Origin of the sequence: Lactobacillus sp. ESL0680 (assembly GCF_029392855.1) — a bacterium.
Classification (GTDB): Bacteria; Bacillota; Bacilli; order Lactobacillales; family Lactobacillaceae; genus Lactobacillus.
On the sequence record NZ_CP113945.1, the window covers coordinates 1210795 to 1441480 of the forward strand.

Sequence of the window (230686 nt, forward strand, 5' to 3'; positions counted from 1 at the left end):
TAGACAACAGCTATTCGGTTACAAGGCATCTCCACTTACTCAGCGGATCCTCTCAGGACTTGAACCGATAAATATTAAATTGTTTCGTTCTTTTGTATAAAAAAAGACTACCGTAGATTCGGTAGTCTTAGAACGATGGAGGATACAGGGCTCGAACCTGTGACCTCCTGCTTGTAAGGCAGATGCTCTCCCAGCTGAGCTAATCCTCCAAAGTGACCCGTACGGGATTTGAACCCATGTTACCGCCGTGAAAGGGCGATGTCTTAACCACTTGACCAACGGGTCATAGCCTGAATCAAAGCACTCTTACTAGTATACTAGATACATTGCAAAATGCAAGAATTCTTTCTCAATTAGGAAAAATAATATTTAATTAATCCCATAAATAATGGCGGTGCAATTAACACCACCATTATTATGGAGGATACAGGGCTCGAACCTGTGACCTCCTGCTTGTAAGGCAGATGCTCTCCCAGCTGAGCTAATCCTCCGAGGTCGTTGTCATCTCATGACTACTCTTAATACTATAGCAAAAGGTTGAGGACTTGTCTATCTTTTTTTAGCATTTTTTGCAAAATTCGTAATTTTTTACTTCACTATAATTAAAAAATTAGTAAGCTTAAAACAATTTAACAACACTAGTAAAAAGAGCAATATCAAAAGCAATATCGATTATCAACGTTTTTTATAAGGCAAATTTAGTTATAAAGCATAATATTGATATAAAAAATATCATAAAGAATAACATGAAAAGTACTTGAAAAATTAACCAGTAAAAATTGTAGATAATAGAAAATATTTTTCAATAGAGGAACAGATTTTTACTAGTTTTTTGTAGAACATTTAGATGTCAACCATAATATACCCTACTCAAAACTAAATAGTTTAAAGGTTGTTAACTATCCTAATTTAACAATCCAAACTTTAATTTATCATTTTTACGATCAATACCAATTCATTTTGAATAAAAAGCACACGAAACAAGATCAGTATAATTTCTCTATAAAATTGAATCAAAACTAGGTTTTGAAATATTACATCATCTATATTACTTAACTTCGTGTATATTTATATCAAAAACAAATAAAAAGGCAGTTAAATAATTTTAACTGCCTTTTTAAAATTAATGACGGAGCGTGAGAGATTTGAACTCTCGATACAGGATTAAAACCCGTATACATGATTTCCAATCATGCTCCTTAAGCCACTCGGACAACGCTCCAAAATGCTCCGGCTGTCAGACTCGAACTGACGACATCTTGATTAACAGTCAAGCGCTCTACCAACTGAGCTAAGCCGGAATATTAAAAAAGCACGGCAGCGTCCTACCCTCGCAGGCAGTCTCCCACCAACTACTCTCGGCGTGAAGAAGCTTAACTACTGTGTTCGACATGGTTACAGGTGTTTCCTTCTTGCTATTGCCACCGTACTTTTTTGTTTGAGTTCTTACACTCAAAACTAAATATAATCTCTTGAAAAAACTTTCTTACACTCTCCAGATTGCTCAAGCTCTGGTCAAGTCCTCGACTGATTAGTACTAGTCCGCTCCAAGTCTCACGACTCTTCCACTCCTAGCCTATCTACCTCTTAGTCTTAGAGGTGTCTTACTACTTACGTATGGGAAATCTCATCTTGAGGGGGGCTTCGCACTTAGATGCTTTCAGCGCTTATCCCTGCCATACTTAGCTACCCAGCGATGCCTTTGGCAAGACAACTGGTACACCAGCGGTATGTCCATCCCGGTCCTCTCGTACTAAGGACAGCTCCTCTCAAATTTCCAACGCCCACGACGGATAGGGACCGAACTGTCTCACGACGTTCTGAACCCAGCTCGCGTGCCGCTTTAATGGGCGAACAGCCCAACCCTTGGGACCAACTTCAGCCCCAGGATGCGACGAGCCGACATCGAGGTGCCAAACCTCCCCGTCGATGTGAACTCTTGGGGGAGATAAGCCTGTTATCCCCAGGGTAGCTTTTATCCGTTGAGTGATGGCCCTTCCATGCGGTACCACCAGATCACTAAGCCCGACTTTCGTCCCTGCTCGAGTTGTCTCTCTCGCAGTCAAGCTCCCTTATACCTTTACACTCTGTGAATGATTTCCAACCATTCTGAGGGAACCTTTGGGCGCCTCCGTTACTCTTTAGGAGGCGACCGCCCCAGTCAAACTGCCCATCTGACACTGTCCTATATCTCGCTTAGAGATACTAGTTAGAGTAGCCATCAAACAAGGGTAGTATCCCAACATTGCCTCCAATAAGACTAGCGTCCTATCTTCTCTGGCTCCTACCTATCCTGTACATGTTTAACAGCTACCCAATATCAAATTGCAGTAAAGCTCCATGGGGTCTTTCCGTCCTGTCGCGGGTAACCCGCATCTTCACGGGTATTATAATTTCACCGAGTCTCTCGTTGAGACAGTGCCCAAATCATTACACCTTTCGTGCAGGTCGGAACTTACCCGACAAGGAATTTCGCTACCTTAGGACCGTTATAGTTACGGCCGCCGTTTACTGGGGCTTCAGTTCGAACCTTCGTCTTAATGACTAAGCTCTCTCCTTAACCTTCCAGCACCGGGCAGGTGTCAGCACCTATACGTCGTCTTACGACTTTGCAGATACCTGTGTTTTTGATAAACAGTTGTTTGGGCCTATTCACTGCGGCTGGCTGTTACACCAGCACCCCTTCTTCCGAAGTTACGGGGCGATTTTGCCGAGTTCCTTAACGAGAGTTCTCTCGCTCACCTTAGTGTTCTCCACTCGACTACCTGTGTCGGTTTGCGGTACGGGTACGTTATCTCTCACTAGAAGCTTTTCTTGGCAGTGTGACTACAGAACCTTCGCTACTTTATTTCGCTCCTCATCACAACTTGTGCTTATTGAAAGCAAGCATTTAACTCACTCTCACACTTGTTGCTTGAACATGGGCTTCCAGCGCCATGCGTTCCTTGCCTCCTGCGTCCCTCCTTCGCTATTAACGATTTAACGCAGTACAGGAATCTCTACCTGTTGTCCATCGGCTACGCCTCTCGGCCTTACCTTAGGTCCCGACTTACCCTGGGCGGACGAGCCTGCCCCAGGAAACCTTAGTCTTTCGGCGGACAGGATTCTCACCTGTCTTTCGCTACTCATACCGGCATTCTCACTTCTAAACGCTCCAACTATCCTCTCGATTAGCCTTCACCGCATTTAGAACGCTCTCCTACCACGTGTATTACTACACATCCACAGTTTCGGTACTATGCTTAGCCCCGGTAAATTTTCGGCGCAGCGTCACTCGACTAGTGAGCTATTACGCACTCTTTTAATGATGGCTGCTTCTGAGCCAACATCCTAGTTGTCTACGCAACTCCACATCCTTTTCCACTTAGCATAGATTTTGGGACCTTAACTGGTGATCTGGGCTGTTTCCCTTTCGACTACGGATCTTATCACTCGCAGTCTGACTCCAGTGCTTTGATATCTGGAATTCGCAGTTTATCTGAATTCAGTAACCCCTGACGGGCCCTTCGTCCAAACAGAGCTCTACCTCCATTATCATCCTCGCACCAGGCTAGCCCTAAAGCTATTTCGGAGAGAACCAGCTATCTCCAAGTTCGTTTGGAATTTCACCGCTACCCACAGCTCATCCCCGCAATTTTTAACTTACGTGGGTTCGGTCCTCCAGTGCGTTTTACCGCACCTTCAACCTGGCCATGGGTAGGTCACTTGGTTTCGGGTCTACATCAACTAACTCTCTCGCCCTATTCAGACTCGCTTTCGCTGCGGCTCCGTCTTTTCTGACTTAACCTCGCTAGTTAACGTAACTCGCCGGTTCATTCTACAAAAGGCACGCCATCACCCTTTAATGGGCTCTGACTACTTGTAGGCACACGGTTTCAGGTTCTATTTCACTCCCCTTCCGGGGTTCTTTTCACCTTTCCCTCACGGTACTGGTTCACTATCGGTCACAAATTAGTATTTAGCCTTGCGAGATGGTCCTCGCTGCTTCAACCGGAATTCCTCGTGTTCCGGCCTACTCAGGATCCTGCTCAGTGTGCATTCGATTTCGCTTACGGGGCTCTCACCCTCTCTGGCTTACCTTCCCAGATAATTCTGCTATCTCTTGCACTACCTTATTACAGTCCTACAACCCCAAATGATAAATCACTTGGTTTGGGCTCTTTCCGTTTCGCTCGCCGCTACTTGGGAAATCGATTTTTCTTTCTCTTCCTGCAGCTACTTAGATGTTTCAGTTCACTGCGTCTTGCCCTAACTGACTATGTATTCATCAGCTAGTAGTATGATTGCTCATACTGGGTTCCCCCATTCGGATACCTCCGGATCATTGTGTACTTACCACTCCCCGAAGCATTTCGCTGTTAGTCGCGTCCTTCTTCGCCTTCTTGTGCCTAGGCATTCACCGTGCGCCCTTATTTACTTGACCTTACTCAAGATACTCTCTCGGTCGCTCTTGCAATCTGTTTATTATCTCTTTGATTGTGTCTCGGTTTTTTCTTGGATTATATTCAGTTTTCAATGTACTAACCAATGGATCTTTCGACCCAATGGAGGCTAACGGGATCGAACCGATGACCTCCTGCGTGCAAAGCAGGTGCTCTCCCATCTGAGCTAAGCCCCCAAATACTCTTTCGACAGTCAATAACTTCTGATGTCAATGGGCCTAAATGGACTTGAACCATCGACCTCACGCTTATCAGGCGTGCGCTCTAACCAGCTGAGCTATAGGCCCGTCTCTTGCGTATCTGTTTTTATTCTTTTTGAGGTACTACCCTCAAAACTAAACAATGTTCTCGCTCCGTGTGCTTCCGTTGCTCCTAGGCTTCCTCTAGTATTTCTACTCTCCACCTATTCGCTCTTCCTTAGAAAGGAGGTGATCCAGCCGCAGGTTCTCCTACGGCTACCTTGTTACGACTTCACCCTAATCATCTGTCCTACCTTAGACGGCTGACTCCCCGAAGGGTTATCCTACCGGCTTTGGGTATTACAGACTCTCATGGTGTGACGGGCGGTGTGTACAAGGCCCGGGAACGTATTCACCGCGGCGTTCTGATCCGCGATTACTAGCGATTCCAGCTTCATGCACTCGAGTTGCAGAGTGCAATCCGAACTGAGATTAGCTTTAAGAGATTCGCTTGCCTTCACAGGTTCGCTCCTCGTTGTACTAACCATTGTAGCACGTGTGTAGCCCAGGTCATAAGGGGCATGATGACTTGACGTCGTCCCCACCTTCCTCCGGTTTGTCACCGGCAGTCTCATTAGAGTGCCCAACTTAATGCTGGCAACTAATAATAAGGGTTGCGCTCGTTGCGGGACTTAACCCAACATCTCACGACACGAGCTGACGACAGCCATGCACCACCTGTCTTAGTGTCTCCGAAGAGAACTTCATATCTCTATGAATTGCACTAGATGTCAAGACCTGGTAAGGTTCTTCGCGTTGCTTCGAATTAAACCACATGCTCCACCGCTTGTGCGGGCCCCCGTCAATTCCTTTGAGTTTTAACCTTGCGGTCGTACTCCCCAGGCGGAGTGCTTAATGCGTTAGCTGCAGCACTGAGAGGCGGAAACCTCCCAACACTTAGCACTCATCGTTTACGGCATGGACTACCAGGGTATCTAATCCTGTTCGCTACCCATGCTTTCGAACCTCAGCGTCAGTTACAGACCAGAGAGCCGCCTTCGCCACTGGTGTTCTTCCATATATCTACGCATTCCACCGCTACACATGGAGTTCCACTCTCCTCTTCTGCACTCAAGAAAGGCAGTTTCAGATGCAATTCCCCGGTTGAGCCGAGGGCTTTCACATCTGACTTGTCTTCCCGCCTGCGTTCGCTTTACGCCCAATAAATCCGGACAACGCTTGCCACCTACGTATTACCGCGGCTGCTGGCACGTAGTTAGCCGTGACTTTCTGGTTGATTACCGTCAAATAAATAGCAGTTACTCTATCTATCCTTCTTCACCAACAACAGAGCTTTACGATCCGAAAACCTTCTTCACTCACGCGGCGTTGCTCCATCAGACTTTCGTCCATTGTGGAAGATTCCCTACTGCTGCCTCCCGTAGGAGTTTGGGCCGTGTCTCAGTCCCAATGTGGCCGTTCAGTCTCTCAACTCGGCTATGCATCATTGCCTTGGTAAGCCGTTACCTTACCAACTAGCTAATGCACCGCGGGTCCATCCTCTAGTGACAGCTCGAAAGCCGCCTTTCATAGCTAGATCATGTGATCTTACTTCTTATTCGGTATTAGCATCTGTTTCCAAATGGTATCCCAATCTAGAGGGCAGGTTACCCACGTGTTACTCACCCATCCGCCGCTCGCGCTTTTAGCTTCCTACCCGAAGGTATTCTGTTAAAATTGCTCGCTCGACTTGCATGTATTAGGCACGCCGCCAGCGTTCGTCCTGAGCCAGGATCAAACTCTCATTTTTAATGTTTGTTTGAATGTTTGCTCATTCGTTCCAAGATTTGCATCTCGGATTTATTTGCTTGCGAAATTGACTTCGCTTTTTTGTTTTGGGTTCTTACACCCGCACACTTTGCGAAAACATTGTTCAGTTTTCAAGGTACTACCCACTGACGTAAATAACTTACATCAGTGCTTCTTTATTTTAACAGAAGTATTTTCTTTTGTCAAGAAGTTTTTTCTGCCCCCTGTTGAAGAAGTTTTCAACTCCCTCAGCAGCGTTTATTATCTTACTAAACCTTCGAGCTCTTGTCAAGCCCTCTTGCTTAGTTTTTATTTCGCCGCCTTGCTCTCAAGCCTTTCGCTCTCTTGCCCGACGACAGTTATTAATATTACCAACTTGTCTCCCCTTTTGCAAGCTTTTTTTGCAAAAAAACAGGATGTTATTTCTAACATCCCTTAAAAAGCCTAATTCTTCAAGGGTTTTTCAATATGTGATAATAGCAAATTAATGCACTGATAAATGTCTCTTATATCAGTTTTGCACTCATGAATTACCCAATTATAGATAATTGCATAAACACCGTTAGCAACTAAATCGATTTGTCTAACTGAAAAAGCACCGCGCGGCCTCATGTAATTTTCAATTGCGATTGCGAATTCCTTGCGTAAGGTAATATAAAAATTTCTAGGGTCTTTGCTAATTAGCAACAAATTATAGTAGAAAATACGATTTTCTTTAATTTGTGTAAGCATTCGATAAAACATTCGGTTCATCGTCTCACCATTAAAACTACGCAAAGTTCTCTGCACTTGCAAAACAACCACTGACACAAACATATTCGGCATGTTGCTATAGTGATTATAAAACATTCCCCTATCAATCTGCGCTTTGCGACAAAATTCCGTTACAGTATATTTGTCACATATTTTCTTGCTCAAGTCCTTCTTAAGAATCTTTTCAGAGTATGGTATAGCCATGTTCTAATTCTCCTATTAAATTTATTGTAATCAATATATCAATAAAAGCGCTAACATGCAATAACTTTTTATTTAAAGTTGATTCTGCCCAAGCCCATTACAGCAAAATATTGTCCTATACAAATAAAAAAGCGAAGCTGCATTACAACTTTGCTTTTTTAAGTTAATGATTATTTTCCCGACGCTGCTTACGTTGGCGTTTAGCCTTACGAACTTCGTGGCGCTGCTCAACTTTGCGCTTTTGCGCCTTATCCTTTTGGATGGCTTGTTTAATCTTCTTCTTATAGCCTGGCTTGCGCTTTTTCTTGGCTTTTTTAACCAGACCATTCAGCTTATTATCAATTTTATGATTGGCAGCATTACGGTCAGTTCGGCGGTGATAGTGTTTACGTGGCACTAATTCACCATTCTTAATTTCGACAAAATCAAAATGGACGCCCATCTTTTCTAATCCGGCAATTCGGTTCATTTCTTCTTCACGAATTAAAGTAACGGCGTGTCCAGACAGACCATTACGGCCAGTCCGTCCAATTCGGTGAACAACAAAATCCAAGTCGCGCGGAATTTCATAGTTAATAACTAGACTAACACCATCAATATCGAGTCCACGCGCTGCCAAATCGGTGGCAACAACATACTGGAATTGTCCGGCTTCCACTTCCCGTAATGCACGTTTACGCTCACGCTCAGTGATACCACCATGAATTTTAGCCACTTTTAGGCCTTGAGATTGCAAATATTCAGTTAATTCATCAACTTTTTGCTTAGTATTAGCAAAGACAACTGCCAAATACGGCTGACCCATTGTCAATAACTGGTACAAAATCTTTTTGCGATTTTTAGAACCAACGTCTAGCAAATCATTCTTAATTGTTCCAGAAATAACGGTTGGATTATCAATGATAATTTGCTCAGGCTTAGCCATATATTTACGTAAAAAATTGCTCAATTGCACTGGAATCGTCGCTGAAAAAGCCGCAAACAGCAGCTCCTTCGGCATTCTTTGTGCGATAAAATCAACATCATTTAAAAAGCCCATGTCTAAGGTCATATCGGCTTCATCAATGATGAAATCCTTAACGTAATCCAAAAACAGCAGCTTCTTTTGAACAAAATCGTGCAGCCGCCCCGGTGTTGCAATAACTAGCTGCGGTTTATTGCTGGTAATCTTCTTTAATTGGCGTTCACGATCTGTCCCACCAGCTAAATGAGCAATCGAAATATTCAGCCCTGATGCATCCCGCAGTTGTCTTGCAACTTGATAAAGCTGCTCTGATAGTTCACGGCTCGGTGCGGTAATAATTGCATGCGTATATGCAAGTTCTGGATCAATGTCATTCAATACGGGCACCAAAAATGCATGCGTCTTCCCTGACCCAGTAACAGCCTGGACAACCGCATTCTTGTGCTCTAATAACACAGGAATAACTTCTTCCTGAACCTTAGTCGGCTGCGTAAAATTAATCTTGCTTAAACCAGCTTGTAATTCCGGCTTAAGTTTAGCGTCTTTAAAAATATTATTCATGTGTTTTTCGATATTCCTTAGTTACCTGTACCAATTCAGCAAAAATTTGCTTAACTTCAGCTAAATCTTGAGCATTGGCACCACTGGCTAAAGCATGACCACCACCATCATGCTTAGCTGCTAATTCGTTAATGACTGGACCCTTTGAGCGGTAGTGAACACGATAAGTGCCATCAGGCTTTTCAACAAAAACATTCCAGGCAATGATGTCCTTAATTCTGCCTGGTGTTGAAACCGTGCACGAGGCTTGACTAAAATCAGCCCCCAACTTATCGAGAGCTTCCTGCGTCAAAACTGCATAGGCAGCACCGCTAGGATCAACTTTCATATAATCGAGTACTTCTGCCTGCAATTTTGCCTGCACAAACGTGACGTCACTCATATTACGAGCAATTTCAGTAATATTAATCCCCGTAGCCGCTAATTTGGCAACAACGTTAAACGTATGCGCTGTAGTTTCAGGATACATAAACCGACCTGTATCGCCAACTATCCCCGCATATAACGGGTAAGCAACCTCAGCTGGCATCGGCAAATTTTCTGCCGCTAAAAAGTCCGCGATAATCTGCGAAGCAGCTGGTGCCTCATCATCGACATAACTCATATCAGCATACGGCTCAACATCTGGGTGGTGGTCAATCTTAATTAAGAAATCCCCTTGATCGTATAACTTATTGGCAATCCGTGCCGTATTGGCAGTATCCGTTGTAATGACCAGTGCGCCTTGATAGTCTGCCTTAGTTACCGGATCCATCTTGTTAATCCAATCAAGGTCTCCCTCATCATTTTCACCAGCACACAAAATGCGTTTGTCAGGAAAGTGCAACTTTAATGACCGCGCTAACCCAGCCTGTGAACCCAAGGCATCTGGGTCTGGGCTAGTATGACGGTGCAAAATAATTGTCGAATATTGTTCGATTTTTTGATATATTTCCGCAAAAGTGCTCATAATTACTCCTTCATCTATTAATTGTTTATCCTTTAGTTTACCAGAAAAGTCGCTCAATCTGAAAACAAGTCTAAGTTGACATCTTCAAAATCAGCTTCTGAAAAATCGGTGGCCGTCACTCCCAACAGACGAATGCCATTAGTAAGAAAACTATTGGCCAGCGGCTCAAACAATTCGCGGGCTGCTTGATAAATCTCGGTTGTATTACGCGTTGCATGTGGTAATTTTCGCCGTTTAGTCACAGTTACAAAATCATTATTGCGAATTTTTAGAACAATTGTATTGGCAAAAAAGTTACGCTCCTGCAGCTTTTCTTCCAAACTAGCAGCATAATTGCGAATGTTAGTTAGTGCTACCTGCTCATCAAAGACGCATGGCTCATAAGTCCGCTCAATGCCAATCGACTTACGATTATGTTCATCATCAGGAACAACCCGCGACAAGTCAATCCCGTTAGCATGCTCGGCCATCAAATAACCCATGCGGTTAAAATGCTTAATCAGTTCTCGCACATGGATCTGCTGCAGCCCCTTGCCAGTATAGATTCCCATCTGATGAAGACGTTCCTGCGTTCTGGGACCAATGCCATGAAAGTTCTCAATTTTTTGCCTTGCCAAAAAAGCTTTCGCTTCCTCAGGCAAAATAACCGTCCGTCCGAATGGTTTAGCATATTCTGAGCCCATTTTTGCTAAAAACTTATTATAGGTAGCACCAAAAGAACAATTCAGTCCCTCTTCCTTACGAATTCGCGTCTGCAAGTCAATTGCCAGTTGAACAGCCGAAGTTGAACCCAACTTATTCTCAGTTACATCTAAATAAGCCTCATCAAGTGCAATCGACTGCACCGAATCCGTAATTTCGTGCATCATTTCGTGAATTACTGCTGAAACTGCACGATATTTAGTAAAGTCTGGCCGCAAAAAGACCAATTTATCTGCTGGCACCAACCTGATTGCCTTAATTGACGGCATTGCTGAATGCACGCCATACTTACGAGCGACGTAATTTGCTGTTGCCACGACACCATGACCATGATTTTTTCGGGCATCTTGACCAATAATTAGCGCTTTATTTTTCAGCGCCGGATGATCACGCATTTCTACTGAAGCATAAAAGGCATCCATATCAATATGAATAATGCGCCGGTGTGTATCATTAAGCGGCAGCAAGTCATCACTTGGGCTAGTCATAAATCCAGTGTTCAGTTGCAGAGTCAAAGATCCGATCTGCAGCTTTTGGCCCCATGCGGTAAGGTAAATATTCTACTGGCTTTTTGCCAGCTTGATTATCTTGATGCCAAGCATCCTCAATCAGGTCAATAAACTTCCAGTAATTCTTCAATTCACTCCAATGGGTAAAATTAGTTGAGTCATTAACAAAAACATCGTGCAATAAACGCTCATAGCCATCCGGCACTTGAGCTAGTTCAGACTTAGCAAAAGTATAATCTAGGTTTTCACGGCGAATACCACTTGTTGAAATTTTCTTACCATTAATTGTAATGAAAATTTCCATCTGCGGGTCAATCACAATCGTAATATTGTTCGAATGTGCCTGACCATAAGGATTGGACATGTGCTTTAACACAATATCAATGCGGCTTTCCTTTTCCCTAAATTCTTTACCCGTTCTAAAGTAAATCGGCACACCAGCAACCGGACCCTTTTGAAATTTAACTTGTCCAGCTGCATAAGTTTCTGTTGTCGAATCCTCGGCAACATTCGGTTCCTGCTTATAGCCAAAGGTGGTGTCGCTGCCAAGATATTGTCCGCGAACGAAGTGCTGGTCAATTTCCGTCTTAGTCGGCATTACCAAACTATCAAGCAATTCTTGTTTAGCTTGGTGGATACTTTTGGCAGTCAAATCAGCGGGCTGCGGCATTGCCAGCAACGTAATAATTTGAAAAATATGGTTCTGCACCATATCGCGCAAGGCCCCAGAAGTTTCATAATATCCACCGCGAGCTTCAACACCAAGCCGTTCTGCTAAAGTAACCTGAATATTCTTAACATTGGCACTATTCCAAACATTTTTAATTAACGGATTGGTAAACCGTAATGGCAAAATATTCTGCACCATTTCCTTGCCCAAGTAATGATCGATTCGAAAGATGTCATCTTCGGCAAAAGAAGCAGTAATTTGCTCGTTTAGTTTTTCAGCAGAAGCAAGGTCACGTCCGAATGGCTTCTCAACAACTATTCTGTTAAAGCCCGTACTTGTCAGATGCTGGTCATTAATGTGTGTTGCAATCGTGCCAAAGAAGCGTGGCGCCATTGCCATGTAGAAGATCCGATTGCCTTGTGCACTATAGCGATCATCAAGTTCTTGTGCTAATTCTTTAAGTGCTTGATAATGTTCAACATTCGTCACATCATGAGATTGATAATAAAAGTGACTAACAAAAGCTTGGACATCGTTTTCACTGACTTCTTTGTGAGTTTCATGAATTGCATCACTGACTTGTTCACGCAGATATTCGTGCGTCCATGGCCGCCGCGCCGTGCCGATAACTGCAAAATTATCACGAATTAAGCCTTGCTCATATAAATTGAACAAAGCTGGATACAATTTACGATGGGCCAGGTCGCCGCTGCCGCCAAAAATAATCATTACAACTGGAATATTGTTCATAAGGGTACCCTTTCCTAAAATTAAACTTAAGTTAATTCCATTTTATACTATTTTGCATTCAAACATTAGTTTTTAGACAACTAGACTAATAATTTTTTAGCGCAAAATAAAAAGCGTCAATTGACGCTTTTATTTAGATTTTTTATTCTTCAGTAGAATCATCGTCTGACTTTGGCTCTGCTTCAGTAGGCTTATCAGCAGGTTCTACTGGTTTTTCTTCCTTTGCAGGTTCTTCCTCAGCTGGCTTCTCAGTAGTATTAGCTTCAGCAGCTGGCAAAATTTGTTGGACAGCCATCCGACTAAAAGTCAGGTAGATACCATCAGCATCAACAACAACTGTCTTGTCATTAGTATCAACAGAATCAATCTTGGCATGCAAACCGTCAATTAAAATAACGTTGTCGCCCTTCTTCAATTGATTCATCATTTCCATTTTCTTTTGTTGTTGCTTCTTTTGCGGCTTAATCATTGTAAAGTACATGAAAGCAATTAAAACGATAAAGATAATAATCATCACAAAGCTGCTATTGCCGTTACCTGCAGCAGCTAAAAATAAAGTATTCACTTCTACACCTCATAAATTTCAAAAATATATTAACTTCTTAATTATACATAAATTTATCAGCATTTGCACTACTCATTAGGAATCGGCAAGCCCAACTGCAAATATGCTTTCTCGGTTACCATGCGTCCACGCGGCGTCATTAAAATAAAGCCGCGCTGCAGCAGGTATGGTTCATATAGTGATTCGATTGTTTCTACATCTTCACCACTATTAGCTGCTAGCGTCCGCACGCCGACTGGACCGCCGTGATAATTTTCAATCATTACCCGTAAAATCTTGCGGTCGGTCTGATCCAGCCCCTCACCGTCAACCTGTAATTGCTTGAGAGAACTAGCCGTTGTGGCAAAGGAAATTACTTTTTCACCCTTAACTTCCGCAAAATCACGCACCCGTCTAAGCAGTCTGTTGGCTACTCGCGGCGTGCCACGCGACCTACGCGCTAATTCATGAGCGGCTTCTGGTGCAATCTCAATCTGAAACACATTGCTTGAACGCTGAATAATCTGCTCCAATTCATCAACCTGGTAATACTGTAAATGTTCAACAATCCCAAAGCGATCACGCAAAGGTGCCGACAATTGCCCAGCTAAAGTCGTCGCACCAACCAAGGTAAACGGCGGCAGCGGCACGTGAACCGCATGGGTTGTTTGTCCCTCACCAATCACAATATCGATATAATAATCTTCCATTGCTGAATAGAGTACTTCCTCAATCGGTTTTGCCAAACGATGAATTTCATCGATAAATAGAACATCCCCCGGATTGAGGTCGGTCAATAACGCTACCAAATCGCCAGCTTTTTCAATCGCTGGACCACTGGTACTCTTTAAATTAACACCCAATTCATTTGCAATCACAAATGCCAAAGTCGTTTTCCCGAGACCCGGCGGCCCGTAGAGTAGCACATGGTCAAGTGCTTCATCACGCTGTTTAGCAGCTTTAATATAAACTGCCAGCTCTTTTTTAACCCGCTTTTGCCCCAAATAGTCGTCTAAACGCTGTGGTCTTAGCGAAAATTCGGTCTGCTGCTCGCTCAGTCCCTGACTTTCACCAGAAACAATTGAATCATCATTATCTGTCACCAGTTTCACTTCCTTTGAACACGTTACAACTTATTATAACAAGAACTACTTCTTTAAGAGAAGGGCTAGACCCTTTTTAATATACTGGTCCGCACTTGTTGCATCTTCCTTGGCCAATTTAGGTGCCACTCTGTCGACTTCCTTTTGAGTGTAACCAAGAGCAAGAAGGGCTAGCAACGCATCATTAAGTTCCGGTGTGATTTCTTGATCGGCAATCTTATCAACCCGCTGCACAAAGTCACCGAGCTTGCCCTTCAGGTCAAGCACAATCTGTGACGCGGTCTTTTTGCCAACACCAGGGAAACGGGTCAAATACTTAACTTCGCCCTGCTCAATGGCTTCAGCTAGCGAATTACTATCTTCAGCTGCCATGATTGCAAGTGCTGACTTGGGACCAATGCCACTGACACTAAGCAATTTCAAAAAAAGTTCCTTATCTTCTTCACTTTGAAAACCATATAAGGTAATGCCCGTGTCACGAACTACTTGTTCAATATAAACTTCAGCCTGTTCATCCTGCTGATAAGCAAATGGGGTGGGACTATAAATCTTATAACCCACACCATTAACATCGAGCACAATGTAATTAGGCATAATCTTGGTAATAATGCCCTTTAAATATTCATACATTAATTATTTTTCCTTTTTAAACATTTTATTCAATTCACTCTGCCGTAGATGAACTAGAACTAGATTACCGCGGGCATCATGATAAGGGTCAGGCGTTTGCCTTAATTCTGTCAACAATTCACTGGCTTCTGCATCTGCTAGCTTAATCCGCCCCGTAATTTCTTTTTCAGCTTGCCGTGCCGCAATTCGCTTAATCAAGTTGGCAGTATCAGTTTCGTCAACATTCAAAAAGCTATCCAAAATTGAACGAATTGCTTCTTCAGGATTGCTCTTAATCCATGTCGGATAAGACCGCAGAATAAATGTGTCACTGCCAAATTCTTCTAAAAACAAGCCAATCTGATTAATTTCTGCCAAATTATCCTTAATTTGAAGAAAATCCAGATTGCCAAATGAAAGTGTCAGCGGCGTCAACAAGCCTTGCTGGGTAATTTTTTGTTGGGTAATTGTTTGCTCAATTGTAACAAAGCGCAGCAGACGTCTAACAGCAACCTGATCCACCAAGTATAAGTCTTCACCATTTGCGGCAACCAAATAAGTTCTTGTTTGACCAACCAAAGTTAATTCAGGAAGATTGTTAGCTAAAACTTCATCCCCAGTTGAAACAACTGCAGCATTACCTGCACGCTTAACAAATGGCGGTAACTGCGTTTGCCGTGCGACATTGTCATGCCAAGTTTTGGTAATAATATAGCGGTCATCCTCACGTGGCGCTGTCAAATCCACATATTGCGTGTGCTTAGGCGTTGCAATCTTAGCGGCATGACTTTCATGCACCTCATTAGCAGGAATAGTCCGCTTAGTATCCACAACATTTTTATTTAAATTAAATTTAAGCTGGTCAACTAATGTCTCTTGCTTTGCTGCGGTCAAGTTAGCTAGCCCATCACCTTGGTTATTTTCTTCTAAAAGTGTAGTGCTAATCGCATTCGTAATTAAGCGGCTAAGTTCACTTTCCTTCGACAAGCGTACCTCCTGCTTAGTGGGATGCACGTTAACATCAACTAGCAGCGGGTCAACTTCAATCTTCACAATCGCAATTGGGTAATGTTTAGCAGTCAAATGCGTGCCATATCCTGCCATCACGGCAGCTGCGAGCTTGAAATTTTTAATATAACGGCCATTTAGCAAGATTGAGACAAAATTGCGCGTTGAGCGAGTTAATTCTGGTTTCGATATTAAACCAGTAACCGTAAAATCGTTGTCGCTGCTGCTAAATGGCAGCATTTTTTCGGCAATATGGCGGCCATAAACACTAGAAACTGTCTGCTGTAAATTACCATTACCAGCAGTTCGTAATAAAACACGCCCTTCATTAGTTAGCGTCAAAGCCAAGTTGGGATAGCCCAAGGCAATGCGGTTAACAATATCAACAATTTTCATGATTTCGGTACGGGGACTGCGCAGATACTTTAACCGCGCCGGCGTGTTGTAGAACAGGTCCTTAACCGTAATTTGCGTACCCTTTTTAGCAGCGGCATCTTCCTGCAGCGTTTTCGCACCGGCAGTAAATTCGGCTCGTGTCCCCGCTGCTTCATTAGTATTAGTTAAAATTTCTACATGGCTAACCGCTGCAATCGAGGCCAAGGCTTCCCCACGAAAGCCCAAGGTACCAACATTAAACAGGTCACGTTCGTTGGTAATTTTGCTTGTCGCGTGCCGGGTAAAGGCAAGGTCAACTTGATCGCTGGCAATTCCCGAACCATTGTCTTGAACAACGATTTCCTTTAGGCCGGCATCAATAAAATCAATCCGAATCCGGCTGCTGCCAGCATCGATTGCATTTTCGACCAATTCCTTAACCACACTCGCCGGTCGTTCAATTACTTCTCCGGCCGCAATCTGGTTAGCTAACGTTTCCGATAATTCATGAATTTGCGCCATGATTAATGCTCATCCTTCAAGTCTTCCTGCCAATTTGCAACCAGCTGCATTACTTCAAGCGGTGTTTTATCAGCTAGATAAAGATTAGAAATTTCATCAAGGATATCTTTTTCCTTGCCTGTAACTTCATTTGCTGGCTCATCAAGGTCATCGCCCACAGCTGCTTCATCAGTATTAAACAAATCTAATTGTGTCGCTGCCGGACCTAAGTTGCTGCCTTGAGCTTCAAGCCGCTTTAACAATTTGGTTGCTTCACGCAAGACTTTGCGCGGCAATCCCGCTAATTGCGCTACATGAATGCCGTAACTCTGATCCGCTGGTCCTGGTAGAATTTTATGTAAGAAAATCAACTTACCATTTTCTTCGGTTGCCCCAACGTGAATGTTCTTGAGGTGAGGCAGCTTTTGTTCCATTGCCGTTAATTCATGGAAGTGCGTCGCAAACAAAACCTTCGCGCCAACTTCATCATGTAAATATTGGACAATTGCGCCGGCTAGGGCCATCCCGTCATAGGTTGCCGTACCACGGCCAATTTCATCAAATAATACCAAACTGCGCTTAGTAGCTGCTTGCAATGCCGCATTGGCTTCCGTCATTTCAACCATAAAGGTACTTTGACCCGAAATCAGGTCATCTGCAGCCCCAATTCGCGTGAATATCTGGTCAAAAATCGGCAGCTCAGCACTATCTGCTGGCACAAACGAACCGACCTGCGCCATTACTGCAATCAGCGCCATTTGTCGCATGTAAGTACTCTTACCAGACATGTTCGGACCAGTAATTAAGAAAATATTGGTATCTTCGTCAAGCTTGACATCATTAGGAATGTAGGCGCCCGCCTTCATCACCTTTTCAACTACGGGATGACGTCCTGCAATAACCTTCACATCTTGATTGGCAGTATGGAACACGGGCCGACAATAATTATTTTCTTCGGCAACTTGCGCAAATGAACAAAAAACATCAAGACTGGCTAGTTGTGCAGCTAATTTTTGTAAAGCAGCAATGTACTTCTTGACTTCTTCACGCAACTTAACAAACAAATCATATTCCAAATCTGTCGACTTGGACTGTGCTTCCAAAATTAAGTTTTCGTGCTCCTTTAATTCCGGCGTGATATAACGTTCCGCATTGGTTAACGTTTGCTTACGGGTATAACGATCTATCGGCACCTTACTCTTGTTAGAGTTCGTCACTTGAATGTAGTAACCAAAGACCTTGTTATAACCAACCTTGAGGTTATCAATTCCCGTCTTTTGCCGTTCCGAAACTTCCATTTCGGCTAACCACTTTTTACCATTATTCATTGCATCGTGGTAACGATCAAGCTGGCGATCAACGCCAGGACGTATAAGCCCACCATCAGTAGTCACAATCGGCGGCTGGTCAACAATTGTCGTCGTAATTAATTCCGCAACGCCCTTTAACGGATCAATCTTAGTGGCAAAATCTTGCAAAACCTTGCTGTCTGCATCCTGCAATGCCGTCAAAATTGTCGGTACTGCCTGCAAAGAATGAGCTAGCTGCAATAATTCACGGGCGTTAACGTTGCCAAAGGCAATCCGACCCGTCAATCGTTCCAAATCATAAACGCCCTTGAGAGCATCAATGATGTTTTCGCGGGTAAAATAACCATCAAGTAAGGCTTGCACCATTTCTTGGCGTTTAGTCAGTTGGTCAACTGATAATAGCGGCCGCGCTAGCCACTGCTTAAGCAGACGTCCACCCATTGCTGTATGAGTCTTATCAAGAACCCAGAACAAGGAGCCCATCTTTTTGCCAGTTTTCGCAGAAGCTGTTAATTCCAAATTGTTCTGCACCGTGTGCGACATTTGTAAATACTGACTGACTTCATAGCTTTGTGCCACCTGCAAGTGTGCCAAACTGCGCTTCTGCGTCGTCAGTAAGTAGCCAACTAACTGTTGAACCGCTGCTTTTTCAACATGATTAGTCAAATTTTGTTCAACGAAAGACACTTCGGCATGCTTTTCAGTTAATTCAACTGGTGCCGAAACCGTAATATTGGCTTTATCGAAAAATTCACTGTCGGCATCACTTAAATGCCCATTATAAACAACCTCGCGTGTGCGCAACGACAACAATTCATTCGCTACGGCCGCAAATGTTTTTAAGTGCGTCGCAAAAATTTCACCGGTTGACAAATCACTATAGGCTAAGCCGAAGCCGCTCTTAGTTGTCACTACTGACGTTAAATAATTGGCATCTTTGGCTTCACTTGGCTTGTCATTCATCCGCGTACCTGGCGTTACCAGCTGGATAATTCCCCGCTTAACCATTCCTTTGGCATCCTTAGGATTTTCCAATTGCTCACATAAAGCGACTTTATACCCCTTCTCCACCAAAGTATCAACGTAAGAATCAACCGCAACGTGCGGCACACCTGCCATTGGAATTGGATTTTCACTCTTATTCGAGCGGTGCGTCAAGGTCAATTCCAAAATCTGGGCACCCTTAACCGCATCATCCTCAAATAATTCATAAAAGTCACCGACGCGATAAAAAAGGAAGGCATCGGGATATTGCTTTTTAATTTCGTAATATTGCTCCATCATCGGAGTTGTACTTGCTTTGGCCATTTATTCCTCTTCTTCTTTGCTATTACTGCTATATTATACGCTATCTCTTGGGGCAAAAGAAAAAAGACCACTAGTTAATGATCTTTTTCTTAAGTTTGCTTGAAACAACATTGCTTATCAAGTTGTCTACTATAACTATGTAAAAATAACTAGCTAATAAAATTTTTTCAAGCTTATTAATTAGTCAACGATACAATGCAACTACTAGTTTTTAGGCTAAAATTAAAGTGCAAAATTAATTTATATTTTATTATTATATATAAATACAAGTAAATATATTTTTTAATAATCAAAAAGTAACAAATCCACATTTATAAGCTTTTTTGAGCATTTTAATTGTCTTGTATGTATCTATCAAATATAATTAAAAATACGAGTTTAAGCAATACTTATATTGGTATCTAATTTCTTAAACTTAAAAATAAATATATGTATACAAAAAATCGTTTCTCATAGGTAGTACGAGCAACGATTTTTTTGTTTATTTGTTAAAAAGATATAAAATAAAAAGGGGAGGATAAAAGATCAATCTAATTAATTAAGCAAGATTATCACAGTATTAAAGAAAAATTCAAGTACAATTTGGACAGTTAATATTTGAATTTAAATTCAATCACTATGCTAATCAAACGTTATACCATCTTGCTAAATATTTTACTATATAAGACCAACTTATTTGCTTTTTAATAAAACCGCTTTAACTAAAAATTGGACAGACTTTAGAATTAAACACGGTACCAAACCAATAAAGGCAAATACCTGTCAACTATAGGTAAATTATTAATCAAGATTTTTATAATCACTTAAAAGTTTTATACCCAAATTAAGGAGCGTTAATTATGAAAACAATAAAGAACGTTTTATACGCACTATCAGTATTTGTATTACTATTCATTAGTGGTCCGCCTGCTTACGCAGCTACGGCTAAATTTTACGAATATTCCGGCACAGACTTAATCAAACAAGACTATTACGAAATCAAACAAAAGAAGGCATTCAAATATAACTTAAATGGAAAGCAAGCTTATAATTCTGCTGCCTTTGTTCCTGAACGTAATAACTTTGTTGGTTATAGTTGGCCTGATAAAAATAATATTACCTATACTACAGACGGAACACCGCGCCAAGCCGCATTAACAGATGACGCTGCGCAACGGATCAATAGTATGAATATTGTAAAATTAGCACCTTCTGCAAGTAATCCTGATATTACCATACATTATGTCAGTCAAGAAAAGATCAATAGCTTTAACAGTGATCCTAACCACGATCCAAATATTATGGCCTTAGGCCTAACAGTATATGGAAATGTCTGGCTGACGTCTAATAAGTATGCGCCTAAAACGTTTATTCACGTTAATGTTTACGTCAATAAAGAAGAAAACAACTCAGGCTATAGCTTATCTAACAGAGTTAAATGGCGTTTAGATTATCGTAATGAAGCAATTATTATTCATGAATTTGGACATGCTTTAGGCCTAGATCACAGTAATAATTATTCAAATTTAATGTCTCCAAGCAACTCTCAATTTAGTGAAAATGCGATGAAAAATCATACGCAAATTCTCGATCAAGATTTTTATAATCGGCTTAGAACACTTTATACAGAAAATTAACTAAAACACTATTTAACAAAATATCGATAAGACAAGCTTTGCTTATTAACACTAGTCCTTTAATAAGGTACTCTACTTTATCTTGCTCTGTTATACCCTAAGGGCAAAAATAGTTTCAACAATTATAAATTGGTAACTAACATAAAAGTAAACTCTTCTGAGTAAACAGAAATAGACATTACTATTGATGTTATATATGGTACTTTCATAATTATCACAATTAATATATAACAAAAAATATTCGAATGCAAGTAACTTTTTAAAATTATCTAATATTTATTTACTATTTTAACTTTATTATTTACGATAACATATATACGTAAATAAATACTGCTATATCAGCATTTTCTCTACTTCAAAATCTTTTTCCTCGCATTTTAATATACACGAATATTGAAATTGCTTACATTTATTAAATAACAATTCTATATATTTATTGGAATTATATTTTGTATAAAAATAGATATTACTTTTTTAACATCTAAATTAAACTCACAAAAGTCAGCATTACCAATAAAAAAGACCATCAACTTGATGGTCTTTTTTTCTTGAAATTAAATAAATTATTATTGAACAAGCCGCCTTTTAGCAGAGTGTCTGCCGACAAACTTAACTATTAATTCTCACCACACAAAAAAGCCGCTCGTTTGAGCAGCTTTTTTAATTAGTATTTATCTAAAATTACATCATTCCAGGAGCGCCGGCACCAGCACCTGCGTCAGGTGTAGCTGGCTTATCTTCAGGAATTTCTGCAACTACAGCTTCAGTAGTTAAGAGAAGTGCAGCAATTGAAGCAGCATTTTGCAAAGCTGTCCGTGTAACCTTGGTTGGGTCAATAATACCAGATTCAACCATGTTCTCCCAGTTACCATTAGCAGCATTGTAGCCGATTTCGTTGTCTTGCTTTTCAAGTTCGTTCAAGATAACTGAACCATCTTCACCAGCGTTTTCAGCAATTTGGCGAACTGGTGCACTCAAAGCACGTAAGACAATGTTGATACCAGTTTGTTCATCAACAGTATCACCTTTAAGGTCTTTAACAGCTGATTCAACATCAACTAAGGCAGTACCACCACCGGCAACGTAACCTTCATCAACAGCAGCACGAGTTGAGTTCAAGGCATCTTCAATTCGGTAACGACGTTCCTTCAATTCGGTTTCAGTAGCAGCACCAACGTGGATAACTGCAACACCACCAGTTAATTTAGCCAAACGTTCTTGCAACTTCTTCTTGTCAAAGTCAGAAGTAGTTTCATCGATTTGCTTTCTAATTGAATCTTCACGATCCTTGATTGCTTCATCAGAACCAGCACCATCAACAATTGTAGTTGAGTCTTTAGTAACTGTAATCCGGCGAGCTTGACCTAATTGGTCAAGTGAAGTGTCCTTCAATTCAAGACCCAAGTCTTCAGTAATTACAGTACCACCAGTCAATGCAGCGATATCTTGTAATTGCTCCTTGCGGCTATCACCAAAGCCAGGTGCCTTAACACCAACAACGTTGAAAGTACCACGAACCTTGTTCAAAACAAGTGTTGGCAATGCTTCACCATCAATATCGTCAGCAATGATTAACAATGACTTGCCTTGTTGTACAATTTCTTGCAATAATGGCAAAATGTCTTGAATGTTAGAAATCTTCTTGTCGGTAATCAAAATGTATGGATTATCGAGGTCAGCTTCCATCTTATCGTTGTCAGTTACCATATATTGTGACAAGTAACCACGATCGAATTGCATCCCTTCAACAACTGATAATTCAGTTTCAATACCACGAGAATCTTCAATAGTAATTACACCATCGTTGCCAACTTTTTCCATTGCATCGGCAATTAAATTACCAACTTCTTTAGAAGCACTTGAAACAGCAGCAACTTGAGCGATTTGGTCTTTTGAAGAAACTGTATGGCTGATCTTGTGTAATTCATCAGTTACAGCCTTAGTAGCCTTTTCAATTCCGCGGCGAACACCAACTGGGTTAGCACCAGCAGTTACGTTCTTCATTCCTTCACGAATAATTGCTTGGGTCAAAACAACGGCAGTAGTTGTACCGTCACCAGCGATATCGTTGGTCTTTTGAGCAGCTTCAGCAACTAACTTGGCACCCATGTTTTCGTAATGGTCCTTCAATTCAATTGCCTTGGCAATTGTAACACCATCGTTAGTGATTTCTGGGTTGCCGTATGATTGCTCTAAAACAACGTTGCGTCCCTTAGGACCAATAGTTGTCTTAACAGTATCAGCTAGCTTGTCAACACCCTTTAATAGGGAACGTCTTGCGTTTTCTGAAAATTTAATATCTTTTGCCATTTTCATTCGCTCCTTAATTACTTAACAACTGCTAAAATATCTTTTTCGTGAAGAACTAAGTATTCTTCGCCTTCATGTTTAACATTAGTGCCAGAGTACTTATCGTATAAAACGACGTCGCCCTTCTTAACAGTCATTGGAATCTTGTCGCCAGTTTGGGTATAAGTACCTTCACCTACAGCAACAACTTCACCTTCAGTTGGCTTTTCTTTAGCATTTGATGCTAAGACGATGCCGCCAACAGATTTTTCTTCTTCTTCTTTAACTTTTACGATCACGCGATCACCGATTGGTTGTAACACGATTGCCTCCTAAAATTAAATTTGATAATTTTTATTTTCTTTATATCAGTTAGCACTCTTATTAGCTAAGTGCTAACTTACAAATATGATAATAACCTCTTTTGCCAAAAAATGCAAGAAAAATTAGCACTTTTTTACTTAAAGTGCTAATTTTATTTTTTGCAAACTCTTAACCCGCATAACTTCGCATATAATTCAATATTTTTTTGATTAATTCAGCCACAACAAAACCCCTGAGATTAACTTCAGGGGTTCCTATTAACTAATATTTATGAAAGAAATACTACCAAATTAGTACGCGCTTCTTGGGCGATAGCCACATGCCATCAGTCTTCTTAACCTTAAAGACCTTGTAAAAGTCCGGTTGGCACTGCACTTGGACATTAGCCCGCAAAGCATCAGGAGAGTGAACATCGTTGGCAAGCAAGTATTGCGTCCATTCTGGACTTGCTTTTATTCGCCAAATTCGGGCGTAATTTTTAAAGAGTTCACGTAAGCTAACATGATCTTTCTTAGCTGCAGCTATGGCTACGGATAAGCCACCTTGATCGGCAATATTTTCCGATACTGTCAGCTTACCGTTAACCTTTTTACCGCCATACTTAATACCATCGAATAATTTGATTTCTGCATTAACACGCTTATTAAATGCTGCGTGATCTTTTTTAGTCCACCAATTATGCAGACTGCCATACTTATCAAACTTAGCGCCATTATTGTCAAAGGCATGAGAGATTTCATGACCAACAACTGTACCAATGCCACCCAAGTTAGTAGCCTCACTTTGCTTCTTACTATAAAATGGAGCTTGCAAGATAGCGGCAGGAATATTGATATCATTTAAGCTAGAATCATAAAAAGCATTAACTTCATCACCAGTAATGCCCCAGTCATCACGATCAACTGGTTCATCTAACTCTGAGACCATTTCTTTAGTGTCCTTGATATCCATTGCTTTTTGATTAGCATACAAACTGCCGCCTTGGCTTGCTGGGACTACTTTTATATCATCATAAAAGTCGCTAACATCGCCTGGGTACCCGACCTTGACCTTCATTGCCTTTAATTTAGCAATTGCTTTTTGTCTGGTTGACTTAGACAGCCACTTATTTTTTTGCAAACGTTGTTCGTAAATTTTTAAAATTTGCTCAACCATCTTAGTGACATCTTTTTTAGCAGCAGGGCCAAAATAAGTTTCACCATAATATTCACCTATTAGGTCATTATATTCACTATTTGTAATTGCAAAAGCCTGCTTTGCAGTTGAAGGCAATTCTTTTTGACCAGTTTCTGCCTGCGCAAATGGAGCGCTAGCGTCAATAAATTGCTGTGACAAATCCCCGGCAACGCTATTAATGAATTCAACAATCATCCAGCCCTTAATTTCAGCGAAGTTATCCTTATTAAGCAGCCCATTAACATTATTCAAAAAGTCTGGATCCGTGACAATAATCTGATCAGGTTCTTTGCCGATTGCTCCCTTTAAAAATCCAGCCATATCAAAGTTGCCAAATTTTGCTTCAAAATCTTTGACACTCATTGGATGATAATTGCTAGTTACTTCAGCACTATCTTCAGCTGACTTAGTGTTTTGAACGATCTTACTATCAAACTTAATTGCGTTTTCGGCATAAGTAGTGGCTTCATCTTCCGGCACGCCAGCTAATTTTAATAGGTTGATAGATTGTTTTTGATAAATATCAAGTAACTTTTTCGAATTGGGATCCTGATAGCTAGTGGCGTCAGATAAAATCGTTCCCGCAGAGCCAAAGTAGAGGGCATTCTTGCGGGCGTTTTTCAAATCAGGCTCAACCTCCCAGCCAATCGGCAGCGGCATCATTTCATTAAATAATTTTGCAGCGTTGGTATTAAAATCAGCAAAATCCTTAATATTTTCCAGTTCTGCCAAATCCTTCTTGATTGGCTGAGCACCGTCACGGTTGCGTTGATCCATATCTAAAGCTTGCTTATAAAAATCAACGGCTTTGGCAAAATTAGGGATATTCGGCAATGGCTTTTTGCCATTAGCAAAAGCTGCCATATCTTGGCTTAATTCAGTATTTACCTTAGTTGAAAGCTCGTTAAAAGTACCTGTACTAACACCATCAGCTGGAATTTTAGCTTGCTTTAACCATTTAGAATTAATAGCTAAATACAAGTTGTCTTGCGGACGCATACCAACTTTGGGTTTAAGTAAGCTGCCAATGCCCCCACGTTGTCCTTTAACTTGCTTACTGCGATGTTGCGTTTTACCTTTACTAGTGGCAGCTAAAACCGGCTGACTGAGATAATTACTAGTATTAGTTAAAACAAGAGACCCACTCATTATAATAGCAGTCAATATTGCTATTATTTTCGATTTTTTCTTCATTTACTTACCTCATGTACAAATAACTTAATTATTTTAGTTTTATTATAGCAATATTTGACTGCAACAAATATATTTTTTTGTGCAAAGTATTCTTCATTGCAGCTTCAATTTAATCAGTTGCTTGGCACACATAATGTATAAAGAAATAATCATTGCACTAACAGCGATTACAAAAATCAAATGTCCATCCACCTTGACCAAAAAGCCGCTAACTACTGACATCATTGGACCCATCATTCTTGTTAAAGTTGTTGACGCCGAAGTTACCATCCCGCGATATTCTTTTTTGGTTAGTGCTTGCACAATTGTGAAAAAGTTAGCCTGTGACCACACACTGCCGACTGATACTAAGACATAACCAATCGTCACTAGCCAAAATGAATGCAGTCCTAGCATGACACTAAAACCAATTAAAATAACTAAACCACTGATTAGCAGCTGCGAGCCAACTGTAAATCTTTGATTAAAATGTAAATAAATAAAATTTGCAGTAATTCCAGCAACTGAAGCTACTGTATAAAAGATACTAATCTGCGTAACCGATATTTGCATCGTTTGTTTTAAAATGAACGTTAACATTGGCACTACAACTTGAAAACCTAAATTAGCTGCCAAAAAGCCAATAATTAACCATTTTAAGTGAAAGTCATGCCAAATAAATTGCAATCCCGCAATAGTTTTATGAGCAATATTTTTAGTTGTAGCTATCGACTTTTCTTCCGGTAGCTCCTTAATTGTTACTGCTAAATATGCAAAACTAACGCTATCCAATAAAAAGCCAGTAAAATAGCCGACTAGATTAATTATCAGGGATGCAATTCCGGGACCAAACATACGCTGAACTGAAGAAATCAGCCCAACACTTCCCGATACCTGAGCCAACTCTTGTGGAGATAAATCTTGGGCAATCATGGTCTGATAACCAACCCAAGATAGTAAGTCAAAAAAGCCAAAAGCAAAAATTATTACCAAAATGCTCCACAAAGGTAAGTGATTGTTAATCATTATTGGTACAAATAATGCCAAAATCATTTGCATCACTAACGCAGTCAGCATTACGTTCTTTTGGCAATAGACATCAAAGAGTGCGCCAATTACCAAGCCAAATAACGCAGTTGGCAAATATTCCATTGCACTGAGCAATCCCATTGTTACTGATGAATGATTATGAATGATTAATCGTCAGCATTAACAGCGGTACCGCAAACGTGTAAAACTGGTCACCAAATCCTGATACTGCATACCCTAACAATAATTTTCGTTTATTATTAAAATTTTTATTCTTCATTTCCTCGATTATCCATAAAAGCTGTATTATTTTTTAACAAAACAATACAGCTTCTACTTCTGCATCGATTACACTTGCAATTTTGATTGTAACCACCTCTACTTTACTAAAACAAAAAAAGCCATTTACACAAGTGTAAATGACCTTAAGTTAAATATTCTTTTCATTATCCTTGTCGGCATCAAGGAAATAAATTAACGTTTGTAATTCAGTTGCCAAATCAACATTCTGAATCCGAATTCCAGTCGGAGCAGACAAGCGAATTGGCGTGAAATTCATTATTCCCTTAATTCCTGATTCGATCATTTCATCAGCTGTTGCCTGTGCAGTTTCAGCTGGAACCGTCAAAATTGCAATCGAAATCTGTTGATCGCTCAATTGCTTTTTCAATTCGCTCATGCTATAAACTGGCACACCACTTAAAATTTTGCCGGTAATTTCTTCTTTAATATCAAACGCACAAGAAATACGAATGTTGTTGCTTCTCTTAAAGTTGTAATTAAGCAAGGCATGCCCTAAATTACCAACACCAACCAAGGCAACATTAGTCAACGTATCTTGATTCAAAATCTTTTTAAAAAATGATAAGAGGCTCTTAACATCGTAGCCGTAGCCACGCTTGCCCAGTGCGCCAAAGTAAGAAAAATCACGTCTAATTGAAGCACTATCAACCTGGACTGCTTCCGACAATTCGGTTGAAGAAACTTTTTCTTTGCCACTCTCATTTAAAATAATTAGATAGCGATAGTAGAGTGGCAATCTCTTTGCTGTCGCTGTCGGAATTTTTATCTTTTCCATTTTTCAAACGGCCCCCAACTTTTATTTGTGAATAAAGCACTAATCAGTCTTATTTTACTCGCAAAATCACATTTAATGCAAATATTTTTTCACAATCTATTCAATTCTATCATAGAAAAGCCTTGTAACTAATAAATGTAGGCCTCTTTTATCCAAGCAAATAATTTAACAAGACCACTTAATAGATTAATCTTCCCTCTTATCATGTTATTGGCACCACTTGCCTTAATTAAGCAGACAAACCTCCTATCCCCGCTTAAAATTGCTATAAACAAATGAATAGGAGTCAACAATGTTACTTGAAACACAAAAACTAATCCAGCGTAATTCACAACTCAAATAATTTTCTTTTTTCTTACCTATAAAGATACACCAGAATTTCAGCTCTTATGCTAAAATGGTCTCTAGGTGAAAATATATGATAATTGCACAAGGGCACGATTTAGAAAAACAATTCGGTGCCAATACTCTATTTAAAAACGTTAACTTTTCAATTGATGCAAATGCGCGGATCGGACTTGTCGGGGCAAACGGTGTCGGCAAGACGACACTGCTTAAAATTATGACCGGCGAAGAAGACGCAACCCATGGTGAATTTACAATCAACAAAAACATTGCTGTCGGCTACATCGCTCAGGAAAATAGTCTCGATGAAAATAAAACCATCTGGAACGAGATGCTGGATGTTTTTGCCCCATTAATTAAAATGGGTGAAAATATCCAAACAATGCAGGAGCAGATTGCCAACCATCCTGAAGATGAGGCCTTGCTCAAGCAATACGACCAGATGCAGTTCAACTTTGAACAGCAAGGCGGCTACACTTACCAATCTGATATTAAAAGTATCCTGAACGGCTTTAAATTTCCTGAAGATACGTGGACTAAGGTAATTGGCAGTCTTTCTGGCGGTGAAAAAACTCGTCTAGCTTTTGTTAAGCTGCTGCTGCAAAAGCCGCCACTATTGCTGCTTGACGAGCCAACCAACTACCTTGATTTAGATACATTGGACTGGCTAGAAAACTTCCTTAAAGGTTATTCTGGCGCTATTTTGGTAGTCTCTCACGACCAGTACTTTTTGGATCATTTGGCTAACCAAATTTTTGAATTACAATTTGGTAAACTGACCGCCTTCAAGGGCAACTACTCTGATTATGTTGCCCAACGAGAACTGCGTGATCGCCAGCAAGAAGAAGCCTACGAAAAGCAACAGGATAAAATCAAAAAAGATGAGGAATTTATCCAAAAGAACATTGTTCGGGCCACTACTACTAAACGAGCACAAAGCCGGCGTAAGCAACTCGAAAAAATTGAACGGATTAAGCCGCCTAAACATAAAAATAAGGTTCGCATTACCTTCAAGAGTGAGCGCCCATCTGGAAAAGAAGTTTTAATTTTCAATCACTTGTCAATCGGTTACCCAACCAAAACCATGGTGCAAGATATTTCTTTTCAGGTTAATAAAGGCGACCGTGTTGCGGTTATTGGACCTAACGGTATCGGTAAGTCCACGCTTTTAAAAACAATCATGAAGGACTTAACCCCTAAAGAAGGCTCAATCAAGTACGGCGCTTCGCTTGATATTGGCTATTATGACCAAGAATTGCAACAACTTGACCCAGGCAAAACCGTGCTTGATACAATTTGGAATCGCCATAAGACGATGCCTGAACGTGATGTGCGGTCAATCCTAGCCAGTTTTCTATTCACTGCCAAAGATATTGACAAGACTGTTGGCCAATTATCTGGTGGTCAAAAGGCCCGCTTGACCCTAACTGTTTTATCACTTGAACATAACAACTTTTTGTTAATGGATGAGCCGACCAACCACTTGGATATTGAAGCTAAAGAGGTGCTCGAGCAAGCTCTGCAAAAGTTCGATGGTACCCTGCTCTTTGTCTCCCATGACCGGTACTTTATCAACCAGCTGGCTAATAAGATTGTTGCCGTTAAAGATGGTCATGCCAAAACTTACGAAGGTAACTACTCATATTACTTAGACGAACAAGCTAAACAAACTGCTGCTAGTGCAACAATTCCTGCTGGTCAAGATACACCCGTAGAAGCAGCGACTGCAAATTCTACTAAACTGTCTTATCAAGAGCAAAAGCAACGCGACTCACAAAAGCGTAAACTGCAACGCCAAGTAGAAGATATTGAAGCCAAAATTGAAGAATTGGAACAAAAAGAGCAAGAAATTCAAACGCAAATGGCTAATCCCGACATTGCTTCTGACTTTGGTAAGTTAGGACCACTGCAAGAAGACCTAACTGCTACTCAATCTGAATTAGATAAAGCTAATGAAGATTGGGAACAAGCATTAACTGAATTAGAAAATTTTGAATAACAAAAAAAGACGAAGAAGTTACTTACTTCCTCGCCTTTTTTAGTTTAATAATTATTCCAGCAAACTCTTCGCATACGGTAATTCCAATGACGGATCTGCATTGAGCGTCATATCAGCAAACTTACCCTCATTATACAAATTATAAGCCGCTGCACCAATCATCGCCGCATTATCACCACACAACTTAAGGTCGGGCAAAATCACCTTTGGCCGTATCTTTGCCGGCAAGGCTGCAATTTCCTGACTCATGCGGTCACGCAAACCGTGGTTAGCAGCTACACCGCCACCCATAATAAAAGTTTTTGGTTGATACTCTTTAATTGCACGAATTGTCTTAGTAGATAACACATCCACAACCGCTGCCTGAAAACTAGCAGCCAAATCATACTTATTAAGTTCCTGATGTATTTGGTCAGCATGGTGACAAGTATTAATAAAGGCACTCTTTAGACCAGAAAATGAAAAGTCATAATCATCGTCAGTCAACATTGCTCGTGGAAAGTTAAACGTATCTTGACCCTGATGTGCCCAGTCATCAATCGTTTTACCAGCCGGATATTTCACACCCAGAACTCGACCAATCTTGTCGTAAGCTTCTCCTGCAGCATCATCGCGGGTATCACCAACAATTTCAAAGTGCGTGGGATCTTTCATCAAGACAATTTCAGTATGTCCCCCAGAAACTTGCAAGGCAAGAGCAGGATATTCAATTTCATCTGTTAATTGGGCCGCCATAATGTGACCCATAATATGGTCAACACCGATTAACGGAATCCCCGTAGCCATCGAAGCAGCCTTGGCAGCACTAACACCAATTAATAGTGCTCCAACAAGTCCAGGACCGTAAGTTACCGCAATTGCATCAATATCATCCCAAGTGGCATTTGCTTGCGCCAATGCTTCTTTAGTAATTTGACTAATTACCTCAATATGATGACGACTAGCAACCTCTGGAACTACCCCACCAAAACGTTGATGGCTCTTAATTTGCGTTGCCACAACCAAACTTTCAATTTCACGGCCATTTTTAATGACTGCTGTAGAAGTTTCATCGCAAGAACTCTCATAAGCTAAAATCCGAATATCTTTTTGTTTGCTCAAAACTTAATCCCTTTCTTATTTCGTGTTTGTGTTAAATCCAGCACCATATTTAAGCCATCTGTTTGTGTTTCCTGATAATAATTCGGTCGAATAAAAGTTGGACTGAAGCCAAGCTGCCGGTACAATTTTTGCGCTATCAGGTTATCCACGCGAACTTCCAAGCTAACGCATTCGCAGCCCCACTCTTGTGCTAATTCAATCATTATCTGCATTAACTGTGTGCCTAAGCCTTGCCCCTGCCAATTAGGAGCAACCGTGATATTAGTTATGTGCGCTTCAAGCTGATTGATACGCACACCTGCATAAGCAAGCAAGGTTGAAGATTGATAAACAACTAAGTATAGCAGGTTAGACTTGGCTAATTCTGACTGAAAGACCTCCGCATTCCACGGCATTCGCCCATTGTAAGCCTGCGTTTCCAGCAGCAGCATATTAGAAATATCATCAGGCTTCGCCCGCATAATTTGAACGGTTTGACCAGCAATGGTAAACACAAATGGCTGAAATTCTATCTTAAGTGGCTGTTTTTTAAAATGAGAAAAATAATTATGCTGCTTAAACTTCTTCCACATAATTACTATCTGGCTCAAACGGCTTCCCCGTCTTCTTGTGCCAGTCAACCTCTGCCTGCGTCCGCCGCAAATAATTAGGTAATAACTGGTCAGGATCAGTTGGCGTTGCTGCTTCTGCTAGTTTGCCAATTAAGCCAGCATGAATAACATTTTGGTCATCAGTACCGTAACTAAAGGGTACGGCCAATGCCTTAATTAATTCTTCCTGCTTAGTAAAGCCAGACCCAATAAAGATAATCTTGCTTAACGGCTTATTAGCTAAATATTCCTTAACAGCTTCCAGCAATGATGAAATATGATAGTGACCATCAGCCAGGACGTTAACTGGCAGGCCTCCTTCATTAACATAACCACCAGCAAAATAGTTATCGTTACGGGCATCAATTCCCGCTACAATCAGCGTATCCTGATCGCTGCAGCTAGCAGCCAAAGCCTGCAAGGTTGAAATACCGACAACTTCTTTATTCAAAATGCTAGCAAACATTTTAACCGTCGTAATTCCAATCCGCAATCCCGTATAAGATCCCGGTCCAATTGCTACCGCAAAACGGTCAATATCTTTTAACTGCAGGTCATTTGCCCGCAGGATTTCATCAATTAAAGGATCAAGATGTTCACTATGGTTGCGCTCATCCTGCTCACTTTTTTCAACAATAACTGATTGGCCGTCATTCAAGGCTACGCTCAAGTGATTAGTGGCCGTTGATACACTTAAAATTTTCATTTCAGATTACTTTTCCCTTTTTAAAAAATCTACCTTTTCATTTTAACACGAGAAAGGGCCTGCAAAACAAAGTAGATAACAAACATTTGTACCCAAGGAACAATTAATTCTTTAGGTAGTCGCTGAACTAAGGCTGCATTAAAGTTCAAACCATACAAAACGTGCACCCACAACGTATTCAGACCGACGTTAACAATTATGGTAACCAGCAAGGTCGACAAGATAATCCGCCAAATCTTAACTGGCCGTTGATAAAAAAATAGTCCATAAATTAATGGCCCAACCATCGCACTAAGTGTAAAACCGATGAAATAACCACCTTGATTACCAAAGATAGCTGAGGAAACAAGGTCCCCAATCGCGCCGCCGACACCGCCCCATACGGGACCAAAAATGAAGCCTAGCATCACGCTCCCAATAAAATCAAGACTGACGTGAACAACTGCCGTGCCAATACTAAAGCGATGCAAAATTATTTTGATTGCAATTACGACTCCAAGTAGAATTAAGTCACGCAATTCTAGTTTTAGCGTTCTTTTTGAAATCATCGCCAACACTTCCTCTCATTAAAAAAGCATGACGACCAGTCATGCTCAATTAATTATATTATATTTTGCGCCAAGTTAGTTCACAAACGGCTCTAGGATTGCTTTCTTCATCCTCAATCACATGATAGGACTTAATATCTTGCCCATCATCCTGTACACTAACATAGGCAAACGGCTCCTGACCATAGGTTACTTCCTGATTGAACTTAATATCAATGCTTTGAATAATGTGCTCACGCAAAAATTCGCGGTCCAGAGTATCAATAAACCAACTAAAATAATGACCGTTAGTCATATGATGGTTAGTATCTAGGTCATCATAGCGAACGCGATACTGCCGCTTCACTTGGTATTCCTTTTGCGGCCGCAAGCGAGGAAAACGTGGCAATTTCTTTAATAAGGGAATACCTAAGTCGGTCATCATTTTTTCATCTGTTGCGACCATTTTACGCTTTTTTAAGTCAAACAAGACCCATTCACTCTTAACCGTAATGAGCGTCTTACCTTGTTCATCAATAAAGTTAAAGTCCCGATACTCCAAGAAGCGATTATAACCAACAGCATCAGTAGTAACTGTAATGTGATCGTTAGGTTGAGGCAGGGCTTGAACCTCAATATGGTATTGCGTGACAACCCAGCCCAAACCACGCTCGGTCAAGGCATTAGTACTTGCCTCACCACTACTTAGTTGGTGCTCGGACACACTCATCATCAAGTCAACCATTGCCGGCAGCTTCAAATGCTGGTTTTCATCACATTCATAATATTCAATTCGTTTTTGTTCACTATATTTCATTAGTTGCCTCTGTTTTGATGATATTGATCGTAGAGTTCATTTTTCGAAACATTGTTCAGCTGGGCTACTTCTTTAATGGCTGATTTTTTGCTTTCACCTTGAGCAACTCGATCATCCACTAACTTAATTAACTCAGGCCATGTTAATTTCTTGGTTTCAGCTGTACTCGGCGATACCAGCATGACAAATTCGCCGCGCGGTGCGTTTTCAGCGAAATAATCATTCAATTCGGCAACCGTTCCCCGCACAAACTCTTCATGAATCTTAGTTAACTCTCGCGCCGCCACAATCTGTCTATCCGGTTCCAACACCGTTGCCATATTCTTTAACGTCTTAACCAGCCGATGCGGTGCTTCATAAAAAATTGAAGTTGCATGAGCATTCGCCATCTCTTCAAAATAAGGCTTCTGCTCACCTGCTTTGCGGGGCAAAAAGCCGTAATAGGTAAACGGCTGTGCATCAAATCCCGAGGCAATTAAGGCGGTCGTAAATGCCGACGGACCGGGCAGCGGTACTACAGGAACATTATTTTTAATACACTCCTGCACTAAAATATATCCTGGATCAGAAATAACCGGCATCCCCGCGTCACTGATTTCCGCAATTACTGCTCCCTCTTGCATTAGTTGCACTAATTCCGGCGCGCGCTGCTTAGAATTATATTTGTGAAAAGACAGCATGTGGTTATGCACGCCAATCTTCTCTAACAAAATGCCACTGGTCCGCGTATCTTCAGCCGCGATATAGTCTGCATCTGTTAATACCTTTTTAGCCCGAATTGTAATATCTTCTAGGTTCCCAATTGGTGTTGGTACCAAATAAAGCTTGCCTTTATCATCCGCATAACTACTTTGCCGCTGCATTTTATCCGTCCTTTAATGTACTTTCTTCTTTTTCTTTTCGCCGAAATTATCAAGAATATCCAAACAAAACATGCAATCAGAACTTGGATCACGGTGTGAGCCATAGTACATGTTGCAAATATGATAACCCGAGTTATAAATCTGCCGCAAGGACTCAAGTCCACTCTGAGTCTTAATTGTTCCGTTATGCACATTGGCATTCGTCATTTTGTCTAGTTTTTCACGTAAAAGTTGGTTCTCAACCTTTAATTCGGTATTTTCCTTGAGTGTATCTAAAATATCATTTTCTAAACTCTCGATTGTCTTGGTCATTTTCATCATCGAATCGTGGAGTTGTTGCAATTTTGAATAAGAATCCACCATCAAACCACCTACCGTTTCCACTGCAAAGCCAGATAATCCAATAAGTTACGGAAATTAACATTGCTGTAACGCATCTTGTCAATTTCTAATAAATTTTGGAGCATCTTAGCCCCCGCCTGTTGATCTTTATCATTTAATTCTGTTTGTGCCATTTTCTTTAACATTAGCCAAACATAATTTTGGCTAGCTTTACTTTTAGCAACATCCGCTAATTGATGGGCGCTGACAATCGATAGCAGATCGTATTCCAACATTTCTTGATAAAAATATTTAATCTCTTGGTCCAATTTGCGGGTATCGCCAAGCTCAAGAATCTGGTCTTTGGTGAAGCCGTTCTGAATTAAAAATGCAGTTTTACCATCTGCTTGATCGCCAGCCGCAAAATTAATAATTTGTGTTCGCGAACGCACTGTCGGCAAAATTTGATCTACATTATTGGTAATCAAAATTGTGACAACAGGAGCAATTGGTTCTTCCAGCAAATTAAGTAGGGCATTAGCTGCCGGCAGCGTTAATTTTTGTGCCTCATTAATAATAAAAAAGCGGCAGCTGCTCTGAACCGGACTTTTACCTAATTCTTCCTTCAGCGGGCGAATCTGGTCAATCCCTAAACTCTGCTTACCTGCAGTAGTTACCAGCAAGACATCAGGATAGTTCCCTGAAATAATCTGCCGACAATTCTGACAAGTACCATCTGGCCGCTTTTCACCGGTACAATTAAATAAACAGGCAAGCCAATATGCGGTATTGACAGCCTCATCTTCATCACGGTCAACAAATAAATAGCTATGCGCCAGCTGCTTTTGCTGGTAAGCACGTTCTAAAAAAGCTGCCTCCTTGGCACCTTTTTGCGTAAGATCAATAGCCATTAAAATTGCTTAAACGCTTCTACTGGTAAGACAAAGCAAGTCGCGCCGCCAACCGTAATTTTAATTGGCTGACTGCTCATGTCAAAGCCTGTCATTACCATATTAGGGTTCATATATTCTTCGCGCGCCTTGGATTCTTCCTTAATGATGTGTAAAACTTCCTTTACATGTTCATCATCAATCCCAATAAGAAATGTGGTATTGCCTTGACTCAAAAAGCCACCAGTTGTAGCTAACTTAGTCGCACGAATATTTTCTTTAACCAATGTCCGCTGCAGCCGACTGGCATCTTCTTTTTGTACAATTGCGATTATTAACTTCATCAAATCAGTCCTTTAGCAATTCTTTTGGTAAACGGTTTACAACAATTTTAACACAATCTGCTACTACCTTACTAAGAGGTCGATTAGCATTAACAACCTCAATGCGGTCGGAATATTGCTGGTTAACCCACTGGTAACCCTGATAAACTTTTTGGTGAAAAGATAATTTTTCTTGTTCAAGCCGGTCTTCTTGACCGCCATGGTCCTTAGCAATCCGCGCTAGGCCTACCTCAGGCTGTACATCCAAGAAAATAGTTACGTCAGGTTCAATCCCACTAGTGGCAAAATCATTGATCGCCTTAACCGCTTCAATTCCTAAGTCTCGGCCAACACCTTGATAAGCTAATGAACTGTCAACAAACCGATCGGAAAAGACAACCTGGCCCTTTTCTAACGCCGGAATGATTGTTTCTGCCATGTGCTGACTTCTTGAAGCCGCATAAAGTAATGCCTCAGTCTTCGCGCTCATAGCGATATTAGCCGGATCCAAAATAAATTGCCGAATTTGTTCCGCGATTTTTGAACCACCTGGCTCACGAGTCACAAGATATTGTGCCCTAAGCTTAGGGGCAATTTGGGCTACAACTTGTTCCAAAACCGTACTTTTTCCGGAGCCATCTGGCCCTTCAAAACTAATAAAAAAACTTTTCATAAAACTCTCCCATGCCTCTATTTTACAGAAGTTCTTTCTATATTAACACCCCAACATACTTTTAATTTTAGCAAAAATAAAAAAGCCTACCTTGGTAGACTTTTTATTCAGAAATAGCATTTGTGTAACCACTAAATCTTGTATGCCGACGGCGAGCTTCATTATACAAAAAAGAATATTTCGCCTGCAAAATTTTGTTGGCAATAATATTGTCGTCCGACATATCTAACGTTGTCGGATCCAAACTTTTTTGCACAGCAATTTCATCCTGCAGCTTTTCAATCACGGCAACTAGTTTATCGTCGCCCATTTCTTTAACCTTAGTTCGTGCCATTAGATTGATGTTCTCCCTTGAACTGCGCGCTTCAGCGTAATTGAATTGGCATACTCAATGTCGCTGCCGACTGCCAATCCCGCTGCTAGCCGCGTTACTTTGATCCCAGCCGGCTTAATCAACTTGCTAATATACATTGCCGTAGATTCACCTTCTGGAGTAGAGTTTAACGCCAAAATCACTTCTTTAACACTATCCTGCTTTTGCAGGCGGACAATTAACGACTTAATGTTAACTTCCTCGGGACCAATCCCATCCATTGGCGATAATACGCCATGCAGAACATGATACAAACCGGTATATTCGCCCATTTCTTCAAAGGCCATCACATCTTTAGGCTGCTCGACAACCATAATCGTCGTCTGGTCGCGCTCAGGATTAGCACAAATTAAGCATGGATCTTGCTCAGTAATATTGCCGCAGATTGAGCAGCGCCGCAATTTTTCTTTGACATCTTTAAGAGCTGTACCAAAGTCATTAACATCATCGTCTGGCATATCTAGTGTATAAAAAGCCAGCCGAGTGGCTGTTTTTTCACCAATGCCCGGTAATTTCATATATGAATCAATCAAATGCGCAATCGGTGTTGGATATTGCAATTAAATCATACCCTTCGTGTACTTACCTAAACTCGCTTGGGTGGCTTGGTCAATTTCTGATAAGCCTTTGTTAACAGCATCAATGATTAAATCCTGCAGCATATCTGGATCATCAGGATCGATTGCTTCCTTGTTAATCGTAATCTCTTTTAACTTACGGTCACCGCTAAAAGTAGCAACAACTAAGTCGTCAGCAGACTTGCCCACAAATTCTTGAGCTGTAATTGTTTGCTGCTCCTGCATCATTTGTTCCTGCATCTTTTTAGCTTGCTTCATCATTTGCTGCATGTTCATTCCACCCATGCCGCCCATTGCACCAAAATTAGGTCTCTTACTCATTTTGCTCTCCTTTATTTAATCTTTGATATTAACCACATCACCAAATAAGTCTTTGGCTTTTTGAATAACTTCATCACTTGCAGTTTGCGTGTCAGAAGCAGCTGGATCACTTGCCGGTTCTTGACCTGTATGCTCTTTTTTCTTCGCTAGCAGGTCTTTGCCATGCGTTTGCAAAAAGTCTTTGCGCACCTTGAGCCAGTCTTCATCTGGCACCAAGACGATCTCATAGTCATGCTGCGTAAACTTGGCAATCTCACTAGTTAACTTAGTCAAAAAGTTGTCATCTGCACTAGCATTTTCAAACCACAAAGTATACTTACACTTCATTACTACTTGGTCGGAACTAGCTGCTACCGGCTGCAGGACATCAAGCAAAGCTCGCTGTGAAACTGACAGAACTGACTGCAAATCCGGCCAAATATCTTTAAGCGCCAGCAAGTCTTTTTTAGTTGCGTTTTCTAACACATGATAGACTTGCTTACGATTCTGCTCATTAGCATGGTCAGTGTTATGTACACGTTTTTTCTTTGGCTTTTCAGTTACGGTATGGCTTGCCTGCGATTTACTTTTAGCAGCAGAATCAATATGGTAAACCTGATCGCGATTAGTCTTGCTTGGCTGCTTAGATAAGTTCGAAAATTTTTCAGTTAAATCCACTACTTGCTTTTTTAAAGCCGTAATTTCAGCTTGCAAATCAACGCTTTTATCATCAGCCAGTGCAGGTACACTAGCAGCCGGCGCACTAGCCTCAGCCTCTTGCTCACCGTTAGTACTTGCAACCAAAAACACCTCTAGCGGAATTTGCTGCTGATTGGTATAACGCAAATCATTCAATGCCGTATTGGCTGCCGTAATTAACTGAAAATAGCGCTGCGTTGGGACAGACCCAATCTTTTGTATAAAATCGGCACTCAAGAAATTACTCTCATTTTGCCCCTCTGCCTTAACTACCATCAAAGCATTAGTCGCCATATCAATCAATTCATCCAGAATATTTTTTGAAGTAGCACCATTTTTTAACTCTGCTTGAGCTAAAGTCAGGGCTTTGGCTGTATCTTTTTCTAACAGCGCCAGCAAAATTTCTTCAATTTTTTCTTTAGCCGCAAAACCGGTAATCTGCAGGGCATCGTCATAATTAACCGCATCTTTTTCATAACTCAGCAGTTGATCCAAAATGCTCAAGGCATCCCGCATCCCACCGTCAGCAACCTGTGCAATGACGGCTAACGCCTTATCTTCATACTTAATCTGCTCTTGGTCCAGAATATACTTCATCCGCTCTTCAAGATCAGTTTGCGCAATTCGTTTAAAATTATAGCGCTGCGTCCGGGAAATAATGGTAGCCGGGACCTTTTGCAATTCCGTCGTTGCTAAAATAAAGACAACATGCTCCGGCGGTTCTTCCAGTGTCTTGAGCAGAGCGTTGAAGGCCCCAATCGACAACATGTGAACTTCGTCAATAATGTAAACCTTGTACTTACCCTGTGTCGGCGCGTATTTGACCTTATCGCGAATCTCGCGAATCTCATCAACACCATTATTAGAGGCGGCATCAATTTCCATAATATCGGACATTGCACCCTTGTCGGCAGCCAAACAATTAGCGCATTCGTTGCAGGGCTCGCCATCTTGCAGATTAATACAATTCAGGGCCTTAGCAAAAATCTTGGCACACGAAGTTTTTCCAGTCCCCCGAGGACCAGAAAACAGAAAAGCGTGCGAAACCGTACCGCGCTTAATCGCATTTTTTAGAGTATTCGTAATATCTTCTTGACCGACAACACTGTCAAAAGTGCGGGGCCGCCATTTGCGGTATAACGCTTGATAAGCCATGTTCATCTTTCTCTAGTAAAAAACTCTTAACTCTTTTGCAGAGTTAAGAGTTTATTGATATCTAATAAAAGGCACATGCCTGAGCAACCTTAGTGCTGCTACCTTCCGGTCCTGACACGCTTCAGAGGTCAAACATTGCCCAATAAATATGATACCGTATTTAGCGTGACTTTTCCACTACTTTGCTGAATTTTTCGCTAATTTTTGCTGGCGGCGAATTTCTTGAAAAAAGTCCTTCAGTATCTTACTTGCCTCTTCACGATACAAGCCGCGCACAACATTCGGATGATGATTAAACTTCGTGACAGCAAACAGGTCAACAACACTGCCAGCTGCACCAGCCTTGGGGTCAAGTGCGCCATAAAAGACATTCTTAATGCGCGAATTAATAATCGCACCGGCACACATTGAACATGGCTCCAAAGTCACAAACAAACTGCAGTCAATCAGCCGCCAGCTGCCAAGCTCTTGGCAGGCTTGTCTAATCGCCATCATCTCGGCATGCTGCGTACCATCTTGGTCAAGTTCACGCCGATTGTAGCCTGTGCCAATTACTTGCCCATCAGTATCAACTACAACAGCACCAATTGGCACCTCACCTAAGTCTTGGGCTTTTTTAGCTTGGTCAAAGGCTAGCTGCATGTATTTTTTCTTATCTTCACTAGAAAACATCATTAATTGTTCACTGCCTGTAAAATATAGTAACCCTTGTCCCGCATTAAGACGCTGCAATTACCAAAAGTTTCTGTCAGCAACTTGCGGGCACTTGGTTCACCCTGCTTCTTCTGAATAACAACCAGCAAGACGCCACCGATTACCAAGTGATCCTTTGCACCGGCTAAAATACCAGAAACTACCTTTTTACCAGCACGAATTGGTGGGTTAGTTACAATTAGACCAAACTTCTTTTCTGCAGGAACATTCTGGTAAATATCAGATTGGTAAATCGCAACATTAGTAATTTGGTTTAATTGGGCATTTTTACGGGCTAATTCTAAACCCCGTTCGTTGACATCAACCAGATCAACAGATTGCTCGGGCCAGAATTTCGCCGCAAATAAGCCTAGCGGGCCGTAACCAGCACCAACATCCAAAATATTAGCTGCTGGAAAACTCACATCAGCCATTGCCTTAATTAACACGCCGGAACCATAGTCAACCCGCATTTTTGAAAAAACACCGGCATCAGTGTTGAACTTCAAATCCACGCCGTTGACGTGATAATCAACCACATGTTCATCATGCTTGGCGGTTGGATTTGCCGCAAAATACATTTGATTTTTTTCGTTAGCCATTACTCGCTCATTTCTAAAATTAATCTTTCACTAACAATTTTACTCTTAAAATCCCTGCCAGTAGCTAAAAGATTACTCTGGCAAAAAGGTCCCTGGCTTAATATGCTGCAAAATGCGGTAGCCGACTTTCTTCTCTTTAGCTGCACGATCATTAGTTTGGTTCAAAAACATGATAATCCCATTTTGATTATCAGCAGTTAATTGTGCCCACATACCAAAGTGAGTGCCATGCAAATTACCATAAGCAATCTTTAACTTGCCGGACTTTTTTATATGAAGACCACCGGAATAAGCCGTAACTTTACTTTCCAAATTGGTTAAATATTGAAACTGCTTCTGCGTCAAAATTGTCCCATCAGTCAAGCCGCACTGGATTTGATAATATTCCATTGGCGTTGTCAATAGATTGCCAGCACCTAATAATTGTGAGGCAAATGCCTGTGTCAAATTCACGGTATTACAGTAATTAGCACCACCATTTGAGTAATATGAGCTTGCTATCAACTTAGACTTAGGTAAAGCCGCAGCCGTAAATGTACTCTTCAAGCTCAAAGGCTTAACAATTCGCTTATGTAAATTGGCCTGGTAAGATTGCCCCGTTTCTTGGCGGATAATCCCCGCCAGCAAAATATAATTTGCATTATTGTAATTATAATCACCAACTTTGGCGAATGAAAATTTATTAGCATTGGCAACTGTCATCTTAATTGCGGCACTTTCAGAATACTTATGCTTGCGCCAAACCTCAGTATTCGTTGGTTTAATGCCCGATGTATGGGTTAACAAATTGCCAACCGAGATTTTCTTAGCATTCTTTAGGTCAGGGAACCACCGGTCAATTTTCGTATTTTGGTTAAACTCCTGATTAGTTTCCCTTTCCTCGGCCATAATCTGTACAATCATTGCACCCGTAACTATCTTTTGCAGTGAGCCAGTTGGATAAACAACTTTGCGGTTACCATTCCCGATTTTGCGACTGTTCGAGGCGTAACCATAACTAATCTTTTGCGGCACGCCATTTTTAATTACCACAATTGAGCCGCGCACATGATTTTGCGCCATTGTGTGGCGGACAAATTTACGCAGCGACTTCTTTCCTGAAGTCGCTGCTGCTACTTGTTCAGGCTGACAGATATTCGGCATCCCAATAGTGCTGATCCCAAACAGTAACGCCAATTCAACTATTCCAATTTTAAAAATACTTTTCTTCTTCACAGTTAATATTAATATTCCAATCTGATCTTTTTAAAACTTTACTGCCAAAGGCATACTCATATAACAGTAATATTTTTACCCCTGTTATTCAAGTTTAACAAAGCTAATAAACGAGGATTTTACCATTTTGTCTCTTTTCGGTAACAAAATATGAGCTTATAATAAGGTAAAATAAGTACAGGAGATTACAAATGAAATTTAAGCACACTTTACTAATTGCGACTGCCTTAATTACGATTGGGACAATCGCAATAGTTGCCCCACAACCCGCTGCAGCTAGCGTTAAAGTCAAATCTTATCCTAAAAGTATGCGCGGCACGTGGTATTACTATGATACCTACACGGGAAAGCTCGATAAGGAAGTTTTCACCAAAAAGACCGCTAAATTCTACGTTGGCAAGAAAAAGGTCGGCTACAATACATTACACACTTATGTTAAGCACGAGCAATATCTAAGCGACAAGACCTACTTACAAAAGACAGGCCATTGGGCATACGCCAATGGCAGTACTACTGTTAATGGTCTAACTTGGCTTAACATCCGCGGCTGGAATCAGGGGATGGGTAACGGTCTTTACTATAATATGACCACACTTGACGGTAACGAAATTCTAACCAATGCCAGTGGCGCCAAAATTTGGGTCGACCATCATGCATACCGCACACCAGAACTCGCTAAAGCCCTTGAAAACAAGCATTACCAATATTTTAATTATCAAGAATAAATAAAAACACTTCGTAATGAAGTGCTTTTATTTTTGGCTTAATATGTGACCCCAACAGATGAATAAACATACCCATCAGTCGTGGTTGCAGCCCCAACACCAATTGTCTTGTCATTTGGGTTAAGCAAAATATCGCGGTGACCCCAATTAGAAGCCGCATCATCATAGATGTATTCAAAGATGGCATTATCAGCAACATCAGCTGATGTGCCGCCATTTGGTGCAGGCTCCAATTCCTTATTGGCATGATTAGTAATCCAGCCCCACGGATCCATTGCAATACATTCAGCGATACTATGATATGAAATGCCAGCCTTATTAAAATAATCTTCCAAAATAAAGTTACCAGCTGCGTCTACATGGTCAAAATTACTTGGCAATAAGGCAGCTCGTTTTTCAACAACTTCATCATAGTGGGTATCTTCGGTTACTGGCGCCAAATTCCGCTTTGCACGTTCTTCATTAAGGTCTTGCAAAAATTCTTGGCGAAACTCATTAATTGAAAAATCTTTAATCGTTGACTGTTTCGGCTTCTCTACCGGTTTAGTTGGCTCAGGCTTTGCAGTATTGGCATTAGTTGGCTTATCCACAACGGGTTTAGGCGTTGCTATATTAGTTGAATTATTGGGCTTGGAATTAGTCGCAGGTGAATTTTCAGCTTTTAACAACTTTACCTTGCTCGTCAAGACATATCTACCATGGCCAATTGCATAATACTTCTTGCCACGGATTTTTTTCGTGCCGTAAATTGTGATTTTTTTACCCTTTTTCAGGATTATTTTACCAACACGATGGCCCTTTTTATTGAAAATACGGGCCTTTTGTTTGAGAAGAGCTGTTTTGGTTAAAGCCGGAACATGTAATGTTGTTTGCGCCGTGATTGTCTCAGCACTTGCAACATCATTGCTCAGTGCCAAACCGCCCCATGCGCAGCCTAGAGCAACAGTTGTCATCATTATTTTATGATAATTAATTTTCATTTTTTACCATCTTTTCCTAAATCCACTAATCTTTACTTAATAATCACGCGCATCCCCGTTGGTGCATGATGATAAAACCACCGTGCATCGCTAGTGCTCAAATGGACACAGCCATGAGAGGTTGGCTTTTTACCCAATTTTTTAGCAACTGACTTAATCGTTTTGTGCTGTAGAGTGCGCGAGTTTTCATGGAACAAGTATAATCCGCCTTGCAAAAAGCCTACCGCATATCTGGCACCCATTCGTTCACTGTCTGAATAAAACCACGGTGCGCGATAAGTATTTATTCGGTAATGTCCCCGCGGCGTTTGATTGTGCGCACCAGTTGAAACATAAAATTCATAACGCGTCTTTTTCCCCCGCTTTAAATATGCCCGCTGCTTTTTAATCGAAACAATAATGCGGTCTTTTTTAGCACTTAAATGCTTGGGGTATGGCTTAATCTCAGATGACTTGGTATAACTAATTGGTTCGCGCATGTCTGTCTGTGGTACTTCATCACTGGCATTGACTGGTAACGAACTGCTTGATAAGGCAATTCCGCAAACTACAAAACCAATAACTAATAATCGAACTTTTTTAATCATCATTCTTCTTCCCTAATTATTTAAATTCTGATAAGTAAAACGCATCAACTTAGCTGTATCAGAAAACTCGTTATTGTCATGCAGTGTAACTGTAATCAAGCCAGCACCCTTGCGGCTACTGCCAACAAAACAATAACCTGCTCGCGGCGTCCAACCTGTCTTCATACCATCAACCTTAAATGATTTGTGATAGTATTTTTTACCCGGAAGCATCCGATTTTGGTTAACCATTCTCTGCCCCGCAACCTTCATAGACTCAGTCGCAAAATACTTCATCGAACTCGGATAGTCATGAGCCACGTGATAAGCAATAACTGCTAAACTCTTAGCCGATAATAAATTCCCCGAAGTCCGGCCGCCATTAACATAGTAGCCATAGCGCGCCAAATCATCATTTTCCAGTCCCGAAGCTGATGTAAATTGGGCCTTAATATGCCACAGCTTAGCCTGCTTGTTCATCATTTTAATAAATTTGCGGTTTGAGCCAGCAACCCATTGGCCTAAGCGAATTGCCGAATTATCATCAGAATCAATAATCGCCGATTCAAATATCTGCTTAACAGTATAGGTGTAGCCTTTTTTCGCATGAAAACCATCGAAGTTTGGATTGGTCCCCATTTTAATCAACGACTTAGAAAATTTAAGCCTTTTTTGCCAATCATGCGGGTGATTAGCCAACTTACGTCTAGCTAGATAAATCGTCATCAATTTTCCGGTTGATGCGGTCAAATATTTTTTATTAGCATTCTTTTGCAATAAAATCGCACCGGTTTTGCGATTAAGTACAATGTATGCCCTCGCCTTAGTCTTCGGCTTCTTAGCAATTATTTGGCCATCACTCTGACCAACAGTTTTTGCTTGATGATGACTGTACACCTGCTTTTTCTTTTGATGCAGCGGCATCGCACTTTCATCAGTTATTCCTGTACTAGTAGCTTTAACGGGAATAACCGCACTAATTAATAAGCAAAAGATTGCGGTAATCCCCATAAAGCAACGCCTAGTTTTCAAATTTAACAGCCTCCCACGTAACTATTCATTAACATTCATTTCAAAAATAATCATTCACGCACTCTATTATAATATAAAATATTAACTGTGTATTGTATTTTTAAGAAAGGACCCTAATATGTTAACTAAAGTCAAGCATTTTTTGACTGCTCTATTAATTAGTATGGCCTGCATTTATGGCACTAGCATTAAAGTCATGGCTGCCACTCAAGAATCAGCGCCAAATACTCCAAGTCAAGCAGCACAAAATAACAACCAGCAGACTGCCCCAACAGATGCAGCCGCTGCAAAGCCAAATAACACTATTTATCACCAAAAAGGTTCTGGCGTCATTTTCCAAACTCATTATGGCTTCAGTAAAAAGTTGAACCAAAAAGGTAAGGCAGCTAAAGGCTACTATAATAAACGAATTAACTATTCTAAAGTTGCCCAAACTGCTAAAGGTACTTTTGTTAAAACAAAACATGGCTGGTTAAACAAAAATGCGTTCAATCAATATTTAATCACTAAAAGCAAATTAAATTATAAGATGAAGGTTAACGCTAATAGCTCCTTGTATAACAAGCCCGCTTATACTAACGGTGCTCGCAAAATCACCACCACCAATAAGCTTTGCCTTAAAAACAAATGGGTGCACGTCAATATGATTGCACACACTAACATAAACATTACTTATTACCGGTTCAACTTTAATCACCAAAACTATTGGATTCAAGGTGCAAAATTAAAGTTCAACCTAAATACCTTGAAAGGCAATAGTCGCCAGTTAGAACGTGCCATTTCCAAAGGCGAAAAAATGATTGGTCATTCTGTTTATAATGAAACCACGCGCCACTATGATTGTTCCAGCTTTATGAATTACCTCTACTCAAGTATTGGCCACCATTTAGGTTCAACAACATTCAGCCAATGTAAAAATGGCCGCGGCGTTAGCTACCAACATAAAAAGCGTGGCGACTTGATTTTCTTTGACGATAAATCTGATGGTCACTTAGCACACGTTGGGCTTTACTTAGGCAAGGGACTTTTCTTGCACGATAGTCCATATACAACTACTGGCGGCGTTGACGTTTCAAGTCTACATGACACATTTTGGAATTCTCGCTCTGCCAAATCGAAAATAGTCCATTACCCTGATGGTATTGTTAGAAGAATTATTTAGAAACAAAAACGCACTTCTGTTGAAGTGCGTTTTTATGATTAATTTCTTTCGTGAACTGTCTTAGAATTAGTCACTGGGAAAATTCGTTTAGCATAATAATATTGTTGGAAGTTAGCAGCAGTTACTGTTACTCCCCAATTAGGCCATGAGTGCAAGGCCTTGTTATTACCTAAGTAAATACCAACATGATAAACATCTGGTTTTGGCCGACCATAGAAAATAATGTCACCACGTTTTAAATGGTTCAAGCTGACCGTCTGTAAAGTGCTGCTTTGAACAAACGAACGACAGCCCCATTCATGGGTTGAATGCCATCTTGGATTGGCCGGCGATGGATCAATTCCAGTAGCGTACATACATTGCATAATCAGCCCTGAACAGTCAACCGAAGTTCCCGGCGTCTTAGAAGTAAAGTCAATCCAAGCAGTACCCGCATTTTTATATTGATAGCCGCGCTTGATAAAAGCCTTAACGTAGTCGCTTCTAGTTGAAGCATAATTCAAACTCTTGTCAAGTGGACTAGTGTAGTAACCCTTTAAATGCAAACTCTTCATGTGTAACTGCCGATATTGCTTAGGAATTTGGTAACGGCGCACAGTTGAGATCTCAATTTTGGCACTTTCAGCCGAAGTTGCATCATTGGTTTCAGGAGCATACAAACGCCAAGTGGTATGCAGGCTATGATACCAAGCTGCAGGATAAGTTACCGTAAATGTCCCATCCGCACTAGTAGTATATTTCTTTTCATCAACATACTTCTTGCCATTCCATTTTTGTAAGTATACCGGCCGAATTTCCTGACTGTTTAAAGAAACTTGATCCTCAATCTTATCCCCGGCCGTCCACTTATATTTAGTACTTAAACCACTAAATGTAGTTGTTGTTTTTGCAGTATTATTTTCCGGCTTACTAGTATCTGCAGGCGAAGTAGTTGTATTATTAGCAGCCATCTGACTTGAATTACTTGCCGCAGTAGTTGAACTAACACTATCAGCTTCAACAATTGTTCCTGATGTTAAACCACCTAATAGCATTACTGCTGCAGCGCCAGCAAATAATTGTTTCCTATATTTCATCTTTTTTCCTTCCAAAATACAAATTAAACTAACTAGCAATATAATATCATTAGCAATTAGATGTGTAAATTAGATTTGGAATTATTCTAATAGCTCAAAGCCCTTAAACCATCACCTCGCCAGTGATTAATAAATTCATTCTCACTCATTGCAGCTTTTTTGCCAGTCCAAGGGTCGTTGTAAAAAATTTGGCCATCATGATAACCTGTCAAAGCTAACGCATGATTAGAAAAACCATCGACATCCTTAACCCAAGCAACCACTAAATGTGAATGCAGCAATTTATTTTTAACTGCCGCTAGACTACTGCCAGTCATTACTTTAGCTTTACCTAAATAATGCTTAACCACACCTTTAATTCCATTTGGCGTTACCCAATAGCCACCTGGATATTCCTTATAAGGTGAACCAATAAAGCCCTTATCCGGATTACTGCTGCGTGGCGTTTTCTTGGCAACTGTAAATTTAGAAACTTTTACACCAGCAAAGTTTAACATCATTGTCACAGCAGTCATTTCACAGCCCGTCGGCAGTTCAGGCCTCTGACTGATTACTTTGGCATTATTTTTAACCCCAGTAATTTTGCCATTTTCAATCCAATAATATGCTCTTTTGGTCGAAGTTGAAACTTCACGACGTTGCCCATTTGTCCCGTAATAGCTATAGGTTGCATGATGCGGCGTCTTTCTCACGCCTGTAAGCATGGATCCATTTTTATCAAATAGATAATGCGATTTTCCTATTGTTGTTGCACCTTTAATTTTTTGTCCGGATTTATAGTAATAGGTCTTTTTGCCATTTACAACCCAGCCCTGCTTTTGTGGTTTAGGCTTAGCAGTTGTCGTGGTCTCGGAATCACTTGCAGCACTATTTTGCTTCGTATTATCATCCTGCTTGGCAGTATCAGTTTTATTAGCCTCTTGAACAGTGTTTTGCTTGTCAGCTGGCGTAGTGGTTGCGGCTTTAACCGTTGTAGTCGACTTGCAGCCCATTAATGCAAGAACAGTAATCATTGTAGCAATGATTTTTTTATTCATAATTTTTCTGTACCCTTCCAAATAAATTACTATACTATTATAATTTACGCTTTTGTAAATTTGGGTTCAATAAATTTTTTAGAAAAGATTGGGAACTAGTTATATTACTAATTCAAATTATTTTGAATATTGCTTTTATAGATGATATAATTTCATTGTAAATAAAAAGGGGTTGCGCTAGTTACACAACTCCCTGACGTAGATTCCACTAAAAGTGGTTTACTACCTGAAATGTTGTTTTTGACAAAACCGTCATTCCAAGCAGAGGTAGACGGTTTTTTGTTTACCCAAAATTACTTGAGTAAACTTCTTAGCAGTTCAACTACTAATGGCAGTAGATTTATTATCACTGCTGCCAGCAGCTGGTACTGCTTCATTTTAGCCAGCTTAAATGCCAATCCGACTAAACTAATAGCGAAAATTAACATCAGTGCCAAAATGATTTGCACCTACCTGTCCTCCCTTCTTTCAGTAGATTGGAGTATGAATCCACTCATGCTCATAGGCACCAGTCCTTTCACTCACAGGTAGTAAACCGTCTTTTAACTTTTCTACATCGCAATAATTATAACAAAATAAATTACTGCTAGTGTCACATATTTAGAATTTTTGCTTAATCTCTGTTACTAAGATAAATTGTACAGCTCTAACATATTTGAACGGCAAATCAATAAAACAAAAAACGCGCATCCGCAAATTGCAGATACGCGTTTTTTTATTAGCTTTGTCCAGTTGGACTGTAACTATTTAAGGGTTACAGTAGCTCCAACTTCTTCAAGCTTAGACTTAATGTCGTTAGCTTCATCTTCAGAAACGCCTTCCTTAACGTTCTTAGGTGCGCCATCAACCATGTCCTTTGAGTCCTTAAGGCCAAGACCAGTAATGTCACGAACAACCTTAATAACTTTAACCTTTTCTTGACCTGCTTCAGTCAATTCAACATCGTAACTTGACTTAGCAGCAGCTTCGGCACCAGCACCTGCAGCAGCAACTGGAGCAGCAGCAGTAACATCAAATTCATCTTCAATAGCCTTTACAAGGTCATTTAATTCAAGAATTGAAGCACCTTTTAAGTCTTCAATAATCTTTTCAGTATCTAAAGCCATATTTAAGTATCCTCCGAAAAATTAGTATTAGATATATTTACAATCTTTATTATTCTGCAGCTTCGTCTTTTGAATCAGCAACAGCTTTAACAACACATGCGAAGTCGCGAACTGGAGCTTGCAATACAGATACAAGCATTGACAGTAAGCCTTCGCGGCCAGGAATAGCAGCAAGTTCCTTGATTTCTTCTTTAGAAGTCAATTTACCTTCAAGCATACCACCCTTGATGTCCAAAACTTCAAAGTTATCTTCGTATTTAGAAACAATGCGTGCAGGTTCAGTAATGTCATCAGCGTTGTCAGTGTAAACAACAGCAGTAGGGCCAACAAAAGTGTCGTCAAGTCCTTCAATACCAGCCTTAACAGCGGCACGCCTTAAATAAGTGTTCTTGATAACCTTCATCTTAACATCGTTTTCACGAAGTTCCTTACGCATAGCAGTAACTTCTTCAACAGTTAAACCAAGGTAGTCAATAATTAAGATAGCCTTTGCAGCTTTAAGTTCTTCAGCAAAAGCATCAACAAGCTTTTCCTTTGCAGCAATAGCAGCTTTACTCAATCTAATTCACCTCCATAAAATCATTAATAAATCCTAAAAAAGGCCGAAAACCCCATGCCACAAAGACATGGAGTTTTGAAAATCTTCATTATCTTCTGGCCTCGGCGGGAAATTAAGGCGTTATGCCACCCGAGTCTTAGGTAGAATTTACTTTAACAAGTATAGCAGGCCTATTTAATTTACGCAAGCATTTATTCTGCTTTTGGGTCAGCTAATTCAAATAATTCACCAGAAATTTTATAAATAACCCAGCTGGCTAAGTTAACAATGTGGTCACTAATTCGTTTGAGCAGTCTAATAATCACAAAATAACTGGCAGAAGCAACTGCCGCATTAGGTTCTTTTTCAATTCCATCAATAATATCCTTACGCGCATTTTGGTAATTAGCAGTTACGGCTTCACGGCGATCAACCATTGAACGTGCCGTCTTTTCATCTTCTTGAACATAAGCTGTTAAGACTTCGATTAGCATTTTGCGGACTTCGTGAGTCATTTGCGAAATGATTTCTTCAACTTCTGGAATTCGCGGATTGCCCTTCACTCTGACAGTTTCAACTGCCAAACTGATCGCATTTTCGCCAATTCGTTCCAAGTCAGTAGCTGCCTTTAAGATACTGATTACCACCCGAAAGTCAGTCGCAACTGGTTGCTGAAGTGCCATTAAATCTAACGCCTTTTTTTCAATTCTAATGGCTTCTTTTGGTACAACATCAGCTTCTTCAATCATTTTTTGAGCTGTTTTTTTATCATGCGCAACAAACGAACGTGTTCCTTGGTCAATTTGATCGTTAACTAGAACGCCCATTTCCATAAATTGCGTATTCAGCTTCTTTAATTCGTCTAAAAATATCTCGTGCATGCTTTCCTCACTTTTAGCCAAACCGGCCGTTTAGGTAATTACTTGTGATTTCTTTTTTAGGTGCTATGAACATTTCTTCAGTTGAACCTGACTCAATTAAATCACCATTCATCAAAAACGCAACTTGATCCGAAACTCGGCTCGCCTGCTGCAGATTATGCGTTACCATAATGAACGTATACTTGGTCTTAAGACCCATTAGCGTTTCTTCAATTTCAGAACTAGAAATCGGGTCTAGAGCAGAAGTTGGCTCATCCAGCAGCACCACAGCTGGTCTTACTGCTAGTGCCCGAGCAATACAAATTCGCTGCTGCTGTCCACCTGAAAAATCCTGCGCATTGCGATCCAGACTATCCTTGGTTTCCTCCCAAATCGCGGCCTGCTTCAGGCTTTCTTCAACTCGCTGCTGAATTAATTCCTTATCCTTAACACCAGCAACTTTCAAGCCATAAGCTACATTATCAAAAACAGAAAACGGGAACGGTGTCGGTTGTTGAAAAACCATTCCAATATTTTTGCGTAATTCAACTAAGTCAAGGTGCGGCCGATAAATATCCTGCCCGTCCAGCAAAATATCACCCGTAATTTTGATATTATCAATATCATCATTCATCCGGTTAAGACAACGCAATAACGTTGACTTTCCACACCCTGAAGGTCCGATTAAGGCCGTCAATTTTTTCTCTGGAAATGCCAGGCTAATGCCATGCAAAGCTTCAAAATCACCATAATTTAATCTGACATTTTTGACTTCCATGATATTCTTCATCGTTATGCTCCTTTAGCCAAAACTGCCTTGGATATACTTTTCAGTAATTTTTCCTTGCGGATTAGTAAAAATATTGGTTGTTGTATCATATTCAAGCGCATGGCCTAAATGGAAAAATGCGGTATAGTCGCTAATCCGCGAAGCTTGCTGCATATTATGCGTCACCATAATCATTGTGTACTTACTGCGTAATTGTTTGAGCGTATCCTCAAGTTTTGCCGTTGATACAGGATCAAGCGCACTAGCCGGTTCGTCCAGAAGTAACACTTCTGGCTTTAGGGCAATTGCACGGGCAATACATAAACGCTGCTGCTGTCCGCCCGATAATGCTAAGGCACTTTTATCCAGCTTATCCTTGACCTCATCCCACAAGGCAGCGGCCCGCAAACTTTCCTCAACAAGTTGATTTAGTTTTGCCTTGTCTTGTTCACCATTTGCCTTTAACGCATAAGTGATATTTTCCTTAATTGACTTCGGAAAGGGATTAGGCTTCTGAAAGACCATGCCAATTGCCTTGCGCAATTCGTAAACGTTAATTTTCTTCTGATTAATGTCAAGTTCGTGGAACATAATATTGCCGTCAACTCTAGCAACACGGTCATTCAACCTGTTTAACGACCGCAAAAAAGTCGATTTGCCTGAGCCTGAAGCACCAATCAAAGCTGTAATGGTGTTCTTTTTAAAGCCTAGACTAACATCAAACAGTTTTTGCACTGTACCGCCATAAAAGACACTTAAATTATGCGTATAGAGGGCACACTCGTCATTATTAAAAGTTTTAATATATTTTTTTTGCGTTTGCCAATTTTCCATATAAATTCCTTATTTTACTTTAGCAGCAGTTAAACGCTTGTAGAGCCAATTACCCAAAAAGCGGGCGCCAAAATTAAAGATAATTACCACAATTACGAGCAAAGCCGACGTTGCTGCTGAAACGAGATTTACATCAGGAATAATTCCTTCAGTGTTTACCTTCCAAATATGCACTGCCAAGGTTTCTGCTGGCCGCATCACATTCAAAAAGCTAGTCGGACTGAACATATTCCAATTAGAATAATCGACTGTTGAACCACTTTGCCCAGCAGTATAGATTAGTGCGGCAGCTTCTCCAAAAACTCGCCCAGCACTTAAAATAACTCCTGTAATAATTCCCGGTAATGCTGCTGGTAAAACAATCCCGCGAATTGTTTTCCAATTTGACAATCCCAGTGCCCAACCTGCTTCACGCTGCGTTTGCGGAACGCCTTCAATCGCCTGTTCAATATTACTCGTCAAAATCGGTAAATTGAAAAAGGTTAGCGCCAAGGCACCAGCAATAATTGAAAAGCCTAAGCCAAACTGAACTACAAACAAGAGGTAACCAAACAGCCCGACAACAATTGAAGGCAGTGAGCTCAAAATTTCAATCGTTGTTCTAATGAGGCGTGTTACCCATGTATCCTGTGCATATTCTGCTAAGTAAATAGCTGCTCCTAATGCAATTGGCAGTGAAATTAACAATGTCAACACTAGCAAGTAAAGTGAATTAAATAATTGGTCACGAATACCGCCGCCAGCTTCAAATGACGAGGAAGTTGATGTTAAAAAGTGCCACGACAAATGCGGTACACCTGCAATTAAAATATTGCCTAAAATACCAACTAATATCAAAATGACGATTGCAACCAACAAGTAAATTACACCTGTCGCAATTCGATCAACTTTTTTTGAATTCATCAGCTACCTCTTCTTTCCAATTAGACGAACCAAGAAGTTAAACACTAGTGACATAATTAATAATAGCAAAGCCAATGACCATAAGGCATTATTAGGAAGCGTGCCCATAACCGTGTTGCCCATTTGACTGGTTAATTGACTCGTTAATGTTGCCGCTGGACTAACTAAGTTATACGGCATCAGAACCGCGTTGCCAATTACCATTTGAACGGCTAATGCTTCACCAAAGGCTCGTGCCATCCCAAAAATGATTGCAGTCAAAATCCGCGGACGTGCAGCACGCAAGACAACATGGTAGATTGTCTGCCAGCGCGTTGCCCCTAATGCTGCAGAAGACTGCCGCAAGTCCTTAGGGACCGCCTTAAAGGCATCAACCGTTAATGAAGTAATGGTTGGCAAAACCATGACAAATAAAATTAAAGTCGCTGCCAAGATACCAAATCCTGTGCCCCCAAAGATCGTACGAATTACGGGGACAATCACGGTCAAGCCCAAGAAGCCATAAACAACTGACGGAATACCAACTAATAATTCCATGACTGATTGTAAAAAACGAGTTTGCTTGCCAGATTCATATTCTGTCATAAACAAGGCAATTGCAATCGCAAATGGTGTTGCTAATAAGGCAGCCAGCAAAGTTACCGCAAAGGAGGTAACAATCATCGCTGCAGCACCAACATGATCTTTGCCGGCACTAGGATTCCAACTGCTGCTAAACAAAAAATGAAAAATGTTTACTTTATCGTTAACAAAAGTTGCTAACCCGTGTACACCAACGAATCCAATAATTGCCACAATTAAAATCGCAATAATTACAATCGCTAACGCGGTCAATCCTTTACCCCAGCGCTCTTGCCGCGTTTCTTTAGATTGACTAGTTAAGCGGGTAATATCAACACTCTCCGGATCAATCTTTTTAAATTTTACATGCGCTACTTTTTGCTGGGCAATTGCCTGATCGACAACTTCTTGCAAATCTTGTTCGTGCTTATTCATGCGCACCACCTACTTTTGTAATCCGATTCTGACTATCGCGAGTAACTTTCATTTCATTAATGCTCAGATAGCCGATTTTAGGTACCAACTCACGCTGCACTTTTTTACTCAAAATATAAGTGATAAACGCAGCCGTTTCTTTATCTGGCTTGCCCTTAGTGTACATGTGTTCATACGACCACAGCGGCCACTTATTGGTCGGAATATTCTGATTCGTCGGCTGCACATGATCCATACTTAATTTTTGAATATTTGGATCATTTGCATAAGGAAATGAAATATAGGAAATTGTTCCTGGTGTTGTACTGACAATCTTTTTAACGGTACCATTGGAATCCTGCTCTTGCGAATTAACAGCTTCCTTCCCCTTTAAAATCAGGTTTTCAAAAGTTGTACGGGTACCACTACCACGAGAACGGTTAATCACAATAATGTGCAGATTTTTACCGCCAACTTGACGCCAATTTGTGATTTTGCCAGTAAAAATTGCCATTAATTGCTTAGGCGATAAATTGGACACGCCAACACCCTTATTAGCAATTGGCACAATTCCGACAACAGCAACTTGGTAATCGCGCAACTTACTTGCGTCAATCCCTTTTTGCGTATCGGCAAAAACATCGGAAGTTCCTACCTGAACCGCACCAGCTTGCACCTGACTGAGACCGGTACCTGACCCGCCACCTTGAACAATAATGTTACTATTAAGGTGGGCTAAGTGATAATCATTACCTGCTTGTTCAATCAATGGCTGCAAGGCACTTGATCCAACAATCGTTATTTTGGCATGATCTTTACTACAACCAACCAAAAATAATGGCAATGCTAAAAAAAGTATTAGCGATTTGCCCAATTTTAATTTATGCATATGGTTCCTCAATATATAAACTAGATTTTGTTATAGTTTAACAAAGAATTCATAGCAGACCAAATTATAACCACTTTAAAATATACAAAAAAAGCAGCTCACATTTCTGTAAGTTGCTTTTAATGATTAATCTTATTTAAATTAGTCCAAGTTTAATGGATCAAGCTTGATCCCTGGGCCAAAGGTTGCTGCAACAGCAACACTCTTAATATATTGACCCTTGGCAGCTGCTGGACGTGCACGTAAGATAACGTCACGTAAAGCATCAAAGTTTTCTACTAATTGTTCGTCAGTAAATGAAACTTTACCAATAGCTGTATGAATAGCAGCTTGACGGTCAACACGGTATTCAACTTGACCAGCTTTAACGTTCTTAACGGCCTTTTCGATGTCCATTGTAACAGTACCAGTCTTAGGGTTAGGCATTAAACCTTTAGGTCCAAGTACACGACCCAAACGTCCAACCTTAGCCATCATCATTGGTGTAGCAACAACAACGTCGAAGTCCAAGTAACCATTTTGAACTTTTTCTACTAAGTCATCTGAACCGACTTCGTCAGCACCAGCAGCCTTAGCTTGTTCAGCTTGTGGACCTTCAGCAAAAACAACAACCTTTTGGGTCTTACCAGTACCGTTAGGCAATACAAGTGAACCACGAATTTGTTGGTCAGCTTGCTTAGGGTCAACACTCAAGTTGTATGAAACTTCAACTGAAGCATCAAAACCTGCGTATGAAGTTTCTTTAACTAACTTCATTGCTTCAGCAACTGAATATAATTTCTTTGAATCTACTTTTTTAGCAGCTTCTAAATATTTTTTACCATGCTTTGGCATGTGATTTCCTCCTTAATATGTGGTCAAACAAGCCCACGCAGGCTCTCCCACCTAAATTGTTATAAATAACAGGATTAGTCTTCGACTTCGATACCCATGCTTCTAGCAGTACCTTCGATCATCCGCATAGCAGCTTCGACATCAGCAGCGTTAAGGTCTTGCATCTTAGTTTCAGCAATTTCCTTAACTTGGTCCTTGGTTACCTTACCAACTTTCTTGGTATTAGGTTCACCAGAAGCCTTGTCGATCTTAGCAGCTTGCTTCAATAATACTGGAGCTGGTGGAGTCTTAGTAATGAATTCGAATGAACGATCTTCATATACTGTGATGACTACAGGAATAATCATGCCCTTTTGATCAGCAGTTCTAGCATTGAAGTCCTTAGTAAAACCAACAATGTTGATACCTGCTTGACCTAAAGCTGGACCAACTGGAGGTGCGGGTGTTGCAGCACCAGCTGGGATTTGTAATTTGACAACGTTAATAACTTTCTTTGCCACGGTCAAAACCTCCTTGATTCCGTGTGTGGTTAAAATGGAGAGGTTACCTACTTCTCCTCCCACAATAATAAAAGTACTTTAGTATCTTATCATCGTTTACCGATAATTGCAATACTAACTTACTTTAATCAATCTTTTTAACTTGGTCGTAGTCTAATTCAGTGGTAGTTGCTCGACCAAACATGTCAACAGAAACAAATAATTTGTACTTATCTGGTTGAATTTCTGTGATTTTACCTTCAACACCGTTAAAGGCACCATCAATAATCGTAACTGTTTCGCCAACTTCAAAGTCAATTTGTGGTCGTTTAGCAGGTTCTCCTTGCTGACGCAGCAAGCGGTTAACTTCTTCATCAAGCAATGGTGATGGCTTAGAACCACCACCGTGAGAGCCAACAAAGCCCGTAACGTTTGGGGTGTTCCGTACAACAAACCAGCTTTCGTCGGTCATGACCATTTCAACCAAAACGTATCCAGGGAAAATCTTTTCTTCGACTTCCTTCTTCTTATCGTGAACCGTTTCAATCTTTTCTTGTTCAGGCACCATTACCCGAAAAATGTAGTCTTGCATCCCCATGCTTTGCGCACGTGATAATAGGTCAGACTTAACCTTGTCTTCATAACCTGAATAAGTATGCAATACGTACCATTGCTTTCTTGTTGTTTCAACCATTTAACTTATGTTCTCCTTTTAATTTTTGGCAAACAAAAAAACCTCCACCGAGGTTCTTTCAACTGAAATCCATTATAACACGGATCCCAAATTATTTCTATTTACATCACTATCTGTGTCAAACTACTAAATGCTAAGTCAAGCAGACCCAAATATGCCGCAAACAGGATTGAAGTTACGATGACAATTGCTGTATCGTGACGATTTTGTTTAGCAGTTGGCCAAGTAACTAACTTCATTTCTTGAACAACGCTCTTAAAAAACTTAATCATTAACTCCTACCTCGTTTCCTTGTGCACAGTCATTTTACCGCAATGCTTACAAAACTTTTTCAGTTCAAGCCGTTGAGTGCGATTTTTACTTGCCGTGATTGAGTAGTTACGCGAGCCGCAGACGCTGCAGGCCAAAGATGCTTTTTTCACTGCCATAATCTCACTTCCAAACTCTTTTATTTTAACAAAAAAATGCTACCTGGGCAATTAATATTAGTCAAGAAATTTATTCACGATAAGTAAAAGCGCAATTGCATAGACTAATTGCTACCTAAAATTAATTTCCAAGCAAAAAGCAGCTACTCATTTGAGCAGCTGCTTTTCTAGTGGTCAAACTTAATGCGTAACCACCGGGCGTAGAACATTGTAATAGTCGGATTTACTTCTTAAGATTTTCGTTTACGAAGGATTCGATTTTCTCGTCAGTATCTTTCAGGAATGGAAGCATATCTGCTTCTGTCTTCATGGTATCTCTACCATTCTTTTCCATAAAATAATCCCAAAGAGCGTCTCTAACAGGAATTTCAGAATCACTCCAGTCAAAAACTTCCTTCATCTGACGATCTAACAATGCAGTTTTTTCAATTTCTGCCATCTTAATTACCTCCTAAAAAATTTATTCTACAAGGAATATTATAACGCATATTTAGATAGACATATAATATTATCCTTGCTTACAATAATGTCTTGCGCATTTTCTGCATTAAACGTGAGCGTGCCCGCACCAAAGTTATCTGCTCAATCTGCAGCTTCTGCAATACTTCTTCCTGATGCCAAACACCCAAAACTATTAATAAGGTTTTAATCTCTAAGTCTGATAGTTGTGTACATAATTCAGCGAATTTTTCACTAATTGGAATTTCCGCAAGTTGTATTGTCTCCTGATGTAATGGCTCAATGCCTTTTGCGGCAGCCGTTTCAAGTGAGGTTGCCTGCGCAAACGCGCGCCGCCGATAGGCCATATCATAGCGCAACAATGACTTGGCATGATTATGAAGTCTAATCTTAAAATAACTACCGAATTTACCTTTGTTCTGCTCATAACTCATGGCTGCTTGATAGCATACAATCAGTGCATCTTGATCCCAATCTTGGTCGTCATAAAAGCGTACAAAGTATTTTTGCTTAATATTATTAATCAATGGCCGATAAAAGTAGCACAACTTTATTAATGCATCGTCACTACCCGCTTGAACTTGCTCAATTAATTCTTGTTCGTATGCTTCTGTCAATTGCATCGTATTCCTCCTTATAGCAATTTCAAAAAACTAATTAAGGGAAGAATACTGATTTTTTTAGTTGCAAAATATCGAACTCACGTTCAGACTTAGCAGTTAAATTTATTTGCCAAAAGCTGTAAAAACAAAAAATAGCTTCTGTTGAAAGCGCGTTAATTTTAAAAAATTATCACGTCTAACATAAAAATAGCCTGCAATTGCAGGTTATCCTAATCTTTATTTAAGTGGATTACGGCTGTTCAACATCTGATAAAGTAAAACACCGGTTGCTACACTAGCATTAAGTGACTGAACATGTCCCACCATTGGCAGAGTAAGCATCTGATCCATTTGCTCTTTTAATAGACGAGAAATGCCTTTACCCTCATTGCCAATGACCAAAACTGTCTTACCTTTGGCATTCCATTGCCGGTAATCCGTGCCCTTCATATCTGTGCCAAACAACCAGTAGCCGCGCTTTTTCAGCAATTGACTAGTCTGAACAAGATTATTGACGCGAGCAACTGGCACATAATCAATTGCCCCAGTAGAAGTCTTGGCAACAACAGAAGTTAAACCCGTTGCGTGGCGTTTAGGAATAATAATCGCATCAACACCGGTCGCATCAGCTGACCGCAAAATTGAGCCCAAATTGTGCGGGTCTTCAATTGAATCAAGCATTAACAAAAATGGTTCTTTGCCTTGCTCATCAAATTGATCGAGCAATGTCTCAAGGTCTGCATATTCAAAACTGGCAACAGTCAATACTAAACCTTGGTGATTGCCGCCCTGCACTAACCGATCCAGCTTGTTTTTAGGGACGGTTTGAATAACAATGCCCTTTTTTTTCGCTAAAGCATAGACCTCATTAGCGAAACTATCCTGCACGCCTTGCTGCAAAAACACTTTGTTAATCCGATCTGCATCCTGTGTTTTTAAAAAATCAACACCTGCATGCCGACCGAAAACAAAATCTTTATCAATTGAAGTCATAGTTATCAATGCCGCCTTCCTCAACCGTCTGAATACACCACGTTGTTAATTCACGTACGCGGTCCTTTTTATCTAGTAAATCCAAGTAACCCCAAACAGCCTCAAAGCCTGTTGACAGCTGATAAGTTGCTAAGCTCGTGTTTTTGGCCTTGGTATGGGTCTTAGCATTGCGGCCGCGTCGAAAAGTTGCCAATTCATCCTCAGTAAGCATCTGCTCATCCTGCATTTTAGTAATCAATGCAGCTTGTGCCTTCGCTGAAACATAATGTGTTGCTTCTCGCTGCAAGACCTGCGGTTTTACAATGCCGCCCTTTAATAAATGGCGCCTAATAAATAATTCGTACACAGCATCCCCCAAATATGCCAGCGTTTGTCCACTAAGCGTATCTGGGTTAACTTTTTCTTCCGTTAACTTTTTAATTTTAGTCACGTGTCCACCTTGTTCCCTGCGGGGTATCTTGAATTGTAATCCCCAGTTCTTTTAATTGATCGCGCAATTGGTCGCTCTTAGCCCAATCCTTGTTTTTACGAGCTTCGTCGCGAGCTTCAACTAATGCCGTAATTTCCTCATCATCACTTGTTTGTGTCTGCTCAGTTAATTTAGCCGTATCAATCCCAAAAACGCCAAGCCATTGACCTAATAATTCCTTGGCGTGTGCTAATGCATCCTTATCTGCTTGTTCAGCGTTAGTATTAGCATTAACTATTGGCAATAGATCATAAATTGCCGCCAATGCATTCTGCACATTGAGATCATTATCCATTGCAGTCACAAACTTAGTTTCTGTTTCTTCTAACGCCTGCCGCAATTCTGCCGACTCAGCTTTAGAAGTAGCATCTTCTAAGCGATAAGCAATGTTTGTCAGCGTGTTTTTAAACCTTTGCAAAATAATTACTGCTTGCTCCAGGTTTTCCTGCGAATAATTAATTTGCTTGCGGTATTGCACGCTAGCCATGAAGAAGCGCAACACTTGCGGGTCAACAGTTTTAAGTAAGTCATGAACTGTCACAAAATTGTGCAGTGATTTTGACATCTTTTCTTCTGTTTGACCCACGGTCACAAAGCCGTTGTGCATCCAATAGTTGACAAACTTTTGTCCAGTAGCGGCTTCACTCTGCGCAATTTCATTCTCATGGTGTGGAAATTCCAAGTCTTGGCCACCACCATGAATATCAATCGTCTTGCCCAGATACTTGGTTGACATCACCGAACATTCAATATGCCAGCCTGGACGCCCTAAACCCCATGGCGATTGCCACGCAATTTCATCAGACTGCTTTTGCTTCTTCCACAAGGCAAAGTCAATTGGATCTTCCTTACGCTGCTGCTCCTCATCATTGACATGTTCAGAGGCACCTTCTTCAAGTTCGGCAATATTTTGACTACTTAATTCGCCATAATGCTTGAACTTCTTAGCCCGATAATAAACATCACCAGCAGCTTCATAAGCATAACCATTTTTGATTAATTGTTCAATAAATTCGATAATTTCAGGAATTTCGTGAGTTGCTCGTGGGTGCTTAGTTGCCGGTTCTACATTTAATGCTGCCGTATCTTCAAGATAAAACTTAATATAACGCTCGGCTAATTCCGGCACCGTAATGCCTTCAGCTCGCGCCTCGTTAATCATTTTATCGTCAACATCCGTAAAGTTAGAGACATAATTCACCTTGTAGCCGCGATATTCAAAGTAACGCCGAATTGTATCAAAGGCAATCACGCTGCGGGCGTTACCAATGTGGATGTAATTATAAACCGTCGGCCCACAGACATACATCGAGATTTGTCCTTCAACCAGCGGCTTAAATTCTTCTTTTCTTTTTGTCAAAGTATTATAAATTTTCATGGTTCAGCCTCTTTTCTGTAAATAGCTATTCTCATTTTAGCAGAATCACGCTAACTTGCTAACCTCCAAGTACAAACAGTTACAATTACCTGCCATATTTCGGTGGATTCAAAAAGCCACAAATATATTAAATTTTTGCGGCCGGCTTTTAATTATGGATTATAATATTAATATCAAGTATTCATAATACATAATATATGAAGGTGATAGATATGAAAATTACAATTGGAAATTTTTATCATAAGCATCAGATAGTTTCATATTCAATTTTATACGCCATAACCAATATTATTTTTGACATTATTGGCTTGGCTTTAGGACACTCACCTAAGATGTTTTTAGTTGACGCGATATCTGCAATAGTGATGATTGTCGGCGGCTTCTGGGTAGAAAAGCATATTGATCCTAATAAAAATGAGTGGAATGAATTATTTGCGATGGCTGGTTGTGCTTTTCTTTATATAGCCGTTTGTGTTGGTGTTCGGTTCCTCAGTATGTATCTTTTACACGTTTGAGGTTAGATTATGAAAACAACAATCAAGAATTTTTATCATAAATATCAACTGGATATAAGTGTCCTAATAATTGGACTTTATAGTTTAGATACATATTGGCAATATTTCTTTTCTGGTTCAATTAAAGCTGCCATTAGTAGTGCTGTTCTTACGGCGATTACAATGCTAATTGCATATTGCGCGCGCTTTTTTACTTTTGACATCAACAACGCAACTTGGAAACAATTATTTTCTGCCGCGGGAATTTTCTTTCTATGGTTAATCGTCGAATATGGTGGTTGGGCTTTTCTCAAGTTTAACTTCTAACAAACAAAAATGCTGCTTCTAGTTGAAACAGCATTTTTATTTATTAAAACCAAGTTGTCGAAGCTCGCGCAACATCTTCATTAATATTTGGCTTACTCAACTGAGTAAGCAATTGGACCCCTTCTTTGGACAATTGCTTTTTAAGTGCAAGCTCAGTCAAGCTAGACTTCACATCAGCTTTAACTAAATAAGGGTTCTCTCGCTGATGCAGCTTCACAGTCGCTTGCTCAATAATGGATTGTTCATTGACATTAGGCAATTTTTGTTGCTGCAAAAACTTTAATAGATCAAATGCCTTCTTCGATTTTTTAAACATCTTTTGCACCTCTACTCTTATTTAACAATATAACATTATTTTTTGCTCCAGTTGCATTATTTTATTCTATAATATTCTTATCAATACTAAAATTATATAGTATACATATTAGAAACGAGACAGGTACCTAATGTTTGAAATCAAATTAACTAAAAAACAAATAATGTGATTAATCGCATTTTTACAAGTAATAGTTGCTGGAATTTATTATTATATTGAGCGGCCAAATCCTGATCCAATTAGTATTATTATCTACCTAGCAATTGGTTTATTATCCTTTGGCATGTCTTTTTCCAAGCGTCTAACAGCCGGAAAAACTATCAAAAAAGATGATATGACTAAAAATCAGAAATTTGAACAAAAACTTGAACTTTTTGGACTAGGAATAGCACTATTCTCAATAGTCATTAATTTTTCGGATTGGAGTTCCGAGCTACTTTTTATGGATGGTTACCTAATTGCATTACTGATGTCACCAATACCCGATAGAACAACGGCAAAATAACATAAAAACGTATTATCCCCACTAGATAATACGTTTTTTATTGTCTTCTTTTAAGCAGCTAGCTCGGTCTTGTTGCGTCATTAATTACTTTGGCAAAATCTAATGTTTACGATGGCGATATATCCATAACCCCATTAAGAATGCGACTCCTAATCCTGCTAACGCAATGCCGCCTCTAACTTGCCCCATATAAAAGAAACTCACACTAAGTAAAGTTAAAACTATTGCAAATATGATTGCACCTTTGGTACTAATTAAAAATTTCTGCCAGCCATATTCCAGACCTAAGGATTGTGACTCATCAAAATTATTAATATCTATCATGGCAGAACAAAGCATCATGTAACCCACCCAAGATAAAATTTCTATAGTCAAGTTAATACTCTTAACAAGTAGTATTCCTGTACTTATGCCCAACACGATAACAGCAATTATCAATTTCTTTTTAACTTGCTTCAGATTACTAACGACTTCTCGCTTCTGCAGCGTTTCCCGCATTCCCGTATCTTCCTTCAATAATTCATCAAGTGAAAGCTGATAATAATCACTCAACTTAATCAAACTATTGATATCAGGGTAGGACTTTTTATTCTCCCAATTTGAAAGTGTTTGTCTGGTAATCGCAAATTCTTGCGCGACTTGCTCCTGTGTTAATTTTTTGTTCAGCCGTGCCTGTTTTAAATGTTCACCAAATTTCATTGCTTGCTCCTCCATTACATAATTAATTTTGCTTAACTATTAAATGAAATTCAAGCAAAGTTTCTTTGCATGCTGGTCTAGCAAGGTTTTGACAACAAAAATATTATCGAACAGAATTTAAAAAATACTAATTTGATTATGGATTAAGATTACATATTAAAAGTAATACTTACTAGTTACTTTTATTCTCCCCTAAGCATACTACTTTTTATAAACATCATTACGTTTATCAGCATTAATAACTAAAACCACAAACTTATCATCATGAATATCTGCAATAACTCGATATTTACCTACTCGATAACGCCAAAGTGTATGCAAATTACCTTCCAATGCTTTTCCCCATAATCGAGGATTTTCAGAACCTGTAATGTGACTATCAAGCCAAGTAATAATTCTTTTTTGAACTTGTAGATCAAGTTTTCGAAACTTTTTTAATCCTGCCTTATCAAATTCCCACTTAAATTTCGCCATTTGACTTGCCAAAAACCATTTTTCTAACTTCTTCAGCTGATACTGTTCCTGTCGATTCATTTAGCATTTTAATTGCTTCTTGATAATCTTTCTGGTCTTCTACTTTTTCAGTAATGGCATTTCTCATATATGTAGAAACATTCTCACCTTCAAAATCAGCCATTTCTTTAACTTTGCGATACACATTCTCCGGAAATCTAATTGTTGTAACTGTCATAAAAATTCCTCCCTAATCTGTTATCACTATTATACCATTTATGACTACATTCGTATTCTACAAAGTATAAATAAAACACACGACCTCGATAAAATATCGAAATCGTGTGTTACTAACAATCCAAAATATCTATTCCAATTCTTGCCATTCTTTTCGAGAAATTAAATACATCAATAGCGGCAAAATTACAAAACCAAAGGCAACTGCTAAAATTGCATACCAATTAATCCCCACAACTTGACCATTCACAATCGTACCGAATTGGACCCGCCAGTTATATTCAATTAACATAAAAATCACGATGATAACGGACAAGACCGACGCAACAACATCAGTCAAAAAGTTCTTATTGGCTGGCAAAACTTTTTCTTTAGTCCGACCACGATAAAACTGAATAACCGAAATCGGCACTACCGCGAATTCCAAAAATCTAACGATTGATCCCAAAGTAACCAAATTGGTCAAATCATATTGAAAGGCCATTGGAATCAAGGTTGTGATTGCCGCTGAAATAAAAAACGTCCTAATTGGGAAGTTGCGCTTGGTTCTCTTAGTCAACTTCGTTGATAATTGATGCTCGCGTGCCATTGCTTCCAGAAAACGCGGTGCACTAAAGCTATAAGCGAAATTAATGCCCAGCATTGAGATTACTGCCCCTGCCAGAATGATATTATTTAACAGCGGATTAGCAAAAATTGTTGCTAACGCCACAACCTGATCTGTTTTCATTAACGCACTTGGATTAAGCAGCATTGCCACTGCCAAAACGCCAATATAAATAAAAGCAATTAAGATCACGGCTAGTGGAATAGCCCGTGGCAAGTTTTTCTCAGGTTCTTCCATATCTTCAGCACCAGAAGCTACCGCTTCAAAGCCTGAGAAGGCATACAGTGCCGAAACAACTGCCATCATAAACGTGCTGATTGTCACTGTCGGGACAATTGCTTTGCCACCCTCACGAATTCGGTCAACAGCACTTAAATCATAGTGGCTGCCGGCAGTCATTAAAATAATTGCTCCGGCTACAATTAAAACAACTAACGATAAAGTCTTACAAATAGTTGATAAATTCATAACATATTTTGTTATTCGTTGACCAAACAGATTAACAATTAAGTCTAGCAGCATTAATAGCAACAATCCAATAGTAATTGTCGTAAAACGATTGGGATTACCACCCAAAATCGCAATAACTGCCTTAACAATCCCGACTGAACTCGTACACCAGACGGCATCATTAGCAAAATAGCAGGTAACACCAATATAAAAGCCAAATTTATTACCAAATGCGGCTTTAGCGTAAGCATAGGAGGAGCCGGATTTATTAACATATTTTGATGCTGATGCAAATGGCAGTGCCAATACAGCTGCAAAAATTGCAGCTAATAGGTAAACGAGCAGTGACTTGCTGCCCACCTGTCTAACTACTGTGCCGGGTGTCAAAAAGATTCCCGACCCGATAATCAAGTTAATTGTTAAAAATACGATCGCCATAAACCCTAGTTTATCGCTCGCTTGCTTACGCTTGTTCATTTCTTTACCCCATTTCTTCAGTGTATTATTAACATTATATTAAATTATTAAAATTAAAGCTAGCAAAATATAAAATTTTATTATATAAATTTATTTTTGCTCATAAAGATAGTTTTATATATACTTAAACAGCAAAAAAACTGACCTACTTCAACAGTAAGTCAGTTTTTTAATTATTAATAATTACAGACCGTTTTCGCTCATTTGCTTCAAAGTCAAATCAAGGTGCTCAAGCACTCTATCCTTGCCTAACAATTCCATGGCCTCGCCCACTCCAGGACCAACCATTGATCTAGTTGTCGCAATCCGAATTGGCATAAACAAGCGTCTACCTTTAATTCCAGTTTCACGACGTGTTGCCTGCACTGCATTCATAATTTGTGGTGCTGTAAAGCGCGGAATTAAATTAAGTTGCTTCTTAAATTCTTCAATTACCGGACGAGCTTCATCCTTGCGAATTTCATCAATTTCTTCGTCACTTAAATCTTTAGGTGCAGCGAAGAAAATTTTAGCCAAATCAACAATCTGCTTAGTGTAAGACATTTGGACTGAGTAAATGTTAACTAGTTGCCGAACCCATTCCATCTTTTCTGGTGTTGGGTCTTGTTCAACTAGACCTGCTTCTTGCAAGTTGTTCAATGCAAGATCTAGCAAGGTATCACGGTCAGCCTGCTTGATGTACTGGTTGTTAATCCATTCCAACTTCTTTTGGTCAAAAGTAGCTGGGGACTTTGATAACCTCTCTGGATCAAATTGTTTAATCAACTCACGTTGGTTAAAGATTTCATTTTCACCACCGGGTGACCAGCCAAGCAAAGTAATGAAGTTGAACATCGCATCTGGCAAGTAGCCAAGGTCACGATATTGTTCAATAAATTGCAATACTGATTCATCACGCTTAGATAATTTCTTACCCGTATCAGCACTGATAATCAAGGTCATATGACCAAACTTCGGTGGTTCCCAGCCAAGAGCTTGGTAAACAGCCAATTGCTTAGGTGTGTTTGAAATATGGTCATCCCCACGCAGAACGTGTGTAATTTCCATCAAGTGGTCATCAATAACAACCGCGAAGTTGTAAGTTGGCATCCCATCGCGCTTTTGAATAACAAAGTCGCCGCCGATTGTATCAGATTCAAAGCTTAAGTGACCCTTAACAATGTCATCCCAAGCATAAGTAACCATTTCTGGAATGTGAATTCGAACAACTGGAGTTAAGCCTTTAGCTTCGGCATCGGCTTGTGCCTGCTTGATTTCATCAGCAGTCATTCCCTCATATTCGTAAGTATAATGAGGGGCAATACCCATTGCTCGTTGTTCTTCACGTTGTTCTTCCAGCTCTTCCTCAGTCTTGTATGAGTAATAAGCCTTACCTTCATCAATTAACTGCTTGATGTACTTATTGTAAATATCTTTACGTTCTGATTGACGATAAGGACCGTAATCGCCGCCCTTATCAGGACCTTCATCCCAGTCAATGCCCAACCAGTGCAAGTTCTCCATTTGGGAACGCGCACCACCTTCGACATTACGTTTCAAGTCAGTGTCTTCAATTCGTAAAACTAAAGTTCCCTTAGTATGCCGCGCAAACAAATAATTAAACAGCGCGGTCCGTGCATTACCAATGTGTAAGTGTCCCGTTGGACTTGGGGCATATCTTACACGAATTTTTTGTTTTGCCAAAATTCATGCCTCTTTCAAAATAGTAAATTCAAACAATTTTAGTTTACCCGTAATAGCAAAAAAGTTCAATCTTTCCTAGCCTAAAACCAGTTTTAATGCTTGGGCAATACTAGAAACAGGAATTACTTCAATCCCTAAATTCTTTAAACTAGCCTGCATATTGTGCCGTGGAATAAAAATTCGCTTGAAGCCAACCTTAGCAGCTTCTTTAATTCGAACCTCAATTTTATTAACTCGGCGCACTTCACCGGTCAAACCAACTTCACCAACAAAACAATCAGTTGGCAAAATTTCTTGGTTTTTATAACTAGAAGCAATTGCCATCACGACTGCTAGATCAACAGCAGGTTCATTCAAGCGAATCCCGCCAGTTGCGGTCAAGTATACATCCTGATTCTGCAGCATTAAGTTGCCCCGCTTCTCCAGAACTGCCAATAACAGTGACGCACGATTATAATCAATTCCTGACGTTGTTCTCTTAGCATAGCCAAACGCGGTCGGTGTCACTAACGCCTGAATTTCGGCTAATAGCGGTCGTGTACCTTCAAGCGAAACGACAACTGCTGAGCCCGTTGACTTAGGCAAGCGTTCATCCAGAAAGATTGCCGATGGATTAGTAACTTCCTGCAGTCCCTCATTAACCATCTCAAACATGCCAATTTCGTTAGCCGCACCAAAACGATTTTTCACAGAATGCAAAATTCGGTAGGCATGATGCTCATCACCTTCAAAATAGAGCACAGTATCGACCATATGCTCCAAAATTTTGGGTCCGGCAATTGTCCCTTCCTTAGTCACGTGACCAATCACAAAGACCGTAATGGCATCCATCTTGGCAATTTTCATTAATTCACTCGTTACCTCGCGCACCTGCGAAGCTGAACCCGTCATTGAGTCAAGACTGGGTTCATTCATTGTCTGAATAGAATCAATAACAACAAAGTCCGGTTGAACATCCGCTATCTGCTGACGAATATCTTCCATATCGGTTTCTGGAAAGAGCAACATGCTGCTGGCACCTAAGCCCAAGCGATTAGCACGTAGCTTAATTTGGTTAGCCGATTCTTCCCCCGATACATACAGTACCTTGTGATCATTGGCTAAGTCACTCATAATCTGCAACATTAACGTCGACTTGCCAATTCCTGGGTCCCCACCGATTAAAACGAGCGAACCGGGTACAATCCCGCCGCCAAGCACGCGGTTTAATTCCTCAGATTTAGTCTGAATCCGTTCTTCTCTTTCAGCTTTAACACTATCAAGTCGGACCGGTTCATTAACCCCCGTTTTTTTAATTAATCTACTTGGACTAGCCTTAGTCGACCGCGCTGCCACCTGCTCAGTTTCCTTTTCAAACTGGTTCCATGCCCCACAATTGGGACAACGTCCTAAGTAACTAGCCGAGATATAACCACACGAACGGCATTTATACTTAGTCTTAATCTTTGCCATTTAGATTCCTTCCTCATTGGTTGAGCCAAAGCCATTGGTCCGCTGCCGGCTAACAGGCAGATCGTTGTCTGTCTTTAAGTATTGCACAAAAATCCCTTGTCCAATTCGATCGCCCTTGCGAATTTGCAGCGGCCGCACGCCGTAATTAATTACCTGCATAAAAATTTCACCCTCATTGTTAGGGTTATTGTAATAATCTGAGTCAATTACCCCGATACCATTTGGCAGGCTCAAATTACGCTTGAAGGTATTGGACGACCGGTTAGCCAGTACTAAGACCTCATCATCGGGCATGTATGCCTTAATTCCTGTCGGAATCAGCAGCGGCTGCAAAATTTGATCTGCCAGTTGGTAATCAGGTTCATATAAGTGATGGCCGTTTCTAATTAAGCGAAAAATCCGGACAAAATTTAAGCGCCAAATACTTGGAATAACCATATCCTTAGCAGCTTCTATATCATAGCCCGCACTAGCAATCGTTTGCCGCCTTGGCAAATTAATATTTTTATTTTCATAACTCGATACAATCTCAAAGCCCCTTGTTTTATTCATTATTTACTCCCTTTAAACTCTGCAAAACTATTTTACAATAGATTGCGGGCTTTAATTAAAATCTTCTATAATAAATACGTAAAAAGCCAAACTTATTTTGTAAAGGACACACCCATGTATAGCATTAATGATCCCCACCAATTTTTTAAAATTTATGATGATGACGACATACTTATTTGTCACTGGACAATGGATAAAGTTGAGCGCCAAGATGGCACCGTCTGGGTAATGAACCATTTCTTTATTAATCCAGCCGCTGACAGTAAGCAAATTTTAGCAGAGCAAATGTCCATTGCCTTGAAAATTGCTCAAGAATCGCAGCGACCAATTTGGCCGCTTGACCCGCTGATAATTGCTTACTTTAGTAAGCATCCCGAATTTAACGAAATTTGGTACCACAAGCCAGCCGCAAAATAGCGACAATATAATTAAACGAAAAAAACTCGCAAGTATAATTCTTACGAGTTTTTTAATAAGATAATTTTACTTAATTAAGGGAATTCTTGACCAAATTCTTTTGAAACTTAACTAACAGACAACAGCAACTAATGACAATTGCCAAGATGCCGCTAACAGAAAAGACATTAAAGCCAATATTCTTGACCATTGTCGTTAATGGGTTAATAACAAATGGGCTAACAACACCACCAACTGAATAAATGGCAACATAAATTCCCAACGCCATTGAGACAGTGCTGTCGTCAACCGCAATTGAAATTAGGTAGGGGAACTGTCCCATTGCGATACTCATGGCTGCCCCAACCAAGAAGCTGCCGATAAAGACAATAACTAATGAATGGACAAAGCCAATCAGCAGATAGGAGATACCATAAAGTAAAAATGACAGTGCAATTGACGAATATCTAAATTTCTTACCAAGAATACCAACGATTAAACCACAGAGCATCCCACCAATTAATGAAATTGTCGAAGTCAATGCGGCTTGTGATGTGGCCCCTAGTCCCTGCTCAACAACAAAAAGGGAAATGTTGTTGTTCAAAACATTATTTAACAGCATTGTTAAAAATGCCCACAATGCACAGTAAAAAACATATTTGTTTAGCTTGATCTTGCCTGCTTCTTTAGTCTGGTGATTATCATCAGACACATCTTTAGGATGCATTGGCAATAACATAGTGACAACCAGCAAAATTAACAGTGAAAAGAGATAAATCCAATAATTATTAACCCAACTGCTCGCGGCAGCTAATTGCCCGCCACCCATGATAAAGACAACACCACCAATGTTAATGAACGTGGTGGACAAGCCCATCGTTGATTCCCGTTCTTTTTTAGGTAAAATTTGTGAAATCAGGACTTGCGTTAAATTAGTACAAGCTCCTTGACCCAAACCAACTAAACAAGAACAGATTATCAAGAAAATAAAGCTCTCATGGAAAAACAATGGTAATAAGCCACCAATTACAACAAGTAGAATTGAACCGACAGTTAAACTTTTCAAATTAATCTTACCAGCCGTCAATTTACCAATTATTAGTCCAGCAACCATCATAAACAGGTTGGGCAACGAGGTCAGCATTTGAACACTAGTATTATTTAGGGCAAAGTGCTGCGCGATTGCCGCATATGAGGGTGTAATGGCTAAGGCAGCCATGCCAATCATACTAACTGCCAAAACACCAATTCGTGTTTTTAGAACATATTGTTTAGAAACGTTCACTTGTTAGCACTTCCCTTTGCAAATACTTAAAACAGCATTGCGACCAGAAAAGGCGGCATAGCCAGCAGTACTTCCCGGCAAAGTAACGGCGTAAGTATCGCCAACTAACATCCCGGCAGCGTCATTCCCAACAGCATACAGACCGTCAAGAGGGTAACCATAGCTATTTAAGACTGCATTATGGTCATCAACCCTGATGCCGCCAAGGGCACATGCCATGCCAACACCAAGTTCAACAGCATAATATGGGCCTTCTTTAAGCGGTGTTAAATAAGCTGCAGCTTTACCAAAATCACTGTCCTTACCCTGTTCCACTACCTTGTTGTAGCGCTCAATAGTAGACTGCAAATTAGGTAAGTTGAGCTTTTGCGCAAGTTCTGCAATTGAATCAGCCTTAGTTAAATACTTCTCATTGTTTTGAAGATCACGGGTAATTTCATCAGTCAAATTAGCTAATTTTTCTGGTGAAACCGGTGAATTACCTAACTCCTTATATAAACCGACATTAGTTAAGTGGTCTACAGCGGCTTGATCGAGGATTGAAAAAGTCCGTGCTTGCGTTAAAATACTGCTGCCAGCGTGACACATATTGTCATTAACATCTTCATTGACAAAACGATCTCCACGCTCATTAACCCATAAAATTGCTTCTTGTGTAGCTGCAGCAGCCAGTTGTGAAGCCATGTGGACAAACGGTGGTCTTGTTTTATCAAGAATTGCGCCGCCACCATATTGGATCGCGCCCATTTGATAATGTTCGGCACCTGCTTGCCAGGCTAGCTGCATCCCATCACCAGTTGACTTGCCATCACTAACAGACAATAAGCGATCATTAAGCGGCGTCCGCTTTTTAACTAATTCTGGATTATCAATATAGCCACCTGTCGCAAGAATAACATCATTGACTGATAATTCTCTCATTTGACCAGTTGCTTCATTTTTAATGATTAGTCCAGAAACGTGACCATTATGTTGTAAAATCTTTTGCGCACCAATGCTGGTAACAATTTCAATGCCATACTCATTAACTTTGGTCAGCAAAGTCTCAATTGCGGCTTTGCCACCACCGTTAAAGGTATGAATTGTTGGCCAGCTCTTTCCTTGCGGACCAACTTTGACAAATTCAACACCTAATTCATGCAGCCAATCAATAATTGCGCCGCTGTGGTTAATAAATTTCTTTAAATGAGGGGCATTGGCTTCATAGTGCGAATAATTTAATTCATCTTGCAACAATTCAGTCGGGTCGATTGTAATTCCCTCCTGCTTTTGCAAATAACTATCTACACCCATCGCACCTTCAACATAATTACCATCGCCGCCCAACGTGCGGCCTTTTTCAATTATTAAGGTGTCGAGGTGCTGTTCACCAGCACTTACTGCTGCAGCTAAACCTGATAGGCCACCACCGACAATTACTAAGTCATAATGGGCTTTTTTAGGAAACATCGTCTGCCTCCTATTTCAAACCAACTGAAACACCACCATCACTGAGAATGGTCTGACCAGTCATAAAGGTTGCTTCGCTAGCTACAAAGACATAAACTTTGGCAACTTCGGCTGCTGTTTCGTAACGTTTCATTGGGACTGTCGGCAAAATCTTCTCAAGGAAGCCGCCGTCGTTTAATGGGGTCTTAGTTAAACCTGGGGCAACACAATTTACACGGATATTATTTTCAGCGTAATCAACAGCTGCTGCTTGGGTCATCCCCATAATACCGTTCTTGGCTGCGTTATAAGCACCCATTCCGCCTGGATTATAAATACTGCCTAAGGCTCCGGCGTTAACAATTGAACCATAACCTTGCTTCAAGAAAACTTTGATTTCTTCACGCATACATAGGAATGTCCCGCGCAAATCAAGGTTAATTGTCTTATCAAAATCATCATCAGTTAATTCAGCAAATGGCTTGAGCACACCACCACCAGCATTATTAACGGCATAGTCTAACTTGCCATAAGTATCGATAATTTTATTTAAACTATCTACAATGCTGTCGGTTTTCATAACATTCAAAACTAAGCCGGTAATCTTGCCATCATACTTTTTATCCAAATCTTTCGCTGCATCAATAACGCTAGGATTGTAGTCCGTCAATACAACATTAGCACCTTGAATGGCAAATTCTTCACTAATCGCATAACCAATTCCTTGAGCAGCACCTGTAACCATTGCAACTTTATCTTTTAACATTTTTGTATCCTCCTAATTTAAACTTTTAATTGCTTCTTTAGCGGCAATCCAACCTGAGACAAAGGCAAAGCCGTTCGCGATCCCTTCATAGCTTGGATAACCATCTGAGTAAAGTCCATTAACATTATTGCCAACAATATATAAATCTTTAATTGGTGAACCGTCTTCTCTAACCGGCTCACAATTACGATTGACATTGACACCGTCTAAAGTTCCCAAAATTGCACAATGTTCAATAATTGCATAAAACGGGCCATCATGAACTCCAAACAGCAATTCAGCAGCTGGTTTTAAGAAAGTGTCATCTTGTTTATCTTCAACCGCTTGATTGTAAGAAGCTAGGCTTCTCTTCAAAGCTTCAACGGGAACATTTAGCTTTTGTGCTAATTCTTCAAGTGTACCTGCTTTAACAACCTCACCGGTTTTAATAGCATTATCAAAGTCTTGTTGAATATTTGGCAGTGGACCAACCGCAGTCCGTGGTTCTTCACCAACCTCGCAGAATTGTCTTTCAAACGTATCTTCTAACTCAACTTCATGATCCTTAAAGTAATCAAGCGTTGCTTGGTCTAAAACAACATAATATTTGCCATGAACGTTGTGTGCAGCATTGCCCCACATGGCAAAGTCATAAACAACATCTTCATTAACAAAACGATTAGCTGTTTGGTCTAACCATAATAACGGCAAATTGGTTAAAGTTTCGACGCTGCTATCACGCTTCATTGGGTTAATCTGCATACTTGGCGCGCAGCCATGAGCAAATAAAGCTGGACTATGGCGCAAATCAGCACCAAGTTTTTGCGATAAGCGAATTCCAACTCCTGTTGACTTATGTTCTCCTAAATTCAATAAGTCAGCAGTATCTGAATAACGTTCCTGCAGCATTTCATCGCTGCCGCAATAGCCACCATCAGCAAAAATCACTTTGCTGGCTTCAATTCGAATTTGCTTACCAGTCTTGTCTTTAGCAATCACAGCCTTTAGACCATGATCGTAATCAAGAGAAGTAACTTCAGTTTCCATTAACACTTGATTTCCAGCAGCTTCAAACTTTGCTGGTAATTTGTCCCAATTGGCAATTTTTTCCGCAAAATTATTAAACTTATGATAAACAAGCGGATCATTCAAGTGAGCCTTTTGCTCACTCTGTTCAACAGTTACCGGCAAGCCCATTTCGGTTAACCGGTCAATATTTTTTCCAGATTCTTTCAAAAATCTAGCTAAGAGTTCACCATTAACAAAAAAATGATTGTAATCTGTTAAACCTTGAAAGGCATCACGATAATCATACTTAACGCCTAACTTATTTTGCTGGCTAGAATCAATCGCAAAGACACCATGCGCACCAAACTTACCAGCGCCGCCAACTTTATTTCCTTTTTCGATCAGAACAAACGGAACCTTTTGTTGATACAGTTCAAAACTTGCAGAAATCCCGGATGACCCAGAACCTACAACCACTACTTTCGTAGAAATAGTTTCCATTCAAATTCCACCTTTCTTGTGACCTTTATTACAATCTAAATTGTAAAGTACATCACAAGAAACCGCTAACACATAAAAGTTACTGCTGATAACTTAAAGTTATTGCCTTAGTTATTAATTGGGCCAATTCCTTTTGTTTACTGGTACTGATTGCAACAACGATTTCGAATTTATTCTTCAAATATTCAGGCGATATTCTGTAAATATTTTCACAATAATTGATAGACTGAAAAGTACTAGGCAGCATTGTCAATCCACCTCTGTAATTGACATTTAAATACGCAGCAGAAAAATCATTGACGGCCGCTATTTCCTTATAGCTCCAACCTTCTTGAGCATAAGCTTCTAACATTGCAGTTTGAATATTTAAAATTCCGGTCGACTTCCAATCTTGCATATAAATGGTAGAGTTTTTAGCCAAATTCTTTAGGTTTTGGTCATACTTTTTTACACTCTTAGAATTGAATACCAAGTCAAAATCAACTGTCTCTAACGGAAAAGTAATCACTTTACTATTACCAGCAAATTCAAGCTGAAAGCCAATTAAAATATCATAATTATTCTTAAGTAGACGGCTGATACTGGTGTTGAACGCTTCCTCATCAAAACTAACTACATACTTATCAGGCAGACAATTAGCGAGCCGCGCAGCGTGACTTTCTAGTCCCTGTAAAAAATGAATCCGCAATAATTTCTCAGGATGTTCATCTGGATTATGCCAAATTTCACTATATGAATTAATAATTTCAACAGCTCGCTCATAGAAAAGTTCCCCTGTTGGCGTTAAAGAAAATTCCCCTGCTGTTCGGTTAAGCAGCTTATGTCCTAGTTCGTTTTCTAATTTTTTAATCGCTGAACTCACAGCCGTTTCAGAAACATAATTTCTTTTAGCAGCAGAGATAAAACCATGTGTTTGAACAACATCTACAAAATACTTAACCGGCATCAAATTATAATTCATTGCTTTTCCCTTTTATTTAGCCAATATATTACTCTTTTCACATAAGATACCATAAATCAACTATTCCTAGACAGGTTCTTAATAAAAAATATTGCCCAATTAACCAAAATATCTATATAATTTTTTAGCATTCACATATATCAATTACCATCCAGCCAATAGACGTTAGTGCTGTTATAGGCTAAAATATGAGTTAGACAAATTATCAAGGAGGAGCTAATTTTATGACAAAAGAAATCACAAACGATGCTATCAATAACTATACCCAAGACCTTGCTAAGCACTCTGGTATCAATATTGCCAGTCATGCTGCACAAGAAAATGGAATTTTTAAGGCTAGTCAAAATACCCAAACCAAAATTGACCTCGACCCAACTTTTTCAATTGAAATCGATACGGGTAAGCCAGCTGACCAAAAACAATCAGGTCGCTGCTGGATGTTCTCAGCTTTGAACACCATGCGCCACCCACTTCAAAAGGAGTACAAGGTTAAGGACTTTGAATTATCCCAAAACTTTACTAATTTCTGGGACAAGTTCGAAAAGTCTAACTGGTTCTTCGAGAACGTTATTGCCACAGCTGAACAACCACTTGGCGATCGCAAAGTAGCATTTTTATTTGCCACCCCACAACAAGACGGCGGTCAATGGGACATGCTTTGTGGTCTTATCCAAAAATACGGTATCGTACCTAAGACCGTTTATCCAGAAACCGCCAACGCGACAAATTCAAGCGCATTAAATGACACCTTGAATACCTTATTGCGTAAAGACGGATTGGAATTACGCGACTTGGTTAACGCAGGTAAGTCCGAAGAAGCAATTCAAACACGCAAAAACGAAATGTTAAACGATGTTTTCCGGATTTTGTCTGTTTCACTCGGCGTGCCACCTACCAAGTTCGACTTTGAATACAAAGATGATGATGGTAATTATCACCGCGACGCTGCTATTACACCAAAGGAATTCTTTGACAAATATGTCGGCATGAACCTTGAAGACCACGTCTCAACTATTAACGCACCAACAAGCGATAAGCCTTATCACAAGGTCTTTTCTGTTGAGTATCTTGGCAATGTTGTCGGTGGCCGCCAAGTCCGTCACCTCAACTTGAAGATTGCAGAAATGAAGGAATTAATCATCAAGCAATTAAAGGCTGGCGAAGTTGTCTGGTTCGGTTCCAATGTTGGCAAGGATTCTGACCGCCAACTTGGCTTATTAGACACCAATATTTACAAGCGTGACGAATTGTTTGATATTGACTTCTCAATGTCCAAGGCAGACATGCTTGACTCTGGTGAAAGTATGATGGATCACGCCATGGTTATCACTGGTGTTGACCTGGTAAACGACAAACCAACTAAATGGAAGATTGAAAATTCATGGGGTGTTAAACCTGGTTTTAAGGGTTACTTTGTCATGAGTGATTCATGGTTTGATTCCTTTGTTTACCAAGCTGTTATCAACAAGAAGTTCTTACCTGATGACCTTAAAAAGGCCTTTGACGAAGGCAGCAAGGACCCAATCCAATTATTACCTTGGGACCCAATGGGTGCTTTAGCTTTTAAATAAATAATTGTAAGCAAAAAAAGCGTTACTTTTCAGTAACGCTTTTTATTTTTCAGTAATTGTAACTGTATCGTTATTAACTATCACTACCCCATGATTACTAATTGTCTTCAATGGCAGCTTGGTAGAATACTCGGCAAAAATTTGTTGCGACTTGCGCTTAAACGGAAAACTCAGGTAATGCGGTAAAACATAAAAGTCAACTAACTTTAGTGCCTGATAATTCAGTAAATCCGGCGCCTTCCTGGTACTGTCCATTAAACTAAGATAGCCAATATCTGGGGCTGTAATAGCTGCGCCGGCTGATTCACCAATATATAATTTGCCCACGTTAACTTCACTAATCAGCAGCTGATCTGCACCTGTTCTTCTTAATTCTTGCAGCAAGTAAAAGGTATTCCCACCAGAAAGATAAATCACATCCGCAGCTTGTAAACCGGTTTTAATAGCCCTAGTGGAAGCAACTGCCACATCTAAAACATTAACCTGCATCCCTAAACGTTCTGCTAATAATTTGGTTTCGGAACGCAGCATTGTCTGATGCCCTCTTTCAACATTACTGGCTGTTGGAATATATGCGACTCTCTTACCGTGTAGATCGCCAGCAAATTTAGGTAATAAGTCACAGACATTGTTTAACATTGATGCTAAGAAGAGTTGCGCCATGATTAAGTGCCCCCACAAGTTTATTGATAATCACTAAAATCGATTACCTGGTCATATTGTTTTAATTCGTCTTTTTCATAATGATGGATAACCTCAACAAAAGTCAAGTCCGAATCAAGTAAATACTGGTGGATTTTATTGGAAGTTGCCCGATCAAGTGAAGCGTTAATTTCATCTAACAATAAAATTGGTCGCTCAGCTAAAATCGCCCGCGCTAATTCAATTCTTGCGAGCTGCCCGCCCGACAATTGATCGGCGTTGTCACCTAATTGATAGTCAAAACCTTTTTCTTGAACAATTTCGTCTAATTCTAGCATTGAACAAACTTCAATTACCTTTTCTAAAGGAATCTCAGCGCCCAAAGTCAGGTTAAACCATAAATTGTCAGCAAAAATCACTGGAGCTTGGCTGGCATAGGCAAACAAATCTGTCAGCTGCGCAACTTGATATTCATGACCATCAACCGTAATCTTGTCAGCCTGACCGAACTTGCCAGTCAACATAAATTGAAACAGAGTTGACTTGCCGCTGCCTGATGGCCCAATAACTGCTATCTTTTGTCCCTTTTTAATTGCCAAATTAATTCCTTGAGCCAATTTTTGCTCTCTGACTAAATTGATTTTCGAAAAAGCAACTTCTTGATTAAAATCAGTGACTTCAGGTTCATGCTCTTCACTAAGAGCTAAATATTGTTTAATCTTAGCTACAATATTCTTCGTCGTTGAAAAGTGATTGCGTTCCTGCATAATCGTCAAAATCGGATTCACAAATGAGTTTGATAGTTGGACAACGGCAAATAATGCTCCCAAAGTCGTCTGACCCCTAATTATTAAATAAATTCCCACCAAAATTGGTAGTAAGAATGTCCCAATTTCAGCAACGAAATTAACTAACGCCTGTGAATTATCATTTAACAAGTTCATCTGAGCCAGTGATTTTTCCAGTTTATTAACCACTTGCTTATTTTTAGCTACACCATTTTGTTGCTGCCGGTACAAGCGCAAAGAATCAGCACCAGCTAAAAAGTTCTTGGTTTGATTAACGTATTCTTCATTAGCACTTGTCCAGTGGTCCGACGCCTTTTGCAGTGGCTTTTGGAAGAAACTAACTACAACCATCGGAATAACCGAACCAATAAAGAATAAAATAGTCAACAGCCAATTAATATAAAAGGCGTAACCCAAAGACAATATCAACATGCAGGCACTCATTGCAATATTAATTTCAGCACCAAAGCGGTTGGTCTCAAGCAGCTTGAAGTCACTTGTTAAAAAGCCAAGTCCTGCCGAATTTTCTGCTCGTTCTTCATGCAGCATCCCATTAAAGACCTTAGTTCTCAATGTACTGTTAGTTTGTCTAATTGCGTCATTTTTCAAATAGTTATAGCCCAGCTTCGCCAGAAAGACGATTACAAAAAGAATAATAATCGTTACCAAAAAATGCGGCAGCTTTTGCGGCTCACCCTTTGTACCAATATTAACCAATGTTCCTGTCATATACGCCATCACGATATTTTCTGCGCTTGCAACAAGTCCCAAAAGGCACATTAAGATTAGCTTAGGTTTTGAATAGTATTTTGCAATCATGAGTTGCTCCTTCAAATAATTAATTTCAATATATTCTTTAAGTTAATTAAAGTCTTTTACCCAGTTAAAGCAATAGCTACTGCCCAAGTGGTCGCTCATGATGACTAAGTGGTCATTTTTATGCATTAAAAAACGTTGAACTTATTCAACGTTTACTTGCTAATCTTTAGTTTAGGACACTTTTAATAAAGCGCATAAAGGCTGCTTGTCCAACTTGAGTTTGCTTAAAGACACCAGCATCAGCAAGCACCCTAACAAAGACTTTGCCCAGCTCTGACTGTAAAATGGCATCAACATTAGCTGCTGTAATCTCATTTTGCGCCGCAATCTGCTTCGCCCAGGGCAAATGGATTGCAGCGATATTATTCTTATCACCTAGCAAAAATTTACGCACCTCTTGCAGTTCTGACTTAAGCCGCGGCGGCAAAATCGCTAACCCCATCACTTCAATAAGGCCAATATTTTCCTTCTTAATGTGCTGAACATCTTGATGAGGGTGAAAAACACCGTCAGGATATTCACTTGAGGTTTGGTTATCACGTAATACTAAGTTGAGCTCCAACTGGTCACCATGCGTGCAGGCAATTGGCGTAATTGTATGATGTGGTGTTTCTCCTGTAAAGGCCCGCACGCCAACCTGCTCATCACTATACTGTCGCCATGCCTGCAAAATTTTATTGGCTAAGGCAACCAATTGCTTTTTGTTTTGGCTGCGTAAGCGAATTACTGACATTGGCCACTTTACAATCCCAGCCTCTACATCAGCAAAACCCTTAAAGTTAAGCTTGGTTGTTATTTTTGCCTTCATCATCGCAAAATTATGACGTCCGCCTTGGTAATGCTCATGTGTAAGTATCGACCCACCAACAATTGGCAGATCAGCATTACTACCAGCAAAATATCCCGGAAATTGTTCAATAATATTCAGCAGCCGAGTAAATGTTTTTTCCGAAATTTTCATTCCTTCATGCTTAGAAGAAAGAAAGATACAATGCTCATTAAAATACGCATAGGGTGAATACTGAAAGCCCCACTCCTCATCACCGATCTTAAAGCGGATAATTCGGTGGTTGCTGCGGGCTGGATAATTATCACGCCCTAGATAGCCCTCATTCTCCATACACAATTGGCACAAAGGATAACCAGTTGCTTTTACCTTCTTCGCCGCCGCAATTGCCCGCGGATCTTTTTCCGGTTTAGACAAATTAATCGTAATTTCTAAATCACCATAGTCACTAGGCGTAACAAAATAAATATTCTTGGCAATTGCCCGCGTTTTAATATAGTCACTAGTCTTACTTAATTGATAAAAATCAGCAATTGCCTGTTCTGGCTTTTCTTGATACGTCTGCCAAAACTGCCGATTAACAATACTAGGACGCGGCACTAATAAATTCATCAATTGCGCACCCAAAATATCTTGTTCATTGAAAGTAGAACCACAATGACCATTTTTAAGAGCAGCTGCAACCAATTCATCTTTTAAATCAATTAAAACTGTGCTTGTTGTGACCGCAGAACGTGCTTCATCTCCTACTAATGCCAATACTTGATTAGTTAAATAGATCCGATCCAATTCTGCATTATCACTTGCAGCAATTACTTGCGTAACAAATTGCTCAACCAAATTTGTTTGTGTCATTTTTACATCCCACTAAATTATTCCAAAACCTTAGCGCCATCGGATGTTTCCGCAAGATAAAATGATGGTTCATAACCGACTACTCGCTCATACACCGTACCAACATTTTGCTCAAAAGCTGCTACATCTTTCTTGTTAACAAGCGCGATTGCACAGCCGCCAAAACCGGCTCCCGTCATTCTTGCACCTAATACCCCTGGCTGCTGCCACGCGGCGTGAACTAGGGTATCTAGTTCCTTGCCCGTAACTTCATAATCATCCTGCAAAGACACATGTGAGGCATTAATTAACCGGCCAAACTGTGCCAGATCACCTTTTTGCAAGGCCTGTTCAGCACGCAATGTCCGCTCATTTTCCCAGATAGCGTGACGCGCCCTCTTAAGAAGGATTTCTGAAGATAAGAGTGAACTATACTGGTCCAAAGTTTCACTATCTAATTCACCCAAAGAGTTAATCTGCAATTCTTTTTGTAAATCGCCTAGTGCCTGCTCACATTCACTTCGGCGCTCATTATATTTGGAATCGGCTAGTTCACGACGCTTATTAGTATTCATAATGACAATTACATTATCTTGCAGATTAAGCGGCACCATCTTGTATGCCAGAGTATTAGTATCAAGCAAAATTGCCTGATCTTTCTTACTCATTGCAACTGCAAATTGGTCCATAATTCCGGAATTTACGCCAATAAAGTCATTTTCAGTAGCTACCCCCATCTTAACAAGATCAAGCGCACTAACATTAAGGTTAAACTGATCGTTCAGTATCACACCAATTAACATTTCCAGAGCAGCTGATGAAGATAGTCCCGCACCGTCAGGAATATTGCCATCAACATAAATATTTAAGCCATGAGAAATTTGAGCACCTTTAGAGAGTAAAAAGTTCAGCATCCCTTTAGCATAATTAGTCCATGAATCTGATTTAACAAAGTGTAAGTCAGCAAGTCCAACTTCAATTATCCCTAATTCCCCAAAACTACTGGAGTAAAAACGGAACTTTTGGTCATTACGGCTACTGACAGCACCATAAATTCCCAAAGTAATTGCACAGGGAAACACGTGGCCGCCATTATAGTCGGTGTGCTCGCCAATTAAATTAATTCTCCCCGGCGAAAAATAATAGCCGCTAGGGTCTTCATGATATATTTCAGTAAACTTCGCTTTTAATTCTTCTTTGTCCATTTTGTTTCTATCCACCTTCATAAAAAAGCGCTATCAAAAATATTTCTATCTAATTGTACTATTTTTTATGATTCCGGCAAATTCAAATTAACAAAATTTAACAGCAGCTAACTAGCCTTTATTCAATCGTGATATCACCAGTTGAGGAATCAACTTTGAGTATTGCCTTGCTGTGAGCAACTTTCTTATTAAGATGATCGTCTACATCATCGCCAAAGTAGTCAATATTACCAGTATCAACTGACAGATGATACGTTATCTTTTTACTAGCTTCATCCAAAGTAAAATCACCTGTATCTAATGAAAATGAATTATTCCCTAATAACTGCGAGCTAGAAATATGCACGTCGCCAGTATCGACATCGCTAGTAACATTGGCAACCTGACTAGCAGTAATCTCAATATCGCCAGTGTCAGTCGACAAGTTATTACTTACTGACTTGACATTTTTAAGGTCAATATCGCCGGTATCAGAATCAATCGCTAATTTTTGCAATTGTAAATTATCTAACTTAAAATCACTTGTTTCTGTCTCGGCATTAATCTTAGTTAATGAATTCTTGTGTGGAACCGTAATTTCTACCCGACATTTAGTAGTTAGATGTTTGCCATTAATTGAGATACTGCCAATGCCAAAGAAATGGTTGTGCGACCGTTCACGCTGGCTAACCAATAATTCATCATCCTTGACCTTCGCATTAATCCGGTTTTTCTGATTATCAATAATCTTCACTTGATATTTAGCACCTTGACGAACACTAACATCAGCTAGATCAACATCTACTTTAATTTTAGTAAATTTCTGGGGATAAATTATTCTGGTTTTTGTCGGCTGATTATTTGCGGCACTTGAAGTACTTGCTTGATGCCTAACATAAATACCGGCACCTAGCAAGACCACGATTAAGCAGACTACTAACGTAATTATCACTTTTTTATTTTTCTTCATTTTCAACTTTCTCTTTCTAATAGACTACTAGTATTATAATACACTATAATCATTGCATTTTTAATATTTTTTAGTCAACCAGCTAGTTGTTTTTTCATAGAAAAAGACGTCACAACTTAAGTGTAACGTCTAATAGTTTTACCAAATATGCAACAAGCGATCAGCTTGTAATTTATTTAAATTAAATTGGTGGACGTGCTGTGGCCTACTTTGCGGGACTTCTTGAATAAAGTCAGCTAAATTAACCAATCCTGTTGAATACGTCCAGACACCCTTAACTTTTTTGATTGGATCCAATAATTCATTTCTGACTGGATACGCTGAAATCAAAAAGTGCTTGTGATGAAATTTGAACACAAAATACGGCAGCCGAAATTTCTTAATGATTTCATCTTTTGTCTTACCAATTGTAATCACATTGCGATAAGTGCCGTACTTTTCTGTAAAACGGTCATTAAAAGAAAAGTAAAAATTAGAAATATGCACGTGCGGAAAATCTGCCTCCGCTACTTTATCTGGAATTGCAATTACGTGTGCAAAATGGTCTAAATTACTCTCTTTTTGTGACAAGGCTTTGCCCATCTGGTTAGGATTGATTACGTGCGCCCATTCTGGCACCTGCCAATTATCCTTATAGGTCAAATACATTTCCCGGACCACATCAGGTCTGACCCAATCATACTGCCGACGTACTTCATTGCGGTTAAGCAAGTTACGTAAGCTTTTGTGGTACATTAAATCCACGACGAATAATTCATACCGGTAACGCTCAACCCATGGCTTATAATGTTCTATGCTATCAGAAACAATATGGGTACTATCAACAATTACCGTTTCGCCGCGCTTCATCTTTTCTTCTACGAGGTAATCAACTAACCGCTCTGTCTGCTTATTTGCATATCGCGGAATTACTTGATGTAAGCAATCGGTATCTTCTTCATAAAAATAGGTCAAATTCGCCAATAATAATCTAATTTGATCGCGACTAATCGCATATGGTTGTAAGTGATGGCGAGCAATGAATGAAGATTTACCGGAGCCGGGTGCGCCTCGTAATAAAAATATTTTACGCATGCCTTTTACTCCAAACTAAGAATGTAAAAAATTATATAGTATCGTAATAAATTTTAACATACATCTGCCTAATTCCTTAGTCAGAACCAAAAGCAATCTTAAAATTTAAGATAAAATTTTTTTATCGACAATTTGTAAATGAGTATCTAGTGTATAACTAATTGGTTCAGCATTGGCTACTTCCAAATGGACAATATCCTGATCGTTAATCCCTTCCATTTTTTTAATTAATGCCCGCAAACTGGAGCCATGGGCAACAATCAATTGGTCTTCGCCCTTACGTAATCTGCTTGCTACCTCATTATAATAGTATGGCAATAGTCGCTGCTGCGTCTGATACAAACTTTCAGCAAGCGGCAACCGCTGCACATCGCAGTTAGCATAACGTCGGTCCGTAATTTGCTTACCAGCAGGTGGAATGGAATAAAACCCGCGCCGCCAGTTTAAAATCTGCTGTCGGCCATAAATTTGGCGGGAAAGGTCCTTATTAGTGCCACGCAACTTACCATAATGCCGCTCATTTAGCCGCCAAGTTTTAGTAATTGGTAAATACAAAAAATGACAAACATCCGCCACAATATCGGCAGTAACAATTGCCCGCGACAAAATTGAAGTGTGGATATGCGTTGGTGCAAAATCGGGAATTTGCCTAATTAATTCACCAGCATATCGTGCTTGTGCCCTACCTTTAGAAGTTAAGGGCACGTCATTCCAGCCGGTATAGACATTAGCCGAATTAGCTGTACTTTCACCATGTCTTACTAAAACTAGCTTAACCATTTTACTTAACCCAATGCATAATCAACAGCACAATTCCGCCAATTGTAAATATAATTCCTAAAATCATAAAGCCGATTGTCCCCCGCCGGCGATTTTGCTGGCGACGATTATAGGCATATGCCATGTCATAAAGTCCAACAATTAAAACAATAATGGCTGTAAACAAACTAACTTTCATTTATATTTCCCCTAATTCTCGTAATCATGACCTGGAACAATCATATCATCATTTTTGCCGCGTTCGCACTCCACTTGAAAATTAATATGGTTAATCCCCAACTGCCGCAGTTTTTGACTAATCTGCTGCGTTAATTTTTCAAATTCCCCCGCAGTCAATTTCGCATCCACATTTACGTGAGCATCAAGCATAATATAATCGTCGCTATAGCGCCATAAATGCACATGATGAATATTTTTAATCTCTGGAAAAGATAACACAATTTTATTCATTTGTTCAAGGTCAATATCAGGATTAGATTCCATTAAAATATTAGCAGCCTTTTTAGTAATTTGATATGCTTCACGCAGAACAAACAATGATACCAGCAGTGTCATTACGGGGTCAAGCCACGTAATCTGCCAAAAGTAAATGAACACCGCGCCAATCACAACCGCAACACTGGACAAGGCATCACTCAGCATATGAACAAAAGTAGAGCGCACATTTAAATTTCCTTGAGCATCACGATGCATCGCCAGCATAGAAATAAAGTTAGCCACTAGCCCAATTACCGCTACGACCAGCATAATGCCGCCCTTGATTTTGCTGGGCTGCCAAAAACGCTCGATTGCTTCAATAAATAGAGCAAGGCTAATCAGAATTAAAATAATGCCGTTAGTAAAGGCCGCTAAAGTTTCCGCACGTTCGTAACCAAACGTTTTATATTGGTTGCGGCTGCGACTACTAATTAAGTGCGCAACAAATGAAATGATAATCGCACCGACATCACTTAAATTATGTACGGCATCTGATAATAAAGCTAGTGACCCAGACGCGAAGCCGCCAACAAACTCTGCAATCGTAATGACAATATTCAGCAGCGTTACGTAAGCATAACGCTTAGTTGTGTGATCTTTCATTTTTGCATTCCTTTCCTTGCATTTAGTGTAACAAAAAAGTCTTACTGCTCCCAGTAAGACTAGATATTTTCTGCATTAATATTATAATCAATAATTTCAAATTTACCGTTATCTTGGAGAACGCCACGGCTGACACTGCCGTTATCGGGAAAAGTAATATCATGTAAGCCATCACTTTGATTCCAATACTTGATTCCCAAGGTTTTAATAAAATCACCGTGTGACACCAGTAAAACACGCTTCTCATCTTTAGTTAAATCGTTTAGCACGTTAACTGCCCGCACCATTCGGGCGTCAAGTTCTTCCTTATTTTCAGCTAAATGTCGCGGATCAGCCTTTTTAGTTGCCTCACGAAATTCATAAATTCCCACTTGATTGATAATTTTACTGACGTCATCCTCGGGGCCAATGCCAGCGGCTAGAGCTACTTGTTTCCAAGTATTATGAACATCATCGCCTTCAAACGACCCAAAAAAGACTTCACGAAATTCGGGCAGCTTTTTAATTTTACCAATTTCTGACACTTGATTGGCATCCTTCATTAAGTGCACCGTGTCAATTGCCCGCTTCAAATCGGAAGAATACATATTGTCAAAATGAACTTGACTTAAAGCATGTGCCGTCCGCTTTAAATCATTAATCCCCTTAACCGTCAAGGGAGAATCACACCAGCCCTGAACCTTGTCAAGCTGGTTAAACATTGTTTCACCGTGACGTACCAAATAAACTTCTGTAGTCAATTTGCATTCTCCTTTCATAATAGATTTGTATTAAACTATAACATATATGCTTTATAAAAGAAATATGCCGCCTGAATAAAGGCTAGGGCCGCAATAAATAAGCGAATAACTTTTGCTGGAACTTTTCGTAAAATTCCCATTCCTAAATAACCACCAATAAACATCCCAACGGCAAGTGGAATTGCCTGCTGCCAATAAATGTGTGAGGTAAAGATAAATACGATTAGTGCCACTAAATTTGCCAGACCGCAAATAACGTTTTTGATGGCGTTAACGACAATAAACTTTTCATCAGTAATATAGGTTAACAATACTAGCACGATAACACCACCCGCGGCGCCAAAGTAACCAGTATAAACGCCCATCACGAGTAATGCCGCAATATAGAAAATTTCCTGCCAAAGCGGTCTTTTATGTGGTTCTAAATTATGATGCTTACCGGAGGCTAATACCATAATTCCCGACCCCGCAATAAAAAACGGCACCAGCTTTTCAAAAACACTTGACGGAAACGATAATAATAAAAAGCAGCCTGCAAGTGACCCAATAACGGTAAAGAAGCCATAAAAGCCAACTTGCTTCCAGTGTCCCTTAAGCTCTTTAGTTGATGAAATAGTTGAACCAACACTGGTCCAAATCAAGGCAGCATCGTTAGTGACATTCGCATAAACAGGTGGAATGCCAACAGCCAGCAAAACCGGATAAGACGCCAGTGATGCCATTGATGCTACTGACGATAATAGTCCTCCTGCAATTCCGCCCAACAAAAGAAAAATTAATGTAAAAATTGACGGCATAATTTAACTCCTTTTTGGCAATAATATCTATTATAATGCAAGTAGAACACAAATAAAGAAGGTAAACTAACAGTGACAAAGTTTGAAACATTGATAATTATTCCAGAAGGTAGTCTATTAAATCAAAAAGCAGCCGAAAGAAACGCTCTGCGGCAGACTTTACGTGAGCTTGGACGTGACTTTGGCCCAGCTGAGCGTATTAAATATACTAGTTTGCAGGAACAAGTAAAATTCCTGAGCCAAGATGAACGGCTGCAGCTGCTTAACCAAACTTTCTTTAGTGACAACTTACAAGCAGCACAACAGATTTTTGAACAAAAGATGGCTGGACAACATCAATTAACGCAGGATGCCATTTCCTTTTTAGATGAAGCAACAGCTAAAGTTAACTTAGTTATGCTGGCAAAAGAACCGCAAAAGATATTAGAACCGCGGCTTGCAGAAAGTGAACTGCTAAATTACTTTTCAGCTGTCTACTTCCCAGAAAGTTTAACTGCCCAATTGCCCAATAAAAATGTATTTGTGCCAATTTTTCAAGAGCATGACAATTTCAATCCGGCCACTAGTCTTGTAATTGGTACCAATCTGACTGAAGAAATCCAAGGCGCTGTAAATGCCAACCTGCAATCATTGTGGCTGGCACCGAAAAAGAGCAAAATTCCGATTACGCCTCATCCCACACTGCACCTCAATAAGTTAAGTGATTTATTATTTTACCTTGAACTCAGCTAGTTTATAATAAGAGTAACAGATTGCGAGGTATAAAATATGACTAAAGTTGCGGTAGTCTTCGCTGATGGTTGCGAAGAAGTTGAGGGCTTAAGCATCATCGATGTTCTGCGTCGTTTAGGTGTGCAAGCCGATATGGTGGGCTTAACTAGTAAAGATGTCATCGGCGATCATCACATTAAGTTAACTTGTGATAAAATTGTTGACGACAGCTTACTAGATTATGACCTAGTAGCCTTTCCCGGCGGTAAAACTGGTGCCGAAAATTTGCGGGACAATGAACGTCTTCAATCATTAATGGTGCAGCGCCATCAAAATCAGCAGTGGGATGCGGCCATGTGCGCAGCACCGATTGCCTTGGCACGCTATGGCGTTTTGAACGATGCCGACTACACCTGTTATCCCGGGTTTGATACTCAAACAAAGCATGATGCACCAAGCGGTAACTTCCAAGAAAAGATTACGGTAACCGATTCGGATCATAAAGTAATCACTAGTCGCGGACCGGCAACAGCTTGGGCTTTTGCCTATGCGATTGCAGAGGCACTGGGAATTGATACCACAGATTTAAAGCAAGGGATGCTTTACGAGTATCTCGGCAGCAACATTCAAGACAGTTTATAAACAATATAAAAGCCGCTACTAATCAGTAGTGGCTTTTATTGTCTAAGTTAACGCCAATCTAATTAGATTGTAACGCGCTCCTGGCACTAATTTTCTTCCTTAACATTAATTGCCTTAATAAAGGTGAATTTACCATCTTCATAAGTAAACTTTAGGATACAGCAATTATGAAAATTAGTTACTTGCCGTTTAATCTCATCATACGGCAGCCACTTTTGTAAGAACATGAAGCACGCGCCGCCATGGCTAACTGCCAAAACATGGTGGTGATCTGGCTGCTCCATAATCGTCGTTAACGTCTGATTCATCCGCTCCTGAACTTCTAAATCAGACTCACCGCCAAACTGCAGAAAAAAATCACCGTACGAATGCCGACTACTGTCATCATGGGGATTGAGCTGCTCACTTTGCCCTTCAAAAACGCCAAAATTCCATTCTTTCAAACCCTTTAGTCTGGTGTAAGGCTGGTCAGTGATATTTTCAAGTGTGTCACAAGCACGCTCCTGCGTTGACGAATAGGCGTGGTCAAAAGTAATCTGTTGGTCCTTAAAATAACGCCCAACTTCCTGGGCATCCTCAATTCCCTGCTTAGTTAATGGCGAATCGGACCAACCCTGGATTCTGTGTAACTGGTTAAACAATGTCTGGCTGTGCCGCATTAAATATAATTCTTTCATTTTGTGTCCTCGTTTAACAATACTGTACCTTCTGGTGGATTTTCATTAATTGCACCCACGATTTTGTGGGGCAGGTACGGCTCCTCAATGTAAGCAATATCTTCATTAGTTAGTTTAACAGAAAGTGCATTCACTGCATCATCAAAATGAGTGGCCTTTGTTGCGCCAATAATTGGCGAAGCAACTCCCTTGGACCACAGCCATGCTAATGCAATTTGAGACATCTTGACCTGATACTTTTGTGCTAATTCGTTAACCCGCTGGGAAATTTTTTCATCAAACTTTTTGGTATGGTCATACTTGCCTCGGGCCACGCGATCAGTCTGACTGCGCAAAGTAGAAGCTACCCAATTGGGACGAGCTAATCGACCAGCAGCTAGTGGACTATATGGCATCAGGGATACACCCATTTGCTGGCACAGTGGCAATAACTCACGCTCATCTTCACGATAAAGTAAGTTATAATGATTTTCCATTGCTGAAAACTGGGTCCAACCATGATCTCGTGCAGCTAATTGCAGATTGTAAAATTGATAAGCATACATTGCTGAAGCACCAAGAGCCCTAACTTTACCCGCCTTAATTAAATCATTTAAGGCAGACATTGTTTCTTCAACTGGCGTGTGATAATCAAAACGATGAATAATGTATAAATCCAAATAATCGGTTCCCAGCCGTTCTAAAGTACCATCGATTTCACGTTCAATTGCCTTGCGGGACAAGCGCCCAGGATTAAAATAAACTTTCGAAGCAATTACTACTTTATCTCTTGCAGTACATTTTTTTAATGCCTTTCCTAAGTATTCTTCGCCTGTACCTGCAGAATAGCTGTTAGCTGTATCGAAAAAATTGATTCCTAAGTCTAATGCATGGGCAACAATTTTTTCAGTCCCACTTTGATCTAAAGTCCAGTCGTGCATTGTTCCTGCTTGACCAAAACTCATGCCGCCAACACATAATTTAGAAATTTTAATTGTCGTATTACCCAAATTAACGTATTCCATAGCTGCTCTCTCCTTAACTTTTTGTAGTTATTATAATAATCAAGAACAAGTTATGTCTAATACTTATTTTGTATGTCATACTATACTAATTAGGCATGGCTAATGCCTCACCATAAAAACTTGTCAATTGCTTGGTCAACTCGTGGATTTTCATGGAGCTGACTGTGCTGACCGCCAGCTCCCTTGACTTCAATTTCTTGATAATCAACTCTGCCACGAAGTAAATAACGCAGTGAACGTGCTGAAACAACGCTGACATCCCCGTCGGAATTTGTCCCATCTTCCTTGTTACCAAAAATATTTAAGACGGACACGTTTTTAGGATAATTTTGCCGATGTTTTAATAAATAGCGATATGATGAATTTAGATACCTTGGTCGACCACTAGCCAATAAGTAATTATGATTAGCCATGTCATCCATTCCCAAAATACCGTCAAAATGTCCGCCAAGATTGACCTGCTTATTTAACCTAGGTAATTTGTCACTATTGCCGTATTTCATTTGGTAAAACATCGTCGTTAAGTTTCCCATTGAGTGAGAAACCGTATTGTAACGTTTAATTCGGTATTTTTTCTGTAACAAGACAATCAAATGATGGAACCATTCACGAGTTACATAATAATCGCCGTTTTTATTATCTACAAATACTAACTGGATTAAGGGATGCGTGGTTCCCTTAGGCCATGTTCCCTCTAAACTAATTTGCCCATCCCGCCTAACTTTTGCAGTTAGTACCTTGCGGGCATGATTATGCTTTTCGGCATAGGCAATCATACTATCCGTAGATTTGCCACTTGCTCCCCAACCATGAAGATAAATTGTCGGTGTACTGCCTGAGCGATCCATCACTTGATTAGTATTAGCAAGGTTATTTTTACTAAAATGGAACCAGCTAATAATACCGCCAGCAATCAAAATGACTATCACTAGTCCAAGCCAAAACAAATTTTTCTTTTTCATAATTTCATGTCCTAAAAGTCTTATACTTATCTAAAATCATTATAATACCAAAAACCAATTAACCTTAATCAAAGGAGCATCATGGAACTTAGAGTCTTACGCTATTTTTTAGCAGTTGTTAACGAACAAAACATCTCGCGAGCAGCAACCAAGCTGCACATCTCGCAGCCCACAATTTCACGGCAAATCCACGAACTTGAACAAGAATTGGGCGTCAGTCTATTTGAACGCGGTACGAGAACGATCAAATTGACAACTGACGGCGAATATCTTGCCAATCAGGCTAGACAAATTTTGACTTTGGCTAATAAAACGAGTGCCAATATTGGTAAGAAATCTGAAATTAGCGGCAGCGTCTTTATCGGCTGTTCAGAAGCACCTATGCTCAGCACAATTGCGGATGCAATTAATCAATTAAAGCAAGTTGCGCCTAATGTTATTGTCAACTTACATAGTTGTGATGCAAGCGAGGTCCAGCGTAAAATGCAAAATGGTCTGTTTGATTTTGGCTTTGTCTTGGATCCTTTTAATAAAACCAACTATAACTTCCTAACTCTGCCAGGAACTACAAGGTGGGGACTGTTAACTAGAAAGGATTCAAGTCTAGCTAATAAAAGCAAAATTAAAGTTGCTGATTTAATTGGTAAACCGGTAATTCTGCCGCAGCGTCACAATAGTCAAACATTATTGACCAACTGGCTGGGGCAAAGCAGTCTTAAATTTCAAACTGTTGCCAGCTATAACTTGCTTAACAATGCCGCAATTCTCGCACAGCATAATGTTGGTGATGTTCTTTGCCTCGACGGGATCATCAATCTTGCACAAACCAGCCTAACTTTTATTCCCCTTGAGCCAGAACTAACTATCCATGCAAGTTTAATTTGGTCAAAAACCGCCGTCCTCTCGCGTGCCGCCCAAACATTCTTAGACCAATTAAAAAAGGTATTAAACTAATAAAAAAGACCTGCTGATAAATAATCAACAGGTCTTTCAGCTATTTGGCTTTTAGGCATGATAGCCGCCGAATTTGTATTTGTTTTGATACGGTACATGAGCCCACTGCGGGACTTCATTCCACGGTATTCTCGTTGCAATTTCATTTGGTACAAAAACAGAGTCTGGTGTATTTGCCAAATCGTGCGTTGGCGAGTAATCATAAGCCGCAATAATTTCTGCTGCATTTTGACAAGGATGATAACAGTCAAATGTGCACTCTAAACTCCCCTGCCCATGAGTATAATTCCGAACTACTTTAGCATAATTTTGCATTTGTTTAACTGGAGCAGAACCAGTTAAAATCTCTATATCTTGATTAGTTCCCACCTCAGGTTCATTAAAAGTGCCCTTCATCTGCTGAATATCACTAATGGCCCGACCAATTTGCGTCGAAGCAATTTCCAGGCGAAAATGATACCACGGCTCAAGCAATTGACATTTTCCTTTAGCTTTAAGAAGCATTAAACCTTGCCGGACTGCGCGCCAGGCAGCCTTACGAAAATCGCCGCCTTGCGTGTGCTTATAACTATAATGACCACTAACAAAACGAATTTTCATATCCGTAATTGGCGCGCCAATTAAGACACCCAAATGTTCCTTACTTTGCAAATCAAACATTACTTGTTTCTGCCAATTAGGCGCTAAAACCTCATTAGGGCAATCATTTACAATAACTAAGCCACTTCCAGCTGGCAATGGCTCAAGCACCACATGAGTCTCCGCATAATGTCGCAATGGTTCAAAATGTCCGGCACCCTCAACTGAATCCGTAACAGTTTCTTTATACAAAATCTTTCCAGTGCCAAATTCTAGCTGAAGATTAAATCTTTCCTGCAATAATTGCTGTAAGACTTCCAGCTGGACTTCACCCATAATTCGTACACTAATGCTTTGGCTATGCTCATCCCAAACAACATGAAGTTGTGGATCTTCATCCTCTAATTCTTTTAAGGCCAGCAAACAAGAATGGGGATCGTAGTCTTTAGGATCAACAGAATAAGTTAAAACAGGCTGAACTTGTGGATCCTGACTATCATGTTCAACCCCTAAGCCTTGTCCTCGATACGTTCCAGTCAAATTAGGAATCGTACAAATTTGCCCTGCTGTTACTTCCTGCTTAGTGGTGAATTTTTCGCCCTGATAAATTCGTAGCTGGTTAACTTTTTGGTCAGTTAGTACAATTTGCTTGGGCTGCAAACTGCCGCTCATAACGCGCAGCCAAGTTAACCGTTCACCTTTTGCATTATGTGAAATTTTAAATACTCGTGCACCAAAATCAGATATTGCTGGTTGGTACTCCTCACTCCAAAAAGCAATCCCCGAAAGTAGTTCTTTAATTCCCTGCAGTTTTAAAGCGGACCCAAAATAACAAGGAAAAATCTGCCTTTTCTTAATCATTTGGCGGATAGTCGCATTGGCAATTGTGCCTGAAGACAGATAGTCCGTTAAAACATCGTCATCTTGAACAGCAATTTGTTCCTGAGTTGAAGCAGACAGTTGCTGATTTTGTAATTCAAAATTAACGCAGCCAGCCGATAATTCTTTTTGTAGCTGCGCGATTATTGCTCGCAATTTTTCTTGACCCGCATCCATTTTATTAACAAAAATAAAAGTCGGAACCTGATACTGCTGGAGCAGTTGCCACAACTTTCTTGTTTGACTTTGTACACCTGCAGTAGCGGAAATTACTAAGATAGCATAGTCCAGAACACTTAATACACCCTCTGTTTGTGCCAAAAAGTCAACGTGACCTGGCGTATCAAGCAAAGTTAATTTTAAATCTTGATATTCTAAATTTGCCTGATGAGAAAAAATAGTGATCCCACGTCTTTTTTCTAGTTGATCTGAATCCAAAAAGGCATCGCCATTATCAACGCGCCCTAACTGTCTAATCGTTCCTGTTTGATAAAGTAGCGCTTCAGATAAGGTAGTCTTTCCCGCGTCAACATTCGCCAATATGCCTGCAACTATCTGTTTCATAGTCCCGTCTTTTCATTCCTTTATTACTTTTTCTTATCTTAATAAAATATAACTTAATTTTAGCCCAATCTATTCAAGGGTTACAGTAGGTTTTTAATTTAAACAAAAAAAGATATCCCAATTGAGATATCTTTTTTGATAAACGTAAATCCAAAATTAACGTTTTGAGAATTGTGAAGCTTTGCGGGCTTTCTTCAAACCTGGCTTCTTTCTTTCAACCATTCTAGGGTCACGAGTTAAGAATCCAGCCTTCTTCAAAGGACCACGGAAATCTGGGTCAACTTCAAGAAGAGCACGGGCAATACCAAGACGGATTGCACCAGCTTGACCTGAGAAGCCACCACCATTAACATTAACTTTAACGTCATATTGACCGTCAGTTTCAGTCAAAGTCAATGGTTGCTTCAAATCCTTAACTAAGTTAGGGAATGGAATGTATTGATCAACATCTTTGTTGTTAACAGTAATCTTACCAGTGCCTGGTACTAAACGTACACGCGCAACTGCGTCCTTACGACGACCAGTACCTGCATATGCAACTTGTTGTGCCATTTATTTAACCTCCTAGATTAATTTATTAATGTCTAATTCTTCAGGTTTTTGTGCTTCATGCTTGTGATCAGCATCAGCATAAACATGCATCTTCATGAATTCTTGGTGACCAAGAGTGTTCTTTGGAAGCATTCCCTTAACTGACAATTCAACTAATCTAACTGGGTTATTGGCAAGCAAATCACCAGCTGGAACAGCCTTGATTCCGCCACGCCAACCAGAGTGGTGGTAATAAATCTTGTCAGTAGCCTTTTTACCAGTTAACTTAACTTTAGAAGCGTTAATAATAATAACGTTGTCACCAGTGTCAACATTTGGTGTATATTGAGGCTTGTTCTTACCTCTTAAAATAGTGGCTACTGCAGTAGACAGACGACCTAAAGATACATCTGTTGCGTCAATAACATACCACTTACGTTCAATTTCATTAGGTTTTGCTAATTGTGTAGTACGCAATGTAAATTCCTCCGTTTATACGTTGTTTGAAAACAATAAGTTGCCGGGGCCTATCATGGACAAACATACTGTTCTAGAATACGTCCTTTTTAATAAATTGTCAATATTAATCAACGTCTTGCCGGTATTTTTTTGGCAAATCATCATAAAAAACATGGTAAAGAAACAAACCACTTGCTTGCGCTGTTTCTCTCACCTGCTCGCGATCTCGAGCTTTTATTACCCGGGGAATATCATCAATTGGTCGCTTACCATTACCAATTTCTAGCAAGGTGGCAACTAAAATACGTACCATATTGTATAAAAAGCCCGAACAAATAAAGTCAAAAACAATTTCATTAGTTTCTTCATCTTGAGTGATATTAACATAATACATTGTTCTTACTTTATTTTTAATTTGGCCGCCACTAGCCGCAAAGCTAGTAAAGTCATGAGTACCAATCAAATCACGTGCAGCTAGCTGTATTTTTTTCACATCAACAGGATAAGGATAGTGACCAGTATAAAAACGTTTGAATGGATCAACGAAGCGGTCAAGACTTGCCCGATAGCGATACCACTTGCCTTTGGAGCTATAGCGAACATGGAAGTTTTTATCAACAATTTCACATTCCTTAAAGACGATATCTAACGGCATAATCGAATTAAGTGCACGAATCATTCTTTCGGGTGGAATAGTATTTCCCGGGTAATCAAAGTGAATTACTTGGCCAATAGCATGTACACCTGCGTCAGTTCTGCCTGACCCTTCAACGACTATTTTTTCACCCTTAGTCATTTTAGTTAGCGCAGCTTCAATTGTTCCCTGAACGGTTCTCTGATGCGGCTGACTTTGAAAGCCATGAAATAGATGGCCATCATATGCAAGTGTCATTTTATATCTTGTAATCATTAATGTATCCTAAAAATTAATAGCAGTGCAATTAAAATTGCAAAATAACCTAAATTAATCAAATCAAACTTTGACCAACGCAATATTCGGTAACGAGTTCGGCCATTATCGTCACGATATCCGCGTGATTCCATCGCTGTTGACAAATCAATGGCTGTTTCTAATGAATTGATAAACAAGGGAACCAGCAACGGTGTAATTGCTTTTGCCCGGGTAATTAACCCACCATTATTAAAATCTGCACCACGCGAACGTTGAGCATTCATAATTTTAACAGTCTCATCAAATAAAGTTGGCACAAAGCGCAATGCAATCGACATTACCAATGCAATTTTATCAACCGGAACTTTGATTAATTTAAGTGGTGTCAGCAGCCATTCCATTGCATCTGCAATTTCGAGTGGCATTGTTGTTACTGTCATCACCGTTGAAATTAAAATAATCACTGTAAACCGAATGAAAATATAAATCGCATTTTCAATACCATAACTAGTTATTGCAAAAATCGTCCACTGCCAGTAAACTTTACCGCCAACCGTAAAAAACAATTGTAAAAGTGATGTAAAAAAGATTAGCCAAACTAACGGCTTAACCCCATCCCAAAAGACCTTTGGCCGTAATTTAGTTGCAGCTACTGCAATAAAACTAAATATGGTCACAATCGCGTAAGTTAGCGGATTATTAGCTAGAAAAATAATCAAAATAAAAAAGATGGTTGCAAGTAATTTCCCGCGCGGATCCATTTTATAAACAAGTGAATTTCCCGGTACATATCGACCAATTAAAATTTTACTCACAAACTCACCCCTTTAAATTTTCTTTAATTCCCTGAACCAAGTCTTTTGCTGTCAAAGGTTGACTAGGAAATTTAAATCCCTTCAATTTAGATGCAAACAAAGATGCCTGTGGCTCATCTAAATAATGTTGCTTTAACCAAGAACGATCATTAAAAATCACTTGTGGCTTATCATGCTTAATCATTTGACCATGTTCCATTACCAAAACATCATCAGCATAATTTGCCACATCATCCATATTATGAGTTACCAAAATAACCGTATGCCCAGCCTTCTGGTATTCAACAAATAAATCCATCATTTGCTTACGTGCTTGTGGATCAAGTCCTGCCGCCGGCTCATCAAGACACAAGATTTCTGGCTCGTAGGCTAAGACGCCAGCAATCGCAACTCGTCTCATTTGCCCGCCAGAAAGGTCAAACGGGGACTTATCTGCAATATCATCTGGCAAGCCAACTTTTTTAAGCCAAACTTGCGCAACTTTCTTTGCTTCTTCTTCACTATAACCAAAGTTTTTGGGACCAAAAGCAACATCGTTTAAGACAGTACTTTCAAAAAGTTGAGCTTCAGGAAACTGAAAAACCAGACTAACATGTTTACGCAGCTGCTTCAAATTCTTGTTTGAAGTTTCTGGTGTAATTGTCGTCCCAGCAATCTCAATTTGACCACTAGATGGTTTTAACAAGGCATTAAAATGTTGCATCAAAGTCGATTTGCCACTACCAGTATGACCAATAATCGCAGTAAAAGTACCATTTTGAAGTTCAAAACTCACATTATCCAGACCCTTTTTTTCAAGTGGTGAATCTGGTGAATAGATATAGCTTACTTGCTTGAATTTAATTGACATAAGAAATTAATCAACTCTTTTTCTGAATTTACAGTGCTTGGAATATTAATACCTTGTTCCAGTAGCTCATCTTTAATTTGTTCAAAGAATGGTACGTCAAGCCCCAACTTTTTAAGGAGCTTTGTTTGGCTGAAAATTTCACTACTAGTACCTTGCTCAACCAATTTTCCATCATTCATGACAATTACCTGATCGGCTAAACTTGCCTCATCAATATCATGTGTAATTGAAATAACAGTTAAATCATATTCCTGTTTCATTTGGCGAACAATTTGTAAAATTTTATTACGTCCTTCAGGATCAAGCATTGATGTTGCTTCATCCAAAATAATAATTTTGGGCTTGATAGCGATAATGCCAGCAATTGCTACACGCTGTTTTTGACCGCCTGAGAGGCTCGCAGGCTCAGAATCAGTGTAATCAGTCATACCAACAGCATTAATTGCTTTAGGGACGATTTTTAGCATTTTCTCACGCGGAATCCCACGATTTTCAAGGCCAAAGGCAACATCGTCTGCAACAGTAGCACCAACAAACTGATTATCGGGATTTTGAAAAACTATCCCAACTTTGTTTCGAATGTCCCATATACTATCGTTAGTAAGTTTTTCACCATCAACTTCAATACTAGCCTCATCAGAATTATCAGGGACAAGCAAACCATTTATTAATCGAATAATTGTCGATTTGCCACTACCATTGTGACCAATGATCGAAGTCCACGTTCCCCGTTTAATCTCAAAACTAATATGGTCAATAGCGGGCTGCTTTGTATCTTGATATGTAAAAGTTACATTTTTAATTTTTATAATACTATCTGTTGCCATTTCTTCACCATCCTATAAGCCTGACTTGATTATACCAAAAAAAGAGCAAAAAAAATCATCCATGAAGAGGGATAATTTACATTATCTAAGCTAGACTAAACTTTCGTCATCATCTTGGCGCTTATTCTCACTTCCATGGATAATTCTTAATAGCTATTAAGTTTTGGTTATCTCAAATTAAACTAATTCAAGAATAACCATTGGAGCGCCATCACCCTTACGAGCTTTGGCTAACTTCATAATTCTGGTGTAACCACCATTGCGGTCTTTGTAACGAGGTGCAATATCGCTGAAAAGTTTTTGCAATGCTGATTTAACAACAACTGCATCTTTTTCTTCATGGATATCAGCAACTTCATCACGTACAAAAGCAGCAGCCTTTCTTCTAGCAGCTAAATCGCCACGCTTACCTAAAGTAATCATCTTTTCGGCAGTCTTACGAATTTCTTTTGCACGAGTTTCAGTAGTAACAATGCGTTCTTTCATGAACAATTGAGTTGTCATTTCACGCAACATTGCTTTTCTATGTGCACTATCCCAACCTAATTTACGGTATGCCATCAGTTTACCTCCTTTATTTATTAATCTTCTTGACGAAGTGAAAGTCCTAAGTCAGCTAATTTGTTTTTAACTTCTTCCAATGATTTACGTCCTAAATTGCGTACGCGCATCATATCTGCTTCAGTCTTATCAGTTAACTCTTGCAGAGTATTAATGCCGGCGCGCTTCAGGCAATTGTATGAACGTACAGAAAGGTCAAGCTCTTCGATTGTCATCTCAAGCTTCTTTTCTGCAGTATCATCTTCCTTTTCGACCATAACATCATCGAATTTGGTATTTGCATCAGCAGTTTCAAACACTTTAAAGTGCGCTACTAGAATTTTAGCAGCAAAACTAAGGGCGTCATTAGGCTTGATTGAACCATCAGTCCAAATCTCTAAAGTGAGCTTGTCAAAATCATCTCTTTTACCAACACGAGTTGATTCAACTTGGTAATTAACCTTTTCAATTGGTGAAAAAAGAGAATCGACCGGAATAACACCAATTGGCATGTCTTCACTCTTGTTGTCACTTGCTGCAACATAACCACGACCGTTCTTGACAGCAATTTGCATGTGCAAGTGGCCACCTTCAGCGATGGTACAAATATATTGATCAGGATTTAGAATTTGAACATCAGCGTCAACTTTCAGGTCATCAGCAGTTACAGTAGCTGGACCTTCAACGTCCAATTCAATTAATTTTTGTTCATCAGAAAATGATTTTAACTCAAGCTTCTTCAAGTTAAGAATCATTTTTGCTACATCTTCTCTAACACCAGGAACTGTTGAGAATTCATGTAAGACACCATCAATTTGAACATAAACAAGTCCTGTACCTGGAATAGATGTTAGTAAAACTCTACGTAATGAGTTACCTAAAGTAGTACCAAAGCCTCGTTCAAGTGGTTCAATAACAAATTTACCGTAAGACTTCTCTTGGTCAACAACGGTAATATTTGGTTTTTCAAATTCAATCATTACTAGGCCCCTTTCAAAACGCAACGTCCTTCATTAAGAACAAAATTATACACGACGACGTTTTGGTGGTCTAGAACCATTGTGGGGAACTGGAGTAACATCACGAATTGCAGTAATTTCAAGACCAGTAGCTTGTAATGATCTAATTGCTGATTCACGACCAGAACCAGGACCTTTGACAGAAACTTCTACATGTTTCATACCTTGATCCATTGCACTCTTAGCTGCTGCTTCAGCTGCCATTTGAGCTGCGAATGGAGTAGACTTACGGCTACCCTTAAAGCCCAATGCACCGGCTGAAGACCAAGCAACTGCATTACCTTGAACGTCAGTAATCATGACTAAAGTATTATTAAACGTAGAATGAATATGAGCTACGCCTTTTTCAACGTGCTTCTTCACACGACGCTTACGTGCTGTTTTAGGCATCAATAAACCTCCTTATAAATTATTTATTCTTCTTACTACCCTTACGAGTACGGGCATTATTCTTGGTATTTTGACCACGAACTGGAAGTCCACGGCGGTGACGCATACCACGGTAAGAACCGATATCAATTAACCGTTTGATATTCATGCTAACTTGACGACGCAAGTCACCTTCAACACGGTATTTATCAACTTCTGCGCGAAGCTTTTCTTGATCGTCTGGAGTCAAATCTTTTGAACGTATGTCTTCAGAAACGCCAGCATCCGCACAAATTTTTTGAGCTGTAGGCTCACCAATACCATAAATATATGTTAAAGCAACAACTATTCTTTTATCTCTTGGTAAGTCAACACCAGCAATACGTGCCATAAATTGCACCTCCTATTTTATTTTTAACCTTGACGTTGCTTGTGCTTAGGATTTGCAGAACAAATAACCATCACACGGCCATGTCTTTTAATAATCTTACAATGTTCACACATTGGTTTAACAGATGGTCTAACCTTCATGTTTACCCCCGTTATTACTTTATAAACCGATACGTAATTCTACCTTTTGTTAAATCGTAAGGAGAAAGTTCCACAGTAACACGGTCGCCAGGCAAAATACGAATGTAGTGCATTCTAATTTTGCCGGAAACATGTGCTAAAATCACAGCTCCATTTTCCAATTCAACTTTAAACATAGCATTAGGCAAAGTATCTACAACTTTACCCTTTACTTCAATGACATCATCTTTTGCCAAAGTCGTTCCTCCGCAATTAAACAGTCATACTTTGAAATTATAGCACGGAATAGTAAATAAACAAATTATTGTTATTTACCTAATACCGCATCAACACTTTCAAAAACTTTTTCTGGAGTTTGTTCACCATCAATGACAGTCAACAAACCTTTCTTTTGGTAAAAGTCTTTCAAAGGTGTATTCATCTTTTCGTTAACTTCTAAACGATTCTTAACTACTTCAGGCTTGTCATCTTCACGTTGATAAAATTCATGACTACCACAACGATCACAAACGCCTTCTTCTTTAGGCATTTTAGTAATCTTATTGTAAGTTGCGCCACAATTTTTACACATAAAGCGAGCTGACAAGCGATCTACTAAGGTCTGTTCTTTAACTTCAAGCGAAATCACATTAGTTAAAGGTTTATTAAGACGTTCAGTAATACCTTCTAATAGTTCTGCTTGAACAGTTGTCCTTGGAAAGCCATCTAAAATGTAGCCTTCTTTAATATCAGGTTGAGCTAAGCGCTCCTCAACCAATTTAGCAGTAACTTCATCGGGTACCAAATCGCCCTTGTCGATATAACTTTTGGCTTCAAGACCAACTTTGGTTTCATTAGCCATTGCTTCCCTAAACATATCCCCAGTTGAAATATGAGTTAGGTGATATTTATCAACAATTTGCTCAGACACTGTACCTTTGCCAGCTCCCGGCAAACCTAAAAGAATTAAGTTAATCATTTATCTATTTCCTATCTGATGAATCCCACATATTCACGCTTCATTAACAAACCGTTAACTTGACGAGATAATTCTAGGACTACCCCAATAACAATTAAAAGACTTGTTCCGCCTAATCCAATTGAACTAGGTAAATTCCAAAAATTAGTAGCAAGCTGTGGCAGTAAAGCAACTAAACCTAAGAAAACTGATCCAACCGTTGATAATCTCATTAACAACTTCGAAACGTAATCTTGTGTATCTTTGCCTGGCCACACACTAGGAATATAAGCGCCTTGCTTTTGCAAATTCTTCGAAAGCTTCTCAGGATTAACCTGAACAAAAGCATAGAAGAACGTAAACAAAATAATCAAAAGCGTATAAATTATAACCCCTGGTGTAGTTTGCATACTAAAGATGTTAGTCATTACCTTGTACCATTGCTGATCGCCTTGGGACTTTTGAAAGACCATTAAAATTGTTGCTGGTGTAATAATAAACGAACTAGCGAAAATTACCGGAATAACACCGGAAACATTAACTTTTAATGGCAAAAAACTTTCTGAGCCACTTACAGTTGCTCTCTTTGTATATTGAATTGGAATCCGACGATCCGCCTGTTCAACCCACGTAACTAATTGTGTTACGACGAGAATTGCAATGATAATCGCGATGAAGAACAATATCCCTTGAATGCGATCACTCGCACTATTATTAATAATATCTTCCTTAAAGATCTGATACAGACCACGTGGAAGACGAGCAATAATACCAGCAAAGATAATTACGGAAACACCATTACCTAGTCCTTTATCAGTGATTTCATCACCAAGCCAAGTAAGTAACATTGTTCCGGCTGTCATAATAACAGCAATTTCAACATAGGTCTGCCACGATTGTGACTTAACAAGTCCCATTTGTGTTAATGCGTTAAAGCCAAGTGTTATACCAATACTTTGAACAAAAGCAACAGCTAATGACAACCATCGAGTAACTTGATTGGTTTTACGCCGACCTACTTCACCTTGTTTTCCCCACTCTACTAGTACAGGAACAATATCCATCTGCAACAATTGAATAACAATTTGCGCAGTAATATAGGGCGAAACACCCAGTGAAAAAATCGAATAATTATCTAACCCACCACCAGAAACAGTATCCAGCATGGGAACTAAACCAGTTTGTGCTACTTGAGTAATCGCTTTTGCATTTACACCCGGAACTGTAATATTAGCTCCTATGCGATACAACAGGAGAATAAAGAGTGTAAAATAAATTTTATTTCTAATTTCTTTATCCTTAAAAGCGTTCTTCAAGGTCGAAAACATTAGATCACCTCAACAGATCCGCCAGCAGCTTCAACTGCTTTCTTGGCAGCGGCAGAAACTTTGTTAACCTTTACGTTTAATTTAACTTTTAATTCGCCTTTAGCAAGTAATTTAACGCCTGATAATTCTTTCTTTACCAAACCGTTTTCTTTCAAACTAGCGACAGTTACTTCACTGTTATCTTCAAACTTGTTCAAGTCGTCTAAATTAACAATTGCATATTCCTTACGGTTAATATTCTTAAAACCACGCTTAGGCATAGTTCTGAACAATGGCATTTGACCACCTTCAAAACCTAAACGAGTATGGCCGCCTTGACGGGATAATTGACCCTTTTGTCCACGACCAGAAGTCTTACCGAAACCACTTGAAGTACCGCGTCCAACACGTTTTCTAGTTGAGCGTGAACCAGCAGAGGCATGTAATTCATTAAGCTTCATTGATTGGCACCTCCTCAATAATTATTTATTAACTTCTTCAACAGAAATTAAGTGGGCAATTTTCATTAATGCACCACGAGTAGCAGCGTTGTCTGGTAGAACAACTGTACTGCTGATTCTACCTAAGCCAAGAGCCTTAACAACTTTCTTTTGGTTAGGTAGACGGTGCGCAACACTTCTAATTAAAGTAACTTTTAATTCAGTCATTTATAGTCTCCCTAATCTAAATCAGCGTGGCGAAGCTTTTCAACTTCTTCACTTGTTCTAAGCTTCTTCAAGCCATCAATTGCTGCGCGAACAACGTTGATTGGTGTGTTTGAGCCAAGTGACTTAGAAGTAACATCAGCAATACCAGCCATATCCATAACGATACGAACGGCACCACCGGCTGCAATACCAGAACCAGCTGGAGCTGGCTTGAATAAAATACTACCTGAACCATAGTGACCAATTACTTCGTGAGGAATGGTAGTACCAACCTTAGGAACATTGATCATGTTCTTTTTACCAGCTTCAACGGCCTTACGAATTGCTTCTGGAACTTCTTGAGCTTTACCAGTACCAAAGCCTACACGACCTTTTTTGTCGCCAACAACTACTAGGGCAGCAAATCTCATGCGTTGACCACCCTTGACAACCTTGGTGACACGATTAATTGCTACTAACTGATCTTCAATGTCGTCCTTATTTCTACGATTATTACGAGAATCGTTGCGGTTTGCCATGTATTATTCTCCTTCCCTAGAAATCTAATCCGTTTTCACGAGCGGCATCTGCCAAAGCTGAAATACGGCCGTGGTATAAGTAACCACTTCTATCAAACACAATGTTTGAAATGTTCTTAGCTTTAGCTGCTTCGGCAATAGCTTTACCAACAGCTTGAGCTTGTTCTACCTTAGTTGAACCTTTAACAGATTCATCCAAAGTTGAGGCACTTGCTAGCGTGACACCCTCTACATCATCAATTAATTGAGCGTAGATGTTCTTGTTTGAACGGAAAACACTTAAGCGTGGGCGCTCAGCAGTACCAGAGATCTTGCTACGAATACGTTTATGACGCTTTAAGCGCAATTTGTTTTTGTCTGGTTTTGAAATCACAATTTCACCTCAAAATTTATTTATTATTTACCTGTCTTACCTTCCTTACGACGTACATATTCGTCAACATAACGAATACCTTTACCCTTGTAAGGTTCTGGTGGACGTACATCGCGAATTTCAGCAGCAAATTGTCCAACATTTTGCTTAGAAATTCCTTCTACTTCAATATCAGTATTTGAAGTAGCATTTACGGAAACACCTTCAGGTGCAGTCATTTCAACTGGGTGTGAGTAGCCAACATTTAAAGTTAACTTGTTGCCTTGTGTAGTAGCACGGTAACCAACACCGATTAACTTCAAGGTCTTCTTGTAGCCGTTAACTACACCTTCAACCATTGATGCTAAATTAGCTCTTTCAGTACCATGAAGTGCTTTATCATTTTCACTTGAACGTGAGAAATTGATCTTGCCATCTTCTTGCTTAAAAGTAATTTTAGGATCGAAGTATCTAGTTAATTCACCCTTTGGGCCCTTAACAGTAATATTGTCACCTTCCTTGGTAACAGTGACACTGTCTGGGACTTCAATTGTTTTTAAACCTATACGGCTCATTGATTGTTCTCCTTTCTGTCAGAATTACCAAACGTAGGCAATAACTTCGCCGCCAACGCCTTTTTGTCTAGCTTCTTTATTGGTAATTACACCAGCAGAAGTAGAAACGATGGCAATACCTAAACCATTAAGAACTTTAGGTAAGTTTTCAGCACTAACGTAATTTCTAAGACCTGGCTTAGAAATCCGTTTTAAGCCTGAAATGACACGTTCTCCGTTTGGACCATATTTCAAGAAAACCTTGATAACACCTTGCTTATTGTCATCAGTAACTTCGTAATCACGGATGAAACCTTCGCGTTTCAAAATTTCTGAAATAGATTTTTTAATATTTGATGCAGGAATTTCAACTGAACTATGCTTTGCCATGTTGGCATTTCTAATTCTAGTCAAGTAATCTGCGATCGGATCTGTCATGACCATTTATGCTATCCTCCTAACCGTATTACCAACTAGCCTTTTTAAGACCTGGGATTTGACCTTTGTGAGCTAAATCCTTCAGGCAAATACGGCATAAGCCAAATTTACGGTAAACTGAGTGTGGACGACCACATCTCTCACAACGTGTATATTCACGTGAAGAAAACTTAGCAGGACGATGATTTCTAATTTTTTGTGATGTTTTAGCCATTAATGTCCTCCATTATTTTGCAAACGGCATACCAAATTGACCTAAAAGCTCACGAGCCTCTTCGTCAGTATTGGCAGTAGTAACGATAACAACATCTAAACCTCTAGTACGGTTAACTTTATCAAAGTCGATTTCTGGGAAAATCAATTGTTCCTTGATACCTAAAGTGTAGTTACCACGACCATCGAATGACCGACTTGAAACACCGCGGAAGTCACGAACACGTGGAAGTGAAACGTTGATTAACTTGTACAAGAAATCATACATTCTAGTACCTCTAAGTGTAACCTTAGCACCAATTGACATACCTTCACGTAAACGGAAGTTAGCAATTGACTTCTTTGCCTTAGTAACTAAAGGCTTTTGACCAGAAATTAAAGTTAATTCTTCAACTGCTTCGTCTAAGTTCTTAGCGTTGGAAACTGCGTCACCAACACCCATGTTCAAAACAATTTTTTCAATCTTTGGTACTTGCATAACAGAATCATATTCAAATTTTTCTTGTAATGCAGGAACAATCTTTTCTTTATATTCTTGAGCTAAATAACTTGCCATTTGTGTCCTCCCTTCTACTTCTTAGTTTCTTTTTTGCTTTCACCTTTAGCAATAACTTTAACGTTTGATGCATGAATTGAACCTTCTGATTCAACTACACCACCGTTTGCATTGCTTTGTGAAGGCTTTTCGTGCTTCTTAATCGTATTAACGCCCTTAACAACCACGCGGTTCTTCTTAACGTTAACAGAAAGAACTACACCTTCTTTGCCTTTATCTTTTCCGGCAATAACTTTTACTTTGTCACCAGTTTTAACAAACATCAGTGCACCTCACTTAATTATAAGACTTCAGGAGCAAGAGAGACGATCTTCATAAAGTCGTGCTCACGTAACTCACGTGCAACGGGCCCAAAGATACGAGTACCGCGTGGGCTCTTATCTGCATTAATAACTACGCCAGCATTTTCATCAAACTTAATGTATGATCCATCTTCACGGCGTGCGCCTGATTTTGTTCTGACAATGACAGCTTTAACAACGTCACCTTTTTTGACAACGCCACCTGGTGTTGCTTGTTTAACAGTTGCTACCACGATATCACCAATGTTACCGGTCTTACGTTTTGATCCACCTAAGACTCTAATAACTAAAAGTTCTCTGGCACCAGAGTTATCAGCAACTCTCAAACGGGATTCATTTTGAATCACTGTATAGTCCTCCCCTCACTAAATCCGCAAAATTAAACAGATTTCTTAACAATTTCTACTAAACGAAAGCGCTTTGTACGAGATAATGGACGAGTTTCCATGATACGAACAGTATCGCCAACTTTAGCTTCATTATTTTCGTCTTGTGCATAGTATTTCTTAGAATATCTAATACGCTTCTTGTAAACAGGGTGGTTCTTGTAAGTATCAACTACAACAGTGATAGTCTTGTCATTCTTATCAGAAACTACACGACCTTGATATACGTGACGATGATTTCTTTCGATTGATTCGCTCAAGTTAATAACTCCCTTCCACTAATCTTTCTTCAATGCTTCTTCACTAAGAATTGTTTTAATTCTAGCGATATTCTTGCGGACTTTACTCAGGCGAGCGGTATTTTCTAATTGACCCGTTGCTTGTTGGAAACGCAAGTTGAAAAGTTCTTCTTTATATTGCTTTTCCTTTTCTAACATTTGATCAGTGGTTAGTGTTCTGATATCCTTAGCCTTCATTAGAATTGCCACCTACTTCCGAACTTTTAGTCACAAACTTACATTTGATTGGTAACTTAGTTGAAGCAAGACGTAAAGCTTCACGAGCAGTTGCTTCATCAACGCCACCGATTTCAAACATAATCTTTTCTCTTTTTACTACAGCTACCCAACCGGCTGGTGCACCTTTACCAGAACCCATACGTACACCTACACCTTTAGCAGTGTATGACTTTTGTGGGAAAATTCTGATCCAAACTTTACCGCCACGTTTCATGTAACGAGTCATCGCAACACGAGCAGCTTCGATTTGTTGATTAGTAATCCAGTGAGATTCGAGGGCTTGTAGACCATATTCACCAAAGGCAATAGTTCTACCACCTTTAGCAGCACCACGCATCTTACCACGGAATTCACGACGGTGTTTTACTCGTTTTGGTACTAAAGGCATTATTTGTTTCCTCCCTTCACTGCTTTTGCGGGTTTCTTGTTCTTAGTTGGCAAGACTTCACCGCGGTTGATCCAGACTTGAACACCTATTTCACCATAAGTGGTATAGGCATTTACCCAAGCGTAATCAATATCAGCTCTTAAAGTTTGTAATGGTACACGACCTTCTGTATGCCATTCTCTTCTTGCCATGTCGGCACCGTTTAAACGACCAGAAGTTTGTACTCTGATACCTTTAGCACCAGCACGCATAGTTCTTTGAGTAGCTTGACGAATTGCACGTCTAAAAGCAATACGAGCTTCAAGTTGACTAGCAATGCTATCAGCAACTAATTTAGCATCAAGATCTGGTTTCTTAATTTCAACAATGTTGACATGTACTTGTTTCTTAGTTAAAGCATTTAAGTCTCTTCTTAAAGCTTCAACTTCAGAACCACCTTTACCAATTACCATACCTGGTTTTGAAGTATTGATGGAAACGTTGATTCTGTTAGCTGCACGTTCAATTTCAACAGTAGAAACAGAGGCATCCTTCAACTTCTTAGAAATGAATTTTCTGATGCGCAGGTCTTCATTTAAGGTTTCTTTGTATCCTCTGTCAGCATACCATTTAGATTCCCAGTCGCGAATAACGCCAAGACGGAAACCATTTGGGTTAATCTTTTGACCCATTAATATACCTCCCTTAATCGTTCTTTTCTGAAACTACTACAACTACATGACTTGTTCTCTTGTTAATTGGAGAAGCCATACCCTTAGCACGTGGCCGGAATCTCTTCAAAGTTGCACCTTCGTTTACATATGCTTCTGATACGTAAAGATTTGCACTTTCAAGATCATAGTTGTGTTCTGCGTTAGCAATTGCTGAACGTAAAACTTTTTCAACGATTGGGGAAGCAGCTCTAGGCGTAAATTCTAAGATTGCTAATGCTTCAGCAACGTCTTTGCCGCGAATTAAGTCAACGACTAAACGAGCTTTTCTTGCAGCAATACGAACAGTTCTTGCTTCAGCTCTAGCTGAACTAATTTGTTCTGCCATTTAAGTGTTTCTCCCTTCTTTATTTTGTAGCCTTATCGTCAGATGTCTTGTGTCCGCGGAAAGTTCTCGTTGGAACGAATTCACCTAACTTGTGACCAACCATGTCTTCAGTAACATAAACTGGAACATGTTTTCTACCATCGTAAACAGCTATAGTCAAACCAACAAAGGAAGGGAAAATAGTTGAACGACGTGACCAAGTTTTAATAACTTGTTTCTTTTCTGCGTTTTCTTGAGCTTCAACCTTCTTCAACAATGATGCGTCTGCAAAAGGTCCTTTTTTAATACTACGGCTCATTAATTAACCCTCCTTCTATTATTTGCTACCCTTACGGTGACGAATGATTAACTTCTCGCTAGCTCTCTTACTATTTCTAGTCTTAACGCCGCGACTCTTCTTACCCCAAGGAGTCATAGGTTGTGGACGACCAACTGGAGCCTTACCTTCACCACCACCATGTGGGTGATCGTTAGGGTTCATTACGGAACCACGTGATTGTGGACGTCTGCCTAACCAACGGCTACGACCAGCTTTACCTAATTGGATCAACGAATGTTGTTCATTACCAACAACACCGATAGTAGCACGACAAACTGACAAAATCTTACGGACTTCGCCACTTTGTAATCTGATTAATGCATAGTTACCGTCAAAACCTAAAACTTGAGCACTTGTACCAGCACTTCTTACAAGTTGTCCACCCTTACCAGGTTTCATTTCAATGTTGTGAATTGAAGTACCAGTAGGAATGTTCTTTAATGGTAATGCGTTACCTGGCTTGATGTCTGCATCTGCACCAGATTCAACGATGTCACCAACTTTTAAGCCCTTAGGTGCAAGAATGTAAGTCTTGATACCGTCAGTGTAGTGAAGAAGTGCAATGTTAGCAGTTCTGTTTGGATCGTATTCGATAGATTTAACAACTGCTTTTGCATTATCTTTATTACGCTTAAAATCGATAACACGGTACTTTTGCTTGTGACCACCACCACGGTGTCTACTAGTAATATGACCATATGAGTTACGGCCTGCTGTATGTGATTGTGATTCAAGCAAGGTACGTTCTGGCTTGCTCGTCGTAATCTCAGCAAAGTCGGAAGAAGTCATATTACGGCGACCATTTGTGGTTGGCTTATAAACTTTAATAGCCAATTGACTGACCTCCTATTACTTATTCTCTTCTTTGTTTTCGTCTTTGAAAATCTTGATGTCGTTTGAATCGTCAGTTAAAGTAACAATTGCTTTACGGGTGCGAGCTGTTTTACCAGCATAACGTCCAACGCGCTTGTCCTTACCACGAACATTCATGATGTTAACTTTCTTAACCTTAACATCGAAGATTTCTTCAACAGCGTTACGAACTTGAGTCTTGGTTGCAGTTAAAAGCACGTTGAAAGTGTACTTCTTATCATCCATTAAGTTCGTTGACTTTTCAGTAATGACAGGTCTTAAAATGATATCGTGTGCACTCATTTCTTTGAAGCCCCCTCAACATTCTTTTCAATCTTCTCTACAGCATCCTTAGTTAAGATCAACTTGCCATAGTTAACAACGTCTTCAACATTTACGCCGTTAACAGGAACAACCTTAACATTAGTCAAGTTTCTTGCTGAAAGTTGTACGTTCTTGTCGTCTGAAACAACTAAAACTTTACCTTCAACGTTCAAGTCACTTAACATTGACTTAAATTCTTTAGTCTTAGGAGCTGACATTGTCAACTGGTCTAAAACGATTAAATCTTGATCAATCAATTTTTGGGAAAGAACTGACTTAATAGCCAAACGACGTTGCTTTCTTGGCATTGAATATGCGTATGAACGTGGAGTTGGTCCAAAGACAACACCACCGCCGCGCCATTGTGGAGATCTGATGGAACCTTGACGAGCACGTCCTGTACCCTTTTGCTTCCATGGTTTCTTACCACCGCCGCGAACAGCAGATCTATTCTTAACTTTTGAGGTACCTTGACGTTTGCCAGCTCTTTGTCTGATGATTGCGTCAAATACGACGCTTTCGTTTGGTTCAATACCAAAAACTGCATCATTTAAAGTAACTTCACCAGCATCTTTACCTTTTTGATCGATAACCTTTAAATTAGCCATTCTAGTCCTCCTTCCTATTTATTAATCTTAACAGCAGATTTAACAGTAATTAATGAGTTCTTAGCACCTGGAACGTTGCCCTTGATAAGTAATACGTTCTTGTCAGCTACAACTTTTTCAATTACTAAGTTTTCAATGGTAACTTTCTTCATACCCATGTGACCTGGCAAACGCTTGCCCTTTGGTACACGGTTAATGATGGAACCCATTGAACCAGGAACTCTGTGGTATCTTGAACCGTGAGTTTCAGGTCCACGTGATTGGCCCCAACGCTTAATGTTACCTTGGTATCCATGACCTCTTGTAATTCCAGTAACGTCTACAACGTCGCCTTCCTTAAATGTGTCCACAGTAACTTCTGAGCCGACTTCGTAGTCCTTAAGCTCAACTCCGCGGATTTCACGAATGAAGCGCTTAGGCGAAGTCTTTGCTTTTGCAGCATGACCTTTTTCTGGTTTGTTGCTCAAAACTTCACGCTTATCTTGGTAACCTAATTGAACTGCTTCGTAACCGTCTGATTCAACAGTCTTAACTTGCATAACAACGTTAGGAGTTGCTTCAACAACAGTTACGGGAACAAGGATACCATCTTTAGTGAAGACTTGAGTCATACCGACTTTTCTTCCTAAGATTCCTTTGGTCATGATTACACCTCTTTCTTTTTAAAAATTATAATTTGATTTCGATGTCAACGCCGCTTGGAAGATCAAGCTTCATTAAAGAATCAACAGTCTTAGGTGTTGGGTTCAAAATGTCGATTAAGCGCTTGTGCGTACGCATTTCGAATTGTTCACGTGAGTCCTTGTTCTTGTGTGGTGAACGTAGAACAGTGAATAAAACCCTTTCTGTTGGTAGTGGAACTGGACCTGAAATTTCAGCACCAGTTCTCTTAGCAGTAGCTACAATCTTAGCAGCTGATTCATCGAGAATACCATGTTCGTATGACTTAAGTCTGATACGAATAGATTGACTTGCCATTGAATTACCTCCTTAACGTCTTCTTTTAAAAGATGACTAGCCTCCGCAAAAATTACCGGCCACACCTCTGTGGCAATGCAGCCTGGTGTGCCGCAACCTTTTGCATCAACGCTTTACAACAAATACATGCATTAAGACATAATACGTCCTAAACGCACAAACAATAGTATACCTGCTCCTTGTTGAAATATCAAGGATTTAGGGCACTTTTATTTTATTTTTTTGTTTTTTCTTCCTATAATATTCATCTTTTTAATAATTATTTTCTTTAAAAAATTTCAAAAAAAGAGTCATTGGCATTACCAATGACTCTTTAAAAGTCTTAAGTTTTATTTTTCAAAACTAACAAGAATTATTCAGCGTCGCCGCCGCGCTTCTTGATAATTTCTGCTTGAATTGACTTAGGAGTAGCTGCGTAGTGGTCAAATACCATTGTAAATGTACCACGGCCTTGAGTTGATGAACGCAAAGTAGTTGCATAACCAAACATTTCAGCAAGTGGAACCATTGAGTTCAACACTTTAGCACCTGAACGGTCTTGCATGTTATCCATCGTACCACGACGAGCAGTAATTGAACCCATTACGTCACCTAAGTATTCTTCTGGTGTAATTACTTGAACCTTCATAATTGGTTCAAGGATAACAGCACCAGCCTTAGGAGCAGCATTTCTCAATGCAAGTGAAGCAGCAACCTTGAAGGCAGCTTCAGATGAATCGACTTCGTGGTAACTACCATCGTAAAGCTTAGCCTTAACGTCGATTAATGGGTAACCAGCAAGGATACCGTTCTTCATTGATTCTTGAAGTCCAGCATCTACTGAAGGGATAAATTCACGAGGAACAACACCACCGACAATGGCATCTTCGAATTCGTAACCTTTACCTCTTTCGTTTGGTGTAAATTCAATCCAAACGTCACCGTATTGACCCTTACCACCTGATTGACGGACAAATTTACCTTGAGCTTGAGCAGGCTTAGTGAAGGTTTCACGGTAAGCAACTTGTGGTTCACCGATCTTAGCTTCAACGTGGAATTCACGCTTCATACGTTCAACCATGATTTGCAAGTGCAATTCACCCATTCCGGAAATCAAGGTTTGACCAGTTTCAGCATTAGTTTCAGCTCTGAAAGTTGGGTCTTCTTCAGTCAACTTTTGTAAAGCAACATCAAGCTTATCACGGTCAGCCTTTGATTCAGGTTCAATTGAAACTTGGATAACTGGATCTGGAACTTCCAAACTTTCCAAAATTAATGGGTGGTCTGGATCAGTTAATGAGTCACCAGTAGTGGTGTTCTTCAAACCAATGGCACCAGCGATATCACCTGAGAATACTTCTGAAATTTCAGTTCTTGAGTTAGCGTGCATTTGCAATAAACGACCAACACGTTCACGACTGTTCTTTGAAGCATTCAAAACGTATGAACCTGATTCAAGTGAACCAGTGTAAACACGAATGTAAGTCAAACGACCAACAAATGGATCAGTAGCGATCTTGAAGGCTAAAGCTGAGAATGGCTTGTCGTCTCCAGCTACTAATTCTTTTTCCTCACCAGTTTTAGGATCATGAGCGATGTATGGCTTAACATCAACTGGTGATGGTAAGTAGTCAACAACACCGTCAAGCATCATTTGAACACCCTTGTTCTTGAAAGCTGAACCAGCAAATACTGGGAACAATTCCAAGTTCAAAGTTGCTTTACGAATAGCAGCCTTTAATTCATCAATGGAAATTTCTTCACCATTAAGGTATTTTTCCATGATGTCATCGTCAACATCAGCAACTTGTTCGATTAAAGCACTACGACGCTTTTCAGCTTCTGCCTTGTATTCGTCAGGAACTGGAATAGTTTCCCATTTTGAACCAAGCTTGTCTTCATCATAAACATCGGCAACCATGTTGATTAAGTCAATAACACCTTCAAAAGTTTCGGCAGAACCAATTGGCATTTGAACAGGTAAAGCATTGGCATTTAAGCGTTCGTGTAAAGAAGTAACAGACTTATCAAAATCTGCACCAATCTTGTCCATCTTGTTAACAAAAACAATTCGAGGAACACCGTAAGTTTCAGCTTGACGCCATACATTTTCAGTTTGTGGTTCAACACCAGCTTGAGCATCAAGAACAGTTACCGCACCGTCAAGAACACGAAGTGAACGTTCAACTTCGATAGTGAAGTCAACGTGTCCTGGGGTATCAATGATGTTAATTCTGTAGTCTTGCCATTGCGCAGTCGTAGCGGCTGAGGTAATGGTAATACCACGTTCCTTTTCTTCTTCCATCCAGTCCATTTGGCTGTCACCCTCATGGGTTTCACCAATTTTGTGGATTTTACCAGTGTAGTAAAGGATACGTTCAGTAGTGGTAGTCTTACCCGCATCAATGTGGGCCATGATACCAATGTTACGTGTCTTTTCTAATGGAAATTCACGCTTATTAGCCATAAATTCTTATCTCCTTAAAAATATACCAATTAAATTAGAAGCGGTAGTGTGCGAATGCACGGTTAGCTTCAGCCATACGGTGAACGTCTTCACGCTTCTTAACTGCAGAACCGGTGTTGTTTGAAGCGTCAATGATTTCGTTAGCTAAACGTTCATCCATAGTGTGTTCATTACGTAAACGAGCGTATGAAACAAGCCATCTTAAGCCCAAAGTAGTTCTTCTTTCTGGACGAACTTCAACTGGGATTTGGTAGTTTGAACCACCGATACGGCGAGCTCTAACTTCCAAAACTGGCATAATGTTATTCATAGCTTCTTCAAAAACTTCAAGTGGTTCCTTGCCAGTCTTGTCTTTAACGATGTTGAAAGCATCATAAAGGATAGAAGATGCCTTAGCTCTCTTACCATCAAGCATCAAGTGGTTGATTAACTTAGTAACAAGCTTTGAGTTATAAACTGGATCTGCTAAAACGTCTCTTTTAGTTACATGTCCTTTTCTAGGCATTATTTAACTCCTCCTTAATCTTTCTTAGCACCGTACTTAGAACGGCTTTGTTTTCTGCCATCAACACCAGCAGTATCAAGGGCACCACGGATAATATGGTAACGTACACCAGGAAGGTCCTTTACACGACCACCACGGATTAAAACAACCGAGTGCTCTTGCAAGTTGTGGCCTTCACCTGGGATGTAGGCAGTAACTTCGATTAAGTTAGAAAGACGAACACGAGCATACTTACGCAAAGCTGAGTTTGGCTTCTTTGGTGTCATAGTACCAACACGAGTTGCAACACCACGCATTTGCGGAGCTGGGTTGAATACTAATTCTTTCTTCATACTGTTGTAGCCGTAGCTTAAAGCTGGTGACTTTGATTTAGTCGTCTTTGAGTGACGGCCTTTTCTTACCAATTGGTTAATAGTTGGCATTAACTTTTTCCTCCTAAAAAAACTGTTTATTCTGTTCACACATCCAGGAGTTTCTTTTTTAGATCCTGAACTATCATCAAAACATACAAAGACTATTGTACTCGCTTTTGGAGATAAATCAATCTTTATTTATTTAAAAAGTAGGATTTATCTTTTTCTGCGTACCTATTAATGAGGTAACAAAATGAACTGGATTTACACATTAACTAATTTTTTAATTGGGACTTGTCTTGCTTCCCACGCCGCTGTTGTTTATGAGCATTGGGAGACTTTCGACTTTTTCATAACCCGCTCGCGCTGCAGCACCTGTCAAACTGAACTTAGCTTACTTGATGAATTGCCCATAATTTCTTATCTTTGGCTGCACGGTAAATGTCGCTACTGCAATAGTCAAATTCCAGTTAAATTGCCAATTATTGAAATTTGTGGCGGCCTTGCCTTTATGCAAATTGACTTTAGCCAGCCTAGTAATTATGCAACTGCCATTCTGATCTTTAGCATCTTACTAGTAGCAATCAGTGATTACGAACAGCAAGAATTTCACTTAGCAATGCTTTTCCCAGCGTTATACCTAGCTCTATTTAAAAGCAGTAACCTACTTCATTTTCAGCTTTTAGATTACGTTGAATTATTACCGATTTTGCTGCTATTAATTTTCTATGTTTGGCAAAAAAAGCTAGGTAGTGGCGATTTACTTATTTATCTCATCCTAGCTGTATACTTCAGTCCCCACACGGCAAATTTTATTTTCCTAATAGGTGCAACTCTATTAATCGTTCATTTTTGTTTAAAACAGCAAAAGGGACAAAAGCAAACTACTATTGCTTTTGTCCCCTATCTTTTTCTGGGATTAACCATTCAACTTTTCTTTAAATAAAAATAGCGTTCCTACTTGCGTAGAAACGCTATTTATTTTGAACTATTTTTGTGGTTCCTTAGCCTTGTCAGCTTCCTTCATCTTTTTCTCAATATCAGCAATTGAGTAAACAGATTGTGGGCGCTTAACGTCAGCTTCTGGTTCCATATTACGGTAAACAGGAAGACCAGTACCAGCTGGAATAATCTTACCGATGATAACATTTTCTTTCAAACCAAGCAATGGATCATTCTTGCCTCTGATTGATGCATCAGTCAGAACACGAGTTGTTTCCTGGAATGAAGCGGCAGACAAGAAACTGTTAGTTTCAAGGGCAGCCTTGGTAATTCCCAAGATAACACTTTGTGCAGTAGCTGGAATACCACCAGAAATAATGACTGACTTGTTTTGTTCCTTGAAGTCGCCAATATCCATTACGGCACCTGGCAATAAGTCAGTTTCACCTGGATCAAGAATTCGAACCTTTTGCAGCATTTGACGAGTTAAGACTTCGACGTGCTTATCAGAAATGTCAACCCCCTGCATTCTGTAGGCTTTTTGAACTTCAACTAAGATGTATTCTTCAGTTGTCAAAGTATCAGTTACTTGAATCAATTCCTTAGGATCAACAGAACCTAAAGTCAACTTGTCACCACGGTTAACGAAGTCGCCTTCAGCAACTGCAACAGAAGCAGTATAAGGAACGCTGTAGCTTCTAGTATCGATCTTACCCTTAACAGTAATCTCGCGAGTATGTTCAGCTGGGTTTTCTTGAATTGAATCAATTGTCCCATCAACTTCGGAAATGATTGCCCGACCTTTGGGGTTACGAGCTTCAAACAATTCTTGCACACGAGGAAGACCCTGAGTAATATCTTCAGCACCGGCAACCCCACCGTTGTGGAAAGTACGAAGAGTCAACTGAGTACCAGGTTCACCGATTGATTGTGCGGCAACAGTACCAACTGCTTCACCGACTTCAACTTCTTCACCAGTAGCCAAGTTCATACCGTAACACTTGCGGCAAACACCGTGAGGTGTATCACAGATTAAGATTGAACGAATCTTGACGTCAGTAACACCAGCATCACAAATCTTATGAGCTAAGTCTTCATCCATCATTTCGTTTGGACCAGCAAGTACTTCACCGGTCTCTGGATTCTTGACAGTTTCAGCAGTGAAACGACCAAGCAAACGATCGTATAATGGCTCGATTAATTCGTCACCTTCCATGATTGCATGAACGTGGATACCACGGTCGGTACCACAATCATCTTCACGGATGATAACATCCTGAGCAACATCAACTAACCGCCGTGTCAAGTAACCAGACTGAGCAGTCTTCAAGGCCGTATCAGTCATTCCCTTACGGGCACCGTGAGTGGACATGAACAATTCCAAAACTGACAAACCTTCCTTGAAGTTTGAAGTAACTGGAATTTCGAACAACCCACCGTTAGGGGTGGCCATCAAGCCACGCATTCCGGCTAACTGAGTAAAGTTAGAAATGTTACCACGAGCACCGGAATCGGCCATGATTGTAATTGGGTTACGTGGATCATAGATCTGCGCAATTTCGTTTTGAACTTGATCCTTACATTCGTTCCAAATGCTGATAACGCGATCGTGTCGTTCTTGCTCAGTAATCAAGCCGCGTCTAAATTGCTTAGAAACAACATCAACTTGCTTGTGGGCCTTAGCAACCTTTTCGTCCTTATCATTAATTTCTGGAACATCGGTCATCCCAATTGTAATACCAGAAGTAGTTGAACTGATGTAGCCTAACTTCTTCAAATCATCAAGGTATTCTGATGTTCTTTGAACCTTGTAATACTTGTAGATAGTCGCAATTGAATCAGATAAGAATGACTTCTTAAATGGTGTTGCAACTAAGTCATCACCAACGTTATCAATCTTTTCATGAATATCTTCACCAGACTCTAAGAAGTACTTAGTATCTAGTGGATTATTCGAGTTTTCTTCAGTTGGCTCATTGATGTAGAAGTAATCTTCTGGTGCAATTTGATTGAAAATTACCCGACCATAGGTAGTAACAAAAATACCATGTTCGTAACCCTTAGGCCATGCCTTCTTCGGCATTGAATCAGCTGACATACCAATAATTGTGTGGTAGTGAATATCACCATTATTGTATGCAATTGTAGCTTCTTCAGGTGAATTGAAGATCATGCCTTCACCTTCACGGCCACGTTCAGCTTGAGTTAACCAGTAGTTACCCAAAACGACATCCTGTGATGGTGTAACGATTGGCTTACCATCCTTAGGAGCCAAAATATGATGCGCAGCAAGCATCAACAGCCGTGATTCAGCAACAGCTTCATCTGATAGTGGAACGTGGATAGCCATCTGGTCCCCATCGAAGTCGGCATTGTAAGCTTCACAAGCTAATGGGTGCAGCCGAATTGACTTACCAGGAACTAGAACTGGTTCAAAGGCTTGAATACTCAAACGGTGCAAAGTAGGGGCACGGTTTAACAGAACCGTTCTTTCCTTAATTACATCTTCAAGTACATCCCAGACATCATCGTCTTCACGATCAATCTTACGCTTAGCACTCTTGATATTAGAAGCAATCTTACGTTTAACCAATTCGTGCATTACAAATGGCTTGAATAATTCCAATGCCATTGGGCGTGGAACACCACATTGATATAATTTCAATTTTGGTGAAACGTCGATAACTGAACGGCCTGAATAGTCAACACGCTTACCAAGCAAGTTTTGACGGAAACGTCCTTGCTTACCCTTAAGCATGTGTGACAGTGACTTCAATGGACGGTTACCTGGTCCAACGACTGGACGGCCACGACGACCGTTATCAATCAAGGCATCAACGGCTTCCTGCAGCATCCGCTTTTCGTTTTGAACGATAATGTTTGGTGCGTTTAGGTCAAGCAGTCTCTTCAAACGATTATTCCGGTTAATTACCCGGCGGTAAAGGTCGTTCAAGTCAGAAGTGGCAAAACGGCCACCTTCTAGTTGAACCATTGGCCGCAAGTCCGGTGGGATAACGGGAACAGCATCAATAACCATCCATTCAGGCTTATTACCTGAATCCTTGAAGGCATCCAAAATATCTAACCGTCTAATTGCCCGTGTCCGTTTTTGACCAGTTGCAGTTTCCAATTCTTTCTTTAAATCGGCAACTTCCTTGGCTAGGTCAACTTTCCGTAACAAATCACGGATTGCTTCGGCACCCATCTTGGCAGTAAAGCGATTACCATACTTAGCTTTTTGCTCACGGTATTCAGCTTCGGTCATTAATTGTTTAAATTCAAGGTCCGTGTCGCCAGGATCGATTACGATGTAAGCTGCAAAATAAATTACTTCTTCCAGTAATCTTGGTGACATATCAAGGATTAATCCCATCCGAGATGGAATACCCTTGAAGTACCAGATATGAGTAACTGGAGCAGCCAACTCAATGTGACCCATCCGTTCTCTTCTGACTTTGGCAGAGGTAACTTCAACCCCACAGCGATCACAAACGATTCCGCGATAGCGAACGCCCTTGTATTTACCACATGCACAGGCCCAATCTTTAGTTGGCCCAAAAATTCTTTCATCAAACAGACCGTCTTTTTCTGGCTTTAAAGTACGGTAGTTAATTGTTTCTGGCTTCTTAACTTCACCGTATGACCAGCTGCGGATCTTGTTAGGTGATGCAAGACCAATTTGCATGCTTTCAAACTTATTTACATCGATCAAAAGTTTAACCCCCTACTTATTTAGAAATCTTGTTATCGTCGTCAGATTCATCAACGGCAGTTTCGGTCTTCTTTGGTTCCGCAACTGATTCGTCTTGATCATCAGATTTGGCAGTTTCTTCGGCTAACTTCTTCTTTTGTTGTTCTTCAGCCATCTTCGACAAAGTATCAATATTCAAACGTTCATTTGAATCATCGTCCATGTCGCGTAATTCAATTTCATTATGATCCATGTCAAGTACGCGAATATCCAATCCTAATGATTGTAATTCTTTAACAAGAACACGGAATGATTCTGGAACACCTGGTTTAGGAATTCTTTCGCCCTTAACAATTGCTTCGTATGCCTTTACACGACCAACAACATCATCTGACTTATAAGTCAAAATTTCTTGCAGGGTGTATGCGGCACCGTAAGCTTCAAGAGCCCAAACTTCCATTTCACCAAAACGCTGTCCACCAAATTGTGCTTTACCACCAAGAGGTTGTTGTGTAACAAGTGAGTAAGGCCCAATTGAACGAGCGTGGATCTTATCGTCAACCATGTGAGTCAACTTCAGATAGTGCATGATACCAACAGAAACCCGGTTATGGAATGGCTCACCCGTACGGCCATCGTAAAGAACAGTCTTACCGTCTTTATCGATACCGGCTTGGTGAACTGTGTCCCAAACGTCATCTTCACTAGCACCATCAAATACTGGTGTGGCAACATGGATACCCAAGCTATTTGCAGCCCAGCCCAAGTGCAATTCCAAAAGCTGTCCAATGTTCATACGTGAAGGAACACCCATTGGGTTCAAACAAATATCAACTGGAGTACCATCTGGCAAGTATGGCATATCTTCTTCTGGAACAACTGCGGCAACCGTACCCTTGTTACCATGACGACCAGACATCTTGTCCCCGACTTGAATCTTACGCTTTTGAGCGATGTAAACTCGAACTAAGGTATTAACACCTGGTGATAATTCATCGCCCTTTTCACGCGTATAAACCTTAACATCGCGAACAATTCCGCCGCCGCCGTGTGGTACACGCAAGGAAGTATCACGAACTTCACGTGCCTTTTCACCAAAGATAGCGTGCAGTAATCTTTCTTCAGCTGACAATTCTGTCACACCCTTAGGTGTAACTTTACCAACTAAAATGTCACCATCGTGAACTTCAGCACCGATGCGAACAATTCCTTCTGCATCAAGATCCTTTAACGCATCCTCACCAACATTTGGCAATTCACGCGTAATTTCTTCTGGGCCCAATTTTGTGTCACGGGCTTCGGATTCGTAATCTTCAATACTGATTGAAGTGTAAACGTCATCCTTAACAAGCCGTTCTGACAACATAATCGAGTCTTCATAGTTGTACATGTTCCAAGTCATGAAGGCGATAACTGGGTTTTGACCCAAGGCTAATTCACCGTGGCTCATTGTTGGACCGTTAGCAATTACTTCGCCTTCAGCAACTTCATCACCCAACTTAACATTTGGTGTTTGGTTGTATGACTTCGAGTTGTTTGACCGACGGTACTTTTCAAGAACATATTCATCTAAAGTACTGTCAGCACGTCTAATGCGGATAGTATTCGCATCAACGTATTCAACTTTACCTGCAGCCTTAGCAATTAAAGCAGCACCAGAATCGTGAGCAGCACGGTATTCCATACCAGTTCCAACAAGAGAACTGTGTGGATTAATTAATGGTGCAGCCTGACGTTGCTGGTTAGCCCCCATCAAAGCACGGTTAGAGTCGTCGTTTTCAAGGAATGGGATACATGCAGAAGCAACAGACACAACTTGCTTAGGAATAACGTCCATGTAGTCAATCTTGTCTGGACTAACTTCGACGTTATCTTCCTTTGAACGAGCCAAGATTAATTCATCCTTAAATGAACCATCTGGATTAAGCGGTGTGTTAGCTCCGGCAATAATATAGTTATCCTCAACATCAGCTGTTAAGTAGTCAATCTTGTCAGTAACCTTGTGGGTCTTCCAAGAAACGCGACGGTATGGTGTTTCAATAAAACCATACTTGTTAATTACAGCGTATGTTGCCAAGGAGTTAATCAAACCAATGTTTGGACCTTCTGGTGTTTCGATTGGACATAGACGACCATATTGCGTATAGTGTACGTCACGAACTTCGTATCCAGCACGGTCACGAGTCAAACCACCAGGCCCTAAGGCAGACATCCGGCGCTTATGAGTTAATTCACCCAACGGGTTATGTTGGTCCATGAACTGTGACAATTGTGAAGAACCAAAGAATTCTTTGATGCTGGCAACAATTGGACGAATGTTGATTAATTGTTGTGGGGTAACAGTTGATGGGTCTTGAATTGACATTCTTTCCCGAACAACACGTTCCATTCTTGCTAAACCAATTCTAAATTGATTTTGCAATAATTCACCAACTCGACGAATACGACGATTACCCAAGTGGTCAATATCGTCAACATTGCCGATTTCATCTTGCAATAATAAGAAGTAGTTGATTGAAGCCAAAACATCAGCAGGAGTCAAGTACTTAACGCTCTTGTCAATGTGACCATTGGACATCATCTTAACAACGCGTTCTGGATTTACTTTTGAGTAAACCTTGATTTCTTGAACACTGATTGGGTCTGGCAGAACGCCTTCCTTAGATGGTTCATAAGTAACCATCTTAAAGTCATCGCGGTCAAGGTACTTCTCTAAAGTATCCATTACTTCATGAGTAACAACAGTACCCTTCTTAGCGATAATTTCACCAGTGTCAGGATCAGCCAAAGTTTCAGCCAAAGTTTGACCGTATAAACGGTTCTTCAGTGATAACTTCTTGTTGACCTTGTAACGACCAACTGGTGCCAGGTCGTAACGACGTGGATCAAAGAAACGAGCGTAAAGCAAAGACCGTGAAGAATCTGTTGTCTTCGGCTCACCTGGACGTAATCTTTCGTAAACGTCCTTCAATGCTTCGGCAACTCTTGAGTCTGCAGGGTTCTTATGAACATCCTTGTCCAAAGTAAATTGTAAAGTGTCACTTTGACCAAACATGTCTAAAATGTCGCTGTCAGAGCCAATACCCATTGCTCTAATTAATACAGTCAATGGCAATTTACGAGTCCGGTCAATCCGAACATATGAAACATTCTTTGCATCAGTTTCATATTCAAGCCAAGCCCCACGGTTAGGAATAACAGTCGTACCAAAAATTTGGCGGCCGTTCTTATCATAGTCACCTGAGTAATAAACACTTGGTGATCTAACTAACTGTGAAACAATAACTCTTTCAGCACCATTGATAATGAATGAACCAGATTCAGTCATTAATGGCAAATCGCCAAAGAAAACATCTTGAGTCTTAATTTCACCGGTTTTTTGGTTAGTTAACTTCAAAGTAACGTGCATTGGTGCGGAATAAGTCGCATCATGATCGCGGGCTTCATCAACGGTATACTTCGGCTTTTGCAATTTATAGCCCATGTATTCCAAAGAAAGCTTACCTGAGAAGTCACTAATTGGCATAATGTCGTCAAAGACTTCTTTAATACCTTCATCCAAAAACCACTTATATGATTCGGTTTGAACATCAGTCAAGTTAGGTAGTTTCAGTACTTCTTTAATCCGTGAAAAACTACGTCTTGTTCGGTGTTTACCATAGTTCACTACGTGTCCATTTAACAAGGAGAAAACATCCTTTCTGTCAGAGAAAGCAAATATTACATTTCGTTTACAAATTCAAAAGGCCGGAATTTTAAGCATAAAAAAGACAAAAACAACATTGTCGTTTTTGTCTTTTATTATTCTGCTGGACAATATATCAGCAAAATTCTGAACTTCAGCCTTTTTAATCAAGCTTCAATATACCAAAATTTGTTAATATTGTCAATTAATTTACTTAGCCCCAACCAATTCTGAATCAGCCGCTTTAACAACTTCAAATTTTAATTTGTCATGTCTGCTGCCGATCTTAAGTAGGTCGCCAGACTGCAGCTCATCTTTAATCAGCATCGAAGCAATTTCATCTTCAATATCAGTTTGAATTGCCCGTTTTAACGGCCGTGCACCCATTTCTGGATTATAGCCGTCCTTAGCAATTTTATCCATTGCCGCACGCGACAACTTAAGCTGGATGCCCTTCTTAGCCAGGCGGTCAATCAACTTGCGCGTTAGCAGAGTAACAATTTGCCGCAACTGCGTCGCATTTAATTCATCAAAGATAATGGTTTCATCAATCCGGTTCAAAAATTCCGGCCGGAAGAACTGCTTGAGTGCTTGCTTAACCCGCTCACGCCGCATCTTAATTTGATTAGAACTATCAGCACTAAAGCCAACTGCCTGCGTCTCAAATAGTGAGCGCGAACCCAAGTTAGACGTCATAATGATGATCGTATTTCTGAAGTCAACTTTACGGCCCTTTGAATCCGTTAAAAAGCCGTCATCAAGAACCTGCAACAGTAAATTGAACACATCGGGATGTGCCTTTTCCACTTCATCAAGCAAGACAACTGAATACGGGTGACGCCTAACCTTTTCGGATAGTTGACCGCCCTCATCATAGCCAACATAACCAGGAGCTGAACCAATCAGCTTGCTGCTGGCAACCTGATCCATGTATTCAGACATATCAATTCTGATTAAATTGTTTTCTGAGCCAAACATCGCAGCTGCAATTGCCTTGGCCAGTTCCGTCTTCCCAACACCAGTTGGGCCTAGGAATAAGAATGAACCAATTGGACGTTTTTCATCCTTAATGCCACTGCGGCTGCGGCGAACTGCCCGACTAACCGCTGATACGGCCTTCTCTTGACCAATAATCCGCTTGTGCAGGTCACTTTCAAGATTTGCCAACTGCTTTGATTCATCCCGGTTCATCTGTGTAACTGGGACACCCGTCCAATTAGACACAACCTTAGCAATATCTTCTGGTCTAACAACGGCTTTACTATCAACTCGTTCTTCTAGCCGATTAGCCAATTTATCGCGTTTTAACTGCAGGCTATTTTGCCGTTCCTGCAGTTTAGCCGCTTCAACAAAGTTTTGGTTGACGGCTGCCTGATTTTTTTGGTTAATTACTTGTTTAATTTGGTCGTTGACCTGCATCAATTGGTTGTCAGGCGCCTTATTCGTCTTAATCTTGACAGCAGCACCAGCCTCATCAATCAAGTCGATGGCCTTGTCTGGTAAGTAACGGTTAGAAATATAGCGACTAGACAAGTCAACCGCGTCTTCTAACGCTGCCTTTGTAAATTTAACGTGGTGGAATTTTTCATATTTAGCTTGCAGACCTGTCAAAATCGCTAAAGATTCTGCTCGTGACGGTTCATTGAGACGGACTTGCTGGAAGCGGCGGGCTAAAGCCTGATCCTTCTCCACATACTTTTGATATTCATCAAAGGTTGTTGCCCCAATCATTTGAATATCACCACGAGCAAGCGATGGTTTCAAAATATTAGCCGCGTCAATTGAGCCTTCGGCACCACCAGCACCGATTAGCGTATGCATTTCATCAACGAAAAGAATGATTTTACCGTCTTTGGTAATTTCTTTGATGATCTTTTTCATTCGGTCTTCAAATTCGCCACGGTACTTGGTACCAGCAACTAGACCGCCCAAATCAAGCGAAATTACCCGCTTATTTAACAAATCATGCGGTGCCTTCTTAGTCACAATTGCGGTTGCAATTGCTTCAGCCACCGCAGTTTTACCGACACCCGGCTCACCAATCAAAACCGGATTATTCTTAGTCCGCCGCGACAAAATTTCAATTACCCGGGCAATCTCCTGATCGCGTCCAATTACAGGATCAATCTGACCATTTTCTGCCCGCTCATTCAAGTTAACCGACACTTGATCTAAGGTCGGCGTCGTACTCTTAGGTTTATTCGCATTTAAATCGGTTGGCGGCGCACCAATCCAATCACTGTCAGTTTCTGGATTATCTTCTTGGCCAAGGCTGCGCTGAGCATCATCTTGCAATCCCTGAATATTAATATTCAAATTACGCAAAATTGTAGCTGCCAAAACTTGCTCACTAGAAATTAACCCCAGTAAAATATGACTGGTTTTAACCTCAGTTGAGCCGCCACGTTCTGCTAATGTCCCCGCATATGCCAGAGCCATACTCAGGCGTGGCGACATCTCCATATAACTGGTTTTAGCGGCAGAACCGTAACCGGTATAACGTTCAATTTCTTCACGAATGGCAGTAGGTGTAGCACCCCAAGCCCGCAAGTCCTTGCCGGCTTCGCCATCTGATTCAATCACCATCGCTAAAAGTACATGTTCAGTACCAATTAGGCGATGATGGAAATTCTGTGCTTGTTCACGTGCAATTTCTAATACTTGATTTGCACTTTTACTGTAAGAGTTCTTCATCATAGCACCACCTTAAAATGACATGAATATTGCCAATCCCTTTATAGCCAATTGTAAGACCATTTACTGCAAATGGTTACTTTCATATCAAAAACATTGCAACCATTATAGCAAAGACATTATGCTTACGCTAATATTCCTTACTACCAATCATTTGCAGACAACAAAAAAACTGTCTGTTACCAGACAGTCAATCATCGGGAAAACAGGATTCGAACCTGCGACCTCTACGTCCCGAACGTAGCGCTCTACCAAGCTGAGCTATTTCCCGTTTCAATAAAAAGACTCACCTAAGCGGTGAGTCTTTTTATTATAGAGCGGAAGACGGGATTCGAACCCGCGACCCCCACCATGGCAAGGTGATGTTCTACCACTGAACTACTTCCGCAAGACATTTATTATTATAGCAAATGAATTTGATTTTGCAAACCTTTTTTGCAAGAAAAAAAGGAAATTCTTCAAAAAGAATTTCCTAATTGCCTAAAAAGCCTAATCTAACAGCTTATTCTGCTGAATTATTTTTTGCTTTTTTCTTTAAATCTGCTTGAACTTCACGATCAATGTCTTCGACTTTTTCCGGACGCATGGTTGGGAAGAGCAAAACATCCCTAATTGCTGGTGCATCTGTTAACAGCATTACCAACCGGTCGATTCCGATTCCCAATCCACCTGTTGGCGGCATGCCGTATTCCATTGCCCGCAAATAATCTTCATCAATCATATCTGCTTCATCATTACCAGCTTCACGTTCAGCCATTTGTGCTTCAAACCGTTCACGTTGATCGTCTGGGTCATTTAATTCTGAGAAAGCATTACCATATTCCTCACCCATAATGTAAATTTCAAACCGATCAGTGAAACGTGGATCATCAGCATTCTTTTTAGCTAATGGTGAAATTTCAACTGGATGACCGTAAACAAAGGTTGGGTCAACAATGGTTTCTTCACAATATTTTTCAAAGAAAGCATTGATAATGTGGCCAACTTTCCAGAAACTTTCAACCTTGATGTCGTGATCTTCAGCAATCTTAGTTGCTTCTTCAACACTCATCTTTTGCCAGAAGTCAACGCCGGTCTTTTCCTTGATTAAATCAACCATGTGAACGCGGCGGTATGGCTTGCCTAAGTCAATTTCTGTACCTTGGTAAGTAACCTTACCATCTGGTGAAACAACTTCAGCAGCAGCCCGAATAATGCCTTCTGCTTCATCCATTACATCGTGGAAGTCCCAGTATGCAGCATACGTTTCAAGTTCAGTAAATTCAGGGTTATGGTGGGTGTCCAAACCTTCATTTCTAAAGACCCGGCCAATTTCATAGACACGTTCCATATCACCAACGATTAACCGTTTAAGTGGTAATTCCAGCGCAATCCGCATGTAAAGGTCGATATCTAACGCATTGTGGTGGGTAATAAATGGACGTGCTTCAGCACCACCAGGAATATTATGCAAAACTGGCGTTTCAACTTCTAAGAAGTCCTTCTTATTCAAGAAGTCACGAATTGCTTGAATAATCTTAGTCCGGTTAACAAAGCGCTTATAGCTGTCTTGGTTAGTAATCAGATCAAGATAACGTTGCCGGTAAATTTGTTCAACGTCCTTTAGACCATGGTACTTATCAGGAAGTGGACGCAATGCTTTAGACAAGAAGGTAACGTGAGTTGCACGAATAGTCAATTCGCCAGTATCAGTCTTCATTACTTCGCCGTCGATACCTAAGAAGTCACCGATGTCAGACTTTTTAAAGATCTTGTAGTTGTCCTCACCGACAATATCCTTACGAACATAAATTTGTACCTTACCAGTCCGATCATAAAGGTCAGCAAAACCAACTTTACCCTTACCACGTTTAGCAAGCATTCTGCCGGCTACCTTGGTCTTAGGCATATCGTTATTTAACTCATCCTTATCATCATCACGATACTTTTCATTTAAAGTCTTTGCTAAATCCTGACGGTGAAACTTACGCATACCAAAGGGTTCAATCCCGTTCTCACGTAATTCCTCCATCTTTTGGCGGCGAACAATTAATTGATCGTTCATTTCATTTTTTGCCAATTACTTTTCCTCCATTACTCTATAGTTGCGACACGTCGAGCCGTCTTTTGTGCCTGACGCTTCTCATAATCCTCAACAAAGTTATCCAGCAAGTCATAAACTTCTTGTGCTGTCCATACTTCATTTATTTTAGCACGAGTCCGTGCAGAACGGGGAACACCCTTCAAATAGTAGGCTGCCTGTTGCCGGAATTCTGGTACCGCAATTTTTTCACCCTTTAGGTCAACTAAGCCTTGCAACTGGTGCTTAGCAGTTGCGACCTTCTCACGAACTGTCTGCGGCGTTAACCGTTCACCAGTTTCAAGATAATGGGTCATATCTTTTAAAATCCACGGATTACCTAGAGCAGCACGGCCAACCATGACAGCAGTTGAACCAATTTCTTTTAACGCTTTTGCAGCTAATTCTGGCGTTTCAATATCACCATTAGCAACAAAAGGTACATCAAGTACCTGGGCAACATCATGCAATGTTTCCCAATCAGCATGTCCTTGGTACATCTGCTTACGTGTTCTACCGTGCATTGCAATCATGCTTGCACCCGCTTCTTGGGCAGCTAAGGCATTTTCAACTGCAAAAATATGCTTACGATCCCAACCAATCCGCATTTTTACACTAACTGGCTTAGAAACATTCTGCACAACTGCATGTACCATTTGGTAAATTTTGTTTGAATCAAGCAGCCACTTGGAACCAGCATCCGTTTTGGTAATTTTCGGTACCGGACAACCCATATTAATGTCAATAATATCAGCATCAGTATGCTGATCGATGTACTGGGCCGCCTCAAGCAGAGTTTCTTCAGTTCCCCCAAAAATCTGAATACTCATCGGGTGTTCTTGCGGATCAACCTTCATCATTGACATTGTTTTTTTATTACGATAAATGATCCCATGATCCGAAATCATTTCACAGACAACCATTCCCGCGCCGAATTCTTTACAAATCATCCGAAATGCCGAATTAGAAACTCCGGCCATCGGTGCAACAACAACGCGATTAGGAATAGTAATATCCCGAATCTTCCAACTATTATCCACCAAATCATCCTTTCAAATACTTTAACATCATAACAAAAAAGACTAAATCAGCAAAATTTCACGGTGTCAACCACTTAAAAGAACGATTGTGGTTAATTACTTCTTCAAGAAAAACTTCCCAGGAGCAACCCGATTATAATAACGCAAGTATGCTTTTTTACTGCGATCATCAACAGAAAAGTTAATTACACCAGCGTTTTGGATTTCGCCAATTAAGGCAATATTAGGAATCCCCAAAATATTCTGAACCATTGAGCGTGAAGCTGTCCCGTGAAAGACAAGTAATACTGCTTCATTTTCATGCTGCTGAATAAGGTCATGCCAAAAGTCCATGAGCCGTGCGCCTAATTCCTGATAGCTTTCACCCGTTGAGTAATCACTGTAATTTTCCTTAAAATAACCTAGTTCATCAAAGACCTGCGGATATTTATCACGAATTTCCTGTGTATCCTTACCGTCCCAATTACCATAATTCATCTCGGTCAGCCGCTTATCGGTAATAACCTCACGCTTGCCCTGCGCCAAGATTTCTGCAGTCTGCTGCGCCCGCTTTAAGGGACTAGCATAAACACAATCAATTTGATTAATATCAAAGCTATCCCGCAAGGTTTCAACTTGCTTAATCCCCGTTTGGTTCAGCGGCAGATCAACTGAAGAACCGTTGATTGCCCCCATCTTGTTCGTATCAGTTTCACCATGACGCACAATATAGACGTTTAACATGTTGTCACACTCCTTTTCATCTTTGTTCAACCCTTACATTATAATCAAAATCGGTATTAACCGCACCTTGATTTTGGATTATACTTAAAAATAAAAGAAAGGATAGCATCTATGAATTTTATCAAAATAATTACAATTAGCTGCCGCTTTTTATTAGAGTGCGCAACAGTTATTGGCATCTTCAGCGGCATATTTATTAAGCATAATCTTCTAAGCAAAATTATTTTTGCTGTCATCGCAATCCTTATTTTCCTAGTCTGGTCGCGCTACGGGGCACCTAATTCACCTCAAGCCCTGACAAGAGTTGCTAAACTAATACTGGAAATTATTGTTTATACTATTGGCAGTAGCTGCTGGATCATAATTTTTGGCAAGACTACTGGTAGTATCTATTCTGCAATTGCCGTAATTGATTTAATCTTGATGTATCTACTAAAAATTGAACAACTTTAATCTCACAGAAGACACTGAATTAATATTCTTTGTCTTCTTTTTTCTTCCCTAAAATAGCATTTAATTCAGCTTCTGTATAGTGATACTTACTGCCGCAAAAGTTGCACGTCAATTCAGCACCATGATCTTCATCAATCATGGACTGCAGTTGATCGACTTTTAAGGTTTCTAAAATTTCAGCATACTTTTCCTTTGAGCAATCACATTTCCAGGCTACTGGTTCTTTTGCCAAAATCTTACAATCAGTTCCTAAAATCTTACGCGCCAAGTCTTCCGGAGTCATCCCGGCTAAAAATGATGTCGACAGTGCCGGCAGATCATCAATATGCTTAATTGTCTTAGTAATCAAGCTCTCACTGGCACCCGGCAAAGCCTGCAGCATGAAGCCGCCAGCTTCACCAATCGTATTATTCGGGTTAACAAAAACTGACAAACCAACTGCTGACGGAATTTGTTCAGACTTAGTCAGGTAATAGGCAACATCCTCAGCGATTTCACCAGATACAATTGGCACTTGTCCTGTGTAAGGCTCCTTTAAGCCCAAGTCTTTGGTTACTTCTAACCAGCCTTGACCAACTGCCTTTTTAACATCAATATGACCATCTTCGCGCGGCGGTAAGGCAATGTGGGGATTTTTAACATAACCCTTCACTGTCAAGTCAGCTTGCGCTGTTACTACTGTGGGGCCAACCGGACCGTTGCCTAATAAGCGCACCGTCAATTCTTCCTTGTCGGTTAATTCAGCTCCCGCTAATAAGACACCGGCAACTAAACTCCGCCCTAAAACTGCGGAAGATGCTGACCAAGTGTCATGTCTAGTCTGGGCTTCTTGAACCAAATCCTTAGCTGTAACGGTCAATAACCGTAAATTTTTTGTTTTATCAATTGCCTTAATTAAATAATCACTCATCTTAGTTCTCCTAAAAAAATAGAGCCTGTAACTAGGCCCTATTAATTATTAATCTTATTGATCATCTGAAAAATGGTCGTTATCCTTTGGTGTAGAATCTGTATCAGCTTTAGGAGCCTTCTCTGGATTTTCCGGATTGTGCTCTTCTACTTCTTCATTCTTCTCTAAAGGAGTTTCTGCCTTTTTTTCATCATGAACATGTTTATCTTCATTAGCTGTAGTAACTGCTTTTTGATTTTCCTTCTTTTCAGCAGCTGCCTTAGCCTCTTCATAAGTCAAAGCCTTAGATTCACTTGGGTATTCTGGCATTTTTTCTGGCATCTTACCCGTTGTATACAGTGACATAATCTGCTTTTCATCTAAAGTTTCATACTTCAACAATGCTTCCGCAATTACGCGGTGCTTGTCGCGGTTTTCTTTGACAATTTCCACGGCTTTAGCATGAGCTTCATCAAGCAATTCTTTAACTGCTTCGTCAATTTTGGCTGAAGTTGCTTCACTATACGGCTTAAAGCCATAAGGATTAGTCTCGCCTTCTTTTTCAAGCTCAACCATTCCTAGAGAATCAGTCATTCCGTAGTTAACAACCATGCTGTGAGCAATTTGCGTTGCCTGTTCAAAGTCGTTAGACGCACCAGTTGATTGGTCACCAACTACAACTTCTTCACCGGCACGACCACCCATTAACCCAACAATCTGTTCCATCAATTGCTTCTTAGTCAATAAGAACTGGTCGTCCTTTGGCAGCATCAAGTTATAACCACCTGTGCGGCCGTGTGGGACAATCGTAACCTTACGAACAGTCCGTGAATCACTTAAAACTAACCCACAGATTGAGTGACCTGCTTCGTGGAAGGCAACACGTTCTCTTTCTTTCTTAGAAATCATGCTGTTTCTCTTAGCTGGTCCAGCAATGACGCGGTCCTCAGCTTCATCAAGGTCAGTTGCTGTAATTTCAGTACCATTGCGCCGAGCAGCAAGCAATGCGGCTTCATTTAAGAGGTTAGCTAAATCAGCACCGACAAATCCCGGAGTTTGACGAGCAATCTCCTTTAAGTCAACATCTGAAGCTAGTGGCATGTTCTTGGCATGAACCCGTAAAATAGCTTCACGACCACGAACATCCGGTGACCCAACTAAGATTTTCCGGTCAAATCGACCCGGACGCAATAGTGCTGGATCCAAAACATCAGACCGGTTGGTTGCGGCAATAACAATAACACCTTCGTTACCTTCAAAGCCGTCCATTTCAACCAATAATTGGTTCAAAGTCTGCTCACGCTCATCATTACCGCCGCCGCTAGCATTACTGCCACGCTTACGGCCGATAGCATCAATTTCATCAATAAAGATAATACTTGGCGCGTTCTTCTTAGCATTGGTGAATAAGTCCCGAACCCGACTAGCACCGACACCGACAAACATTTCGACAAAGTCGGAACCAGAAATTGAGAAGAACGGTACATTGGCTTCACCGGCAACTGCCCGTGCAAGCAAGGTCTTACCTGTACCCGGAGGACCCTCAAGCAAAACGCCGGATGGAATTTTGGCACCCAGTTTAGTAAACTTAGCCGGATTCTTCAAAAATTCAACGACTTCAACTAATTCTTGCTTTTCTTCTTCTTCACCAGCAACATCTGAGAAGCGAACCTTATTCTTTTTCGGATCCTCAGGCTTAACGTGTGAGCGGCTGAAGTTCATAATGCCGCCGCTGCCTGAACCGCCGCGACCGCCGCCTGTCTGACTAATCATCATCCACAACATGACGATAAAGAGAATCGTCGGCACTAACATGACAATTGTTGAAATCCAGTTGCCAGACTGCGACTCTCCCTGAGTTGTCATCTTCGTGTCGCTCTTTTGAGCTAAGTCTTGGACATTGGCAACACTTGAATCATTCTGCAGCATCGTGGTTGAAAACCGCGTCACATGAGACCCTGAATTACCATTAAAGAAGTCAAAACTATTTTTTGATTGGCCCTTATTTCCCTGTGCTGTTTTATAGCTGCCTGAAACGGTATAGACCCCGTTAGCAGGCTGAACATTAAAGTTCTTAACTTTGCCTTGACGTAAGTCTTTGACAAATTCTGAGTAGCTAATATTTTCACTGCTGCTAGAATTATCAGAGCCGCCAAGAGCCCAGTTGATACCTCCCAATAACAGAAGGAAGACAACTATATAGAACAAGCCGTTCGATAACAGCCGATTCCGGTTATTCTTCATAAAAAACCTCCGCAAAGTTTCTAGAAATATACGAATAAAAGTTTAACACAAATTTCACTAATGCTCTAATATTTTAAAGGATCTTATCATTTAATGTTATAAACATAATATTGCTCAGCATCAGAGTCAGCTTCTTGATTGCTATAGGCATTTTCAACAAAAAGCACCTGCTTATTTTCAACTAAAGCTAAGCAATATGGTCGCAATACTGCAGGAATACCACTTTGGGCAAACTTTTTCTTGCTTTTAACATGTTGACCATTCTTCAACAGCAATTTTGCCCCTTGAGGCAAAGAGCAAGCTATTAATTGGCTCACTGGCTTAGCCTTAAACTGGCCTAATAACTGACCTAATGGACAACTAGTCTTACTTACCACCAAGCGTCGCGTTCCCCACTTAAATTCGGTGTCGAGTTTAATTGGCTCTGATTTAGGGACTGGCGGCAGCTCAACCGGCATGATGTACCAATACTTTTGGTAATTTAGCAGCTCAAATCCAGCCAAATTTTCATTAACACGAACATGCCACGTCTGCCAAATGAAGTTCTGCCAATAAGCAATCTGCTCTTGCTCAGAAAGTTGGTCAAGGGCAGATTCTTGCTGCCGATATGCAAAACCCAAAAATGGTTCAGGTAGCGTTACTGCCGCAAAGGCCCTTACTGCTAAATCTGTTAAGATACTCATCTGCTGACTATAACGCAAAGCATTAAGTCCAATTGCTGAATTTTCTTGTTTTAACAGCGGCACCACGTGATGGCGCAAGCGATTACGTAACACATCATCAGCAGCATTGGTTGTATCTTCAACAAACTGTACTTGCTCACGGCGATCGTACTCAAACAGCTGCTCTTTATTATAAGTTAAAAGCGGCCGCAACAGCAGAACTCCTTGCCACTGGCTAACCGGCTGCAGACTATTCATCTCACTAGGATTGCCCGAACGAATAAATTTTAGCAGGATGTTTTCCAGTAAATCATCACCGTGATGCGCGGTTAATAAGTAGTCGCCGTGTTCTTGACGCATTACTTTTGCCAAAAAAGCATAACGAAAACTTCGTGCAGCAGCCTCAATTCCCGTATGCGGGTGTAATTCAACTGGCCAGACAGTATTAATTATCTTAATCTGCTTACCAGAGCAATACTGCTTAATTACCGCAGCTTCTGCACTAGAATCAGGCCGTAATTGATGATCCAAATGAGCTGCAACAATTTTTAAATGATATTGGTCCTGCAAATGATTAAGCATGGCCAATAGTGCCATTGAATCTGGGCCACCACTTGTTGCCACTACCAACGTTTTGCTAGCTAATGGCAAATCATTTTGCTCAAAAAAGTCCGCAATCTTAGTTGCCATAATTCGTTAATTCTTGGTGCAGCTTCTTAATTTCTGCTTCGCTATCCGTTACCGTTTTTGTCAATACCTGCAAAAAGTCTGCCTTCTCAACAGCAGAAAATTGGTTAGTCCGATCGACTAATGTTGAATCATTGACCCGCATCTTCGATAAACTGATTTTTCCCTTAAAATTGTGGATAATCACAGTTCGAACACTTTGACCAACCCGGTAATTATGCCGCTCACGGTCCCAATTATTACCAAAATCACTGTGATGGATCAAGCCTGAATGTCTTTTAGGTAATGATACAAAGATACCGAGGTCAGTTATATTGTTAACGACACCAGTTATCCGTTGTCCTACTTGATATTTCATTAATTATTATCTTTTTCTTCTGGAATATTGTAGATTGTTTCATTAGGTTTGGAATATAAAAACTTGAACCGCACCAATTTGGCCACGTAATCCGGATCTTTGAGATCATCACGTTTAGCAGACAGAGCTTGCTTTTCCTTATTAATTGTACTAAGCGACTTTTTGGAAGACTGTACCTGACTGTTAATGCGGTTAGTCTGCGCGTGTGTAATGCCAATCTGTACACCCAAAAAGACGAAGATAATCGCAAATACCGCAATTATCCGGTTGCGCCGCACCCTGTGTACTTCCTGTTCTCTTTTTTCCTGTTTACGTTTCAAACGTGCCATTCGCTCTTCTGGACTAAGCGAATTATAAATGCGTGGTCCTTTCATTTTTGATCCCCTATTATTAAAACAATACTATTTTAATTATAACAAGGCCACCTATAAAAGTCATTAATATCGAAAACGATTAATCAACTAGTTCATAAAGCTCACTTGCCTCAGCCTTTTTGGTAGTTTCGCGAATTGCGCACACCTTGGCCTTAACTTGTCTTGAACCATAACCGACTTCAATAACGTCACCGACTTTAACATCATAGCTGGACTTAACTACCCGGTCATTAACCTTAATTCGTCCTTGATCGGCCATTTCCTTGGCAATCGGCCGTCTCTTAACTAACCGCGAAACTTTTAAAAATTTATCAATTCGCATTTTTAACCCTCTATTCTTGAATAATATCACTTGCTGCAGTCATAAACGTCATCAATTCATTGGTCAGCATGCGGCTATTCTCCTTATCTGGCAGTTCTAGCAGAACCGCCAGCCGCTTTTGCGGCGATAAGCTTATTCTAGCCTTTAAATTAACGTGTTCCAAAGCTTTAAAAATATTTGGCCCTTCTAATTCCCGACTAGCATCAGGCGCAAACTCAACTTTGACCCGATTGGCTGTTTTAACAATATTTAAAACCTGAGCTAAATCAGTCTCAATCTTCAAGTTAGCCATTGCCAGCAGGTTCTCAACCGGCTGTGGATAATCACCAAACCGGTCAATCAATTCATCCTGAATTTGGTCAAGCTCATCAGCATCAGCCGTTTTAATTTTCTTGTAGAACTCAATTTTTTCTTCTTGATCGCCAATATACGTGTCAGGAATATAAGCTTCTAAGCCTAAATCAATTTCCGCATTAGTCTTGTTAACGCGCTTTTTGCCCTTACGTTCACGAACCGCATCAGCCAGCATTTGTGAGTACAGGTCATAGCCGACACTGTCAATAAAGCCGTGCTGCTGGGCACCAAGCATGTTGCCGGCACCTCTAATTGACAGATCACGCATTGCAATCTTAAAGCCGGAGCCTAATTCAGTAAAATCACGAATTGCATCCAGCCGCTTTTCACCAATTTCGGTTAAGACCTTATTAGGCTGATACAAAAAGTAGGCATACGCCAATCGCGCACTACGACCGATCCGGCCCCGCAACTGGTAAAGCTGACTTAGACCATAATGGTCCGCGTCTTCCACAATCATTGTGTTCACATTGGGCATATCAATCCCCGTTTCAATGATGGTTGTGGTCACCAAGATGTCAAACTCCCGATTTAAAAAGCGGTACAGAATGTCTTCCATCTGGTTCTGACTCATGCGCCCGTGCACACTGGCAATGCGCGCCTGCGGAATCAAATTTTGCAACTGGTTAACAACATCGTCGATATCACCAATCCGATTATGCAGGTAAAAGACCTGCCCTCCGCGCTGCATTTCCCGTAAGCACGCATCCTTAATCACGCTTGGAATCTGTTCCATGACATAGGTTTGAATAGGATACCGATTAGACGGCGGCGTTTCCATAACCGATAGGTCATGGACACCGACCATTGACATATGGAGCGTTCGCGGAATTGGCGTTGCCGTCAAGGTCAACACGTCAATATTGGCCTTGAGTTCCTTCAGCTTTTCCTTGTGCTTAACGCCAAAGCGCTGTTCTTCGTCGACAATTAAGAGTCCCAGATTTTTAAACTTAACATCCTTAGACAAGATCCGGTGTGTGCCGACTACTAAGTCAACCTTACCATCTTTCAATCCGGCAACGATTTCTTTAGCTTCTGCTGGAGTTTGAAAACGTGACAGCATCGCAAAATTAACCGGAAAATCTTTAAACCGATCCTGGATTGTCTCGTAATGCTGCTGCGCCAAAATCGTTGTCGGTACCAAAAAGGCGACTTGCTTATTGTCTTGAATGGCCTTAAAAGCTGCCCGCAAGGCTACTTCTGTCTTACCAAAGCCAACATCCCCCACAAGCAGACGGTCCATCGGCTTATCTTGCTCCATGTCATGCTTAATTTCCTTAATTGACCGCAACTGATCCGGTGTCTCCACATAAGGAAAAGAATCTTCAAATTGCCGCTGCAAGTCATCATCTGGTGAAAAGGCAAAGCCCTTTTCAGACTCACGCTTGGCATACAACTCAATGAGATCATCGGCAATATCCTCAACCTTTGACTGTACCTTGCGCTTCGTCTTCGCCCATTCACTGCCGCCTAACTTGTTAACGTGAGGAGATTTACCTTCCGAAGCAACATACTTTTGCACCAAGCTTAATTGATCGGCAGGCACAAACAATTGGTCGCCGTGCTGGTAGGTAATGGTAATGTAATCCCGTTTAACGCCCTGATTTTCTAGTGTTTTAATTCCTTCAAAACGGCCAATCCCGTGATTAACATGAACGACATAATCGCCTGGCTTCAGTTCAGTATAGTTACGCAAACGCTGAGCATTTTCCAGCGTTTTTATTCGCCGTTTATGGTGCGTTGTCTTATTAAACAATTCGTGCTCGGTCAGATAAACCAAACTAATTCCAGGCAGTGTAAAGCCATTGGTAAACCCGCCAACAATAATCTGCGTTTGGTGCTCGCTAATTGCACCAGCATCAACTACCGGCACATCAAGACCAAATTCCGCCATTGTTTGACTGATCTGGCGTGCCCTTTTATCGTTGTCCGCCTGCAAAATCACTGTTTGCCGCGTCTTCTGGTAAGATTCAATTTCGGTCTTAATCAGTGGCATCTGACTAAAGAATTGCTGCGGCTCACGTGTCTGCCAGTCAAACAATTGCCCCAAGCGAATGCGTCCCATACTCCGTTGAAAGAGTGAAAAATAAATGTGGGCGTGCTGATCCTTGGTCCAATTTTGATTAAAATTAGCACGCAACTCTTGTCCCGGCAGCATTGCTCCGGTCTTTAATTCATCATCAATAAAGCCGGCATTCTGCTGGTCCACGGTTTTAACTGCCTGATCGATTAACGGCCAATCATCTAGTAACACCACGCCACTTGGCGCAAGGTATGCTAATAAATTACTCGGCTCCTTAATTAAAAAATCAACCAAAAAGGCATAATTTTGCGGCAAGGTGCCATCTTTGAGCTCATCAAGCGTTTGCGTAAAGTGATCCTTAACTGCTTCTACTGGCGCCGGCGCATCAGCCATCGCTTTAGCAATCGCAGCCCGTGCCTGTGCAAAATCATCAGCCGTAAAAACCCGATCCTGTGCGGCGGCAACGGTGACTTGGTCTAAGGTCTTTTGACTGCGCTGACTAGCCAAGTCAAATTCTTTAATCGTATCAATTTCATCACCGAAAAATTCCATTCGCAGCGGATTTTCCCGGTCTAACGGATAAATATCTAAAATATCGCCGCGTAAAGCAAATTCACCCGGACGCGCGACCAAGTTTTCCCGGCGATAGCCTGTCTGCACCAGCCAACTGGTTAACGCAGCCAAATCAAATTCTTTGCCTGGGGCAAACTCACGCCGAGCCTGTTTAAATGCAGCTGGATCTGACAGCTGATACTGCAAGCCTTGCGGGGTTGTTACCACAATTCCCGGCTGCTCACTCAATAATAAGTTAAGTGCTTGAATCCGGCCACTCAATTCATCAGGCGAACTTACCGCAGTCTGCGTGGCAATTGTCGCGTCAACCGGAAAGCTTTGCACCATGCCGCTAGGCATAATAGCACTTAACTCACTGGTTAATTTTTGTGCCTTACTTTCACTTTCTTCAATTAACAGCAATGGCTGGTTTAATTCATGAACAATTTGTTTTAACAGCAGACTAAAAGCACCGGCAGTAGCGCCAGTGATCAAAGAATTATTAACTTGAGTAGTTTTTTTAATAAAATCTGATAAACCTTGATCTTGTTCAAGTAAATTTGTTAAACGCATTTTAGTTATATTTATTCATTAAATATTGGCTGCTTTGACCAGCAATAAAATCAGCGATAATCTGACTGCTCTTGGCAAAGGCAGCTGACATTAACTCCTGCTGCTCCTTATTAAATGGCGACAATACCCAAGAAATCACACTTGCTTCTGTGACTTCTGCAGGATGACGAATACCAATCTTCAAGCGGTTAAAGTCACTTGTTCCTAAGTCGCGAATAATGCTTCTAATGCCATTATGACCGCCCGACTTACCATTGGCCCGGACCCGGATTTTGCCTAAAGCCATGTCCATGTCATCTTGAATAATTAAGATATCTTGTGGTGCCACCTTAAAAAAGTGCGCTACTTGGGCAACGGAGCGACCTGAATCATTCATGTATGTCTGCGGTTCAAGTAAGATAACATCTGTGCCATTGATTTTTTGTTTTGTAAATTTGCCTTCAAACTTATCACGTTCAAGCGTGAGGCCATTTTCTGACAAATAATGATCTAGTGCCATAAAGCCTGTATTATGCTTAGTACCATCGTATTTTTTGCCTGGATTTCCCAGACCTGCAATAATTTTCATTAAAATTCCCCTTATATTTAATCGTATTAATGATAGCACATTCGCGCCATTTATTTAGCTTAACAGCTATAATCCAGCAACTAGTTTTCAATTGCATTTATCAGTTTGGCAATTTATTTTAATGTTTATTTAATCGTAAAACCATCTATGTTATAATTACTTGGATTATTATACAAATGGAGGCAATCTCATGCTTATTAAATCTTTAGTTATTAAAAAAGATTACCTAGTAACGGTTAACGAGCACGCCACACTCGAAGAAGCACTTAAAACTCTCGAAGATTCCGGGTTTCGGTGTGTGCCGATTCTTGATGACACTGGCACTATTTTCCGTGGTAATATTTACAAGATGCACATCTACCGGCACAAATCCCAAGGTAAGGATATGAGTCTGCCGGTCACTGAATTACTAAAAAATGCCACTAAAACAATTAAAGTAAACTCACCATTTTTTAAAGTTTTCTTCACGATTAAGGACTTACCTTATATTTCGGTTTTAGACGAAGGCGGCAAGTTTTACGGTATTCTGACCCACTCCCGCTTACTCGATATGTTGTCTAACGCTTGGAACATTAAGACTGGCTCTTATGTCTTTACGGTACTGACCGACAACGACCGCGGTAACTTGGCTAAGATGACCAAGGTCATTACTAAGTATTCAAATATTGCCGGTGTTATGAGCTTAGACGCAACCGCAGCTGAAAACGACGGAACTTTTGTCCGCCGAATTCTATTTACACTGCCAGCTGGCATCAGTGAAAGCACCTTGAAGACCATTGTCAGCAAGCTAGAACATAAAGGCTATGTTGTTTCTGAAATTGAAGACTTACAAGCCGGAATGACCATCATGAGCGATGAAAATCCCGGAGTTTACATTGACAATGCAGAAAGCAATAATTAAAATTCACTAATCTAATAAAACCGTTGCTAGGAATAATCTAGCAGCGGTTTTTAGTTTAATAAATTAATTATTCGTGATCGTAAATTCGTGGCAGGCGATCATCAAGTAAACAGGCCACCTCATAGTGAATTGAATCAACATAATCCGCAGCTGCCTTGATATTATTAGGTGCAGTGGGATCATTAGAAATTAATACCACTTTGGTGCCAGCAGGCATCTCATGCGGCAATAGCACCATCAATTGATCCATGCAGACGCGGCCAACAATGGGACAATATTCATCTCCCACTTTGACTTTAAAACCTTGGAACTTCCGAATGAAGCCATCAGCATAACCAACGGGAACCGTACCAATGATTTGGTCCCGATCAGCAATATAAGTTGAACCATAGCCCACACCTTGACCTTGGTGAATTGTATGGACCTGCACCAATTCACTTTCAAATGACAAAGCTGGCTGCAACTTAATCTTAGTAGATAAGTCCGCGCTATTTGGATTAGAGGACGGATTAAGCCCATAAAGACCAATCCCGAAGCGTACCAAATCGCTAGGGATTTTTTTATCAAAAACACTTGCGGCAGTATTATCAACATGAATCCATTTTGGCTTTACTTTAAGCAGGCTCTTCAGGTGGTTAAAGCGCACAACCTGCTGCTTGAAATAAGTATCATCACTGCTATCGGCAGATGCAAAGTGAGTGAACATTCCTTCAATGATAAAATGCTCATTAGCAAGCAAAAAGTCATTGGCAGCCACAAATTCATCGTCGCTGCTAAAACCGATGCGGCCCATACCCGAGTCAATTGCCAAGTGAATTTTTAACTGTAAATCGGTAGTCGCCAAGTTTTGTGCTGCTGCTTTTAGCCATGCCAAATCTGGCACAGTCAAAGAGACACCATTAGCTGCTGCCAGCGTTGCATATTCAACTGGCGTCACGCCCAAAACCAAAATGGGTTGGACAATCCCAGCCCGCCGTAATTCCAGTGCTTCATCCAAAATTGCCACACAAAAGCCCGCTGCACCGGCTTTTGCAGCAACCTGCGCGACCTTGACTGCTCCGTGACCATAGGCATTGGCCTTAACTACCGCGAACAACTTCTGTCCCGGTTCTAAATGATTTAATTCTTGCTTGATATTTTGTCTGATTGCATCTAAGTCAACACGGACTGCTGCCGGACGATGTATTCCTGGAACCATTTTATTTCTCCAACACAATTAATGTAATAATTTCGTGATTGTCATGGGTAATACTAGGGAAAATTTTGCCATCGAATTTGGTTGAAGTCGTTACCGGATGCCCCAGATCATCCCATAGGGTCTCTACATCCTGTAAGCCAAGTGACTTGCCAAGGCCAGTACCCATTGCTTTAGAAAAGGCTTCTTTAATCGAAAATCGACCGCCAAGATATTCCACCTTGCGTTTACCCTGCATTTCCTGATATTGGGCAAACTCCTTGGGGGTTAGTGCCCTTTTAGCAAAATTATCGCCCTTGGCAACAATCTTGGCAACCCGTTCGACTTCAACTGCATCAATTCCCACGCCAACAATCATTTTTTGTACCTCACATTTCAAAATTATAATACAAAAAGTGAGTTGTTCATTAGAACAGCTCACTTTTAAATAAATCATTAATCTTTTTTATTCTTAATCACAAAATTGTGATCGCCGCTGCTGCGACGTGAATGACCACCGCGGTAATTGCCATGACCATGATCGCGATCGCCGCCGCGATGATTACGGTCACCACCACGATAACCGCCGCGACCACCATGACCATTTCTTGAGCCGTGGCCATAATGACCACGTCCGCGGCCGCCGCCACGACGACCGCCACCCTTATATGGCAATGGCTTTTCAGAACTAATCTTAACTTCAACCTTTGAAGAATCCTTAGATAAATTCTTCAAGAAGGCAGAAACAAGGTCAACTGCTGAATAATTTTCCAAGAGCTCATCAGCATCTTGGGTATATTTAGTCAAGTCTTCCTTCATCAGGTCTTCAATCTTAGCCTTGGCAACCTTCAATTGGCCGCGCAAAGCTTGATCGTCTGATGGTGGACGAAGTGGTTCCATCTTCTTCTTGGTCAATTGTTCAATTGTCCGCATGTAGCCAATTTCGTTTGGTGTTACAAAGGTAACAGACATCCCATTTTGACCCGCACGACCAGTCCGTCCAATACGGTGAACGTATGAATCTGGATCTTGTGGAATATCATAGTTATAAACGTGAGTCACACCAGAAATGTCAAGTCCCCGGGCAGCAACATCAGTTGCAACCAAAATATCAAGCTTGCCGCTGCGGAAACGTTTCAAGACGCTCATTCTGCGTGCTTGTGACAAGTCACCATGAATACCTGCAGCATTGTAGCCGCGAGCTTGCAAACCGCGGTTAACTTCGTCAACTCGGCGCTTAGTCCGCACAAAGATAACTGCTAAGTCAGGACTTTCAACATCAATCAACCGACACATAATGTCGAATTTTTCTGAATCTTTTGAGCGAACGAAATATTGGTCAATTAAGTCAGCAGTTAATTCCTTAGCCTTAATGCGAACAATCTCTGGGTTGTTCATGAATTTTTCGCTGATACGTAAAATTGGCTTCGGCATGGTTGCACTGAACAGCAAAGTTTGCTTACGGTTTTTAACGTAGCTCAAGATACTTTCAATATCTTGAATAAAGCCCATGTCAAGCATTTCATCGGCTTCATCAAGCACAATCGTGTTGACATTTTCTAAGTCGATTGTCTTACGCTTTAAGTGGTCAAGAAGACGACCTGGGGTCCCAACTAAAATTGCTGGCACTTGCTTTTTAAGTGAGCGGATTTGCCGGCCAATGTCAGCTCCACCATAAACTACTTGTACACGTGCCTTTTCATCGCGGCCTAAGCGGAAAAGTTCTTCTTGTGTTTGAATAGCAAGTTCACGTGTTGGTTCAATAATTAAGGCTTGGATTGTCTTTTCGTGACGATCTAAGTTTTGTAAAATTGGCAAAGCAAAGGCAGCTGTCTTACCAGTACCGGTTTGTGCTTGACCAATTACATCTTTGCCTGCTAAGGCAAGTGGAATTGTTTGTTCCTGGATTGGAGTTGCTTCCTCGAAGCCTGAACGCTTAATCGCTTTTAGAAGCTCATCATTTAATCCTAATTCCGAAAATTTCACTAAATTCTCCTTATCTAAGCCGCTCTAATACTTTCTCAAGGTGCATCCCATGTGAACCTTTTAAGACTACAATGTCGTGCGGCTTAATATCATTCTTCAGTGCTGCAATCATTTGCGGCATCTGATCTTCTTTATAATAATGTAAATTCTCTGGCGCGTATTTGCTCTTTAAAGCAGCAGCTAAGTTATTCATCTCAGCGCCAAATAAATATACTTCGTTAATCACTTGGGGATCAAGGCTATCGGCTAAATCCGCATGTAAACTTGCAGAACGCTTGCCAAGTTCCAGCATATCACCCAAGACGGCAATGCGGCGGCTGCCTTCCGGAATCTGAATTTGACCAAAACTGGTTAAAACAGCCCGAACAGCGGTTGGGTTAGAGTTATAGATATCACTCATGATATCTTCACCAACGTCACCTTTTTCCCATTCCATTCTGTTGGCAGTCGGCGTAAAGTTAGCCAATGCCGCAGCAATTTCTTCATCGCTTTCGCCAAAATGCCGACCAACGCAAAGAGCTGACATGGCATTAGAAACATTGTGCTTACCAATCATTGGGATTGAAAACTGCTTTTGCGAACCGTTAATTGTAAAGGTAGCGTGGTGCTTATAACTTCTAAAGCCTGTCGCATAAACTGTATCATCTTTTGCAAAACCAAAGGTAACTTTTGCTTGGTTAATTTTGGCACTACGTTCACGTAAAAGCGGTTCATCCCCGTTATAGATGAGTTCCCCGTCCTCACGCAAAAAGTCAGTGATTTCCATTTTGGCATCAGCAATACCTTCACGGGAACCCAAAAATTCAATGTGAGCTTCACCAATCATGGTAATGACAGTTACGTCAGGATGCGTTAACTCACTTAAATGATGCAATTGACCAGCATGATCCATACCCATTTCCAAAACCAAAATTTCTGTATTTGGCTTCATTTCCAAAATGGTCATCGGCACACCGATTTCATTATTAAAGTTAGCATCGGTCTTGTGCACGTTGAAACGTTTAGCAAGTACCGCAGCCGTCATATCCTTGGTTGTTGTCTTACCGTTAGATCCGGTAATGCCAACAACAGTCGGGTTAACCTTGTTTAAGTAGTATTGCGCTAATTTTTGCATGCTTAACAGCGGATCATCGACTTCTAACACGGCAATAGCTGTCGGTTTATCAGCATGGCCCTTCTGCCATAAAGTTGCGCAAGCTCCGTTAGCAATTGCACTATCAATGAAGTCGTGACCATCGCGTTCGCCCATTAGTGGGACAAACAAGCCGCCAGCTGTAATTTTTCTTGAGTCAAAGGCAACCGAAGTAATAACTGTTTGTTCATCGCCTTCACAAGTTGAATTGATTGCTTTGGCAATCTCTGCCAGTTGCATTTTCATCTATATTCTGCTCCTAAAAAAGAAAGTCCGTACAGCAATTATTACACTTAATCTCGATTTGGTATAACAATTTAGCTTCACATAAAAAAACAGCCCCAATGGGACTGCTTCCACCAGATCAAAGGTATTACTTGTTGTTCATACCATACTTCTTGTTGAACTTTTCGATCCGACCATCTGCTTGAGCAAACTTTTGCTTGCCTGTGTAGAATGGGTGAGAATCTGAAGTGATTTCAACGCGAATTAATGGGTAAGTTTTACCTTCGTATTCTACTGTTTCCGTTGGCTTCAAAGTTGAACCTGCAACGAACTTAGCACCTGTAGCTGAGTCCATAAAGACAACTTCTTGGTAATCTGGATGAATGCCTTGTTTCATGTTTATTACTCCTTTTGCCATGACCTTATTTCAAGCCATAGATTAATCGATTAACGTTAACTACTCTAACATTTTTGTCAGTAAAATTCAAGCCTTAATCTTTTTTGCATTCAGGTTAATTTAAAACAATGTCACTTGGCTTAATTTCGCTGCCAAAGTACGGCTTTAATTCTTGATTATAATCATTAACAAAGAACTTTTGTCCATTCAACTTAGTGATTTCCTTGTTAGTCCAAGTTAATAAAGACTTGTTGCCCTTCTTGACGGCTGGAGAAATAAATTGGTTCGGGCCAATGTTCTTAATGCCAACAGTATAACTGGGGTTCTTCTTAACCCAAGCATAAAGGTAAGAATTATCATCAGCTAAGGCTGCTGCCCGCTTATTCTTAATTGCATTAAATTGCTGGGTCTTGGAGTCAAACTTCAATAAGTTAACGCCGCTCTTCTTAGCAAAATAGTTTTCTGCAGTAGTCCCCTTAGTAACAATTAAGCTCTTGCCATTCAACTCACTAGCCTTAGTGATTGGCGCATTCTTAGGTGAAATCACCCCAACAGAAACCTTCATGTAAGGTTTGGCATAATCAATAACCTGCTTACGTTCCGGTGTAACCGTGAAGTTAGCCAAAACTAAGTCGGCCTTATTGGAATTTAAGGTGTCGACACGGTTGTTGGCGTTGACTTGAATAAACTTAATCTTTACGCCCATGTCCTTAGCCATTTGCCGTGCCAGCCGCACATCGTAACCGACCCGCTTACCATTGGCATTAACCCAGCCATATGGCGGCAAATCGCCAAAGACAGCTACACGTAATACCCCGCGCTTTTTAATGGCAGTCACGCTGCTATCATTATTGCCTGCCGAATGATTACTTGATGCTTTAATTCCAAAGAAAGCTGCAATTGCAATAATTACAACAACTATCACACCAATAATTGTATTTCTTGTCTTATTCTTCTTCATTGTTTCTCCTTAAAAATCCATACTTGTTAAAAATTCTTGCGCCCGGTCAGTCTGCGGTTTAGCAAAGAACTGCTTTCCTGGCGTATTTTCAATAATTTTGCCGTCTTCTAAAAACAATACCTGATCCGCAATTTGCGCAGCAAAGTTCATTTCGTGCGTCACGATAATCATGGTCATGTGGTCTTTTTTCGCCAAAGTCGTCATGATTTGTAAAATACCACGCACCATTTCCGGATCAAGTGATGCCGTCACCTCATCAAAGAGCATCACTTCTGGATGCATTGCCAAGGCCCGGACAATCGCAATCCGCTGCTTTTGCCCACCGGACAATTCTCGCGGATAGGCATCAACGTACTTAACTAACCCAACACGATCGAGCAGCTTTAATGCTTCATCTTTAACTTCTTCTGCTGGGCGTTTTTGCACCTTAGTTGGTGCCAGCAAAATATTTTCCATTACTGTTAAATTGGGGAACAAGTCATAACTCTGAAAGACCATGCCGATTTTTTGACGTAACTCTTGCCAGTTCTGATCGGTCGGGGTGATTTTTTGTCCCTTAAAATAAAGCGCACCTTCATTAAATTGCTCAAGCCCATTAAGACACCTGAGCAAGGTACTTTTACCTGATCCTGATGGTCCAAGCAAAGTTAACACTTCGCCTTCTTCTAGCTTAAAGTTGATGTCATGCAATACCTGACGGTCGCCGTAAAACTTATTTAAATGTTCAACTCGTAAAATTTCTTTTGCCATTTATTTCACCTACTTTTTCGCAGCCAAGCGTTTGGCCCAAGCTGATAATGGATAATCAATTACAAAATATAAAATAAAGATCAAACCATAAATCCAAAAGACAGCATTTGGATACTGCTGGTTGTTAGCTTCAATAATCTGCTGACCAACGGCAATCACGTCAATGATACTAATTGTCATCAACAGCGAGGTCGTCTTAATGACCCGCGTTGCTAAATTAATCGTTGCTGGCAATTCTAGTTTGACTGCTTGTGGCAATAAGACATAGCGGAATAGCTGCAGGCGGCTTAACCCTAATGCTAGACCTGATTCTTTCTGCGATACTGGTACCGACTCAATTGCTCCACGCACGATATCGCTAAATTCTGCGGCAACCCACAAGGAAAATGCCAAAACAGCCATCCAACTCGCCGACCAATTGATGTGCAGCTGCCGCGGCAGGATGTAATAGACTAAATACAGCAAGACAATTGTTGGTACAATCCGGAAAAATTCAAGGTAGAGCCGTAAGATAAAGCGGACAAACTTATTAGGCAGTGTCCTTAGAACACCAAAAATAGTTCCTAAGATTAAACCCAAAATTAAGCTAACGGCCGCAATCCAGACAGAAGTCCACAGTCCCTGCATGATCCGGGCAAAATTGTCCCCAGCAAAGAAAACATTAATCGCCGAATGTGCCATAACGAACTCTCCTTTCCAAATAATTGAGGAGCAAGATAACCGGAATTAAGATAATTGCATAGGCGATAACCAGCACCAGCAAGTATTCGTTAGAACGGTAATACATCCCAATTAAATCTAGCGCCGTATTAGTTAATTCTGGAATTGCAATTACTGAGAAGATTGAAGTTTCCTTAATTAAAAAGATAATGTTCGCAGTCAAAGCCGGCATACTGAGTGCAAACCCTTGAGGGAAAACAACGTAGCGGGCTAACTGCAGCTTACTCATTCCCAGTGCCTTGCCGTTATCAATTTGATTAGCATTGACTCCCGTAAATCCGCCGGTAAAACCTTCTGCCATATAAGCGCCACCCAAGAAAATCAGTCCGATAATGCCACATGTTTCTGCCGACATTTTCAAACCAAAAACGGGAAACGCATAATATAAGAAAAATAATTGAATTAACAACGGCGTGTTCCGGGCCAATTCGACATAAGCTGTAAAAATTTGACACAGTATGGGTACCTTAAAATATTGCACTAAACTGCTAACTATACCGACAATAATCGAACCTACAATCCCGACTAGCGACAGCCAAAGAGTCAATTCAAAGGCTTTGCCGAAGACTGGTAAACTCTGAGAGATAATCTGCCAGCTCATCTTTTCCCCTCACTTCCTAGCAAAAAAGGACCTGTCAATTACGCAAATTAACAGGTCCTTATTAAAAAGCTGCGAATACATTTAAATTCGCAGCTTTCCAACTATTAACGATCATTAAAGCGAAATTAACTGCAAAAACAGACTGTGGCCATTGATTTTAGTTGAACATTCAGTGAGACAGTTTTGTAATTTTTGCATGATGTTAATCCCTTTCTTACTTATTATCTGTAAGTATCTTATATGCTAAACTTGTACTTACTTTTTGTCAATTGTTTAGTCTTACCTAATCGAATGTTTTTGCGTTAGAACGAAAAAACCACAGCTTCCTATGAGTTGTGGTTTTAGTTTCTACTATTATGAATTTATTCTTGTTTATTTAGTTAGATAAATTCTGTTACGGCAGCGGCAACCAAAATAATGATTAAGCCGACAACCGTCACAGCCATTTCCTTCTTCGTCTTTTTCTGACCTAAGAACCAGATACCGGTTAAGGTAGCCAAAATAACTGAAGTCTGTGATAAGACAAAGCCAGTTGCCAAGCCGTTCATGTTAGGCTGGGCTGAAATCAAATAGGTTAATGCCGCAAAGGCAAAGAAGAACCCCGCAAAAATCTGCTTGTAGGAAACAAGTTCCGTAAAAGGATTCTCACTTTTATCTTTAATAGCAACATAGATGCCATACACAATCCCTGTCAATAACATCCCAATCGCTTGCGGTAAAAAAGCATGTTGACCATTAACGTGGGCAGCTTGCGGTGCAGCAGAATATGCCCAGTAACCAATCTCACCAAATAACAACCAAAGCGTTGCCTTTTTAAGCAAACTTGATTTTTGCGCAGTCTTCTTTTCTGACCAAACTGTCATATAGGCGCCAAGAATGATTGCTACTAAGGCAATTGCTCCAACTATTTTAGCTGGGATTCCCGGCCAATCACCAAGGGCAATTACGCCCCATAATGAAGCACCTAGCAATTGGAAGGCTGTCGTAATTGGCATCGCCCGCGAAGAACCGACTAAACCAAAGGACATGAACGTCACAATCTGAGCACTTGCCCAGCCAATTCCAGAAACAATGGACAATAAGAGTGCCGTTCCAGCCGGTAATGTGTAGCCGCCTGCAATTGCATAGACCAAACCAAAGATAAAGGTCCCAAGCGTGGTACCTAAAATCTGGTTAGCAGGCTTGCCGCCGATTTTAGATGCGATTGTCGGGAACAGTCCCCAGCCAAGGAGCGGACCCAAACCAACTAATAATGCAGTAGTATTCAATTTTTTCTCCTAGCGTTAAAAGACAACGTTACTTTCAAGCAAAATATTCGCAAATGGCGTCATTTCACCGGTTCTGACAAAGGCCTTGCAATCCTTCAAGCTTTCTTTTAATTCCTCATGCGTAATAAATTCAATTGGCATCTCTGGCAGACGCTCCTTGATTTGCGCTAGCATTTCCGGATTTTCCGTTTTAATTTCACTAGCCAAAAAAATCCGCTGAATCCCCAATTCTTCAAGAACGTTGTTGAGCACGTCCATGAAGCTAGGAATCCCATTAGTGACAGCCAAGTCAATCTTTTCTGTACCCTTAGGAACCGGCGTGCCGGCATCACCAATTGCCAACTTGTCAAAATGCCCCATGGTGGCAATCACGCGCGATAAATCTGAATTAATCACTTTTGTCTTTTTCATTTCAATCCACTTTCTACTACAAAGTTACTTAACTTGATCGATTTCCTTCTTGTACGGAATTGACGGCTGGGCACCATAGCGCTGCACCGTTAACGACGACGCTTTGTTAGCAAACACAATTGCCTCACGCAAATTAGAAAAGTCTGGCTTTAACAAACTCGACATCGCACCAATAAAGGTATCGCCGGCAGCAGTTGTATCAACAGCCTTAACTTTAAAAGCAGGAACCAGTTCGCTCTGCCCATTAAAGTCATAAAAAGCACCCTTGGAACCAATCGTAATAATTACTGCAGCTATTCCAAGGTCATGTAACTTAGCAGCAGCCTGCTTGGCGCTAAGTTCATCCGTAACATGAACCCCAGTAATCGTTTCAGCTTCAGTTTCATTTGGTGCAATCATATCCGTCAATTGCAGCAATTCTCTTGGGATTTCAGTCATTGCTGGTGCCGGATTCAAAATTGTTTTAATTCCGTGAGCGCGAGCAATCTCAAAGCCCTTAATTGTTGCCGCAATTGGCGTTTCAAATTGAGCAATCACAAAATCACTGTCTGAAATCAATGCACTCTTTTGCGCAATGTCATCAGAACCAAAGGCATAATTGGCACCAGCATAAATCGTAATTGAGTTCTGACCTTCATCGTCAATCGAAATAAAGGCTTGACCCGTTGACTCATTCTCAATTGTCGCAATTCCAGAAACATCAATGCCTTCTTCTTTAAGCAAATTCAGCATTTCTGTTCCCGGTGCATCAGCGCCAACGGCACCAATAAAGCGGGTCGCACAACCAGACCGTGCTGCCGCAACCGCTTGGTTAGCACCCTTACCTCCAGCAGCAGAATAGTGTTCCTTTGCATGGATTGTTTCGCCCGGCTTAACCATTCGCTCAACCCGCAAGTTGGTATCAAGGTTAATACTGCCGATAACCGTAACCTTATTCATCTTTCTCTCCTCTATAAACTGCCAAAGCCTTTCGGCTAATTAGTCTTCATCCAAATAATAGCATACTTGTAATTGCTTTCAAACATGCTAAATATATTTATAAACATGTTTATGAACCGCAATCTTAGTCTTTTGCGTTAATTTAACCTATAATGTTGAAGTTATTTTAAATTATTAAGGACTTGATTATGAAAAGACAACTCACATTATTCGCCGCATTAGCTACGGTCATGGGAACCATGATTGGCGGCGGGGCTTTTTTCAAAATTGCTAGTGTTTCCGCATTGACCCATAATGCTTGGCTGAGCATCCTTGTTTGGCCGCTGGCTGGGTTCATCACCCTAATGGCTGGGTTAAGTGTTGCAGAACTTGCCGCCATTTTCCCCGAAGACGGCGGACCGGTCAAATACTTGCAAGAAATTTACGGACCCAAGATTGCCTTTCTCTTTGGTTGGTCACTAATCATCATTTACTATCCCGCTAATATTGCCGCCCTTTCAATTGTCTTTGCGACGCAATTAAAGCAAATTCCCAGCTTCAGCAATTTTTCTACTACTGGTGTGGCACTTGTTGTTATGGCGACTGTCCTGCTGGTTAATTGGTTCGGCTCTAAACTAAGCAGTGAGGTACAAAAGCTGGCGTTAATTATCAAGTTGTTGCCGATTGCCGCAATCATTATCTTTGCCGTGTTCAGCGGCAGTCCTAACCAATTAGCTAGTGCACCATTGCCTCACCTTAACTCTGCTAACGGCGCTGCCTTCGGCCAAGCTCTATTGGCGGTTCTTTTTGCTTATGACGGCTGGCTCAGTATTGGTAATTTAGCTGGCGAAATTAAAAATCCGGCCAAGACCTTATCGCGGGCCATTACTTGGGGCGTGTTCGGTGTTACCATCATTTATACTCTGCTCAATTGGGGTTATCTTAGAATTACTCCGTGGTCTAAAATTGTGGGTAATCAAGGAGCTGCACTGCTTACCGCTCAGCGATTATTTGGTAATTTTGGTGGACTAATTATCAGTATTGGTATCTTAGTATCCGTCTTTGGCGCTATTAACGGTCACCTCATGGTCGGCTCCAGAATGCCATATACCTTAGGTAAACAAAATAAATTACCGGCGGCGAATTTTTTTGCTAAATTAAATCGTAAAACCATCGTTCCAACTAACAGCATGCTTTTTGAATGTGCAATTGCAGCCATCATGATTTTTTCCGGTACCTTTGACAGCTTAACCGATATGCTAGTCTATGTTTCGTGGATTTTTTCAATTCTATTATTTGTTGGTGTCTTCATTCTACGCCAAAAGCAGCCCGAGTTAACGAGACCATACAAGGTACCCCTCTTCCCGTGGCCACCAATCCTTGCAATTATCGGCGCCTTGTTTATTGTAATTAACACCACCCTAACTCAGCCCGTTTTGGCAGTTATCGGTATCTTGCTAACATTAACTGGCTGGCCAGTGTATTTGTGGGTAGAGAAAAAATAAAATCAAATAAAAAGGCTAAAAACGTGAAGTTTTTAGTCTTTTTTGCTATTTAATAATTTGCTTGTATTTTTAATGTGTTAAATTAATAGAGCTTTCTTTTCAATAGAATTTTACTACTAACCTAATTGGCTATCTTAAAATTCCTAATTTTGATTATCATTACTACTTACTTGATGAGCCTCCTTATACGCCTCACGAGCAAGATAATTAACGTCATCAGCAAGACTATCGACGTCCTTAGCAGTATTACCAGTGTTTGTTGCAACTTGCTGAGATAAATCAATGTCTTGATCAAGTTTGTTAAGTGCTTGTTGTCCCAAATTATATAAATTGTTTTCCATATGTTTAACGTCATTAGACACAGAATTCATCATTTCTCTATTCTCATCTTGTATTTTTTCTTGTCTAACTTCACTTATAATTAAATTAATTGTACTTTCAAAATCATGAGAACGATGCTGTCTAAGAAGTTTAATCATTTTACTTATTAAATCAGTATTACAATAAGCCTGATCCACATCACTTAACGTGGAAAAGCAATCCAAATCTTCAGAAGGCAGTTGCTCAATTTCCTTATTCCAATCCTCCATATACTTTTTTGCTTCTTGCGTTCTATCAGCAAATTCAAAAAGTTCATCTTTAGCCAATTTATTGCGCTTGAGAAGTAACCGATCTTTTTCTTCATTCCGCTTATATTGAGTTTTTGAAATCTTTCTATTTTTAAAAAATATATAAATCAGATATCCTATTAGTCCGTAAAACATTACTGTAAATATTATTGTACAGAGTCCATTTATTAGATTACCTAATAAACTTAAAAAGATAATTTTTAATAATATACTTCCGAATGCATGAAGTATTATTAGAGCAATTACACCCAAAAGCAATAATTTCCATGTTGATTTTTCAATTCGAATTTTCTTTTTGTCTGGAATACTATTTATTTCATTTATTCGACTCTGAAGATCCTTTATCTTCTCGTTTTCATTTAATCTTTCAGCAAGTTTAGGATATGTATCAGAAAGTTCATCTTTGGTATATAAGTCATAAGCCTTATTCGCTATGTCACTAACTAATTTTCGATATTCATTGCTATGGCTTTCTTGAAAATCTACAACATTAAATGCATGACTTAAAAAATTAATTAGTTCATTTCTATTTAATTTGTCAATATCTATCATATTATCCTCTTAACTAACAAATATACTTTTACTACGCCGTTTGCAAAATCACATCAGCTAAAACTTTGCCATACAACCAACTATCTAATCGATAAATTATGACTAAACTTTTATACTTTTTAAAACACCAACAAATTTATGCTTACCATTAAAACTCTCCTGTACATAAATATCGTTAGCAATTTAATAATATTCTTTTTTGTTTTTAAATCAATAAGATTTGCTTTTTTCGTTAAAAATATAAAAGGAAGACAATTCAAATTGTCTTCCTTTTATAATTGCTAAACATGGTCAGTAATATTTAGTCGTAACGTTACATTTACACAATAAATATATTTATTTAATAATGATACTTTCATCGCTAGATTCAGCTTTAATTGTTCCTACTGGCTTAGCTACTTTCTTAGTAAAACTAGTATAGTTAGCGAAATTACGACGAATTCTCTTACCACGGAAAGTTATCCAACCTTCTCTTGGCGCAACTAAATCATAGTTAACATTTGTTGGACTGTGTTTTATCATTAATGAACTCTGTTTAAGATTATTTTTACCAATAAATTTGTCACGAGACATGTGCAGACCTCCATCTTTGACAGAGACTTTCGTTGTGTCAAGCTGACTGTTATTTATTGTGACATCACCTTCATTAGCATAAATTTTGCCATGGTGAAATTCTGATGAATAAGCTTCAAAGCCACCAATGGCATGAATTATTATTTGCTTTTTTGCGACTAACTTATTTATTTCTAGCATACCTGAACCTGAGCTAATATTACTCTTATCAAAAGTACAATTATCAATATCCATATCAGACATATCGGTACTAATCTGCGCTTGTTTTACTTGCAAATTATGCAGCTGTAAGTCATCTTGTTCATTATAGTCAGCAATACCAACTACTAATTTTTGCAAATTTAAATCCGCGACTTTTAAGCTCCCTTGCGTATTATTGTCCTCAATCTTAGTTAAGGCTGTCTTAGTTGGTACCGTAATTTCAACTTCTGGACGTTGCTTATAAAACTTCCAATCAATAGCAATTGGATAAGTTTGGTGCCGTTGACCTATTACTATTTTGTCTTTTACCTTGTTAACAACAAGTGAATGTTCTTTAGTATCAATCACCTTAATTTGATATTTATTGCCGCGATGAATCCGATAATCGACTTCACCAGTATTTAATTCAACCTGACTAAATTTCTTGTAAGGTAAAGTTCTTTCATGTGAAAAGGTTTTGGCATCAAGTACCTGAAAGTTAGTCAAATCCGTCCCAACGACTGGCTGCAAACCACCATTAATATAACCAGCAATTATTAAAATCAAACCAATTATTAAAGTTGCAGCTCCTATTTTATAAAATCGTTTCATCATTTGGCCTCCTTATCAGTTTTAGTTTGGTAGTAACGCTTCTTAAAGATTTTTTTACCCAAAAAGCGGGCAAATTGTGCACATTTAGCAGCTAAAAAACGAACAGTTTGGATAATCGCCGGGACGATAAACAGGCAAATACTGAGAATTATTAGGCCAGCACCCAAATAAAAGCAGCCTGCAGCCCAAGAACTCGCAAATAGCAAGTTCAAGCCGATAAAAATTCCGACCACACCACCGACCAAAAGACCTAGAGCCAAACCAATGAAGCCAAGCAGAATTCCAATGAAGGCACAGAATAAGCCAAGAAAAATTGCAGTTAATGTAATTCCGATGATTATTCCCGTAGGAATCGCGCAAATACCAACAAAAATCCGCCAAATTGTGTGTAGACTCTGTGAAGAAGATGCAGTATCTTCAGTCGCAGCAGTTGTCCCAGTTTCAGGCTGATCGTTAATTACGTAATCGGCCACAATTTTACGTGCTAATTGTTGCGGTGTGCCTAATTCTTTTTCAATTGCAGCCCGATTTTGAAAATCACCATCTAACAAGAACTCACGGTAAAATTCCAGCACATCATTGCGATCTCCAAGAGGCAAGGATGACAAATTTTCTTCTACTTCCAAAATGTAGTCATTAATTATTTGTTCCATTTTTCTCTCCCAATATTTGATTAACCTTCGTGCTAAAGTTTAGCCATTCTTCTTGCACAGCTGCTAATAAGGTCAGGCCAGTTTCCGTCAACTGATAGTAGCGGCGATTACGGCCCTGATATGGCTGATCGTAAGTTGTCAGATAGCCGTTCTTCTTTAGTCGTCTTAACACAGGATAGATTGTTGATTCAGAGATATCGAAAGTTCCTTGAACCTTCTGCGTCAACGCATAACCATACAGGTCTTCATCTTTTAAAAACGCAAGAACAGCACCATCAAGTAGTCGTGTTGGTATTTGAATTGCCATATTGTTTCTCCTCTCTATATTATATTTCATATAATATTATCGTAAATTAAAAAAGTCAACAGATATTTAAATAAGTTGGCTTTTTTATCAAAAAAATTATTCAGATTACAACAAATAAGCCACTAATGAACTAAATTTCATTAGTGGCTTTATCTATTTAAATATTATTCCCATTCAATCGTTGAAGGTGGCTTACTCGTGACATCATAGACCACGCGGTTAATATTCGGCACTTCATCAACAATTCGGGTGGAAATCTTCTGTAAGACATCCCATGGCAGATGGGCAAAATCCGCGGTCATGCCATCAATTGAAGTTACTGCCCGAATACCAATTGTATAGTCATAAGTTCGACCATCACCCATTACACCAACGGACTTAATACCCGGCAAAACAGTAAAGTATTGCCAGACCTTTTCTTGCAGTCCAGCTTTTTTGATTTCGTCCCGCAAAATAGCATCACTCTCGCGTACCAATGCCAGCTTATCTTCTGTTACTTCACCCAAAACACGAATCCCAAGTCCTGGACCAGGAAATGGCTGCCGCCAAACTAGATCATGCGGAATACCTAATTTTTCGCCTAATTCACGCACCTCGTCCTTAAATAACTTGCGCAAAGGCTCGATTAATTTAAAGTGCATATCTTCCGGCAAGCCGCCGACATTATGGTGTGACTTGATTGTTTGTGCAGTGTTAGTTCCACTCTCAATCACATCAGTATAGAGTGTGCCTTGAGCCAAAAAGTCAGCATCAGGGATTTTTTGTGCCTCTTCATTGAAGACTTCGATGAACTCCTTACCGATGATTTTGCGTTTTTGCTCAGGATCGGTAACACCCTGGAGCTTATTTAAGAAGCGGTCTTTAGCGTTAACGCGGACGATGTTCACACCTAAGTCGCGGCTAAGAGCTGCCATCACCTCGTCGCCCTCGTTTTTGCGCAACATACCATGATCCACAAAAATTGCGGTCATTTGGTCGCCGATTGCCTTATGGAGCAGCGTCGCGGTCACGCTAGAATCAACACCGCCAGACAATCCCAGAATTACTTTTTTATCGCCAACTTCGGCACGAATATCGGCAATTTTTAGTTCAATAAAGTCGGTCATTGACCAATCAGCCTTGGCTCCACAAACCTTGAAGGCAAAGTTTTTCAAAATATCAAGGCCATATTGCGTGTTGCGCACCTCGGCATGGAACTGAATACCGTAAAATTTAGCCAAATTGTTGGCAATTGCTGAAATTGGACAATTCTTACTTGAAGCAACCGTTGTAAAACCGTCCGGCGCTTGTGTAACCAAGTCACCGTGGCTCATCCAGACATACTCATCTTCTGGCAAATCACTAAACAAAACGGCACTCGGGTCCTCAACCTTGATGTCGGCACGACCATATTCAGAATTATTCGCTGGCTCAACCTTGCCACCCAAATAGTACGACATCAGCTGCATCCCGTAACAAATTCCCAAAATAGGAATCCCCAACTTAAAAATTTCAGGATCAACTTTTAGCGCGTCTTCAGCGTAAATACTGTTTGGCCCACCAGAAAAGATAATCCCCTTAGGATTAATCTTTTTAATCTCTGCCATACTAATATCGTGTGGCAATAATTCTGAATAAATACCAAAATCACGCAGCCGGCGCGTTATTAATTGATTATATTGACTGCCAAAATCTAAAACAATAATTTCATCAAAGTCACTGATTTTTTTCTTCACGGCCATCCCCAAATCCTTTGTAAAGCTATACTGTAAATTTAGTTAAACCATACTAGGAATTATGATTGCGGTCAACCATTTTCTTCCCAAAATATTTTTAAAAGCGAATTATATCCTATATATGCAAAAAATAATTCGTTTTTAAAATAAAGTTTATTCTTGCATGCCCTGCCTAACTCTGTTAGAATTCATTCAATACATAAATATTAATCTATATATTGTCGTAATCAGGTCGACAGTTTCTACTCAGAACCAAAATTCTGAACTATGGATTAAGCAGCAACTTTTAGCGGTCACACTGACCCCTTTTAGGGACCTCTTTTACCATAGTTTTGGTAGAAGCGGCCCCTATTTTTTCAAGGAGGAAAACGTGAAGTTACTAGAAGATCGCATTAGACGTGATGGTGAAGTTTTACCCGGAAATGTCCTGAAAATTAACTCGTTCTTGAATCATCAAGTTGATCCAGAATTGATGATTGCCTGCGGGCAGGAATTTGCCCGCCGCTTTCAAGATAGTGGCATCACCAAGGTCTTAACTTGTGAGGCTTCCGGCATTGCACCCGGCATTATGGCGGCGTTCGAATTACGCGTGCCCATGATTTTTGCCCGCAAGAAGAAGCCGTCAACACTTAACGATGCGGTCTACTGGGCCGACGTTTTTTCTTATACCAAAAAGGTCACCAACAAAATCTGTGTTGAACAAAAATTCCTGCATGAAGATGACACGCTACTAATTATCGACGACTTTTTAGCTCATGGCGAGGCTGTTAAGGGCATGATTAATATTGCCGAGCAGGCTCACGCCAAAATTGCCGGCGTTGGTGTTGTCGTTGCCAAAACTTTCCAAGGCGGCAATGATTGGATTAATGACCACAATTATCGCTTAGAAACTCTGGCAAATATCACTAGCCTAGCTGATGGCGAAGTTCACTTTGCAGGTGAAGAATAATGCCCAAACAAGAAGTTAGTCACCAAAAAGCTGCAGTACTTGGTCTCCAGCATCTCTTAGCCATGTATTCCGGCGCCGTAGCTGTGCCACTACTAATCGGCAGTGCATTAAAATTCAATGTCGGACAGATGACTTATCTTGTTTCTATCGACATTTTTATGTGTGGCCTTGCCACACTCTTGCAATTGATAAGCAACAAGTTTTTTGGTATTGGCTTTCCCGTTATTTTGGGGTGTGCCGTTCAAGCCGTTGCTCCTTTACAAATGATTGGCAAGAAATTCTCAATCAATGATGTGTATGGCGCAATTATTGCCGCTGGGATTTTTGTTATTCTAATTGCTGGTATCTTTGCCAAAATCAAGAAATTTTTCCCGCCAGTCGTCACGGGCACGTTAATTACAACAATTGGTCTAACCCTAATCCCTGTTGCTATTCAAAACATGGGCGGGGGCAATAGCACTGCCAAAGATTTCGGCAGTGGTCAGAATTTACTTTTAGCATTTGTAACCTTGGTGGTTATTTTAGCCTTAGAAATTTGGGCAAAAGGATTTTTACATTCAATTTCCGTATTAGTCGGGTTAATTGTCGGTACGATACTTGCGGCCTGCATGGGACTAGTTTCCTTTGAACCCGTTTTGCAAGCTTCATGGTTCCACTTGCCGCAATTATTTTACTTCGGTGTACCGCACTTTGAATGGTCATCAAGCCTGACGATGATTATCATCGCACTGGTTTCCATGGTCGAATCTACTGGCGTCTTCTTTGCGACCGGCGATTTAATCCACCATAACGTCAGCGAAGAAGACCTCAAAAAAGGTTATCGTGCTGAAGGATTAGCGCAAATCTTTGGCGGCTTATTTAATGCCTTTCCATACACTACATTTTCTCAAAATGTTGGTCTGTTGCAACTATCGGGAATTAAGACTAAACGGCCAATTTATTGGGCTGCAGGATTATTAATGGCAATGGGTCTGCTGCCCAAGATTGGCGCGCTTGTTACTATTATCCCCACTCCCGTTTTAGGTGGCGCAATGCTTGTGATGTTCAGTATGATTGCCGTTCAGGGCATGAAAACTTTAACTAAGGTTGATTTGAACAACAATAACAACATTTTAATTATTGCCATCTCAATCGGCTTAGGTCTCGGGGTTACCATTTACCCGCAAATATTCCAAAATTTGCCGGCAACAATCCAGTTGTTCCTATCCAACGGAATTGTGATTACCAGCCTATCAGCAACTATTCTCAACTTGCTGCTTAAGGGGAAAACTACTAAACAATAATCTTCTATTATGTAAGTATGTTTTCTTTTCTTAGAAAATACTTACCTGCACCTAAAAAGGAGCTGCTTCAATTTAAAGTGGCTCCTTTTATTTACTATACACTATTTATTTCCTGTTACAGTATTTGCTATAATTAATTGTCACTGCCAGCCCTCCTGTATTACCAGAAGGGAGGTGAGAAAATGAATTCATTTTTCATGGCTTTTGTGGTTGCTTTTATTCAAAAATTGGCCGCATGGTCCTTTGAAGAAATAATAAAGTTAATATCACACTTTATTCGCAACCATGGTGGTGACAAGAAGTGATATATCTGCTCTTAAGTAGCAAAAAAAAGCATTACTAAGTTCCATTTAGTAATGCTTTTTATTTTGCTTTGAGAAAACAAATTCATTTTTCTGGTATGCTTATATTTTAGCACAGATTACTTAAGTTGTTAACTTTATCGTTGTTTGCAAGATTTCCCAGATTTTAACTACCTGCAGCTTTTATTTACTATACACTATTTATTTTATATTACAGTATTTGTTATAATTAATTATCACTGCCAACTCTCCTGTCTCACCAGGAAGGGAGGTGAGAAAATGAACTGGCTTATTAAAGCGTTTGTGATTGCACTTATTCAAAAATTAGCCGTATGGTCTTTTGAAGAGATAATAAAGTTAATATCACGCTTTATTCGCAATCATGGCAGTGGTCAAAAGTGATAGTGTTATTCTTTCTGAATAACAAAAAAGCATTACTAACTTCTACTTAGTAATGCTTTTATTTTTGAGAAAATGTACTGGTTTATTCTCGCGTATCTATATTCTAGCACAGATTTGCTTAAGTTGTTAACATTATCTTTATTTACAAAATTTCCCAGGCTTTAGCTTACTTGCACCTTTTATTTACTATACGCTATTTATTTTCTATTACATTATTTGTTATAATTAATTGTCACTGCCAACCCTCCTGTTTCACCAGGAAGGGAGGTGAGAAGATGGTTTGGCTTATTAAGGTTTTCGTGATTGCTCTTGTTCAAAAATTGGCCGTGTGGTCTTTTGAACAAATACTAAAGTTAATATCACACTTTATTCGCAATCATGGCAGTGACCATAAGTGATAGTGCTATTCTTTCTGAATAACAAAAAAGCATTACTAAGTACAAGTTAGTAATGCTTTTATTTTTGAGAAAATGATCTGGATCTCTCTAGGTTTTCCTTATTTTAACACAAATTTGCTTAAGATGTTAATAGACACATCAAAATTTCATTAGCATCTGTTGTCTAATTAATACCTTCTTTGCTTACAAAATAACACTAATTATTAATTTGAACTTATTTAGATTGCCAGATAGCCCTTACTTTTAATACAATAGTAGGTAAAGCAAACAGAAAGGATTTATTTATGAAACAAACAGAATGTACCACAATTTTAGTTGGTAAAGATGCTTCACTCGATGGCTCAACCATGATCGCACGTAGCGAAGATGGTGGCAGAACCATTATCCCTGAAGGATTTGAAGTTATTACACCAAACAAACAACCTAAGCACTACGAAAGTGTCATCAGCCACCAAAAGATTGACGATGACGACCTATTGGCTAACCCGTTACGTTACACCAGTGCTCCTGACGTCTCTGGCGAAAGCGGTATTTGGGCAGCTGCCGGAATTAATTCCGATAACGTTGCCATGACTGCTACCGAGACCATTACCACCAATTCCCGAATTCAAGGAATTGATCCATTGACTGCAGAAGGCGGCCTTGGCGAAGAAGACTTTGTCACTTTAACATTACCATATTTGCATTCAGCACTTGACGGTGTTAAGCGTGTCAGCTACTTACTTGAAAAATACGGCACTTACGAAATGAACGGTATGGCTTTTGCCGACAAGGATGAGATCTGGTACCTAGAAACTATCGGCGGCCACCACTGGATCGCACGGCGGATTCCAGACGATGCTTACGTAATTGCACCTAACCGCTTAAATATTGACGAATTTCACTTTGGTCAAGAAGGCTTCATGGCCTCAAACGATTTAGAAGATTTAATCGCTGAATACCACTTGAACCCTGACCGTGAAGGCTACAACATGCGTCACATCTTTGGCAGCTCAACTATTAAGGATGCCCATTATAACAACCCACGCGCATGGTTTGTTCACAACTACTTTGATCCTGAATTTGGCGGCAAGCCAAGCGACCAAGACCAACCATTCATCTGTCATGCTAACCGCAAGATTAGTATCGAAGATATTGAATGGGTTGAAAGTTCTCACTACCAAGATACACCTTACGACCCTTATGGTACTGGAACAGATGCCGAAAAGAAAACTTTCCGGTCAATCGCACTTAACCGTAACTTTGAAACCCATATTTTGCAAGTAAGAAATGATGTTCCTGCAGAAATTGCCGGCGTCCAATGGCTTGCCTTTGGACCAAACAGCTTCAACTGCATGGTGCCATTCTACACTAACATTTCAACCACTCCTGCTAGCTACCAAACTGGTGCTAAGTTCGACTTAAACAAGATCTTCTGGTTGAATAAGTTAACGGCACAACTCGGCGATACTAACTTTAAAGTTTACGGCGAATTGGAAACTGACTTTGAACAAAAATCACAGTCTGAATGTCACATGATCCAACATGAAACTGACAAGAAGGCCAAAGATTTATCCGGTCAAGAATTAACTGATTTATTAGATCAAGCTAACCAAAAGATGGCTGACCAAGTGTACAACAACACGATTGAACTCCTTGGCAACATGGTTGACGAGGGTCACAGTCTAATGACTTTGAAGTATGACTTACTTGACTAATTATTTAACAATTTAACAGGCAGCAGAGTAATTACTCTGCTGTTTTTTTGAACAAAAAAGCTTGAAGCAAATTGCTTCAAGCTCTTTTGATTAACTTATTTTTCTGGTACATCTTGAATGGTGACATCAGCACCAAGCAAGCGAAGTTTTTCCTGAACACGGTCATAACCACGTAAGATATTGCCCGCATTATTAATAACGGTCGTTCCGTCAGCCATCAAGCCAGCAATCATCAGGCAAGCGCCGGCGCGAATTTCGCCAGCGGCTACTGTTGCCCCATGCAGCTGCTTAGTTGGATAAACTAAAATAATATCATCCTCGGCTTTAATATCTGCACCCATCTTGCGCAATTGCTCGATGTGACCAATCCGTTTAGGATAAATGCGGTCGATAATGACACCCTCACCATTTTTAGCTGTTAATAAGAGCGGCGTTACCGGCTGCTGCAAATCTGTTGCAAATCCCGGATAAGCTGCCGTCTTAATCTGCGTCATTCTGAGTTCGCCAGCTGGATAAACAAACAGTGAATCTTCATCTGCATCGATGACTACGCCCATTTCTTCAACCTTAGCCAGGTATGAATCAAGGTGTTCTTCAATAATATTATGAATACGAATACCATTACCCATACAACCGGCTAATGATATATAAGTACCAGCCTCAATTCGATCGGGAATAATTGTGTGCGGCGTTTGCGCACGCAATTGCTCTACTCCTTCAATCCGAATTGTATCAGTCCCAGCACCGCGAATAATGGCCCCCATATTATTGAGAAAAGTTGCTAAATCAATAATTTCTGGTTCTTTAGCAGCATTATCAATTACTGTTTGACCATGCGCAGTTACGCTAGCCATAATAATATTCATCGTTGCCCCTACTGAAGGCATCTTCAGGTGAATTGTCGCACCATGAAGTCCATCTTCGGGAGATTTAATTGTTATTTGATCGTTTTCATTTTTTACACATGCGCCTAAGGCTTCAAAGCCCTTAATATGCTGGTCGATGGGACGCGGCCCAATATCATCCCCACCGGGAAAGCCCACAACAGCCTTACCAAAACGGCCAAGCAACGCGCCCATAAAATAATATGAGGCGCGCAAGCTTTTGATTTTACCGCTTGGTAATGGGCTCATCTTAATGTTTACTGGGTTAATGTGCAATGTTGTTTCGTTAAAATCACTCTCAACATCCATTTCACTCAATAAATCCATTAAGTTGTCAACGTCAGCAATCCTTGGAACACCTTCCAAAGTTACTGGAGTACGCGACAAAATCGATGCTGGAATCAGTGCGACAGTTGAGTTTTTAGCGCCACCAATCCAGACATCACCCTGCAGGGGCTTTCCACCATGAATTATCATTTGCTTCATTGGCGAAAAAATCCTTTTCTATTTTCGATTAATCATAATAATGTTAAAGGAATTTTACAGAAAAAACAAGAGAAGACCTCTGTCTTCTCTGTTCAAAAATCAGATTTTTGTATTATTCAAACCGATTAAAATTTTTCTGCTGGCAAACCACTGGCAGCACCAATGAATGCTTGGTAAAGTCCTTCTGGTCTTTGTGGTCTACTCAAAAATTCTGGGTGGTATTGAGCAGCAACAAAGAACTTGTTCTTAGTAATTTCAACAACTTCAACCAAATGATTATCAGGTGAAACACCAGCAATCGTCATACCGGCCTTTTCAAAGGCATCACGATATTCGTTGTTAAATTCGTAACGATGCCGGTGACGTTCTTGGATGACATCTTGATTGTCGTAAGCAGCAGCGGTCTTAGTACCCTTCTTCAAGGCAGCTGGATACAGACCTAAACGCAATGTTCCACCAATGTTTTCTTCATCGCGCTTGTCAGCCATAATGTCAATCACGTTATGCTTGCCGTCAGGAGTTACTTCACCAGTATTAGCGTCCTTAATTCCTAAAACATTGCGGGCAAACTCAATTGTGGTTAATTGCATTCCTAGACAAACACCAAGGAATGGGATGTCATTTTCACGAGCATACTTAATTGCCGTAATCATTCCTTCATAACCACGGCTGCCGAAGCCACCAGGAACAATTAAACCATCTGAATCTTTCATGAAGTCAGCAATGTTATCTTCAGTTACATCTTCAGCTTGAACCTTGTCAACTTCAATCTTAGTGTTGTACAGGTAACCAGCATGTTGCAAAGCATCAGTAACTGAAATATAAGCATCTTCAAGTTCAACGTACTTACCAACCAATGTAATCTTAGTTGTGTACTTCAAATTCTTAGCACGTTCGTCGAGCTTCTTCCATTCTTCCATATCAGCTTCTTGCTTTGGGCTGTCTAAATGTAAGAAGTCACAAACCTTTTGGTCCATGCCTTGCTTTTGGAAATCAAGCGGCAAATCAAATAATGAAGGTGCATTAATTGATTCGATAATCCGGTCAACTGGAACATCAGTAAAGTTGGAAATTTTGTCCTTGTGTTCTTGGTCAATTGGCATTTCAGCACGTAAAACCAACATGTTAGGTTGAATCCCAATACTGCGCAATTCAGCTACTGAATGTTGAGTTGGCTTAGTCTTCATTTCCTTAGCAGCATGTAAGTATGGTACTAATGTACAGTGAATGTACATGACATTGTCTTCGCCAACCTCACGACGCATTTGACGAATTGCTTCCATGAATGGTGTTGACTCAATATCGCCAACTGTACCACCGATTTCGGAAATAACAACGTCAGAATCAGTTGTAATTCCGGCACGCATAATCTTTTCCTTAATCATGTCAGTAATATGTGGAATTACTTGAACTGTTGCACCATGGTAGTCACCACGACGTTCTTTCTCCAAAACTTCCTTGTAGATCTTACCAGTTGTAACGTTGGAATACTTGCTAGTGCGCACATCTACAATTCGTTCGTAGTGGCCTAAGTCAAGGTCGGCTTCTGTACCATCATCGGTAACAAAAACCTCACCGTGTTGATATGGGTTCATTGTTCCCGGGTCAATATTGATGTAGGGATCGAATTTTTGCATGGTTACTTTCAAACCACGGTTCTTAAGCAGACGTCCGAGACTTGAAGCGGTTATTCCTTTACCAAGGGATGAAACAACGCCACCAGTAACGAAGATATATTTTGTCATTAGCCAAACTCCTTCTTAAATAATATCCAGAAAAATAATTAATAAATAAAAAAGCTCCCAACAAAGGGAGCATAAACGCACATAAGGTGCCCAAATAAAATACTATCTATTTTGACCAGAGAAGTCAAGAAAATTATTCTTCTTCCTCGTCTTCATCTTCATCATCGTCAAGTTCTGACAATTGACCTTCAATGCCATCTGGCAATTCTTCTTCCTCGTCATCAGTTGTGGTGCCGAAGTCTTCGTCGTCATCACCAAAGTCGTCAGTATCATCAGCGGCAGTGGCATCTAAGTCTTCGTCTTCTGGATCATCGTTATCGTAGTCAATAATATCATCGCTACCAGTTGCGCTAGCCAGGAAGGCGTTAACCTTTTTATGGTGTGAACGAGTATCTTCCTCGTCCTCATCTTCTGGGTGGTTAACCTCTTCATCAACAGATTCGTATGGGAACCATGATCTTAATGCCCAAACATTCTCACCCATTGAGATGAATTCACCATTAGTGTTCATATCCGTATAAAATTGCGGCAGGCGTTCGCGAATTTCTTCGTCACTTTCACCTAAGAATTTTTGTACGGCATTTACTATATCGGCAAAAGCCATTCTCTTATTATTATCTTCTAAAATTGCGCGAGCAACTTCAATCATTGATAGTTCGTTACGATTTTTGTCTTTAAAGTCGTTTAATCCCACAATTGCATTCCTCTCTTTTACCAATCTTTATTATTTTACTAGGCGTTTAAGTAAAAATCAACGTGACAGTATAATTACCTACTAAGTATAGACCACTAAAGAGGTCATATTCAATTCGAAGTTCTTGGGAACCATCATTTTTAGAGAAAAATTTAATTTGGTTGGTGGTACTGGTTAAGTCCATCTGGTAACCCGCGGCAACATACCGACAGGCTTGCTGCTCGCCCAAGCGAAAATGCAGCTGCGAATAATTCTGCTCGTCAGGTTGCCGGCGGATAATTACGTCCCCAGTCTTAATCAAGATTTTAACCGGAATCTTGTCATCTTCAAGATAAGAGACTCGGGTAATTGCACCATCTTGCCTCAGTTCACCCACTGCTTTTTTAGTAAATGATTCTGTCTCCTGCTCCTGCCTAATTGTACTTGTAAATGTCACCGCTACTTTAGCCATCCTGCTAAAACCCCATCTATTCTTAAAACATCGCCTAATTTTTGCTATAATTTAGTCAGTTAAAACTATTCTAAACGATATTTACCCAAAAATTAATAGTCAAGCTTGAGGAATTTTGTGATGGCAGAATTTAGTAGTAAAAAATTAGCCAAAGAAGTGGTACTGCGTGACCCCGTCCACGGTTATATCCACATTGAAGACCAGGTTATTCTTGACCTGTTAAAAACCAAAGAATTTCAGCGCATGCGGCGAATTAAGCAGCTGGGACCAATAGCCTTTGTCTTCCCGGGAGCAACTCATACTCGTTTTGAACACAATTTAGGCGTTTATGAATTAACCAGACGAATTTGTGACATTTTCGCTAAAAAGTACCCTACTCAGCGCCCAGGAGATGGGCTCTGGGACGATAATAATCGCCTGTTGGTAGAGTGTGCCGGCATGCTGCACGACATCGGTCACGGACCTTATTCGCATACTTTTGAGCACTTATTTGGCACTAACCACGAAAAGATCGGCCAAAAGATTATTACCGATCCTAATACCGAAATTAACCACGCCCTAAAGCAGGTTGCACCTAACTTTCCCGAACTAGTTGCTAGTGTCATTGCCAAGACTTACCCAAACCCACAAGTGGTTAAAATGATCTCCAGCCAAGCAGATGCCGACCGCATGGATTACCTTGAGCGTGATGCCTACTTTACTGGTGTAACATACGGTGAATTTGACTTATCGCGGATTTTGCAAGAAATCAGACCTTACCAAGACGGAATTTGCTTTACCGCGGGTGGGATGCATGCCGTTGAAGATTATATCGCCTCGCGTTATCAGATGTACCAGCAGGTTTACTTCCACCGGGTCGGTCGCTCAATGGAAGTCTTACTGCAACATCTGCTTGAGCGTGCTAAGACAATTTATCAACAGGGTCATTTGCAAGTAACGCCTAGCTTAGCCCACTTTTTGGCTGGCAGTTGGACGCTTGACGATTATTTAAAATTAGATGACGGCGTAATGGAAACCAACTTCTCCATGTGGACTAAGTCTGGCGACCCCATCCTAGCTGATCTTGCTAACCGCTACCTTTACCGCAAGCCGCTGGCAAGTGTCCGCATTAACCACGAAACCAAAAACCTGCTGCCAAAATTAAAGGACTTAATCAAGCAGGCAGGATTTGACCCCACTTATTACACAGCAACCAATTCCGCATTTGACGAACCCTATGATGCTTATAAGCCATCTGGTAAAAATGCCAACAGCCAAATTGAAATTATGCAGGATGACGGGCAACTTATTGAATTATCGCAATTAAGTCCGCTGGTTCGGGCATTAAATGGCACTATCCAAGGTGATGAAAGGTTCTTCTTCCCGAAAACAATGCTGTCAGTCAGTAATGAACCCCAAATCTTTGATCCCTTATACGAACAATTTCAACGTTATATTAAGAACGGTGAATTGCGCTATTTAAGACGACCAAAAAGAACTACTGAATAAAAAACTGAGCTTTAATAGCTCAGTTTTTTATTTGGTCACATCCACCCATTCACATGGCTGCGTGTATTCTTCTAATTCCGTTAACGTCAACTTAATTGCCGAATTGGGTAATCCAGCTGCCGGATATATCACGTCATGCTTTTTCAAACTTTCATCAAGGTAAACTTTAACTCCTGGCTTAAGTGCAAACGGGCAAACACCACCAACTGGGTGGGCGATTGCCTCTTCTAATTCATCAAATTTAATCATCTTCGCCTTTTGGCCAAAGGTAGCCTTATATTTAGCATTAGCAATTCTGGCACCACCCTCAGTTACGACCACAATTGGTCCCGTTTTAAGCGTAAAGGCCATCGTCTTAGCAATCTGGTTAGGGTCGACATTTAAGACCGCCGCCGCTTCAGCAACAGTTGCCGTCGACTCTTCAAAAACATGGATGCGGTTCTCTAAATGGTACTTTTTAAAATAATTTACAACATTCTCATAGGACATTAATAATTGCCTCCTTGAATTATCTTAAATTATTATGAATTATTATTTAAAATAAGTAAAATAACTTTTTGAGGCAGCTAAGATAAATTTTAGATAAACAAAAACAGCCTGACGCTAACTGTAAACAGGCTGTTTTAATTTTATTTATTTTCTTGATATCTTGTATTAAACAAGGGACTGAGTGGTTCATGACGTTGAATGCACTTAATAGCATCTCCCATCAATGGTCCAACTGAAACTAATAATGTCTTATCCAGTTTCTTTTCAACTGGTTGATTAATTGAATCAGTCAAAACCAAGTTCTTAATTGGTGAGTCATTCAACCGCTTGATAGCTGGTCCTGACAAAACAGCGTGAGTAGCACTAGCGTAAACTTCTGTTGCACCAGCATCAATCAATGCTTGCGCTGCTAAGGTAATAGTTCCCGCAGTATCAATCATATCGTCAATTATAATCGCACGCTTGCCCTTAACGTCGCCGATAATGTTCATTACTTCAGCAACATTGGCACGTGGACGCCGCTTATCCACAATCGCAATCGGTGTACCCAAAAATTCAGCTAACTTCCGTGCTCGTGTAACACCACCGTGGTCAGGAGAAACAACAACTGCATCCTTCTCCAAGTGATTGCTTAAGAAGTAATCAGCTAAAAGTGGCGCACCCATCAAATTATCAACCGGAATATCAAAGAACCCTTGAATTTGTGGTGCGTGCAGGTCAAGCGACAATACTCTTGTTGCCCCTGCTACTTGCAGCATATCAGCAACTAACTTGGCTGTAATTGGCTCCCGCGGCCGAGTTTTACGGTCTTGACGCGCATAACCATAGTAAGGCATAACGATATTGATCGTCTGTGCACTAGCCCGGCGAACGGCATCAATCATAATCAACAGTTCCATCAAGTTATTATTGACTGGCGCACTCGTTGATTGAATCAAATAAACATCTTTGCCACGAACAGATTCATCAATATTAATTTGAATTTCACCATCGCTAAAACGTTGAACACTTGACTTGCTGAGTGGTACACCAACACGCTCAGCAATTTTTTCAGCAAGTGGAACATTCGAATTAAGGGCAAACAACATCATATTGTCTTTATAAGACATAATTTCCTCCGTAAAAACATGCTAACAACTTATTATTTTACCAAAAGTTGCCTGAAAAAGTGACTATCCATACTTTATTATTCAACTTTAATCCACAACATTCAAGTCTCTAAAATTAGAATAGCGCTTAATTGGGCAATTCTTATTATTTTTGCAGATATTAATTAAGCACAATTTTCGCTAAAAAAAGCTTTATCCCTCCAGCTGAAAGATAAAACTTTTTTACTATTTATTTTGCAAAACTTGCCCAACATTACCATGATGCGCAGCTAATAATTTGGCTGCCCCAGCCTTATCAGTTCCTGTCTTAATCATGACAATTGCCAGAGCGACATTATTGTCTGTCTTCTTTAAAGCTGCCAAAGCTTCGTTAATTGAAGCACCAGTAGTAATGTTAATAATCCGGCACGCACGATCAACCAGCTTAGAATTAGTCGGCTGCACGTCAATCATGACATTTTGGTAGACTTTGCCCTGCCGAATCATTACACCAGTTGACAGCATATTCAAAATCATCTTTTGTGCTGTCCCAGACTTCATCCGCGTTGACCCGGTAATAACCTCAGGACCAACAACTGCCTCAATGGTAATGTCAGCATGACAACCAATCACGGAATCAGGAACACAAGCAATCGCAACTCCAAGAGCTCCAACTTGCTTGGCATAATCTAGGCACCCAACCACATACGGCGTTCTGCCGCTGGCAGCTAACCCGATAACCGTGTCAGCTGCCGTCAAATTTAGCTTGCGCAAATCCTGCTCACCAAGTTCAGATGAATCTTCAGCTCCCTCGACAGCATGATACATTGCTTCTTGACCGCCAGCAATTAAGCCAACAGCTCTTTCGGGCTTAATACCATAAGTTGGCACCAATTCAGCAGCATCTAAAACGCCAAGCCGGCCGCTAGTCCCCGCACCAACGTATACCAAGCGGCCACCACGCCCATAACGTTTAGCAGCCTCATCAATTGCCTTAGCAATTGGTTCAACTTGAGTACCAACTGCTTCAGCAACCTTTTGGTCCTCACTATTGATTGTCTTCACCATCTCAATAGTTGACATTGTATCAATATGCGTAGTTGCAGGATTACGTGTTTCGGTTACCAGATTCTTGATTTCCATAATTACCTACTTAGTTTTTACCGTAATAACATTTTGATCTGCACTAACCTTGCCAGGTGTAATGGCAGATATTTGTTCAACGTGATCCATATTAGTCACAATCGTCATCACAACGGGATCTTTACCAGCTGCCTTGACGGCTGCAATATCCATTTGTGCTAAAACAGTCCCGCGTTTAACAGTTTGCCCTTCTTTGACTTTGATTTCAAAAGGAGCACCCTTTAAGTCTACAGTATCTATTCCGAAATGTAACAAGATTTCCAAATTTCCAGCAGTCGTTGTCATTGTAATCGCATGTTTAGTAGCCATTACCGTAACAATTGTGCCGTCAACTGGTGCTACAATCTTGCCATCTTCTGGGATAACAGCATAGCCGTCCCCAACCATTTTTTGTGAAAAAACATCATCGTTAACAGCAGTTAATTCTTCAAGTTCACCACTTACTGGGCTAACAAAGTTAACCGTTGCACTCTGAGATTGACTTACAACTGGTGTTTCCTTAACTGGTTCAACAAGTGAACCGTCTTCATTTTTAGCAACCATTGCAGTCTTAGGAACACCGAAGAAGTAAGTCGCAATAAAACCACCAAGATAAGCGGCAAGAAGACCAATCACATATTTTAACCACATATTGTGGGCAATAAGTGGAATTAAGGCAACGCCTGAAGTCCCAATCGCAATTGCACCAACATTGCCAAAGGCACCTAAGACGGCACCACCGATACCACCACCGATGCAGGCAGTAATGAATGGTCGTCCTAGAGGAAGTGAAACACCATAAATTAATGGCTCACCAACACCCAAGATTCCAACTGGCAAAGCACCCTTGATTAACTTAGTTAATTGCTTGTTCTTACGGCATTTAACCCATAGAGCAATAGCTGCACCAACTTGGCCGCCGCCAGCCATTGCCAAAATTGGCAGCAGCGGTGTGTAACCCATTTTTTGAATCATCTGTAAGTGAATTGGCGTTAGGATCTGGTGCAAGCCCAACATAACCATTGGCAAGAAGACCAATCCTAAAATGAAACCAGCAATTGGTCCACCAACTTTTAATACCCAGTTGATACTGCCAACTAATGAGTTAGAGATCCAACCCGCAATTGGCATGGTAATAAAAATGGTAAACAAGCCCATGATTAATAATGTCAAAAACGGAGTGAAGATAATATCAACCGAGTCCGCAATGTGGCGGTGGAAGTATTTTTCAACATAAGATAATAGCCACACTGACAGCAAAACACCGATAATTCCGCCTTGTCCCGCGGCAAGAGGTTGTTTATCAAAGATGTTGGGAATTGTCACCGGCGGAATAATCCCTGGCAGCATTACAATCCCACCGATAATTCCACCAAGACCTGGTGTTGCGCCAAATTCTTTAGCAGCATTAATCCCAACAAAGATGTTTAGATAAGTAAATAAACCGCTAGACAAAACACCTAACACGGTAATTGCCAATGTCCAGCTTACCGGCAGCATCTTAGCCGTCAGCATATTCTTCATAATGCCAGATAAACCAGAAATCAACCCAGCGCCGATAAATGCTGGAATTAGTGGAATGAAAATAGCCGAAATATGTTGCAGTGCAGCACGCCACCACGTCTTCTTTAGACTTGCCTTATGGGCTGCATGAACTTCATTAGCCTTAGCCATGACATCACTTTTGTCCTGTTCGTAAGAACTAACTTGGCTGGAAGTTGCATTTTGAGGAAACGGATCATTTTCCTTTACTCCTGCTGCATCAACCATGCTTTGTGCAACCTTGGTGTTAACTCCCGGTCCCAGAACAATCTCCAGTGTTTCACTTTCGACAACGCCGAGCACACCATCAATCTTCTTTAACCCTGCAAGATCGACCTTATTCATATCTCTAATCGCAATTCGAATTCGCGTCATACAATGATATAAAGTTGCGACATTCTCAATGCCACCAATATGAGCATATATTTCTTTACCCATTTCGGTATATTTATCTGAACTCATTTTTTTGCCTCCCTATTAAATCAAAATCAGTATAAACTTATTTAGACCAATTTACAATTTTATTTTTCAATTGGTATATATCAGCAGTCTATTGGATTATACCAGTTTAAAAAATTACTTGATTTTGAAAATTTTGCGGTAATTTTCCACCTCTTGGCTCGAAGTCTTGATAGCCTTTAAGCTACGGGCAAAATCTCGACTAAAATGCAGATAAAACAGCACGTCAATTATATAAAATTGACCGGTAATTGAGTTGGTTGCCCCGACACGCACATCCGGCTCAATTGGTTTACACGTTGTCAGTGCTAACTTAGTTTTTTTGACCAAACTATTCTGCCCAAACATCGTTAACGAAATCGTAAAAATATTATTCTGATGAGCATAATCAGCCAAATAAATACATTCTGGGGTTTCACCAGAATTGGAAATTAACCACAAAGTATCCGCCTTAGTTGCATTGGCCAATTGCGCCAGCAAAACATTAATATCCTCTTCGTAAACCACGTTATAGCCAATGCGCGACCATTTTTGGTAAATATTCCTCGCAGCTAATGCAGACGCACCAACCCCAAAGACATAAATTGTCGCTGTCCTGAGTAAGCGGGCAACTACCCCTTGGCAAATGCCCTCCTGCAACAATTCCTTAGTGTGCTTCAAATTTTCAATTTCATTTTTCATCAACTTATTGGATATTTCAGTAAACGAATCATTAGCTGAAATATCCAGTTTTTCATCGGCATCCTGATCTTTTTGCCCCGCCAAATCAACCGAAATCATTACTTTCATTGCCGGATAAGATTCAATCTGCAAACTTTTCACTAGTCGCGAGACAGTTGCCGCACTGGTTCTAGAAGCTCGCGCCAGCTCATTGATGCTCATTTTGACGACCTTTTTAGGATTTTGCAAAATATAATCAGCAATCTTTGCCTCAGAAGTTGTTAAATATCTGCGTGTAGCTTCCACCCGATTTTTAAAATTCATTTTTGTCCCCAATAATTCCCTAAATTCTATTTTAACAAGTTTCTTATGATTAAAGCGGTTAAAATAAAGAGTTATATTGCAATATATAAATACCAATCAAATATAGTTTTGAATGCGATTACATTATAGAACATCAAAAAATGCATTTCAACTTCAAATAATATTATTCGATAATTTTTTTCATAGCTTGAAAGCCTGTAATTCTATACTAAAATAGCAGCTTAGCCCGATCTATTAGCTAATTCTATTGATTTTCCACTCAGACTCCTTATAAAAATCAAAAGTATACGTTTTTATTTTCTACGGTAATTAAATTTTAGTTAGCGATTGCAAATAGCTATAAATTAGGAAAATGTGCCAAAAATTAAAAAATAATAATTATATTTTCTTGTACACAATAAAAAGACTTTCAAATACAATCATCTATTAGTGTTATTTTATGATTTTCATTTATACAAAATTCCCTTGCTATTTTAAGCTTATCGATACATATATATTTAACTGATTTTGATTTCTAATGTTATTTTGAAAAAATATGTACGTTTTAGTCCAAGAGAGTGCTACAATCTATGTTATGAGAGAAGTATTATGCGCAAGTAAAGACTTAATCTCTAGGTAAACTTTTTTATACAGTTTTTTCTAAGTGGAACTTTTAAAAACCCAACATATAATGGCATACGTATAATTTATACATTAATAATAACTTTGAGCACTTTTTATACTAGCTCATCCTTCCACTCTATTCTTTGAATAAATTTTTCCATGCTGTTTAAGAAAGTTTGCTGCTAAAAAAGTGCATTACCCCAATTTAGGTAATGCACCTTTTTATGCTTGATTAACTTTTTCAAAAATGATAGCCTGATTGGCATCAACTTGCGCTAATAGCGGCAAATCAGCCGCTATTACATGGCCTAAGACGTTTACCCGCTCGTCTGCTGGTAGATTGGTCTTGGTCACCTGTAATTCGCCTTGGTAACGCAAATAACGGCGATTATCGCAAGTAATTGTGCCTTGTGGCCGCGGCGCAACCTTAGACTGCGGTTCCACGTCAAACAGCTGCCTTCTTCTGCCTTCAACTAAGCGAATAACATCCCGTGCGACATCAGGACGATTATGCCACTTTTGCGCCGTTAATTGCTCAGGAGCTTCAGTTACATGCAGAGTAATCGCACCATGCTTTAAATAATTAGTAAAACTGGTAATCGTGGCTGGTTTAAGACTAGGATCGCCAATAAAGACACGATCACAACCCAATTTTTGTAATTCTAATGTTGCAGCCAGCGGATTTTCATCACGCTGTTCTTCTAACGTTGGTAGACCAGCGCCAATTGGACCACGCTTAAGATGATCACCTGCGACAAAGGCCATCGTCTTCAGACCGTTTTGGTGCAGCCATGTGTTTTTTTCATTAAGCCACACACGATCAAGCCCAGTTTCAGGACGCGGATAATAGTTGTGCCAAGCTTCAAGGTGGTCAAAATCAGCACCATGCTCGCGCAAAGAAGCAATATCTTGATTGCTAAGTGTACTGGCATTTAGGGCAAGCGGCATTTCCTTTGACAACTTAGCAACAACGCTAAAGTCAACACCATCGTCAATTCTTAATCCCGTTAAATTTAGTGCCTTGACCTGCGTGAGGTCTGCAATCGCCACACCTAATCTTGCTAAACCAACCTGTGACACATCTGCAATCACGTCAAGATCAAGATTACGGCACCACTTGGTTAACACATTTAGACGCTGCAGCACAATCTGCGCGTCGTCTTCTGGAATATGCAATGACGTAAAGACAGCCCCAAAACCGGCATTCCGCATTGCAATTAAGTAATTATAATCTCGAGCAGTCAAATCCTCGCCCAAGTAGATTGAAAAACCTATCATTTTTTCCTCTTTTTCAATACCAATGCTTATTTAGCCAATTAATCTTACCATATTTTTATGACAACAAAAAAGCACCATCAAAATTATGATGGTGCTTAATTTATTTTAGTTAATTATTTAGTAGTTGTTGCGTAATCTGCAATATTTAATGTTTGTTGGAAGCCATTAGCACCGGTAATCGTCAAAGTAGTATTGTTATTACTAAATTGTACGACACTTGTAGCAACGTCATTAGTACTTGCAGCTAATTGAACAATTTGATTAGCTTCAGCGACTGTTAAATTATTCAAATCAGCGACTACTACCTTTTTGCCATTAAGTGCACTCTTGGCAGCTGTCAATTTAGCCAAGGCATCCTTAACTTGACCAACTGTTGCAGTTTGTGAACTATTAACTTGGCTGGCAGATGCAGATGCAGTGTCGTAAGCATCGCGCAAAGACTTAGCAGATAGCTTATAAGCATCACTACTCTTAACTGTTGCATCTTGGTTCAAAGCAGTTTGCAAGTCGCTCTTATCAGTGGCAGAAGCTACTGTAATTGCTTCTTGTGCAGCTTGCGGAGTGTTTACTGGTGTTAATTTAGCACCACTGATGCCACTAACATCATCATCTTTGATGTAGCCATTCTTGTCGCTTTGCAAAGCATAGAACAATTCTGCCTTATTATCAGCGGCAACCCAAATATAACGCAATTCAGTTACACGTGCTGTATGACCTTTAGGAAAAGTATTAGTTGCTTGGGCAACACCTTGGGCGTTGTAAACATGACTGTCACGACCCAAAGTAATTACAGTTGCATTATCATCAGCAGCAGGTTGACTGTTTTCTGGCTTTAATTGGCTGCCAGTAACTACGCCAACATTGCTCTTCTTAACCCATTGGTCCTTACCAGGGTAATTACTGTCGTTAATCCGGTAGTAAAGTTTACTGCCAATGTATTTTAATTGGTCAACAGTAACTTGTTGACCCTTTTTGACCAATTTTTTAGCTGTATTGCCTTGACCATCATAAATATAAGCATTGCGGTTCAATGTGATTACCGTTGCGCCAGTCTGATTATTGTTATCAGCTGGCTTAGATGGCTTTTGTTCAGGCTTGCTATTAACTGGCTTTAATTCAGCAGAAGTCGATGCTACATTGCTTGACTTGATGAATTGATTGCTTTGACCGCTAATTCTGTAATAGAGTTTTGAACCAATGTAAACTAATTGGTCAACAGTAACCTTAGCTCCTTTTTTGACCATTTTCTTGTCGGTCTTGCCCTTAGCATCATAGATGTAGGCATTACGCTTAAGTGTTGCTGTAACCGTTGATGTAGCAGGAGTTGAAGTTGTCGTAACCTTTTGACCATCAACATAACCAACATTGCCGGCCTTTACAAAGGCACCGTTACCCAATCCGTAATATACAGTGCCGTTAATTGTCTTTTTGCCAGTGTAATTAACAGTTACACCCTTAGCAATCGTGGTGTACTTGGCACTACCCATATACTTCTTCAAACGCTTGCCGTTCTTGTCATAAACATAAGCATTATGACTAAATTGAATTGTCCCCTTCTTTGAGGTGTTCTTATTAGTCGAAGTTTTCTTAGCTGCTTGCACAGTAGCTGCTTGCATACCGCTGACAACTGGACCTGCACTAAGTAATACCGCAGCCGAAACTGTCATTAACTTATGATTAAATTTCATATATTTTACCTCACACTATCTTCGAAAATATTCAGACTCTATTGTAACCTAAAAACTTACTAAGTAAATCATTGTTATTCATTCTTAAGACAAATTAATTTAATTACACAAAATGCCCTACAAGCGCAAAATTAATTAACGCTTATAGGACATTCAACAACTATTGCCAATCCTCACCCTTAGATAAAGGTAACTTGTGCCAATAATCTGGTTTATTAACCTGCCGCCCACGGGCAATCGCCATATCATACTTAGCAACGTCTTTGGTAATCGTTGAGTCAGCAGCCACAAAGGCATGGTCGGCCACGTTAACCGGAGCCACTAAAGTTGCCCCAGAACCAATAAAGGCACGGTCACCAACGTTTGTATGGTCTTTTTGAACACCATCATAATTAGCAAAGATAGTGCCACAGCCCACATTAACATCCTTACCTAAAGTAGCATCACCAACATAAGTTAAGTGTCCGACCTTAGAATTTTGCCCAATTTCCGCATTCTTAACTTCGACAAAATTACCAATATGGGCACCTTCGCGAATAATTGCCTTCGGACGCAAGTGTGAATTAGGCCCAATATCAGTGTGGTCGTCCATTTGCGCCTCTTCAAGTGTAGATGAAGTTACTGTCACATCGTTGCCAATCTTGGTATCGACAATTCTGGAACCAGACGTAATCAAGCAATCACTGCCAATTGTTGTCTTACCCTTAATAACAACATTTGCCTCAATTACCGTATCGTTACCAATTGTAACATCAGTATCAATATAAGCAGTCTCTGGGTCAACAAAAGTCACACCATTACGCATGTGTTCCTCATTAATCCGTTTTTGCATAATTTTGCTGGCTTGTGCTAAAGCAATGCGATCATTCACACCCAGACTTTCACTAAAGTCAGGCATCTTATAAGCTCCAACGCGTTCGCCGCTGTTACGCAAAATTTCCAAAACATCAGTTAAGTAATACTCACCTTGAGCATTGTGATTTGTAACTTGTCTTAGAGCCGCAAAAAGCTTTTGGTTATCAAAGCAGAACACACCAGTGTTGATTTCTTTAACCTTAAGTTCCTCATGATTACCGTCTTTTTGTTCGACAATCCGTAAGACATTATCCTGGTCATCACGAATAATCCGGCCATAACCATAAGGATTAGGTGCTTGCGCCGTTAAAACAGTGGCCGCATTACCCTTTTTTTGGTGATAGTCAAACAGACTCTGAAAAGTTTGACTGGTAAACAGTGGCGTATCACCGGTAATTACCAGCGTGGCGCCATCTTGACCCGCTAATTGCTCTTGCGCCGTTAGGACCGCATCACCAGTACCCAATTGCTGCTTTTGCAGGGCAAATTCGGACTTGCCAGCTAATACTTTTTCAACTTCTTCAGCGCCGTTACCGACAACGGTCACAATTTTATCGGGATTGATTGCTTGAGCAGACTCAACAACATGCTCAACCATCGTCTTGCCGCAAACTTGATGCAAAACTTTGTACAACTTGGACTTCATGCGGGTACCCTTGCCAGCAGCAAGAACAACTACAAACTTCTTCATTAAATTAACCTCGTTCTATTCTTAAATTACAACTAGATTACAGTATATCATTTAATACTAAAAGCGGTTAAAATCGGTATGTACCACAAAATTACCCGGTTCAGCCAAAATAACTCGTTTGGCAGCGTCAACCTTTTTAATTTTCACTAAAGAAAGGTGACCTTCAATTAACTTAACATCATCAAAGTCAGCCTCACACAAGACGCAAATTCCAGCAATATTACTGTTAAATTCCTTAACTAATTGCTGCATCCCTGTCAGCGTTCCACCGGCCATCATAAAGTCGTCTACAAGCAAAACATTAGAATTTTCATTCAATACTCGCGTCGGCAATTCCATCTTAGACACGCGATCAAGTGATGAAGAAATATAGTTGACAGATACTGTCGCACCTTCTGTAACCTTTGAACGCTTGCGGGCAATAATGAACGGAACATTCAAGTAGCGTGCAACTGCTTGCGCCAAGGCAATCCCCTTGGTTTCAATAGTCATCACAACGTCAATGTTTGAATAAGCATAACGTGTAGCGATTAACTTACCAATCCGTTCCAATTCTTGTGGATCGCCCAAAATATCGGACAGGTAAACAAAACCTCCTGCTAAAATTCGGTTCGGATCTTCAATCCGCGCAGCTAGGTCTGTCAAGTAATTTTGCGCATGCTTCTTCCCCCAAAAAGGAACATACCTTACCCCACCGGCAGCCCCGGCAACTGTCTCTAAAATACCATCTTGATTAGCAGCTAAAGTGTGCTTCAAAATGGCTAAATCTTCAGAAATTGACGACTTTGCGGCACCATATTGCTTGGCAAAAAACGGTAACGGAATTAATTCGTGTGGTCGTTCCATTAACCGCTTAGTCATATCAACTAATCTCTCTGAACGTTTCATAATTTCTCCTTCCTAATGTTTGCTTTTTTGCTTTTAATTACTATACTCTAAGCCATAAAAAAAGGCACCAACATTTTACAAAATGTCAATGCCAAAAAAATTTACTTTTCTAAATTATGCTTCGGCCGCATTAGCCCCATCATCAAATTTTAATGTAATATTTTTGGTTAACAAATCAGTATAACTATAAGAAACATGCTTAAAATTATTTTGATCTTGGTCTAAATCGACAACAAAGACTGCAGGAAATGTTTCTCTCAAAATTCCCCGTCTCTTAGTTATCTTCTTCCGACCGGCTCTTGCGACTACTGTTAAAGGATCACCTAAATGTGAATCTAACTCATGTTTAATGGTAATAATTGATGTTGGCACTAAATAACAACTCCTTTGTTCGGTATTTTACTACATTATGACAAATATTTCAATTACTTTTCATAATTACCGAACAAAATTATGTGATTATTGCTTCTTAATTGCTGCCGCTATTTGTGCAAACTGCGCAATTGAAAGTTGCTCTGGGCGAATGCGCGCGTCAACTCCCAATGATGCAATCAGTTGTTCCCTTGCAGCAGCATCTGGAATCAAGTTCTTTAAGTTATTATTCAATGTTTTACGACGTTGCGCAAAGCACATTTTGACTACCCAATTAAAGTGCTTCGCGTCGCCAACATCCGGCTTCTGCGTCAACGGCGTCAAGACAACTACACTTGAATCGACTTTTGGCCGTGGGATAAAGGAAGTGCTTTTTACGGTTAATGCTTCAGTTACATTCATTTCAATTTGCACTGCAATTGAAAGCGGGCCGTAGGCTTTGGAGCCAGGTTCAGCACCCAAGCGGTCAGCCACCTCTTTTTGCATCATTAAAGTAAGGCTGGCAAAGTTCAACTCGGACTCATTCAAGAAGAAAATAATTGGCGTCGTGATGTAATATGGTAAATTCGCAACTACCTTGATTGGCTTAGTTAAATCAAAGAAGTCTTTTAGGTCTTCCTTAAAATCGGCCTGCAGAATATCCTTCATCATTAACTCAAAGCGTTCCTTAATCGGCACACCGTTAATCTGTTTAGGCAATTCGTTGTCTAAGATTTCTGGCAAATCATCATCAACCTCATAGGCAAAGACCTTTGCCCCAGCAATGAGCAATTGTTCGGTTAACGAGCCAATCCCCGGGCCAATTTCTATTACCTGGTCGCCAGGTTGAATTTGTGCTGCCTGCACAATCCCTTGAATTGCAGCCAGATCAACTAAGAAGTTCTGTCCCAGATTTTTCTTCGCCTTAACAAAATAACGGTTAATTATTGCCTGCGTCCTTATCGGCGAGCCAATAGGAATCTCATTATTCATCTTTTGCCTCCTCAACTGCCGCAGTTAATTCTGCTAGTGTTACCCCAAAGGTATGCAGCCGCTTATAAAATTGCTTGGCATTACCATAACCCACACGCAATTTAATTCCTACTTGTTCACGCAGCTTGCGCGAACCTTGCCCGCTAGCCAAACCTAATTGCTGGTAGGCTTCTTTAGTTAAATCACTCTGATCCAGCTTAACTTCGTGAAGATCACTTAAAGCCCGCGTTAAGGCCTCTTTTGATGCATGTTCAACGCCCAGTGAGTTGCCCCGCTTTTGTGGAACTCCTTCTTTACGGGTAATAAAGGCTTGTTTAGCATTGGGGACTGCTTCAGTTACCAACCGGCGAATGCGTTCGCCGTTTAAGTCTGGATCGGTCAACACAATGACGTCCCGCTTTTTAATTAGTTCCTGTAATTCAGTTAAAACCGCTTGGGGCACATCTGAACCGTTAGTTTCAATTGTTTCAATCCCTGGGAAAAATTGCTTCAGTCGAATTGTGTCGTCCTTTCCCTCAACGACCACAACTGCATTAAATTGTTTTTTAGTTAAGACCATAAACTCTCACAGTATTTGCGTAAGTTGCCGCAGCAACTTCTTCTATTGGAATATCTTTCAGTTCGGCAATTGCCTGAGCCACATAGTAAACATTGCCTGGCTCGTTTTGTCTGCCGCGGTACGGCTTTGGCGTCAAAAACGGCGCATCCGTCTCAATCAACAAGCGGTCAAGCGGTGTTTGTCTTGCAGACTCGTGGACTTCGGTTGCCTTAGTAAAGGAAACTACACCGGAGTAAGAAAAACAAACATTTAGCTCCATAAACTTTTTGAGCCAAGTAATATCCCCATTAAAACTATGCAAAATCGCCCCGTATTCAAGGTTGCTATTTTTCAAAATATCATAGCAGTCGCTAAAAGCATCCCGCGTATGAATATCAACCGGCAAGTGCAATTCATGAGCCACTTCAATTTGCCGCGCCATAACTTCACGCTGCTTGTCTCTTGGGGATTCATCCCAATAATAGTCAAGCCCAATCTCACCCATGGCAACAACACCAGGCGTCTGCAGCTGCTCAATCAGCAAATCTTCTGACTGCTGGTCATAATCCTTAGCAACATCAGGGCAATAACCAACCATGGCATAGACGTTATCAAAGCGTTGACTAAGGTCAATTGCCCGCTTATTAAACTCTGGGTCTTGACCCGCGCAAATCATCTTTGTAACACCCAGCTCTTGGGCCCGGTTAATGTAAAACTCTTCTTTGCCGCGAAACGGTTCGTCCTGCAGGTGCGTATGGTTATCAATTAATTCCATTAACCTAATTCGGCCCCAACTTCGTGTTCATCGCCGACTAAGGCTAACTTAACTTCACCATTCTTCTCGCTGGACAATAGCATCCCTTGACTAAGTTGGCCGACCATCTTACGCGGCTTTAAGTTAGTTACAGCTAATACTTTGCGGTCAAGCAGTTCACTAGCATTTGGATAATACTTGCGGATACCGCTCAAGATTTGCCGTTCGTCACCATTACCAAAGTCAAGCTGGAATTTCAATAACTTGCTTGATCCTTGAACTGGTTCAACTGACAGAATTTTACCAACTCTAATCTTAACCTTGTCAAAATCATCAATGGTAATCTCTGGGTCTTTGCCTTGTTCACTGCGGCTTTGCTTCTTTGGCTTAGCCTTAGCCATCTCATCCTTGATGTACTTAACTTCTTCTTCTGGTTTTAAGCGTGGATAAATTGGAGTTGGCTTCTCTGTTACCTTAACATCCCAAACACAGTCGCCAAAGGCTAGTTTCTTTTGGTCGGCATTTTCCCAATCCAAACCAAGTTGTCTAAACATCTCTACTGGTGTTCTAGTCATGATTGGCGCAATTAATAAGGCAACAATTCGTAAGCTTTCAGCCAAGTTGGACATTACCAAAGACAATTCGTCCTTCTTGCCTTCCTTGTTCAAAGCCCATGGTGTCGTTTCATCAATATACTTGTTGGCCCGACCAATAAACTTCCAAATGCCTTCAATTGCTTGGGTAAAGTAAAGCTTATCCATATTCTTCTTGTAGTCAGCAATCGTTTCTTCTGCAGCTGCAGCCAATTGTTTGCCCAATTCGTTTTGCTCTAAAGCAACTGGAGCAACGTGACCATCTTGATATTGGTTAATCATTGAAACAGTCCGATTAAGCAAGTTGCCCAGGTCATTTGCCAAATCATAGTTAACTCTCTCGACAAAGTCTTCTGGTGTGAAGACACCATCTGAACCAAACGGCAATGCCCGCATCAAGTAGTACCGCAAGGCGTCAACACCATAACGGCTAGTGATTGATTCTGGATAAACGGCATTGCCCTTAGACTTGGACATCTTGCCATCCTTCATCAGCACCCAACCGTGACCAATAACGTGTTCTGGCAGCGGCAAGTCCAGTGCCATTAACATAATTGGCCAATAAATTGTATGGAAGCGAACAATTTCCTTACCAACCAAATGAACATCAGCCGGCCAGTATTTCTTAAATAAGGAATCATCGTCAGAGCCGTAACCTAGTGCCGTAATATAGTTTGATAGGGCATCAATCCAGACGTAAACCACGTGCTTAGGGTCACTTGGTACTGGAATTCCCCAAGAAACCGTCGTCCGCGTAACGGACAAGTCTTCTAGACCCGGCTTTAAGAAGTTGTTAACCATTTCTTTTTCACGAGAATGAGGCAGGATAAAGTCAGGATGATCCTTGTAGTATTGCTGCAGGCGGTCGGCATACTTACTCATCTTGAAGAAGTATGATGGTTCCTTAACTAATTGTACTTCGTGACCCGATGGCGCCTTACCACCAATTACATTGCCAGCATCATCTTTGTAAACTTCTGCTAATTGCGATTCAGTGAAGTATTCCTCATCTTCAACTGAGTACCAACCAGTGTATTCGCCAAGGTAGATGTCGCCTTGCTTTAATAGCTTTTCAAAAATCTTTTGTACACTCTTAACGTGTTCTTCGTCAGTTGTCCGAATGAACTTGTCGTAAGAAATATCAAGACTCTTCCACAACTTTTTATACATGACAACCATGTTATCCACAAACTCTTGCGGCTTAATGCCTTGCTTTTCAGCCTTTTGCTCAATCTTTAAACCGTGCTCATCAGTACCAGTTAAAAAGAAAGTATCGTAGCCTTGACTGCGCTTATAACGCGCAATTGTATCAGCAGCAATTGTCGTGTACGCATTACCGATCGTCAAGCGGCCGGATGGATAATAGATTGGTGTGGTAACATAAAAAGTTTTTTTGTCAGCCATATTTGTTTCTCCTTAGGATTTATTTGTTTTCAGTTCATTATACTACACTAAGATAGCTTGAAAATCGTATTATGAGGATTTTTATGGTATAATTTCATTTTTGTTTCATTAATAATTTAACAATATTCTTCACAGACAAAATAAAAAAGTCCAGAAATTCTGGACTTTTTTAATTAGGCGACCAAATTTAGATAATTCAATTTAACAATCTTGCGCCACAAAATCACAACTAATCCTGATACGGCCGTACTGATTCCATTTACGAAATAGCCCAGATTAACTAGATTATGGGTGGCTGCGGGACTTTGCCCATAAAAGCTATATGGCAAAATATTTAAATAAACCACATGAATTTGCGCATCTGGCGAAGATATTCCGATCATAAAATGCGCTACCTGCGTTTTTTCAATCTGCCAAAAAAGAAAAATTTCAAATGTAATAACTAAGACAGTCGTAATCAAGATTAACGATTCACCGACAACAGCTTTTCTAATATTCTTAAAAATCATCGCAAAAGCAAAAAGCAACATATAAAAGCTTAATAATGATAACAACTTACTAAATAAATACTGCCCAACATCCAGTTTGATACCAGACTTGTAGACATTTATTTCTTGATAAACAATTCCCAAAACTGTTGTTAAAACCGAATAGATTACTAATTCAATCAAAGCCAACAGTTCATTAGAAAACGGCAAAATGTTTATCAAATCATCGCTGTCCAGATAATAAATTTTAATTAGCTGGTATGCCGTTACAAATAAGATAATTGCCGTAATTGCGGCATACCATAAATCATGAATTTCAGAAATTGTCGCATTATTTGGCTTGGCAATTCTAAGCAGCCAAAAAACAATTTCAATTCCAATTGAAATAATAAATAGCGGCAGAACTTTCTTTAGTCTTACATTAAGATATGCTCTCATCTTCCTACCTCCTCAAAGTAAGCTTCTTCAAGGCTGCTGTATTTGTTCAGAATATTCTTTTTAGTATCTTGCAAAATTAAGCGACCATTTCTCATCAAGATTATTTCATCAAACATGCTTCCTAAGTCACGCAACAAGTGGGTAACGATTAAGACTGTACTGTCTTTTCGTCGATAGCTTTTAATTGCTTCAATAAAAGCTGCCCGATTAATTGGATCAATTGACGACAATGGCTCATCAAGCACATAGAAGTCTGTGTTCCGCGATAAAATCAACGCTAAATGGATTGCTTCATGATTACCTTTAGAGCCATCATGAATTTTCATATTGGGATCAAGTTCAAAATGAGCTAGTATTTTTAAAGCGCGCGCTTCATCAAAATCAGAAAAAGATTGCTTAAATAATTTTATTGCCTGCTTAACGCGCATATTTTCATAAAGAAAAAAGCGATCAGGCATATAAGCAATGCTTTCATCAACTGTTCTTGTCCCTTTAAAGCGATTTAGTCTTCCTAGTATTACATTGATTAGGGTCGTTTTACCGGCACCATTTTCACCAAGAACACCAATAATCTTCCCATTATTTGTAAATTCAACACTTAAATTATCTAAGGAAACCTGTTTACCATATTTAACTGTTAAGTTCTTTAATTTCATCGTATCCCTTTCTAAAATAATAATGTTATAGTTTTACTGTACTATTATGTTGTAACACTATTACAAATAGAATGCAAACTCACCTTTAATAAATACACAAAAAAAGCGACTTAGATAAAAACCTAAGTCGCTTTTTGCATTAACCTTTAAATTAAGAACTTCTCACCCTTTAAATAAAAGTGCTTAACAATTGTTGTTAACAAAATGTAGAGAATTAAAATTCCCAGAATTATCCACATGTAGCTAAGTGGCATTGGCCCAAACTTAAGTGCACCAGCAACACCTGAGAATGGCAACAATGTTCCGATAATCCCAGCACCGAAAGTTGCCAAGATAACTGCATAAGTTGCATGCTGTCCAATAAACGGTAAATGCCGGTCACGCAATGCGTGAATAACCATTTCTTGGGTCCAGAGCGATTCAATAAACCAGCCTGTATGGAACAAGGCAATAAAGGCAACCTGCTGAGCTGGTGAAATTGCATTGAAGTTGCCGCCAACAAGCTTAGGACAAATGATGAAGTACAATAACGCAAACGTCACAATATCAAAGACCGACGAGGTTGGACCAAAGTAAAACATAAACTTTGGTAATTTCTTAGTCGACCAAGTCCGCGGCTGCTTCAGATATTCGTCAGACATTGTGTCAAATGGCAATGACAAGCAGCTAGTACCATACAGCAAGTCTAAGATTAAGAGCTGCAGCGGCAGCATTGGCAGAAACGGTAGAAACGATGAGGCAACCAAAATTGATAAGATATTCCCAAAGTTCGAAGACAAGGTAATCTTGATATATTTCATCGTATTGCCAAAGACCTTACGACCAATTCTGACGCCCTTTTCTAGAACATTGAGGTCCTTGTGCAGCAGAATAATATCAGCTGATTCCTTGGCAATATCAACTGCAGTATCAACCGAAATCGAAACGTCGGCAGCCTTCATTGCGGGAGCATCATTAATGCCATCGCCCATATAGCCAACTGTGTGACCATTTTGCTTGAGCAAATTAATAATCTTCGTCTTGTCTTCTGGCGACAACTTGACAAAAATGTTGCATTCTTCAACCATTTTAGCCAATTCCTGTGGACTTTTACCATCCAAATCAGCACCAGAATAAACGGTATCAACGTTAAGACCAACTTGCAAACCGACAGTTCTAGTAACAGCTTCATTATCACCAGTTAAGATTTTGACGTTAATACCATCATGCTTTAACTTGGCCAAAGCATTCTTGGCACTTTCCTTTGGCGGATCAAGGAAGGCTAAAAAGCCGCACAAAATCAAATTGCTCTCATCTTTAGTTGAGAACTCACCAACTGGCGCAGGATTAGGTTTATACCCCAGCATAATGACCCGCAGGCCATCATCATTCATGTCGTTAATCTTCGCCATGACCTTTTGCTTGCGTTCTGGTGTTAATGCCAAAATCTGCCCATCAACTTCAACCCGGTTGGAAACAGCCATCATTTCTTCAGCCGCACCCTTGGTTACCAAAAGATGCTCACCGTGTTCACGATCCGAATTTTCAACAACAACACTCATCCGGCGTCTAGAAAAGTCAAACGGAATTTCATCAATCTTATTATAATCACGCTGAATTTCATTAACGTCTAGTTCATCGCCTGCGGCTTCAATAATTGCCTTATCAATCAGGTTTTTCATCCCCGTTTGGTAGTAAGAATTAAGATAACCTAGTTCCAAAATCTTCGATGTTTCGCGCAAATTCAAATCATAATGCCGTTCCAAAACCACCTTGTCCTGCGTCAATGTCCCCGTCTTATCGGTACACAAGACATCAGCTGAGCCGAAGTTCTGAATCGAGTTCATCTTTTTAACAATTGTCCCGTGCTTGGACATCTCAATCGAACCCTTAACCAAGTTAGTGGTCACAATTACCGGCAGCATTTCCGGTGTTAAGCCAACAGCCGTTGCAATCGCGAAGATTAAGGCATCAATCCAATTGCCTTTAGTTAAACCATTAATGATAAATACCAGTGGGGCAATAATTGCCGTCATGGTAATCAGCAATTTAGAAATATTTTTAATGCCAACGTCAAACGATGTATTCTTAACATCATTTCTAGCAATATCATGCGCCAATTTACCAAACATGGTATGCGAACCAGTCGCAAAGACAACGCCGCGGCCGGAGCCCGAAACAATCGTCGTCCCCTCATACAGAATATTAGGGTAGTCAAGATAATCGCGATCCTGTCCCAGACTTGGGCGCTTAGTTGCAATCTTCTCGACTGGACTAGACTCACCATTCAAAGAACTTGATGAGCAAAACAGGTCTTTACTCGAAAGCAGCCGCATATCAGCTGGCACTAAGTCTCCAGCAGCTAAGCGAATAACATCACCAACAACTACTTGGTCAGTCGGAATCTCCTGGTCTTTGCCATCACGGATAATATCCGTTGTTACTGACACCATCTTCAGCAGTGAATTAACAGCATTGGATGACTTAACGTTCTGAATAAAACTGGTAATTCCAGATATTAAGACCATTGTCACCATAATCAGTACAGTACTTAAGTCTTTTTGTCCAGCAGGAACAAAAATATAGTCCGTACACAGCGATAGTGTTGCCAAAACTAACAACACCAACGTAAACGGTGTAATAAAAGCTTCAGCTAAAAAACGCAGCTTAGAATCGTGTTTGTTTGAGGCAATTTCGTTTGATCCATATTCCTCACGATTTTTTTCAGCTTGCTTACTAGATAACCCATTACTGCTCGCATGAAGCCGCGCCAACGTTTCGGAACGTGTCTCCTTAGCAATTGCTTTAACCCGCTGCAAGTCTTTGCTTTCAGCTGAATCATTAGGTTTTTTCAGCATTCTCACCACTCCTTATTTAAAATCTTAAACAAACAAAAAAAGCCGCACACAAAAGCTGCAGGCGACCTTCTTTTAAACAAGGTATCATGTATCATAATATACTCGTCGTTCAGTTTTAACACTACGTGACGTAAGCACATGCTAGCTATCTGGATCTCGCCTTAAATCGACGACACCTATTTAACCCGTTGGCATCTCTGGATGTTTCTGGGCGATAGCGTGTGTTCACGTAGGAGTCTCACCTAACAGTTTATTTGTTTATTTAATTACATAGTGAGTGTAATCCATAATCGTGCATCAAGTCAACTGATTGGGTCACGATTATTTCTGAACGCGATTTTTTGAGTAAAAATTACGCCGGAAAAAGTAATATAGTCCAGCAACAACAATAACTAGTGCTAGGGCAATCGGCAACGCCAACCGGTGCGGATGGGTAATCTGCGAACGCTCATCATTAGTTAAGTCATACTTGTCAAAGGAATACTGGTATTGCTGGTCAATCGTTGTTGCACAAGCGCGAAAGACAAACCGTAATCCCTTATTAAATTCAGACTTACTGCTGCTGCGCAATTGCTCTGATTGAGAACGAATAATACTGCCGCGCGTATCTGCCGTAAAGGCGCCATGCAGGTCTTTACTCGAATAGATCTGTACATTACGCTTTTTACCCTTAGTACCAACAACAATAAAGACGGTCCGTTTGGATTTTGCCAAATTATTCGGTGTTAATTTATCAATTCGATTAAGCGTCCGCACAACAATTTGGGGCTGCTCACCCGTTTGCCAATAACGGTCATTTTTGGCAACAATCAGGTCTTTAGTTGCACGCTCTAAAAGATGACCATTATCCTGAATATTGGCATTCGCAAAACCGGTTACTGTACAAAAAAGACCAACTAACGCTATCACAAATATTAGTTTAGTTTTCAGCGTCTTCCAGTTTATGTGCCAATTGTTCCACATACTTGCGGTCAATCTTAATTTGCTCATAGGGAACCCCACAATCTTTAAATAGTGCAATTACCAGTGGACTGTCATGATAATCAAAATAATAGTTAATTTTTTTGACTCCAGCCTGAACTAAGGCCTTAGCACAATTATAACAAGGAAAATGCGTGACATAAATTTCCGTATTGTCCGTTGAAGCACCATTCTTCGCACATTGGATCAATGAATTCATTTCTGAATGAATTGTCCGCACGCAGTGCCCGTCGACTAATTGGTGACCAACATCGTCACAATGCGGAGCTCCAGTAACAGAACCATTATAGCCCGTCCCAATAATGCGGTTATCTTTAACCAGCACATTACCGACAAGTGCCCGATCACAAGTTGAACGCTGGGCAATGACCAGGGCCTGCATCATAAAATATTGCTTCCACGGAATTCGATCACGCATTGTATTTACCTCTTAATCAAAGTAATTTAAGCCGATTGCTGCGCGAACTTGCTGTAAGGTTTCATTGGCAACTTCATTGGCCTTCTTTGAACCTTCGATCAACATTTCATAAACAGCAGCCTCATCTTCGGCAAACTTAGCCCGACGTTCACGAATTGGTGCTAGTTCAGCTTCCAAAACCTTGTTTAAGTAGCGCTTAATTTTGACATCACCCAAACCGCCTTTTTGGTAATCTTCCTTCAATTGCGCTACCTTATCCTTATCAGGATCAAAAATATCAAGATAAGTAAAGACAGTATTGCCTTCAATCTTACCCGGATCCTCAACGTGAATATGGTCTGGATCAGTGTACATTGACATGACCTTCTTTTGCACCGTTTCGGCATCATCTGACAAGTAAATGGCGTTGTTCAATGACTTGGACATCTTGGCATTACCGTCAAGACCTGGCAGACGGCCGCTGCCGCCTTCTGGGAAGTAGCCCTTAGGCTCAACGAGCACATCACAGTTATATACCCGATTAAAGGTGCGCACGATTTCTCGAGCCTGCTCAATCATTGGCTCCTGATCGTCACCAGCGGGAACAAGTGCTGCCTTAAAAGCAGTAATATCGGCTGCCTGTGAAACAGGGTAATTCAAAAAGCCAACTGGAATTGAATCGTTAAAGCCCTTTTGACCGATTTCGGTTTTAACAGTTGGGTTGCGTTCAAGGCGACTAACAGTTACTAAGTCCATGTAGTAAGCCGTTAATTCAAACAAAGCTGGAATTTGTGATTGCACAAAAATCGTCGAAATTTCCGGATCAATGCCAACAGCCAAATAGTCTAAGGCTACTTGAATCAGACTGTTGCGGATCTTTTCAGGATTACGCGCATTGTCAGTTAAGGCTTGCGTATCAGCAATCATGATAAACGGACGATATTTGCCTGAGTTTTGGAGCATAACCCGGTTCTTCAATGAGCCGATGTAGTGCCCAATATGCAATTTGCCAGTTGGGCGGTCTCCTGTTAAAATAACTTTCTTTTCCATTTGTTTTTGGCCTTCTTTAAAAATCAAAATCTTATTTAATATAATAGCTATACTTGATTTTACCAAAAATCAAGCAATGATTAAACCTAGAGGAAAAATGTGTAATCAATTCCAGCTGCCGAGTTTGGCGGAAATTAAAAAATATTTAGTCGCTGATCTGAACTTGCCATTAGTTGAACCAGCAAAAAACCTGTCGCAAAGTCAGCCAGTCTTCCCTAAAGCAGCTGCCCCTGTTCTGCTTTATCAAAATAACCAATTACAATTAGTGCCCAAAACTTGGGGCTACCCCAGCCCTTTTGACAGTAAAAAAGTGATTTTTAATGCCCGCGTTGAACGCTTCTTTGAGACTAAACCTTCAATGTGGGATAAGTCGTTTGCTAAATCACGGTGCATTATTATTGCTGAACAGTTTTGGGAATCTGGACATCAAACTTATACCGCTAATCAGCGCACTTATCACGAGCGCTACAGTTTTCGCGACCCCAATGTGCCCCTGACTTTAATTGCCGGAATTTATCAAGATGGACATTTTTCAATGGTAACAACCAAGCCCAATTCTGACATGGCACCAATCCATGACCGCATGCCCTTAGTCATTAGTTCTGCAGAATTACGCCACTGGCTGTTTCAAAATTTTACTAACCTGATTGACCGCAGCAGTATGCCCTTAGCAGTTAGTAAAATGCCGCAGAGAAAGTAAAATGTTAGGGATTTTATGGGGCGATTTCAAGTTATTATTAATTGATTTAATAAAAGGCATATATCTTAAAATCAAAAAAATATTGGAATATCTATAAGCTCAAACCAAGTTTCAATAATTAAATTGCTATAAAACAAAAAAGACGATCCTTTTAAGATCGTCACCGCGCGTTGTAAGTAATCAACTCACCTACACGTTTTAACTACTAAAATCGTAGTTAACTAGTTTTCACTATTATTATACCATGCTTAAAGACATAGTTATAATAGTTTTCTTAATTAGGCAATTAAGTCCGTTAAAATACACAAATTAATTTGTTACCCTTACTTTTCTCCCAAGTTCTCCACCTAGTTTACTGCTTGACTTTGTACATTATAATGTACATAATTAAAGTTATAAAAAGAGAGCTATGCGCTAACACAGCTCTCTTGACGTAGTTCCACTAAAAGTGGTTTACTACCTGAAAATTATTTGTTGACAAGCAACCGTCCTTTTCCTGGTAGAGTAAGACGGTTTTTGTTTGCCCAAAATTACTTGAGTAAACTTCTTAGCAGTTCAACCACTAATGGCAGTAAATTTATTATCACTACTGCTAACAGCTGGTACTGCTTCATTTTGGCTAACCTAAATGCCAATTTGACTAAACTAATAGCGAAAATTAACATCAGTGCCAAAATGATTTGCATCTACCTGTCCTCCCTTCTTACAATAGATTGGAGTATGAATCCGCTCATGCTCATAGGCATCAGTCCCTTCACTCACAGGTAGTAAACCGTCTTTTAACTTTTTCTACGTCTTAATGATTATACCAAACAAACTAATATTAGCATAAAGTATTTATAGAAAAATAAGGCAGATAATCTTCTGTTAAAAATTAAGCTTGGCAATATTCTTGAAACATGATAAACTATTTTAGTAACGCGGGTATAGTTTAATGGTAAAATGTTAGCTTCCCAAGCTGAAGATGCGGGTTCGATTCACGCTATCCGCTTAACTAAAAAAAGGCAATGATTGAAAAAATCATTGCCTTTTATTTTTTTATATCATAATCATTAAAATGATGCCATTGACCACGGCTAAGTAAACCGGCATCCACAAGGTCTGCGTGTAGAGGTAAGACCACGCAAACAATGCACCAAACACCGCATTAATCACTAAAAGAGGCAGTGACATCTGCCAATTTAAAAGACTGAACAGAATGCCCGAGGTCACAATGCCCAAAACTGCCGTAAACATTGTGTTGCGCCTAAACGCGTAATTAAACAAAAACCCCGTAATCAAAAATTCCTGCAAAATCGGTAGGATAATTCCTAACGCTACAACCAAAAACCAATACATCTTGACTGACTCATGCTGTAAATATAGTGTTTGGAAACTATACGGCTTAACTTTGCCATAAGCCTGCAGCCACGAAACACCAATTCGCAACGCTGTTACCACCAAAGTTAAGCTAATAGTCATACCAAAATTACCAAGCCATGACCCCGAAAAGCTACGGTCAAAAAAGCGCTGCTCGCGATTAAAGCGATAAATGAAGAACAGCAAAACCATTAAAGAAATTAATGCAAATAAGATTAAATCCCAAAGGCGAATTGGTAAATTTATAGTAACCAGCTTAACAGTGCCGGCAGCCATTAAATAGCCAATAAAATAAATAATGTAGCGGATTAAGTTGCCCTCTCTTGATGCTGGTGTATTCACAAAAATTACCTCTATCCATTTGTGTACTCTACAAATTCCATATTATAGCAAAAAAAGACAATTTTATGAAATTTCAACAGATTTTTTCTAATCCATTTCGACCACTTATCATCAATTATAATACATTAAAAACAGCTTTTATTACTTACTCATCGCTTTTTGCCGCATCAGTTTTTCACTTCTTGCTGTATATAGTAAAAAGACAATTGCTAGGCCTGAAGCAAGATACAAAATTGTGTTGCTGGCAATCCAGCCAAATTGATTAACTAAAATCCCAATCAGAGCTGTAGCTAGAGTTTCACCAAAGATATACTGGAAAAAGCCCATAAATCCTGTTGACGCTCCCACGGCAAACTTAGGTACAACTTCATTAATCATTAGGCCCACCAAAGTCAAAGGCGCATAGATCAAGTTTCCCATAATAATTAGAGCCACAATAATTAAAGTATGATTATTGGTAAAGAAATAAACCGTTAAGCATAGTAACACACCAATAACACAAGCGATTGAAACTTGTGCCCGCCGTCCTTTAAGCAAATCCGAAATTGCACCGATAATAATCACTCCCGGAACAGATGCCAATTCGAAAATTCCGATTACCCATTTCGCAACACCGGGATCAAAGCCCTTCGTTTGGACTAAATACGATGGAATCCAGCTTTGAATTCCATAACGTACGAGATAAAGCGACATCGAGGTTAATGTCACCGCCCAAACAAGCTTATTCTTCAAAATATACTTAACAAAAATTTGGATAATACTTAACTGAGTTGAATCAGAAGTTACCGTTTGTCCATCGTCCAAAACGACCTTGTCACCAGTATAAGTAGAAATATCGGGTAACCCCACAACTGCTGGTCGATCAGCTCCTAAAAGCAAAATCAAAATACAAATAATAAACGACACTACTGAGGCTGTATAAAAGACAGCTGGCAATGAACCAGCAAACAAAAAGCTCGCTAATTGCACCACAGCAACACAGATAAATGACCCAGCATTATGGGCTGAAGACCAGATTGAATACATCGTTCCCCTCATTCTTGGTCCCCACCATAACTGAATCATTCGCTGACAGGCTGCCGCTCCCATTCCTTGAGTTACAGCAATCAAAAACATCAAGAGCATCATAATGTATAAATTGCGACTGCTGCCCAAAAAGATATTTAAGACTGCCGACAACAATAACCCAAGCATTAGATAACGGTTGGCATCACATTTATCGGCTAATGCACCCATAAACAGCTTGGCAACACCATAACCAATGCCAAAGCACGACAAAATCAGACCAATATCAGCGGTTGTAAAGTGATATACCTTCATAATATCGTTCTGTTCAGTCGTAAAAACTAGCCTAATGATGTAATACCCAATATAGCCAATGCAAGTTGAAAGTAAAACACCAAGTTGCCGTAACTTATAAGTCTTTCCGATTTTTTCCTGCGGCACTCGTTTTTGAGAATCTGGTCGCGCTAAAATCCACTTAAACATAAATCTTCTCCTCCCCTTGTATTAAGCTAATGATAGCACTATCAGGAAATTAATAATATCTATTTTTTTCAAGCCTGTTTAATCGACTTTAATAATTGTTACTTGATATTCACCAGCAGGTGCCGCCACTGTTACTGTCGTCTTCGCCTTCTGTTTCATAATCGCCTGCCCCAATGGCGAGTCAAATGCGACTTTCCCCTCATCTAAATCTGCTTCCATTCGGCCAACGATGCGATATTCTTCAACTTCATCATCACCAGCAAACTTCAAGGTCACGGTCTTGCCTAAATCAACCTTACCGTCATCAGTTTTCTCCACAATTTCAGCATATTTTAACTGCTTATCTAAGTACCGCAAACGGCTCTGCAAGTGTCCCAAATCACGTTTAGCCTCGGTATATTCAGTATTTTCAGATAAGTCACCTAAGCTGCGCGCTTCCTGCAAAATCTTAATTCGGCGCGGCCGATCTTTTTTCAAATCTGCAATTTCATCCTTGATTTTTTGGTAGCCCTCCGGCGTCATTTTTTGATAATAAACCATTCCAAGATTACTCCTACTTTTTTAAATTTATAATTATCCACAAGCAAAATAACTGATAACGACAGTATTTTTTACCTAAAATTAGCACTCTAAAATTAAGAGTGCTAAATATTTCCATTTTCCTAATCTGCCTACTATAATAATCAGTGTAAGGAAGAAATGAAAGTCTTCTCTACAAATAATTTAATTTTTGAAAGGAAGTTTTTACTATGGCACAAGATTTAACGAATCGTCACAATGACTTATTTGACGCAATGAATGATTGGTTTGACCTTCCACAGAAATTTTTTGATACTAACGAAATGGCAAAATTAATGCAGGCTGATGTTGCCGAAAACGACAGAAACTATGTTGTTAAGGTTGATATGCCCGGCATGGATAAAGAAAAGATTAATTTAAACTATAATAACGGGGTTTTGAGCGTATCTGGCTCGAGAAAATCATTTAAAGATTTATCAAAAGATAGCAGTATTATCCACCGCGAAAGAAGTGCAGGGCACATTTCCCGCAGCTTTAGATTACCAAATGTAGTTGCAAGTGAGATTCATGCAAAGTATGATAATGGTGTATTGACTATCACACTGCCAAAGCAAACTGCCGGCAGTAGTGATAACTCGATTTCAATCGATTAACTTATTATTATATTTGCAAGAAGTCTTAGATAAGTTGCCAATACATGTAATTCTCTAAAACGAGTTCAGCTGTTGAACTCGTTTTTATTTTGTCCTAAAATAATTATTAATAATTAATTAAAAAAGGAGAATTACCTAATGAATCATCAACTTTCAATTCAAGAGTTAGCAAAGTATTCTGCCGACTTTAACAGCGATCCCCAAAATCAGGTTATTGCCCGTGCTGCTCAAAAGAGTGGAATTTTTGCGGCTTCTTATAATGAACAAAAGGCCAGCAATGACTTAAACCGCGTCTTTTCAACAGAATTAGATGTCGGCCAGGTTACCGCGCAACAGCATTCCGGACGCTGTTGGGAATTCGCAGCTCTCAACGTTTTGCGCCACTACTTTGGTAAAAAATATCATGTTAAGGACTTTACTTTCTCACAAAGTTATAATTTTTTCTGGGATAAGATTGAACGTGCCAATATTTTTTATAACCATATTATTGCAACTGCTGACCAATCACTTGACTCGCGAACTGTCCGCAAGTATCTGGCAAGTGCCGGTCAAGATGGCGGTCACTGGCAGCTGGCTGCATCCCTAGTGCAAAAGTACGGTGTTGTCCCTAGTTATGCAATGCCTGAGAGCTTCAACAGCAACAACACCGATGCTTTACAAATGGCTTTAGGCAAAAAATTGCGCAAAGATGCCTTAGTCTTGCGCCAATTAAAGCAAGACGGCAAGAATGAAGAAGTTGCGCAAACGCAAGATCGTTTCTTAAATGAAGTCTACCGGATGACAGCAATTGCTATCGGTGAACCACCTAAGAAATTTGATCTGGAATACCGCGATGATGACAAGAAGTATCATTTGGATAAGGATTTAACGCCGCAAACCTTCTACCAAAAGTATCTTGGTGACCTTGACCTAGATGACTATGTTGTTTTAACCAACTCACCTAACCACGAATATAACAAATTATACGGCTTTTCTGCCGACAACAATGTTGCGGGCTTATGTGAAATCAAGCTGCTCAACGTGCCAATGGAATACTTGGCTACTGCAACCATTCGCCAGCTTAAAGATGGAGAGGCTGTATGGTTTGGCAACGATGTATTGCACGAATTAGACCGACCAAAGGGCTACCTTGACTCTGAGCTTTACCAAATGAACGATCTTTTTAACGTTGACTTAAAGATGAGTAAGGCTGATAGACTGCGCACTGGCGAAGCAAACTTCTCACATGCCATGACTTTTGTTGGTGTTGATGAAGACCAAGGCGAAGTTCGCCGCTGGAAAGTTGAAAATTCTTGGGGCGATCAAGTTGGGAAGAATGGCTACTTTGTAATGAGCAATGACTGGTTTAACGACTATGTTTATGAAGTTGCTGTCCACAAAAAGTACTTGACGCCAGAGCAATTAGCTTTAGCAGAAGGCCCAATTGCTGAAGATTTACCCGTTTGGGATCCATTAGGCTAACAATAAAAAAACCGGGTTCAGTAATTGAACTCGGTTTTCTTTTAGCTTAAAATTAGAGAGTAATTCAAAAAAGATTAAAAAGGAGATCCGATATGGGACACAAATTAACTGTGCAAGAACTTGAACAATTCGCTGACAAGTTTAACGATAATCCAAAAAATCAGGTTGTTGCCCGCGCTGCTCAAAAGAGCGGTGTTCTAATGGCTTCATATAATGAACGTGTACAAGGTGAACTGACACGCGTTTTTTCAACAGAATTAGATACGGAAAATGTTACTAACCAGCAACAATCTGGTCGCTGCTGGGAATTTGCAACGCTAAATATTTTGCGCCACAATTTTGGTAAAAAATACCACGTTAAGAACTTTACCTTCTCACAAAGTTACAACTTTTTCTGGGATAAAATTGAGCGCGCCAATATTTTTTACGACAATATTTTAGCTAGTGCCGATGAACCACTTGACTCACGAACTGTTAGAGCTTATTTGCGTGATGCCGGTGAAGATGGCGGTCAATTCCACATGGCAGCAGCCTTAGTTGAAAAATATGGTGTCGTACCAACTTATGCAATGCCAGAAAATTTCAACACCAATAATACAAACGCTTTTGCCAAAGCCTTGGGCGATAAAATGCGCAAGGATGCATTAGTATTGCGGGAATTGAAGCAAGCTGGCAAGGATGAAGAAATCGAGGAAACACGGCAGCAATTCTTAAGTGAAGTTTACCAAATGACGGCAATTGCTGTTGGTGAGCCACCTAAGAAATTTGACTTGGAATACCGTGATGATGATAAGAAGTATCATTTGGACAAAGATTTAACGCCACTTGAATTTTTGCATAAGTATCTCGGTGACGTAAACTTTGACGACTATGTCGTTTTAACTAATGCCCCAGACCATGAATATGACAAGTTATACGGTCTACCATTTGAAGACAACGTTGAAGGTTCCTACAGAGTTAAATTCTTGAACGTACCAATGGAATATCTTGAACAAGCTGCTGTTGCCCAATTAAAAGACGGCGAAGCCGTTTGGTTTGGTAACGATGTCGGCGAGCAAAGCGACCGTAAACAAGGTTATCTTGATACTAACTTGTATCAATTAGATGACTTGTTTGGCATTAACTCCAAAATGTCCAAGGCCGACCAGCTGCGCACAGGTTCAGCTGCTTCAACCCATGCCATGACCTTGGTTGGTGTCGATGAGGATAATGGTCATATTCGCCAATGGAAAGTTGAAAATTCTTGGGGTGAAAAGAACGGCGACAAGGGCTTCTTCGTAATGACCAACGATTGGTTTAAGCAATATACTTATGAAGTTGTTGTGCACAAGAAGTACTTAACGCCGGCACAAGTTGCCTTGGCTGAAGGTCCAATCACCGACCTGCCAGTTTGGGATACTTTGGCTTAAAACTAAATTTTAGCTTTAGTATACTTAAAAAACGAGATTCGAAAATCGAACCTCGTTTTTTTGTTGATTTAATTTTTTATCTATGCACTACTTACTTTGCTCCAATAATTCGTCAAAGCGCTTGAAGAACAACTCCTTGTTAGCCTTAGTAACTAAAGTGATTTCACGGCCATTTGGATCATCTTCCATTCTTCCTTGAGCAATTCCTGAAGTAATCACTCGAACTTTACGCCGTTCAACTTCAGAAACAACTTCAGGATACAATGCACTAATTGTGGTCAAAACATCCCAGAAATATAGTTGCGCTGTTTGTACCGGCGGATTAACCAATAAGCTGTAGCCTTGACCCACTAAGTCCATTGCTGGATACTTGCGTAAGCTCGCCCAATGCATCCGTAATTCATCAGTCAGCGGTAATTCTTCACTACTTTCAAGACCCACAATTTGCATCGGAATGTGTGATGCTAACACACGACTAACAGCCTGTGGGTCCCAAAAGGCATTCCACTCCTGGCTGCCATCGGCATTAATCATCACTACATTACCGTGGCCATCAAGTGAGCCGCCCATCCAGTAAAGTTTAGCAATTTTACTTTCAATTGTTGGATCCTCATCAAGTGCCCTTGCCAAATCTGTCAATGGTCCCGTCATTACCAAGGTAATTGGCTCTGTTGCACTCTTAAGCTTGGCTATCATGTCTAAATGAGCTGGCAGTGCTGCTTGTTTGGTAATCATCTTGCCTGATTCATTTAAAATTGGCAAATAATTAAAGGAATACGAAGCTGTCCGCCATTCTTGTGGAAACTGGTTAACTGCTCGCGAATCTGACTTGGCAACTTCTAACTTGTCACCACGCAAATTAAAGCGGTCGGTCATCTTCCGGCAAACCTCAACTGCCGGATCAACATAACCATCGGCATCAATCGCACCTACGCCTAATAATTTAATATCAGGTGCCTGCAAGAGCAGTAAATATGAGACTAAATCGTCAATGTTCCCATCATGGTTAAAATAAATTTGTTTCATACAATCTCCTTATTTTGACTTGATATAATTTTGACCATCGGCAGCTGGCGCAACCGATTTACCAAAGAACAATACTAACACTACAATTGTAATCACATACGGCGCAATCTGCATATAAACAGCAGGAATATGGTTGAAAAATGGCAGTTGGTTACCAATAATACTGATACTCTGTGCAAAACCAAAGAATAATGATGCCAGCATTGCTCCAAGCGGATTCCACTTACCAAAGATTACTGCCGCCAAAGCCATAAAGCCCTGACCAACGATTGTGGAAACAGAAAAGTTCCCAGAAATTGCTTCCGCAAAAATAGCACCACCAATCCCGCCAAGAAAGCCGGAAATTAAGACACCAGCATAACGCATCCCGTAAACATTAATTCCCAATGTATCAGCGGCTTGGGGATTTTCACCGCAAGAGCGCAGCCGCAACCCAAAGCGTGTCTTGTAGAGCACCCACCAAAGGATAATGGTCACAATAATCGCTACCCAAGCTGGTGCCGAAGTATTCTGAAAGAAAATCGGACCAATCACTGGAATATTAGCCAAGCCCGGAAAAGAAAAATAACCAAAACTCTGACTGATATTCTCTGTTTGCCCTTTATCATAAATGGCCTTAATTAAGAAAACACCTAACGGTGGTGCCATTAAATTGAGCACCGTGCCGCTGATAATATGGTCAGCGTGAAAGTTAATGGTCGCTACTGCGTGCAGCAGTGAGAACAGCAAGCCAACAATCCCGCCGACTAATGCACCCAGCCACGGCGTGATTTTGCCAAAAGTACCGGCAAAGGTCAGGTTAAATACAATCGACGAGAAAGCACCCATCGTCATAATTCCTTCAAGACCAATGTTAGTGACACCAGAATTCTCACTATAAACTCCGCCCAACGCGGTAAAAATTAGTGGCGCCGAATAGACAAAAGTCGATGACACTAGTAAAGATAAAATCGCTACCAAACTCATTATTTTTGCCTCCCGTTATCTGCCTGCACTTCTTTTTTAATAGCAGTTAAATTAGGCGACTGCTTATCCTTAAACAAGCGGCCAATCACATACTGAATGGCAATAAAGAAAATAATTGCGGCAATCACAATTGAGACGATTTCATAAGGAATACCAGCAATTGTCTGCATTCCCAAGCCACCAATTTTTAAAATTGAGAACAATAATGCAGCCAGCAAAATACCAACAGCCGTACTGCCGCCCAACAAGGCAACAGACAGTCCGTCCCAACCAATATCCAAACTCGTAGTCTGCGTAAAGTAGTTTTGGTAGGTTCCTAAGCCTTGAACAACACCGCCCAGTCCGGCAAAGCCACCTGATAAAAGCATCGACAGCATAATATTTTTCTTAGTCGACATGCCGGCATACCGACTGGCATAAGGGTTGGTTCCAACTGACCGAATTTCAAAGCCAGTGGTCGTCTTTTTCATCAAATACCAGTAGAGCACAACTGCAATTAATGCTAAAAATATCCCCGCGTTAATCCGCGAATCGCCAAAGAAAGAACTCAACCAGTCAATCTTCAAACTACCATTAGCGGCGATTGTCTTGGTCGTATCCGTATCCAGCCGCAAACTACTTGGCATAATCTGCTGCATCAAATATTGACATGAGTAGAGCACAATATAATTAAGCATGATTGTAGTGATAACTTCATTCGTCCCAAATTGGGCCCGCAACCAACCAGCAATTCCTGCCACAATCGCGCCGGCAACAATTCCCGCAATTATCGCCAGCGGCAGTAAGACAACTTTGGGCAAATTAGGATTAGCTAACACGACCCAAATTGAAGCTAGCCAACCAGCTTGTGCTTGACCGGGCAAACCAATATTAAAAAAGCCGGCACTGGAAGCAATCGCGAAGCCAATCGCCGTAAAAATCAGCGGCGTGGCCTCCCGAATGGTTTCGCCAATACCATTCATGTTGCCAAGCGCACTAGAGAACATTGAGGAATAAGCCTGAATTGGATTGTAATTCCAAATTAACATAATTACTGCACCAATTAAAAAGCCAGCAAGGATGGAAATAACTGGTACTAAAATTCTTTTGGTTCTAGATGTTACTTTAAGCAAGAGCAGTACCTTCTTTCTTAACTCCGGTCATCAGCAGGCCTAATTCTTCATCACTAGTTTCTTCTGGCTTAACTTCACCAGAAATATTCCCATCATGAAGCACAATAATGCGGTCAGATAATTGCATAATCTCGTCTAATTCATAAGAAATTAACAAAATCGCCTTACCTTTTGCTCGCTCTTGTAATAATTGCTTGTGGATATATTCAATTGCCCCGACATCTAGTCCCCGTGTTGGTTGAAACGCAATGATTAAATCACTGTCACGGTCTAATTCTCGCGCAATAATCACCTTTTGCTGGTTACCACCGGACAAGTCACTCACCGGTAAATTAATTCCAGTAGTTCGAATATCAAACTTTTTCACCAACTTTTGTGCATGCTGACTAATGACATCACGACGCAAGATATGATGGCGTGAAAATGGCTCTTGATAATAATCCTGCAATGCCAAATTATCCGCAATTGAGAATGGCAAAATCAAACCATACTTTTGCCGGTCGGCGGGAATATGAGCCACGCCCCCTTGGGTAATTTTACGTACTTTTTGGTTGGTCAAGTCATGACTATTAATGATAATTTTGCCCGCACTAACGTGCCGCAAACCCGTTATTGCTTCTACTAATTCATCTTGACCGTTACCGTCAATTCCGGCTACTCCCAAAATTTCACCACCACGCAGGTTAAAGGATAACCCCTTAAGCGCGGCAACGCCCTGCTTATTTTTAACTTGCAGGTTGGTTATATCAAGAATGGTCTTACCTAATTCTACTGCCGGCTTGGTCAGACGCATATTAACGTGGCGCCCAACCATTAATTCGGCTAAGTTATTGTCAGTAACATCGGCAACGTTGAAAGTGCCGACACTTTTCCCAGCACGAATAACGGTCACACGGTCAGCTGCTCTTTTGATTTCCTCTAATTTATGCGTAATTAGAATAATTGACTTACCTTCTTTAGCCAGCTCCTTAAGAATCTGAATAAATTCCGTAATTTCTTGCGGGGTCAATACTGCCGTCGGCTCATCAAAAATCAAAATATCTGCGCCGCGATACAGCACCTTTAAAATTTCTACCCGTTGCTGCTGCGCTACGGTAATATCGCCCACTCTTTTATTAGGGTCAACATTCAGACCGTAACGTTGGGACAACTCTTCAATTTGCGTTTGCGCCTTTTTTAAATCCAATTTAGGTCCCTTGGTTGTCTCGTGACCCAAAATAATATTTTCTAAAACAGTAAAGGAATCCATTAGCATAAAGTGCTGGTGCACCATCCCAATGCCCAAATTTTTAGCTACTGTTGGATTTTTAACTGTAACTTGCTGACCACGCACCAGAATTTCACCAGCAGTTGGTGCTAATAACCCCGATAAAATACTCATCAAGGTTGACTTTCCCGCACCATTTTCGCCAAGTAAAGCTAAGATTTCACCATGATGCAAGACCAGATTAATATCATCATTAGCCTTAAAACCATTGAAGTCCTTAACAATATGGCGCATCTCAATTACGTTCGTCATATTTTCCATTTTGCTTATTGATTTCCTTTTTGTTAAAAAACTCTTTGCTTACACAAAGAGTTTTCAATTATTAATTATTTAGTCGTTTCCCGAACTTTAATTTTACCGGCAATAATTTGCGCCTTAGCACGATTGACTGCAGTCCAGGTCTTAGCGGACAAGTTACCGCGAGTTAGTGAAACACCGTTACCCTTTAAGGTATAAACTAGGTGCTTGCCTCCTGGGAATTTGCCGCGATAGGCATCATCAGCTAATGACTTCGAGGCAACATCAAGCCCCTTCAAGACTGAAGTCAAAGTAAAGTTGGCCTTCTTGCCATCTTTAGTCTTGTAGTTACCCAAGTTAGACTGGTCAACATCAACGCCGATGACCCAAACTTTTTGACTGGCTGGCCGTGTTTGATTGCGATCCTTGGCTTCCTGGAAGACCCCATTACCTGCAGCACCCGCAGTTTGAAAAATAATATCGGTCTTATTGGCATACATTGATTGCGCTATTGACTTAGCCTTGTCAGTTGAAGCAAAATTCCCAACATATTCGGTTGAAACCTTAATCTTTTTGTGCAAAGCCTTTGCCCCATCTTGCACTCCTTGCTTAAAGCCAGCTTCAAATTTATCAATGATGCTGGATTTAGCACCGCCGATGAAGCCCACCTTATTTGTCTTAGTCGTATAAGCTGCTGCTAACCCGCCCAAATAAGAAGACTGGTTACTTTCAAATGTAACCGAGGCAACATTCTTTTGCCCTGTAATCACATCATCAATAATGACAAAATTCTTTTTGGGATTCTTTTTAGCTGATGCCTTAACTGAATCCGTCAACATATAACCAACGCCAACAATTGTTTGGTAGCCTGACTTAGCAGCTTGATTAAAGTTAGGAGTAAAGTCTGATGCACTACCTGATTGAAAGTATTGGTAGCCCTTGCCCCTAGTAAAACCGTGTTCTTTACCATAAGCCTTGAAGCCCTGCCAAGCAGCTTGATTAAATGACTGGTCATCAACCCCATTGTCATCAGTAATTAGAGCAATACTGCCTTTACTAGTTTGATTTCCCGAACTTTGCTTTTTGCCGGAGCATGCACTCAAAACCAAACTAACTGATGCCACAACTGTTCCTAAAGCTAACAACTTACTAAATTTACGCTGCAATTTTCTGCCCTCCATAAATAACGAACTATTAATAATCATTTTATCTTAAAAATACGTAATTGCAATAGTAATGTTTTTTATTTTACGGATAAGGCAGTTTTGTATGCGCTAAACAGCGAACTATTCTGCTGGGTGAATTGGCACTTTAATTGAACCAGCAATAATTTGCGACCGCGCCTCTTGGGCAATTTTCCAAGCAGCAGGAGTAATTTGTCCCCGCTTAATTGAGACACCATTGGTCTTGAGGCCATAAACAAGATGTTGTCCGCCAGGAAACTTACCGTTATACGCCCGATTAGCAATATCTTGGGTGGCAATATTGACGCCCGTAATTACTGAAGTTAAGACAAAGTTCGCCTTTTTGCCGTCCTTTGACTTGTAATTGCCTAAATATGACTGGTCAACATCAACGCCGATTGCCCAGACACGCTTAGAAGCAGGGCGATTTTGATTAATTGACTTGGCTTCTTGGAATAGACCATCACCAGTAGAGCCAGAAGCATGGAAGATAATATCCGCTTTTTTGGCATACATTGATTGGGCAATTGCCTTGCCTTTATCGGCACTGGTAAAACTGCCAGCATATTGGTTCAAAAGTGTTACCCTTTTATGCAATCTTTTAGCTTCATCATTCACGCCCTTGGTAAAGCCAGCATCAAACAGGTCAATAATATTGCCGTGAACGCCACCGATAAAACCAATCACGTTCGTCTTAGTTTCGGCAGCAGCAACAACTCCTGCTAAGTAGGCTGCTTGCTCACTCTTAAAGTTAGCCGAAGCAACGTTCTTTTGCCCGTTGATTACTTCATCAACAATCACGTAGTTCTTCTTGGGATTCTTCTTAGCTGCCGCACTGACGGCATCTTTTAAGTTGTAGCCAATCCCAAAAATTGTTTGGTAACCTGCCTTGCTGGCCTGGTCAAAGTTAGGCACAAAGTCAGCATCACTGCTTGATTGGAAATACTGGTAACCATTTTTTCCGCGCTGTAAATTATGCTGCTTGCCGTATGCCTTAAACCCATTCCACGCTGACTGGTTAAACGAATTATCATTGACCCCAGCTGCCGTTGTTACCAAAGCAATGGAATGTTTGGCACTATCACCTGTATTACCACTACCGCCCTGCTTTTTACCAGAACATGCTGTTAACACCAGACTAGCCGTGAAGACCAGTGCTGCTGTTGACCAAATTTTCTTGAACTTTATGCTCATGTTGTAACCCCCTAAATATCTTTTCAGTTATTAAAATATCAAGATTTAGTGGTTATGTCAAAGCAGCACCACAAGATGAAGTGCTGATTTATCAAGATTCTATAATTGGTCTAGAACATGTTCTAAGACAGACACACCATTATTTTTGTATGCTTCAAAGCAGAATTTGAAAATTTTTCAAAATTTGTCGACTTATGTAAAATTAGCCAAACAAAAAGACGCTTTTGCGTCTTGAAAAACTATTTTAATGATTGAGTAACCTTAACTTTTCCAGCAATAATTTGTGTACGCTGCTTTTGAACAGCCGTCCAAGCTGCGGCACTTAAATTACCCTTAGTAATCGCAACGCCGTTATTTTTCAGGCCATAGACTAAGTGCCGACCACCAGGAAATTCACCCTTAGCAGCCAAATCCGCTAATGATTTAGTTGCCACACCTAATCCTTTCAAAACCGAAGTCAGCGTAAAGTTATCCTTCTGACCATTTTTAGTTTTGTAATTACCTAAACCTGCTTGGTCGACATCAACGCCAATTACCCATACTTTCTGGGCTGCTGAATGCATTTGGTTGTAATCCTTAGCCTCCTGAAAAATACCATTGCCCGCCGTTCCCGCTGCTTGATAAATGATGTCACACTTATCTGAATACAGTGACTGGGCGATAGATTTTGCTTTATCAGTCGACGTAAAGTTACCAATATATTCATTCTTAACCGTTATTTTTTTGTGCAGCATTTTTGCACCAGCTTGAACGCCTTGACTAAAACCTGCCGCAAAAGAATTAATGATGCCTGATTTAGCACCACCAACAAAGCCGACAGAATTAGTTTTAGTCGTATAAGCTGCCGCAACACCGGCTAGATATGATGCTTCATTGCTTTTGAAAGTAACGGATGCCACATTTTTTTGGCCGGTAATCACATCATCGATAATGACAAAATTTTTCTTAGGATTTTTAGCTGCCGCTGCCTTCACCGAATCTTTTAGCGCGTAGCCGACACCAAAAATCGTCTGGTAGCCGGAGCTAGCTGCCTGATTGAAGTTGGGGGTATAATCTGCTGCACTATTTGATTGAAAATATTGGTAGCCACTTCCGCGCTTTAAATTATGTTCTTTACCAAAAGCCGTAAAACCACCCCATGCGGCTTGATTGAATGACTGATCGTCAACTCCGCTACTGTCAGTAATCAGCGCGATGCTATTCTTACTGATTTTAGCTTTAGAAGTATCCTGTTTTTTACCCGAACAAGCCGTCATAACAAGACTTATTCCCAGAACAATTGTCAACCAGTGCCATCGTTTTTTATTCATACTTTAACCTCTGTGAATTTGCTAATAATTTTGTTCAATATTAATCCTAATTAAAGTTAATTAAAACAAAAAAGCACCAGCATCTTTATTAAAAAAGCTGGTACTTAATTTTTGAAATATTCACAGATTTTTAACTTCGCCTGTGGGGGCATTAAATTAAGCTGGGGTAATTGACTAATTTTTATCCAAGTTGGCAAATAAATGTTCGTCAAACTTGATCGCTCTTGCTCCTCACCACTAATCTCAGGTGTCGTAACTTGCAAAGATTGGGCACAGAAAAAGACTTCACATTCTTGCTCCTGTAATACAAACAACGGGTGTAAATCTTTAGGTGTTAACTCTATTTGTAATTCTTCACGAACTTCACGGATTGCCGTTTCAATAGGCGTTTCTTGCCCCTTAGCACCGCCGCCTGGAACTACCCAATAATCACGGCCATCCTTCAAGCGATGAATTAGCAGTAAAGCCTGGGTTTGACGATTATAAATCACAACCCTCGCTCGCATTTCACACATCCCACTCTTGGATAAATTCGTTAACGAAATTACGCATATATTTAGTTCTAATGTGTGCTTCTTTTTTACCACCTGCTGTATTCATTAAATCTTCAAGCTGAAATAATTTTTCATAAAAGTGATTAATTGTCGTCTCCTGGTGCTGTCGATATTGGTCATAACTAACTAATTTTTGCGGCTTAATGGCTGGATCATAAATCATGTTGCCATGCGCACCACCATAAGTAAAAGCACGAGCAATCCCAATTGCACCGAGGCTTTCAATTCGATCTGCATCCTGAACATATTGCCCCGAAACAGGTAATTGATAATGATGCTCAATATTTTTAGAAAATGACATATGCTGCATTGTAAACAAGATGTCCTTAATTTCTAAAGTCGTAAAGCCAACCTGTGGCAATATTTTTTGAATATTAGCCAAGACAATTTCTGGATCTGAGCAAACTTTTTCATCAATTGTGTCATGTAAATATCCGGCTGCTTCAATAATTGCTACCATGCGGCTATCTTGGTGGGCATTGGGGTTATCTTGTAAATACATTTTCTTCGCTAAGTGGGCTACGCGCTGACCGTGATAAAAGTCATGACCAGTTTTTTCATCTTTAAGCTGCCTTTTAACAAAATCGATTACCTCAGTTATCTGCACTTTAGATGTCCTTTCTATTAATTTCAATGACATTAAGCCACTTCCCAGATTTGAACTGGGGACCTCCTCCTTACCACGGCGGTGCTCTACCTCCTGAGCTAAAGTGGCACCTCTATTGTACCAAAAAAGCATCCCGCAAGCAGGAGATGCTTTATTTTTTATTTAGATTGCAGTCATTATTCTTCTGAATTAATAAATTTAACCGCTGTCCCATAAGCAACAACTGATTGCATGTCACTAGCAATTGAGCCAGAATCAAAACGCATCATCACAATTGCATCCGCACCCTTGTCGGCAGCTGCTTGACACATTCTTGCCAATGCCTTATTTCGCGATTCTTCCAGCATCTTAGTATAAGAACCAATTTCACCGCCAACCATTGATTTTAAGCCAGCACCAATATTCTTAATCATATTCTTAGATTGCGTAGTTAAGCCAAAGACCTCTCCCAGAATTTCATATTTCTTACCAGGAATTTGCTCTGTCGTTGTCACCATGATCTGTTCTGCGTCCATAATTATTCTCCTAAACTTATTCACTAACTAAGCACTCTTTAATTATATAATGTTAGTTTATAAATTTAAATTATTAGCATACCTACTTAATAAACAAAAAATAGGTATCCCATATTTGGAATACCTATCTCAACTATTTAATTGTAACTAACGTGTACTTTCTCTTACCCTTACGGACAATGACGTATTTGCCATCAAATGCCTTGTCTGGATCAACATCAAAGTCAACGGATTGTTCCCGATCGCCATTAATGTAGATTGCACCATTCTTGATGTCTTCACGCGCCTGACGCTTTGAGTCTTCAACCTTGGTTTCAACTAAGAAATCAACAATGTTCTTCACACTGCCATCTGTCTCAGCAGCTGGCGCACTCTTTAGACCTTCTTCAATTTGCTTAACCGATAAGTTCTTGATGTCGCCAGAAAATAGCGCGTCAGTAATCATTTGTGCTTCTTTTAAGCCGTCTTCACCATGGACGAACTTGGTTACTTCTTCAGCTAATTTCTTTTGTGCTGCCCGCTTCCAAGGTTCCTTCTTAGTAGCCTCATCCAAGGCATCAATTTCTTCATGACTTAAGAATGTGAAGTATTTCAAGTATTTAACAACATCACGGTCGTCTTGATTAATCCAGAATTGGTAGAACTCGTAAGGACTTGTCTTTTCTGGGTCAAGCCAAACAGCACCACCTGCTGACTTACCAAACTTGGTACCATCAGCCTTTAACATCAAAGGAATAGTCAAGCCAAAGACTTGTCTGTCTGAACCCTGCAACTTATGAATTAAGTCGATTCCGGCAGTAATGTTACCCCATTGGTCACTACCGCCGATTTGCATTTGGACACCGTAATTCTTGTTCAATTCGTTAAAGTCAATCGCCTGCAAAATTTGGTAAGAAAACTCAGTAAAGGAAATCCCATTTTCCAGTCGGCTGGCAACAACATCTTTATTAAGCATGTTATTAACTTGGAAATGCTTGCCGTAATCACGCAAAAAGTCAATTAAGGTTAGCTTGTCCAGCCATTCCGCATTGTTAACGATTTGAAAGTTTTCTGTACCAAACAGCTTTTCCATTTGCTTAGTCAAAGCAACTTCATTTTGGTGTAATTTTTCCGCATCCAGCAAGGTCCGTTCTGACTTACGACCAGATGGGTCACCGATTGTTCCCGTACCACCACCAATAACAATTACTGGGTGGTAACCGGCAAGCTGGAATCTCTTCAAAATCATAAAGGGAATCAAGTGACCAATATGCAGCGAATCACCGGTTGGGTCAGTCCCACAGTATAATGCCAAGTCGTCATGCTCTTCTAAGTATTTGCGTAAACCTTCTTCGTCAGTTTCTTGGTTAATGGCGCCACGCCATTTTAAGTCTTCTAAAATATCAAAGTTTGCCATTATTTTCCTCCAACAAAAAACGCCCCTAGATTCAATTCGAATCTAGGGACGACTAAATTGCTTTTTAGCCGTGGTACCACCCACGTTTACACCTATTATAGTGCCTTGTCTGGTCTTTACGGGAACCACCCAACTCGTATTTCGTCACCTTCGACCTGTCTAGCTCACACCAACCGCTAGTTCTCTGATCGCTGAATCGAAGTGCTACTTCATCATGATGTTAAATGCATAATACTAATTTTTTATTAATTAGTCAACATTATTTTTTAATTATTTGTAAAAGCCCTTTGCCTTCAAGCCATATGCCTTACCCGAAGTCATGTCATACTGAATCATTTCGTAATCAGCAAGCAGCTTTTGTTGCTTCTTCGTTAATTTCTTTGGATCAATCATTTCACCCTTACGGTTAACTAAGTTGAAGCCCTTGTCGCCAGCAAAATTAATCGTAATTGCTGGCAATTCCTTGTGAACTTCTGTTAACAAGGCTTGGTATGGTGTGACCTTCGAGTCAGTCTGTTGCAGCATCATGGCAATGAAGTCACTGGTATTCACATAATTATTGTCCTTAGTTGACAGCTTCATCTTGGCGCCATGGTCACGAGCATACTTATTTGAGTAAATAAAGTAGCGCGTTGAGTGCATTTGTACCGGATACTTCGCCGTGTAACTTTGTGACAAAATACTTGGGTAGTGATCGCCATAAAAGACCAAGGTAATTGGCTTCTTAATCTTGTCAATTTGCTTGATAAACTTCTTAACTGCCTTGTCGGTATATTGCGTCCCCTTAACATAAGTAGCCATTTGTTCACGATCTGCGGCAGTCTTGAACAAGTCACCAGAAATCTTACCCATGTATTCATTCTTTGGATACCAGTTGTCATATGGCATGTGGTTCTGAATTGAAATCAGATTAATAAACTGGCCGCCCTTACGTGAATTAATTTGACGTAAACCATTGGCATAAGTAGTGAAATCAGAATTATAGCTGCTGTGACCTAATTTCTTCTGGTCAACAATCTTATAACCTGAACCCAAGTAAGCAAATTTATTAAACTTGAAAATCCGATAGTCACCAATTCTTGAGTAGTAAGTCCCAATAAATGGGTGAATAGCAGACTTATAATCAAAGTCCATCCCGATTGTTGGGTAGAACTTGTAATTCGGCACGATTTGAACGTATGGCGTCAGCGTTGACTTGAACATTCCCATGTTCAGACCCGTCAACGTCTCCCATTCCATGTTGGCCGTACCACCACCATAACCGGCACTAAGCATCGAACCATAAGTTGACCGCTTCTTCATCGACTGAATAAACTTAACCGGATTTGGCGCATCACGGTCAAACTTAATTGTTGGGAAAGTATATGGATCAACAAAACTTTCACTCAAGTTGAAGATTACGGTTTGCTTATTAACATCATTCTTCCGCGTCTTATTGATTTTAGCGGCAACCTTAGCATACTTTTGGTTTAACTGATTGATTGTTGTTGCTGAATAGCCATTTGGCTGATCCATAATTTGCAAATCAATGTAATTCAGGAAGTTCAAGACCGGCCCGTTAACTTGAATATCACGTTCAGGGTTACGGAATTTTTGGTGGTTATCAAAGCCAAGGTTAATGTAATAAATAAAACCATCATCGTGATTAAACCGCAATGGTGTCAAGAATAACAGCAAGCTGAGCAGTGCCCAAATTCCACGCCGCTTCCATGAACCACGCTTTTTAATTGGGTACTTCTTCTCTAAGAAGATATCCAGAACAATTACTACTACCAAGGCAACTAAAATAGCAATAACCATTCCCTTGCCGATCATTGGCAACAAGGTCTTCCAGTTAACTATTTCGCTAATTTCAGTTGGATAAATCGGCTCACCACGCAAATTCATCTTAATCTTGTTGGCAACGGCCCAACCAATCCCAATAATGCTGACCAGCATGTTAGAAGTCCAGTAGCGCGTAGTAATGAAGTAAAGAATTGAGAACAAGGCATCAAGGAAGATTGTCGTTAGAACAATCGCAAAGAATTTGGTTCCCAAAAGATAAACAATTGCATTAATATTTTTGGCCGTACTAATCTGAATACGTAAATTATCAGATTCAATTAAGAAAGACGCAAAACTTAAAATGTAGAACCAGCCCCACGTCAAAAGATTAACGCGGTTAGTAACAACCCACTTAGTAAAGCCTTGCCAAGCAGTTACACACACATTGGCCAAATTAGTTTCGTGGTCGAGATAGTCAAGTGCCTGTTTAAACGGCCGCCACTTAAACAGATAGCGGTTCAAGATAAAGTACCAGCCCCAGGCAATTAACATCATTAAGACAATCATAATGAGCTTGTTAATTGTTGAAGAACCGGTAAAGGTAAAGACCTTCATGAACTTGCTTGAAATTGGCGCATCCATGAAAATAATTACTGGGATAAAGTAGCGCATTTCCCGCGCGCTAAAGGTAACAATGACCTTTTTAAAGAGTAAAAAGGCTGCTGCTACCATCAAAAACATAAACGGTGATGAGGGATTATTCAAAAATTCCCTGTTCCAATCACCGCCACCGTTACCGGAAATTAATTGTGACCAATAAACGGCATCAAACCCCGGAACCCCAATTAAAACGACAAAGAAAGAAACTAAGCCGGCAAACAAGGAAGCTCCCAGCATTTTGCCATCAATTTTGACATTGGCGAGAAACATCCCCCAAGCAAAGAACAAAATCAAATACAAGCCGTAAAGCGAATATTGAAAAGTTAAATTACCAGCACTTAAAGCAAAACCTAATACCGTTAAGATACTCAACACTAGCAGGTTTTGCTTGTCACTTAACTTGTGCTGCAGGTCATACAGGTATGGCTGAGCCAGCAAACTGAAGATTAATCCTGCAAACAAAACTGACGTACTGGTAATTACTGGGAAGAGCATTCCCCATACACGCCACATATTAAAGTGACTTGGCGAAATAATAAAGAATAACAGGTAATAAACAATTAAGGTCGTTACCCCTAATAGCCAGTACCTAAGACTCTCACTTGCACGTTGCTTTTTCTTACTGTAGACAGCACCAAAAACCATTGGGACAAGCATTATTGTTGCGTGATACAACATATTTGGCACAAACCGAATAAACGAAAAATGTGCTCTAGAAGCAATGCCTCGTAAGTTAAACATTTGTACTAACATGAAGAAAGTCGCAACCAGCAGGCAGATGGCCTGCACAGTCTTTAACGTTTTTTTATTTTTATTCATGTTTCTAGTATATACCCTCACTAAAAATTGATTTTATCTCTTATTGTACCTTTATACCCAACTTTTTCTTAATTGTGTATAAAACATCGACTTCTTTACCCTTACCGACAAAAAAGTCATGAAGATCATGCCTAAACTTAAAAGTCATAATTAGCGCAATCACTAATAGGATAATGCCGACTTCCCTAATTTTTGTCAATTCATAACAACTAAACAAAAATATAAAGACCAGCGGCGGTACTGTTAGATTCTTCATGATAATCACCAAAATTAAGGCAATCAGCAAGGTAGTAACACCTGCTGGAAAATCATAAATCAAAGCAAACAATCCCGCCACGGCAACTCCCTTGCCGCCTTGAAACTTATTTAAAATTGGGAAGCAGTGCCCCAGAATCAGCCCTAAAGCTGTATAAGCCAAATTAACGCGTCCTGGGAAAAGACTAGCAACTATTAATAGTGCAACGGCAGTTTTCAAAAAATCACCTAAACAGGTAATTATGCCCCATTTTTTACCAAAAACAGCACCGACATTAGCTGTTCCGGGATTACCAGAACCGACTTTGGTCGGATCTTGATGAAAAATAAACCGGCCAATTAACATTGCACCCAGCAAATTCCCCAGTACATAACCAATTAAGATTGACCACAAACGTGTCATCAATTATCATCTTCCTCCTGTGAATTTTGCTCTTGATAATCCTGATAAATAGTATAATCCTGTGTGGCTGGATCAGAAAAGTCAAAGCCTCCAGCAGAATTACGCTTATTCTGGTAAGTTTCATTATTGTTGATTGGCATTAGAGTTAATCCCAATTCACCGCGCAAGTAGTCAGAGACGCGCTGCAACTCTTTAGTTGACTGCACCTGATAAGAAGCATCCCCGATTGTTGCGTTATGGCCATGGAGGTAATCGTTTTTAACACTTTCAGTCGAGCTGCGATAATTAAGCGCAATTTCTTCTAGCGCTTTAAACGGTAAGTTAGTCTTAACATTGCCCGAAATTGAGGTCAACACTGAATCTAGCTTGGTTAAAGTGCTGATTGAAACAGCCTTTTTAATCAAAGTTGTAATAACCTGACGCTGCCGCTTTTGGCGACCATAATCACCTTCTGGATCGTCATAACGCATTCTTGAATATGCCAAGGCGCCACCGCCGCCCATGTGGGTCAGCTGATTTTTCTTAAAAACATAGCCGCCATACTCAAAGCTAAGGGTTGGTCTGACATTAATCCCACCAACATAACGAATTAGGCGCATAATTCCCTTCATATTAACCAAGGCATAGTACTTGATCGGCACATTGATTAACTGCGAGACACTAGCCATTGTCATCTTGGCACCACCTATCCCATAGGCCGCATTAATCTTTTCAGTTTGAAATTCTTCTGCACCAACCATTTGCGCCATTGTGTCACGCGGAACCGACATCAACGTGTACCGTTTCTTTTGCGGATTGACAACAGCTAGAATAATGGTATCCGTATTACCGACTTTTTCAGTTCGATCTAGTGCCCCTGTATCAGTTCCAAGTAATAAGACGGCAAATTTTTTCTTACCGTTAAACTCGCCTTTTTTAATCTGGACTTGATTATTACTGTCGTACGTATTATCAACCGCCGTTTTGGTTCGATAATAAACGTATGCCGAATAAGCAGCTGCTGCTACAACAGCAACCGCAATAATACTTATTAGCCAGGTCCAAACTTGTCGCCGCCGATGATAGTCCTTAGCATGCAACTCTACCCGACTCTTACTCCTGCGCTTATCGTTATGATCCATTTTCTTACCCAAATATTAATTAACAATGAATGTATTATAGCAAAAAAAGCAAACCAATGCTGGTTTGCTCACAACTTCTTATTAAAATCATTACCATCTTTAACTAAGTGCTAAAGTTAACTGAAATTCGTTATCATTGTCCCCAGCCAGCAGCGCATTATCAATTGAGGCAACTACCTGCTCGCCTTTAGCAGTTAAAGCAAAATTAGCAGAATTTAACTTAATCGTTGCCTCCTGATTGGTTAATTCAACTTCATTGACACTTTCCTTAACCGTCCAGCCAGTAATTACCGGCAAAACAAAGGACAAAGAAAACGGCATTTCTTTATGTGAATTATTCTTTAAATAGCATTTAAGGTCAATTCGGTTACCCTCAAGCGCATAAGTCAAAATCATTTCAAAATGATACGGAAACTTCTTGTAACTTACCGCATCATCAATCAAAGCCAAACTAACACGTGCGTCTCCCTTATCGACAACAGTCCAATGTAAGAGTTCCGCCCAATTTTCACCTTGATCCGCACTCGGAAAGACAACCGTCAACTTCTCCTGCGCAGCATCACTTTTGAAATAATCAGACTGATTACCATGATTTACCAAACTAAGCATTTGGGCACCATCTTCAGCAATTGCGACGCGCAAAAGAGAATTTTCAATTGTTTGCATAGTTCACTCCAAACTTTCTCCCACTTAAAAATAGCACTTTAACACCACTTATGTCAATTCAGGCCTAAAACTAGCGCTTTTTTGCAAAATAAGCACTCTAAATTAATAGAGATTACATTATAATAGAAGAAAAACATTTTTCACACTAAAAAGCGTCAGCCACAAAAAAATTATTACCCTTATCAATAGCAATCTTGAGCTTTATATAATATAATAATTGTGTTCCCAAGGATTATAAGTTAGTTTTTGGAACAAGTTAATAAAAGAGCACTCCGCGAGGAGTGCTTTTTTATATTTCATAATTAATTCGATCACGTGAAGCTTCTGTCAAATCAGCCGAAACCAGCGCAACAAACGAGCCGTCATCACCCGGATCAATCTCATCAAGTGCGCTGCATTTAGGTAATACCGCCTTATCATACAACCGACTAGCCAAAGTATCGGCTGCCATCTTTAATGATTCGCGCAAGCCTTCACCTTCGGTAATTGCTCCTTTGACATCAGGAAAACTAATCACATAGAAATTATCATCAAGTGGTTTAAAAATTGCCGGATATGTTACTATTCTATGATCCATTAAATATTCCCTCCATCTATAGTACTACTTAATATTAATGATATACCTAAAATCAACGTTTGCTGTAAGAATTTGCAATTTATTTTAAATATTTATCATATTGCCCATTGAAAGCAGAAGAATTATAATTAGTGAAGTCATACACATTTTATTGTTTTTGTGGAGGAATTATATTATGAAAATTGTGATTGCCGGCTCTGGTGCAATGGGCTTACGGTTCGGCTTGCTTCTGAAGCGCGGCGGTAATGATGTCACTCTCGTTGACGGTTGGGATAAGAATATTGCTGCCGTTAGAGAAAATGGCGTTAAGGCTGATGTTGACGGCGAAACTCTTACTGCTGCCATGCCGATTTATAAGCAAAATGAAATTGCTGAAGAGGTTAACAATGTTGACCTTGTCATTGTTTTCACCAAATCAATGGCTCTAGGCTCAATGCTTGATAGCGTTAAGTCAGTAATTGGACCAAATACTTATATTCTTTGCCTGCTTAATGGCCTAGGACACGAAGAAGTGCTTGAGCAATATGTTGCTAAAGACCACATCATCATGGGTGTCACAATGAACGCTGCAAGCATGCCAGCTCCTGGTGAAACCAAATTTGACGGCAGCGGACCAACAGAATTGCAATGCTTGGCTGCCAGCGGCCAACAAGAAGTCCAAAAAATCGTCGATGTCTTTAATGAATCAAAGATTGAGGCTCTTTATAGCGAGAACGTCTTGTACTCCATTTGGCGCAAAGCCTGTGTTAATGGTGTTGTTAACTCCGTTTGTGCATTGCTAGAAGGAACTACGGTTGACTTTGGTCATGCACAAAATGCCGACGCAATTACACGCACCATTGTCGATGAATTTGCCGATGTCGCTGAACGCGAAGGTGTCTATCTTGACCGCAAAGAAGTGGTTGAACACGTCGAAAGTACTTGGACAATGGACCACTACCCATCAATGTACCAAGACTTAGTAGTCAATCACCGGCCAACAGAAATCGACTACATCAACGGCGCTGTTTGGCGCAAAGGGCAAAAATACGGTGTGCCAACACCATATTGTGCCTGCATTACCAACTTAGTTCATGCTAAAGAAGGCATGTTAAACGTTAAATAAGTTTAAGCAAAAGTAAAAAGCTTCGCAATTCGGATTTGAATTACGGAGCTTTTTTAAGTGTGTTTATGCTAGGAAAATTGTGTATATATAAGAGAAATTTATTATTTTGCTTCTAAGTCAAAGTTGGTCTTACCAAGGCCTGTCCAACGAACATAAGCTTGAGTTAAAGCAGTTGCTGATGGGTAATCTTGACCATCAAATTCGCTGATAACTTGACCTAATTTAACTGACTTGTAGTTACCAAGCCGTAAATCATAGTCTGCAGCTTCCTTGACTAATTCATCCTTGGTAATTGGGAAGAAGTTAATCATGCCGCGCTTGCTGTTTTCAAGCATTTCGCGGTAACTTTGTGCAAAGTAATGTGAATCGTATTGTGCGACAACGTATTCTGCCATTGTATTAGTCCTTTCTGCTATCTAAGCCTTTGAAACCAATGTAATCATGGTCACCAGCATTTGGATTAGCACCACCACGGTGATCATTCAAGTAACCTAAGTCACCCATCATTGATGAGTTTTGTAAGTAGCTAGCTTCACGTGGGTTAAAAGTTGCCATGAACATTTCAGCGTCCTTGGAATCTGAATGTTGCAATAATTCTCCACCTGGTGCGTAAAGACCAGAGTGACCGAACCATTGGTAGCCATCATCACGACCAGCTAAATTAGTGTAAGCAACGTAGAAGTTGTTGTGGTAAGCAGCTTCATGGTTAGTAATCATGGTTCCTTCTTGGTATGGATCCATGTAAGCAGAGATCCGAATTACCAAGTTGGCACCATTTTGCCGTGGAAGATCCCACATTTCGTGGTAGTCACCATCAGCACAAATGATTGTGGAAATCTTTGAACCTTCTGGGCCGTCAAATGGCATTAAGCCTTCGCCCATTCCTGGGTGAGTTGGTTCAGCTGGGTTCCATGGGTGAGCTTTAGCGTAAATGTTAACTACTTTACCCTCATCGTTGATAGTAATGGCAACGTTTCTTGCTTCGTCGTCACCTTCGAATTGGTAGTAAGCACCAACAACAAGCCAAACGCCCAAAGTAGCACATTTATCTTGCAATTGCTTCATGAATTTATCGTTTTCGTGCAATGGGTAATCATGAGCAACTGGACTAAAACCGTGAGTGTAAGTTTCAGGAGTGATTAACATTTGGTAACCAGCGTATGAGATTGTGGCTCTGTCCATGTACTCAAATAATTGGTCCAAATTGTCTTGAATTTGCATTTCAGCAATTTCAGTAGCAGATTTGCTTGCTAAGTATTCCTTAACTTCTGCCTTTTGACTATCAGTCTTAAAGCGAAGCCATTCGTTCATTGAAGCTTCTGAAACATAACCAGAAACAGGAGTCCGAGCGCCAGCTTGCATAAAGACCAAATTTAAATAACCAGGTAATGCGTAATTTGTCGTTAACATCGTTAACTTCCTTTCTTAAAAAATAATAAGCTTATTTACCTTCGTACAACGTTACAAAGCCGAATGCTATAGCAACTAAAATTGCCGAAACAATAAACATAATGCCGACCATGTTTGAACCCATGTTCATAATTGAACCGGCAAGCGGCGCTGCAAAGAAGGTACCAGCGTTAAGACCGATATTCATAATACCGATCGCATTAGCTGATAATGGTGCCTTCTTAACAGACATTGGTGCAAGCGAATAAATTGTTGTCGGAATTGAACCGTCAAAAATTGGGAAAATGATGATAATGGCCCAAGCTAAAGCTGTTGTGTGGATGAAGTTAAAGGCTACTAAACCGATAATTCCGTATAAAACAGCACAGCTTATCCCAAAAATCTTCTTACCGTTTTCTGATTTAATCTTGTCCAAAACAACCCCAGCAAGAATCGTGAAGAAAATCTCCAAGAAGTACATGCTGCTAAGCATTGTGTTGATTTGACCGCGAGAAAGTCCCGGTACATTTTGAACCCAAACTGATTGGATCCAAGAAACAAACGTAAATGAGCATAAAGCAAAGAAGAATGCCGCAATACCGATGAATGCAGATGACTTACCTGCAGCCTTAATTGCCTTAAATTGTGTCTTGATGTTAATTGAATCAAGCACCTTGCGGGCAGTTGAACGGTTATCTTTGCGGCCGTCGTGTTCCTCCACAATTTCTTGTGGTTGATGAACGAACAGCAAGAAAGCAACAAAGCCAACGATTAAGAAGGCAATTGCTAAGCCCCACATCCCTTGCCATGAAAAGCTGCTGGTAATTGGTGACGCCGTGAAGAAGATGATTACTTGTGAAATCGTCATCCATGATGTCCAAATTGCCATAATGATACTCAATCCGTTTTTCGAATTGAACCATTGGGTAATTAAGACCGGCCCAATAACAGCAACGATACCAACACCGGTTCCTTCAATAACTCGTGTTAAGAGCATGAACCAGATATTGGTTGAAAACATGCCAAGCACGCCGCCGACAATCGTAATAATCAAAGCGAAGATACCGACTTTGCGAATTCCGATTGAGTCAGCAAGATTAGCAGCAGTCATTGACAGCAAGACAGCGATCAATGAGAAACTTGAACTAATCCAGCCAGCAACAGACGCACTGGTGTGGAATTGCGTAATGATCATATTCATTACCGGCGAAACTTTATTTTGCGCTGTGGCAACAGCAATTCCAGCGATAACAACAGACAGGCCAATCAGCCATCTGTTATCGCGCCAAGTTTTGTGCACAGATGAGTGTGTACCTTGTCCCATATGAAAATTCCTTTCATGATTAACTAAATATTTTAAAAACTAATAAGCACAACAGGGAGCAATTATAAACACGCGGATTTATGAGCGTCAATTTTACTGCTCATTGCTCTTAGCCCTACAGCCAGTAAAAGCGCTGTTATTTTCATTTTCAAAAAAGCGATTAACGTATAGTCTTCATCACAAATGAACTGCTTTCAAAAAATCGCTAAATGTGCCCACGAAATTTTTTGAAAAAAATTGCACGAAAATTTTGCAAAAATGTAAAATTATCCGTGCAATCAAACTTATTTTTAGCCCAAAAAAGACAGATCTCCTTAGAAATCTGTCTTTTTGATTATGTAAATTAACTTAGATTGGATTTTGTTCTGTCAGCATTTGGCAAAGCACCCGACCAACATTCTGTAAAAATTGCACAGCGTGGGACTTTTCATTGGGCGTAAATTTAGTCATGGCAACACACTCAATCCATGAATCGCCTAATTCTAACCGTGCGGCATCATGCTGATAATTAATTAGGTCCCCCGTCTTATTGTAAGACTTAATTTGACTATATTCACCCATTGCCACTGGCCAAACCAGCCGGTCATAAAACATTTGGTTCTGCATACTTATCTGCACGGTCTGAGCGTATTCATCGTCATATTTAAACGCCGCATGAAGTAATTGCCCCAAACTTTTAGCATTAGCCAAATTTTCGCCATTTGTCGGCGGCGTCATTAGTCGGCGCTGCAATAAAACATTGGGATAATTTTTCTTAAGCCAAGCATTAATCTTATCCATGCCCCACGTCGTCAGCAGTGCATTGGTCGCCGTATTGTCCGACTGAATTAACATTAACTGCAATAAATCCTTGATAGTATATACCCTTGGCGAGACTAAATTTAAAGTCCCACCCGGAACAATATCTTCTGACTGCAGCGTGACTTTTTCTTCTAAAAGATTAGGCTGCTTAAGAAATAATTGCTGCCCATAAGCAGCAATCGCCAATTTAATCAAACTAGCCGTTGCCCACATTTGGTCTGTATTTACTTCATATTCTAGACCCCATGAACTATGTAAATATAGTTGAAAGTCAACCGCATGCTTCAAGCTTGCCAGTTCTTGTTCAAAGTTAACCATATATTTCACCCGTAATTCTCAGCCAGCAAGTTCCACTCGGCAAATTTGCCATTTTCGTGGGTACTTGCAAATTAAAATTATCGTTTATTTAAGTCTTCATTGAGAATGACACTTAATAATTATATCAAATAGAACCAATTATGCCTGATAATCTACAAATAAATTAAACCTTTACTAAAAACTATAAATTTAATTAAAAATATAGCTTTTGAAAATGAAAGGTAGTACTATTTTGCTAAAGTAAATTTAACAGTATTATTTTAATAAGGAATACTAATATGGATAAAATAAAAATAATTATCGATTCTAGTTCTAACGAACTATCAAATAAACAAGAAAACATTGAAATCGTTCCCCTAACAATCACTATCAACCAGCAAAACTTTGTTGATGATGAGACGCTAGACTTAAACGAGTTAAGCACTAGCATGGCAGCCAACACTGAGGCTGGTAAAACGGCCTGCCCAAGTATTGATGATTGGCTTAGGGCACTAGCAGGCAGCACCCATGCGATTATGCTGACGGTAACCAGTGGACTAAGCGGCAGTTACTCATCGGCTTACCAAGCAAAAAAGATTTACGAAGAAAATCACCCTGAAAGTCGCATAATCGTTGTTGATTCCAAGTCTGCTGGCCCAGAATTGTCACTGACCTTGCACGAAATTCAGCGCTTGATTAAGAATCATGTCCGGTTTGTTGATTTTGAACAAAAAATCGCCCATTGGCAAACTCATACACACTTGTTGGCCGTTCTGCAGTCCTTGCACAATTTGTCATTAAATGGCCGCATTAGTCCAGCAGTAGCCAAAGTCGCCCAGATGTTAAAGATTAACATTGTTGCCCAAGCAAGTACTGAAGGCAAACTTGAGCCACTCGATAAAATCCGCGGCATGAAGCGAGCACTCAAAGACGTTATCAGCCGCATGGAAGAACGCGGGTTTCATGGCGGTGAAGTGATTATTGACCACTTCCACAACCTAAAGGACGCTACCTCGCTCAAGGAAAAGATTATTGCCAAATATCCCCAAACCAAGATATTGATTCGTCCAGTTAAGGGACTTTGCGGTTTTTATATTGAAAACGGCGGTCTAATGATTGGCTTCCAAGATTAAATCCCAAAGCAAAAAGAACTTGAAGCAGTTAAAATGCTTCAAGTTCTTTTTTGTCGACTAATTAATACTAATCTTTTTTAAATAGACGCCAGCCACTTAAAATAACTGTTATCAAACAAATGATAATCGAAATTAAGAAGACAATGTGCATCCCATAAATAAAAATTTCTGGCTGCTTAGGTAAATATTCCGTTACCCGCACACCCTTTTTGGCACTCATTGCCGCAAACAGAACAGTTGTCGCACTAGAAATACCAATTACCATCCCCAAATTACGGGAAAGTGAATTGATACTGCCGGCAACACCCAAGTCTTTTTGCTCAACCGAACTCATGACTAGCGAATTATTCGGTGAACTAAAAATACCGCTGCCCAGTCCCATAATGGCGATACTGACGATAAAGAGCCAAAGCGGTGAAGTTAAATTACACAGATAATAACCAATTTGACTTACAAGCAGTAACAACAGCCCAATAAAAGTAATCAATTTGGGACTAATTTTATCAGAAATTGACCCCGCAACCGGTGCCGCAAATAATTGTACCAGCGGCAAAATCATCAAAATATAGCCAGCTTGACTAGGCGATAAGTGCCGCGCATTTTCCAAATAAAATGGGGTCACAACATTAAAGAAAAAGTTGGTAATAAAAATCAATAATGCACATAGCAGGCTGACTGAGAAGTCAGGATTTTTAAACAAACTAAACCGCAATAAGGGATTAGTCGCATGATTTTCTGTATAAACAAACCAGCAAAAACTGAGTAAGCCAATCGCCAGCATTAATAAAACTGCTGCTGCCGTGAAGCCAAGCTGCTGACCAAGAAAAATCCCGCCAAATAGGCTGACCATACCTAGCGCAAACGCAAATGAACCAGTTTTATCAAGTGGTGCCTTAGTGAAAGTAATGTCCTTAGGTAAAAAGATGGCGCCAATAATTGCCGCAACAAGACCAACGGGAACATTCAGCCAAAAGATATATGACCATGACAAATGCGATAAAATCAACCCGCCAAGACCTGGTCCCGCAATCGATCCTAAGGCTACGAAGGACCCAATTGTCCCAAGGGCCTTCCCACGTTCAGTATGCGGAAAGATTTCCGTGATAATGCCGTTGTTGGTCGCCATCGTCATTGCTGCGCCGAAGGCTTGAATTGCCCTTGCAATCAGCAAAAACAGCAAATTAACTTTAAAACCAGATAACAGCGAACCGGCAATAAAGAAAATTGCTCCTAACCGAAAAATTTTAATTTTACCTTGCAAGTCACTCAACTTGCCGAAGAAAAGAATAAAACTACAGACAACAATTAAATAAAGCGAAACTACCCATTCTGATTGGCTCATCGAAATCCGCAAGTCATTACTAATCACGGGCAGCGCAATATTAACGATTGTCCCATCCAAGGTTGACATAAAGGTAAACAAACCCACTGCCACCAAAATCCACCAGCGATTTTTTTGCACTTTGGCATCAGTCTGGTAACTTAAATTCTGTGTCATTATTCCAAGTCCTTTCAACTACTTTCAATTTAGTTAGGTACCTTATGAAGATAAATTATACACTTTATTTAGTCCTTGCCAAGTAAAAAATAAATAGCAGTTACTCAACAATGAATAACTGCTTGTTGATCATTTAACTTTGTGCTTCTAAAACTTGAGCAAGATTATTTAAGTTAAGATTAAATGCATGCTTAGCTATTGGCTTTAATAATTTTAATGGTAATTTACCTGCAGCTTGATCGGCTAAATAAAGGCTTTCTTTAATTAGTGTCTTGCCACTCTGTTTACTAAGTTGAAATTCAACTTGATATGCAATTTTACCTTGGGTACTAACATAAGTCACCTGATCATTATCGCTAATTATCTTTATTTGCTCGCGTTTATTAGGGGCTTCAGTTGTCCGCTCAATCACAAATTGGTCACTTGATTGCTCCGTAATTCTAATTTCTGGTACCCACTTCAATATTGACTGTGGTTGTAATAAAAACCGTTGTACCTGTTCCTGATTTTGATTAACTAATCTGACATTTGTAAAAATTTTCTGTTCCATATTTAGAACCTCCTTGAATTTATAGTCCTAGTTTATGAAAAAAGAAAATTTAAAGATAATCAGAATACTGATATTAAATCTGATCAAAGATTTTTTCAGTAAATAATTCACTTAAAAAGCGACTCTTGTGTTCATTTTCTAATGCCTGATCTTCTTGACCAGTTTTCTGTGCAATTTTAGCAAGTAAAAAGTAGCAGTTAGCCAACATGTAATGTGAATTATGTTCGGTAATATATGTAACTCCTCGATCTAACCAATCTACTGCCGCGCGAATTTTACCAGCTTGATAATTAATTAAAGCCGCCAGATAAAACAGCACGTTAAGATTTTCAGAATAATTAATTTGATTAATGTCGGCCAAGGCCTTAGCTAGTAGTTGCTCCGACTCTTTCTTTTGACCTTGTTCCAAATTAACCAGACTTAATGAAATTAACGTTAGCCGCATTAATACCGAAGTTAAAGACCCCGTTTCATTACAAGCTAAGGCAAGCTTGAGATTTTGCTTCGCTGCAATTAAATTATGATCGATTTGAAAATCAGTTATTGCCAGATAGTAGTAATAAGCTTGTTCTTCTGCTGCCGTTTGCAGTTGATTAATTGTCGCCTTTTTTAAAAGAAAAGCGCGAAGTTGCTCATAATCATGCAGATTGCACAACTTGTCCAATTTTGTGTTAAGTGAGGGCTGGCTACTAATCGCAAAATTACTTGCCAAGCTAATTGTATTTAGTTCTATTCCCAATCGCTGACAAAGCTCAATTAACAGCTTGGCATTGGGAACATACTTACCATTTTCAATTGCCGACAGCATTGACTGCGCGCAAATATTTTCTGCTGTTTCTTTTTGCGTCATCTTTTTCGTTTGCCGCGCCGTCTTCAGTGCCTGCCCTAATTGATTAGCCATCTTGTTACCTATCTACTCTATCTGTTTAACAATTAAATTTCCTAAAAGCGAATATCCCTGCTGCCCAAAATGCAAGCCATCATTTAACTCACCACGACATAATTCTGATAAGTTGCCCTGTTCAATCATTGCCTGATACAAATTAATAAACTGACAACGATATCGCTGTGCCACATTTTTTATAACTGCAGCATAGTCCCCAATTAATTGATTGTTCCGGTGAATTTGCTTAGTTTCATCTACTGCCGGAGGTGTAACCAAAATCGTATTTTGCGGATAATACTGACACAATACGCTTGAAACAATCAAATTCATATTCTGCTCGAATTGCTCAAGTGGCACTTGCTTGTGTTGGGCTAAATCATTGGTTTCCAGCAAAATTATTAATTTATCCCAGCGTTTTTGCCTTAATACCAATTCACTCAACATGGCATAAAATGCTCCGGAATTAATTCCAGAAACCGCCGTATTATTAAGTTTAAGATTCTGGTGTAACTTTTTTAGTGTTGCGTTTAATCGCGGCTCTTTCAATCCTTCTTTGCGCGCCACGATACTGTCGCCAGTCAATAATAGTTTCATTTGTAATTCCTCTATTTTAAATATTGAATATATTTTACAGCAAGTAAACAAAAAATACGTATACTTTAAAGCATACGCATTCTTTAAATATTAGCTAAATGACAGCAAGAACTTTCTTACTTCCTGTGAAGTCTTAGCATTCAATAATTTGTCTACATTTTTTTCATTTCTGATAATATCAACCAATTGTTCTAGTGCTCGTTCATGTTCTCGCTGCAATCCAGGAGACAAAACAAACATACAAATTACAGTAGCTTTTTGACCATGAGCCTGAATTATCAGTGGTTGATCTAATAAAATTAAGGATAAGCCTACAGCTTTGTTGCTACTACTTGGGGCAGCATGAGCTAAAAAAATATTGCTACTAATTAACATATAGGGACCATACTTATTAATCAGGTCACTAATCTTTTTGAAATATAAATTATCAACCAAAGCGTCTTGTTCAAGTAAATCACAACCAACTTGTAAAACTTGCTGCCAAGATAAATTACTCCTATTATGAATAAATTTTATTCGTTTTGCCGGTAGCAAACTGCCCAAATTAGGCAAATCTCTTCTATTACTTTTATTATTATCAGGAAAAATAAATTTATCTAGACTCAGTCTTAAACCATTTTCATCCTTAACTTCTGCATATTCATTAATAATTGATACTAAACTATCAACTGCACTTGCATTATGCTCAATCTTACGAGGAACCTTCTCACGTAAAAAACTTTCAATAATACTCTGATCGTGCTTAGTCAAAACTGCTTTGACATTAACAATCGGTATCGGATAAGTCGCTTCTTTAAGCGGTGCTGTACTGACAATCAACCTTGCTTGATAAGTATTGGTAAAAATTTGTTCTAGATCATGAATTTCAAGTGGGGGTGAAAATTTAATTAACGGATACAAACGACTAAGCTCATGATAGAGCATAGCTGAAGTTCCGATACCGCTAGAACATACAACCAATACTTCAGCCAAAGAGGCGCGCTTAAGTTTATCACCATTTGAAAAATCTTGATAGCCCTTACTATTAATCGAACCA

The 230686-nt window shown here is 40.2% G+C and carries 234 protein-coding genes, 11 tRNA genes, 3 rRNA genes, 1 other RNA gene, 3 riboswitches and 1 other annotated feature (2 of these 253 running past the window's edge); of the genes, 28 read left to right on the forward strand and 221 right to left on the reverse strand.

The window, feature by feature from the left end:
• Window positions 1-70: riboswitch (SMK box riboswitch) on the reverse strand (it extends 18 nt beyond the left edge of the window).
• Window positions 71-136: 66 nt separating this feature from the next.
• The 20 genes from OZX58_RS05730 to mutS all read right to left on the reverse strand — a co-directional run bounded on the left by OZX58_RS05730 (window position 137) and on the right by mutS (window position 19226).
• A tRNA-Val gene (locus tag OZX58_RS05730) sits at window positions 137-209 on the reverse strand.
• A gap of 4 nt (window positions 210-213) precedes the next feature.
• Window positions 214-285, reverse strand: a tRNA-Glu gene (locus OZX58_RS05735).
• Window positions 286-418: 133 nt separating this feature from the next.
• A tRNA-Val gene (locus tag OZX58_RS05740) sits at window positions 419-491 on the reverse strand.
• Between the two features lie 639 nt (window positions 492-1130).
• Window positions 1131-1222: transfer RNA gene (locus OZX58_RS05745), tRNA-Ser, on the reverse strand.
• 6 nt (window positions 1223-1228) lie between these two features.
• A tRNA-Asn gene (locus tag OZX58_RS05750) sits at window positions 1229-1301 on the reverse strand.
• Between the two features lie 11 nt (window positions 1302-1312).
• Window positions 1313-1429 (reverse strand): 5S ribosomal RNA (gene rrf, locus OZX58_RS05755).
• An 82-nt stretch (window positions 1430-1511) separates the two neighbouring features.
• Window positions 1512-4423 (reverse strand): 23S ribosomal RNA (locus tag OZX58_RS05760).
• A 122-nt stretch (window positions 4424-4545) separates the two neighbouring features.
• Window positions 4546-4618 (reverse strand) — tRNA-Ala (locus tag OZX58_RS05765).
• Window positions 4619-4655: 37 nt separating this feature from the next.
• Window positions 4656-4729, reverse strand: a tRNA-Ile gene (locus OZX58_RS05770).
• Between the two features lie 134 nt (window positions 4730-4863).
• A 16S ribosomal RNA gene (locus tag OZX58_RS05775) occupies window positions 4864-6431 on the reverse strand.
• The 16S, 23S and 5S rRNA genes sit together here with 4 tRNA genes alongside, the layout of an rRNA operon.
• A gap of 443 nt (window positions 6432-6874) precedes the next feature.
• Complete coding sequence (locus OZX58_RS05780) at window positions 6875-7387, reverse strand: hypothetical protein (RefSeq protein WP_277140624.1); 513 nt, start codon at window positions 7385-7387, stop codon at window positions 6875-6877.
• Between the two features lie 163 nt (window positions 7388-7550).
• Window positions 7551-8912 (reverse strand): DEAD/DEAH box helicase, encoded by a 1362-nt coding sequence (locus tag OZX58_RS05785; RefSeq protein ID WP_277140625.1) that lies wholly within the window; start codon window positions 8910-8912, stop codon window positions 7551-7553.
• Window positions 8905-9861, reverse strand: a complete 957-nt coding sequence (locus OZX58_RS05790) for a bifunctional oligoribonuclease/PAP phosphatase NrnA (RefSeq protein ID WP_277140626.1) — start codon at window positions 9859-9861, stop codon at window positions 8905-8907. The genes OZX58_RS05785 and OZX58_RS05790 overlap by 8 nt, the downstream gene beginning before the upstream one ends.
• Before the next feature lie 53 nt (window positions 9862-9914).
• The gene (gene dinB / locus OZX58_RS05795) at window positions 9915-11051 is read right to left on the reverse strand and encodes a DNA polymerase IV (RefSeq protein ID WP_277140627.1); all 1137 of its coding nucleotides are present in this window, start codon (window positions 11049-11051) and stop codon (window positions 9915-9917) included.
• Window positions 11044-12492 carry a glucose-6-phosphate dehydrogenase gene (gene zwf, locus OZX58_RS05800; RefSeq protein ID WP_277140628.1) on the reverse strand — a complete coding sequence of 483 codons (1449 nt, stop codon included), beginning with the start codon at window positions 12490-12492 and terminating at the stop codon, window positions 11044-11046. The genes dinB and zwf overlap by 8 nt, the downstream gene beginning before the upstream one ends.
• Before the next feature lie 142 nt (window positions 12493-12634).
• Window positions 12635-13057, reverse strand: a complete 423-nt coding sequence (gene yajC / locus OZX58_RS05805; protein WP_277140629.1) for a preprotein translocase subunit YajC — start codon at window positions 13055-13057, stop codon at window positions 12635-12637.
• Between the two features lie 68 nt (window positions 13058-13125).
• Window positions 13126-14139, reverse strand: coding sequence for a Holliday junction branch migration DNA helicase RuvB (gene ruvB, locus OZX58_RS05810; protein WP_277140630.1), 1014 nt, complete (start codon window positions 14137-14139; stop codon window positions 13126-13128).
• Window positions 14140-14184: 45 nt separating this feature from the next.
• Entirely contained in the window at window positions 14185-14769 is a 585-nt protein-coding gene (ruvA, locus tag OZX58_RS05815) for a Holliday junction branch migration protein RuvA (protein WP_277140631.1), read from the reverse strand.
• A gap of 3 nt (window positions 14770-14772) precedes the next feature.
• A complete protein-coding gene (gene mutL / locus OZX58_RS05820; RefSeq protein WP_277140632.1) occupies window positions 14773-16653 on the reverse strand; it encodes a DNA mismatch repair endonuclease MutL in 1881 nt (626 codons plus the stop codon).
• A 2-nt stretch (window positions 16654-16655) separates the two neighbouring features.
• Window positions 16656-19226 (reverse strand): DNA mismatch repair protein MutS, encoded by a 2571-nt coding sequence (gene mutS / locus OZX58_RS05825; RefSeq protein WP_277141763.1) that lies wholly within the window; start codon window positions 19224-19226, stop codon window positions 16656-16658.
• A gap of 863 nt (window positions 19227-20089) precedes the next feature.
• Between mutS and OZX58_RS05830 the strand changes: the two genes are divergently transcribed.
• Entirely contained in the window at window positions 20090-20866 is a 777-nt protein-coding gene (locus OZX58_RS05830) for a matrixin family metalloprotease (RefSeq protein ID WP_277140633.1), read from the forward strand.
• A gap of 681 nt (window positions 20867-21547) precedes the next feature.
• Here the strand turns inward: OZX58_RS05830 and groL are convergent.
• From groL to OZX58_RS05860, 6 genes are all read right to left on the reverse strand, one after another.
• Entirely contained in the window at window positions 21548-23176 is a 1629-nt protein-coding gene (groL, locus tag OZX58_RS05835) for a chaperonin GroEL (RefSeq protein ID WP_277130682.1), read from the reverse strand.
• A 17-nt stretch (window positions 23177-23193) separates the two neighbouring features.
• Window positions 23194-23478 (reverse strand): co-chaperone GroES, encoded by a 285-nt coding sequence (gene groES / locus OZX58_RS05840; RefSeq protein ID WP_277130681.1) that lies wholly within the window; start codon window positions 23476-23478, stop codon window positions 23194-23196.
• Between the two features lie 283 nt (window positions 23479-23761).
• Window positions 23762-25654, reverse strand: coding sequence for a M13 family metallopeptidase (locus OZX58_RS05845; protein WP_277141765.1), 1893 nt, complete (start codon window positions 25652-25654; stop codon window positions 23762-23764).
• A gap of 288 nt (window positions 25655-25942) precedes the next feature.
• Window positions 25943-26980 (reverse strand): MFS transporter, encoded by a 1038-nt coding sequence (locus OZX58_RS05850; RefSeq protein ID WP_277140634.1) that lies wholly within the window; start codon window positions 26978-26980, stop codon window positions 25943-25945.
• Window positions 26981-27014: 34 nt separating this feature from the next.
• Window positions 27015-27137 carry a hypothetical protein gene (locus tag OZX58_RS05855; RefSeq protein ID WP_277140635.1) on the reverse strand — a complete coding sequence of 41 codons (123 nt, stop codon included), beginning with the start codon at window positions 27135-27137 and terminating at the stop codon, window positions 27015-27017.
• A 150-nt stretch (window positions 27138-27287) separates the two neighbouring features.
• A complete protein-coding gene (locus OZX58_RS05860) occupies window positions 27288-27935 on the reverse strand; it encodes a redox-sensing transcriptional repressor Rex (RefSeq protein WP_277130679.1) in 648 nt (215 codons plus the stop codon).
• Window positions 27936-28353: 418 nt separating this feature from the next.
• Between OZX58_RS05860 and OZX58_RS05865 the strand changes: the two genes are divergently transcribed.
• On the forward strand, window positions 28354-30279 hold the full coding sequence (locus OZX58_RS05865; RefSeq protein ID WP_277140636.1) for an ABC-F family ATP-binding cassette domain-containing protein: 1926 nt from the start codon (window positions 28354-28356) through the stop codon (window positions 30277-30279).
• 51 nt (window positions 30280-30330) lie between these two features.
• On the opposite strand, the gene tsaD is transcribed toward OZX58_RS05865, so the two are convergent.
• The 18 genes from tsaD to OZX58_RS05955 form a co-directional block, all read right to left on the reverse strand.
• Complete coding sequence (gene tsaD, locus OZX58_RS05870) at window positions 30331-31380, reverse strand: tRNA (adenosine(37)-N6)-threonylcarbamoyltransferase complex transferase subunit TsaD (protein WP_277140637.1); 1050 nt, start codon at window positions 31378-31380, stop codon at window positions 30331-30333.
• Complete coding sequence (rimI, locus tag OZX58_RS05875) at window positions 31377-31952, reverse strand: ribosomal protein S18-alanine N-acetyltransferase (RefSeq protein WP_277141766.1); 576 nt, start codon at window positions 31950-31952, stop codon at window positions 31377-31379. The genes tsaD and rimI overlap by 4 nt, the downstream gene beginning before the upstream one ends.
• Complete coding sequence (gene tsaB / locus OZX58_RS05880; protein ID WP_277140638.1) at window positions 31936-32676, reverse strand: tRNA (adenosine(37)-N6)-threonylcarbamoyltransferase complex dimerization subunit type 1 TsaB; 741 nt, start codon at window positions 32674-32676, stop codon at window positions 31936-31938. Before tsaB ends, rimI begins: the two co-directional genes overlap by 17 nt.
• A gap of 29 nt (window positions 32677-32705) precedes the next feature.
• Complete coding sequence (locus OZX58_RS05885; protein ID WP_277140639.1) at window positions 32706-33224, reverse strand: folate family ECF transporter S component; 519 nt, start codon at window positions 33222-33224, stop codon at window positions 32706-32708.
• A 58-nt stretch (window positions 33225-33282) separates the two neighbouring features.
• Window positions 33283-34020, reverse strand: coding sequence for an acyl-ACP thioesterase domain-containing protein (locus tag OZX58_RS05890; RefSeq protein ID WP_277140640.1), 738 nt, complete (start codon window positions 34018-34020; stop codon window positions 33283-33285).
• Window positions 34020-34883, reverse strand: a complete 864-nt coding sequence (gene rsmI / locus OZX58_RS05895; protein ID WP_277140641.1) for a 16S rRNA (cytidine(1402)-2'-O)-methyltransferase — start codon at window positions 34881-34883, stop codon at window positions 34020-34022. Before rsmI ends, OZX58_RS05890 begins: the two co-directional genes overlap by 1 nt.
• A gap of 12 nt (window positions 34884-34895) precedes the next feature.
• Window positions 34896-35243, reverse strand: a complete 348-nt coding sequence (gene yabA / locus OZX58_RS05900) for a DNA replication initiation control protein YabA (protein ID WP_277130672.1) — start codon at window positions 35241-35243, stop codon at window positions 34896-34898.
• A gap of 11 nt (window positions 35244-35254) precedes the next feature.
• Window positions 35255-36115: a DNA polymerase III subunit delta gene (locus tag OZX58_RS05905; protein ID WP_277140642.1), complete on the reverse strand. Its 861-nt coding sequence runs from the start codon at window positions 36113-36115 to the stop codon at window positions 35255-35257.
• A complete protein-coding gene (locus OZX58_RS05910) occupies window positions 36115-36438 on the reverse strand; it encodes a cyclic-di-AMP receptor (RefSeq protein WP_277130670.1) in 324 nt (107 codons plus the stop codon). Before OZX58_RS05910 ends, OZX58_RS05905 begins: the two co-directional genes overlap by 1 nt.
• A gap of 4 nt (window positions 36439-36442) precedes the next feature.
• Complete coding sequence (gene tmk / locus OZX58_RS05915; protein ID WP_277140643.1) at window positions 36443-37090, reverse strand: dTMP kinase; 648 nt, start codon at window positions 37088-37090, stop codon at window positions 36443-36445.
• A 103-nt stretch (window positions 37091-37193) separates the two neighbouring features.
• Window positions 37194-37424 carry a YaaL family protein gene (locus tag OZX58_RS05920; protein ID WP_277130668.1) on the reverse strand — a complete coding sequence of 77 codons (231 nt, stop codon included), beginning with the start codon at window positions 37422-37424 and terminating at the stop codon, window positions 37194-37196.
• Window positions 37424-38023, reverse strand: a complete 600-nt coding sequence (gene recR / locus OZX58_RS05925) for a recombination mediator RecR (protein ID WP_277140644.1) — start codon at window positions 38021-38023, stop codon at window positions 37424-37426. Before recR ends, OZX58_RS05920 begins: the two co-directional genes overlap by 1 nt.
• On the reverse strand, window positions 38024-38362 hold the full coding sequence (locus OZX58_RS05930; RefSeq protein ID WP_277130666.1) for a YbaB/EbfC family nucleoid-associated protein: 339 nt from the start codon (window positions 38360-38362) through the stop codon (window positions 38024-38026). It lies immediately after the preceding gene.
• Between the two features lie 15 nt (window positions 38363-38377).
• Entirely contained in the window at window positions 38378-40195 is a 1818-nt protein-coding gene (gene dnaX / locus OZX58_RS05935; protein WP_277140645.1) for a DNA polymerase III subunit gamma/tau, read from the reverse strand.
• Between the two features lie 52 nt (window positions 40196-40247).
• An RNA gene (ffs, locus tag OZX58_RS05940) (signal recognition particle sRNA small type) lies at window positions 40248-40347 on the reverse strand.
• A gap of 25 nt (window positions 40348-40372) precedes the next feature.
• A complete protein-coding gene (gene tadA / locus OZX58_RS05945) occupies window positions 40373-40867 on the reverse strand; it encodes a tRNA adenosine(34) deaminase TadA (RefSeq protein WP_277141767.1) in 495 nt (164 codons plus the stop codon).
• Window positions 40868-40869: 2 nt separating this feature from the next.
• Window positions 40870-41490, reverse strand: a complete 621-nt coding sequence (locus OZX58_RS05950; protein WP_277140646.1) for a class I SAM-dependent methyltransferase — start codon at window positions 41488-41490, stop codon at window positions 40870-40872.
• 72 nt (window positions 41491-41562) lie between these two features.
• Complete coding sequence (locus OZX58_RS05955) at window positions 41563-42705, reverse strand: serine hydrolase domain-containing protein (protein ID WP_277140647.1); 1143 nt, start codon at window positions 42703-42705, stop codon at window positions 41563-41565.
• A gap of 191 nt (window positions 42706-42896) precedes the next feature.
• Here OZX58_RS05955 and OZX58_RS05960 point away from each other — a divergent pair, with 191 nt between their 5' ends.
• On the forward strand, window positions 42897-43430 hold the full coding sequence (locus tag OZX58_RS05960; protein ID WP_277140648.1) for a hypothetical protein: 534 nt from the start codon (window positions 42897-42899) through the stop codon (window positions 43428-43430).
• Between the two features lie 38 nt (window positions 43431-43468).
• Here the strand turns inward: OZX58_RS05960 and OZX58_RS05965 are convergent, their stop codons facing one another.
• From OZX58_RS05965 to OZX58_RS05975, 3 genes are read right to left on the reverse strand one after another with little or no spacing between them, the layout of a single operon-like run.
• Window positions 43469-44410 (reverse strand): SLAP domain-containing protein, encoded by a 942-nt coding sequence (locus OZX58_RS05965; protein WP_277140649.1) that lies wholly within the window; start codon window positions 44408-44410, stop codon window positions 43469-43471.
• A 32-nt stretch (window positions 44411-44442) separates the two neighbouring features.
• Window positions 44443-45000, reverse strand: a complete 558-nt coding sequence (locus OZX58_RS05970) for a L,D-transpeptidase (protein ID WP_277140650.1) — start codon at window positions 44998-45000, stop codon at window positions 44443-44445.
• Between the two features lie 9 nt (window positions 45001-45009).
• A complete protein-coding gene (locus tag OZX58_RS05975; protein WP_277140651.1) occupies window positions 45010-46008 on the reverse strand; it encodes a serine hydrolase in 999 nt (332 codons plus the stop codon).
• A 118-nt stretch (window positions 46009-46126) separates the two neighbouring features.
• Between OZX58_RS05975 and OZX58_RS05980 the strand changes: the two genes are divergently transcribed.
• Window positions 46127-47170, forward strand: a complete 1044-nt coding sequence (locus OZX58_RS05980; RefSeq protein WP_277140652.1) for a C40 family peptidase — start codon at window positions 46127-46129, stop codon at window positions 47168-47170.
• Window positions 47171-47208: 38 nt separating this feature from the next.
• Here the strand turns inward: OZX58_RS05980 and OZX58_RS05985 are convergent, their stop codons facing one another.
• The 21 genes from OZX58_RS05985 to cysS all read right to left on the reverse strand — a co-directional run bounded on the left by OZX58_RS05985 (window position 47209) and on the right by cysS (window position 62493).
• A complete protein-coding gene (locus OZX58_RS05985) occupies window positions 47209-48246 on the reverse strand; it encodes an NlpC/P60 family protein (RefSeq protein ID WP_277140653.1) in 1038 nt (345 codons plus the stop codon).
• 86 nt (window positions 48247-48332) lie between these two features.
• Window positions 48333-49283 (reverse strand): C39 family peptidase, encoded by a 951-nt coding sequence (locus OZX58_RS05990; protein WP_277140654.1) that lies wholly within the window; start codon window positions 49281-49283, stop codon window positions 48333-48335.
• Window positions 49284-49576: 293 nt separating this feature from the next.
• Entirely contained in the window at window positions 49577-49732 is a 156-nt protein-coding gene (locus OZX58_RS05995) for a hypothetical protein (protein WP_277140655.1), read from the reverse strand.
• A 294-nt stretch (window positions 49733-50026) separates the two neighbouring features.
• On the reverse strand, window positions 50027-50389 hold the full coding sequence (gene rplL, locus OZX58_RS06000) for a 50S ribosomal protein L7/L12 (protein ID WP_277130654.1): 363 nt from the start codon (window positions 50387-50389) through the stop codon (window positions 50027-50029).
• Window positions 50390-50438: 49 nt separating this feature from the next.
• Window positions 50439-50948: a 50S ribosomal protein L10 gene (gene rplJ, locus OZX58_RS06005; RefSeq protein ID WP_277140656.1), complete on the reverse strand. Its 510-nt coding sequence runs from the start codon at window positions 50946-50948 to the stop codon at window positions 50439-50441.
• A 34-nt stretch (window positions 50949-50982) separates the two neighbouring features.
• Window positions 50983-51107: a sequence feature (ribosomal protein L10 leader region), on the reverse strand.
• Between the two features lie 32 nt (window positions 51108-51139).
• Window positions 51140-51808 carry a phosphate signaling complex protein PhoU gene (phoU, locus tag OZX58_RS06010; RefSeq protein ID WP_277140657.1) on the reverse strand — a complete coding sequence of 223 codons (669 nt, stop codon included), beginning with the start codon at window positions 51806-51808 and terminating at the stop codon, window positions 51140-51142.
• Between the two features lie 13 nt (window positions 51809-51821).
• Window positions 51822-52577, reverse strand: coding sequence for a phosphate ABC transporter ATP-binding protein PstB (gene pstB / locus OZX58_RS06015; protein ID WP_277130651.1), 756 nt, complete (start codon window positions 52575-52577; stop codon window positions 51822-51824).
• Between the two features lie 12 nt (window positions 52578-52589).
• A complete protein-coding gene (pstB, locus tag OZX58_RS06020; protein ID WP_277130650.1) occupies window positions 52590-53390 on the reverse strand; it encodes a phosphate ABC transporter ATP-binding protein PstB in 801 nt (266 codons plus the stop codon).
• 9 nt (window positions 53391-53399) lie between these two features.
• Window positions 53400-54293 carry a phosphate ABC transporter permease PstA gene (gene pstA / locus OZX58_RS06025; protein ID WP_277140658.1) on the reverse strand — a complete coding sequence of 298 codons (894 nt, stop codon included), beginning with the start codon at window positions 54291-54293 and terminating at the stop codon, window positions 53400-53402.
• 3 nt (window positions 54294-54296) lie between these two features.
• Entirely contained in the window at window positions 54297-55289 is a 993-nt protein-coding gene (pstC, locus tag OZX58_RS06030; protein WP_277140659.1) for a phosphate ABC transporter permease subunit PstC, read from the reverse strand.
• Window positions 55282-56157 carry a phosphate ABC transporter substrate-binding protein gene (locus OZX58_RS06035; RefSeq protein WP_277140660.1) on the reverse strand — a complete coding sequence of 292 codons (876 nt, stop codon included), beginning with the start codon at window positions 56155-56157 and terminating at the stop codon, window positions 55282-55284. The genes pstC and OZX58_RS06035 overlap by 8 nt, the downstream gene beginning before the upstream one ends.
• 141 nt (window positions 56158-56298) lie before the next feature.
• Window positions 56299-56991 (reverse strand): 50S ribosomal protein L1, encoded by a 693-nt coding sequence (gene rplA, locus OZX58_RS06040; RefSeq protein WP_277130646.1) that lies wholly within the window; start codon window positions 56989-56991, stop codon window positions 56299-56301.
• A gap of 74 nt (window positions 56992-57065) precedes the next feature.
• A complete protein-coding gene (gene rplK / locus OZX58_RS06045; RefSeq protein WP_277130645.1) occupies window positions 57066-57491 on the reverse strand; it encodes a 50S ribosomal protein L11 in 426 nt (141 codons plus the stop codon).
• A 124-nt stretch (window positions 57492-57615) separates the two neighbouring features.
• A complete protein-coding gene (gene nusG, locus OZX58_RS06050; RefSeq protein ID WP_277140661.1) occupies window positions 57616-58164 on the reverse strand; it encodes a transcription termination/antitermination protein NusG in 549 nt (182 codons plus the stop codon).
• A gap of 101 nt (window positions 58165-58265) precedes the next feature.
• Entirely contained in the window at window positions 58266-58436 is a 171-nt protein-coding gene (gene secE / locus OZX58_RS06055; protein WP_277130643.1) for a preprotein translocase subunit SecE, read from the reverse strand.
• A 6-nt stretch (window positions 58437-58442) separates the two neighbouring features.
• Complete coding sequence (rpmG, locus tag OZX58_RS06060) at window positions 58443-58592, reverse strand: 50S ribosomal protein L33 (protein ID WP_277130642.1); 150 nt, start codon at window positions 58590-58592, stop codon at window positions 58443-58445.
• Window positions 58593-58815: 223 nt separating this feature from the next.
• Window positions 58816-59031 carry a hypothetical protein gene (locus OZX58_RS06065; protein ID WP_277130641.1) on the reverse strand — a complete coding sequence of 72 codons (216 nt, stop codon included), beginning with the start codon at window positions 59029-59031 and terminating at the stop codon, window positions 58816-58818.
• Between the two features lie 79 nt (window positions 59032-59110).
• A complete protein-coding gene (locus OZX58_RS06070; RefSeq protein ID WP_277140662.1) occupies window positions 59111-59674 on the reverse strand; it encodes a sigma-70 family RNA polymerase sigma factor in 564 nt (187 codons plus the stop codon).
• A gap of 216 nt (window positions 59675-59890) precedes the next feature.
• Window positions 59891-60646: a 23S rRNA (guanosine(2251)-2'-O)-methyltransferase RlmB gene (gene rlmB, locus OZX58_RS06075; RefSeq protein ID WP_277141768.1), complete on the reverse strand. Its 756-nt coding sequence runs from the start codon at window positions 60644-60646 to the stop codon at window positions 59891-59893.
• Window positions 60633-61076, reverse strand: a complete 444-nt coding sequence (locus OZX58_RS06080) for a ribonuclease III domain-containing protein (protein WP_277130638.1) — start codon at window positions 61074-61076, stop codon at window positions 60633-60635. The genes rlmB and OZX58_RS06080 overlap by 14 nt, the downstream gene beginning before the upstream one ends.
• Window positions 61069-62493: a cysteine--tRNA ligase gene (cysS, locus tag OZX58_RS06085; RefSeq protein ID WP_277140663.1), complete on the reverse strand. Its 1425-nt coding sequence runs from the start codon at window positions 62491-62493 to the stop codon at window positions 61069-61071. Before cysS ends, OZX58_RS06080 begins: the two co-directional genes overlap by 8 nt.
• A gap of 212 nt (window positions 62494-62705) precedes the next feature.
• Between cysS and OZX58_RS06090 the strand changes: the two genes are divergently transcribed.
• Complete coding sequence (locus tag OZX58_RS06090) at window positions 62706-63008, forward strand: hypothetical protein (RefSeq protein WP_277140664.1); 303 nt, start codon at window positions 62706-62708, stop codon at window positions 63006-63008.
• A gap of 9 nt (window positions 63009-63017) precedes the next feature.
• The gene (locus OZX58_RS06095; protein WP_277140665.1) at window positions 63018-63314 is read left to right on the forward strand and encodes a hypothetical protein; all 297 of its coding nucleotides are present in this window, start codon (window positions 63018-63020) and stop codon (window positions 63312-63314) included.
• Between the two features lie 43 nt (window positions 63315-63357).
• On the opposite strand, the gene OZX58_RS06100 is transcribed toward OZX58_RS06095, so the two are convergent.
• The 8 genes from OZX58_RS06100 to OZX58_RS06135 form a co-directional block, all read right to left on the reverse strand.
• Window positions 63358-63630, reverse strand: a complete 273-nt coding sequence (locus OZX58_RS06100) for a hypothetical protein (protein ID WP_277140666.1) — start codon at window positions 63628-63630, stop codon at window positions 63358-63360.
• Between the two features lie 604 nt (window positions 63631-64234).
• Window positions 64235-64834 carry a helix-turn-helix transcriptional regulator gene (locus tag OZX58_RS06105; protein WP_277140667.1) on the reverse strand — a complete coding sequence of 200 codons (600 nt, stop codon included), beginning with the start codon at window positions 64832-64834 and terminating at the stop codon, window positions 64235-64237.
• Between the two features lie 201 nt (window positions 64835-65035).
• On the reverse strand, window positions 65036-65308 hold the full coding sequence (locus OZX58_RS06110) for a type II toxin-antitoxin system RelE/ParE family toxin (protein WP_277141769.1): 273 nt from the start codon (window positions 65306-65308) through the stop codon (window positions 65036-65038).
• A complete protein-coding gene (locus tag OZX58_RS06115) occupies window positions 65295-65525 on the reverse strand; it encodes a DUF6290 family protein (protein WP_277140668.1) in 231 nt (76 codons plus the stop codon). The genes OZX58_RS06110 and OZX58_RS06115 overlap by 14 nt, the downstream gene beginning before the upstream one ends.
• A gap of 129 nt (window positions 65526-65654) precedes the next feature.
• Window positions 65655-67058, reverse strand: coding sequence for an APC family permease (locus OZX58_RS06120; RefSeq protein WP_277140669.1), 1404 nt, complete (start codon window positions 67056-67058; stop codon window positions 65655-65657).
• Between the two features lie 183 nt (window positions 67059-67241).
• On the reverse strand, window positions 67242-68741 hold the full coding sequence (gene gltX / locus OZX58_RS06125; protein WP_277140670.1) for a glutamate--tRNA ligase: 1500 nt from the start codon (window positions 68739-68741) through the stop codon (window positions 67242-67244).
• A gap of 75 nt (window positions 68742-68816) precedes the next feature.
• Window positions 68817-70193 carry a DNA repair protein RadA gene (radA, locus tag OZX58_RS06130; RefSeq protein WP_277140671.1) on the reverse strand — a complete coding sequence of 459 codons (1377 nt, stop codon included), beginning with the start codon at window positions 70191-70193 and terminating at the stop codon, window positions 68817-68819.
• Window positions 70194-70745 carry a dUTP diphosphatase gene (locus OZX58_RS06135; RefSeq protein WP_277140672.1) on the reverse strand — a complete coding sequence of 184 codons (552 nt, stop codon included), beginning with the start codon at window positions 70743-70745 and terminating at the stop codon, window positions 70194-70196.
• Window positions 70746-70859: 114 nt separating this feature from the next.
• On the opposite strand from OZX58_RS06135, the gene OZX58_RS06140 reads away from it, so the two are divergent.
• Window positions 70860-71162, forward strand: coding sequence for a hypothetical protein (locus OZX58_RS06140; RefSeq protein ID WP_277140673.1), 303 nt, complete (start codon window positions 70860-70862; stop codon window positions 71160-71162).
• Window positions 71163-71232: 70 nt separating this feature from the next.
• On the opposite strand, the gene OZX58_RS06145 is transcribed toward OZX58_RS06140, so the two are convergent.
• The 5 genes from OZX58_RS06145 to OZX58_RS06165 form a co-directional block, all read right to left on the reverse strand.
• Complete coding sequence (locus OZX58_RS06145) at window positions 71233-72426, reverse strand: MFS transporter (protein ID WP_277140674.1); 1194 nt, start codon at window positions 72424-72426, stop codon at window positions 71233-71235.
• Between the two features lie 3 nt (window positions 72427-72429).
• Window positions 72430-73875 (reverse strand): FAD-binding protein, encoded by a 1446-nt coding sequence (locus tag OZX58_RS06150; RefSeq protein ID WP_277140675.1) that lies wholly within the window; start codon window positions 73873-73875, stop codon window positions 72430-72432.
• Between the two features lie 10 nt (window positions 73876-73885).
• A complete protein-coding gene (locus OZX58_RS06155) occupies window positions 73886-74620 on the reverse strand; it encodes an SDR family NAD(P)-dependent oxidoreductase (RefSeq protein ID WP_277140676.1) in 735 nt (244 codons plus the stop codon).
• Between the two features lie 12 nt (window positions 74621-74632).
• Window positions 74633-76108: an FAD-binding protein gene (locus OZX58_RS06160; RefSeq protein ID WP_277140677.1), complete on the reverse strand. Its 1476-nt coding sequence runs from the start codon at window positions 76106-76108 to the stop codon at window positions 74633-74635.
• A 79-nt stretch (window positions 76109-76187) separates the two neighbouring features.
• On the reverse strand, window positions 76188-77069 hold the full coding sequence (locus tag OZX58_RS06165; RefSeq protein ID WP_277140678.1) for a LysR family transcriptional regulator: 882 nt from the start codon (window positions 77067-77069) through the stop codon (window positions 76188-76190).
• Window positions 77070-77293: 224 nt separating this feature from the next.
• Here OZX58_RS06165 and pepC point away from each other — a divergent pair, with 224 nt between their 5' ends.
• A complete protein-coding gene (pepC, locus tag OZX58_RS06170) occupies window positions 77294-78640 on the forward strand; it encodes an aminopeptidase C (RefSeq protein WP_277140679.1) in 1347 nt (448 codons plus the stop codon).
• A 42-nt stretch (window positions 78641-78682) separates the two neighbouring features.
• On the opposite strand, the gene OZX58_RS06175 is transcribed toward pepC, so the two are convergent.
• From OZX58_RS06175 to OZX58_RS06225, 11 genes are all read right to left on the reverse strand, one after another.
• A complete protein-coding gene (locus OZX58_RS06175; RefSeq protein WP_277140680.1) occupies window positions 78683-79303 on the reverse strand; it encodes a Type 1 glutamine amidotransferase-like domain-containing protein in 621 nt (206 codons plus the stop codon).
• A 20-nt stretch (window positions 79304-79323) separates the two neighbouring features.
• Window positions 79324-80889: an ABC transporter ATP-binding protein gene (locus OZX58_RS06180; protein WP_277140681.1), complete on the reverse strand. Its 1566-nt coding sequence runs from the start codon at window positions 80887-80889 to the stop codon at window positions 79324-79326.
• A 166-nt stretch (window positions 80890-81055) separates the two neighbouring features.
• On the reverse strand, window positions 81056-82531 hold the full coding sequence (galT, locus tag OZX58_RS06185; RefSeq protein ID WP_277140682.1) for a UDP-glucose--hexose-1-phosphate uridylyltransferase: 1476 nt from the start codon (window positions 82529-82531) through the stop codon (window positions 81056-81058).
• A 17-nt stretch (window positions 82532-82548) separates the two neighbouring features.
• On the reverse strand, window positions 82549-83715 hold the full coding sequence (locus OZX58_RS06190) for a galactokinase (RefSeq protein WP_277140683.1): 1167 nt from the start codon (window positions 83713-83715) through the stop codon (window positions 82549-82551).
• 118 nt (window positions 83716-83833) lie between these two features.
• Complete coding sequence (locus tag OZX58_RS06195; RefSeq protein ID WP_277140684.1) at window positions 83834-84664, reverse strand: DUF4097 family beta strand repeat-containing protein; 831 nt, start codon at window positions 84662-84664, stop codon at window positions 83834-83836.
• A gap of 138 nt (window positions 84665-84802) precedes the next feature.
• Window positions 84803-85738, reverse strand: a complete 936-nt coding sequence (locus tag OZX58_RS06200; RefSeq protein ID WP_277140685.1) for an AAA family ATPase — start codon at window positions 85736-85738, stop codon at window positions 84803-84805.
• A gap of 105 nt (window positions 85739-85843) precedes the next feature.
• The gene (locus tag OZX58_RS06205) at window positions 85844-86518 is read right to left on the reverse strand and encodes a 2,3-diphosphoglycerate-dependent phosphoglycerate mutase (protein WP_277140686.1); all 675 of its coding nucleotides are present in this window, start codon (window positions 86516-86518) and stop codon (window positions 85844-85846) included.
• Between the two features lies 1 nt (window position 86519).
• Window positions 86520-86696, reverse strand: a complete 177-nt coding sequence (locus OZX58_RS06210) for a DUF308 domain-containing protein (protein ID WP_277140687.1) — start codon at window positions 86694-86696, stop codon at window positions 86520-86522.
• Window positions 86697-86707: 11 nt separating this feature from the next.
• On the reverse strand, window positions 86708-87598 hold the full coding sequence (locus OZX58_RS06215) for a cation diffusion facilitator family transporter (protein WP_277140688.1): 891 nt from the start codon (window positions 87596-87598) through the stop codon (window positions 86708-86710).
• A 59-nt stretch (window positions 87599-87657) separates the two neighbouring features.
• On the reverse strand, window positions 87658-88338 hold the full coding sequence (locus tag OZX58_RS06220) for a histidine phosphatase family protein (RefSeq protein WP_277140689.1): 681 nt from the start codon (window positions 88336-88338) through the stop codon (window positions 87658-87660).
• Between the two features lie 35 nt (window positions 88339-88373).
• A complete protein-coding gene (locus tag OZX58_RS06225) occupies window positions 88374-89135 on the reverse strand; it encodes a sulfite exporter TauE/SafE family protein (protein ID WP_277140690.1) in 762 nt (253 codons plus the stop codon).
• A gap of 72 nt (window positions 89136-89207) precedes the next feature.
• Between OZX58_RS06225 and OZX58_RS06230 the strand changes: the two genes are divergently transcribed.
• Both OZX58_RS06230 and OZX58_RS06235 read left to right on the forward strand, forming a co-directional pair.
• Window positions 89208-89867 (forward strand): HAD hydrolase-like protein, encoded by a 660-nt coding sequence (locus tag OZX58_RS06230; RefSeq protein ID WP_277140691.1) that lies wholly within the window; start codon window positions 89208-89210, stop codon window positions 89865-89867.
• A gap of 36 nt (window positions 89868-89903) precedes the next feature.
• Entirely contained in the window at window positions 89904-90488 is a 585-nt protein-coding gene (locus OZX58_RS06235; RefSeq protein ID WP_277140692.1) for a DJ-1 family glyoxalase III, read from the forward strand.
• A gap of 86 nt (window positions 90489-90574) precedes the next feature.
• Here the strand turns inward: OZX58_RS06235 and OZX58_RS06240 are convergent, their stop codons facing one another.
• The 3 genes from OZX58_RS06240 to OZX58_RS06250 form a co-directional block, all read right to left on the reverse strand.
• The gene (locus OZX58_RS06240) at window positions 90575-91165 is read right to left on the reverse strand and encodes a histidine phosphatase family protein (protein ID WP_277140693.1); all 591 of its coding nucleotides are present in this window, start codon (window positions 91163-91165) and stop codon (window positions 90575-90577) included.
• A complete protein-coding gene (locus OZX58_RS06245) occupies window positions 91162-92169 on the reverse strand; it encodes an aldo/keto reductase (protein WP_277140694.1) in 1008 nt (335 codons plus the stop codon). Before OZX58_RS06245 ends, OZX58_RS06240 begins: the two co-directional genes overlap by 4 nt.
• A gap of 107 nt (window positions 92170-92276) precedes the next feature.
• Window positions 92277-93131: an alpha/beta hydrolase gene (locus OZX58_RS06250; protein ID WP_277140695.1), complete on the reverse strand. Its 855-nt coding sequence runs from the start codon at window positions 93129-93131 to the stop codon at window positions 92277-92279.
• A gap of 81 nt (window positions 93132-93212) precedes the next feature.
• Between OZX58_RS06250 and OZX58_RS06255 the strand changes: the two genes are divergently transcribed.
• Window positions 93213-94085, forward strand: coding sequence for a LysR family transcriptional regulator (locus OZX58_RS06255; protein WP_277140696.1), 873 nt, complete (start codon window positions 93213-93215; stop codon window positions 94083-94085).
• A 51-nt stretch (window positions 94086-94136) separates the two neighbouring features.
• Here OZX58_RS06255 and OZX58_RS06260 read toward each other — a convergent pair whose 3' ends face one another.
• From OZX58_RS06260 to rpsL, 39 genes are all read right to left on the reverse strand, one after another.
• The gene (locus OZX58_RS06260; RefSeq protein ID WP_277140697.1) at window positions 94137-96107 is read right to left on the reverse strand and encodes a TetM/TetW/TetO/TetS family tetracycline resistance ribosomal protection protein; all 1971 of its coding nucleotides are present in this window, start codon (window positions 96105-96107) and stop codon (window positions 94137-94139) included.
• Window positions 96108-96263: 156 nt separating this feature from the next.
• Window positions 96264-96659, reverse strand: a complete 396-nt coding sequence (rpsI, locus tag OZX58_RS06265) for a 30S ribosomal protein S9 (RefSeq protein WP_277130602.1) — start codon at window positions 96657-96659, stop codon at window positions 96264-96266.
• A gap of 12 nt (window positions 96660-96671) precedes the next feature.
• A complete protein-coding gene (gene rplM / locus OZX58_RS06270; RefSeq protein ID WP_277130601.1) occupies window positions 96672-97115 on the reverse strand; it encodes a 50S ribosomal protein L13 in 444 nt (147 codons plus the stop codon).
• A 106-nt stretch (window positions 97116-97221) separates the two neighbouring features.
• A complete protein-coding gene (truA, locus tag OZX58_RS06275; RefSeq protein ID WP_277140698.1) occupies window positions 97222-98007 on the reverse strand; it encodes a tRNA pseudouridine(38-40) synthase TruA in 786 nt (261 codons plus the stop codon).
• Window positions 98007-98804, reverse strand: a complete 798-nt coding sequence (locus OZX58_RS06280) for an energy-coupling factor transporter transmembrane component T (protein WP_277130599.1) — start codon at window positions 98802-98804, stop codon at window positions 98007-98009. Before OZX58_RS06280 ends, truA begins: the two co-directional genes overlap by 1 nt.
• A gap of 4 nt (window positions 98805-98808) precedes the next feature.
• Window positions 98809-99654, reverse strand: a complete 846-nt coding sequence (locus OZX58_RS06285) for an energy-coupling factor transporter ATPase (protein ID WP_277140699.1) — start codon at window positions 99652-99654, stop codon at window positions 98809-98811.
• The gene (locus tag OZX58_RS06290) at window positions 99630-100481 is read right to left on the reverse strand and encodes an energy-coupling factor ABC transporter ATP-binding protein (protein ID WP_277140701.1); all 852 of its coding nucleotides are present in this window, start codon (window positions 100479-100481) and stop codon (window positions 99630-99632) included. Before OZX58_RS06290 ends, OZX58_RS06285 begins: the two co-directional genes overlap by 25 nt.
• Before the next feature lie 177 nt (window positions 100482-100658).
• Window positions 100659-101042, reverse strand: a complete 384-nt coding sequence (rplQ, locus tag OZX58_RS06295; RefSeq protein ID WP_277130596.1) for a 50S ribosomal protein L17 — start codon at window positions 101040-101042, stop codon at window positions 100659-100661.
• 20 nt (window positions 101043-101062) lie between these two features.
• Window positions 101063-102001, reverse strand: a complete 939-nt coding sequence (locus tag OZX58_RS06300) for a DNA-directed RNA polymerase subunit alpha (RefSeq protein WP_277130595.1) — start codon at window positions 101999-102001, stop codon at window positions 101063-101065.
• A gap of 45 nt (window positions 102002-102046) precedes the next feature.
• A complete protein-coding gene (rpsK, locus tag OZX58_RS06305; protein WP_277130594.1) occupies window positions 102047-102430 on the reverse strand; it encodes a 30S ribosomal protein S11 in 384 nt (127 codons plus the stop codon).
• A gap of 19 nt (window positions 102431-102449) precedes the next feature.
• Window positions 102450-102800 carry a 30S ribosomal protein S13 gene (gene rpsM / locus OZX58_RS06310; protein ID WP_277130593.1) on the reverse strand — a complete coding sequence of 117 codons (351 nt, stop codon included), beginning with the start codon at window positions 102798-102800 and terminating at the stop codon, window positions 102450-102452.
• Window positions 102801-102823: 23 nt separating this feature from the next.
• Window positions 102824-102940, reverse strand: coding sequence for a 50S ribosomal protein L36 (gene rpmJ, locus OZX58_RS06315; RefSeq protein WP_003647815.1), 117 nt, complete (start codon window positions 102938-102940; stop codon window positions 102824-102826).
• Window positions 102941-102954: 14 nt separating this feature from the next.
• The gene (infA, locus tag OZX58_RS06320) at window positions 102955-103176 is read right to left on the reverse strand and encodes a translation initiation factor IF-1 (protein WP_034980408.1); all 222 of its coding nucleotides are present in this window, start codon (window positions 103174-103176) and stop codon (window positions 102955-102957) included.
• Window positions 103177-103247: 71 nt separating this feature from the next.
• Window positions 103248-103898: an adenylate kinase gene (locus OZX58_RS06325; RefSeq protein WP_277130592.1), complete on the reverse strand. Its 651-nt coding sequence runs from the start codon at window positions 103896-103898 to the stop codon at window positions 103248-103250.
• A gap of 11 nt (window positions 103899-103909) precedes the next feature.
• Window positions 103910-105205, reverse strand: a complete 1296-nt coding sequence (gene secY, locus OZX58_RS06330) for a preprotein translocase subunit SecY (RefSeq protein ID WP_277140702.1) — start codon at window positions 105203-105205, stop codon at window positions 103910-103912.
• Entirely contained in the window at window positions 105205-105645 is a 441-nt protein-coding gene (gene rplO, locus OZX58_RS06335; RefSeq protein ID WP_277130590.1) for a 50S ribosomal protein L15, read from the reverse strand. The genes secY and rplO overlap by 1 nt, the downstream gene beginning before the upstream one ends.
• Window positions 105646-105666: 21 nt before the next feature.
• A complete protein-coding gene (gene rpmD, locus OZX58_RS06340; protein ID WP_277130589.1) occupies window positions 105667-105852 on the reverse strand; it encodes a 50S ribosomal protein L30 in 186 nt (61 codons plus the stop codon).
• Window positions 105853-105863: 11 nt separating this feature from the next.
• Window positions 105864-106370, reverse strand: a complete 507-nt coding sequence (rpsE, locus tag OZX58_RS06345) for a 30S ribosomal protein S5 (protein ID WP_277130588.1) — start codon at window positions 106368-106370, stop codon at window positions 105864-105866.
• A 16-nt stretch (window positions 106371-106386) separates the two neighbouring features.
• A complete protein-coding gene (gene rplR / locus OZX58_RS06350; protein ID WP_277130587.1) occupies window positions 106387-106743 on the reverse strand; it encodes a 50S ribosomal protein L18 in 357 nt (118 codons plus the stop codon).
• Window positions 106744-106766: 23 nt separating this feature from the next.
• Window positions 106767-107297 carry a 50S ribosomal protein L6 gene (gene rplF, locus OZX58_RS06355; protein WP_277130586.1) on the reverse strand — a complete coding sequence of 177 codons (531 nt, stop codon included), beginning with the start codon at window positions 107295-107297 and terminating at the stop codon, window positions 106767-106769.
• A gap of 24 nt (window positions 107298-107321) precedes the next feature.
• Complete coding sequence (rpsH, locus tag OZX58_RS06360; RefSeq protein WP_277130585.1) at window positions 107322-107720, reverse strand: 30S ribosomal protein S8; 399 nt, start codon at window positions 107718-107720, stop codon at window positions 107322-107324.
• Window positions 107721-107742: 22 nt separating this feature from the next.
• On the reverse strand, window positions 107743-107928 hold the full coding sequence (locus OZX58_RS06365) for a type Z 30S ribosomal protein S14 (RefSeq protein ID WP_046307561.1): 186 nt from the start codon (window positions 107926-107928) through the stop codon (window positions 107743-107745).
• A 12-nt stretch (window positions 107929-107940) separates the two neighbouring features.
• Window positions 107941-108483: a 50S ribosomal protein L5 gene (gene rplE, locus OZX58_RS06370; protein ID WP_277130584.1), complete on the reverse strand. Its 543-nt coding sequence runs from the start codon at window positions 108481-108483 to the stop codon at window positions 107941-107943.
• A 14-nt stretch (window positions 108484-108497) separates the two neighbouring features.
• Window positions 108498-108746: a 50S ribosomal protein L24 gene (rplX, locus tag OZX58_RS06375; protein ID WP_277130583.1), complete on the reverse strand. Its 249-nt coding sequence runs from the start codon at window positions 108744-108746 to the stop codon at window positions 108498-108500.
• Window positions 108747-108763: 17 nt separating this feature from the next.
• The gene (rplN, locus tag OZX58_RS06380; protein ID WP_277130582.1) at window positions 108764-109132 is read right to left on the reverse strand and encodes a 50S ribosomal protein L14; all 369 of its coding nucleotides are present in this window, start codon (window positions 109130-109132) and stop codon (window positions 108764-108766) included.
• A gap of 32 nt (window positions 109133-109164) precedes the next feature.
• The gene (rpsQ, locus tag OZX58_RS06385) at window positions 109165-109431 is read right to left on the reverse strand and encodes a 30S ribosomal protein S17 (protein WP_277130581.1); all 267 of its coding nucleotides are present in this window, start codon (window positions 109429-109431) and stop codon (window positions 109165-109167) included.
• A gap of 18 nt (window positions 109432-109449) precedes the next feature.
• Complete coding sequence (gene rpmC, locus OZX58_RS06390) at window positions 109450-109647, reverse strand: 50S ribosomal protein L29 (protein ID WP_277130580.1); 198 nt, start codon at window positions 109645-109647, stop codon at window positions 109450-109452.
• The gene (gene rplP / locus OZX58_RS06395; RefSeq protein WP_277130579.1) at window positions 109637-110077 is read right to left on the reverse strand and encodes a 50S ribosomal protein L16; all 441 of its coding nucleotides are present in this window, start codon (window positions 110075-110077) and stop codon (window positions 109637-109639) included. The genes rpmC and rplP overlap by 11 nt, the downstream gene beginning before the upstream one ends.
• A complete protein-coding gene (rpsC, locus tag OZX58_RS06400) occupies window positions 110077-110748 on the reverse strand; it encodes a 30S ribosomal protein S3 (RefSeq protein WP_277130578.1) in 672 nt (223 codons plus the stop codon). The genes rplP and rpsC overlap by 1 nt, the downstream gene beginning before the upstream one ends.
• Before the next feature lie 13 nt (window positions 110749-110761).
• Window positions 110762-111115 carry a 50S ribosomal protein L22 gene (rplV, locus tag OZX58_RS06405; RefSeq protein WP_277130577.1) on the reverse strand — a complete coding sequence of 118 codons (354 nt, stop codon included), beginning with the start codon at window positions 111113-111115 and terminating at the stop codon, window positions 110762-110764.
• A 19-nt stretch (window positions 111116-111134) separates the two neighbouring features.
• The gene (rpsS, locus tag OZX58_RS06410) at window positions 111135-111413 is read right to left on the reverse strand and encodes a 30S ribosomal protein S19 (RefSeq protein WP_277130576.1); all 279 of its coding nucleotides are present in this window, start codon (window positions 111411-111413) and stop codon (window positions 111135-111137) included.
• Between the two features lie 18 nt (window positions 111414-111431).
• The gene (gene rplB / locus OZX58_RS06415) at window positions 111432-112268 is read right to left on the reverse strand and encodes a 50S ribosomal protein L2 (protein WP_277130574.1); all 837 of its coding nucleotides are present in this window, start codon (window positions 112266-112268) and stop codon (window positions 111432-111434) included.
• A gap of 15 nt (window positions 112269-112283) precedes the next feature.
• Window positions 112284-112589 carry a 50S ribosomal protein L23 gene (rplW, locus tag OZX58_RS06420; protein WP_277130572.1) on the reverse strand — a complete coding sequence of 102 codons (306 nt, stop codon included), beginning with the start codon at window positions 112587-112589 and terminating at the stop codon, window positions 112284-112286.
• Window positions 112586-113218: a 50S ribosomal protein L4 gene (gene rplD / locus OZX58_RS06425; RefSeq protein WP_277130571.1), complete on the reverse strand. Its 633-nt coding sequence runs from the start codon at window positions 113216-113218 to the stop codon at window positions 112586-112588. Before rplD ends, rplW begins: the two co-directional genes overlap by 4 nt.
• Window positions 113219-113232: 14 nt before the next feature.
• The gene (rplC, locus tag OZX58_RS06430) at window positions 113233-113862 is read right to left on the reverse strand and encodes a 50S ribosomal protein L3 (RefSeq protein ID WP_277130570.1); all 630 of its coding nucleotides are present in this window, start codon (window positions 113860-113862) and stop codon (window positions 113233-113235) included.
• Window positions 113863-113887: 25 nt separating this feature from the next.
• A complete protein-coding gene (rpsJ, locus tag OZX58_RS06435; RefSeq protein WP_046327486.1) occupies window positions 113888-114196 on the reverse strand; it encodes a 30S ribosomal protein S10 in 309 nt (102 codons plus the stop codon).
• Between the two features lie 352 nt (window positions 114197-114548).
• Entirely contained in the window at window positions 114549-116642 is a 2094-nt protein-coding gene (fusA, locus tag OZX58_RS06440; RefSeq protein ID WP_277130569.1) for an elongation factor G, read from the reverse strand.
• 34 nt (window positions 116643-116676) lie between these two features.
• The gene (rpsG, locus tag OZX58_RS06445) at window positions 116677-117147 is read right to left on the reverse strand and encodes a 30S ribosomal protein S7 (protein WP_277130567.1); all 471 of its coding nucleotides are present in this window, start codon (window positions 117145-117147) and stop codon (window positions 116677-116679) included.
• Between the two features lie 14 nt (window positions 117148-117161).
• Window positions 117162-117569, reverse strand: coding sequence for a 30S ribosomal protein S12 (rpsL, locus tag OZX58_RS06450; protein WP_277130565.1), 408 nt, complete (start codon window positions 117567-117569; stop codon window positions 117162-117164).
• A 184-nt stretch (window positions 117570-117753) separates the two neighbouring features.
• On the opposite strand from rpsL, the gene OZX58_RS06455 reads away from it, so the two are divergent.
• Window positions 117754-118446, forward strand: a complete 693-nt coding sequence (locus OZX58_RS06455) for an A24 family peptidase (RefSeq protein WP_277140703.1) — start codon at window positions 117754-117756, stop codon at window positions 118444-118446.
• A 42-nt stretch (window positions 118447-118488) separates the two neighbouring features.
• On the opposite strand, the gene rpoC is transcribed toward OZX58_RS06455, so the two are convergent.
• From rpoC to OZX58_RS06495, 8 genes are all read right to left on the reverse strand, one after another.
• A complete protein-coding gene (rpoC, locus tag OZX58_RS06460) occupies window positions 118489-122154 on the reverse strand; it encodes a DNA-directed RNA polymerase subunit beta' (RefSeq protein ID WP_277140704.1) in 3666 nt (1221 codons plus the stop codon).
• 16 nt (window positions 122155-122170) lie between these two features.
• Window positions 122171-125818, reverse strand: coding sequence for a DNA-directed RNA polymerase subunit beta (gene rpoB, locus OZX58_RS06465; protein ID WP_277130561.1), 3648 nt, complete (start codon window positions 125816-125818; stop codon window positions 122171-122173).
• A gap of 210 nt (window positions 125819-126028) precedes the next feature.
• The gene (locus OZX58_RS06470) at window positions 126029-128512 is read right to left on the reverse strand and encodes an ATP-dependent Clp protease ATP-binding subunit (RefSeq protein WP_277141770.1); all 2484 of its coding nucleotides are present in this window, start codon (window positions 128510-128512) and stop codon (window positions 126029-126031) included.
• 197 nt (window positions 128513-128709) lie between these two features.
• Window positions 128710-128783 (reverse strand) — tRNA-Pro (locus OZX58_RS06475).
• A 45-nt stretch (window positions 128784-128828) separates the two neighbouring features.
• A tRNA-Gly gene (locus tag OZX58_RS06480) sits at window positions 128829-128900 on the reverse strand.
• 114 nt (window positions 128901-129014) lie between these two features.
• Window positions 129015-130571: a lysine--tRNA ligase gene (gene lysS, locus OZX58_RS06485; protein WP_277130560.1), complete on the reverse strand. Its 1557-nt coding sequence runs from the start codon at window positions 130569-130571 to the stop codon at window positions 129015-129017.
• A gap of 14 nt (window positions 130572-130585) precedes the next feature.
• Window positions 130586-131611: a tRNA dihydrouridine synthase DusB gene (gene dusB / locus OZX58_RS06490; RefSeq protein ID WP_277140705.1), complete on the reverse strand. Its 1026-nt coding sequence runs from the start codon at window positions 131609-131611 to the stop codon at window positions 130586-130588.
• 96 nt (window positions 131612-131707) lie between these two features.
• Window positions 131708-132334 (reverse strand): histidine phosphatase family protein, encoded by a 627-nt coding sequence (locus OZX58_RS06495; RefSeq protein ID WP_277140706.1) that lies wholly within the window; start codon window positions 132332-132334, stop codon window positions 131708-131710.
• A 111-nt stretch (window positions 132335-132445) separates the two neighbouring features.
• On the opposite strand from OZX58_RS06495, the gene OZX58_RS06500 reads away from it, so the two are divergent.
• On the forward strand, window positions 132446-132787 hold the full coding sequence (locus OZX58_RS06500) for a YrdB family protein (RefSeq protein ID WP_277140707.1): 342 nt from the start codon (window positions 132446-132448) through the stop codon (window positions 132785-132787).
• A gap of 19 nt (window positions 132788-132806) precedes the next feature.
• Here the strand turns inward: OZX58_RS06500 and hslO are convergent, their stop codons facing one another.
• The 8 genes from hslO to pth all read right to left on the reverse strand — a co-directional run bounded on the left by hslO (window position 132807) and on the right by pth (window position 142393).
• Window positions 132807-133697, reverse strand: a complete 891-nt coding sequence (gene hslO / locus OZX58_RS06505; protein WP_277140708.1) for an Hsp33 family molecular chaperone HslO — start codon at window positions 133695-133697, stop codon at window positions 132807-132809.
• Window positions 133698-133751: 54 nt separating this feature from the next.
• Window positions 133752-135920 carry an ATP-dependent zinc metalloprotease FtsH gene (gene ftsH, locus OZX58_RS06510; protein WP_277140709.1) on the reverse strand — a complete coding sequence of 723 codons (2169 nt, stop codon included), beginning with the start codon at window positions 135918-135920 and terminating at the stop codon, window positions 133752-133754.
• Window positions 135921-136006: 86 nt separating this feature from the next.
• Window positions 136007-137272: a tRNA lysidine(34) synthetase TilS gene (gene tilS, locus OZX58_RS06515; protein ID WP_277140710.1), complete on the reverse strand. Its 1266-nt coding sequence runs from the start codon at window positions 137270-137272 to the stop codon at window positions 136007-136009.
• Complete coding sequence (locus OZX58_RS06520; RefSeq protein WP_277140711.1) at window positions 137262-137627, reverse strand: S1 RNA-binding domain-containing protein; 366 nt, start codon at window positions 137625-137627, stop codon at window positions 137262-137264. Before OZX58_RS06520 ends, tilS begins: the two co-directional genes overlap by 11 nt.
• Window positions 137627-138001 carry a septum formation initiator family protein gene (locus OZX58_RS06525; RefSeq protein ID WP_277140712.1) on the reverse strand — a complete coding sequence of 125 codons (375 nt, stop codon included), beginning with the start codon at window positions 137999-138001 and terminating at the stop codon, window positions 137627-137629. Before OZX58_RS06525 ends, OZX58_RS06520 begins: the two co-directional genes overlap by 1 nt.
• 79 nt (window positions 138002-138080) lie before the next feature.
• Window positions 138081-138323, reverse strand: a complete 243-nt coding sequence (locus OZX58_RS06530; protein ID WP_277130546.1) for an RNA-binding S4 domain-containing protein — start codon at window positions 138321-138323, stop codon at window positions 138081-138083.
• Window positions 138324-138333: 10 nt separating this feature from the next.
• Window positions 138334-141825 carry a transcription-repair coupling factor gene (gene mfd / locus OZX58_RS06535; RefSeq protein WP_277140713.1) on the reverse strand — a complete coding sequence of 1164 codons (3492 nt, stop codon included), beginning with the start codon at window positions 141823-141825 and terminating at the stop codon, window positions 138334-138336.
• Between the two features lies 1 nt (window position 141826).
• Entirely contained in the window at window positions 141827-142393 is a 567-nt protein-coding gene (pth, locus tag OZX58_RS06540; protein ID WP_277140714.1) for an aminoacyl-tRNA hydrolase, read from the reverse strand.
• Between the two features lie 190 nt (window positions 142394-142583).
• On the opposite strand from pth, the gene cbpA reads away from it, so the two are divergent.
• On the forward strand, window positions 142584-143294 hold the full coding sequence (gene cbpA / locus OZX58_RS06545) for a cyclic di-AMP binding protein CbpA (RefSeq protein ID WP_277130543.1): 711 nt from the start codon (window positions 142584-142586) through the stop codon (window positions 143292-143294).
• Window positions 143295-143361: 67 nt separating this feature from the next.
• On the opposite strand, the gene alr is transcribed toward cbpA, so the two are convergent.
• The 12 genes from alr to rbsK form a co-directional block, all read right to left on the reverse strand.
• On the reverse strand, window positions 143362-144492 hold the full coding sequence (gene alr / locus OZX58_RS06550; RefSeq protein ID WP_277140715.1) for an alanine racemase: 1131 nt from the start codon (window positions 144490-144492) through the stop codon (window positions 143362-143364).
• A gap of 1 nt (window position 144493) precedes the next feature.
• Entirely contained in the window at window positions 144494-144847 is a 354-nt protein-coding gene (gene acpS / locus OZX58_RS06555; RefSeq protein ID WP_277130539.1) for a holo-ACP synthase, read from the reverse strand.
• Window positions 144848-144924: 77 nt separating this feature from the next.
• Complete coding sequence (locus OZX58_RS06560) at window positions 144925-146454, reverse strand: DEAD/DEAH box helicase (RefSeq protein WP_277140716.1); 1530 nt, start codon at window positions 146452-146454, stop codon at window positions 144925-144927.
• Between the two features lie 10 nt (window positions 146455-146464).
• Window positions 146465-147832 (reverse strand): UDP-N-acetylmuramoyl-tripeptide--D-alanyl-D-alanine ligase, encoded by a 1368-nt coding sequence (murF, locus tag OZX58_RS06565; protein ID WP_277140717.1) that lies wholly within the window; start codon window positions 147830-147832, stop codon window positions 146465-146467.
• 127 nt (window positions 147833-147959) lie between these two features.
• Window positions 147960-148208, reverse strand: coding sequence for a type B 50S ribosomal protein L31 (locus OZX58_RS06570; protein WP_277130533.1), 249 nt, complete (start codon window positions 148206-148208; stop codon window positions 147960-147962).
• Between the two features lie 115 nt (window positions 148209-148323).
• Entirely contained in the window at window positions 148324-149169 is an 846-nt protein-coding gene (locus OZX58_RS06575; RefSeq protein WP_277140719.1) for a transporter substrate-binding domain-containing protein, read from the reverse strand.
• A gap of 9 nt (window positions 149170-149178) precedes the next feature.
• Window positions 149179-149919, reverse strand: a complete 741-nt coding sequence (locus OZX58_RS06580) for an amino acid ABC transporter ATP-binding protein (RefSeq protein ID WP_277140721.1) — start codon at window positions 149917-149919, stop codon at window positions 149179-149181.
• Window positions 149920-149928: 9 nt separating this feature from the next.
• Entirely contained in the window at window positions 149929-150600 is a 672-nt protein-coding gene (locus tag OZX58_RS06585) for an amino acid ABC transporter permease (protein WP_277140722.1), read from the reverse strand.
• Window positions 150581-151240 carry an amino acid ABC transporter permease gene (locus tag OZX58_RS06590; RefSeq protein WP_277130525.1) on the reverse strand — a complete coding sequence of 220 codons (660 nt, stop codon included), beginning with the start codon at window positions 151238-151240 and terminating at the stop codon, window positions 150581-150583. Before OZX58_RS06590 ends, OZX58_RS06585 begins: the two co-directional genes overlap by 20 nt.
• A gap of 380 nt (window positions 151241-151620) precedes the next feature.
• Window positions 151621-152508: a GRP family sugar transporter gene (locus OZX58_RS06595; protein WP_277140723.1), complete on the reverse strand. Its 888-nt coding sequence runs from the start codon at window positions 152506-152508 to the stop codon at window positions 151621-151623.
• A gap of 15 nt (window positions 152509-152523) precedes the next feature.
• Window positions 152524-152919 (reverse strand): D-ribose pyranase, encoded by a 396-nt coding sequence (rbsD, locus tag OZX58_RS06600; protein ID WP_277140724.1) that lies wholly within the window; start codon window positions 152917-152919, stop codon window positions 152524-152526.
• A gap of 24 nt (window positions 152920-152943) precedes the next feature.
• Complete coding sequence (gene rbsK / locus OZX58_RS06605; RefSeq protein ID WP_277140725.1) at window positions 152944-153858, reverse strand: ribokinase; 915 nt, start codon at window positions 153856-153858, stop codon at window positions 152944-152946.
• A gap of 188 nt (window positions 153859-154046) precedes the next feature.
• Here rbsK and OZX58_RS06610 point away from each other — a divergent pair, with 188 nt between their 5' ends.
• Window positions 154047-155342: an amino acid permease gene (locus OZX58_RS06610; protein WP_277140726.1), complete on the forward strand. Its 1296-nt coding sequence runs from the start codon at window positions 154047-154049 to the stop codon at window positions 155340-155342.
• 143 nt (window positions 155343-155485) lie between these two features.
• Here OZX58_RS06610 and OZX58_RS06615 read toward each other — a convergent pair whose 3' ends face one another.
• From OZX58_RS06615 to guaA, 5 genes are all read right to left on the reverse strand, one after another.
• Window positions 155486-156523, reverse strand: coding sequence for a hypothetical protein (locus OZX58_RS06615; RefSeq protein WP_277140727.1), 1038 nt, complete (start codon window positions 156521-156523; stop codon window positions 155486-155488).
• 336 nt (window positions 156524-156859) lie between these two features.
• The gene (locus OZX58_RS06620; RefSeq protein ID WP_277140728.1) at window positions 156860-157891 is read right to left on the reverse strand and encodes a DUF4097 family beta strand repeat-containing protein; all 1032 of its coding nucleotides are present in this window, start codon (window positions 157889-157891) and stop codon (window positions 156860-156862) included.
• Window positions 157888-158541 (reverse strand): DUF1700 domain-containing protein, encoded by a 654-nt coding sequence (locus tag OZX58_RS06625; RefSeq protein ID WP_277140729.1) that lies wholly within the window; start codon window positions 158539-158541, stop codon window positions 157888-157890. Before OZX58_RS06625 ends, OZX58_RS06620 begins: the two co-directional genes overlap by 4 nt.
• Window positions 158525-158848 carry a PadR family transcriptional regulator gene (locus OZX58_RS06630; protein WP_277130514.1) on the reverse strand — a complete coding sequence of 108 codons (324 nt, stop codon included), beginning with the start codon at window positions 158846-158848 and terminating at the stop codon, window positions 158525-158527. Before OZX58_RS06630 ends, OZX58_RS06625 begins: the two co-directional genes overlap by 17 nt.
• 164 nt (window positions 158849-159012) lie before the next feature.
• The gene (guaA, locus tag OZX58_RS06635; RefSeq protein WP_280923782.1) at window positions 159013-160569 is read right to left on the reverse strand and encodes a glutamine-hydrolyzing GMP synthase; all 1557 of its coding nucleotides are present in this window, start codon (window positions 160567-160569) and stop codon (window positions 159013-159015) included.
• Between the two features lie 185 nt (window positions 160570-160754).
• Window positions 160755-160851, forward strand: a riboswitch (purine riboswitch).
• An 82-nt stretch (window positions 160852-160933) separates the two neighbouring features.
• Here guaA and OZX58_RS06640 point away from each other — a divergent pair.
• The 5 genes from OZX58_RS06640 (at window position 160934) to OZX58_RS06660 (ending at window position 165594) form a co-directional block, all read left to right on the forward strand.
• Window positions 160934-161512, forward strand: a complete 579-nt coding sequence (locus tag OZX58_RS06640) for a xanthine phosphoribosyltransferase (protein ID WP_277140731.1) — start codon at window positions 160934-160936, stop codon at window positions 161510-161512.
• Window positions 161512-162795: a nucleobase:cation symporter-2 family protein gene (locus OZX58_RS06645; RefSeq protein WP_277140732.1), complete on the forward strand. Its 1284-nt coding sequence runs from the start codon at window positions 161512-161514 to the stop codon at window positions 162793-162795. The genes OZX58_RS06640 and OZX58_RS06645 overlap by 1 nt, the downstream gene beginning before the upstream one ends.
• A gap of 182 nt (window positions 162796-162977) precedes the next feature.
• Window positions 162978-163100, forward strand: a complete 123-nt coding sequence (locus OZX58_RS06650; protein WP_277140733.1) for a hypothetical protein — start codon at window positions 162978-162980, stop codon at window positions 163098-163100.
• A 276-nt stretch (window positions 163101-163376) separates the two neighbouring features.
• Complete coding sequence (locus OZX58_RS06655) at window positions 163377-163499, forward strand: hypothetical protein (RefSeq protein ID WP_277140734.1); 123 nt, start codon at window positions 163377-163379, stop codon at window positions 163497-163499.
• Between the two features lie 682 nt (window positions 163500-164181).
• Complete coding sequence (locus OZX58_RS06660; RefSeq protein ID WP_277140736.1) at window positions 164182-165594, forward strand: C69 family dipeptidase; 1413 nt, start codon at window positions 164182-164184, stop codon at window positions 165592-165594.
• A 95-nt stretch (window positions 165595-165689) separates the two neighbouring features.
• Here the strand turns inward: OZX58_RS06660 and OZX58_RS06665 are convergent, their stop codons facing one another.
• The 4 genes from OZX58_RS06665 to OZX58_RS06680 form a co-directional block, all read right to left on the reverse strand.
• Window positions 165690-166964: a UDP-N-acetylglucosamine 1-carboxyvinyltransferase gene (locus OZX58_RS06665; protein WP_277140737.1), complete on the reverse strand. Its 1275-nt coding sequence runs from the start codon at window positions 166962-166964 to the stop codon at window positions 165690-165692.
• 125 nt (window positions 166965-167089) lie between these two features.
• Window positions 167090-168709 (reverse strand): CTP synthase, encoded by a 1620-nt coding sequence (locus OZX58_RS06670; RefSeq protein ID WP_277130501.1) that lies wholly within the window; start codon window positions 168707-168709, stop codon window positions 167090-167092.
• A gap of 133 nt (window positions 168710-168842) precedes the next feature.
• Window positions 168843-169403 (reverse strand): DNA-directed RNA polymerase subunit delta, encoded by a 561-nt coding sequence (gene rpoE, locus OZX58_RS06675; protein ID WP_277130500.1) that lies wholly within the window; start codon window positions 169401-169403, stop codon window positions 168843-168845.
• 46 nt (window positions 169404-169449) lie between these two features.
• Window positions 169450-169854: a DUF1934 domain-containing protein gene (locus OZX58_RS06680; protein ID WP_277130499.1), complete on the reverse strand. Its 405-nt coding sequence runs from the start codon at window positions 169852-169854 to the stop codon at window positions 169450-169452.
• A gap of 120 nt (window positions 169855-169974) precedes the next feature.
• On the opposite strand from OZX58_RS06680, the gene OZX58_RS06685 reads away from it, so the two are divergent.
• Entirely contained in the window at window positions 169975-171342 is a 1368-nt protein-coding gene (locus tag OZX58_RS06685) for an HD domain-containing protein (protein ID WP_277140738.1), read from the forward strand.
• 27 nt (window positions 171343-171369) lie between these two features.
• Here the strand turns inward: OZX58_RS06685 and OZX58_RS06690 are convergent, their stop codons facing one another.
• From OZX58_RS06690 to trpS, 20 genes are all read right to left on the reverse strand, one after another.
• The gene (locus tag OZX58_RS06690) at window positions 171370-171831 is read right to left on the reverse strand and encodes a YbaK/EbsC family protein (protein ID WP_277140739.1); all 462 of its coding nucleotides are present in this window, start codon (window positions 171829-171831) and stop codon (window positions 171370-171372) included.
• Between the two features lie 140 nt (window positions 171832-171971).
• Window positions 171972-172940 carry a ribose-phosphate diphosphokinase gene (locus tag OZX58_RS06695; protein ID WP_277130496.1) on the reverse strand — a complete coding sequence of 323 codons (969 nt, stop codon included), beginning with the start codon at window positions 172938-172940 and terminating at the stop codon, window positions 171972-171974.
• Between the two features lie 225 nt (window positions 172941-173165).
• Window positions 173166-174062, reverse strand: a complete 897-nt coding sequence (gene murQ / locus OZX58_RS06700; RefSeq protein WP_277140740.1) for an N-acetylmuramic acid 6-phosphate etherase — start codon at window positions 174060-174062, stop codon at window positions 173166-173168.
• Window positions 174063-174068: 6 nt separating this feature from the next.
• Window positions 174069-176045 carry a glucose PTS transporter subunit IIA gene (locus OZX58_RS06705; RefSeq protein ID WP_277140741.1) on the reverse strand — a complete coding sequence of 659 codons (1977 nt, stop codon included), beginning with the start codon at window positions 176043-176045 and terminating at the stop codon, window positions 174069-174071.
• 114 nt (window positions 176046-176159) lie between these two features.
• Window positions 176160-177026, reverse strand: coding sequence for a MurR/RpiR family transcriptional regulator (locus OZX58_RS06710; RefSeq protein ID WP_277140742.1), 867 nt, complete (start codon window positions 177024-177026; stop codon window positions 176160-176162).
• Between the two features lie 825 nt (window positions 177027-177851).
• Window positions 177852-178907, reverse strand: coding sequence for a MupG family TIM beta-alpha barrel fold protein (locus tag OZX58_RS06715; RefSeq protein WP_277140743.1), 1056 nt, complete (start codon window positions 178905-178907; stop codon window positions 177852-177854).
• Window positions 178908-179020: 113 nt separating this feature from the next.
• Window positions 179021-180595 carry an SLAP domain-containing protein gene (locus OZX58_RS06720; protein WP_277140744.1) on the reverse strand — a complete coding sequence of 525 codons (1575 nt, stop codon included), beginning with the start codon at window positions 180593-180595 and terminating at the stop codon, window positions 179021-179023.
• 160 nt (window positions 180596-180755) lie between these two features.
• Window positions 180756-182141, reverse strand: coding sequence for a bifunctional UDP-N-acetylglucosamine diphosphorylase/glucosamine-1-phosphate N-acetyltransferase GlmU (gene glmU / locus OZX58_RS06725; RefSeq protein WP_277130490.1), 1386 nt, complete (start codon window positions 182139-182141; stop codon window positions 180756-180758).
• A gap of 57 nt (window positions 182142-182198) precedes the next feature.
• Complete coding sequence (purR, locus tag OZX58_RS06730) at window positions 182199-183029, reverse strand: pur operon repressor (protein ID WP_277130489.1); 831 nt, start codon at window positions 183027-183029, stop codon at window positions 182199-182201.
• A gap of 114 nt (window positions 183030-183143) precedes the next feature.
• On the reverse strand, window positions 183144-183401 hold the full coding sequence (locus OZX58_RS06735; protein ID WP_277130488.1) for a Veg family protein: 258 nt from the start codon (window positions 183399-183401) through the stop codon (window positions 183144-183146).
• Window positions 183402-183488: 87 nt separating this feature from the next.
• Window positions 183489-184373: a 16S rRNA (adenine(1518)-N(6)/adenine(1519)-N(6))-dimethyltransferase RsmA gene (rsmA, locus tag OZX58_RS06740; RefSeq protein WP_277140745.1), complete on the reverse strand. Its 885-nt coding sequence runs from the start codon at window positions 184371-184373 to the stop codon at window positions 183489-183491.
• A complete protein-coding gene (gene rnmV / locus OZX58_RS06745) occupies window positions 184366-184932 on the reverse strand; it encodes a ribonuclease M5 (RefSeq protein ID WP_277140746.1) in 567 nt (188 codons plus the stop codon). The genes rsmA and rnmV overlap by 8 nt, the downstream gene beginning before the upstream one ends.
• The gene (locus OZX58_RS06750; protein ID WP_277140748.1) at window positions 184919-185686 is read right to left on the reverse strand and encodes a TatD family hydrolase; all 768 of its coding nucleotides are present in this window, start codon (window positions 185684-185686) and stop codon (window positions 184919-184921) included. The genes rnmV and OZX58_RS06750 overlap by 14 nt, the downstream gene beginning before the upstream one ends.
• Complete coding sequence (gene metG, locus OZX58_RS06755) at window positions 185686-187662, reverse strand: methionine--tRNA ligase (protein WP_277140749.1); 1977 nt, start codon at window positions 187660-187662, stop codon at window positions 185686-185688. The genes OZX58_RS06750 and metG overlap by 1 nt, the downstream gene beginning before the upstream one ends.
• 173 nt (window positions 187663-187835) lie before the next feature.
• The gene (locus OZX58_RS06760) at window positions 187836-188588 is read right to left on the reverse strand and encodes a hypothetical protein (protein WP_277140751.1); all 753 of its coding nucleotides are present in this window, start codon (window positions 188586-188588) and stop codon (window positions 187836-187838) included.
• The gene (locus OZX58_RS06765) at window positions 188585-189244 is read right to left on the reverse strand and encodes an ABC transporter ATP-binding protein (RefSeq protein WP_277140752.1); all 660 of its coding nucleotides are present in this window, start codon (window positions 189242-189244) and stop codon (window positions 188585-188587) included. Before OZX58_RS06765 ends, OZX58_RS06760 begins: the two co-directional genes overlap by 4 nt.
• A 146-nt stretch (window positions 189245-189390) precedes the next feature.
• The gene (mgtA, locus tag OZX58_RS06770; protein ID WP_277140753.1) at window positions 189391-192081 is read right to left on the reverse strand and encodes a magnesium-translocating P-type ATPase; all 2691 of its coding nucleotides are present in this window, start codon (window positions 192079-192081) and stop codon (window positions 189391-189393) included.
• A 93-nt stretch (window positions 192082-192174) separates the two neighbouring features.
• Window positions 192175-192338: riboswitch (M-box (ykoK) riboswitch) on the reverse strand.
• Between the two features lie 64 nt (window positions 192339-192402).
• Window positions 192403-193071 (reverse strand): TPM domain-containing protein, encoded by a 669-nt coding sequence (locus OZX58_RS06775; protein ID WP_277140755.1) that lies wholly within the window; start codon window positions 193069-193071, stop codon window positions 192403-192405.
• The gene (locus OZX58_RS06780; protein WP_277140756.1) at window positions 193001-193480 is read right to left on the reverse strand and encodes a deaminase; all 480 of its coding nucleotides are present in this window, start codon (window positions 193478-193480) and stop codon (window positions 193001-193003) included. Before OZX58_RS06780 ends, OZX58_RS06775 begins: the two co-directional genes overlap by 71 nt.
• A gap of 12 nt (window positions 193481-193492) precedes the next feature.
• Entirely contained in the window at window positions 193493-194509 is a 1017-nt protein-coding gene (gene trpS / locus OZX58_RS06785) for a tryptophan--tRNA ligase (RefSeq protein ID WP_277140757.1), read from the reverse strand.
• Window positions 194510-194606: 97 nt separating this feature from the next.
• On the opposite strand from trpS, the gene OZX58_RS06790 reads away from it, so the two are divergent.
• A complete protein-coding gene (locus OZX58_RS06790) occupies window positions 194607-195209 on the forward strand; it encodes an SOS response-associated peptidase family protein (RefSeq protein ID WP_277140758.1) in 603 nt (200 codons plus the stop codon).
• A 530-nt stretch (window positions 195210-195739) separates the two neighbouring features.
• Here OZX58_RS06790 and OZX58_RS06795 read toward each other — a convergent pair.
• A complete protein-coding gene (locus tag OZX58_RS06795) occupies window positions 195740-195895 on the reverse strand; it encodes a hypothetical protein (RefSeq protein WP_277140759.1) in 156 nt (51 codons plus the stop codon).
• Window positions 195896-196129: 234 nt separating this feature from the next.
• Between OZX58_RS06795 and OZX58_RS06800 the strand changes: the two genes are divergently transcribed.
• A tRNA-Gly gene (locus OZX58_RS06800) sits at window positions 196130-196200 on the forward strand.
• 47 nt (window positions 196201-196247) lie between these two features.
• Here the strand turns inward: OZX58_RS06800 and OZX58_RS06805 are convergent.
• From OZX58_RS06805 to greA, 3 genes are all read right to left on the reverse strand, one after another.
• Complete coding sequence (locus OZX58_RS06805; RefSeq protein ID WP_277140760.1) at window positions 196248-196910, reverse strand: CPBP family intramembrane glutamic endopeptidase; 663 nt, start codon at window positions 196908-196910, stop codon at window positions 196248-196250.
• Between the two features lie 141 nt (window positions 196911-197051).
• Window positions 197052-198398 (reverse strand): MFS transporter, encoded by a 1347-nt coding sequence (locus tag OZX58_RS06810; protein ID WP_277140761.1) that lies wholly within the window; start codon window positions 198396-198398, stop codon window positions 197052-197054.
• A 78-nt stretch (window positions 198399-198476) separates the two neighbouring features.
• Window positions 198477-198938 carry a transcription elongation factor GreA gene (gene greA / locus OZX58_RS06815; RefSeq protein ID WP_277140762.1) on the reverse strand — a complete coding sequence of 154 codons (462 nt, stop codon included), beginning with the start codon at window positions 198936-198938 and terminating at the stop codon, window positions 198477-198479.
• A 209-nt stretch (window positions 198939-199147) separates the two neighbouring features.
• Here greA and OZX58_RS06820 point away from each other — a divergent pair, with 209 nt between their 5' ends.
• The 3 genes from OZX58_RS06820 to OZX58_RS06830 all read left to right on the forward strand — a co-directional run bounded on the left by OZX58_RS06820 (window position 199148) and on the right by OZX58_RS06830 (window position 202440).
• Window positions 199148-199570, forward strand: a complete 423-nt coding sequence (locus OZX58_RS06820; protein ID WP_277130473.1) for an Hsp20/alpha crystallin family protein — start codon at window positions 199148-199150, stop codon at window positions 199568-199570.
• Window positions 199571-199708: 138 nt separating this feature from the next.
• Window positions 199709-201031: a C1 family peptidase gene (locus OZX58_RS06825; protein WP_277140763.1), complete on the forward strand. Its 1323-nt coding sequence runs from the start codon at window positions 199709-199711 to the stop codon at window positions 201029-201031.
• A 92-nt stretch (window positions 201032-201123) separates the two neighbouring features.
• Window positions 201124-202440, forward strand: coding sequence for a C1 family peptidase (locus OZX58_RS06830; protein ID WP_277140764.1), 1317 nt, complete (start codon window positions 201124-201126; stop codon window positions 202438-202440).
• An 87-nt stretch (window positions 202441-202527) separates the two neighbouring features.
• On the opposite strand, the gene OZX58_RS06835 is transcribed toward OZX58_RS06830, so the two are convergent.
• The 17 genes from OZX58_RS06835 to OZX58_RS06915 all read right to left on the reverse strand — a co-directional run bounded on the left by OZX58_RS06835 (window position 202528) and on the right by OZX58_RS06915 (window position 220073).
• Window positions 202528-203466: a nucleoside hydrolase gene (locus OZX58_RS06835; RefSeq protein WP_277140765.1), complete on the reverse strand. Its 939-nt coding sequence runs from the start codon at window positions 203464-203466 to the stop codon at window positions 202528-202530.
• Between the two features lie 9 nt (window positions 203467-203475).
• Complete coding sequence (locus OZX58_RS06840) at window positions 203476-204432, reverse strand: ABC transporter permease (protein WP_277140766.1); 957 nt, start codon at window positions 204430-204432, stop codon at window positions 203476-203478.
• Entirely contained in the window at window positions 204432-205544 is a 1113-nt protein-coding gene (locus tag OZX58_RS06845; protein WP_277140767.1) for an ABC transporter permease, read from the reverse strand. Before OZX58_RS06845 ends, OZX58_RS06840 begins: the two co-directional genes overlap by 1 nt.
• The gene (locus OZX58_RS06850; RefSeq protein WP_277140768.1) at window positions 205537-207072 is read right to left on the reverse strand and encodes an ABC transporter ATP-binding protein; all 1536 of its coding nucleotides are present in this window, start codon (window positions 207070-207072) and stop codon (window positions 205537-205539) included. The genes OZX58_RS06845 and OZX58_RS06850 overlap by 8 nt, the downstream gene beginning before the upstream one ends.
• Before the next feature lie 65 nt (window positions 207073-207137).
• Window positions 207138-208214, reverse strand: coding sequence for a BMP family ABC transporter substrate-binding protein (locus tag OZX58_RS06855; RefSeq protein WP_277140770.1), 1077 nt, complete (start codon window positions 208212-208214; stop codon window positions 207138-207140).
• Between the two features lie 120 nt (window positions 208215-208334).
• Complete coding sequence (locus OZX58_RS06860) at window positions 208335-209426, reverse strand: BMP family protein (RefSeq protein ID WP_277140771.1); 1092 nt, start codon at window positions 209424-209426, stop codon at window positions 208335-208337.
• A gap of 239 nt (window positions 209427-209665) precedes the next feature.
• The gene (locus tag OZX58_RS06865; RefSeq protein WP_277140773.1) at window positions 209666-210736 is read right to left on the reverse strand and encodes a BMP family protein; all 1071 of its coding nucleotides are present in this window, start codon (window positions 210734-210736) and stop codon (window positions 209666-209668) included.
• A 104-nt stretch (window positions 210737-210840) separates the two neighbouring features.
• Window positions 210841-211242 (reverse strand): NUDIX domain-containing protein, encoded by a 402-nt coding sequence (locus OZX58_RS06870; RefSeq protein ID WP_277140775.1) that lies wholly within the window; start codon window positions 211240-211242, stop codon window positions 210841-210843.
• A gap of 1 nt (window position 211243) precedes the next feature.
• Window positions 211244-211897, reverse strand: coding sequence for an HD domain-containing protein (locus OZX58_RS06875; RefSeq protein ID WP_277141771.1), 654 nt, complete (start codon window positions 211895-211897; stop codon window positions 211244-211246).
• A 35-nt stretch (window positions 211898-211932) separates the two neighbouring features.
• Window positions 211933-212005: transfer RNA gene (locus OZX58_RS06880), tRNA-Thr, on the reverse strand.
• A 68-nt stretch (window positions 212006-212073) separates the two neighbouring features.
• The gene (locus OZX58_RS06885; RefSeq protein WP_277130462.1) at window positions 212074-212412 is read right to left on the reverse strand and encodes a heavy metal-binding domain-containing protein; all 339 of its coding nucleotides are present in this window, start codon (window positions 212410-212412) and stop codon (window positions 212074-212076) included.
• Between the two features lie 133 nt (window positions 212413-212545).
• Window positions 212546-213808, reverse strand: a complete 1263-nt coding sequence (tyrS, locus tag OZX58_RS06890) for a tyrosine--tRNA ligase (RefSeq protein ID WP_277130461.1) — start codon at window positions 213806-213808, stop codon at window positions 212546-212548.
• Window positions 213809-214078: 270 nt separating this feature from the next.
• Entirely contained in the window at window positions 214079-217051 is a 2973-nt protein-coding gene (locus OZX58_RS06895) for an LTA synthase family protein (RefSeq protein WP_277140776.1), read from the reverse strand.
• A gap of 40 nt (window positions 217052-217091) precedes the next feature.
• Window positions 217092-217709, reverse strand: coding sequence for a glycerol-3-phosphate acyltransferase (locus OZX58_RS06900; RefSeq protein WP_277130459.1), 618 nt, complete (start codon window positions 217707-217709; stop codon window positions 217092-217094).
• The gene (locus OZX58_RS06905) at window positions 217709-218830 is read right to left on the reverse strand and encodes an LCP family protein (RefSeq protein ID WP_277130458.1); all 1122 of its coding nucleotides are present in this window, start codon (window positions 218828-218830) and stop codon (window positions 217709-217711) included. Before OZX58_RS06905 ends, OZX58_RS06900 begins: the two co-directional genes overlap by 1 nt.
• 99 nt (window positions 218831-218929) lie before the next feature.
• On the reverse strand, window positions 218930-219496 hold the full coding sequence (locus OZX58_RS06910; RefSeq protein ID WP_277130457.1) for an aldose epimerase: 567 nt from the start codon (window positions 219494-219496) through the stop codon (window positions 218930-218932).
• A 289-nt stretch (window positions 219497-219785) separates the two neighbouring features.
• Window positions 219786-220073: a type II toxin-antitoxin system HicB family antitoxin gene (locus OZX58_RS06915; RefSeq protein ID WP_277130456.1), complete on the reverse strand. Its 288-nt coding sequence runs from the start codon at window positions 220071-220073 to the stop codon at window positions 219786-219788.
• 175 nt (window positions 220074-220248) lie between these two features.
• Between OZX58_RS06915 and OZX58_RS06920 the strand changes: the two genes are divergently transcribed.
• Window positions 220249-221178 carry a 2-dehydropantoate 2-reductase gene (locus tag OZX58_RS06920; protein WP_277140777.1) on the forward strand — a complete coding sequence of 310 codons (930 nt, stop codon included), beginning with the start codon at window positions 220249-220251 and terminating at the stop codon, window positions 221176-221178.
• A 101-nt stretch (window positions 221179-221279) separates the two neighbouring features.
• Here the strand turns inward: OZX58_RS06920 and OZX58_RS06925 are convergent, their stop codons facing one another.
• The 4 genes from OZX58_RS06925 to OZX58_RS06940 form a co-directional block, all read right to left on the reverse strand.
• The gene (locus tag OZX58_RS06925; protein WP_277130454.1) at window positions 221280-221573 is read right to left on the reverse strand and encodes a hypothetical protein; all 294 of its coding nucleotides are present in this window, start codon (window positions 221571-221573) and stop codon (window positions 221280-221282) included.
• Between the two features lie 4 nt (window positions 221574-221577).
• On the reverse strand, window positions 221578-222588 hold the full coding sequence (locus tag OZX58_RS06930) for a nitrilase-related carbon-nitrogen hydrolase (protein ID WP_277130453.1): 1011 nt from the start codon (window positions 222586-222588) through the stop codon (window positions 221578-221580).
• Window positions 222589-222619: 31 nt separating this feature from the next.
• Complete coding sequence (locus OZX58_RS06935) at window positions 222620-223891, reverse strand: MFS transporter (RefSeq protein ID WP_277140779.1); 1272 nt, start codon at window positions 223889-223891, stop codon at window positions 222620-222622.
• 348 nt (window positions 223892-224239) lie between these two features.
• Window positions 224240-225010, reverse strand: coding sequence for a serine hydrolase (locus OZX58_RS06940; RefSeq protein ID WP_277140781.1), 771 nt, complete (start codon window positions 225008-225010; stop codon window positions 224240-224242).
• Window positions 225011-225288: 278 nt separating this feature from the next.
• Here OZX58_RS06940 and OZX58_RS06945 point away from each other — a divergent pair, with 278 nt between their 5' ends.
• Complete coding sequence (locus tag OZX58_RS06945; protein WP_277130450.1) at window positions 225289-226122, forward strand: DegV family protein; 834 nt, start codon at window positions 225289-225291, stop codon at window positions 226120-226122.
• Window positions 226123-226189: 67 nt separating this feature from the next.
• On the opposite strand, the gene OZX58_RS06950 is transcribed toward OZX58_RS06945, so the two are convergent.
• The 5 genes from OZX58_RS06950 to OZX58_RS06970 all read right to left on the reverse strand — a co-directional run.
• Complete coding sequence (locus OZX58_RS06950) at window positions 226190-227620, reverse strand: MFS transporter (protein WP_277140782.1); 1431 nt, start codon at window positions 227618-227620, stop codon at window positions 226190-226192.
• Window positions 227621-227753: 133 nt separating this feature from the next.
• Window positions 227754-228170, reverse strand: coding sequence for an SRPBCC family protein (locus OZX58_RS06955; RefSeq protein WP_277140783.1), 417 nt, complete (start codon window positions 228168-228170; stop codon window positions 227754-227756).
• 73 nt (window positions 228171-228243) lie between these two features.
• Entirely contained in the window at window positions 228244-229071 is an 828-nt protein-coding gene (locus tag OZX58_RS06960; protein WP_277140784.1) for a helix-turn-helix transcriptional regulator, read from the reverse strand.
• Between the two features lie 12 nt (window positions 229072-229083).
• Window positions 229084-229650: a GDSL-type esterase/lipase family protein gene (locus OZX58_RS06965; RefSeq protein WP_277140785.1), complete on the reverse strand. Its 567-nt coding sequence runs from the start codon at window positions 229648-229650 to the stop codon at window positions 229084-229086.
• A 90-nt stretch (window positions 229651-229740) separates the two neighbouring features.
• A protein-coding gene (locus OZX58_RS06970; protein ID WP_277140786.1) for a PTS sugar transporter subunit IIA crosses the window boundary here: on the reverse strand, window positions 229741-230686 show its 3' portion. Its footprint extends 1070 nt past the window's final position; 946 of the gene's 2016 nt are visible here — the last part of the coding sequence; its start codon lies off the right edge, out of view; its stop codon occupies window positions 229741-229743.

What these genes read in the sequence shown, in the direction of transcription:
- OZX58_RS06935 (WP_277140779.1), bottom strand. Translation starts at nt 223,891, where the DNA reads ATGGGACAAGGTACACACTCATCTGTGCACAAAACTTGGCGCGATAAC.
- truA (WP_277140698.1), bottom strand. Translation starts at nt 98,007, where the DNA reads ATGATTACAAGATATAAAATGACACTTGCATATGATGGCCATCTATTT.
- OZX58_RS06615 (WP_277140727.1), bottom strand. Translation starts at nt 156,523, where the DNA reads ATGATAGATATTGACAAATTAAATAGAAATGAACTAATTAATTTTTTA.
- rlmB (WP_277141768.1), bottom strand. Translation starts at nt 60,646, where the DNA reads ATGACTTCAATTGATAAAGATTTTGTTTTCGGTCGGCATGCAGGTGTT.
- OZX58_RS06575 (WP_277140719.1), bottom strand. Translation starts at nt 149,169, where the DNA reads ATGAAGAAGAATAAGACAAGAAATACAATTATTGGTGTGATAGTTGTT.
- OZX58_RS06670 (WP_277130501.1), bottom strand. Translation starts at nt 168,709, where the DNA reads ATGACAAAATATATCTTCGTTACTGGTGGCGTTGTTTCATCCCTTGGT.
- OZX58_RS06780 (WP_277140756.1), bottom strand. Translation starts at nt 193,480, where the DNA reads ATGCGTGATCGAATTCCGTGGAAGCAATATTTTATGATGCAGGCCCTG.
- rplP (WP_277130579.1), bottom strand. Translation starts at nt 110,077, where the DNA reads ATGCCTTTAGTACCAAAACGAGTAAAACACCGTCGTGAATTCCGTGGT.
- OZX58_RS06580 (WP_277140721.1), bottom strand. Translation starts at nt 149,919, where the DNA reads ATGGCAAAAGAAATTTTACGAGTTGAACATTTAAATAAGTTTTACGGC.
- ftsH (WP_277140709.1), bottom strand. Translation starts at nt 135,920, where the DNA reads ATGAAGAATAACCGGAATCGGCTGTTATCGAACGGCTTGTTCTATATA.
- OZX58_RS06285 (WP_277140699.1), bottom strand. Translation starts at nt 99,654, where the DNA reads ATGTCAATTAAATTCAAGCAAGTAAGCTATATCTATTCACCAGATTCA.
- OZX58_RS06650 (WP_277140733.1), top strand. Translation starts at nt 162,978, where the DNA reads ATGAATTCATTTTTCATGGCTTTTGTGGTTGCTTTTATTCAAAAATTG.
- OZX58_RS06910 (WP_277130457.1), bottom strand. Translation starts at nt 219,496, where the DNA reads ATGCAAACAATTGAAAATTCTCTTTTGCGCGTCGCAATTGCTGAAGAT.
- OZX58_RS05950 (WP_277140646.1), bottom strand. Translation starts at nt 41,490, where the DNA reads ATGGCTAACGAAAAAAATCAAATGTATTTTGCGGCAAATCCAACCGCC.
- OZX58_RS06195 (WP_277140684.1), bottom strand. Translation starts at nt 84,664, where the DNA reads ATGAAGAAAAATAAAAAAGTGATAATTACGTTAGTAGTCTGCTTAATC.
- purR (WP_277130489.1), bottom strand. Translation starts at nt 183,029, where the DNA reads ATGAAACGTTCAGAGAGATTAGTTGATATGACTAAGCGGTTAATGGAA.
- rbsD (WP_277140724.1), bottom strand. Translation starts at nt 152,919, where the DNA reads ATGAAAAAGACAAAAGTGATTAATTCAGATTTATCGCGCGTGATTGCC.
- OZX58_RS06695 (WP_277130496.1), bottom strand. Translation starts at nt 172,940, where the DNA reads ATGTCTTATAAAGACAATATGATGTTGTTTGCCCTTAATTCGAATGTT.
- OZX58_RS06960 (WP_277140784.1), bottom strand. Translation starts at nt 229,071, where the DNA reads ATGGCTAATCAATTAGGGCAGGCACTGAAGACGGCGCGGCAAACGAAA.
- pstC (WP_277140659.1), bottom strand. Translation starts at nt 55,289, where the DNA reads ATGAATAAGCACGAACAAGATTTGCAAGAAGTTGTCGATCAGGCAATT.
- tilS (WP_277140710.1), bottom strand. Translation starts at nt 137,272, where the DNA reads ATGGCAACTAAGATTGCGGACTTTTTTGAGCAAAATGATTTGCCATTA.
- OZX58_RS06065 (WP_277130641.1), bottom strand. Translation starts at nt 59,031, where the DNA reads ATGGCAGAAATTGAAAAAACTGCATTGTTAGATCGTCAGATGAAGGAA.
- OZX58_RS06120 (WP_277140669.1), bottom strand. Translation starts at nt 67,058, where the DNA reads ATGAACAAGCGTAAGCAAGCGAGCGATAAACTAGGGTTTATGGCGATC.
- OZX58_RS06090 (WP_277140664.1), top strand. Translation starts at nt 62,706, where the DNA reads ATGAAAATTACAATTGGAAATTTTTATCATAAGCATCAGATAGTTTCA.
- tsaB (WP_277140638.1), bottom strand. Translation starts at nt 32,676, where the DNA reads ATGAAAATTTTAAGTGTATCAACGGCCACTAATCACTTGAGCGTAGCC.
- OZX58_RS06455 (WP_277140703.1), top strand. Translation starts at nt 117,754, where the DNA reads ATGAACTGGATTTACACATTAACTAATTTTTTAATTGGGACTTGTCTT.
- OZX58_RS06180 (WP_277140681.1), bottom strand. Translation starts at nt 80,889, where the DNA reads ATGATTGCAAAATACTATTCAAAACCTAAGCTAATCTTAATGTGCCTT.
- OZX58_RS06300 (WP_277130595.1), bottom strand. Translation starts at nt 102,001, where the DNA reads ATGATTGAATTTGAAAAACCAAATATTACCGTTGTTGACCAAGAGAAG.
- OZX58_RS06840 (WP_277140766.1), bottom strand. Translation starts at nt 204,432, where the DNA reads ATGAGTTTGGTAGCGATTTTATCTTTACTAGTGTCATCGACTTTTGTC.
- rplL (WP_277130654.1), bottom strand. Translation starts at nt 50,389, where the DNA reads ATGGCTTTAGATACTGAAAAGATTATTGAAGACTTAAAAGGTGCTTCA.
- glmU (WP_277130490.1), bottom strand. Translation starts at nt 182,141, where the DNA reads ATGAAGAAGTTTGTAGTTGTTCTTGCTGCTGGCAAGGGTACCCGCATG.
- OZX58_RS05980 (WP_277140652.1), top strand. Translation starts at nt 46,127, where the DNA reads ATGTTAACTAAAGTCAAGCATTTTTTGACTGCTCTATTAATTAGTATG.
- OZX58_RS05905 (WP_277140642.1), bottom strand. Translation starts at nt 36,115, where the DNA reads ATGGCTATTGATCTTACGCAAAAAGGTGCCAAGGAGGCAGCTTTTTTA.
- OZX58_RS06715 (WP_277140743.1), bottom strand. Translation starts at nt 178,907, where the DNA reads ATGATAGGTTTTTCAATCTACTTGGGCGAGGATTTGACTGCTCGAGAT.
- OZX58_RS06525 (WP_277140712.1), bottom strand. Translation starts at nt 138,001, where the DNA reads ATGAAAGGACCACGCATTTATAATTCGCTTAGTCCAGAAGAGCGAATG.
- rpmJ (WP_003647815.1), bottom strand. Translation starts at nt 102,940, where the DNA reads ATGAAGGTTAGACCATCTGTTAAACCAATGTGTGAACATTGTAAGATT.
- OZX58_RS06245 (WP_277140694.1), bottom strand. Translation starts at nt 92,169, where the DNA reads ATGGAATACGTTAATTTGGGTAATACGACAATTAAAATTTCTAAATTA.
- OZX58_RS06765 (WP_277140752.1), bottom strand. Translation starts at nt 189,244, where the DNA reads ATGAAATTAAAGAACTTAACAGTTAAATATGGTAAACAGGTTTCCTTA.
- cbpA (WP_277130543.1), top strand. Translation starts at nt 142,584, where the DNA reads ATGCTTATTAAATCTTTAGTTATTAAAAAAGATTACCTAGTAACGGTT.
- pth (WP_277140714.1), bottom strand. Translation starts at nt 142,393, where the DNA reads ATGAAAATTATTGCAGGTCTGGGAAATCCAGGCAAAAAATACGATGGT.
- rplF (WP_277130586.1), bottom strand. Translation starts at nt 107,297, where the DNA reads ATGAGCCGTATAGGTTTAAAAACAATTGAAGTCCCAGACAGTGTCACT.
- OZX58_RS06690 (WP_277140739.1), bottom strand. Translation starts at nt 171,831, where the DNA reads ATGTCCTATGAGAATGTTGTAAATTATTTTAAAAAGTACCATTTAGAG.
- mgtA (WP_277140753.1), bottom strand. Translation starts at nt 192,081, where the DNA reads ATGCTGAAAAAACCTAATGATTCAGCTGAAAGCAAAGACTTGCAGCGG.
- trpS (WP_277140757.1), bottom strand. Translation starts at nt 194,509, where the DNA reads ATGGAAAAGAAAGTTATTTTAACAGGAGACCGCCCAACTGGCAAATTG.
- OZX58_RS06225 (WP_277140690.1), bottom strand. Translation starts at nt 89,135, where the DNA reads ATGCCGTCAATTTTTACATTAATTTTTCTTTTGTTGGGCGGAATTGCA.
- OZX58_RS06105 (WP_277140667.1), bottom strand. Translation starts at nt 64,834, where the DNA reads ATGAAATTTGGTGAACATTTAAAACAGGCACGGCTGAACAAAAAATTA.
- OZX58_RS05865 (WP_277140636.1), top strand. Translation starts at nt 28,354, where the DNA reads ATGATAATTGCACAAGGGCACGATTTAGAAAAACAATTCGGTGCCAAT.
- OZX58_RS05785 (WP_277140625.1), bottom strand. Translation starts at nt 8,912, where the DNA reads ATGAATAATATTTTTAAAGACGCTAAACTTAAGCCGGAATTACAAGCT.
- OZX58_RS06630 (WP_277130514.1), bottom strand. Translation starts at nt 158,848, where the DNA reads ATGGCAATTCAAATACCAACACGACTACTTGATGGTGCTGTTCTTGCG.
- OZX58_RS06200 (WP_277140685.1), bottom strand. Translation starts at nt 85,738, where the DNA reads ATGCGTAAAATATTTTTATTACGAGGCGCACCCGGCTCCGGTAAATCT.
- alr (WP_277140715.1), bottom strand. Translation starts at nt 144,492, where the DNA reads ATGGTTCCAGGAATACATCGTCCGGCAGCAGTCCGTGTTGACTTAGAT.
- rpsS (WP_277130576.1), bottom strand. Translation starts at nt 111,413, where the DNA reads ATGAGCCGTAGTATTAAAAAAGGACCTTTTGCAGACGCATCATTGTTG.
- OZX58_RS06290 (WP_277140701.1), bottom strand. Translation starts at nt 100,481, where the DNA reads ATGGCAACAGATAGTATTATAAAAATTAAAAATGTAACTTTTACATAT.
- OZX58_RS06860 (WP_277140771.1), bottom strand. Translation starts at nt 209,426, where the DNA reads ATGAGCATAAAGTTCAAGAAAATTTGGTCAACAGCAGCACTGGTCTTC.
- OZX58_RS06795 (WP_277140759.1), bottom strand. Translation starts at nt 195,895, where the DNA reads ATGCAAATCATTTTGGCACTGATGTTAATTTTCGCTATTAGTTTAGTC.
- OZX58_RS06775 (WP_277140755.1), bottom strand. Translation starts at nt 193,071, where the DNA reads ATGAGCAAATTAAGATTGACCGCAAGTATGTGGAACAATTGGCACATA.
- rpmD (WP_277130589.1), bottom strand. Translation starts at nt 105,852, where the DNA reads ATGACTGAATTAAAAGTTACTTTAATTAGAAGTGTTGCGCACCGTCTA.
- OZX58_RS06500 (WP_277140707.1), top strand. Translation starts at nt 132,446, where the DNA reads ATGAATTTTATCAAAATAATTACAATTAGCTGCCGCTTTTTATTAGAG.
- OZX58_RS06920 (WP_277140777.1), top strand. Translation starts at nt 220,249, where the DNA reads ATGAAAATTGTGATTGCCGGCTCTGGTGCAATGGGCTTACGGTTCGGC.
- OZX58_RS05780 (WP_277140624.1), bottom strand. Translation starts at nt 7,387, where the DNA reads ATGGCTATACCATACTCTGAAAAGATTCTTAAGAAGGACTTGAGCAAG.
- OZX58_RS06900 (WP_277130459.1), bottom strand. Translation starts at nt 217,709, where the DNA reads ATGACACGTTTGTGGTCAATCTTAATTGGTTATGTACTGGGGAATTTG.
- OZX58_RS06530 (WP_277130546.1), bottom strand. Translation starts at nt 138,323, where the DNA reads ATGCGAATTGATAAATTTTTAAAAGTTTCGCGGTTAGTTAAGAGACGG.
- pstB (WP_277130651.1), bottom strand. Translation starts at nt 52,577, where the DNA reads ATGAAGAATATCATGGAAGTCAAAAATGTCAGATTAAATTATGGTGAT.
- murF (WP_277140717.1), bottom strand. Translation starts at nt 147,832, where the DNA reads ATGAAAATGCAACTGGCAGAGATTGCCAAAGCAATCAATTCAACTTGT.
- nusG (WP_277140661.1), bottom strand. Translation starts at nt 58,164, where the DNA reads ATGGTTGAAACAACAAGAAAGCAATGGTACGTATTGCATACTTATTCA.
- mfd (WP_277140713.1), bottom strand. Translation starts at nt 141,825, where the DNA reads ATGCGTTTAACAAATTTACTTGAACAAGATCAAGGTTTATCAGATTTT.
- mutL (WP_277140632.1), bottom strand. Translation starts at nt 16,653, where the DNA reads ATGGCGCAAATTCATGAATTATCGGAAACGTTAGCTAACCAGATTGCG.
- OZX58_RS06655 (WP_277140734.1), top strand. Translation starts at nt 163,377, where the DNA reads ATGAACTGGCTTATTAAAGCGTTTGTGATTGCACTTATTCAAAAATTA.
- OZX58_RS06175 (WP_277140680.1), bottom strand. Translation starts at nt 79,303, where the DNA reads ATGGCGCAACTCTTCTTAGCATCAATGTTAAACAATGTCTGTGACTTA.
- OZX58_RS06190 (WP_277140683.1), bottom strand. Translation starts at nt 83,715, where the DNA reads ATGGACAAAGAAGAATTAAAAGCGAAGTTTACTGAAATATATCATGAA.
- OZX58_RS06720 (WP_277140744.1), bottom strand. Translation starts at nt 180,595, where the DNA reads ATGAAATTTAATCATAAGTTAATGACAGTTTCGGCTGCGGTATTACTT.
- rpsE (WP_277130588.1), bottom strand. Translation starts at nt 106,370, where the DNA reads ATGGCAAACCGCAACGATTCTCGTAATAATCGTAGAAATAAGGACGAC.
- OZX58_RS06885 (WP_277130462.1), bottom strand. Translation starts at nt 212,412, where the DNA reads ATGGACGCAGAACAGATCATGGTGACAACGACAGAGCAAATTCCTGGT.
- cysS (WP_277140663.1), bottom strand. Translation starts at nt 62,493, where the DNA reads ATGAAAATTTATAATACTTTGACAAAAAGAAAAGAAGAATTTAAGCCG.
- OZX58_RS06850 (WP_277140768.1), bottom strand. Translation starts at nt 207,072, where the DNA reads ATGGAAAATATGACGAACGTAATTGAGATGCGCCATATTGTTAAGGAC.
- OZX58_RS06965 (WP_277140785.1), bottom strand. Translation starts at nt 229,650, where the DNA reads ATGAAACTATTATTGACTGGCGACAGTATCGTGGCGCGCAAAGAAGGA.
- OZX58_RS05890 (WP_277140640.1), bottom strand. Translation starts at nt 34,020, where the DNA reads ATGAAATATAGTGAACAAAAACGAATTGAATATTATGAATGTGATGAA.
- rplE (WP_277130584.1), bottom strand. Translation starts at nt 108,483, where the DNA reads ATGGCAAGTTATTTAGCTCAAGAATATAAAGAAAAGATTGTTCCTGCA.
- secY (WP_277140702.1), bottom strand. Translation starts at nt 105,205, where the DNA reads ATGTTTTCGACCTTGAAGAACGCTTTTAAGGATAAAGAAATTAGAAAT.
- OZX58_RS06680 (WP_277130499.1), bottom strand. Translation starts at nt 169,854, where the DNA reads ATGGCTAAAGTAGCGGTGACATTTACAAGTACAATTAGGCAGGAGCAG.
- OZX58_RS05985 (WP_277140653.1), bottom strand. Translation starts at nt 48,246, where the DNA reads ATGAAATATAGGAAACAATTATTTGCTGGCGCTGCAGCAGTAATGCTA.
- zwf (WP_277140628.1), bottom strand. Translation starts at nt 12,492, where the DNA reads ATGAACAATATTCCAGTTGTAATGATTATTTTTGGCGGCAGCGGCGAC.
- OZX58_RS05845 (WP_277141765.1), bottom strand. Translation starts at nt 25,654, where the DNA reads ATGCGTCCGCAAGACAACTTGTATTTAGCTATTAATTCTAAATGGTTA.
- OZX58_RS05860 (WP_277130679.1), bottom strand. Translation starts at nt 27,935, where the DNA reads ATGGAAAAGATAAAAATTCCGACAGCGACAGCAAAGAGATTGCCACTC.
- OZX58_RS06255 (WP_277140696.1), top strand. Translation starts at nt 93,213, where the DNA reads ATGGAACTTAGAGTCTTACGCTATTTTTTAGCAGTTGTTAACGAACAA.
- tadA (WP_277141767.1), bottom strand. Translation starts at nt 40,867, where the DNA reads ATGTTTTCTAGTGAAGATAAGAAAAAATACATGCAGCTAGCCTTTGAC.
- OZX58_RS06260 (WP_277140697.1), bottom strand. Translation starts at nt 96,107, where the DNA reads ATGAAACAGATAGTTGCAGGCATATTGGCGAATGTTGACGCGGGAAAG.
- OZX58_RS06710 (WP_277140742.1), bottom strand. Translation starts at nt 177,026, where the DNA reads ATGAATTTTAAAAATCGGGTGGAAGCTACACGCAGATATTTAACAACT.
- rimI (WP_277141766.1), bottom strand. Translation starts at nt 31,952, where the DNA reads ATGTGGAAGAAGTTTAAGCAGCATAATTATTTTTCTCATTTTAAAAAA.
- tyrS (WP_277130461.1), bottom strand. Translation starts at nt 213,808, where the DNA reads ATGGCAAACTTTGATATTTTAGAAGACTTAAAATGGCGTGGCGCCATT.
- OZX58_RS06470 (WP_277141770.1), bottom strand. Translation starts at nt 128,512, where the DNA reads ATGAAGAACTCTTACAGTAAAAGTGCAAATCAAGTATTAGAAATTGCA.
- OZX58_RS06110 (WP_277141769.1), bottom strand. Translation starts at nt 65,308, where the DNA reads ATGGCGAAATTTAAGTGGGAATTTGATAAGGCAGGATTAAAAAAGTTT.
- OZX58_RS06870 (WP_277140775.1), bottom strand. Translation starts at nt 211,242, where the DNA reads ATGCGAGCGAGGGTTGTGATTTATAATCGTCAAACCCAGGCTTTACTG.
- OZX58_RS06620 (WP_277140728.1), bottom strand. Translation starts at nt 157,891, where the DNA reads ATGATGAAACGATTTTATAAAATAGGAGCTGCAACTTTAATAATTGGT.
- OZX58_RS05965 (WP_277140649.1), bottom strand. Translation starts at nt 44,410, where the DNA reads ATGAAAATTAATTATCATAAAATAATGATGACAACTGTTGCTCTAGGC.
- rpsI (WP_277130602.1), bottom strand. Translation starts at nt 96,659, where the DNA reads ATGGCACAACAAGTTGCATATGCAGGTACTGGTCGTCGTAAGGACGCA.
- OZX58_RS06685 (WP_277140738.1), top strand. Translation starts at nt 169,975, where the DNA reads ATGGCAGAATTTAGTAGTAAAAAATTAGCCAAAGAAGTGGTACTGCGT.
- OZX58_RS05850 (WP_277140634.1), bottom strand. Translation starts at nt 26,980, where the DNA reads ATGGAATATTTGCCAACTGCGTTATTTGGCTTGGTAATTGGCGCACTC.
- rpsJ (WP_046327486.1), bottom strand. Translation starts at nt 114,196, where the DNA reads ATGGCAAGTCAATCTATTCGTATCAGACTTAAGTCATACGAACATGGT.
- groL (WP_277130682.1), bottom strand. Translation starts at nt 23,176, where the DNA reads ATGGCAAAAGATATTAAATTTTCAGAAAACGCAAGACGTTCCCTATTA.
- ruvA (WP_277140631.1), bottom strand. Translation starts at nt 14,769, where the DNA reads ATGTATGAATATTTAAAGGGCATTATTACCAAGATTATGCCTAATTAC.
- mutS (WP_277141763.1), bottom strand. Translation starts at nt 19,226, where the DNA reads ATGATGGAGCAATATTACGAAATTAAAAAGCAATATCCCGATGCCTTC.
- OZX58_RS06660 (WP_277140736.1), top strand. Translation starts at nt 164,182, where the DNA reads ATGAAACAAACAGAATGTACCACAATTTTAGTTGGTAAAGATGCTTCA.
- OZX58_RS05910 (WP_277130670.1), bottom strand. Translation starts at nt 36,438, where the DNA reads ATGAAGTTAATAATCGCAATTGTACAAAAAGAAGATGCCAGTCGGCTG.
- metG (WP_277140749.1), bottom strand. Translation starts at nt 187,662, where the DNA reads ATGGCTGACAAAAAAACTTTTTATGTTACCACACCAATCTATTATCCA.
- rplW (WP_277130572.1), bottom strand. Translation starts at nt 112,589, where the DNA reads ATGAGTGCACACGATATCATTTTAAGACCTGTCATTACTGAAAAGTCA.
- OZX58_RS06610 (WP_277140726.1), top strand. Translation starts at nt 154,047, where the DNA reads ATGAAAAGACAACTCACATTATTCGCCGCATTAGCTACGGTCATGGGA.
- OZX58_RS06945 (WP_277130450.1), top strand. Translation starts at nt 225,289, where the DNA reads ATGGATAAAATAAAAATAATTATCGATTCTAGTTCTAACGAACTATCA.
- OZX58_RS06810 (WP_277140761.1), bottom strand. Translation starts at nt 198,398, where the DNA reads ATGTTTAAGTGGATTTTAGCGCGACCAGATTCTCAAAAACGAGTGCCG.
- OZX58_RS06070 (WP_277140662.1), bottom strand. Translation starts at nt 59,674, where the DNA reads ATGCAATTGACAGAAGCATACGAACAAGAATTAATTGAGCAAGTTCAA.
- acpS (WP_277130539.1), bottom strand. Translation starts at nt 144,847, where the DNA reads ATGATTGTTGGCGTGGGAATTGATGCAGTTGAAGTCGAACGGGTTGCC.
- OZX58_RS06035 (WP_277140660.1), bottom strand. Translation starts at nt 56,157, where the DNA reads ATGCATAAATTAAAATTGGGCAAATCGCTAATACTTTTTTTAGCATTG.
- OZX58_RS06140 (WP_277140673.1), top strand. Translation starts at nt 70,860, where the DNA reads ATGTATAGCATTAATGATCCCCACCAATTTTTTAAAATTTATGATGAT.
- dinB (WP_277140627.1), bottom strand. Translation starts at nt 11,051, where the DNA reads ATGACTAGCCCAAGTGATGACTTGCTGCCGCTTAATGATACACACCGG.
- secE (WP_277130643.1), bottom strand. Translation starts at nt 58,436, where the DNA reads ATGATTAAGTTTTTTAAGAGCGTTGTTCAAGAAATGAAGTTAGTTACT.
- OZX58_RS06150 (WP_277140675.1), bottom strand. Translation starts at nt 73,875, where the DNA reads ATGTTTCCTAAAAAAGCCCATTATGACTTAGTAATTGTCGGTGGTGGC.
- OZX58_RS06645 (WP_277140732.1), top strand. Translation starts at nt 161,512, where the DNA reads ATGCCCAAACAAGAAGTTAGTCACCAAAAAGCTGCAGTACTTGGTCTC.
- rpmC (WP_277130580.1), bottom strand. Translation starts at nt 109,647, where the DNA reads ATGAAGGCTAAGGATATCAGAACACTAACCACTGATCAAATGTTAGAA.
- greA (WP_277140762.1), bottom strand. Translation starts at nt 198,938, where the DNA reads ATGGTTTATTATCAAAAAATGACGCCGGAGGGCTACCAAAAAATCAAG.
- OZX58_RS06325 (WP_277130592.1), bottom strand. Translation starts at nt 103,898, where the DNA reads ATGATTAACTTAATTCTTTTAGGTTTGCCGGGAGCTGGCAAAGGTACA.
- OZX58_RS06665 (WP_277140737.1), bottom strand. Translation starts at nt 166,964, where the DNA reads ATGAAGCAAATGATAATTCATGGTGGAAAGCCCCTGCAGGGTGATGTC.
- rpsK (WP_277130594.1), bottom strand. Translation starts at nt 102,430, where the DNA reads ATGCCTAAAACAGCACGTAAGCGTCGTGTGAAGAAGCACGTTGAAAAA.
- rplA (WP_277130646.1), bottom strand. Translation starts at nt 56,991, where the DNA reads ATGCCAAAGCATGGTAAAAAATATTTAGAAGCTGCTAAAAAAGTAGAT.
- OZX58_RS05920 (WP_277130668.1), bottom strand. Translation starts at nt 37,424, where the DNA reads ATGGCACGAACTAAGGTTAAAGAAATGGGCGACGATAAACTAGTTGCC.
- fusA (WP_277130569.1), bottom strand. Translation starts at nt 116,642, where the DNA reads ATGGCTAATAAGCGTGAATTTCCATTAGAAAAGACACGTAACATTGGT.
- rplC (WP_277130570.1), bottom strand. Translation starts at nt 113,862, where the DNA reads ATGACCAAAGGAATCTTAGGAAGAAAAGTCGGTATGACTCAAGTCTTC.
- OZX58_RS05885 (WP_277140639.1), bottom strand. Translation starts at nt 33,224, where the DNA reads ATGATTTCAAAAAGAACGCTAAAACTAGAATTGCGTGACTTAATTCTA.
- OZX58_RS06820 (WP_277130473.1), top strand. Translation starts at nt 199,148, where the DNA reads ATGGCACAAGATTTAACGAATCGTCACAATGACTTATTTGACGCAATG.
- OZX58_RS06940 (WP_277140781.1), bottom strand. Translation starts at nt 225,010, where the DNA reads ATGGTTAACTTTGAACAAGAACTGGCAAGCTTGAAGCATGCGGTTGAC.
- phoU (WP_277140657.1), bottom strand. Translation starts at nt 51,808, where the DNA reads ATGCACGAGATATTTTTAGACGAATTAAAGAAGCTGAATACGCAATTT.
- OZX58_RS05960 (WP_277140648.1), top strand. Translation starts at nt 42,897, where the DNA reads ATGAAATTTAAGCACACTTTACTAATTGCGACTGCCTTAATTACGATT.
- rpsM (WP_277130593.1), bottom strand. Translation starts at nt 102,800, where the DNA reads ATGGCACGTATTGCTGGTGTTGACTTACCAAGAGATAAAAGAATAGTT.
- OZX58_RS06365 (WP_046307561.1), bottom strand. Translation starts at nt 107,928, where the DNA reads ATGGCTAAAACATCACAAAAAATTAGAAATCATCGTCCTGCTAAGTTT.
- OZX58_RS06760 (WP_277140751.1), bottom strand. Translation starts at nt 188,588, where the DNA reads ATGAGAGCATATCTTAATGTAAGACTAAAGAAAGTTCTGCCGCTATTT.
- rpsH (WP_277130585.1), bottom strand. Translation starts at nt 107,720, where the DNA reads ATGGTCATGACAGATCCGATCGCAGATTACTTGACTAGAATTAGAAAT.
- rplX (WP_277130583.1), bottom strand. Translation starts at nt 108,746, where the DNA reads ATGTTTGTTAAAACTGGTGACAAAGTAAAAGTTATTGCCGGAAAAGAT.
- OZX58_RS05830 (WP_277140633.1), top strand. Translation starts at nt 20,090, where the DNA reads ATGAAAACAATAAAGAACGTTTTATACGCACTATCAGTATTTGTATTA.
- OZX58_RS06830 (WP_277140764.1), top strand. Translation starts at nt 201,124, where the DNA reads ATGGGACACAAATTAACTGTGCAAGAACTTGAACAATTCGCTGACAAG.
- rplD (WP_277130571.1), bottom strand. Translation starts at nt 113,218, where the DNA reads ATGGCTAATTTAAAGGTTATCGATCAAAAAGGTAAAGATGCTGGTGAA.
- OZX58_RS06570 (WP_277130533.1), bottom strand. Translation starts at nt 148,208, where the DNA reads ATGAAACAAGGCATTCATCCAGATTACCAAGAAGTTGTCTTTATGGAC.
- OZX58_RS06930 (WP_277130453.1), bottom strand. Translation starts at nt 222,588, where the DNA reads ATGTTAACGACAAATTACGCATTACCTGGTTATTTAAATTTGGTCTTT.
- rpsL (WP_277130565.1), bottom strand. Translation starts at nt 117,569, where the DNA reads ATGCCAACTATTAACCAATTGGTAAGAAAAGGCCGTCACTCAAAGACG.
- dnaX (WP_277140645.1), bottom strand. Translation starts at nt 40,195, where the DNA reads ATGGCTTATCAAGCGTTATACCGCAAATGGCGGCCCCGCACTTTTGAC.
- pstB (WP_277130650.1), bottom strand. Translation starts at nt 53,390, where the DNA reads ATGGAAAATTGGCAAACGCAAAAAAAATATATTAAAACTTTTAATAAT.
- OZX58_RS06240 (WP_277140693.1), bottom strand. Translation starts at nt 91,165, where the DNA reads ATGAAAGAATTATATTTAATGCGGCACAGCCAGACATTGTTTAACCAG.
- OZX58_RS06590 (WP_277130525.1), bottom strand. Translation starts at nt 151,240, where the DNA reads ATGAGCTGGCAGATTATCTCTCAGAGTTTACCAGTCTTCGGCAAAGCC.
- rpsG (WP_277130567.1), bottom strand. Translation starts at nt 117,147, where the DNA reads ATGCCTAGAAAAGGACATGTAACTAAAAGAGACGTTTTAGCAGATCCA.
- OZX58_RS06955 (WP_277140783.1), bottom strand. Translation starts at nt 228,170, where the DNA reads ATGGAACAGAAAATTTTTACAAATGTCAGATTAGTTAATCAAAATCAG.
- rplO (WP_277130590.1), bottom strand. Translation starts at nt 105,645, where the DNA reads ATGAAGCTTAATGAATTACATGCCTCTGCTGGTTCACGCTCAACTAGA.
- tmk (WP_277140643.1), bottom strand. Translation starts at nt 37,090, where the DNA reads ATGAAAAGTTTTTTTATTAGTTTTGAAGGGCCAGATGGCTCCGGAAAA.
- OZX58_RS06165 (WP_277140678.1), bottom strand. Translation starts at nt 77,069, where the DNA reads ATGAATTATAATTTGATGCCGGTTAAGTATTTTGTAGATGTTGTTCAA.
- OZX58_RS06115 (WP_277140668.1), bottom strand. Translation starts at nt 65,525, where the DNA reads ATGACAGTTACAACAATTAGATTTCCGGAGAATGTGTATCGCAAAGTT.
- radA (WP_277140671.1), bottom strand. Translation starts at nt 70,193, where the DNA reads ATGGCAAAGATTAAGACTAAGTATAAATGCCGTTCGTGTGGTTATATC.
- OZX58_RS06250 (WP_277140695.1), bottom strand. Translation starts at nt 93,131, where the DNA reads ATGAAAAAGAAAAATTTGTTTTGGCTTGGACTAGTGATAGTCATTTTG.
- galT (WP_277140682.1), bottom strand. Translation starts at nt 82,531, where the DNA reads ATGACACAAACAAATTTGGTTGAGCAATTTGTTACGCAAGTAATTGCT.
- OZX58_RS06825 (WP_277140763.1), top strand. Translation starts at nt 199,709, where the DNA reads ATGAATCATCAACTTTCAATTCAAGAGTTAGCAAAGTATTCTGCCGAC.
- pstA (WP_277140658.1), bottom strand. Translation starts at nt 54,293, where the DNA reads ATGAATTCAAAAAAAGTTGATCGAATTGCGACAGGTGTAATTTACTTG.
- OZX58_RS05930 (WP_277130666.1), bottom strand. Translation starts at nt 38,362, where the DNA reads ATGAGTAAGAGACCTAATTTTGGTGCAATGGGCGGCATGGGTGGAATG.
- pepC (WP_277140679.1), top strand. Translation starts at nt 77,294, where the DNA reads ATGACAAAAGAAATCACAAACGATGCTATCAATAACTATACCCAAGAC.
- rpsC (WP_277130578.1), bottom strand. Translation starts at nt 110,748, where the DNA reads ATGGGTCAAAAGATTAACCCAAATGGTTTCCGTCTTGGCGTTATTCGC.
- OZX58_RS06095 (WP_277140665.1), top strand. Translation starts at nt 63,018, where the DNA reads ATGAAAACAACAATCAAGAATTTTTATCATAAATATCAACTGGATATA.
- OZX58_RS06100 (WP_277140666.1), bottom strand. Translation starts at nt 63,630, where the DNA reads ATGTTTAAAAAATCGAAGAAGGCATTTGATCTATTAAAGTTTTTGCAG.
- OZX58_RS06905 (WP_277130458.1), bottom strand. Translation starts at nt 218,830, where the DNA reads ATGGATCATAACGATAAGCGCAGGAGTAAGAGTCGGGTAGAGTTGCAT.
- OZX58_RS06915 (WP_277130456.1), bottom strand. Translation starts at nt 220,073, where the DNA reads ATGGATCATAGAATAGTAACATATCCGGCAATTTTTAAACCACTTGAT.
- OZX58_RS05855 (WP_277140635.1), bottom strand. Translation starts at nt 27,137, where the DNA reads ATGAAGAATAAAAATTTTAATAATAAACGAAAATTATTGTTAGGGTAT.
- rsmI (WP_277140641.1), bottom strand. Translation starts at nt 34,883, where the DNA reads ATGCAGCGGCAAAGTAGTTATGCGGATGATAAAGGCAAGCTTTATTTG.
- OZX58_RS06215 (WP_277140688.1), bottom strand. Translation starts at nt 87,598, where the DNA reads ATGAAAGATCACACAACTAAGCGTTATGCTTACGTAACGCTGCTGAAT.
- OZX58_RS06750 (WP_277140748.1), bottom strand. Translation starts at nt 185,686, where the DNA reads ATGGAATTAATTGATAACCATACGCACCTGCAGGACGAACCGTTTCGC.
- OZX58_RS06925 (WP_277130454.1), bottom strand. Translation starts at nt 221,573, where the DNA reads ATGGCAGAATACGTTGTCGCACAATACGATTCACATTACTTTGCACAA.
- OZX58_RS05790 (WP_277140626.1), bottom strand. Translation starts at nt 9,861, where the DNA reads ATGAGCACTTTTGCGGAAATATATCAAAAAATCGAACAATATTCGACA.
- OZX58_RS06865 (WP_277140773.1), bottom strand. Translation starts at nt 210,736, where the DNA reads ATGAATAAAAAACGATGGCACTGGTTGACAATTGTTCTGGGAATAAGT.
- OZX58_RS06210 (WP_277140687.1), bottom strand. Translation starts at nt 86,696, where the DNA reads ATGAAAGTTAGTTTGTTTACAGCCATTATTGTTTTAATTGTTGGACTT.
- rnmV (WP_277140746.1), bottom strand. Translation starts at nt 184,932, where the DNA reads ATGGTCTTAACTAAAAAACAATTTAATGCAGTTGTGGTCGTTGAGGGA.
- OZX58_RS05990 (WP_277140654.1), bottom strand. Translation starts at nt 49,283, where the DNA reads ATGAATAAAAAAATCATTGCTACAATGATTACTGTTCTTGCATTAATG.
- OZX58_RS06495 (WP_277140706.1), bottom strand. Translation starts at nt 132,334, where the DNA reads ATGTTAAACGTCTATATTGTGCGTCATGGTGAAACTGATACGAACAAG.
- OZX58_RS06950 (WP_277140782.1), bottom strand. Translation starts at nt 227,620, where the DNA reads ATGACACAGAATTTAAGTTACCAGACTGATGCCAAAGTGCAAAAAAAT.
- OZX58_RS06585 (WP_277140722.1), bottom strand. Translation starts at nt 150,600, where the DNA reads ATGGCACATTCGGCGATTAATGTTTTCTTTGCTGGGGACAATTTTGCC.
- OZX58_RS06520 (WP_277140711.1), bottom strand. Translation starts at nt 137,627, where the DNA reads ATGAAATATCAAGTAGGACAACGGATAACTGGTGTCGTTAACAATATA.
- guaA (WP_280923782.1), bottom strand. Translation starts at nt 160,569, where the DNA reads ATGGCCGTGAAGAAAAAAATCAGTGACTTTGATGAAATTATTGTTTTA.
- rplQ (WP_277130596.1), bottom strand. Translation starts at nt 101,042, where the DNA reads ATGGCATACCGTAAATTAGGTTGGGATAGTGCACATAGAAAAGCAATG.
- OZX58_RS06155 (WP_277140676.1), bottom strand. Translation starts at nt 74,620, where the DNA reads ATGTTAAAAGATAAAGTTGCAATGGTTACAGGTGCTGCTCAAGGAATT.
- rplV (WP_277130577.1), bottom strand. Translation starts at nt 111,115, where the DNA reads ATGGCAGAACAAATTAGTTCAGCTAGAGCTGAAGCAAGAACTGTTCGT.
- OZX58_RS06160 (WP_277140677.1), bottom strand. Translation starts at nt 76,108, where the DNA reads ATGGAAACTATTTCTACGAAAGTAGTGGTTGTAGGTTCTGGGTCATCC.
- OZX58_RS06625 (WP_277140729.1), bottom strand. Translation starts at nt 158,541, where the DNA reads ATGGAACAAATAATTAATGACTACATTTTGGAAGTAGAAGAAAATTTG.
- OZX58_RS06235 (WP_277140692.1), top strand. Translation starts at nt 89,904, where the DNA reads ATGACTAAAGTTGCGGTAGTCTTCGCTGATGGTTGCGAAGAAGTTGAG.
- OZX58_RS05970 (WP_277140650.1), bottom strand. Translation starts at nt 45,000, where the DNA reads ATGATGATTAAAAAAGTTCGATTATTAGTTATTGGTTTTGTAGTTTGC.
- OZX58_RS06705 (WP_277140741.1), bottom strand. Translation starts at nt 176,045, where the DNA reads ATGAGTTCAGATAAATATACCGAAATGGGTAAAGAAATATATGCTCAT.
- OZX58_RS06205 (WP_277140686.1), bottom strand. Translation starts at nt 86,518, where the DNA reads ATGGTTAAGCTAGTTTTAGTAAGACATGGTGAAAGTACAGCTAATTCG.
- hslO (WP_277140708.1), bottom strand. Translation starts at nt 133,697, where the DNA reads ATGAGTGATTATTTAATTAAGGCAATTGATAAAACAAAAAATTTACGG.
- rpmG (WP_277130642.1), bottom strand. Translation starts at nt 58,592, where the DNA reads ATGGCAGTGAAAAAAGCATCTTTGGCCTGCAGCGTCTGCGGCTCGCGT.
- OZX58_RS06835 (WP_277140765.1), bottom strand. Translation starts at nt 203,466, where the DNA reads ATGAAACAAATTTATTTTAACCATGATGGGAACATTGACGATTTAGTC.
- rsmA (WP_277140745.1), bottom strand. Translation starts at nt 184,373, where the DNA reads ATGAATAATGAGATTCCTATTGGCTCGCCGATAAGGACGCAGGCAATA.
- rbsK (WP_277140725.1), bottom strand. Translation starts at nt 153,858, where the DNA reads ATGAATAAGGTTACGGTTATCGGCAGTATTAACCTTGATACCAACTTG.
- OZX58_RS06895 (WP_277140776.1), bottom strand. Translation starts at nt 217,051, where the DNA reads ATGAATAAAAATAAAAAAACGTTAAAGACTGTGCAGGCCATCTGCCTG.
- OZX58_RS06790 (WP_277140758.1), top strand. Translation starts at nt 194,607, where the DNA reads ATGTGTAATCAATTCCAGCTGCCGAGTTTGGCGGAAATTAAAAAATAT.
- murQ (WP_277140740.1), bottom strand. Translation starts at nt 174,062, where the DNA reads ATGGAAATCAAGAATCTGGTAACCGAAACACGTAATCCTGCAACTACG.
- OZX58_RS06135 (WP_277140672.1), bottom strand. Translation starts at nt 70,745, where the DNA reads ATGAATAAAACAAGGGGCTTTGAGATTGTATCGAGTTATGAAAATAAA.